Source organism: Pseudomonas khavaziana, assembly GCF_036704165.1.
Lineage (GTDB): Bacteria > Pseudomonadota > Gammaproteobacteria > Pseudomonadales > Pseudomonadaceae > Aquipseudomonas > Aquipseudomonas khavaziana.
In genome coordinates this window covers 995,001-1,223,582 of the sequence record NZ_CP129946.1, presented here as the reverse complement: position 1 = coordinate 1,223,582, position 228,582 = coordinate 995,001, and the positions used below count along the sequence as shown (strand labels likewise).

At 59.5% G+C, this 228,582-nt stretch carries 206 protein-coding genes, 7 tRNA genes, 2 rRNA genes and 3 pseudogenes (2 of these 218 running past the window's edge); 104 read left to right on the top strand and 114 right to left on the bottom strand.

The features are described 5' to 3' along the window. The 4 genes in view from hpf to QYQ93_RS05350 are tightly spaced (at most 16 nt apart) and all read left to right on the top strand, a layout consistent with a single transcriptional unit that may run on beyond the window. Positions 1–172, top strand: partial view of a ribosome hibernation-promoting factor, HPF/YfiA family gene (gene hpf / locus QYQ93_RS05365; protein WP_003171804.1) — the 3' portion only. It extends 134 nt beyond the left edge of the window; 172 of the gene's 306 nt are visible here — the last part of the coding sequence; its start codon lies off the left edge, out of view; its stop codon occupies positions 170–172. Positions 173–182: 10 nt separating this feature from the next. Beyond that, on the top strand, positions 183–647 hold the full coding sequence (gene ptsN, locus QYQ93_RS05360; RefSeq protein WP_043050757.1) for a PTS IIA-like nitrogen regulatory protein PtsN: 465 nt from the start codon (positions 183–185) through the stop codon (positions 645–647). Between the two features lie 2 nt (positions 648–649). Beyond that, on the top strand, positions 650–1,507 hold the full coding sequence (gene rapZ / locus QYQ93_RS05355; protein ID WP_043050756.1) for an RNase adapter RapZ: 858 nt from the start codon (positions 650–652) through the stop codon (positions 1,505–1,507). A gap of 16 nt (positions 1,508–1,523) precedes the next feature. Next, positions 1,524–1,796 (top strand): HPr family phosphocarrier protein, encoded by a 273-nt coding sequence (locus tag QYQ93_RS05350; RefSeq protein ID WP_217880094.1) that lies wholly within the window; start codon positions 1,524–1,526, stop codon positions 1,794–1,796. 21 nt (positions 1,797–1,817) lie between these two features. Here the strand turns inward: QYQ93_RS05350 and QYQ93_RS05345 are convergent, their stop codons facing one another. From QYQ93_RS05345 to pmbA, 6 genes are all read right to left on the bottom strand, one after another. After that, a complete protein-coding gene (locus QYQ93_RS05345) occupies positions 1,818–2,711 on the bottom strand; it encodes a ZIP family metal transporter (protein ID WP_217880093.1) in 894 nt (297 codons plus the stop codon). A 32-nt stretch (positions 2,712–2,743) separates the two neighbouring features. Next, positions 2,744–3,355 (bottom strand): superoxide dismutase, encoded by a 612-nt coding sequence (locus tag QYQ93_RS05340; protein ID WP_043050753.1) that lies wholly within the window; start codon positions 3,353–3,355, stop codon positions 2,744–2,746. A gap of 1 nt (position 3,356) precedes the next feature. After that, the gene (locus QYQ93_RS05335; protein ID WP_043050752.1) at positions 3,357–3,785 is read right to left on the bottom strand and encodes a hypothetical protein; all 429 of its coding nucleotides are present in this window, start codon (positions 3,783–3,785) and stop codon (positions 3,357–3,359) included. Between the two features lie 26 nt (positions 3,786–3,811). Continuing rightward, the gene (locus QYQ93_RS05330) at positions 3,812–5,188 is read right to left on the bottom strand and encodes a class II fumarate hydratase (RefSeq protein ID WP_338476481.1); all 1,377 of its coding nucleotides are present in this window, start codon (positions 5,186–5,188) and stop codon (positions 3,812–3,814) included. Then, positions 5,181–5,576: a hypothetical protein gene (locus QYQ93_RS05325; RefSeq protein ID WP_043050750.1), complete on the bottom strand. Its 396-nt coding sequence runs from the start codon at positions 5,574–5,576 to the stop codon at positions 5,181–5,183. The genes QYQ93_RS05330 and QYQ93_RS05325 overlap by 8 nt, the downstream gene beginning before the upstream one ends. A 147-nt stretch (positions 5,577–5,723) precedes the next feature. Continuing rightward, positions 5,724–7,070 carry a metalloprotease PmbA gene (gene pmbA / locus QYQ93_RS05320; RefSeq protein ID WP_338476480.1) on the bottom strand — a complete coding sequence of 449 codons (1,347 nt, stop codon included), beginning with the start codon at positions 7,068–7,070 and terminating at the stop codon, positions 5,724–5,726. Between the two features lie 108 nt (positions 7,071–7,178). Here pmbA and yjgA point away from each other — a divergent pair, with 108 nt between their 5' ends. Beyond that, on the top strand, positions 7,179–7,700 hold the full coding sequence (gene yjgA / locus QYQ93_RS05315; RefSeq protein WP_043048581.1) for a ribosome biogenesis factor YjgA: 522 nt from the start codon (positions 7,179–7,181) through the stop codon (positions 7,698–7,700). A 44-nt stretch (positions 7,701–7,744) separates the two neighbouring features. On the opposite strand, the gene tldD is transcribed toward yjgA, so the two are convergent. The 8 genes from tldD to mreB all read right to left on the bottom strand — a co-directional run bounded on the left by tldD (position 7,745) and on the right by mreB (position 18,932). After that, a complete protein-coding gene (gene tldD, locus QYQ93_RS05310; protein WP_338476479.1) occupies positions 7,745–9,187 on the bottom strand; it encodes a metalloprotease TldD in 1,443 nt (480 codons plus the stop codon). Positions 9,188–9,203: 16 nt separating this feature from the next. Beyond that, the gene (locus QYQ93_RS05305; protein ID WP_043048577.1) at positions 9,204–10,052 is read right to left on the bottom strand and encodes a carbon-nitrogen hydrolase family protein; all 849 of its coding nucleotides are present in this window, start codon (positions 10,050–10,052) and stop codon (positions 9,204–9,206) included. A 48-nt stretch (positions 10,053–10,100) separates the two neighbouring features. After that, positions 10,101–13,916: a YhdP family protein gene (locus QYQ93_RS05300; protein WP_338476478.1), complete on the bottom strand. Its 3,816-nt coding sequence runs from the start codon at positions 13,914–13,916 to the stop codon at positions 10,101–10,103. A 78-nt stretch (positions 13,917–13,994) separates the two neighbouring features. Next, positions 13,995–15,452: a ribonuclease G gene (gene rng, locus QYQ93_RS05295; protein ID WP_043048573.1), complete on the bottom strand. Its 1,458-nt coding sequence runs from the start codon at positions 15,450–15,452 to the stop codon at positions 13,995–13,997. A 70-nt stretch (positions 15,453–15,522) separates the two neighbouring features. Beyond that, positions 15,523–16,119 carry a Maf family protein gene (locus QYQ93_RS05290; protein ID WP_338476477.1) on the bottom strand — a complete coding sequence of 199 codons (597 nt, stop codon included), beginning with the start codon at positions 16,117–16,119 and terminating at the stop codon, positions 15,523–15,525. Positions 16,120–16,169: 50 nt separating this feature from the next. Continuing rightward, positions 16,170–16,658, bottom strand: coding sequence for a rod shape-determining protein MreD (gene mreD / locus QYQ93_RS05285; protein ID WP_043048570.1), 489 nt, complete (start codon positions 16,656–16,658; stop codon positions 16,170–16,172). Further along, entirely contained in the window at positions 16,658–17,755 is a 1,098-nt protein-coding gene (gene mreC, locus QYQ93_RS05280) for a rod shape-determining protein MreC (RefSeq protein WP_338477238.1), read from the bottom strand. The genes mreD and mreC overlap by 1 nt, the downstream gene beginning before the upstream one ends. A gap of 139 nt (positions 17,756–17,894) precedes the next feature. Beyond that, the gene (gene mreB, locus QYQ93_RS05275) at positions 17,895–18,932 is read right to left on the bottom strand and encodes a rod shape-determining protein MreB (RefSeq protein WP_002555108.1); all 1,038 of its coding nucleotides are present in this window, start codon (positions 18,930–18,932) and stop codon (positions 17,895–17,897) included. Between the two features lie 210 nt (positions 18,933–19,142). Between mreB and gatC the strand changes: the two genes are divergently transcribed. The 6 genes from gatC (at position 19,143) to QYQ93_RS05245 (ending at position 24,385) form a co-directional block, all read left to right on the top strand. Continuing rightward, positions 19,143–19,430 (top strand): Asp-tRNA(Asn)/Glu-tRNA(Gln) amidotransferase subunit GatC, encoded by a 288-nt coding sequence (gene gatC / locus QYQ93_RS05270; protein ID WP_003188556.1) that lies wholly within the window; start codon positions 19,143–19,145, stop codon positions 19,428–19,430. Positions 19,431–19,446: 16 nt separating this feature from the next. Continuing rightward, positions 19,447–20,898, top strand: coding sequence for an Asp-tRNA(Asn)/Glu-tRNA(Gln) amidotransferase subunit GatA (gatA, locus tag QYQ93_RS05265; RefSeq protein ID WP_217880085.1), 1,452 nt, complete (start codon positions 19,447–19,449; stop codon positions 20,896–20,898). 10 nt (positions 20,899–20,908) lie between these two features. Continuing rightward, a complete protein-coding gene (gatB, locus tag QYQ93_RS05260; RefSeq protein ID WP_043048567.1) occupies positions 20,909–22,354 on the top strand; it encodes an Asp-tRNA(Asn)/Glu-tRNA(Gln) amidotransferase subunit GatB in 1,446 nt (481 codons plus the stop codon). A 176-nt stretch (positions 22,355–22,530) separates the two neighbouring features. Further along, positions 22,531–22,902, top strand: a complete 372-nt coding sequence (locus QYQ93_RS05255; RefSeq protein ID WP_338476475.1) for a septal ring lytic transglycosylase RlpA family protein — start codon at positions 22,531–22,533, stop codon at positions 22,900–22,902. 50 nt (positions 22,903–22,952) lie between these two features. After that, positions 22,953–24,008, top strand: coding sequence for a calcium/sodium antiporter (locus QYQ93_RS05250; RefSeq protein WP_338477237.1), 1,056 nt, complete (start codon positions 22,953–22,955; stop codon positions 24,006–24,008). Beyond that, positions 24,005–24,385 carry a carboxymuconolactone decarboxylase family protein gene (locus QYQ93_RS05245; RefSeq protein ID WP_124399358.1) on the top strand — a complete coding sequence of 127 codons (381 nt, stop codon included), beginning with the start codon at positions 24,005–24,007 and terminating at the stop codon, positions 24,383–24,385. Before QYQ93_RS05250 ends, QYQ93_RS05245 begins: the two co-directional genes overlap by 4 nt. Here QYQ93_RS05245 and QYQ93_RS05240 read toward each other — a convergent pair. The 5 genes from QYQ93_RS05240 to kdgD all read right to left on the bottom strand — a co-directional run bounded on the left by QYQ93_RS05240 (position 24,382) and on the right by kdgD (position 31,016). Continuing rightward, a complete protein-coding gene (locus QYQ93_RS05240) occupies positions 24,382–25,323 on the bottom strand; it encodes an AEC family transporter (RefSeq protein WP_043048563.1) in 942 nt (313 codons plus the stop codon). The genes QYQ93_RS05245 and QYQ93_RS05240 overlap by 4 nt on opposite strands. Before the next feature lie 174 nt (positions 25,324–25,497). Continuing rightward, the gene (gene garD / locus QYQ93_RS05235) at positions 25,498–27,051 is read right to left on the bottom strand and encodes a galactarate dehydratase (protein WP_338476474.1); all 1,554 of its coding nucleotides are present in this window, start codon (positions 27,049–27,051) and stop codon (positions 25,498–25,500) included. A gap of 10 nt (positions 27,052–27,061) precedes the next feature. Then, positions 27,062–28,426 (bottom strand): MFS transporter, encoded by a 1,365-nt coding sequence (locus QYQ93_RS05230; protein WP_043048560.1) that lies wholly within the window; start codon positions 28,424–28,426, stop codon positions 27,062–27,064. 178 nt (positions 28,427–28,604) lie between these two features. Next, the gene (locus QYQ93_RS05225; RefSeq protein ID WP_043048559.1) at positions 28,605–30,050 is read right to left on the bottom strand and encodes an aldehyde dehydrogenase family protein; all 1,446 of its coding nucleotides are present in this window, start codon (positions 30,048–30,050) and stop codon (positions 28,605–28,607) included. A gap of 54 nt (positions 30,051–30,104) precedes the next feature. Continuing rightward, positions 30,105–31,016 carry a 5-dehydro-4-deoxyglucarate dehydratase gene (gene kdgD / locus QYQ93_RS05220; protein ID WP_043048557.1) on the bottom strand — a complete coding sequence of 304 codons (912 nt, stop codon included), beginning with the start codon at positions 31,014–31,016 and terminating at the stop codon, positions 30,105–30,107. A gap of 235 nt (positions 31,017–31,251) precedes the next feature. Here kdgD and QYQ93_RS05215 point away from each other — a divergent pair, with 235 nt between their 5' ends. Continuing rightward, entirely contained in the window at positions 31,252–32,409 is a 1,158-nt protein-coding gene (locus tag QYQ93_RS05215) for a phospholipase (protein WP_338476473.1), read from the top strand. A gap of 161 nt (positions 32,410–32,570) precedes the next feature. On the opposite strand, the gene QYQ93_RS05210 is transcribed toward QYQ93_RS05215, so the two are convergent. The 8 genes from QYQ93_RS05210 to rplM all read right to left on the bottom strand — a co-directional run bounded on the left by QYQ93_RS05210 (position 32,571) and on the right by rplM (position 38,369). Further along, entirely contained in the window at positions 32,571–33,320 is a 750-nt protein-coding gene (locus QYQ93_RS05210) for a FadR/GntR family transcriptional regulator (protein ID WP_043048554.1), read from the bottom strand. 159 nt (positions 33,321–33,479) lie between these two features. Next, positions 33,480–33,899, bottom strand: coding sequence for a ClpXP protease specificity-enhancing factor (locus QYQ93_RS05205; protein WP_043048553.1), 420 nt, complete (start codon positions 33,897–33,899; stop codon positions 33,480–33,482). A gap of 17 nt (positions 33,900–33,916) precedes the next feature. Then, a complete protein-coding gene (locus QYQ93_RS05200; protein ID WP_005784778.1) occupies positions 33,917–34,534 on the bottom strand; it encodes a glutathione S-transferase N-terminal domain-containing protein in 618 nt (205 codons plus the stop codon). Between the two features lie 148 nt (positions 34,535–34,682). After that, complete coding sequence (locus tag QYQ93_RS05195) at positions 34,683–35,462, bottom strand: cytochrome c1 (protein ID WP_005784777.1); 780 nt, start codon at positions 35,460–35,462, stop codon at positions 34,683–34,685. Next, a complete protein-coding gene (locus tag QYQ93_RS05190; protein ID WP_003188526.1) occupies positions 35,462–36,673 on the bottom strand; it encodes a cytochrome b in 1,212 nt (403 codons plus the stop codon). Before QYQ93_RS05190 ends, QYQ93_RS05195 begins: the two co-directional genes overlap by 1 nt. Then, the gene (gene petA, locus QYQ93_RS05185) at positions 36,673–37,266 is read right to left on the bottom strand and encodes a ubiquinol-cytochrome c reductase iron-sulfur subunit (RefSeq protein ID WP_043048551.1); all 594 of its coding nucleotides are present in this window, start codon (positions 37,264–37,266) and stop codon (positions 36,673–36,675) included. Before petA ends, QYQ93_RS05190 begins: the two co-directional genes overlap by 1 nt. A gap of 267 nt (positions 37,267–37,533) precedes the next feature. Continuing rightward, a complete protein-coding gene (gene rpsI / locus QYQ93_RS05180; protein ID WP_002555064.1) occupies positions 37,534–37,926 on the bottom strand; it encodes a 30S ribosomal protein S9 in 393 nt (130 codons plus the stop codon). A gap of 14 nt (positions 37,927–37,940) precedes the next feature. After that, positions 37,941–38,369, bottom strand: a complete 429-nt coding sequence (gene rplM, locus QYQ93_RS05175; protein WP_003171742.1) for a 50S ribosomal protein L13 — start codon at positions 38,367–38,369, stop codon at positions 37,941–37,943. A 249-nt stretch (positions 38,370–38,618) separates the two neighbouring features. On the opposite strand from rplM, the gene QYQ93_RS05170 reads away from it, so the two are divergent. Continuing rightward, positions 38,619–39,659 (top strand): NADP(H)-dependent aldo-keto reductase, encoded by a 1,041-nt coding sequence (locus QYQ93_RS05170; RefSeq protein ID WP_338476472.1) that lies wholly within the window; start codon positions 38,619–38,621, stop codon positions 39,657–39,659. Positions 39,660–39,802: 143 nt separating this feature from the next. Here the strand turns inward: QYQ93_RS05170 and QYQ93_RS05165 are convergent, their stop codons facing one another. Next, complete coding sequence (locus QYQ93_RS05165; RefSeq protein ID WP_338476471.1) at positions 39,803–40,939, bottom strand: acyl-CoA dehydrogenase family protein; 1,137 nt, start codon at positions 40,937–40,939, stop codon at positions 39,803–39,805. A 220-nt stretch (positions 40,940–41,159) separates the two neighbouring features. Between QYQ93_RS05165 and QYQ93_RS05160 the strand changes: the two genes are divergently transcribed. Next, positions 41,160–42,080 carry a GlxA family transcriptional regulator gene (locus QYQ93_RS05160; RefSeq protein WP_200893569.1) on the top strand — a complete coding sequence of 307 codons (921 nt, stop codon included), beginning with the start codon at positions 41,160–41,162 and terminating at the stop codon, positions 42,078–42,080. Positions 42,081–42,157: 77 nt separating this feature from the next. Here the strand turns inward: QYQ93_RS05160 and zapE are convergent, their stop codons facing one another. The 3 genes from zapE to QYQ93_RS05145 all read right to left on the bottom strand — a co-directional run bounded on the left by zapE (position 42,158) and on the right by QYQ93_RS05145 (position 45,333). Continuing rightward, a complete protein-coding gene (zapE, locus tag QYQ93_RS05155; RefSeq protein WP_043048545.1) occupies positions 42,158–43,252 on the bottom strand; it encodes a cell division protein ZapE in 1,095 nt (364 codons plus the stop codon). 79 nt (positions 43,253–43,331) lie between these two features. Further along, positions 43,332–44,687 carry a tryptophan--tRNA ligase gene (locus tag QYQ93_RS05150; protein ID WP_043048543.1) on the bottom strand — a complete coding sequence of 452 codons (1,356 nt, stop codon included), beginning with the start codon at positions 44,685–44,687 and terminating at the stop codon, positions 43,332–43,334. A gap of 16 nt (positions 44,688–44,703) precedes the next feature. Next, positions 44,704–45,333, bottom strand: a complete 630-nt coding sequence (locus QYQ93_RS05145) for an alpha/beta hydrolase (RefSeq protein WP_338476470.1) — start codon at positions 45,331–45,333, stop codon at positions 44,704–44,706. A gap of 146 nt (positions 45,334–45,479) precedes the next feature. Between QYQ93_RS05145 and QYQ93_RS05140 the strand changes: the two genes are divergently transcribed. Continuing rightward, positions 45,480–45,917: a YhcB family protein gene (locus QYQ93_RS05140; protein WP_003171734.1), complete on the top strand. Its 438-nt coding sequence runs from the start codon at positions 45,480–45,482 to the stop codon at positions 45,915–45,917. A gap of 187 nt (positions 45,918–46,104) precedes the next feature. Here the strand turns inward: QYQ93_RS05140 and QYQ93_RS05135 are convergent, their stop codons facing one another. Further along, entirely contained in the window at positions 46,105–47,829 is a 1,725-nt protein-coding gene (locus QYQ93_RS05135; protein WP_338476469.1) for an ABC transporter ATP-binding protein/permease, read from the bottom strand. Positions 47,830–48,119: 290 nt separating this feature from the next. Here QYQ93_RS05135 and QYQ93_RS05130 point away from each other — a divergent pair, with 290 nt between their 5' ends. Then, the gene (locus QYQ93_RS05130; RefSeq protein WP_338476468.1) at positions 48,120–51,077 is read left to right on the top strand and encodes a hypothetical protein; all 2,958 of its coding nucleotides are present in this window, start codon (positions 48,120–48,122) and stop codon (positions 51,075–51,077) included. 109 nt (positions 51,078–51,186) lie between these two features. Here the strand turns inward: QYQ93_RS05130 and QYQ93_RS05125 are convergent, their stop codons facing one another. Together QYQ93_RS05125 and QYQ93_RS05120 are read right to left on the bottom strand one after the other, a co-directional pair. After that, a complete protein-coding gene (locus QYQ93_RS05125) occupies positions 51,187–51,747 on the bottom strand; it encodes a response regulator transcription factor (protein WP_043048539.1) in 561 nt (186 codons plus the stop codon). Further along, the gene (locus QYQ93_RS05120; RefSeq protein WP_043048537.1) at positions 51,740–53,002 is read right to left on the bottom strand and encodes an ATP-binding protein; all 1,263 of its coding nucleotides are present in this window, start codon (positions 53,000–53,002) and stop codon (positions 51,740–51,742) included. Before QYQ93_RS05120 ends, QYQ93_RS05125 begins: the two co-directional genes overlap by 8 nt. Before the next feature lie 206 nt (positions 53,003–53,208). Here QYQ93_RS05120 and QYQ93_RS05115 point away from each other — a divergent pair, with 206 nt between their 5' ends. The 14 genes and pseudogenes from QYQ93_RS05115 (at position 53,209) to QYQ93_RS05050 (ending at position 75,793) form a co-directional block, all read left to right on the top strand. After that, the gene (locus QYQ93_RS05115) at positions 53,209–53,919 is read left to right on the top strand and encodes an SIMPL domain-containing protein (protein WP_043048536.1); all 711 of its coding nucleotides are present in this window, start codon (positions 53,209–53,211) and stop codon (positions 53,917–53,919) included. Positions 53,920–54,155: 236 nt separating this feature from the next. Continuing rightward, positions 54,156–56,621, top strand: coding sequence for a hypothetical protein (locus QYQ93_RS05110; protein WP_338476467.1), 2,466 nt, complete (start codon positions 54,156–54,158; stop codon positions 56,619–56,621). A 39-nt stretch (positions 56,622–56,660) separates the two neighbouring features. Further along, positions 56,661–56,879: pseudogene (locus QYQ93_RS05105) on the top strand (hypothetical protein); the annotation flags it as partial. A 215-nt stretch (positions 56,880–57,094) separates the two neighbouring features. Beyond that, complete coding sequence (locus QYQ93_RS05100; RefSeq protein ID WP_338476465.1) at positions 57,095–60,445, top strand: dermonecrotic toxin domain-containing protein; 3,351 nt, start codon at positions 57,095–57,097, stop codon at positions 60,443–60,445. 80 nt (positions 60,446–60,525) lie between these two features. Then, entirely contained in the window at positions 60,526–62,127 is a 1,602-nt protein-coding gene (locus QYQ93_RS05095) for an ABC transporter substrate-binding protein (protein ID WP_338476464.1), read from the top strand. Between the two features lie 258 nt (positions 62,128–62,385). Further along, positions 62,386–64,014, top strand: a complete 1,629-nt coding sequence (locus tag QYQ93_RS05090) for an ABC transporter substrate-binding protein (RefSeq protein WP_338476462.1) — start codon at positions 62,386–62,388, stop codon at positions 64,012–64,014. A gap of 332 nt (positions 64,015–64,346) precedes the next feature. Beyond that, a complete protein-coding gene (locus tag QYQ93_RS05085) occupies positions 64,347–65,924 on the top strand; it encodes an ABC transporter substrate-binding protein (protein ID WP_422394052.1) in 1,578 nt (525 codons plus the stop codon). Positions 65,925–66,095: 171 nt separating this feature from the next. Beyond that, on the top strand, positions 66,096–67,490 hold the full coding sequence (locus tag QYQ93_RS05080; RefSeq protein ID WP_043048529.1) for an OprD family outer membrane porin: 1,395 nt from the start codon (positions 66,096–66,098) through the stop codon (positions 67,488–67,490). 80 nt (positions 67,491–67,570) lie between these two features. Next, a complete protein-coding gene (locus QYQ93_RS05075) occupies positions 67,571–69,169 on the top strand; it encodes an ABC transporter substrate-binding protein (protein WP_338476460.1) in 1,599 nt (532 codons plus the stop codon). A gap of 75 nt (positions 69,170–69,244) precedes the next feature. Beyond that, entirely contained in the window at positions 69,245–70,255 is a 1,011-nt protein-coding gene (locus QYQ93_RS05070; protein ID WP_003171721.1) for an ABC transporter permease subunit, read from the top strand. 10 nt (positions 70,256–70,265) lie between these two features. Then, positions 70,266–71,177, top strand: a complete 912-nt coding sequence (locus tag QYQ93_RS05065; protein ID WP_003188486.1) for an ABC transporter permease subunit — start codon at positions 70,266–70,268, stop codon at positions 71,175–71,177. 10 nt (positions 71,178–71,187) lie between these two features. Continuing rightward, on the top strand, positions 71,188–72,156 hold the full coding sequence (locus QYQ93_RS05060; RefSeq protein ID WP_043048526.1) for an ABC transporter ATP-binding protein: 969 nt from the start codon (positions 71,188–71,190) through the stop codon (positions 72,154–72,156). Further along, positions 72,156–73,127: a peptide ABC transporter ATP-binding protein gene (locus QYQ93_RS05055; protein ID WP_217880069.1), complete on the top strand. Its 972-nt coding sequence runs from the start codon at positions 72,156–72,158 to the stop codon at positions 73,125–73,127. Before QYQ93_RS05060 ends, QYQ93_RS05055 begins: the two co-directional genes overlap by 1 nt. Positions 73,128–73,534: 407 nt before the next feature. Next, a complete protein-coding gene (locus tag QYQ93_RS05050) occupies positions 73,535–75,793 on the top strand; it encodes a TonB-dependent siderophore receptor (RefSeq protein ID WP_338476459.1) in 2,259 nt (752 codons plus the stop codon). A 198-nt stretch (positions 75,794–75,991) separates the two neighbouring features. Here the strand turns inward: QYQ93_RS05050 and QYQ93_RS05045 are convergent, their stop codons facing one another. Further along, entirely contained in the window at positions 75,992–77,575 is a 1,584-nt protein-coding gene (locus QYQ93_RS05045; protein ID WP_043048522.1) for a peptide chain release factor 3, read from the bottom strand. Positions 77,576–77,908: 333 nt separating this feature from the next. On the opposite strand from QYQ93_RS05045, the gene QYQ93_RS05040 reads away from it, so the two are divergent. From QYQ93_RS05040 to QYQ93_RS05020, 5 genes are all read left to right on the top strand, one after another. Beyond that, positions 77,909–78,625 (top strand): ABC transporter permease, encoded by a 717-nt coding sequence (locus QYQ93_RS05040; protein WP_043048520.1) that lies wholly within the window; start codon positions 77,909–77,911, stop codon positions 78,623–78,625. A 20-nt stretch (positions 78,626–78,645) separates the two neighbouring features. Beyond that, on the top strand, positions 78,646–79,539 hold the full coding sequence (locus QYQ93_RS05035) for a glycine betaine ABC transporter substrate-binding protein (protein WP_043048519.1): 894 nt from the start codon (positions 78,646–78,648) through the stop codon (positions 79,537–79,539). A 12-nt stretch (positions 79,540–79,551) separates the two neighbouring features. Continuing rightward, positions 79,552–80,205, top strand: coding sequence for an ABC transporter permease (locus tag QYQ93_RS05030; protein ID WP_034118069.1), 654 nt, complete (start codon positions 79,552–79,554; stop codon positions 80,203–80,205). Continuing rightward, on the top strand, positions 80,202–81,359 hold the full coding sequence (locus QYQ93_RS05025) for a betaine/proline/choline family ABC transporter ATP-binding protein (protein WP_043048518.1): 1,158 nt from the start codon (positions 80,202–80,204) through the stop codon (positions 81,357–81,359). Before QYQ93_RS05030 ends, QYQ93_RS05025 begins: the two co-directional genes overlap by 4 nt. A 474-nt stretch (positions 81,360–81,833) precedes the next feature. After that, positions 81,834–82,997, top strand: coding sequence for a type III PLP-dependent enzyme (locus QYQ93_RS05020; protein WP_003188470.1), 1,164 nt, complete (start codon positions 81,834–81,836; stop codon positions 82,995–82,997). Positions 82,998–83,058: 61 nt separating this feature from the next. Here QYQ93_RS05020 and QYQ93_RS05015 read toward each other — a convergent pair whose 3' ends face one another. The 4 genes from QYQ93_RS05015 to QYQ93_RS05000 all read right to left on the bottom strand — a co-directional run bounded on the left by QYQ93_RS05015 (position 83,059) and on the right by QYQ93_RS05000 (position 85,183). After that, the gene (locus QYQ93_RS05015) at positions 83,059–83,334 is read right to left on the bottom strand and encodes a type II toxin-antitoxin system RelE/ParE family toxin (protein ID WP_338476457.1); all 276 of its coding nucleotides are present in this window, start codon (positions 83,332–83,334) and stop codon (positions 83,059–83,061) included. Then, positions 83,334–83,600: a CopG family ribbon-helix-helix protein gene (locus QYQ93_RS05010; RefSeq protein ID WP_217880063.1), complete on the bottom strand. Its 267-nt coding sequence runs from the start codon at positions 83,598–83,600 to the stop codon at positions 83,334–83,336. Before QYQ93_RS05010 ends, QYQ93_RS05015 begins: the two co-directional genes overlap by 1 nt. A 142-nt stretch (positions 83,601–83,742) precedes the next feature. Next, positions 83,743–84,501 carry a tetratricopeptide repeat protein gene (locus QYQ93_RS05005; protein ID WP_338476456.1) on the bottom strand — a complete coding sequence of 253 codons (759 nt, stop codon included), beginning with the start codon at positions 84,499–84,501 and terminating at the stop codon, positions 83,743–83,745. Position 84,502: 1 nt separating this feature from the next. Beyond that, positions 84,503–85,183: a Fe2+-dependent dioxygenase gene (locus QYQ93_RS05000; protein ID WP_338476455.1), complete on the bottom strand. Its 681-nt coding sequence runs from the start codon at positions 85,181–85,183 to the stop codon at positions 84,503–84,505. A 205-nt stretch (positions 85,184–85,388) separates the two neighbouring features. Here QYQ93_RS05000 and QYQ93_RS04995 point away from each other — a divergent pair, with 205 nt between their 5' ends. Both QYQ93_RS04995 and QYQ93_RS04990 read left to right on the top strand, forming a co-directional pair. Beyond that, entirely contained in the window at positions 85,389–87,674 is a 2,286-nt protein-coding gene (locus QYQ93_RS04995) for a TonB-dependent siderophore receptor (RefSeq protein ID WP_338476454.1), read from the top strand. Positions 87,675–87,811: 137 nt separating this feature from the next. After that, the gene (locus QYQ93_RS04990) at positions 87,812–90,337 is read left to right on the top strand and encodes a sulfite reductase flavoprotein subunit alpha (RefSeq protein ID WP_338476453.1); all 2,526 of its coding nucleotides are present in this window, start codon (positions 87,812–87,814) and stop codon (positions 90,335–90,337) included. A 132-nt stretch (positions 90,338–90,469) separates the two neighbouring features. Here QYQ93_RS04990 and QYQ93_RS04985 read toward each other — a convergent pair whose 3' ends face one another. The 4 genes from QYQ93_RS04985 to ptsP all read right to left on the bottom strand — a co-directional run bounded on the left by QYQ93_RS04985 (position 90,470) and on the right by ptsP (position 97,713). Next, a complete protein-coding gene (locus QYQ93_RS04985) occupies positions 90,470–92,011 on the bottom strand; it encodes an alkaline phosphatase D family protein (RefSeq protein WP_043048511.1) in 1,542 nt (513 codons plus the stop codon). Between the two features lie 192 nt (positions 92,012–92,203). Beyond that, a complete protein-coding gene (locus QYQ93_RS04980) occupies positions 92,204–93,922 on the bottom strand; it encodes a PTS fructose-like transporter subunit IIB (RefSeq protein WP_338476452.1) in 1,719 nt (572 codons plus the stop codon). A gap of 11 nt (positions 93,923–93,933) precedes the next feature. Next, positions 93,934–94,854 (bottom strand): 1-phosphofructokinase, encoded by a 921-nt coding sequence (gene pfkB, locus QYQ93_RS04975; protein WP_043048508.1) that lies wholly within the window; start codon positions 94,852–94,854, stop codon positions 93,934–93,936. Next, entirely contained in the window at positions 94,855–97,713 is a 2,859-nt protein-coding gene (gene ptsP / locus QYQ93_RS04970) for a phosphoenolpyruvate--protein phosphotransferase (RefSeq protein ID WP_338476451.1), read from the bottom strand. It abuts the gene before it with no gap. A gap of 293 nt (positions 97,714–98,006) precedes the next feature. On the opposite strand from ptsP, the gene cra reads away from it, so the two are divergent. Both cra and QYQ93_RS04960 read left to right on the top strand, forming a co-directional pair. After that, positions 98,007–99,002 carry a catabolite repressor/activator gene (gene cra, locus QYQ93_RS04965; RefSeq protein WP_043048506.1) on the top strand — a complete coding sequence of 332 codons (996 nt, stop codon included), beginning with the start codon at positions 98,007–98,009 and terminating at the stop codon, positions 99,000–99,002. Between the two features lie 2 nt (positions 99,003–99,004). Beyond that, on the top strand, positions 99,005–99,781 hold the full coding sequence (locus QYQ93_RS04960; RefSeq protein ID WP_338476450.1) for a TatD family hydrolase: 777 nt from the start codon (positions 99,005–99,007) through the stop codon (positions 99,779–99,781). Here the strand turns inward: QYQ93_RS04960 and QYQ93_RS04955 are convergent. From QYQ93_RS04955 to QYQ93_RS04935, 5 genes are all read right to left on the bottom strand, one after another. Then, positions 99,728–100,156, bottom strand: a complete 429-nt coding sequence (locus tag QYQ93_RS04955) for a hypothetical protein (protein WP_338476449.1) — start codon at positions 100,154–100,156, stop codon at positions 99,728–99,730. The two genes, QYQ93_RS04960 and QYQ93_RS04955, sit on opposite strands and share 54 nt — an antisense overlap. Before the next feature lie 125 nt (positions 100,157–100,281). Continuing rightward, positions 100,282–100,986 (bottom strand): methyl-accepting chemotaxis protein, encoded by a 705-nt coding sequence (locus QYQ93_RS28515; protein ID WP_419178672.1) that lies wholly within the window; start codon positions 100,984–100,986, stop codon positions 100,282–100,284. Between the two features lie 1,971 nt (positions 100,987–102,957). Beyond that, complete coding sequence (gene ampE, locus QYQ93_RS04945) at positions 102,958–103,794, bottom strand: regulatory signaling modulator protein AmpE (protein ID WP_338476448.1); 837 nt, start codon at positions 103,792–103,794, stop codon at positions 102,958–102,960. Next, complete coding sequence (gene ampD, locus QYQ93_RS04940) at positions 103,791–104,354, bottom strand: 1,6-anhydro-N-acetylmuramyl-L-alanine amidase AmpD (RefSeq protein WP_043049319.1); 564 nt, start codon at positions 104,352–104,354, stop codon at positions 103,791–103,793. Before ampD ends, ampE begins: the two co-directional genes overlap by 4 nt. Positions 104,355–104,415: 61 nt before the next feature. Beyond that, positions 104,416–106,563 (bottom strand): DUF1631 domain-containing protein, encoded by a 2,148-nt coding sequence (locus tag QYQ93_RS04935; protein WP_338476447.1) that lies wholly within the window; start codon positions 106,561–106,563, stop codon positions 104,416–104,418. A 245-nt stretch (positions 106,564–106,808) separates the two neighbouring features. Between QYQ93_RS04935 and nadC the strand changes: the two genes are divergently transcribed. After that, entirely contained in the window at positions 106,809–107,657 is an 849-nt protein-coding gene (gene nadC, locus QYQ93_RS04930; RefSeq protein ID WP_043049317.1) for a carboxylating nicotinate-nucleotide diphosphorylase, read from the top strand. A 119-nt stretch (positions 107,658–107,776) separates the two neighbouring features. Here the strand turns inward: nadC and QYQ93_RS04925 are convergent, their stop codons facing one another. From QYQ93_RS04925 to QYQ93_RS04915, 3 genes are all read right to left on the bottom strand, one after another. Next, complete coding sequence (locus tag QYQ93_RS04925; RefSeq protein WP_043049316.1) at positions 107,777–108,082, bottom strand: DUF6388 family protein; 306 nt, start codon at positions 108,080–108,082, stop codon at positions 107,777–107,779. A 147-nt stretch (positions 108,083–108,229) separates the two neighbouring features. Next, positions 108,230–108,305 (bottom strand) — tRNA-Thr (locus QYQ93_RS04920). A gap of 63 nt (positions 108,306–108,368) precedes the next feature. Continuing rightward, complete coding sequence (locus QYQ93_RS04915; protein WP_043049315.1) at positions 108,369–108,782, bottom strand: pilin; 414 nt, start codon at positions 108,780–108,782, stop codon at positions 108,369–108,371. A gap of 200 nt (positions 108,783–108,982) precedes the next feature. Between QYQ93_RS04915 and QYQ93_RS04910 the strand changes: the two genes are divergently transcribed. The 4 genes from QYQ93_RS04910 to yacG are packed head-to-tail and all read left to right on the top strand — an operon-like array spanning position 108,983 to position 111,871. Further along, on the top strand, positions 108,983–110,191 hold the full coding sequence (locus QYQ93_RS04910; protein WP_043049314.1) for a type II secretion system F family protein: 1,209 nt from the start codon (positions 108,983–108,985) through the stop codon (positions 110,189–110,191). Then, positions 110,188–111,054, top strand: coding sequence for an A24 family peptidase (locus QYQ93_RS04905; RefSeq protein WP_338476446.1), 867 nt, complete (start codon positions 110,188–110,190; stop codon positions 111,052–111,054). The genes QYQ93_RS04910 and QYQ93_RS04905 overlap by 4 nt, the downstream gene beginning before the upstream one ends. Then, on the top strand, positions 111,051–111,674 hold the full coding sequence (gene coaE, locus QYQ93_RS04900) for a dephospho-CoA kinase (RefSeq protein ID WP_338476445.1): 624 nt from the start codon (positions 111,051–111,053) through the stop codon (positions 111,672–111,674). Before QYQ93_RS04905 ends, coaE begins: the two co-directional genes overlap by 4 nt. Then, positions 111,671–111,871: a DNA gyrase inhibitor YacG gene (yacG, locus tag QYQ93_RS04895; RefSeq protein ID WP_043049311.1), complete on the top strand. Its 201-nt coding sequence runs from the start codon at positions 111,671–111,673 to the stop codon at positions 111,869–111,871. The genes coaE and yacG overlap by 4 nt, the downstream gene beginning before the upstream one ends. Here the strand turns inward: yacG and QYQ93_RS04890 are convergent. Further along, positions 111,868–112,083, bottom strand: a complete 216-nt coding sequence (locus tag QYQ93_RS04890) for a hypothetical protein (RefSeq protein ID WP_003171680.1) — start codon at positions 112,081–112,083, stop codon at positions 111,868–111,870. The genes yacG and QYQ93_RS04890 overlap by 4 nt on opposite strands. A gap of 64 nt (positions 112,084–112,147) precedes the next feature. Next, positions 112,148–112,837, bottom strand: coding sequence for an energy-coupling factor ABC transporter permease (locus QYQ93_RS04885; protein ID WP_043049310.1), 690 nt, complete (start codon positions 112,835–112,837; stop codon positions 112,148–112,150). Between the two features lie 269 nt (positions 112,838–113,106). Between QYQ93_RS04885 and QYQ93_RS04880 the strand changes: the two genes are divergently transcribed. From QYQ93_RS04880 to QYQ93_RS04870, 3 genes are all read left to right on the top strand, one after another. Then, positions 113,107–113,736, top strand: coding sequence for a DUF1780 domain-containing protein (locus QYQ93_RS04880; protein WP_043049309.1), 630 nt, complete (start codon positions 113,107–113,109; stop codon positions 113,734–113,736). An 87-nt stretch (positions 113,737–113,823) separates the two neighbouring features. Continuing rightward, a complete protein-coding gene (locus QYQ93_RS04875) occupies positions 113,824–113,997 on the top strand; it encodes a DUF3094 family protein (protein WP_043049308.1) in 174 nt (57 codons plus the stop codon). Positions 113,998–114,057: 60 nt separating this feature from the next. Continuing rightward, positions 114,058–115,356 (top strand): NAD(P)/FAD-dependent oxidoreductase, encoded by a 1,299-nt coding sequence (locus QYQ93_RS04870; protein ID WP_046070857.1) that lies wholly within the window; start codon positions 114,058–114,060, stop codon positions 115,354–115,356. 116 nt (positions 115,357–115,472) lie between these two features. On the opposite strand, the gene QYQ93_RS04865 is transcribed toward QYQ93_RS04870, so the two are convergent. The 7 genes from QYQ93_RS04865 to rluD form a co-directional block, all read right to left on the bottom strand. Then, a tRNA-Pro gene (locus QYQ93_RS04865) sits at positions 115,473–115,549 on the bottom strand. A gap of 94 nt (positions 115,550–115,643) precedes the next feature. Next, positions 115,644–115,719 (bottom strand) — tRNA-Lys (locus QYQ93_RS04860). 5 nt (positions 115,720–115,724) lie between these two features. Then, a tRNA-Pro gene (locus QYQ93_RS04855) sits at positions 115,725–115,801 on the bottom strand. A gap of 9 nt (positions 115,802–115,810) precedes the next feature. Next, positions 115,811–115,886: transfer RNA gene (locus QYQ93_RS04850), tRNA-Asn, on the bottom strand. Positions 115,887–116,180: 294 nt separating this feature from the next. Then, on the bottom strand, positions 116,181–118,745 hold the full coding sequence (clpB, locus tag QYQ93_RS04845) for an ATP-dependent chaperone ClpB (RefSeq protein ID WP_043049306.1): 2,565 nt from the start codon (positions 118,743–118,745) through the stop codon (positions 116,181–116,183). Positions 118,746–118,880: 135 nt separating this feature from the next. After that, positions 118,881–119,606 (bottom strand): peptidoglycan editing factor PgeF, encoded by a 726-nt coding sequence (gene pgeF, locus QYQ93_RS04840; protein WP_043049305.1) that lies wholly within the window; start codon positions 119,604–119,606, stop codon positions 118,881–118,883. Further along, positions 119,603–120,565 (bottom strand): 23S rRNA pseudouridine(1911/1915/1917) synthase RluD, encoded by a 963-nt coding sequence (gene rluD, locus QYQ93_RS04835; protein WP_043049304.1) that lies wholly within the window; start codon positions 120,563–120,565, stop codon positions 119,603–119,605. Before rluD ends, pgeF begins: the two co-directional genes overlap by 4 nt. Before the next feature lie 149 nt (positions 120,566–120,714). Between rluD and QYQ93_RS04830 the strand changes: the two genes are divergently transcribed. Together QYQ93_RS04830 and QYQ93_RS04825 are read left to right on the top strand one after the other, a co-directional pair. Further along, the gene (locus QYQ93_RS04830; protein WP_005784660.1) at positions 120,715–121,740 is read left to right on the top strand and encodes an outer membrane protein assembly factor BamD; all 1,026 of its coding nucleotides are present in this window, start codon (positions 120,715–120,717) and stop codon (positions 121,738–121,740) included. Positions 121,741–121,866: 126 nt separating this feature from the next. Next, positions 121,867–122,100 carry a PP0621 family protein gene (locus tag QYQ93_RS04825; protein WP_043049303.1) on the top strand — a complete coding sequence of 78 codons (234 nt, stop codon included), beginning with the start codon at positions 121,867–121,869 and terminating at the stop codon, positions 122,098–122,100. Here the strand turns inward: QYQ93_RS04825 and thiO are convergent. The 5 genes from thiO to pilV all read right to left on the bottom strand — a co-directional run bounded on the left by thiO (position 122,087) and on the right by pilV (position 125,397). Next, positions 122,087–123,196, bottom strand: a complete 1,110-nt coding sequence (thiO, locus tag QYQ93_RS04820; protein WP_338476444.1) for a glycine oxidase ThiO — start codon at positions 123,194–123,196, stop codon at positions 122,087–122,089. The two genes, QYQ93_RS04825 and thiO, sit on opposite strands and share 14 nt — an antisense overlap. A gap of 62 nt (positions 123,197–123,258) precedes the next feature. Next, on the bottom strand, positions 123,259–123,660 hold the full coding sequence (locus tag QYQ93_RS04815; protein ID WP_338476443.1) for a type IV pilin protein: 402 nt from the start codon (positions 123,658–123,660) through the stop codon (positions 123,259–123,261). A gap of 11 nt (positions 123,661–123,671) precedes the next feature. Beyond that, on the bottom strand, positions 123,672–124,196 hold the full coding sequence (locus QYQ93_RS04810; protein WP_241194028.1) for a PilX N-terminal domain-containing pilus assembly protein: 525 nt from the start codon (positions 124,194–124,196) through the stop codon (positions 123,672–123,674). An 11-nt stretch (positions 124,197–124,207) separates the two neighbouring features. Then, on the bottom strand, positions 124,208–124,915 hold the full coding sequence (locus QYQ93_RS04805) for a prepilin-type N-terminal cleavage/methylation domain-containing protein (protein WP_338476442.1): 708 nt from the start codon (positions 124,913–124,915) through the stop codon (positions 124,208–124,210). Further along, positions 124,912–125,397 (bottom strand): type IV pilus modification protein PilV, encoded by a 486-nt coding sequence (gene pilV / locus QYQ93_RS04800; protein ID WP_043049294.1) that lies wholly within the window; start codon positions 125,395–125,397, stop codon positions 124,912–124,914. The genes QYQ93_RS04805 and pilV overlap by 4 nt, the downstream gene beginning before the upstream one ends. Positions 125,398–125,601: 204 nt before the next feature. On the opposite strand from pilV, the gene QYQ93_RS04795 reads away from it, so the two are divergent. Further along, positions 125,602–126,183, top strand: a complete 582-nt coding sequence (locus QYQ93_RS04795) for a GspH/FimT family pseudopilin (RefSeq protein WP_043049293.1) — start codon at positions 125,602–125,604, stop codon at positions 126,181–126,183. Here the strand turns inward: QYQ93_RS04795 and ispH are convergent. From ispH to murJ, 6 genes are all read right to left on the bottom strand, one after another. Next, positions 126,137–127,084 (bottom strand): 4-hydroxy-3-methylbut-2-enyl diphosphate reductase, encoded by a 948-nt coding sequence (gene ispH / locus QYQ93_RS04790; protein WP_043049291.1) that lies wholly within the window; start codon positions 127,082–127,084, stop codon positions 126,137–126,139. The two genes, QYQ93_RS04795 and ispH, sit on opposite strands and share 47 nt — an antisense overlap. Before the next feature lie 178 nt (positions 127,085–127,262). Continuing rightward, positions 127,263–127,700 (bottom strand): FKBP-type peptidyl-prolyl cis-trans isomerase, encoded by a 438-nt coding sequence (locus QYQ93_RS04785; protein ID WP_200893576.1) that lies wholly within the window; start codon positions 127,698–127,700, stop codon positions 127,263–127,265. A 7-nt stretch (positions 127,701–127,707) separates the two neighbouring features. Then, positions 127,708–128,220, bottom strand: a complete 513-nt coding sequence (lspA, locus tag QYQ93_RS04780; RefSeq protein WP_043049287.1) for a signal peptidase II — start codon at positions 128,218–128,220, stop codon at positions 127,708–127,710. Beyond that, entirely contained in the window at positions 128,213–131,044 is a 2,832-nt protein-coding gene (gene ileS / locus QYQ93_RS04775; RefSeq protein WP_338476441.1) for an isoleucine--tRNA ligase, read from the bottom strand. The genes lspA and ileS overlap by 8 nt, the downstream gene beginning before the upstream one ends. Positions 131,045–131,058: 14 nt before the next feature. Further along, entirely contained in the window at positions 131,059–131,997 is a 939-nt protein-coding gene (gene ribF, locus QYQ93_RS04770; protein ID WP_043049285.1) for a bifunctional riboflavin kinase/FAD synthetase, read from the bottom strand. Positions 131,998–132,116: 119 nt separating this feature from the next. Continuing rightward, positions 132,117–133,655, bottom strand: coding sequence for a murein biosynthesis integral membrane protein MurJ (gene murJ / locus QYQ93_RS04765; protein WP_043049284.1), 1,539 nt, complete (start codon positions 133,653–133,655; stop codon positions 132,117–132,119). Between the two features lie 253 nt (positions 133,656–133,908). On the opposite strand from murJ, the gene rpsT reads away from it, so the two are divergent. Then, positions 133,909–134,187 carry a 30S ribosomal protein S20 gene (rpsT, locus tag QYQ93_RS04760; RefSeq protein ID WP_003188401.1) on the top strand — a complete coding sequence of 93 codons (279 nt, stop codon included), beginning with the start codon at positions 133,909–133,911 and terminating at the stop codon, positions 134,185–134,187. Between the two features lie 318 nt (positions 134,188–134,505). Here rpsT and QYQ93_RS04755 read toward each other — a convergent pair whose 3' ends face one another. Continuing rightward, positions 134,506–134,991, bottom strand: a complete 486-nt coding sequence (locus QYQ93_RS04755) for an FKBP-type peptidyl-prolyl cis-trans isomerase (protein WP_043049282.1) — start codon at positions 134,989–134,991, stop codon at positions 134,506–134,508. Here QYQ93_RS04755 and QYQ93_RS04750 point away from each other — a divergent pair. The 3 genes from QYQ93_RS04750 to QYQ93_RS04740 all read left to right on the top strand — a co-directional run bounded on the left by QYQ93_RS04750 (position 134,960) and on the right by QYQ93_RS04740 (position 138,359). Next, a complete protein-coding gene (locus QYQ93_RS04750; protein ID WP_080889073.1) occupies positions 134,960–135,280 on the top strand; it encodes a DUF3565 domain-containing protein in 321 nt (106 codons plus the stop codon). The genes QYQ93_RS04755 and QYQ93_RS04750 overlap by 32 nt on opposite strands. Before the next feature lie 79 nt (positions 135,281–135,359). Next, complete coding sequence (gene pta / locus QYQ93_RS04745; protein WP_043049280.1) at positions 135,360–137,459, top strand: phosphate acetyltransferase; 2,100 nt, start codon at positions 135,360–135,362, stop codon at positions 137,457–137,459. Next, entirely contained in the window at positions 137,460–138,359 is a 900-nt protein-coding gene (locus QYQ93_RS04740) for an acyltransferase (protein WP_338476440.1), read from the top strand. Between the two features lie 175 nt (positions 138,360–138,534). On the opposite strand, the gene cysN is transcribed toward QYQ93_RS04740, so the two are convergent. The 3 genes from cysN to QYQ93_RS04725 all read right to left on the bottom strand — a co-directional run bounded on the left by cysN (position 138,535) and on the right by QYQ93_RS04725 (position 142,297). After that, the gene (gene cysN, locus QYQ93_RS04735; protein WP_057024886.1) at positions 138,535–140,433 is read right to left on the bottom strand and encodes a sulfate adenylyltransferase subunit CysN; all 1,899 of its coding nucleotides are present in this window, start codon (positions 140,431–140,433) and stop codon (positions 138,535–138,537) included. A gap of 9 nt (positions 140,434–140,442) precedes the next feature. Beyond that, on the bottom strand, positions 140,443–141,360 hold the full coding sequence (cysD, locus tag QYQ93_RS04730; RefSeq protein ID WP_043049276.1) for a sulfate adenylyltransferase subunit CysD: 918 nt from the start codon (positions 141,358–141,360) through the stop codon (positions 140,443–140,445). A 178-nt stretch (positions 141,361–141,538) separates the two neighbouring features. After that, complete coding sequence (locus QYQ93_RS04725) at positions 141,539–142,297, bottom strand: Nif3-like dinuclear metal center hexameric protein (RefSeq protein ID WP_043049274.1); 759 nt, start codon at positions 142,295–142,297, stop codon at positions 141,539–141,541. A gap of 101 nt (positions 142,298–142,398) precedes the next feature. On the opposite strand from QYQ93_RS04725, the gene algW reads away from it, so the two are divergent. Continuing rightward, positions 142,399–143,559, top strand: a complete 1,161-nt coding sequence (gene algW / locus QYQ93_RS04720; protein WP_043049273.1) for a Do family serine endopeptidase AlgW — start codon at positions 142,399–142,401, stop codon at positions 143,557–143,559. A gap of 110 nt (positions 143,560–143,669) precedes the next feature. Next, a complete protein-coding gene (locus tag QYQ93_RS04715) occupies positions 143,670–145,766 on the top strand; it encodes a TonB-dependent siderophore receptor (RefSeq protein WP_338476439.1) in 2,097 nt (698 codons plus the stop codon). Between the two features lie 127 nt (positions 145,767–145,893). On the opposite strand, the gene hemH is transcribed toward QYQ93_RS04715, so the two are convergent. Together hemH and QYQ93_RS04705 are read right to left on the bottom strand one after the other, a co-directional pair. Further along, positions 145,894–146,919, bottom strand: a complete 1,026-nt coding sequence (hemH, locus tag QYQ93_RS04710; protein ID WP_338476438.1) for a ferrochelatase — start codon at positions 146,917–146,919, stop codon at positions 145,894–145,896. A 14-nt stretch (positions 146,920–146,933) separates the two neighbouring features. After that, on the bottom strand, positions 146,934–147,833 hold the full coding sequence (locus QYQ93_RS04705; protein WP_338476437.1) for a TIGR01777 family oxidoreductase: 900 nt from the start codon (positions 147,831–147,833) through the stop codon (positions 146,934–146,936). Positions 147,834–148,046: 213 nt separating this feature from the next. Here QYQ93_RS04705 and QYQ93_RS04700 point away from each other — a divergent pair, with 213 nt between their 5' ends. From QYQ93_RS04700 to QYQ93_RS04645, 12 genes are all read left to right on the top strand, one after another. After that, positions 148,047–149,033 carry an NAD(P)/FAD-dependent oxidoreductase gene (locus QYQ93_RS04700; RefSeq protein ID WP_043049267.1) on the top strand — a complete coding sequence of 329 codons (987 nt, stop codon included), beginning with the start codon at positions 148,047–148,049 and terminating at the stop codon, positions 149,031–149,033. After that, positions 149,030–149,245 (top strand): TIGR02450 family Trp-rich protein, encoded by a 216-nt coding sequence (locus tag QYQ93_RS04695; RefSeq protein WP_043049266.1) that lies wholly within the window; start codon positions 149,030–149,032, stop codon positions 149,243–149,245. Before QYQ93_RS04700 ends, QYQ93_RS04695 begins: the two co-directional genes overlap by 4 nt. 113 nt (positions 149,246–149,358) lie before the next feature. Further along, complete coding sequence (locus QYQ93_RS04690; RefSeq protein WP_043049264.1) at positions 149,359–150,318, top strand: YbgA family protein; 960 nt, start codon at positions 149,359–149,361, stop codon at positions 150,316–150,318. Positions 150,319–150,321: 3 nt separating this feature from the next. After that, positions 150,322–151,251, top strand: a complete 930-nt coding sequence (locus QYQ93_RS04685; protein WP_043049261.1) for a MerR family transcriptional regulator — start codon at positions 150,322–150,324, stop codon at positions 151,249–151,251. Further along, positions 151,252–152,691, top strand: coding sequence for a deoxyribodipyrimidine photo-lyase (gene phrB / locus QYQ93_RS04680; protein WP_338476436.1), 1,440 nt, complete (start codon positions 151,252–151,254; stop codon positions 152,689–152,691). After that, entirely contained in the window at positions 152,684–153,106 is a 423-nt protein-coding gene (locus QYQ93_RS04675; RefSeq protein WP_043049259.1) for a nuclear transport factor 2 family protein, read from the top strand. The genes phrB and QYQ93_RS04675 overlap by 8 nt, the downstream gene beginning before the upstream one ends. Beyond that, positions 153,103–153,882, top strand: coding sequence for an SDR family NAD(P)-dependent oxidoreductase (locus QYQ93_RS04670; RefSeq protein WP_043049258.1), 780 nt, complete (start codon positions 153,103–153,105; stop codon positions 153,880–153,882). The genes QYQ93_RS04675 and QYQ93_RS04670 overlap by 4 nt, the downstream gene beginning before the upstream one ends. Continuing rightward, positions 153,879–155,126 (top strand): NAD(P)/FAD-dependent oxidoreductase, encoded by a 1,248-nt coding sequence (locus QYQ93_RS04665; RefSeq protein ID WP_338476435.1) that lies wholly within the window; start codon positions 153,879–153,881, stop codon positions 155,124–155,126. Before QYQ93_RS04670 ends, QYQ93_RS04665 begins: the two co-directional genes overlap by 4 nt. Next, a complete protein-coding gene (locus QYQ93_RS04660) occupies positions 155,123–155,932 on the top strand; it encodes a DUF1365 domain-containing protein (RefSeq protein ID WP_338476434.1) in 810 nt (269 codons plus the stop codon). Before QYQ93_RS04665 ends, QYQ93_RS04660 begins: the two co-directional genes overlap by 4 nt. Beyond that, positions 155,919–157,190: an SAM-dependent methyltransferase gene (locus tag QYQ93_RS04655; RefSeq protein ID WP_043049250.1), complete on the top strand. Its 1,272-nt coding sequence runs from the start codon at positions 155,919–155,921 to the stop codon at positions 157,188–157,190. The genes QYQ93_RS04660 and QYQ93_RS04655 overlap by 14 nt, the downstream gene beginning before the upstream one ends. Further along, positions 157,183–157,674 carry a DUF2878 domain-containing protein gene (locus tag QYQ93_RS04650; protein WP_043049249.1) on the top strand — a complete coding sequence of 164 codons (492 nt, stop codon included), beginning with the start codon at positions 157,183–157,185 and terminating at the stop codon, positions 157,672–157,674. The genes QYQ93_RS04655 and QYQ93_RS04650 overlap by 8 nt, the downstream gene beginning before the upstream one ends. A gap of 54 nt (positions 157,675–157,728) precedes the next feature. Then, on the top strand, positions 157,729–158,031 hold the full coding sequence (locus QYQ93_RS04645) for a YkgJ family cysteine cluster protein (protein ID WP_003188364.1): 303 nt from the start codon (positions 157,729–157,731) through the stop codon (positions 158,029–158,031). 108 nt (positions 158,032–158,139) lie between these two features. Here QYQ93_RS04645 and QYQ93_RS04640 read toward each other — a convergent pair whose 3' ends face one another. The 6 genes from QYQ93_RS04640 to hemA all read right to left on the bottom strand — a co-directional run bounded on the left by QYQ93_RS04640 (position 158,140) and on the right by hemA (position 163,504). Then, complete coding sequence (locus tag QYQ93_RS04640; RefSeq protein WP_043049248.1) at positions 158,140–158,658, bottom strand: acyloxyacyl hydrolase; 519 nt, start codon at positions 158,656–158,658, stop codon at positions 158,140–158,142. A gap of 110 nt (positions 158,659–158,768) precedes the next feature. Next, complete coding sequence (gene murI, locus QYQ93_RS04635) at positions 158,769–159,563, bottom strand: glutamate racemase (RefSeq protein ID WP_338477236.1); 795 nt, start codon at positions 159,561–159,563, stop codon at positions 158,769–158,771. Next, on the bottom strand, positions 159,556–160,311 hold the full coding sequence (locus QYQ93_RS04630; RefSeq protein ID WP_338476433.1) for a molybdopterin-synthase adenylyltransferase MoeB: 756 nt from the start codon (positions 160,309–160,311) through the stop codon (positions 159,556–159,558). Before QYQ93_RS04630 ends, murI begins: the two co-directional genes overlap by 8 nt. After that, positions 160,305–161,135 carry a peptide chain release factor N(5)-glutamine methyltransferase gene (gene prmC, locus QYQ93_RS04625; RefSeq protein ID WP_043049244.1) on the bottom strand — a complete coding sequence of 277 codons (831 nt, stop codon included), beginning with the start codon at positions 161,133–161,135 and terminating at the stop codon, positions 160,305–160,307. Before prmC ends, QYQ93_RS04630 begins: the two co-directional genes overlap by 7 nt. Then, complete coding sequence (prfA, locus tag QYQ93_RS04620; protein WP_043049242.1) at positions 161,136–162,218, bottom strand: peptide chain release factor 1; 1,083 nt, start codon at positions 162,216–162,218, stop codon at positions 161,136–161,138. It abuts the gene before it with no gap. After that, positions 162,215–163,504 (bottom strand): glutamyl-tRNA reductase, encoded by a 1,290-nt coding sequence (gene hemA / locus QYQ93_RS04615; protein WP_043049241.1) that lies wholly within the window; start codon positions 163,502–163,504, stop codon positions 162,215–162,217. The genes prfA and hemA overlap by 4 nt, the downstream gene beginning before the upstream one ends. A 310-nt stretch (positions 163,505–163,814) precedes the next feature. Between hemA and QYQ93_RS04610 the strand changes: the two genes are divergently transcribed. The 18 genes from QYQ93_RS04610 (at position 163,815) to QYQ93_RS04525 (ending at position 178,108) form a co-directional block, all read left to right on the top strand. Then, entirely contained in the window at positions 163,815–165,539 is a 1,725-nt protein-coding gene (locus QYQ93_RS04610) for a tetratricopeptide repeat protein (RefSeq protein WP_043049240.1), read from the top strand. 4 nt (positions 165,540–165,543) lie between these two features. After that, complete coding sequence (gene lolB, locus QYQ93_RS04605; protein WP_338476432.1) at positions 165,544–166,161, top strand: lipoprotein insertase outer membrane protein LolB; 618 nt, start codon at positions 165,544–165,546, stop codon at positions 166,159–166,161. A gap of 1 nt (position 166,162) precedes the next feature. Then, positions 166,163–167,011 carry a 4-(cytidine 5'-diphospho)-2-C-methyl-D-erythritol kinase gene (gene ispE / locus QYQ93_RS04600; RefSeq protein ID WP_080889072.1) on the top strand — a complete coding sequence of 283 codons (849 nt, stop codon included), beginning with the start codon at positions 166,163–166,165 and terminating at the stop codon, positions 167,009–167,011. 37 nt (positions 167,012–167,048) lie between these two features. Beyond that, a tRNA-Gln gene (locus tag QYQ93_RS04595) sits at positions 167,049–167,123 on the top strand. A gap of 46 nt (positions 167,124–167,169) precedes the next feature. After that, complete coding sequence (locus QYQ93_RS04590) at positions 167,170–168,111, top strand: ribose-phosphate pyrophosphokinase (RefSeq protein WP_003208392.1); 942 nt, start codon at positions 167,170–167,172, stop codon at positions 168,109–168,111. Positions 168,112–168,249: 138 nt separating this feature from the next. Then, complete coding sequence (locus QYQ93_RS04585; protein WP_338476431.1) at positions 168,250–168,855, top strand: 50S ribosomal protein L25/general stress protein Ctc; 606 nt, start codon at positions 168,250–168,252, stop codon at positions 168,853–168,855. A gap of 167 nt (positions 168,856–169,022) precedes the next feature. Further along, positions 169,023–169,607: an aminoacyl-tRNA hydrolase gene (gene pth, locus QYQ93_RS04580; protein ID WP_003208389.1), complete on the top strand. Its 585-nt coding sequence runs from the start codon at positions 169,023–169,025 to the stop codon at positions 169,605–169,607. 22 nt (positions 169,608–169,629) lie between these two features. Then, positions 169,630–170,730 carry a redox-regulated ATPase YchF gene (gene ychF / locus QYQ93_RS04575; protein WP_043049234.1) on the top strand — a complete coding sequence of 367 codons (1,101 nt, stop codon included), beginning with the start codon at positions 169,630–169,632 and terminating at the stop codon, positions 170,728–170,730. A gap of 288 nt (positions 170,731–171,018) precedes the next feature. Beyond that, the gene (locus tag QYQ93_RS04570) at positions 171,019–171,972 is read left to right on the top strand and encodes a sigma 54-interacting transcriptional regulator (RefSeq protein ID WP_043049233.1); all 954 of its coding nucleotides are present in this window, start codon (positions 171,019–171,021) and stop codon (positions 171,970–171,972) included. 21 nt (positions 171,973–171,993) lie between these two features. Then, positions 171,994–172,299, top strand: a complete 306-nt coding sequence (locus QYQ93_RS04565; RefSeq protein WP_338476430.1) for a hypothetical protein — start codon at positions 171,994–171,996, stop codon at positions 172,297–172,299. 89 nt (positions 172,300–172,388) lie between these two features. Further along, a complete protein-coding gene (locus QYQ93_RS04560; RefSeq protein WP_235387836.1) occupies positions 172,389–172,754 on the top strand; it encodes an EscI/YscI/HrpB family type III secretion system inner rod protein in 366 nt (121 codons plus the stop codon). 6 nt (positions 172,755–172,760) lie between these two features. Continuing rightward, positions 172,761–173,561 carry a type III secretion system inner membrane ring lipoprotein SctJ gene (gene sctJ, locus QYQ93_RS04555; protein ID WP_043049232.1) on the top strand — a complete coding sequence of 267 codons (801 nt, stop codon included), beginning with the start codon at positions 172,761–172,763 and terminating at the stop codon, positions 173,559–173,561. Between the two features lie 554 nt (positions 173,562–174,115). Beyond that, positions 174,116–174,703: a type III secretion system stator protein SctL gene (gene sctL / locus QYQ93_RS04550; protein WP_338476429.1), complete on the top strand. Its 588-nt coding sequence runs from the start codon at positions 174,116–174,118 to the stop codon at positions 174,701–174,703. A 90-nt stretch (positions 174,704–174,793) separates the two neighbouring features. Beyond that, on the top strand, positions 174,794–175,012 hold the full coding sequence (locus QYQ93_RS04545; protein ID WP_043049230.1) for a hypothetical protein: 219 nt from the start codon (positions 174,794–174,796) through the stop codon (positions 175,010–175,012). Next, positions 175,013–175,396: a type III secretion protein gene (locus QYQ93_RS04540; protein ID WP_124421672.1), complete on the top strand. Its 384-nt coding sequence runs from the start codon at positions 175,013–175,015 to the stop codon at positions 175,394–175,396. A gap of 14 nt (positions 175,397–175,410) precedes the next feature. Beyond that, positions 175,411–177,546 carry a type III secretion system outer membrane ring subunit SctC gene (gene sctC / locus QYQ93_RS04535; RefSeq protein WP_338476428.1) on the top strand — a complete coding sequence of 712 codons (2,136 nt, stop codon included), beginning with the start codon at positions 175,411–175,413 and terminating at the stop codon, positions 177,544–177,546. Further along, positions 177,543–177,746 carry an HrpT family type III secretion system protein gene (gene hrpT / locus QYQ93_RS04530; protein WP_338476427.1) on the top strand — a complete coding sequence of 68 codons (204 nt, stop codon included), beginning with the start codon at positions 177,543–177,545 and terminating at the stop codon, positions 177,744–177,746. The genes sctC and hrpT overlap by 4 nt, the downstream gene beginning before the upstream one ends. Positions 177,747–177,757: 11 nt before the next feature. Continuing rightward, a complete protein-coding gene (locus tag QYQ93_RS04525) occupies positions 177,758–178,108 on the top strand; it encodes a transcriptional regulator (RefSeq protein WP_338476426.1) in 351 nt (116 codons plus the stop codon). Here the strand turns inward: QYQ93_RS04525 and sctU are convergent, their stop codons facing one another. From sctU to sctW, 11 genes are all read right to left on the bottom strand, one after another. Beyond that, positions 178,109–179,206 (bottom strand): type III secretion system export apparatus subunit SctU, encoded by a 1,098-nt coding sequence (gene sctU / locus QYQ93_RS04520; RefSeq protein WP_043049221.1) that lies wholly within the window; start codon positions 179,204–179,206, stop codon positions 178,109–178,111. Then, complete coding sequence (gene sctT, locus QYQ93_RS04515) at positions 179,203–179,991, bottom strand: type III secretion system export apparatus subunit SctT (protein ID WP_338476425.1); 789 nt, start codon at positions 179,989–179,991, stop codon at positions 179,203–179,205. The genes sctU and sctT overlap by 4 nt, the downstream gene beginning before the upstream one ends. 9 nt (positions 179,992–180,000) lie before the next feature. After that, complete coding sequence (gene sctS / locus QYQ93_RS04510; RefSeq protein WP_043049218.1) at positions 180,001–180,264, bottom strand: type III secretion system export apparatus subunit SctS; 264 nt, start codon at positions 180,262–180,264, stop codon at positions 180,001–180,003. A 7-nt stretch (positions 180,265–180,271) separates the two neighbouring features. Then, complete coding sequence (gene sctR, locus QYQ93_RS04505) at positions 180,272–180,925, bottom strand: type III secretion system export apparatus subunit SctR (RefSeq protein ID WP_043049217.1); 654 nt, start codon at positions 180,923–180,925, stop codon at positions 180,272–180,274. Further along, positions 180,922–181,935 carry a FliM/FliN family flagellar motor switch protein gene (locus QYQ93_RS04500; RefSeq protein WP_043049216.1) on the bottom strand — a complete coding sequence of 338 codons (1,014 nt, stop codon included), beginning with the start codon at positions 181,933–181,935 and terminating at the stop codon, positions 180,922–180,924. The genes sctR and QYQ93_RS04500 overlap by 4 nt, the downstream gene beginning before the upstream one ends. Continuing rightward, positions 181,932–182,213 (bottom strand): type III secretion system HrpP C-terminal domain-containing protein, encoded by a 282-nt coding sequence (locus QYQ93_RS04495; RefSeq protein WP_338476424.1) that lies wholly within the window; start codon positions 182,211–182,213, stop codon positions 181,932–181,934. Before QYQ93_RS04495 ends, QYQ93_RS04500 begins: the two co-directional genes overlap by 4 nt. Positions 182,214–182,386: 173 nt before the next feature. Next, on the bottom strand, positions 182,387–182,815 hold the full coding sequence (sctO, locus tag QYQ93_RS04490) for a type III secretion system stalk subunit SctO (protein WP_043049212.1): 429 nt from the start codon (positions 182,813–182,815) through the stop codon (positions 182,387–182,389). Then, entirely contained in the window at positions 182,802–184,160 is a 1,359-nt protein-coding gene (locus QYQ93_RS04485) for a FliI/YscN family ATPase (protein WP_043049211.1), read from the bottom strand. Before QYQ93_RS04485 ends, sctO begins: the two co-directional genes overlap by 14 nt. Continuing rightward, on the bottom strand, positions 184,157–185,056 hold the full coding sequence (locus QYQ93_RS04480; protein ID WP_043049321.1) for an FHA domain-containing protein: 900 nt from the start codon (positions 185,054–185,056) through the stop codon (positions 184,157–184,159). Before QYQ93_RS04480 ends, QYQ93_RS04485 begins: the two co-directional genes overlap by 4 nt. Positions 185,057–185,090: 34 nt before the next feature. Further along, positions 185,091–187,184: a type III secretion system export apparatus subunit SctV gene (sctV, locus tag QYQ93_RS04475; RefSeq protein ID WP_043049208.1), complete on the bottom strand. Its 2,094-nt coding sequence runs from the start codon at positions 187,182–187,184 to the stop codon at positions 185,091–185,093. Next, complete coding sequence (gene sctW / locus QYQ93_RS04470; protein WP_338476423.1) at positions 187,181–188,242, bottom strand: type III secretion system gatekeeper subunit SctW; 1,062 nt, start codon at positions 188,240–188,242, stop codon at positions 187,181–187,183. The genes sctV and sctW overlap by 4 nt, the downstream gene beginning before the upstream one ends. Positions 188,243–188,506: 264 nt before the next feature. On the opposite strand from sctW, the gene QYQ93_RS04465 reads away from it, so the two are divergent. The 5 genes from QYQ93_RS04465 to QYQ93_RS04445 all read left to right on the top strand — a co-directional run bounded on the left by QYQ93_RS04465 (position 188,507) and on the right by QYQ93_RS04445 (position 192,980). After that, entirely contained in the window at positions 188,507–189,058 is a 552-nt protein-coding gene (locus QYQ93_RS04465) for an RNA polymerase sigma factor (protein WP_124421671.1), read from the top strand. 321 nt (positions 189,059–189,379) lie between these two features. Further along, positions 189,380–189,456: transfer RNA gene (locus QYQ93_RS04460), tRNA-Met, on the top strand. A gap of 131 nt (positions 189,457–189,587) precedes the next feature. Then, the gene (locus tag QYQ93_RS04455; RefSeq protein WP_338476422.1) at positions 189,588–190,367 is read left to right on the top strand and encodes a PhzF family phenazine biosynthesis protein; all 780 of its coding nucleotides are present in this window, start codon (positions 189,588–189,590) and stop codon (positions 190,365–190,367) included. A 36-nt stretch (positions 190,368–190,403) separates the two neighbouring features. Next, positions 190,404–192,233 (top strand): gamma-glutamyltransferase, encoded by a 1,830-nt coding sequence (gene ggt / locus QYQ93_RS04450; protein ID WP_043050846.1) that lies wholly within the window; start codon positions 190,404–190,406, stop codon positions 192,231–192,233. A gap of 27 nt (positions 192,234–192,260) precedes the next feature. Beyond that, positions 192,261–192,980 carry a polyphenol oxidase family protein gene (locus QYQ93_RS04445; protein WP_043050847.1) on the top strand — a complete coding sequence of 240 codons (720 nt, stop codon included), beginning with the start codon at positions 192,261–192,263 and terminating at the stop codon, positions 192,978–192,980. 88 nt (positions 192,981–193,068) lie between these two features. Here QYQ93_RS04445 and ddlA read toward each other — a convergent pair whose 3' ends face one another. Together ddlA and QYQ93_RS04435 are read right to left on the bottom strand one after the other, a co-directional pair. Beyond that, positions 193,069–194,163, bottom strand: coding sequence for a D-alanine--D-alanine ligase (gene ddlA, locus QYQ93_RS04440; protein WP_338476421.1), 1,095 nt, complete (start codon positions 194,161–194,163; stop codon positions 193,069–193,071). A gap of 44 nt (positions 194,164–194,207) precedes the next feature. Next, a complete protein-coding gene (locus QYQ93_RS04435) occupies positions 194,208–194,840 on the bottom strand; it encodes a LysE family translocator (protein ID WP_338476420.1) in 633 nt (210 codons plus the stop codon). Positions 194,841–194,977: 137 nt separating this feature from the next. On the opposite strand from QYQ93_RS04435, the gene QYQ93_RS04430 reads away from it, so the two are divergent. Together QYQ93_RS04430 and QYQ93_RS04425 are read left to right on the top strand one after the other, a co-directional pair. Continuing rightward, the gene (locus tag QYQ93_RS04430; RefSeq protein WP_338476419.1) at positions 194,978–195,787 is read left to right on the top strand and encodes an AraC family transcriptional regulator; all 810 of its coding nucleotides are present in this window, start codon (positions 194,978–194,980) and stop codon (positions 195,785–195,787) included. Positions 195,788–196,242: 455 nt separating this feature from the next. Then, on the top strand, positions 196,243–196,479 hold the full coding sequence (locus QYQ93_RS04425; RefSeq protein WP_043050850.1) for a hypothetical protein: 237 nt from the start codon (positions 196,243–196,245) through the stop codon (positions 196,477–196,479). 164 nt (positions 196,480–196,643) lie between these two features. Here the strand turns inward: QYQ93_RS04425 and QYQ93_RS28510 are convergent. From QYQ93_RS28510 to QYQ93_RS04415, 3 genes and pseudogenes are all read right to left on the bottom strand, one after another. Beyond that, a pseudogene (locus QYQ93_RS28510) lies at positions 196,644–197,075 on the bottom strand (methyl-accepting chemotaxis protein); the annotation flags it as partial. 108 nt (positions 197,076–197,183) lie between these two features. Next, positions 197,184–197,870: pseudogene (locus QYQ93_RS28505) on the bottom strand (PAS domain-containing protein); the annotation flags it as partial. A 195-nt stretch (positions 197,871–198,065) separates the two neighbouring features. Continuing rightward, positions 198,066–198,398, bottom strand: coding sequence for a DUF2790 domain-containing protein (locus QYQ93_RS04415; RefSeq protein ID WP_338476418.1), 333 nt, complete (start codon positions 198,396–198,398; stop codon positions 198,066–198,068). Between the two features lie 523 nt (positions 198,399–198,921). Here QYQ93_RS04415 and QYQ93_RS04410 point away from each other — a divergent pair. Next, the gene (locus tag QYQ93_RS04410; protein WP_043050853.1) at positions 198,922–199,596 is read left to right on the top strand and encodes a heavy metal response regulator transcription factor; all 675 of its coding nucleotides are present in this window, start codon (positions 198,922–198,924) and stop codon (positions 199,594–199,596) included. Continuing rightward, positions 199,593–201,053 carry a heavy metal sensor histidine kinase gene (locus tag QYQ93_RS04405; RefSeq protein ID WP_338476417.1) on the top strand — a complete coding sequence of 487 codons (1,461 nt, stop codon included), beginning with the start codon at positions 199,593–199,595 and terminating at the stop codon, positions 201,051–201,053. The genes QYQ93_RS04410 and QYQ93_RS04405 overlap by 4 nt, the downstream gene beginning before the upstream one ends. Positions 201,054–201,110: 57 nt before the next feature. Here the strand turns inward: QYQ93_RS04405 and QYQ93_RS04400 are convergent, their stop codons facing one another. From QYQ93_RS04400 to QYQ93_RS04385, 4 genes are all read right to left on the bottom strand, one after another. Then, positions 201,111–204,254, bottom strand: coding sequence for a CusA/CzcA family heavy metal efflux RND transporter (locus tag QYQ93_RS04400; RefSeq protein WP_338476416.1), 3,144 nt, complete (start codon positions 204,252–204,254; stop codon positions 201,111–201,113). A 17-nt stretch (positions 204,255–204,271) separates the two neighbouring features. Further along, the gene (locus QYQ93_RS04395) at positions 204,272–205,375 is read right to left on the bottom strand and encodes an efflux RND transporter periplasmic adaptor subunit (RefSeq protein WP_338476415.1); all 1,104 of its coding nucleotides are present in this window, start codon (positions 205,373–205,375) and stop codon (positions 204,272–204,274) included. Between the two features lie 20 nt (positions 205,376–205,395). Further along, on the bottom strand, positions 205,396–206,613 hold the full coding sequence (locus tag QYQ93_RS04390; protein ID WP_338476414.1) for a TolC family protein: 1,218 nt from the start codon (positions 206,611–206,613) through the stop codon (positions 205,396–205,398). Between the two features lie 109 nt (positions 206,614–206,722). After that, on the bottom strand, positions 206,723–207,628 hold the full coding sequence (locus tag QYQ93_RS04385; protein ID WP_338476413.1) for a cation diffusion facilitator family transporter: 906 nt from the start codon (positions 207,626–207,628) through the stop codon (positions 206,723–206,725). A 60-nt stretch (positions 207,629–207,688) separates the two neighbouring features. Between QYQ93_RS04385 and QYQ93_RS04380 the strand changes: the two genes are divergently transcribed. Next, positions 207,689–207,817, top strand: a complete 129-nt coding sequence (locus QYQ93_RS04380) for a hypothetical protein (RefSeq protein WP_268794562.1) — start codon at positions 207,689–207,691, stop codon at positions 207,815–207,817. Between the two features lie 3 nt (positions 207,818–207,820). On the opposite strand, the gene QYQ93_RS04375 is transcribed toward QYQ93_RS04380, so the two are convergent. Further along, entirely contained in the window at positions 207,821–209,110 is a 1,290-nt protein-coding gene (locus QYQ93_RS04375; protein ID WP_217883484.1) for an MFS transporter, read from the bottom strand. Between the two features lie 186 nt (positions 209,111–209,296). On the opposite strand from QYQ93_RS04375, the gene QYQ93_RS04370 reads away from it, so the two are divergent. Next, a complete protein-coding gene (locus QYQ93_RS04370) occupies positions 209,297–210,715 on the top strand; it encodes a short-chain fatty acid transporter (protein ID WP_338476412.1) in 1,419 nt (472 codons plus the stop codon). 38 nt (positions 210,716–210,753) lie between these two features. On the opposite strand, the gene QYQ93_RS04365 is transcribed toward QYQ93_RS04370, so the two are convergent. Further along, entirely contained in the window at positions 210,754–211,095 is a 342-nt protein-coding gene (locus QYQ93_RS04365; protein WP_338476411.1) for a DUF86 domain-containing protein, read from the bottom strand. Next, a complete protein-coding gene (locus tag QYQ93_RS04360; RefSeq protein ID WP_043050862.1) occupies positions 211,092–211,382 on the bottom strand; it encodes a nucleotidyltransferase family protein in 291 nt (96 codons plus the stop codon). The genes QYQ93_RS04365 and QYQ93_RS04360 overlap by 4 nt, the downstream gene beginning before the upstream one ends. A gap of 156 nt (positions 211,383–211,538) precedes the next feature. Here QYQ93_RS04360 and acpA point away from each other — a divergent pair, with 156 nt between their 5' ends. The 3 genes from acpA (at position 211,539) to QYQ93_RS04345 (ending at position 215,192) form a co-directional block, all read left to right on the top strand. Further along, positions 211,539–213,239, top strand: coding sequence for an acid phosphatase (gene acpA / locus QYQ93_RS04355; RefSeq protein WP_043050863.1), 1,701 nt, complete (start codon positions 211,539–211,541; stop codon positions 213,237–213,239). Between the two features lie 119 nt (positions 213,240–213,358). After that, the gene (locus QYQ93_RS04350; RefSeq protein ID WP_338476410.1) at positions 213,359–214,528 is read left to right on the top strand and encodes a hypothetical protein; all 1,170 of its coding nucleotides are present in this window, start codon (positions 213,359–213,361) and stop codon (positions 214,526–214,528) included. A 139-nt stretch (positions 214,529–214,667) separates the two neighbouring features. Then, a complete protein-coding gene (locus QYQ93_RS04345) occupies positions 214,668–215,192 on the top strand; it encodes an SET domain-containing protein-lysine N-methyltransferase (protein WP_338476409.1) in 525 nt (174 codons plus the stop codon). On the opposite strand, the gene can is transcribed toward QYQ93_RS04345, so the two are convergent. After that, complete coding sequence (can, locus tag QYQ93_RS04340) at positions 215,189–215,833, bottom strand: carbonate dehydratase (RefSeq protein WP_043050866.1); 645 nt, start codon at positions 215,831–215,833, stop codon at positions 215,189–215,191. The two genes, QYQ93_RS04345 and can, sit on opposite strands and share 4 nt — an antisense overlap. A 139-nt stretch (positions 215,834–215,972) precedes the next feature. Here can and QYQ93_RS04335 point away from each other — a divergent pair, with 139 nt between their 5' ends. Next, on the top strand, positions 215,973–216,377 hold the full coding sequence (locus tag QYQ93_RS04335; RefSeq protein ID WP_043050867.1) for a hypothetical protein: 405 nt from the start codon (positions 215,973–215,975) through the stop codon (positions 216,375–216,377). Positions 216,378–216,496: 119 nt separating this feature from the next. Here QYQ93_RS04335 and rimI read toward each other — a convergent pair whose 3' ends face one another. Both rimI and QYQ93_RS04325 read right to left on the bottom strand, forming a co-directional pair. Then, positions 216,497–216,949 carry a ribosomal protein S18-alanine N-acetyltransferase gene (rimI, locus tag QYQ93_RS04330; protein WP_338476408.1) on the bottom strand — a complete coding sequence of 151 codons (453 nt, stop codon included), beginning with the start codon at positions 216,947–216,949 and terminating at the stop codon, positions 216,497–216,499. After that, complete coding sequence (locus QYQ93_RS04325; protein WP_338477235.1) at positions 216,942–217,688, bottom strand: energy transducer TonB; 747 nt, start codon at positions 217,686–217,688, stop codon at positions 216,942–216,944. Before QYQ93_RS04325 ends, rimI begins: the two co-directional genes overlap by 8 nt. Before the next feature lie 186 nt (positions 217,689–217,874). Between QYQ93_RS04325 and mksB the strand changes: the two genes are divergently transcribed. From mksB to mksF, 3 genes are read left to right on the top strand one after another with little or no spacing between them, the layout of a single operon-like run. Next, entirely contained in the window at positions 217,875–219,152 is a 1,278-nt protein-coding gene (gene mksB, locus QYQ93_RS04320; RefSeq protein WP_057024816.1) for an Mks condensin complex protein MksB, read from the top strand. After that, positions 219,142–219,849, top strand: a complete 708-nt coding sequence (mksE, locus tag QYQ93_RS04315) for an Mks condensin complex protein MksE (protein WP_338476407.1) — start codon at positions 219,142–219,144, stop codon at positions 219,847–219,849. The genes mksB and mksE overlap by 11 nt, the downstream gene beginning before the upstream one ends. After that, entirely contained in the window at positions 219,846–222,686 is a 2,841-nt protein-coding gene (mksF, locus tag QYQ93_RS04310; protein ID WP_046070817.1) for an Mks condensin complex protein MksF, read from the top strand. Before mksE ends, mksF begins: the two co-directional genes overlap by 4 nt. A 167-nt stretch (positions 222,687–222,853) precedes the next feature. On the opposite strand, the gene QYQ93_RS04305 is transcribed toward mksF, so the two are convergent. The 5 genes from QYQ93_RS04305 to QYQ93_RS04285 form a co-directional block, all read right to left on the bottom strand. Continuing rightward, positions 222,854–225,157 (bottom strand): PqiB family protein, encoded by a 2,304-nt coding sequence (locus tag QYQ93_RS04305; RefSeq protein WP_338476406.1) that lies wholly within the window; start codon positions 225,155–225,157, stop codon positions 222,854–222,856. Next, positions 225,150–225,773 carry a paraquat-inducible protein A gene (locus QYQ93_RS04300; RefSeq protein ID WP_043051825.1) on the bottom strand — a complete coding sequence of 208 codons (624 nt, stop codon included), beginning with the start codon at positions 225,771–225,773 and terminating at the stop codon, positions 225,150–225,152. Before QYQ93_RS04300 ends, QYQ93_RS04305 begins: the two co-directional genes overlap by 8 nt. Further along, positions 225,760–226,419: a paraquat-inducible protein A gene (locus QYQ93_RS04295; protein WP_217883473.1), complete on the bottom strand. Its 660-nt coding sequence runs from the start codon at positions 226,417–226,419 to the stop codon at positions 225,760–225,762. The genes QYQ93_RS04300 and QYQ93_RS04295 overlap by 14 nt, the downstream gene beginning before the upstream one ends. A 184-nt stretch (positions 226,420–226,603) precedes the next feature. Beyond that, positions 226,604–226,719: ribosomal RNA gene (gene rrf, locus QYQ93_RS04290) — 5S ribosomal RNA — on the bottom strand. A gap of 157 nt (positions 226,720–226,876) precedes the next feature. Next, positions 226,877–228,582: ribosomal RNA gene (locus QYQ93_RS04285) — 23S ribosomal RNA — on the bottom strand; it runs 1,186 nt beyond the window's last position.

Below are 228,582 nucleotides of genomic sequence, written 5' to 3'. Positions count from 1 at the left end.
GCTCAAGCAGAAAATCGAGGCAACCCTCCACGTACCGAATGCGAAGCTCGTTGCCAATGCAGAACATGAAGACATGTACGCGGCGATTGACTCGCTCTACGACAAGCTCGACCGCCAACTCATAAAGCATAAGGAAAAGAATCTGCACCTGATGCAAGGTACAGGTCGTTAACTCTCCCCCCATGATCCGACTTGAAACCATCCTGACCCCCGGCCGTTCCCTTGTGAACGCGCCGGGCGGCAGCAAGAAGAAAGCCCTCGAGCAAATTGCCAACCTGATCAGTAGCCAAGTGCCTGAACTGGAGATGCAAGATGTCTTCGAGGCCCTGATTGCCCGTGAAAAACTCGGTTCGACCGGTTTTGGCAACGGCATTGCGATTCCCCATTGCCGCCTTAAAGGCTGCGACACGCCTGTCAGTGCGCTGCTGCATTTGGAAAAACCCATCGATTTCGACGCCATCGATGGCGCCCCGGTCGACCTGCTGTTCGTGCTGCTGGTCCCGGAAGCTGCCACCGATGCGCACCTGGAGCTGCTCCGACAGATCGCCAGCATGCTCGACCGCAAGGAAGTACGTGACAAACTGCGCAGTGCCAGCAGCAATGAGGCGCTCTATCAGGTCGTCTTGGATGAACAAAACGGGCAGTAATCATGCGTTTGATCATCGTCAGCGGCCGTTCCGGCTCAGGTAAAAGCACCGCCCTCAATGTCCTTGAGGACAACGGTTTCTATTGCATCGACAATTTGCCCGCCGGCCTGCTGCCGGAGCTGGCAGAACGCGCACTGATCCATACTGAATTGGCGCAACCTCTGGTCGCTGTGTCTATCGATGCCCGCAACCTGCCCAGCCACCTATCGCGGTTCCCGGAACTGCTGGAAGAGGTGCGCGCCAAGCATATTCATTGCGATGTGCTGTACCTGGATGCCGACGAAGAAACATTGCTCAAACGCTTCTCAGAAACTCGTCGCCGCCACCCGCTCAGCAGCGCCAACCGCTCCCTGGCTGAAGCCATCGAGGACGAGACCAAGCTGCTCGGGCCGATCATTGATCTGGCCGACCTCAAGATCAACACCACCAACCTGAATCTGTATCAGTTGCGCGATGCGATCAAGCTGCGCCTGCTGAACCAGCCCGAGCCCGGCACTGCATTCCTGGTCGAATCATTCGGCTTCAAACGTGGCATGCCGGTGGATGCCGACCTGGTGTTCGATGTGCGCTGCCTGCCCAACCCCTATTGGAAGCCAGAATTGCGCGATCAGTCCGGGCTGGACCAGCCTGTGGCAGACTACCTGGCTGCGCAACCGGATGTGGAAGAGATGTTCCAGGATATCTCCAGCTACCTGCTCAAATGGTTGCCACGCTTTGCCGCGAGCAATCGCGCCTACGTCACCATTGCCATTGGTTGCACCGGCGGCCACCACCGCTCCGTCTATCTGACTGAACGGCTGGGCCAGGTATTGCAACAAACCCTCAAGAACGTCCAGGTCCGCCACCGCGACCTTAGCTGAAAGGAACACCACTGCGATGCCGGCTCGGGAAATTGAAATCATCAACAAGTTAGGCCTGCACGCCCGGGCCTCGGCCAAATTCGTCGGCGTGGCCGGGAAGTATCCTTGTCAGATCCGCGCTGGTCGTACGCCGGAATCCATGGTCGATGGCAAGAGCATCATGGCGATGATGATGCTGGCGGCCGGCAAGGGCACCAAGATTCACCTGAAGACCGAAGGCGAGCAGGAGCAGGAAGCGATGGACGCTTTGGTTGAGCTGATCAATAACAAATTCGATGAAGGTGAGTAGTCGCCGATGCAGGAGCAGGCTTTAGCCCAACGCCGTATCCATCACCATCATCAGGCAGAACCCGATGCACAGCCCGAGGCTGGCGAGCTTTTCGTGACCATTTCGGCGCGATTCGGGTATCACTTCGTGGGTCACCACCAAGAGCATCGCACCGGCGGCCAGCGCCAGGCCCAAGGGCAATAACACCTCGGCCAGGCTCACCAGCCAGGCGCAAAGCACCGCAAATACCGGCTCAACCAAACCTGATGCGGCGCCAATCAAAAAAGCTTTGACCCGCGACATCCCCGCCCCAGCCAGCACCAGCGCAATCACCAGGCCCTCCGGTACGTCCTGCAAGGCAATGCCCATGGCCAGACTATCGGCATCCGGCATGCCACCACCCGCCGAGACACCCACAGCCATACCCTCTGGAATATTGTGAGCAATGATGGCAAACACAAATAGCCAGATACGCGGCGGGATCACCGGTTTATCCGGTGTGCCCACCAGCATTTCCGGGCTGGCACCGGAGACCTTGCGATCGACCAGGTACAGACCGAAAGCCCCCAGCATAATGCCGAAGCTGATCAGCCCACCCGCCTCCCAAGGCGAAAGCCCCAGACTCTCAGCCGCGGCAATACCCGGCACGACAAGGGAAAAAGCGGTCGCCGCCAGCATCACACCAGCACCGAACCCCAGCAGAGTATCGCTCAGCGCTATCGGCATGCGCCGAATCACCAGCACTGGGACCGCGCCCAACGCCGTGCCGAGCGCGCAAATCGCGCCTCCCTGCAAAGCGCGCAGGATGCGGGGCTCCAGGTTCAGCCAGGCCAGCCCATGGGCCACCAGCAACGCGGTACCAGCCAATAGCAACAGCGAGCCAAACGCATAACGAAACATTCGCACGCTACTGATCGCCAGTGTTTCAGTGCCCATAGTCGGCCTTAGATCTTGTTATACGGTGAGTATCAGGCCAAGGCAGCCTGGTAGCGGGCGGCGACTTCGGGCCAGTTGATAACACTGTAGAAGGCATTGATGTATTCCGGGCGACGGTTCTGGTAGCGCAGGTAGTAAGCGTGCTCCCACACATCCAGGCCCAGGATCGGCGTATTGCCAGCCATCAGTGGGCTGTCCTGGTTGCCGCTGCTTTCCACCACCAGTTTTTTTTGCGGGGTGACGCTGAGCCAGGCCCAGCCACTGCCGAAGCGGGTCAAGGCAGCCTTGGTAAAGGCTTCCTTGAAACGATCATAGCCGCCCAGTTGTTCGTCGATAGCATGACCGAGCGCACCCTCTGGCTTACCGCCGCCGGTGGGCGACATGACGGCCCAGAACAGTGAATGGTTGGCATGCCCGCCGCCTTGATTGATCACGGCGGCCCGCAGCGTTTCCGGCAATTGATGAACGCTGGACACCAGTTTCTCCACCGGCCAACCGGCGAACTCAGTGCCCTCGACCGCAGCGTTGAGGTTGTTGATATAGGTCTGGTGGTGCTTGGTGTAGTGAATCTCCATGGTTTGCGCGTCGATATGCGGCTCGAGGGCATCGTAGGCGTAAGGCAGGGCCGGCAAGGTGTAAGTCATATCAATGTGCTCCATAGTGAGACATAGTCGATTGCGGCGCAGCAACGCCCAACAAGCGATGCGTGCGCGGGTACTCGCCGTGATCGCTGATGAAGTTCAGCAGCTCGACATAAGTCTTGCTGCTCTGGCGCAACGCCGCCTCGCGCAATTGCGGGCTGAGGCGCGGGTCCTGCATGGTCTGCAACAGGCGCTGGTGAATGGCGCAGAGGTACTCTGCGCTTTCCTCAGGCTGGTTCAGGCGAAGATGCAGGTCCGCCAGGTTGTGATGGGAAATGACGCAAGCCGCCACTGCTTCGTCGGCATCCGCCCAGCGCTCGAACAGCACTTGGGCCAGGGCCAGGGCTTGCAGATAGGCCTCGCGGGCGTCAACCAGCTCACCCGCCATAAAACAGCGATTGGCCCGTTCGATCGTGCGTTTCCAGTGCTCCATGGTGAGCCTCCAAAGCAGGTCGTTGATTACACGCCGCCGGCCGTGAGCTTTTCCGGGTCCAGCAGGACCTCCAGTTGGCTACGCGGCAGGTCGGTGTATTCGAGGGCGACATCGATCACCGGGCGGCCTTGCTGATAAGCCTTCTTGGCGATTTCAGCGGCTTTTTGGTAACCAATGATCGGGTTGAGCGCAGTGACCAGAATAGGATTGCGCGACAGCGCCTCCTTGAGCTTGGCCTCGTTGACCTTGAAACTGGCAATGGCCTTGTCCGCCAGTAAACGGCTGGAATTGGCGAGCAATTCAAGGCTGCTGAGCAGGTTCTGGGCGATGATCGGCAGCATCACGTTCAGCTCGAAGTTGCCCGATTGACCGGCCACGGTGATCACCGTGTCATTGCCGATGACCTGGGCGGCCACCATCGCCGTGGCCTCCGGTATCACCGGGTTGACTTTGCCCGGCATGATCGACGAGCCCGGCTGCAAGCCTTCCAGTTCAATTTCACCGAGGCCGGCGAGTGGGCCCGAGTTCATCCAGCGCAGGTCGTTGGCGATCTTCATCAGCGAGACGGCCGTGGCTTTCAACTGGCCGGAGACAGCGACAGCAGTGTCCTGGGAGCCGATCAGCGCAAACAGGTTTGTTCCTGGAGTGAACTTCACCCCGGTCAAGCGGCTCAGTTGCTGGCTGAAACGCCCGGCAAACTCGGGGTGCGCGTTGATCCCGGTACCCACGGCGGTGCCGCCCTGAGCCAGTGCTTGCAAGGCTGGAAGCAGGTCCTGCAAGTGACCGATATTGGCCTTGAGCTGCTGCGCCCAGCCATTGAGCACCTGGCTCATACGTACTGGCATGGCGTCCATGAGATGTGTACGGCCGGTCTTGATGAACGAGTGAACCTCTTCGGCCTTTTGCTCGATCACCTGCACCAGGTGCAGCAGGGCCGGCAGCGTTTGTTCATGCAGGACCAACGCAGCGCTGACGTGAATGGTGGTGGGGATGATGTCGTTGCTGCTCTGGCCGCAGTTGACGTGGTCGTTGGGGTTGACCGTCTCGCCGAGCAACCGGCTGGCAAGGGTGGCAATCACTTCGTTGGCATTCATGTTGGAGCTGGTGCCCGACCCAGTCTGGAAGATATCCACTGGGAAGTGCTGCATGTAGTCGCCTTCCAGCAAGCCTTGGGCGGCATCGACAATGGCCTTGCCCTGCCCTTCGCTGATTTGCTTGAGGTCAACGTTGACCTTGGCCGCGGCGGTCTTGGCCAGGATCAGCGCACGAATGAATTGCGCCGGCATGCGTTGATGGCTGATGGGAAAGTTGTTCACCGCACGCTGGGTCTGGGCGCCATACAAAGCCTCTGCGGGGACCTTCAACTCGCCCATGCTGTCGCGTTCGATACGGGTATTACTCATCGGAGGATCCTTGCACAAGGTCAGACACAGAAATGGAAGGACTCAATTGGCAGGTCGCCAATTGCCAGGCGAAGGTCTGCCAGCGCTTGAGTCGGCATGGGCAATGGGAGAGCTTTTCCAGGTCGCGTAGCGGGCGCCATGCCTGGTCCAGGCACATGGAACGCCAATGCCAGGGGAGCGCGATATCACTGGCGGTGTCGATCAGCAAACGGAATGAGGTTTCGGCGATCGTCCACGGATGGGTCGCGGTGCAACACGCCAGATATCGACCTTCATTGAGATAATGCTCGATCAGGCGTGGTTCATCGGGATCGAGGCCGCAGCGAATCTGGCGACTCATCCAACGCCAGCTTTCCAGGTAAGGATCCTCATGCAGGACAGAACTCATGATCCACACTCATTCGGTAATGATATTTATTATTAAATGATATTGAGAATCAAAACAAGAGCTCGAAATTAATCATCCCGTCACCAAGCCATAAAAAAAGCGCGCCATCCCACGGATGGCGCGCCTTTGATTGAGGGTTTGAGGGGCTCAGCTGCCTGCGACAGTCATCCGCTCGATAAGCACCGAACCCGTACGAATATTGCTGCGCAGCTCCAGATCATTCCCCACGGCAACGATCTGCTTGAACATATCGCGCATATTGCCGGCAATTGTCACTTCCTGGACAGCGAACTGAATCTCGCCATTTTCCACCCAGAACCCCGCCGCACCGCGAGAGTAATCACCGGTGACCATATTCAGGCCGTGGCCCATCAATTCGGTGACCAACAACCCACGCCCCATGCGCCGCAACAACGCAGCCTGGTCTTCATCACCATGGGTGACGAACAGGTTATGCACCCCGCCGGAGTTCGCGGTGCTTGGCAGGCCAAGCTTGCGACCGGCATAAGTGCCCAATACATAGGAGACCAACTCGCCCTTCTCGACAAATGGCTTGGCATAGGTCGCCAGGCCATCACCGTCGAACGACGAACTGCCCATGGCTCCCATCAGGTGCGGGCGCTCGTCGATGGTCAGCCACTCTGGAAACAGCTTCTGACCGATGGCGCCTTCAAGGAACGAAGACTTGCGATACAGGTTGCTTCCGGAAATCGCGCCGAGGAAGCTACTGAACAAACCACCGGCCAGCTCTGCGGAAAACAGCACCGGCACTTCGCACGTCGGCACCGGGCGCGCACCGAGACGGCTGGCGGCACGTTGCGCGGCACGCTGGCCAATGCTGACCGGGTCTGCCAACAAATCGCCCTGGCGATTTACGTCGTACCAGTAATCACGCTGCATCTGGCCATTGGCTTCGGCGATCATCACGCAGCTGAGGCTATGTCGCGTCGAAGCATAACCACCGATAAAGCCATGGCTGTTGCCGTAAACGCGGCAGCCCTGGTGGGTGCTCAGCGTAGTGCCATCAGCATTCTTGATCCGGGCATCGGTATCGAATGCCGCCGCTTCGCAGATCAGCGCTTGCTCGATGGCTTGCTCGGGGGTGATGTCCCAGGCGTGGAACAGGTCGAAATCCTGTACGTCCCTGGCCATCAGCGCCTTGTCGGCCAGCCCCGAGCTTTCATCTTCGGACGTGTGCCTGGCAATTGCCAGTGCGGCGGCAACGGTCTCGCGAATGGCCTCCGGGCCACTGGCCGAGGTGCTGGCCGAGCCTTTGCGCTGGCCTGCGTACAAGGTGATACCAAACCCCTGGTCGCGATTGAACTCGACGGTTTCCACTTCTCGCTGGCGCACCGACGTCGACAACCCCTGCTCCAGCGACACCGCTACTTCACAGGCGCTGGCCCCCTGGCGCTTGGCCTCGGCAAGGATCTGCTCGACTTGTTCCTGCAGTGCCGGTAACGCTTGCGGACCGACGCTTTGGGCTGCACTCATGGTTTTCTCCACTCAAATTCTGCTTTCGGTTAAGGCCATCGAGCGACCGGGCCGGACAAGCGGCCCCCGACTGGTTATCATGGCGGCGTTTCTTTGCGGACTGCCACCATGGTTGATTCTTACGACGACTCCCTCGATGGGGAGAAAAGCAAAACCCAGGTCAAGCGCGAGCTGCATGCGCTGGTTGACCTTGGCGAGCGCCTCACAACGCTCAAAAAAGAGTTGATTGCCAAACTGCCACTGACCGACGAAATGCGCCGGGCCTTGGCGGATGCGCCCAAGCACAGCGCGAATATCGCGCGTAAACGGCACATCATGTTTATTGGCAAGCTGATGCGCGATCAGGACATTGACGCCATTCTGGCCTTGCTTGATCAAACCGATGCCTCCTCGCGCCAGTACAACGAACGCTTCCATAACCTGGAACGTTGGCGAGACCGCCTGATCGCAGGCGACGACGCTGTGCTGGAAAAATTCGTGCTGGACTACCCGGATGCGGACCGCCAGCAACTGCGCTCCCTGATTCGTCAGGCCCAGCACGAACTGGCGCATAACAAAGCGCCGGCCACCAGCCGTAAAATTTTCAAGTACATCCGTGAGCTGGACGAGACTCAACGCGGTCTGCGCTGATCCTCTTCCCCGGGTGGCGGTCTTCGCCACCCGAAGCTCCATCCTTACGCCCCCGTGCCACCCACGGTGATCGCATCAATTTTCAGGGTTGGCTGGCCTACGCCTACCGGCACTGACTGCCCATCCTTGCCGCACATGCCCACGCCGCTGTCCAGCGACAGGTCGTTACCGACCATCGATACCTTGCTCATGGCTTCCGGCCCGTTACCAATGAGCGTCGCCCCTTTGACCGGTGCGGTAATCTTGCCGTCTTCGATCAGGTACGCTTCGCTGGTGGAGAACACAAACTTGCCGCTGGTGATGTCCACCTGGCCACCGCCGAGGTTGGCGCAGTAGATGCCTCGTTTCACCGAGGCGATGATTTCCGCCGGATCGCTTTGGCCGCCGAGCATGTAGGTGTTGGTCATGCGTGGCATCGGCAGGTGCGCGTAGGATTCGCGGCGGCCGTTGCCGGTACGCGCCACGCCCATCAGGCGGGCGTTGAGCTTGTCTTGCATATAGCCCTTGAGCACACCGTTTTCGATCAGGGTGGTGCATTCGGTCGGCGTGCCTTCGTCATCGACGCTCAACGAACCCCGGCGACCGGCCAAAGTGCCGTCATCGACAATGGTGCACAGTTTGGACGCAACCATCTCGCCCATGCGCCCACTGTAGGCGGAGCTGCCCTTACGATTGAAGTCGCCTTCCAGGCCGTGGCCCACCGCTTCGTGGAGCAACACCCCGGACCAGCCCGGGCCCAGCACCACCGGCAGCGTACCAGCCGGTGCCGGGATTGCTTCCAGATTAACCAAGGCTTGGCGCAGCGCCTCACGGGCGTAGCCCATGGCACGGTCGTCAGCGAGGAAGTAGCGGTAGTCGGTGCGCCCGCCGCCGCCATGGCCACCGCGTTCGCGGCGGCCGTTCTGCTCAACGATCACACTCACATTGAAACGCACCAGCGGCCGCACATCCGCCGCCAAGCCGCCATCGGTGGAGGCGACGAGGATGCGTTCCCACACGCCGGCCATGCTCACGGTCACCTGCTGGATACGCGGGTCCAGGGCGCGGGTGGCCGCGTCGACACGCTTGAGCAGCTCAACCTTTTCGGCACGGCTGATCACTTCCAACGGGTTATCCGGCGCGTATAACTGGGCCACGTCCTGGGTGCTGAACGCCTGCACCGTACCGTTCTGGCCGGCACGGGAAATCGAACGTGCCGCACGCGCCGCCAGGCCCAGGGCTTCCAGGGTGATCGCATTGCTGTAGGCAAAGCCGGTTTTTTCACCGGATTGCGCACGCACACCGACGCCCTGGTCAAGGTTGAAACTGCCTTCCTTGACGATGCCGTCTTCCAGCGACCAGGATTCGGAAATCTGCCCCTGGAAATACAGGTCGGCCGCATCGATGCCCGGCCCGGCCAGATCGCCCAGCACGGCTTGTAGACTTTCGATGGTCACGCCACCGGGGGCCAGGAGGTGTTCACTGACTGAGGACAACAACTCGCTCATAGGTTTGGCCTTAAATTCATCGTTCTGAAGCAGGCCGCTGCGCGCCCTGCGAGAAAAAGCGCCGATGGCTGGCCACCGGCATGCGCGCCCGTATCGACGCCTGTTCACTGCTATCGCGTTCGGCCAGCAACACCGCCTCGCCTTGATCCTGTTGACTCAGCACCCGTCCCCAAGGGTCGACAATCGCCGCGTGGCCATGGGTTTCCCGTGGGCCTGGGTGCACGCCACCTTGAGCGGCAGCCAGCAGGTAGCACTGGGTTTCGATGGCCCGCGCGCGAATCAGCACATCCCAATGGGCAGCCCCGGTTACCGCCGTAAAGGCCGAGGGCGCGGTAATCAATTCAGCCCCCGCGGCGCGTAATTCGCTGTACAGCTCGGGGAAGCGCAAGTCGTAGCACACTGTCAGCCCCAAACGCCCCACTGGCGTATCCGCCACCACCACATTGCTTCCGAAAGCATAGTCGTCAGATTCGCGATAGCGACCACGAGCGTCCACGACATCCACATCAAACAGGTGCAGCTTGTCGTAACGAGCGACCACTTCACCCTGATCATCGATCAGCAGCGAGCAAGCGTTGGACTTGGCGTGGGGCTGGTCCTTGGGCGGCAACGGCAACGTGCCGGCCACTATCCATAAGGTGAGGTCGCGGGCGGCCTGTTTCAACCATGGCAGGATCGGGCCTTCACCCAGGGCCTCGGCGCGACCGATCTCGGCCATGTCACGGCGCCCCATTGCAGCGAAGTTCTCCGGCAGTACCGCGAGTTTCGCGCCATCCGCCGCCGCTTGCTCCAGCAGCCGGCGCGCCTGGGTGAGGTTCGCCAGCACGTCGCTCTGGCTGACCATCTGAATTACTGCAAAGGACATGGGCAGACACTCCATACAGGGCATGGGGCCATGCTACTCCACAGGCTCTCAGTTTGGCTTTTCAAATGGCTTGTCGAAGGTGATTTTTGGATCCTTCCAGGGGCCTTGTACCTTGTATTGCACACTGGCAAAGCGCGAAACCCGATCACCGATCAGTTTGTCGATCAGGAACAACGCGCCACCAATAGCTGGTGCACCGACAATCAGCGCCGCGATGGGCAGGTTGTTGGTCACCGGCAAGGTCACCAGCAACTTGGCGTCGACGCGATCAGCCACCAGGTCCAGGGTACCGTTGAGCTCCAGATTGGTAGAAGGCCCGGTCATGGTGATGGGCTCACGGGTCACGAACACGCCATTACTGGCGGCCAGCAAGCCCTTGACCCGATCGTAACTCAAGCCTTTGCCAAGCAGGTCGGAAAAGTCCAGACGCAAACGCCGGCCAATGGAATTGAAGTTGAGCAAGCCAAACACTCGCAACGCCTGCGCGCCCCCCTCCACTTCAACGAACTGGCCTTTACGGAATGCCGCATCCAGGCTGCCGGAGAAACGCTTGGGCCCAACCCAGGCCGGCGAACCCGGCCAACGGCCATCCACGTCCAGATGGAAATCTTCGCTGGTCACCGTCGGGGCAAAACCCCAGCCTTTGAGCACATCGGCAATGTTCTTGCCGTCCAGGCGGCCCTTGTACCAACTGCTACTGGCGCCCGGCGCCCCTTCCCAGCCACCGGCGCCCTTGAGTTGCATGCCCTTGAGGCCCAGGTCGAGGTTATTGAATGCCATGCCCTTGGCGGTCGGGCGGATCTTCAATGACCACGCCCCCACCAGGTCAGGCCCCTGGAAGAGCTGGTCGATGGCGATATCCAGTGCCGGAATGCTCTTGGGGTCGATATCGGCCAGCGGATCGGGCGCATTTTCGTCCGCCTGTACCGTCGGGTCCACTGCTGGCAATTTTACATAGTTGAGATTGAACGCAATCGGCGCACCCTTGGCGTCCGGCAGATTCACAGTGCCCTTGGCCTGCTGGCTATCGAACCGCAGGCCCCAGGCAGCGGGTTTGCGATCCAGCTGCAAGCTGACCTTGTCAAACTGGGTGCCGAACCCCGTCAGCTTGCCCACTTTGAAATCGGCGCCACTGAGCAGCTGCTTGGCATTGCCGCCCGGGTCATTCCCCGCGTAGCGGTCTACGAGTTTTTTCCAAGGGTCGATATCCAGTTCCGACAACACACCACGAATGCGCAGGCCCTTCGCGCCGGGCAGCACCGCATCGCCATCGCCAAGGAACAATTCGCCGCGGCCATCATTGAATTTGTCTGGCGGCGCAGCAAAGGTGAAGTTCCCCAGCTCGCCGTAATCAAACCAGTAACGGCGCTCAGCCCCCTGCAAGGTCATGCGGAAGGTGCTGTCGCGCCCCTGGCTGGCCGGCATGCCGAACGGTGCCGGCAAGTCCACGGCGACGCCCTTGAGATTGGAGTTGACCATCAACTGGCTATCTGCGCCGTCCAGGATGACTTGTAACTGGTAGGGAATATCCCCTGACACCGGCAGTGGCTGGCTGACGTTCAACCAATCCGTGAGGCGCTTGACCGTCACCTGGCCGTTGGCGGTCACGCGGGTGCTGATATCGCCCGGCTTGCCTTCGGCAAAAATCTGCGCAGTGATAGGTCGGTCGAAGGCCTGGGCCGAGATGTTCTGCCCGCTGAGGCCCTTGGCGCTGTCAAAACGGAAATTGCCCTTGAGCTGGGTCAGGTCCAGAGGTGGCTCGGCCAATTGCAGGCGTGCCTTGTCGGTCTTGAAGTCCACCACGATCTTGGGTTCGGTGCCCTTTGCCAGAGGCACGTCCAGATCCAGGCTGCCCTGCAGGCCGCCCTCGCCTTTCCAGCCCGCGAACGTGGACGCGGTGCCGATGGGCGCCTCTTGGAGGATTTTCAGGCCATCGCCCAAGCCGCCGGAGAAACCGCCGGTGAGCAGCAGATGGCTGTCCTGGCCGGCCGGCGCGTGGGGAATGTTGACGTAGACGTCCTTGACCTGGGTATCGAGCAATTGGCCCTTGCTTGCCAGGATGCGCACACCGCTTTCCTCGACGAACACTTCACCGTTGACCTTGTTCACATGGGGCCAACCCGGCTGGAAGGCCAGCTCGGCATCATGCACCTTGAAGAACAGGCTGATATTGCGCGACGCCGGTAATGCGTTGTGGTTCAACGATCCCTGGTACTGGAAGAAACCCTGATCCACCGCGCCCTTGAGAATTGCAGTGCGCAGCCATTCATCCAACGCCGGACTCAATACCGCCGGCAAATACTTGGGCGTAAAACGGCCATCACCATCGACCAGGCCGACCCGCAGGTCCATGTAGTCTTCCTGGCTATGGTCGAAGTGCAGGCGGATCAGGAAGTCTGCAGCAACCTTGCCCTCCTCCCCCAGCACCTTGATATAGGGGGCAATCAAGGTGAAACCCTGCTTATCCAGTTTCCAGGTCAGGCGTGCATTGGCCTGGATGTACTGCCAGGGCTTGGCGAAGATCGGGTCCAGGTGCAGGGAAAAGTCTTTGCTGTCCATGCGCAGCTCGCCATGGCCCAGGTCGCCACTGATGCTGCCGGACACATTGCGCGCAGCCGGCGCGCCGAAATAGGCGTCGAAGCCGACACGCTCAAGGTTGGCGGCAAAACTGACTTTCTGGTCGGTGGTGTCCTGGGGCCTGAAGTCCACCAGCACATTGCGCAGCAGGCCCGTGGCCTTCAAATGCTCGACGGTCTTGGCAAAGCCTTCCGGCAACGGCGCCAAGGCATTGAGCAGTGGGGTGATGGGTGTCAGGTCGAGACGATCGGCCTGCAGGTTCCAAACTTCCTGAGCTTTATCGGTCGCCAGGCTCTGCTGTAATTGCAGGCGCGACTCCCAGCGAGTCTCACCGATATTCATCGCCAGTGAATCAAACAGCACCTTGAGCCCGCTTTCACTGCGTTGCAGGTAGGCGGTCAGCGCCAGGTTTTCCAGGTGCACGGGCTTGCGGTCGGCGTAGCTGCCCTTAACTTGCGGGGAATTGAGGCGCACCGCAGCGCTTTGCACGGTGCCTTTGGCCCAACTGAGCCAAAACTCGCCACCAGCCTTGAACTGGGTGAGTTTCCACTGCTGGGTCAGTTTAGCGGGTATCCACTTGGCCCAGTCACTTTGCGGCAGGCTCAGGTAGGCGTCGACCTCAGCGTCTTTCCATTGGCTTGCGCGGATGCGGCTATGCAGGCTGACGGCCAGAGGTTGACCGTCGGGCAGGGTCAGGCGTGCATCCAGGCGCTGGTGGCTCGTGCCGGTATGCAGGCTCAAGCCCACGTACGTCACGGTCACCGGCGTCTGGTTAAAGGGTTGCAAGGTGACCTGGCTGTCGAGCACGGAGACGCGCTTGACCATTTGCATGCGCGTCAGCAACTGTTGCGGATCCAGCGGCTGGTCGTCCTGCACCGGCAAGCCTTGCAGCGTCCAACGCCCATCCTTGTCTTCCTTGACGCTCAGTTGCAGGCCACTGACTTCCAGATGGGCGATACGCACTTGGCGCGCCACCAGGCTGGCCCACATATCCGGCACCACTTCCACCTGGTCCAGGCGCAAGGCACTGCTGCCCTCGCCGACCATGACGTCGTGGGCCAGCAATACCGGGGCAAACCCGCTCCAGCGGCCTTCAAGGCTGCCGATATGCAAAGGCGTCTCCACGGCAGCCTGAGCCTTGGCTTCGATTTCGGCGCGGTATTCAGCCACCAGAGGGGTCAATTCACGTCCCAGGCTCACGTACACCGCCGCCAATACCAGCAGCAACGCGCACAAGCCCAGGCCCCAGCGGGTCAAAGCGGCAAAAAAGCGTATCAGACGCTCCATGTCAGGCGACCCTCAAAAAACAGTTGGCGGACGGCAGATCAAGGTCTGCCGGTCTCGGATAAGGCACGCAATTGGGGATCAGAGCAGCACCACGTCGTATTGTTCCTGGGAATACATGGTTTCAACCTGGAAGCGAATCGTGCGACCGATAAAACTTTCCAGCTCGGCGACGTTGCCGGACTCTTCGTCCAGCAGGCGATCGACCACTTTCTGATTGGCAAGGACTCTATAACCTTCGGCCTGGTAGGCGCGTGCTTCGCGCAGGATTTCGCGGAAAATCTCGTAGCAAACGGTTTCCGGCGTCTTCAATTTACCCCGGCCCTGGCAACTGCTGCATGGCTCGCACAGCACCTGCTCCAGACTTTCTCGGGTGCGCTTGCGGGTCATCTGCACCAGGCCCAGCTCGGTGATGCCGATGATGTTGGTCTTGGCGTGATCGCGCTCCAACTGCTTCTCGAGGGTACGCAGCACCTGGCGGCGGTGCTCTTCATCTTCCATGTCGATGAAGTCGATGATGATGATGCCGCCGAGGTTGCGCAGGCGCAGCTGGCGAGCGATAGCTGTGGCGGCTTCGAGATTGGTCTTGAAGATGGTCTCTTCGAGGTTGCGATGGCCTACGAATGCGCCGGTGTTGACGTCGATGGTGGTCATGGCCTCGGCCGGGTCCACCACCAGGTAGCCGCCGGACTTAAGTGGCACTTTGCGCTCCAGGGCTTTCTGGATTTCGTCTTCTACGCCATACAGATCGAAGATCGGCCGCTCGCCGGGGTAGTGCTCCAGGCGATCGGCAATTTCCGGCATCAGCTCGGCAACGAATTGCGTAGTGCGCTGGAAGGTTTCCCGCGAGTCGATGCGGATTTTCTCAATCTTCGGGCTGACCAGGTCACGCAGCGTGCGCAGCGCCAGGCCGAGGTCTTCATAAATCACGCTGGGCGCGCCGATGGTCTTGATCTGGGCGTCGATCTGGTCCCACAGGCGCCGCAGGTAGCGGATATCCATAAGAATTTCATCAGCTCCGGCGCCCTCGGCGGCGGTACGCAGGATAAAACCGCCCGCTTCCTTAATGCCCTCAGCGGCGACGCAATCGCTGACCACCTTTTTGAGTCGCTCGCGCTCGGCTTCGTCTTCGATCTTCAGGGAAATGCCCACATGCGCGGTGCGCGGCATATACACCAGGTAGCGCGACGGGATCGACAGCTGAGTGGTCAAACGTGCGCCCTTGGAGCCGATGGGGTCCTTGGTGACTTGCACCACCAGGCTCTGACCTTCGTGTACAAGGGCGCTGATGCTTTCCACCGCAGGGCCTTCACGCAGGGAAATTTCCGACGCATGGATGAATGCTGCACGGTCCAGGCCGATATCGACGAAAGCCGCCTGCATGCCCGGCAATACGCGCACCACCTTGCCTTTATAGATATTGCCGACGATCCCGCGCTTCTGGGTGCGCTCAACATGTACTTCTTGCAGAACACCGTTCTCTACCACCGCCACGCGCGATTCCATCGGCGTGATATTGATCAGAATCTCTTCACTCATGGCTGGGTCTCGTTCAGGCGTTTTCACAATAGTGACCGGTCGCTCAAGGCTTGGCGCTGGAATACGGCGTTCAGCGCACGGTAAGGTTTTGCCAACAGGGTATGCCGAATTGGGCGAGCAGTTGCGCGGTTTCGCACATGGGCAGGCCAACCACCGCAGAATAACTGCCATTGAGGCCGGCAACGAACACCGAACCCAGGCCCTGGATAGCGTAGCCGCCGGCCTTGTCCTGGGGTTCGCCGCTGTGCCAGTAGGTTGTAGCCTCTTCGACAGAAACCTGGCGAAAACGTACAAGACTTCTTACATATCGAGTTTCGCAGCGCTGGCCGTCGGTGAGGGCAATCGCGGTGAGCACTTCATGCTCGCGGCCGGAAAGGGCCATCAGCATTGCCAGCGCGTCGGCCTGGTCCACCGGTTTGCCCAGGATCCGGCCGTCAATAATCACAGCTGTATCGGCACCCAATACGCAGACGCCGGCGGTTTGGCCAAGTGCAACAAAACCCGCCGTGGCCTTGCCGCGCGCAAGGCGCTCGACGTAGGCAACGGCAGGTTCGTGGTTAAGAGGTGTTTCATCAATAGCGGCGCTGACCACGGTGAAAGGCACACCGATCTGGGTCAACAGCTCACGTCGCCGCGGGGAGCCCGAAGCCAGATAAAGCGAATTCATTGCTGCCTCTCCCTGTGGGGTTCGATAACCAGGCAGAGCCTCGCAACCATTCAATTGATTTTATAGCGACGACGCAGCCCACGCAGGCCAAAACTGATCCAAGGCCACAGCAAGGCACTGACCAGGGCCGGCAAGACCAACGCCAGGGTGGGCTGGCGATTGCCGGTCAAGGCGCTGAGCCATAACTGGACAAGCTGCGCCAGGCCAAAGATCACCAGGATCACCAGGCACTGCTGCCACATCGGGAACATGCGCAAGCGCTGCTGCAACGACAGCACCAGGAAGGTAATCAGGGTCAGGATCAATGCGTTCTGGCCCAGCAAGGTGCCATAGAGCACATCTTCCGCCAAGCCCAGGCACATCGCCGTGACCATGCCCACCTTGTGCGGCAGGTTCAATGACCAGAACGCCAACAGCAAGGCCAGCCAAAGCGGGCGCAGGATTTCCATGAATTGCGGCAATGGCGAAACGCTCAGCAACAGACCAATGGCGAAGGTCAGCCAGACAATCCAGCCATTACGCGAATGAGTACTGGCCATTATTCCTCCCTCTGCCGCGTGGGGGCCGGAGCGGCGGTTGGCGTCGTGGCCGCTGGTTTGGCCGCAGCCGGCTTGGCTGGGCGGGCGTTATGCGCCGGCGGTTTGGCCGGCGTTGCCACAGGCGCCACTGCTGCGGGAGCGGGTGCGACTGCAGGGGCTGGCGGGCCGACGAAGGCTGGTTTCGGCACCGTGGCCGGCACGACCGGCGCAGTGCCGTTCTGCTTGTCTTGCGCTTCCTGGGCTTGGGCAGCGTCGTTGGCACGCTCTTCCGGGGTGCGATTGTCGCTGAACACCAGCAGCAGGTAGCGGCTGCGATTGAGGGCGGCAGTCGGTACAGCCCGCACAATAGCGAACGGCTGGCCGGAATCGTGGATCACTTCCTTGACCGTCGCCACCGGGTAGCCTGCCGGAAAACGCTGGCCCAGGCCGGAGCTGACCAGCAAATCGCCTTCCTTGATATCCGCGGTGTCGGCCACATGGCGCAATTCCAGGCGTTCCGGGTTACCGGTGCCGCTGGCAATCGCACGCAAACCGTTGCGGTTGACCTGCACCGGAATGCTGTGGGTCGTGTCAGTCAGCAGTAACACCCGCGAGGTATAGGGCATCAGCTCCACCACCTGGCCCATCAGGCCGCGGGCGTCGAGCACCGGCTGGCCAAGGACCACGCCGTCACGCTCACCCTTGTTGATGATGATGCGATGGGTAAAGGGGTTGGGGTCCATGCCGATCAACTCGGCCACTTCGACCTTTTCGTTGACCAGTGCCGAAGAGTTGAGCAACTCGCGCAGCCGAACGTTCTGCTCGGTGAGGGCCGCCAGCTTTTGCATGCGCCCCTGCAGCAGGAGGTTTTCCGTCTTGAGTTTTTCGTTCTCGGCGACCAACTCGGTGCGGCTGCCGAATTGGCTGGCCACGCCCTGGTAGAGACGTTGCGGCAGGTCGGTGATCCAGTAGGTCTGCATCAACACCAGCGACATCTGGCTACGCACAGGCTTGAGCAGTGCAAAGCGGGCATCGACCACCATCAGCGCGACCGAAAGCACGACCAGCACCAATAAGCGCATGCCCAATGAGGGGCCTTTGGCGAAAAGCGGTTTAATAGGCCGCTCCTCCCAGGCAAATGTTCTCTTTATTCATACGGCATCAAACCGGCCTGGATGCAGATTGAAGAAGATAAACGCCAACAGGCAGCACTGCAAAGTGCTGCCTGCCGACCAAGCACGAACCATCCAGGCGATCTTATTCGCTGGAAAGCAGGTCCATGGTGTGTTTATCCATCATTTCCAGTGCACGACCACCGCCACGGGCAACGCAGGTCAGCGGATCTTCGGCGACGATCACCGGCAGGCCGGTTTCCTGGGCCAGCAACTTGTCGAGATCGCGCAGCAAGGCGCCACCACCGGTCAGCACCAGGCCACGCTCGGCGATATCCGAAGCCAGCTCCGGCGGCGATTGCTCCAGGGCGCTCTTCACAGCCTGAACGATGGTGGCCAGGGACTCCTGCAGAGCCTCCAGCACTTCGTTGGAGTTCAGGGTGAAGGCACGTGGAACGCCTTCGGCCAGGTTGCGACCGCGAACATCGACTTCGCGAACTTCGCCGCCCGGGTAAGCGGTGCCGATTTCCTGCTTGATGCGCTCGGCGGTGGATTCGCCGATCAGGCTGCCGTAGTTGCGACGCACATAGGTGATGATCGCTTCGTCGAAGCGGTCGCCGCCTACGCGTACGGATTCGGCATACACCACACCGTTCAGGGAAATCAGGGCGATTTCGGTCGTACCACCACCGATATCCACCACCATCGAGCCGCGGGCTTCTTCAACCGGCAGACCGGCACCGATCGCAGCCGCCATCGGCTCTTCGATCAGGAACACTTCGCGGGCACCGGCACCAAGGGCCGATTCACGGATGGCACGACGCTCCACCTGGGTGGACTTGCACGGAACGCAGATCAGCACACGAGGGCTGGGCTGCAGGAAACTGTTTTCGTGAACCTTGTTGATGAAGTACTGCAGCATCTTCTCGCAGACGCTGAAATCGGCGATCACGCCATCCTTCATCGGACGAATGGCAGCAATATTGCCTGGTGTACGGCCGAGCATGCGCTTGGCCTCGGTGCCAACGGCAACGACACTTTTCTGATTACCATGGGTCCGAATGGCCACAACCGATGGCTCATTCAGGACGATACCGCGCTCGCGCACGTAAATAAGGGTGTTGGCAGTGCCCAGGTCAATGGAAAGATCGCTGGAAAACATGCCACGCAGTTTCTTGAACATGGGAAAGGGACCCTAGGCAACGCGTGGGTAAAAAAGTGCGGCAAACTCTAACAACGACAGGGATTTTGGGCAAGGCGCCAATGTGCTAAATTGGCCGACTTTCTGTGCACCAACCCCCACAATCGCGGCCATATGACCGTAGAAATGCGGTAGTGTTCCGACAATCTAACACACGGACGCCCTCCGTTCTGTTTTCCACTGGAGAATCCCATGGCGCTTGAACGCTCCGACGTGGAAAAAATCGCACATCTGGCCTCGCTTGGCCTGAATGATGCCGATCTTCCACAGACCACCGCAGCCCTGAACAGCATTCTCGGGCTGGTTGACCAAATGCAGGCCGTGAATACCGACGGTATCGAGCCCCTGGCTCACCCGCTGGAAGCCAGCCAGCGCCTGCGCGCAGACGTTGTGACCGAGCGAAACAATCGCGAGGCCTACCAGTCCATCGCGCCAGCGGTCGAAAACGGCCTGTACCTGGTTCCGAAAGTCATCGACTAAAGGGAAAGAGCCTTTCATGCATCACATGACTCTGGCCGAGATCGCCCGCGGTCTCGCCGACAAAAAGTTTTCTTCCGAAGAGCTGACCCAGACCCTGCTGGCGCGTATCGCCGAGCACGATCCCAAGGTCAACAGCTTCATCAGCCTCACCCAGGAGCTGGCATTGAGCCAGGCCAAGGCCGCCGACGCCCGTCGCGCCAACGGTGAAAATGGCGCTCTGCTGGGCGCTCCGATCGCCCACAAAGACCTGTTCTGCACCCAGGGCATTCGCACCAGTTGCGGCTCGAAGATGCTCGACAACTTCAAGGCGCCCTACGACGCCACCGTGGTCGCCAAGCTGGCCGCTGCCGGGGCCGTGACCCTGGGCAAGACCAACATGGACGAGTTCGCCATGGGTTCGGCCAACGAGTCGAGCTACTACGGCGCGGTGAAAAACCCGTGGAATCTTGCGCACGTGCCCGGTGGCTCGTCCGGTGGTTCGGCCGCGGCCGTTGCCGCGCGTTTCCTCCCGGCTGCCACCGCGACTGACACCGGTGGCTCGATCCGCCAGCCGGCAGCCTTCACCAACCTCACCGGCCTGAAACCGACCTACGGTCGCGTTTCCCGCTGGGGCATGATCGCCTACGCTTCCAGCCTGGATCAGGGCGGCCCGTTGGCACGCACTGCCGAAGACTGCGCGATATTGTTACAAGGCATGGCAGGGTTCGATAAACAGGACTCCACCAGCATCGATGAGCCCGTGCCGGACTACAGCGCCAGCCTGAACACCTCGATCAAGGGCCTGCGCATTGGCGTGCCGAAAGAGTATTTCAGTGCCGGCCTCGACCCGCGTATCGCCGACCTGGTGCAAAACAGCATCAAGGAGCTGGAAAAGCTCGGCGCGGTGATCAAGGAAATCAGCCTGCCGAACAACCAGCACGCGATTCCCGCTTACTATGTGATCGCGCCGGCAGAAGCTTCCTCCAACCTGTCGCGCTTCGACGGCGTGCGCTTCGGCTATCGCTGCGAAAACCCCAAGGACCTCACCGACCTGTACAAACGCTCCCGCGGCGAAGGCTTCGGCAGTGAAGTCCAGCGCCGGATCATGGTCGGTGCCTACGCCCTGTCGGCCGGCTACTACGACGCGTACTACCTCAAGGCGCAAAAGATCCGTCGCCTGATCAAGAACGATTTCATGGCTGCCTTCGAAGAAGTCGATGTGATCCTCGGCCCAACCACGCCAAACCCGGCCTGGAAGATCGGCGCCAAGACCGGCGACCCGATTGCCGAGTACCTGGAAGACCTCTACACCATCACCGCCAACCTCGCGGGCTTGCCGGGCTTGTCCATGCCCGCCGGTTTCGTCGATGGCCTGCCGGTCGGCGTGCAATTGCTCGCCCCGTATTTCCAGGAAGGCCGCCTGCTCAATGTGGCGCACCAGTACCAGTTGCACACCGACTGGCACACCCGCACCCCTACCGGCTTCTGAGGAGAACACTATGCAATGGGAAGTTGTGATCGGGCTGGAGATTCATACCCAGCTCGCCACCCAATCGAAGATTTTCTCCGGTAGCGCCACCACGTTCGGGTCCGAGCCCAACACCCAGGCCAGCCTGGTCGACCTGGGCATGCCCGGCGTGCTGCCGGTGCTGAACCAGGAAGCGGTGCGCATGGCCGTGATGTTCGGCTTGGCGATTGACGCCGAGATCGGCCAGCACAACGTGTTCGCGCGCAAGAACTACTTCTACCCGGACCTGCCCAAGGGCTACCAGATCAGCCAGATGGAGTTGCCGATTGTCGGCAAGGGCCACCTGGACATCGCACTGGAAGACGGCACCATCAAGCGTGTCGGCGTAACCCGTGCCCACCTGGAAGAAGACGCCGGCAAGAGCCTGCACGAAGAATTCCCGGGCGCCACCGGTATCGACCTGAACCGCGCCGGCACGCCGTTGCTGGAGATCGTCTCCGAGCCGGACATGCGCAGCGCCAAGGAAGCCGTGGCCTACGTCAAGACCATCCACGCGCTGGTGCGCTACCTGGGCATCTGCGACGGCAACATGGCTGAAGGCTCGCTGCGCTGCGACTGCAACGTGTCGATCCGGCCAAAGGGCCAGGTCGAGTTCGGCACCCGCTGCGAGATCAAGAACGTCAACTCGTTCCGTTTCATCGAGAAGGCGATCAACAGCGAAGTGCGTCGCCAGATCGAACTGATCGAGGACGGCGGCAAGGTGATCCAGCAAACTCGCCTGTACGATCCGAACAAAGACGAAACCCGCGCCATGCGCAGCAAAGAGGAAGCCAACGACTACCGTTACTTCCCCGATCCGGACCTGTTGCCGGTGGTGCTCGAGGACTCGTTCCTCAATGACATCCGCGCCACCCTGCCGGAACTGCCACAGCAGAAACGCGAGCGTTTCCAGGAACAGTTCGGATTGTCGATCTACGATGCCAGCGTATTGGCTTCCAGCCGTGAGCAAGCCAACTACTTCGAGAAAGTCGTAGGCATTGCCGGCGACGCCAAGCTGGCGGCCAACTGGGTGATGGTTGAGCTGGGCAGCCTGTTGAACAAACAGGGCCTGGAAATCGACGAAGCGCCGGTCACGGCCGAACAACTGGGCGGCATGCTGCTGCGCATCAAGGACAACACCATCTCCGGCAAGATCGCCAAGACGGTGTTCGAAGCCATGGCCGCAGGTGAAGGCAGCGCCGATGAGATCATCGACAAGCGCGGCCTCAAGCAAGTCACCGACAGCGGCGCCATCTCGGCCGTGCTCGATGAGATGCTCGCGGCGAATGCCGAACAGGTCGAGCAATACCGCGCGGCAGACGAAGCCAAGCGCGGCAAGATGTTCGGTTTCTTTGTCGGCCAGGCGATGAAAGCCTCCAAGGGCAAAGCCAACCCGCAACAGGTGAACGAACTGCTCAAAAGCAAGCTCGAAGGCTGATTGCGGTGAATGGTTGGAGCAGACTTCAAGGTCTGGCTCCACCTGTGTGGGAGGGGGCTTGCTCCCGATGAGGGTGTTTCAGTCAACACATGTATTGACTGCTTCACCGCTATCGGGAGCAAGCCCCCTCCCACATATGCCCCCTCTCCACATTTTTCATTGGGGATGTCCTGACAATGAAGAGTCTACTCGGCCTCCTGGCCCTGTCCTCCCTGCTGGCCGGTTGCGCCAGCGGCCTCATCGACCCCAAAGGCTACGATGAAACCGGCACCGCCTCCTATTACGGCGCCAAGCACCATGGCAAGCGAACCGCCAGTGGTGAACCCTTCAACCAAAACGCCTTGACGGCTGCGCATCGACGCCTGCCCTTTGGTACCCGGGTCAAAGTGACCAATCTGAACAACGACCGGTCGGTCGTAGTACGCATCAATGATCGCGGCCCGCACACCCGTGGGCGCCTGATCGACGTTTCCCGCAAGGCTGCCGAGCAACTGCGGATGCTGGGCAGCGGCACCGCGCGGGTGCGCGTGCAAGCCCTGAACAACTGATCGAGGCCACCTTGAGTATTTTTGGATTGAACGCCCTTTCGCCCTGGAGCCTGCTCGAACTGGTCGGCGGCTTGCTGCTGCTGATCGTCGGCGCCGAGATCCTGGTACGCGCCGCCGTGCGCCTGGCAGCCAGCCTCAAGGTAAGGCCGCTGATCATTGGCTTGAGTATCGTCGCCTTCGGCAGCAGCGCACCGCAGATGACCGTCAGCCTGCAGGCCACATTGGCCGGCAATACCGACATTGCCGTAGGCAGTGTGATTGGCAGCAGTATCTTCAATATCCTCGTCACCCTGGGCCTGTCGGCGCTGATCATTCCCTTGCGCGTATCGCGGCAACTGGTGCGCGTGGATATTCCGGTGATGATCTTCGCCGGCCTGCTGGTGTTTATCCTGGCGGCCAACGAAATACTCACGCCATTGGATGGCGGTGTATTACTGGTGGCGCTGTTGGCCTACCTGGGCGTGCTGCATTACCAGACACGCCATTCGCGCCGCCCACGAAGCCTGGACACCGTCACCAAGGCACCCTGGCTGAGCAGTGTGTTGCTGATGCTCGGCGGGCTGCTGATATTGGTATTGGCCGGGCATCTGCTGCTTGGCGCAGCGGTGGACGTGGCGGGCGACCTGGGCTTGTCGGAGCGGGTCATCGGCCTGACGCTGATCGGCGTGGGCACCTCGCTGCCCTGCCTCGCCACATCACTGATCGCCGCCTTGCGGGGCGAACGGGAAATTGCGGTGGGCAACGTGATCGGCAGCAACCTGTTCAACCTGCTAGGGGTGCTGGGCTTTACCGCGCTGGTGGCGCCGTCGCCGCTGTCGGTATCTCCCAATGCCCTGGATTTTGATTTGCCGGTCATGCTCGGCGCCATCATCCTGTGCCTGCCGGTGTTCTATACCGGTTATCGGGTAACGCGTATCGAAGGGCTGGTGCTGCTGGGGCTATATCTGGCGTACGGCCTGCATGTGATGGCCTTCACCACCGGCATGCCCCTGGCCAACAAGCTTGAACAACTGATGTTGCATTACGTCCTGCCGGCGCTGGTGGTTTTGCTGTTGTTGACCTCGCTGCGCGCCTGGCATCGCCAACACAAGAGGGAATCGCAATGACCGATCAGAAAAAGCCTGGGGTTGAAGTGCGCCGCCAAGTCATGGGCGATGTGTTCGTCGACCGCGCCCTGGGCAATGCCACGGCGTTCACCCAGCCGCTGCAGGACTTCGTCAACGAGCACGCGTGGGGCAGCGTGTGGAACCGCGAAGGCTTGCCGCTCAAAACCCGTAGCCTTATTACCCTCGCGGCCCTGACCGCCCTCAAGTGCCCGCAGGAACTCAAGGGCCACGTCCGTGGTGCCTTGAACAATGGCTGCACAGTCGAAGAGATACGCGAAGCGTTGCTGCATTGCGCGGTGTATGCAGGGGTGCCGGCGGCGATTGACGCATTTCGGGCCGCGCAGGAAGTGATCGACAGCTATCAGCAAGACGCCTAGATCCAGCCACCGGCCTGCAACACGAAGATCCCGATATTGGTGGTCACCGCCGCCATCAGCGTGGTGATCACAATGATCGCTGCCGCCAGCTCGTGATTACCTTGCGCCGCCCTGGCCATCACGAAGCTCGCGGCGGCGGTCGGCGCGCCGAAATACAGGAACAGAATGCCCAGCTCCGGCCCGCGGAACCCCAATAGCCAGGCGCCCAGGGTCGCGATTACCGGAAGCCAGACCATCTTCATCAAGCTTGCGCTCAGCGCCATGTTGCCGCTTTTGCGCAGTGCCGCCAGGGACAAGGTGCCGCCGATGCAGATCAACGCCAACGGAAGCGTGGTATCCGATAGGTACTGCAGGGATTTTTCCAACCAACCGGGCAGGCCGATCTGGAAGTAAGCGAAGGGCGCGGCGACGATCACGCTGATGATCAGCGGGTTGGCCACCACGCTCTTGAAGATGCTCCATGGGTCGGACTTGATCACCGGGCTGTACACCGCCAACACAATGGTCGACAGCGTGTTGTAGAACAGGATCACCAGCGCCGCGAGGATCGCGCCGAGGGAGATGCCGTAGTCGCCGTACATGCTGGCCGCCAACGCCAGGCCGATCACGCCGTTGTTGCCACGAAACGCGCCTTGGGTATAGATCCCACGGTCTTCACGCTTGCAGCGAAAGATCGCCCAGCCCCAGGCCAGGGCGAAGCTCAGCAGCGTGGCGATTGAGAAGTAGATGAGCAAACCCGGCTTGAGCGCCGCGTGCAGGTCGGCATGCAGGATGCCCAGGAACAACAGCGCCGGCATGGTGACGTTGAACACCAGCGACGAAGCGGTGTGGATAAAGTTGTCGTTGATCCATTGGATGCGCTTGAGCAGCACACCGAGGAACAGCATGGCGAACACCGGCGCGGTGATGGTGAGGGTGGTGAGGAAAATTGCCAGCATGCCGGGGAGGACCTTGGTGGGCGTCGTTAGTTGGCTAATGATAAGCCATGCAGCCCGTGTCGTCTGGTCTACCGCTATCGGGAGCAAGCCCCCTCTCACATTTGAACGCATTCCAACAGAATGAATACGGTCAAATGTGGGAGGGGGCTTGCTCCCGATGCAGGCGACTCGGTCTCAGGTAATCGGCGCCGGGTTGAACAGCGTGATGTCGTTATGCAACTTGTGATGCTCCGCCCACGTCTGCTTCCTGCCACTGGCCACGTCCAGGTAGAAGTGGAATAACTCCCAGCCCAACTCTTCAATGCTCGCGCGCCCGGTAGCAATGCGCCCGGCGTCGATATCGATCAGGTCCGGCCAGCGCTGGGCCAGCTCAGTGCGGGTCGACACCTTCACCACCGGCGCCATCGCCAACCCATAGGGCGTGCCGCGCCCGGTTGTGAACACATGCAGGTTCATCCCGGCCGCCAGTTGCAAAGTGCCGCACACGAAATCACTGGCCGGTGTAGCGCAGAAGATCAGCCCTTTGCCCTTGAACCGCTCACCCGGGCCAAGCACGCCATTGATCGCGCTGCTACCGGACTTGACGATGGAGCCCAAGGATTTCTCGACGATATTCGACAGCCCACCCTTCTTGTTCCCCGGGGTGGTATTGGCGCTGCGGTCCGCTTCGCCCTTGGCCAGGTAACGATCATACCAATCCATTTCCCTGACCAGCTCACGGGCGACGTCCTCGTTCTGCGCGCGTGACGTCAGCAGGTAAATCGCGTCGCGCACTTCCGTCACTTCGGAAAACATCACCGTCGCCCCAGCCCGCAGCAACAGGTCAGAGGCATACCCCAGCGCCGGGTTGGCGGTGATGCCGGAAAACGCATCACTGCCGCCGCACTGCATGCCCAGGATCAGCTCCGAGGCCGGCACGGTTTCCCGGCGGCGCAGGTCGAGTTTTTTCAAACGCACTTCGGCCAGTTCCATGATCTGTTTGATCATTTCGGTGAAACCGTGGCTGGAGTCCTGCAAGCGGTACAGCCATGGCTCGCTCAGGTCCACGGAGCTGTCGTTGTCGTGCATCACCTGCCCGGCCTGCAGTTTCTCGCAGCCCAGGCTGATCACCAAGGCTTCGCCGCCCAGGTTCGGGTTACGTGCCAGGTTACGTACGGTACGGATCGGGATATAGGCATCCGTCGCCGTGATCGCCACGCCGCAGCCGTAGCTGTGAGTCAGTGCCACTACATCATCGACATGCGGGTATTTGGGCAGCAACTCCTCCTTGATGCGCTTGACTGCATGGTCCAGCACACCGGTAACGCACTGCACGGTGGTGGTGATGCCGAGGATATTGCGCGTGCCCACCGTGCCATCGGCATTGCGATAGCCCTCGAAGGTAAACCCCTCCAGCGGTGCCTGGGTTTCCGGTACTTCGGTGGACAGCGGAAGGCTGTCCAGGGGCGGCGCGGTGGGCATGCGCAGCTGATCCTCCTGCACCCAACTGCCACGGGGTATTGGCGCCAAGGCATAACCGATGGTCTGGCCGTAGCGAATGATCCGGCCGCCCTCGGGTATATCTTCCAGGGTCACCTTGTGGCTCTGGGGAATAAAGTCCACGGTGACCAGGCCGTCGGGAAATTCAGTGCCCGCCGGCACGCCCTGGTCGTTCACCACGATCACTACGTTGTCGCGCTCGTGCAAACGGATCGAGCGCGGCGAGTCGGCATGTTCAATCAACTGCATCACACGAACCTCAGGAATGCGCTTGGGAAAGGTTGGTCAACTCCGGGCCTTTGGTGGGTGGCTCCTTGAGCACCACGCGCTTGATCGGGCCGACAATCACCAGGTAGCTGAACACTGCCACCAGGGCGTTGGCACCTACAAACACCAGCGCCCATTTGAACGAGCCAGTGGTGCTGATGATGTAGCCGATCACGATCGGCGTGGTGATCGAAGCCAGGTTACCGAAGGTGTTGAACAAGCCGCCACTGAGGCCGGCGATCTGTTTCGGCGAGGTGTCGGACACCACCGCCCAACCCAGCGCGCCAACGCCTTTACCGAAGAAGGCCAGCGCCATGAAGCCCACGACCATCCATTCAACATCGACGTAGTTACACGCAATGATGCTGCTGGACACCAGCAGGCCCGCAATGATCGGCGCCTTGCGGGCAAAAGTCAGCGAGTGGCCCTTGCGCAGCAGGTAATCGGAAATCACCCCGCCCAGCACGCCGCCGATAAAGCCGCAGATCGCCGGCAACGAGGCGATGAAACCAGCCTTGAGGATGGTCATGCCACGGTCTTGCACCAGGTACACGGGGAACCACGTCAGGAAGAAGTAAGTGATGCCGTTGATGCAGTACTGGCCCAGATAAACGCCGAGCATCATGCGATTAGTCAGCAATTGCCGGATGTAATCCCACTTCGGCCCGTCGGTTTTCTTACCCTTGCCCTTGTCCTGGTCCATATCAACCATCGCGCCATTGGCCGCGATGTGATTGAACTCAGCTTCGTTGATCATCGGATGCTGGCGCGGGCTGTGGATAACCTTCAGCCAGATCAGGGAGAACACGATGCCAATCACCCCCATCACGATAAACACGTGCTGCCAACCGAAGCGATAGACGATCCAGCCCATCAGCGGTGCGAACAACACTGTGGCGAAATACTGCGCCGAGTTGAAGATCGCCGACGCCGTACCGCGTTCGGCCGTGGGGAACCAGGCCGCCACAATCCGTGCGTTACCTGGGAAGGATGGCGCTTCGGCCAGGCCCACCATAAAGCGCAGCATAAACAGCGCGACCACGGCGGTGGAAACGCCAAATTCACCGACATAGCCTTGCAGCACGGTAAACAAGGACCAAGTGAAAATGCTCAGGGCATAGACTTTTTTCGAGCCGAAGCGATCGAGCAGCCAGCCGCCGGGGATTTGCCCGGCAACGTAGGCCCAACCGAAAGCGGAAAAGATATAACCGAGGGTGACCGCGTCGATGCCGAGGTCTTTTTGCAGGCTGGAACCGGCGATGGCGATGGTGGCCCGGTCGGCGTAGTTGATCGTGGTCACCAAAAACAGCATGAGCAGGATCAAATAGCGGACATGGGTCGGCTTGGTCGCTTGCATGTAGAAGTACTCCCACTAATTATTTTTTTTGCGGGTAATAGTTATGTATTGCTGGGTACCGTCCCCTGTAGGAGCGAGCTTGCTCGCGAAAAACTCGCAGGCTCCGCGTACATCCTGAATGCGCGCGTAATCGTTGACGTTCTTCGCGAGCAAGCCCGCTCCTACAGTGAAACCGGTATTACGAACCGATGTAGCTGGTTTTCACCACGGTGTAGAACTCTTGCGCATAGCGACCTTGTTCACGCGAACCGTAGGATGAGCCCTTACGGCCGCCAAACGGAACGTGATAATCCACACCCGCAGTCGGCAGGTTGACCATCACCATCCCGGCCTGGGAGTGGCGCTTGAAGTGGTTGGCGTACTTCAACGAGGTGGTGGCGATCCCCGCCGACAGGCCGAACTCGGTGTCGTTGGCCATGGCCAGTGCCGCTTCGTAGTCCGCCACGCGTACCACGTTGGCCACCGGGCCGAAGATTTCTTCGCGGCTGATACGCATGGCGGCTTCGCTGTCGGCAAACAATGTCGGCGCCAGGTAATAGCCTTCGGTGTCGCAGGTCACCAGGCCACCGCCGCTCACCAGCCGCGCACCTTCGCTTTGGCCAATGTCGATGTATTTCAGGTCCTGGTCCAACTGGGCCTGGGAAACCACCGGGCCGATGTCGGTGCCGCTTTGCAGCGCGTGGCCGACCTTGATCGACCGCATGCGCTCGGCCATGGCCGCAACAAACTGGTCGTGAATACCCGCAGTGACAATAAAGCGGCTCGACGCGGTGCAACGCTGGCCAGTGGAGTAAAACGCGCTCTGTACCGACAGCTCGACAGCCTGCTTGAGGTCGGCGTCATCGAGGATAATCTGCGGGTTCTTGCCGCCCATTTCCAATTGCACCTTGGCCTGGCGCGATACACAGCTGACGGCGATCTGACGGCCCACGCCAACGGAGCCGGTGAAACTGATGCCATCGACCTTCGGGCTGTTGACCAACACATCGCCAACCACACGGCCGCTGCCCATTACCAGGTTGAACACGCCGGCCGGGAAACCGGCTCGGGAGATGATTTCCGCCAGGGCCCAGGCACAACCCGGCACCAGTTCGGCGGGCTTGATCACCACGCAATTGCCGTAGGCCAGGGCCGGGGCGATCTTCCACGCGGGAATGGCAATCGGAAAGTTCCACGGGGTGATCAGGCCGACCACACCAAGGGCTTCACGAGTGACTTCAACGTTGACGCCCGGGCGTACCGACGGCACGTAATCACCCGACAGGCGCAGGCATTCACCGGCGAAGAACTTGAAGATATTGCCGGCGCGGGTCACTTCGCCGATGGCCTCGGGCAGGGTCTTGCCTTCTTCACGGGCCAGCAGGGTGCCGAGTTCTTCACGACGAGCGAGGATTTCGCTGCCGACTTTGTCCAGGGCATCGTGGCGCGCCTGGATGCCGGAAGTAGACCAGCCCGGGAACGCGGCGCGGGCGGCGTCGATCGCCGCGTTGACTTGGGCCACATCCGCCTTGGCATAGTCGCCAATGACATCGGACACATCCGACGGGTTGATATTGACGCAGTAATCGGCGCCGGTCACCCATTCGCCGTTGATGTAGTTCTCAAAACGCTGTGCTTGGGACACGAATCTTCTCCTGACGCAAAAGGCCGCTGATTGCTCAGCGGCCTTGTGGATAATTTACTGCGGGCCTTGCTTGTCGATCAGCGCGGCCAGGGCTTCATACTCTTCGGGCAGCAGGTCGGTGAGCGGCGTGCGCACCGGCCCGGCGTCATAACCGACGATTTTCGCACCGGCCTTGACGATGCTCACCGCGTAACCGGCCTTGCGGTTACGGATATCCAGGTACGGCAGGAAGAAGTCATCGATGATCTTGCCAACGGTGGCGTGATCTTCGCGGGCAATGGCGTGGTAGAAATCCATCGCAGTCTTGGGGATGAAGTTGAACACTGCCGAGGAGTACACCGGAACCCCCAGAGCCTTGTAGGCCGCGGCGTAAACCTCTGCAGTCGGCAGGCCGCCGAGGTAGCTGAAACGGTCGCCGAGGCGGCGACGGATAGACACCATCAACTCGATATCACCCAAGCCATCCTTGTAGCCGATCAGGTTCGGGCAGCGCTCGGCCAGGCGTTCCAGCAGCGGCGCGGTCAGGCGGCAGACATTGCGGTTGTAGACCACAACACCGATCTTGACCGACTTGCACACCGCTTCAACATGGGCGGCGACCCCGTCCTGGCTGGCTTCGGTGAGGTAGTGCGGCAGCAGCAGCAAGCCTTTGGCACCGAGGCGTTCGGCCTCTTGGGCGTACTCGATGGCCTGACGGGTCGCACCGCCTACACCGGCCAAGATCGGCACGCTGGTGGCGCAGGTATCAACAGCGGTTTTTACCACCTGGGAGTATTCACTGGCGGCGAGGGAGAAAAACTCACCGGTGCCACCCGCTGCGAACAAGGCGGTGGCGCCATAAGGGGCCAGCCATTCCAGGCGCTTGATATAGCCCGCCTGGTGGAAGTCACCCTGGGCAGTGAAATCGGTCACCGGGAAAGACAGCAGACCGTGGGAGAGGATGGACTTCAGTTCTTGTGGATTCATTATTCGAACACCCTGGGCGAAGACTTTCTAACGAAAGGTTGTTGTTGGTTTTGAATGTCGTACGTCATCGTACAACTATAAAAAGATTCGTCAACTGCAATTCATCGCTGCTCATCGCAAAGCCGGCACGCCTAACAATGCTTCTTGACGTAGGAAATTTCTCCTTTATGCTCAGGAAAGCTGTATGCATATACAGCCATCAAGGAAGATTCCTACGACATAGCAAGGAGCTAACATGTCAGGTCTAGAACTCGCTGCACCAGAAAATCAGTTGCCGTCCTTACGTTTCGAAGGGGGTGAACACACCGCCATCGGCGATGAAACCCTGCTTCGCTTCGCCAAGGACGCGCCGGCAACTCCTGCGTACCAAGTCGAGCTGCACCTGCCCAACGGACTCGCGCTGACCTACGGCCAAATGATTGCCCTGGGCGGCGATTTCTATGGCATTCCGGATCAGGCGATCAGCGATGGCGCCTCCCCTGCCGAGCGCGTGCAACATTTCACTGCCGCCTTCAACTCTCTGGCAGTGCTACCCGCCTCCCGGGAGGAAGCCCACAAGATCCTGGCGGTGATGCAAACGGAGATCGCCGCAGTCAAGCAAGCGATCAAGGACGGCAAGCAGCCCCACGAAGCCTATGACGCCTTGGGTGATACGTTGTCCGAGGAGTGGAATCGCATCACCGGCGGCGGCAGCGCTGTTTCAGCCCTATTCCCACTGGGTCGCTACCTGAAACTGGCGGCGGACAATGCCGACCACTTCGGCGAGTGGGCCCTGTCGGCGTACCTGGCCGGCCACACGGCGGCGCTGCAACAGGCCATCCTGGCTCATCAAACCGGCACCGACCAGGCCCTTGAGCTGGCTTATGCAATGAACAGCTTTGCTGATCATTTCTTGACTGACCTGTTTTCCGCCGGCCACCTGCGCGTACCGCGCAAGCAACTGGCAGCGGTAGTGACGCCGGGTGAACTCGGCTCGCTGATCAGCCGCTTCATGCACGATGAAGACAGCAAGTTCGGGCTCAAGGTGCGCAATGCCATGGGCGATCAATGGCACGCCTACGGCGACAAGCGCTACTTCGATGACATCGACGCGGACAACCGCATGCAGGTCAAACGCGCAGTACAGGCTTCGGCTGATGAGATCTTCGAGACGTTCATCAGCGGCGTCGCGCCCTCCCCGGCCAGCTTCAAGGCACCGCTGTATGTGCCCGACTTGAACGCGGCACAAAACCCGGCGAATAACTTCTCGCCACTGTTCAAGATGGAGGGAGACAAGGTGCTGCGGCGCAAGGACGTCAATGATCTGAATGACAAGCACTGGACCAATGATTGGTGGGGTTGGAGTACATATTTGTTGCTCAAGGACTACAAGCCAAATCAACCCACCAGCTAAGTCGCCGCAATACTCCAGGCAATGGAGATCAACTGTGGGAGGGGGCTTGCTCCCGATAGCGGCGGGTCAACCGACATCAATGTTTGCTGGGCCGACGTCTTCGCGGGCAAGTCGAATCGTCGCACCGCCCCTCCCACATTTGGATCGCGGCGAACCAGCCTTCAACCTCGCTGCGCCTCGGCCTCTTCATGGGCATGGCGCAGCCGTTCGCGGCTATTGGTCAAATGCAGACGCATGGCCGCCCGTGCCGCATCCGAATCCTGGCGGGCAATCGCCTCATAGATTTCTTCGTGTTCGCGACTCAGGCGGCTCATGTAGTGCTGTTGATCATCATGGGCCAGGCGCGCTGAGTTCAGGCGCGTGCGTGGAATGATGCTGGTGCCCAGGTGGGTCATGATGTCGGTGAAGTAACGGTTGCCGGTAGACAACGCAATTTCCAGATGGAAGGCAAAGTCCGAAGCCACCGCATCGCCGGCATGGGCCGCGCTTTCGTTCAGGGCATCGAGGGCCGCACGCATGGCCGCCAGCTGTGCATCACTGCGACGCAAGGCTGCTAGGCCCGCAGACTCCACTTCAAGGCTGATACGCAGCTCCAGGATCGCCAGCACATCACGCAAGGTCACCACGGTGGCCGGGTCAATGCGGAAACCGCTGGGGCTTGGCGTGTCCAGCACAAAGGTGCCGATACCGTGACGGGTTTCTACCTGCCCCGCCGCTTGCAGACGCGAGATGGCTTCGCGCACCACAGTGCGGCTGACGCCATGGGCGTCCATGATTGCCGACTCGGTGGGCAGCTTGTCGCCTCGTTTGAGCTGGCCGTCGCGGATCTGCTCGGACAACACCGTGACCAATTCCTGGGCAAGGCTGCGACGCTTGCGGGGAAGACGTGGAGCGGCGCTGGAGTTTTCCATGATGAACCATCTTTCTCGGCGAACTAAAGACCGCATCATAGCCCATGGTGGTTGTACGATCACCGTTCCGGCGCGACTTTCATCCATATCCTTCGCGCAAAAAAAATGCCCCGACAGCAGTCGAGGCATTTTTCACATGGGCCTGGAGGCGTAATCCGCCTACTTCACCACTTTCAAGCTCGGCCGACCGCTAGGGCGCGGCGGCTCGGTGTCCGGTGGCGGCACATCATCACCGCCTTCACCTTCGATCGTTTCGGCGTCCTCGAAAGGCGACTCCAGATCGAACACCATGCCTTGGCCATTTTCCCGGGCATAGATCCCGAGGATGGCACCAATTGGCACGAACAGCGTATGGGGCACACCGCCGAAACGCCCTTCGAAGCTCACCGCTTCGTTGTCCATGTGCAGGTGGCGAACGGCACTGGGCGACACGTTCAGCACGATTTGTCCGTCACTGGCAAAACCCTGCGGTACCTGAACCGCAGGAAATTCGGAATTGACCAGCATGTGCGGGGTGCAATCGTTGTCCACAATCCACTCATAGAGCGCGCGGACCAGGTAAGGTCGACTGGAGTTCATCAACGGCTCCTTAAGCCTTAGCGCATATCGCGTTCGACACCAGACAGACTCGCCTGGAAAGCCTCACGCGCAAACTGGCGCTCCATGTAATCAAGCAACGGCTTGGCCGGCCGTGGCAGTTCAATGCCCAGAATCGGCAAGCGCCAGAGTATGGGTAATAGGCAGCAATCCACCAAGCTTTGTTCCTCACTGAGGAAAAAAGGTTTGTCGGCGAACAACGGCGAAACGCCGGTCAGGCTCTCGCGCAGTTCCTTGCGCGCCTGCACCCGAGCGGCTTCTTTGGAACGCGAATCGAGAATCACATCCACCAGCCCGCACCAGTCGCGCTGGATCCGATGGATCAGCAGACGGCTGTTGGCACGCGCCACCGGGTACACCGGCAGCAAAGGCGGATGAGGGTAACGCTCATCCAAGTATTCCATCACCACGGTTGACTCCCACAACGCCAGGTCACGATCGACCAGGGTGGGCAAGCTGCCGTAAGGGTTCACTTCGATCAGTTTCGGCGGATGACGGCCCGCCTCCACACTGATGATCTCGGCGCTGACACCCTTCTCTGCGAGCACGATGCGTACTCGGTGGGAATAGTGGTCGGCGGGGTCGGAGTAACAGGCCAACCGATTGGTCACGCCCATGGCGGTCCTCCTCGCTTGTTGAAATTATCGAAAGCTCAAAAACGAGCGCGCCCAGAGAGCATCCCTGTAACGTCCGGTTCAACCGGTCGCTACGTGTTCAGAGATGCCGCTGGGCGCGCAAGATTAACAGCAATTGCTTACGGTTGGATCAATGCACATCCTTCCAGTATTCGCGCTTGAGCAGATAAGCGAATACGAAGAAGAAAGCCAGGTACAGCAAGACGTACGTACCAATGCGCTGGTGCTGCAGTTTGACCGGATTGGCCGAGTAGGCCAGGAAGGTCACCAGGTTCTTGACCTTCTCGTCGAACTGCTCTTCGTTCAGCGTACCGGTCTTGGGCACGATGGTCAGTTGATCACACGCTTCATGGGTCAGAGGCGTGCCGGTCAACGGATCATATTGCTTCTTGCCGTCTTCAACGACCTGAACCTGCTTGCATCCTACCACCTGGCGCCCCTGCAAGCCGACCAGAACGTTCGGCATGCCGACATTCGGGAAGACTTTGTTGTTTACGCCGTAGGGGCGCGCGGGGTCTTCATAGAAGGATTTCAGGTAGCCGTAGAGCCAGTCGGTGCCACGCACGCGGGCCACCAGGGTGAGGTCGGGCGGTGCGGCGCCGAACCAGGTCTTGGCGTCGGCCGGTTGCATGCCGATGTTCATGTGGTCGCCGATCTTCGCACCGGTGAACACCGCGTGGCTGAGCATCACTTCATGGGGGATGCCCAGGTCATCGGCGACACGCTCGTAACGTTGGAACTTGGCGCTGTGGCACCCCATGCAGTAGTTGGTGAAGGTCCGCAGCCCATCCTGCATGGCGGCTTTGTCAGACACATCGATATCGACTTTTTCCAGCTGCGCGCCATGCTCGGCGGCGAAGGACAGTAGCGGCAGGGCCGCAAGCACGAATGCAACGAATAACTTTTTCATCAGCCAGTCACCCTTTCCGGAACCGGTTTGGTCTTCTCGAGCCGGGTATAGAACGGCATCAGAATGAAGTAGGCGAAGTACAGGAAGGTGCAGACCTGCGACAGCAACGTACGCTCAGGGGTTGGCGCCAATACGCCGAGTACGCCCAGGATCACGAACGAGATGCAGAACACCCACAGCCAAATCTTGCTCAGCCAGCCTTTGTAGCGCATCGACTTGACCGGGCTACGGTCCAGCCATGGCAGCACAAACAGCACCGCGATGGCTGCGCCCATGGCGATCACGCCCATCAGCTTGTCAGGGATGGCGCGCAGGATCGCGTAGAACGGCGTGAAGTACCACACCGGCGCAATGTGCTCGGGAGTCTTGAAGGCGTTGGCCTGCTCGAAGTTAGGCTTCTCGAGGAAGTAACCGCCCATCTCCGGGAAAAAGAACACGATCGAGCAGAACACGAACAGGAACACCACCACGCCGACAATGTCTTTGACGGTGTAGTAAGGGTGAAACGGAATGCCATCCAGCGGGATACCGTTCTCGTCCTTGTGCTTCTTGATGTCCACGCCATCTGGGTTGTTGGAGCCCACTTCGTGCAGCGCCAGGATGTGCAGCACCACCAGGCCGAGGATCACGATCGGCAAGGCCACCACGTGCAGGGCGAAGAAGCGGTTCAGGGTAATGCCCGAGATCAGGTAGTCACCGCGGATCCACTGGGTCAGGTCGTTGCCGATCACCGGGATCGCACCGAACAGCGAGATGATCACCTGGGCGCCCCAGTACGACATCTGGCCCCACGGCAGCAGGTAACCCATGAAGGCTTCGGCCATCAGCGCCAGGTAGATCAGCATGCCGAACACCCACACCAGCTCGCGAGGCTTCTGGTACGACCCGTAGAGCAGGCCCCGGAACATGTGCAGGTAGACGACGATAAAGAACGCTGACGCGCCAGTGGAGTGCAGCAGGCGCAGGATCGAGCCGTACTCGACGTCACGCATGATGTATTCAACGGAAGCGAACGCCTCCTCCGCCGACGGGGTGTAGCTCATCGTCAGCCACACGCCGGTGACGATCTGGTTGACCAGCACCAACAGGGCCAGGGAGCCGAAGAAGTAGAAGAAGTTGAAGTTCTTTGGCGCGTAATACTTGCTGAGATGGTCTTCCCACATTTTAGTGGCGGGGAAGCGCGCATCCACCCAATCCATGAACTTGCTCATCACGCGTTCTCCTTGTCGAGGCCAATGACTATGAGGTCGTCAGTTTCGTAGGTATGCGGAGGCACGGGCAGGTTCAAGGGCGCGGGCTGGGACTTGTAGACGCGGCCGGCGAGGTCGTAGTGGGAACCGTGGCACGGGCAGAAATAACCGCCGACCCAGTCCTTGCCCAGATCGACAGGGGCCACTTCCGGGCGGAAGGTAGGCGAGCAACCCAGGTGGGTACACAGACCGACCAGCAGCAGAATCTCTGGCTTGATCGAACGTACTTCGTTCTTGGCGTAGGCGGGCTGGTCGGAATTTTCGGATTGCGGGTCAGACAACTGGCCCTCGATCTTCTTCAGATTCCCCAGGATTTCCTCGGTACGACGAACGATGAATACCGGTTGGCCGCGCCACTCAGCAATCATCTGCTGGCCTGGCTCGATCTTGCTGACATTCACCTTCACCGGTGCACCTGCGGCTTTCGCCTTGGCACTGGGAAACCATGACCCCACGAACGGGACCGCAGCCCCCACCGCTCCTGCAGCACCCACCACGGATGTGGCTGCTACCAAGAAGCGACGCCGGCCTGCATTCACGCCGTCATTGCTCATTCAGTCCTCTCCCATCAGCTTTTTTGGCCTGTTAAATCAGGCGTCTACTAAGTGTTGAAACTTTACTTATAAAAATTTTGACGGATGGTAATGAAAAGCCCCACGTATGACAAGGGAATTGCCCGGGCCTCCGCCCCCAGGCCTTGTAGTATAGGGGGTCTACGGATGTGGCAAGTTGTCACGCACAAATTTATGTATAAATCGCAGGCAATAAAAAACGCCCAGCTCCGCGAGGAGGCTGGGCGTTTTTGTGGAACGTAAAGCGAATTAACGCTTCGAGTACTGCGGACGCTTACGCGCTTTACGCAGACCGACTTTCTTACGTTCAACTTCACGAGCATCGCGAGTCACGAAGCCAGCTTTGCGCAGAGCGCCACGCAGGGTTTCGTCGTACTGCATCAGAGCGCGAGTGATGCCGTGGCGGATTGCGCCAGCTTGACCACTTACACCGCCACCGATAACGGTGACGTAGATGTCGAACTTTTCAACGGTCTCGGTCAATTCCAGCGGCTGACGAACTACCATGCGGGCAGTTTCGCGACCGAAGAAGTTGTCCAGGGAGCGGTTGTTGATCGAGATGTTACCAGTGCCCGGACGCAGGAAAACGCGTGCGGTTGCGGTTTTGCGACGGCCAGTGCCGTAATTTTGAGTCGCCGACATAATGAACTATTCCGTTAAAACTTCAGTTCTTGGGGCTGCTGAGCAGCATGAGGGTGTACAGCGCCCGCATAGACTTTCAGCTTGCGAAACATATCGCGACCCAGTGGGCCCTTCGGCAGCATGCCTTTGACCGCGATTTCGATCGGGGCTTCAGGCTTCTTGGAGATCAGGCCTTCAAAGTTGGAAGACTTGATACCACCTGGGAAACCGGAGTGACGGTAGTACATTTTGTCTTGCGCTTTGTTGCCGGTAACACGTACCTGCTCAGCGTTGATGATCACGATGTAGTCACCGGTGTCAACGTGAGGGGTGTACTCAGGCTTGTGCTTGCCACGCAGACGGCTGGCGACTTCAGTGGCCAGACGACCCAGGGTCTGACCAGCGGCGTCGACGACAAACCAGTCGCGCTGAACTGTTTCCGGTTTTGCAGTAAAAGTTGTCATTCTTTAATAGCCTCAGGGGCCGCCCTGTAAATTAGACGGCGGATCTTACTGAATAGTGCTTACTTTGACAAGTCAAAGGCAGCCGGATACAGACGCTATCGGGGGCTCGGGTCGGCGCGTCCGTTCAACGGCAAGATTCTTCGGCAGACGGCGCATCACTTCCACTGCAGAAAGAGGTGGGCAATTATGCAGATTGCGAAAAAAAATTCAACCTGCTTTTATGATTGTTTTCCCCCGAAGGAGTATCCGATGGATTACCGACAGCTGGGCCGCACCGATCTGAACGTCAGCGCGATTGCCTTGGGCACCATGACCTGGGGCGAGCAGAACAGCGAGGCAGAGGCCTTCGCGCAGATCGAACGGGCCAAGGCCGCAGGGATCAACTTTCTCGATACTGCGGAAATGTACCCGGTACCGCCCAAGGCCGACACCTACGCCACCACCGAGCGCTACATCGGCAATTACTTCAAAAGCCGTGGCGACCGCGCCGACTGGGTCCTCGCCAGCAAGATCGCCGGTCCCGGCAACACCATCGACTACATCCGCGATGGCTACCTGCGCCACAACCGCAAGCACATTACCCAAGCCCTGGACGCCAGCCTCAAGCGCCTGCAAACCGACTGGATCGACCTCTACCAACTGCACTGGCCGGAGCGCAGCACCAACTTCTTCGGCCAGTTGAGCTACAAGCACAAGGACGAAGACGACCTCACCCCCCTGGAGGAAACCCTCGAGGCCCTGGATGAGCAGGTCAAGGCCGGCAAGATCCGCCACATCGGCCTGTCCAACGAAACCCCGTGGGGCACCATGAAGTTCCTCGCCCTGGCCGAAGCCCGCGGCTGGCCCCGTGCGGTGTCGATCCAGAACCCCTATAACCTGCTCAACCGCAGCTTCGAGGTGGGCCTGGCGGAAATCGCCATTCGTGAGCAGTGCGGCTTGCTGGCGTATTCCCCACTGGCGTTCGGCATGCTCAGCGGCAAGTACGAAGGCGGCGCACGGCCGGCCAAGGCGCGCCTGACCGAGTACAGCCGCTTCAGCCGCTATTTCAACTCGCAGTCGGAAGCGGCGTGCAGCCGCTATGTGGCATTGGCGCGGGAACATGGCCTGGACCCGGCGCAGATGGCGCTGGCGTTTGTGACGCAGCAGCCGTTTGTGACCAGCAATATTATTGGGGCCACCACGCTGGAGCAGTTGGATAGCAACATTGCCAGTGCCGAGCTGAAACTGTCGAAAGAGGTGTTGGAGGGGATTGAGGCGATTCAGAAGGATCATCCGAATCCTGCGCCTTGATTGATCTTTTGGCTGCTACTGATCGTTCCAACGCTCTGCGTGGGAATGCCGCCTTGGACGCTCTGCGTCCGCTTTCAGAGTCGTGACGCGGAGCGTCACATGAGGCGTTTCCACGCGGAGCGTGGGAACGATCAAGCCCAGAATCAAAGCGCCCGCGCAATGATCTCTTTCATGATCTCATTGGTCCCCGCATAAATGCGCTGCACCCGCGCATCCGCCCAGGCACGGGCAATCGGGTATTCCCACATGAAGCCGTAACCGCCGTGCAACTGCACGCACTCATCGAGTACCTTGCATTGCAGGTCCGTGGCCCAATACTTGGCCATCGCTGCGGTAGGCACATCCAGCTTGCCTTCCAGGTGCAACGCCATGCACTTATCCACAAACACGCGGCCGATCTGAATCTCGGTAGCCATCTCGGCCAGCTTGAATCGGGTGTTCTGGAAGTCGGCAATCGCCTTGCCGAACGCCTTGCGCTCGCGGGTGTAATCCAGGGTCCATTGCAATGCCGCTTCGGCTGAAGACAGCGCGCCTATCGCTACGGTCAAACGCTCTTGAGGCAGTTCCTGCATCAGGTATGCGAAGCCCATACCGGCCTGGCCCAGCAGGTTTTCCTTGGGCACTCGCACGTCCTGGAAAAACAACTCCGAGGTGTCCTGAGCCTTCATGCCGACTTTCTCCAGGCGCTTGCCCTTGTCGAAACCGGGCGTGCCAGCCTCCACCAGAAACAGGCTGGTGCCCTTGGCGCCGGCCTTGGGATCGGTCTTGGCGACTACGATCACTAGGTCAGCCAGGTAGCCGTTGGTGATAAAGGTCTTGGAGCCATTGATGACGTACTCATCGCCGTCCAGCACTGCCGTGGTCTTGACTCCTTGCAGGTCGGAGCCGGCGCCCGGCTCGGTCATGGCAATCGCCGTGACCATCTCCCCGGAAATCAGCTTGGGCAGGTACTTCTGTTTCAGTGCTTCACTGCCGTAATGCAAGATATAGGGCGCAACGATATCCGAATGCAGGGAAAAGCCGATGCCGGTCAAACCAAGACGACTGATCTCTTCGATCACCACCGCGCTGTAGAGAAAGTCCGCGCCCAGGCCGCCATACTCCTCCGGCAGGTGGGAGCACAGCATGCCCGCCTCTCCCGCCTTGCTCCACAGGCTACGGTCGATATAGCCCTGCTTTTCCCATTGCCCATGAAAGGGCGCGGCGAGTTTTTCGAGGAAGGTGCGCACGCTCTCGCGGAAGAGTTCGTGCTCCTGGCTGAACAAGGTTCTGGGGATCATGGGTCACCTGCATGGATTGTCGGACAAGGATGAGCCCACAGAGCCTATGCCGCGATGGCGTCACGGGACACTGGACACATGCGACAAAAAATAAGACGATCCAGCCGTCTGGTGACCACTTTCCCCTATAAGAATAAATGAAATTATGTCTAACCAAATCTCCACGCCCTTGCGGCGCGTCAGCATTTTGGCCATTGATCGGGTATTCGCTTCAACCCTGATGCAAGCCAAGGATTTCTTCCATCTCGCCAGCCTGCGTTACGGCAAACAGCAGGGCCTGGGCCTGACCCCAGGGTTCGATACGCGCCTGGTCAGCCCCGACGGGCAATCAGTGCGCAGCTTCAGTGATGTGATAATGCCAGTGGACGGCGGCCTGGAAGACGCCGACATCATCGTATTGCCGGCGTTCTGGGACGACTTCGACGCCCTGTGCACCCGCTACCCGCAAGTGCTGCCGTGGCTACGCGAACAACATGCCCGCGGCGCCGTGCTCTGCGGCGAAGCCACCGGCGTGTTCTGGCTGGCAGAAGCCGGGCTGCTCGATGGCAAGGAGGCAACCACCTACTGGCGGTTCTTCACTGCCTTCAGCGAGCGCTTCCCCAAGGTCCAGCTCAATCAGGACAAGCACCTCACCGATGCCGATAACCTGTATTGCGCCGGCGGCACCACTTCGGCCTGCGACCTCTACATCTATCTGATCGAACGTTTCTGCGGCGCCAGCATCGCCCAGGCCGTGGCCCGCGACATCCTCTATGAGGTGCAGCGCAGCTATTCACCGGGACGGATCGGTTTTGGTGGGCAGAAGCTGCACCAGGACGTGATCATCCTGCAGATCCAGCACTGGCTCGAAGAACATTTTGCCGACAAGTTCCGCTTCGAAGATGTCGCCCGGGAGCACGGCATGAGCATCCGCAACTTCATGCGGCGCTTCCAGACCGCTACCGGCGACAAGCCGCTGCATTACCTGCAACGGCTGCGTATCGAGACGGCAAAAGGCCTGCTCTCGGGCAGCCGCAAGAGCATCAAGACCATCAGTTATGAGGTGGGTTACGACGATGCGAGTTTCTTTGCGCGCTTGTTCAGGCAGCACACGGAGCTGTCGCCGAACCAGTATCGGCAGCAGTTCCAGCAAGCCGCATAACTCCAGTCAGACACAGGGCAAATGTGGGAGGGGGCTTGCCCCCTCCCACATTGGATCTCCATTGTTCTGGAGGTCTTTTAGGGTTTGTGTCCGCGCGACAGGAATTCGTGGGACTGCATTTCGAGCAGGCGGCTCAAGGTGCGCTGGAACTCGAAGTTCAAGCGACCACCGGTATACAGGTCCTTGAGCTCCACCTCCGCCGAGATGATCAACTTGACGTTACGGTCGTAGAACTCATCGACCATGTTGATAAACCGTCGGGCGATATCGTCCGTGGCAACGCCCATCTGCTCGACGCCGCTCAAGATCACCGCGTGGAAGATCTTGCCCAGCTCGATGTAGTCGTTCTGGCTACGCGGGCCGTCGCACAGTTGGCGGAACTCGAACCAGGCCACGTCATCGCAGGTGCGCAACGCGATGATTTCGCGGTTCTCGATCATCAGCTTGTCGTTTTCCACCGCCTGGGTGCATTCCGGGGTCAGGGCGCGGAAGCTCTTTTTCAGGCTTTCGTGCGCTGCGTCGTTCAGCGGGAAGTGGAACAGCTCGGCTTGCTCCAGGTGACGCAGGCGGTAGTCGACACCGCTGTCGACGTTGACGATATCGGTGTTCTGCTTGATCAGCGCGATGGCCGGCAGGAAGCGCGCACGCTGCAGGCCGTCCTTGTACAGGCCGTCGGGCACGATGTTCGAGGTGGCGACCAGGGTCACGCCGTTCTTGAACAACTCTTCCATCAAGGTGCCGAGGATCATGGCGTCGGTGATGTCGGAGACGAAGAACTCATCGAAGCAGATCACCCGTGCTTCCTGGGAGAAGCGCTTGGCGATGATGGTCAGCGGGTTTTTCTCGCCCGGCAGGGTCTTCATCTCTTCGTGCACGCGCTTCATGAAGCGGTGGAAGTGGGTACGGACCTTTTCCTTGAATGGCAGCGCTTCGAAGAAGGTATCCACCAGGTAAGTCTTGCCCCGGCCGACGCCACCCCAGAAATACAGGCCCTTGACCGGTGTGTGGTCTTTCTTGCCAAACAGTTTGCTGAACATCCCTGGCTTGCTCTGCGAGGCCGCGACGAGGTCGTCGTACAGGCGCTGCAAATGACGCACGGCATTTTCCTGGGCCGCGTCATGGAAGAATTCAGGGCGTTTCAGATCAGCTTGATATCGTTCTAGGGGCGTCATAATTTCGTTAGCAAGGCAACAAAAACGGGCCGTCACTGTAACGACGGCCCTGGATAATGGCAATCAACCCTTGGTCGGGTTAATCCTCGGTTGGGGTCAAGGCCACGCGCAAGGCGGCGATGGCGGCATCGCGGGAGGCGGCATCGGCGAACGCTGCGCTATCGGCCACTGCTGCACCGTCCAGCCAAACGCTGAAGCCCTGGGCCTCAGTGCGTACATCCAGCGCGTCGCCGCTTTGCAATTGCTTGGTCACCGCACCTGCGGCCTTGCCGTCGGCAAAGTTGCGCGACAGCAGCAGTTGCTCGCCGTCAGCCGCCAACAGGCGGAAGCGGAAACTGCCGTCCTCTTCGCGAAAGCTTACAAAGCGTGCGGCTTTCGCGGCTTTCTTTTTAGCGCTGACCGGCGCCGCAGCCTGGTTGACGAACGAACGCAAGCCCACCGCTTCGCGCAGCTCGGCCAGGAACGGTGCTGCCACTGCGCGCGCCTTCTTGGCGCCTATCAGCAGCAGGTCTTCCATGTCCGACGGGCGCGACATCAGTTGGTGATAGCGCTCGCGAGCTTCACCGAGTTGGCCGTCCAGCAACTGGAACAGACGGTTCTTCGCCTCGCCCCAACCCAGGCCTTGCAGCAGCTCGCCACGAAACTCCTGTTCCTGGGCCTTGGTGGCAAACGCCTGGTACAGGGTGAACAGGTGCGAATTGTCCGGGTCCTTGGCTTCGCCTGGGGCGCGCGAATCAGTGACGATCCGCGAGATCGCGTCTTTCATGTCCTTGGCGCTGGTGAACAACGGGATGGTGTTGTCGTAGCTCTTGGACATCTTGCGGCCATCCAGGCCCGGCAAAGTGGCGACGCTTTCTTCGATCAGCGCCTCGGGCATGGTGAAGAATTCCTTACCATTGCCAAACAGGTGGTTGAAGCGCTGGCCAATGTCGCGGGCCATCTCCACGTGCTGGATCTGGTCACGGCCGACCGGCACCTTGTGCGCGTTGAACATCAGGATGTCTGCCGCCATCAGCACCGGGTAGCTGTACAGGCCCATGCTGATGCCCGCATCCGGGTCTTCGCCGCTTTCCACGTTCTTGTCCACCGAGGCCTTGTAGGCGTGGGCGCGGTTGAGCAGGCCCTTGGCGGCGACGCAGGTCAGCAGCCAGGTCAGCTCGGGGATTTCCGGGATGTCGGACTGGCGGTAGAAGGTCACCCGGTTCACATCCAGGCCACCGGCCAGCCAGGTCGCGGCGATTTCCATGCGCGAGCGCTGGATGCGCTGCGGGTCATCGCATTTGATCAGGGCATGGTAGTCGGCCAGGAAGTAAAAGGAATCGGCATTGGCATCTTCGCTGGCAAGGATCGCCGGGCGAATCGCACCGGCGTAGTTGCCCAGGTGCGGCGTGCCGGTGGTGGTGATGCCGGTGAGGATACGGGTACGGGTCGTCATGGGGGATCGCTTGTCATCAATTCGAAAGGCGTGGCAGCACCAGATCCTTGAGATCGGTCAGCTTGCCGTGAAAAAAGTGTCCGCATTCTGCCACTTTCAGAAGCTCGTGGGGGCGTTTCAGGGCGGCAGACCAGTCGTAGACCAACTGCGGATCCACCACTTCGTCGCTTTCCGGCTGAATCAGGGTCAATGGGCAGTCTTGAGGCAGCACATCCGCATCGCCCAGGCGCATCACAGCGGGGGCAACCATGAACAGGTGCGCGAGTTTCTCGCCCTTGGCTTCCAGGCGGCCACCAAGACTGGCCGCGACGTAGCCGCCGAAGGAAAACCCCAGCAAGGTGATCGGCAGGTCCGGGTGCTTTTCACGCAGCCAGGTGGCGGCTGCTTCGGCATCGTCCACTTCACCGGCGGCCATATCGTGGGTGCCGGCACTGGCGCCGACACCACGATAGTTGAAACGCAATGTAATCAAACCGGCATCGCGGGCGGTGCGTTGCAGGGTCGATACAACTTTATTGAGCATGGTCCCACCCTGCACCGGGTTAGGGTGGCAGACCAGCGCCAGGCCACGTGGCTCGGGGTGATCCAGGTACAAGGCTTCCAATTGGCCCACCGGGCCGTCGATCAAAACGGGGGTTTCACGCATGAGCAAGGATGAACTCCGTGACCTCTCAAGGGGTCGACTCGTCTAGCTAAAAGTCTGTGCATGGCATCATTGCGAGCTTAATCGCGGTATACAGCGCAGGTCCGAGCCGTTAACGTAAAGCAAAGCCGTTTATAGAGGAAGGACTCGTGGAACACTCGCTCTTAGTTTGGTTGTTGCCGACTCTTGCCCTGGTTGCCGGTGTCGCCATTGGATTCCTGGTTGCTCGCTTGCTGCCGAATGCCGCGCCTAACCGCACGCAGCGTCAGCTGGATGACATCCAGGAACGTTTTGACAGTTATCAGAACGAGGTTGTTACCCACTTCAACAGCACCGCGACCCTGGTCAAGAAGCTCACCCAGAGCTACCAGGAAGTACAGGATCACCTCGCCGATGGCGCTAATCGCCTGGCCCTCGACGACATTACCCGCCAGCGCCTGCTGGCCGCGCTGCATTCCGATGCACCGCAAACCCCACGGGAACGCCTGACCCCGCCGCGGGAAAACCAGGAGCCACCACGGGACTACGCGCCAAAGACGCCGAACGCCCCAGGCATGCTGGATGAGCATTACGGCTTGAAGAAGTAAGTCATCCTCAAGCAACAAAAAGCCCGGCTGATCATCGATCAGCCGGGCTTTTTTGGCGCCAATTCAAGAACAATGCAGATCAATGTGGGAGGGGGCTTGCTCCCGATAGCGGTGGGTCAACCAATGCATCTGTTACTGACAGGTCGCCATCGGGAGCAAGCCCCCTCCCACACTACCGAGCATGAGCTTAAGTAAGTTGTTGCTCCTGCAACCGCCCACCCTCGATCCGCACATGCCGCCCATGGAAGCGCTTGAGGCTGCTGCGATGGCCGACGCTGACGATGCTCAACCCCGGCAGCTCATCGATCAACGCCTGGTACAAGGTTGCCTCATCCTCTTCATCCATCGCCGAGGTTGCTTCATCCATGTACAGCCATTGCGGCGCGAACAACAATGCACGGGCAAAGGCCAGGCGCTGCTGCTCACCCGGTGAGAGCATGCGTTGCCAGTGGTTGGCTTCATCCAGCCGTGCGACCAGATGGGGCAGGCGACAGGTTTTCAGGACCTGTGCATAACGTTCTGGCGAATAGACTCCGTCGTCTTGTGGATAACTCAACACGGCCTTGAGCGTGCCAATCGGCAGGTAAGGCTTCTGCGGCAGGAACAGGTAGCGCGTCGCCGGCAGGCGAATGCTGCCATGACCGGCCGGCCACAGATGGCCCATCGCTCGCAGCAAGGTACTCTTGCCACTGCCGGAACGCCCGCTGAGCATTACGCGCTGACCAGGTTCCACCGTCATGTCGGCGTCGCTGAGCAAATGACGACCGTCAGCCAAGTCCATTCCAAGATCCTTTATCACCAGGCGCTCGCCTTCAGGGCGCACATCGATGGCCGGGGCACGTTGCTCATTGTCGCTCATGGCCTGCTGGAAGCTCAGCAGACGGTCACTGGTGGCACGCCATGTCGCCAGCTCCGAATAGGCGTTGATGAACCAGCTGAAGTTGTCCTGCACGTTGCCGAACGCCGAGTTGATTTGCATCAGCTCGCCCAGTTCGATCTTGCCAGCGAAGTAGCGTGGCGCAGCGACGATAAACGGAAAGATGATGGCGATCTGGCTGTAGCCGGCAGTGAAAAAGGTCAGGCGCTTGGACACCTTCATGATGTCCCAGAAGTTGTGCCAGACCTTGCCGAAACGTGTGCTCAGGCGCTGTCTTTCATTCGGTTCGCCGTTGTACAGGGCAATGCTCTCGGCATTCTCACGTACCCGCACCATGGAGAAACGCAAGTCCGCTTCGAAGCGCTGCTGCTGGTTGCTCAGGCCGATCAAGCGACGACCGATCAAGTGCGTCAACCAACTGCCCACGGCGGCGTACAGCAGCGCACACCAGAACATGTACCCAGGTATGGTGATGCCAAATACTTCGATGCTGCCCGACACGCCCCAGAGGATGATCGAGAACGACACCAGGCTGACCACATTACGCAGCAATCCGAGGCCAAGGCTCAAGGTGCCGGAGGTGAAGTTATTGAGGTCTTCGGAAATCCGCTGGTCCGGGTTGTCGGTATAGCCGCCCTGCTCCAGCTGGTAGTAGTTCTTGTGGGCCAGCCAACGGGTGAAGTGTTGTTCGGTAAGCCAGGCACGCCAACGGATCGTCAGCATCTGGGTCAGGTAGAGACGGTAGACCGCACCGAGAATCGCTACCGCCGCAATGCCACCGAAATAGCCGATCAGTTGCCAGAAGGCCGCGGTGTCCTTCTTCTCCAGGGCGTTGTAGAAGTCCTTGTACCAATGGTTGATCCACACCGAGATCGCCACGCTGAACAGCGACAAGCCAATCACGGCCACCAGCAGCAACCACGCCCTGCCCTTCTCTTCGCTACGCCAATAGGGCGTGATCATGGCCCAGGTTCGGCGGAAGAATTGCCCGCGCACTGCGTCGTTGATCGCGGAGTACTCAGCGTTCTGGTTCATTGTTCAGGCTCGGTAGGAAAACATCACAGGCGTTTGAACCGATCATAGGTGATCGGTTCGCGCATCCGTGCAGCCTGAAGCAGGTTGTTCAGTCTTCGTTCAGCGTCGTACCGGGCGCTTCTGCAATTTGCGTTGCAAGCTTGGAAGATTCGTAATACACCGCACGCCAGAAACTCATAGAAACAAAGTAGGACATCTGCACTTTTTTAATTAGACATGGAACTTTTCCTGCGTAAACGGCCACCCATTTCGCACCAAATCATACGAACAATCCTATCTAGGTATCAAAAGTGACAAATTCAACTCAGTTTAATATTGTCCGCTATTCAGCGCCAACGCCTGGGGCTACTCAAGAAGAATACACCCTGACGCAGGAACAGAAAACGCCCACGCAGTTGAACAATAACGAAATTTATAAAACGGATAACACTGCCTCTACTACCCAGCGCCAATCCGATGTCTATAAGACAACCATTTATGGAACAGACCCTGTTCAAGCGCCCGGAGGCAGATATACGTTAAAAGAGCGTGAGGAGCGTATTGATGCCTACTCCGCGCGTGTAAATACGCAGATCAATAATATCGAAAGTGGCAGTGAAGGCGAAAGAAACGTTAAGTTCCAGAACGTGCGCCTATTCATGGAACCCTCCGGTTACTTCAGCGGGGGTCTATTAGCGGCAGGGTTCGATCCACATGAGAAATTCACAGTAACGTTCGACACTTACGTCGGTATGGGGGCAGCAAAAAACCTGTCCGATACAAGCACCCGCACCTATTTCGCATGGGAAATTGCAGCGGGGATGCTTGATCACGATACACCAGGAAGGAGCGGGATTGTCAATTTCCATGGAATGGTCATTGACCCAAAAGACCGCAGCAAGATTAATGATCTGCAATCGTTTGGCAAGCGACTTCAAAAACACTGGGAGCAGGATATAGCCACGCCAATGCGTGGCAGCGCTAAGATCAACACCCTTATGGAGATTACGCAATACTTGCCTTTACCACTCCACATGCCATACGTCCCCCCCAAAATATCAACCGTAATACCTGAACGCTCGGGCAAAGCAGACGCCTATGTAGCGCGGGGCGCTTTGCAGAGCCTTCGTAGTGATAAGGAGGCCTTTGAAAAGTTAAGCTCTTCCGGTCAAGAAGCGATTAGTCGCACGCTGGATAAAAATGGGCAGGTGATTATTCCCAATATCTACGGTTACCCCCTGAGTGGCTACGCGTTTATTCCCTACACGCCCTATGATGGCAGTGAAAGCAACAGGCCCAATCAGGGTGTCATGTTTGATTTGAGGAGTGGCGCTGTCCGCGAGATAAAGGGCGATGACGACTTTGCGGCGTGGGCTAAAGACAATCGTAACCAACTGATAAGTCGTTTCAATGCCCGTGACCTGCAAGGCGGAAAGGACGCGCATTGGCCACCAGCCGCGAATGTACTCAACAGTCTGATCCGAGATAATAACTCCCACTATCAAGGGAGAAAAAACTTGCTGTCCGATAAATCCATACCCGTTCGGGAACTGTTTAATTACACCCAGTCGCGAGACAGTGATTATGAACTGAAATTTGGCGATCTGTACAAGGGTATTGCCTCGCATTACCAGGAAGTAAACGCCAAGAATGCACTCTGGGCCGATCAAACCAAGGTTTTTGGTGCCGTGGAGCAAGGCTGGAAGGCCGCAAGAGAAGTATGGGGCAATACCTTTGGCTACGTCCCCTTCCTTGGTAATGCTGGCAATATTGTTTTCGGCAAACATGACGCCGACCATGGCATGACGGCCAGTGATCGCGTTGGAGGTACGACCGGCGCAGTGATATCAGGCCTCTTGTTGGCGCACGAAGTCACACCAGTTGGGATAGAGGCAGGGCTGGGTGAGTCGACCTTGAACTTTAACGCCTCCGGCATCGATCATTACAATTGGCAATACAACGCGCAGACCAGCGAATTTGAGCTGGCGCGAACCCCTGAGCCGACAACCAGCCCAGGACCAACGCCACACATAGAGGAACCGGCACCGCTGGAAATAGAGAATGCCCCGATTGAAAACACCCCAATCAAAAGCACATTTGGCGATATCAAAGGCGCCATCCGCTCGAAAAAAAGTCTTCGAGAGAAGTTCGAGCCGTTCGCAAGCCAGTACAAAACGACGGGAGAGTTTCAACCTGACGCTCAGGGATTTTACCGAATCAAAGGTGAGGACTATATCCCTATCAAAGATGATGGAAGCAATGGCACCGTATTATATAAGGTGCGTGTGAACAGCCAGAAGGATTTTGAACTGGTTAAGCCTGGAGAGCAGGTTTCCGAGAATGCGCCGCTAGTACGCGTTCTAAAAAATGGTGATTTCAGGGAAAAGATCGACCAGGTTGCATTGAAAAGAAAACTTAAAGGCATATTAAATAAACCATCACTTCGTCATGCCTATGAAAAAGGTCTGGCCAGCGGAGATCCGACAAAAATCAAATACTACGAAAAAGACTTGCAAACTGACCAAATTCACGCGTTGATGATGGAGCCTAAACGTACGCCAGAAGAAATAGGTACTTTGATGGGAGTGCTTGTGAAGCGAGGGGTGACGTCTAGTCTTAAAAATTTTGAAGTTTTCAAAGCCAAAGTGGAGGCTGCCGGCGGGTCGGCAGTTGGAATACCACAAACCTTTTACCTCCAGAACGTCAGTCCCTTTAATGATGGCGAATGCGCTGGATTAGTCAACACCATGGCCCTGGCCATTGAACATAACAAAGAAGATATTTTTATCGAAAACTTGTTCAAGGCGACTGTTCCCTCTAAAGATCCCGCCATCCTCAAATTCAGAAAAAACATGAAAACCCTTCAGGCCAATACTGAAGAGCACTTCCATGGCCGACAGCCTGTCAGACAAGGTCCTTATACAGAAATTGTTCCTGAGTTGAGCAGCGCAACGGAGACCAAGATGTTACGCGTCAGCAGTATGGACCACGGCATCCTTGTAGGCGTCATTATAAGAGATGGTAAAAAAACCTTCTTTATTTATGATCCTAATTTTGGAATGGCTAGATTCCCCACGAGCGAAGCATTGAAGGAAGGCTTGGACAACCTACTGAGTGGCGAAGGCACTCCAACAATACAATTCCACAGGACATATGATGGTAAGGACCCCAATATCCCCGAATATAAGAGAAGTGAGTTCAGCGACGCGGACTTAATAATGGGAGCTCAAGGCGTTGACCCTGAAGAGTTTTTTGACGCCCCACTGTGACGCTCCCATGCTGGTCGCCCCGAAGATCCGTTTGGGACACGCAGGTGCGGCCAGCCTCTGAAGCCCTCACTATGCGCAGGTCACACCCGTTCGGTTGGTTCTGCGGTGTTCAACGCCGTACCGGGCGCTTCTGCAGCTTGCGCTGCAAGGTGCGACGGTGCATGCCCAGGGCGCGGGCCGTGGCGGAGATGTTGCCTTCGTGTTCGGTGAGCACGCGCTGGATGTGCTCCCACTGCAGGCGGTCCACCGACATCGGGTTTTCCGGTACCAAGGTGTCGAGGTCGGCATGCTCGGACAGCAAGGCGGCCAGCACGTCATCGGCATCCGCTGGCTTGCACAGGTAGTTGCAGGCGCCGCGCTTGATCGCCTCGACGGCGGTGGCGATGCTGGAATAACCGGTGAGGATCACCACGCGCATTTCCGGGTCGAGTTCCAGCAGCCTCGGCAGCAACACCAGGCCGGAGTCGCCGTCCATTTTCAGGTCGAGGGCGGCATAGTCCGGCAGATCGGCCTGGGCGATGGTCAAGCCCTCTTCGGCGGAGCCTGCGGTGCTGACGCGAAAACCGCGCCGGCTCATGGCACGCGCCATCACGCGGGTAAAGGTCGCATCGTCATCTACCAGCAGCAGGTGCGGCAGTTCTTCGCCTTCGACTTGGATCTCGTCACTCATCGATATCTCCTCGTGCGACACGGGGCAGGCGCAGCTCGGTGAGCGTGCCGCCATCCTCATGACTATAGAGTTTCACTGAGCCGCCCGCGCGGGTCACGCTGGCCTTGCTCAAAAACAGGCCCAGGCCGAAGCCTTTGCCCTTGGTGGTAAAGAAGGGTTTGCCGATCTGCTCGGCAATGGCCAGCGGCACGCCCGCGCCGTGGTCACGAATGCTGATGGTGATGTTTTCTGCGTCCCAGTCCAACTGCACGCCCAATCCTTCGGGGCAAGCGTCGGCGGCGTTGTTCAAAAGATTGAGCAGCGCCTGGGTCAGGTCCGGCGGTGGCGCCATGCGCGGCACGCTGCCTTGGCCCAGCAGATTGAAACGGTAACTGGCCTCGGGACGCATCAAGTGCCAACGGTTCAAGGCTTCGTCGAGCCAGTGGGTGACATCCTGCATTTCGACCGCCAGGCGGCGATTGGCTTCGGCGGCACGCACCAGTTGCTGCAGCGTCAGCTTGCACTGCTTGACCTGTTCCTGCAGCACGCTGAGGTCCTCCTGCAAGGCCGGGTCGTGATGGTCCTGGGTCATTTCCTTGAGCAATACGCTCATGGTCGCCAGCGGCGTGCCCAGTTCATGGGCGGCGCCGGCTGCCTGGGTGGCGACGGCCAGCAGTTGCTGATCACGCAGGCCCTCTTCGCGGCGAATGGCGCGCAGTTCTTCCTGGCGGCGCAGCTCTTCGGCCATGCGTGCGGCGAAGAAGGTAATGACCGCAGCCGAGAGGGCAAAACTCAGCCACATTCCGTAGATCTGCAGGTTTTCCCGGGCAATCGGAAAGGTTTGCAGCGGATAGAACTGCGCCAGCAGCAACGTATAGAGCGTCAGGGCAATGCCCGACAGCACCACCGAGTAGCGCCACGGCAACGTGACGGCGGCGATGGTCAGTGGCACCAGGTAATACGAAACGAAGGGGTTGGTCGAACCACCGGAGAAATACAGCAACACACTGTGGATAAACAGGTCGCACGCCAACTGAAGCGCGTACTCCAGCTCGGTCACCGGCCACGTGGTGCGCAACCGGATAGCGGTGAACGCGCACAACACGGTGGAAAAAGCCAGGGTCACGCCCAGTTGCAGCCACGGCAGCGGCAGCAGGTCGAACCAATAGGCAAGCCCGACGGAACCGGCCTGTGCGGCCAATACCAGGGTGCGAATGAACGTCAGGCGCCAGAGGTTCTGGCGGGTGGCGGAAGTCAGTTTTACGGCGGCGAGCATGAGCTCTCCCGGTGAGCGCTGCAGGCGGATCGGCACGAGTATAAACGAAGCAGGCCGGCTGGCACGGCGTATGTGGCTCTTTGACGCAGGGCGGGAAAAACGACCGTTCGTCGGGCCCACCATAACTTGTAGCTATTGTGTAAACCCGAAGAACCCGATGCCAGCGTCTACAGTCATACCGAACACGACTATCTCAAGGAGCTTCCATGTCTCGTTTCACTCGCAGTGCCGCCGTCCTTGCCCTCAGCGCCAGCGCCCTGGCCAGCCTCCAGGCCATGGCTGCCGATGAACTGCATTACAACCAGATTTCCCTGCGTGCCGAAGTCAGCCAGGAAGTGGCTCGCGACAAAATGATCGTCACTCTCTACACCGAGTCGCAGAATGCCGACCCAGCCAAGCTCGCTGCCGAAGTTACCACCACCATGAACCAGGCCCTGGGCCAGGCCCGCGAAGTCAAAGGCGTGACGCTGCGCCAAGGCAGCCGCAACAGCTACCCGATCTACGACAACAAGAACCAGAAGATCACCGGCTGGCGTGAACGTGCCGAACTGCGCCTGGAAAGCGCGGACTTCCCAGCGCTGTCCAAGCTTACCGGCGAACTGCTGAACACACTGAAAATGGAGAACATGGACTTCGCCATCGCCGACGCTACGCGCAAGGCCAGCGAAGATGCGCTGCTCAAGGATGCAGTTGCAGCCTTCAAAGCTCGTGCCCAGCTGGCGACTGAAGCATTGGGTGGCAAGGGTTACAAGATCGTCAATCTGAACTTCAACACCAACGGCTATCCAATGCCTTATGCCCGTGGCGGGATGATGATGAAAGCGGCCATGGCTGATTCGGCGCCAACACCTGAAGTGGAAGCCGGTACCAGCCAGGTCAACATGACTGCCGACGGCGTAATTGAAGTACAGCAATAATTATTGAAAATAAGACAATGGTGCAGCCTTAACAGGCTGCGCTATTTTTTTGCACGCTGTTTCAGCATCACTACAACTTCAGTCGTCTGGCAACATCGCAACAGGCGCCGTATACCTGAAGCATATTGAACCAAATTCCCAAACCACACTTCCTGATTACGATTTGGAACCTTCCTGTGTAAGCAACCACATATATTGCACAAGAACACTCCATTATCCTAACTAGGTAATCAAAAGTGGAAAATTCAACTCAGCTTAATATTATCCGTTATCTGCCACCAACTTCCGAATCTACCCAAAATGAACGCACGCTGACGCAAGAACAGAAACAGGATACACAGTTAAACAATAACGAAGCCTCTAAAGTGGACAACACTATCTCTACTGTCCAGCACCAATCCGATGTCTACAAGGCAACCATTTATGGATCAGTCCCTGCTCAAGCGCCCGGAGGCAGGTATACGTTAAAAGAGCGCGAGGAGCGCATTGATGCCTACGCCACGCGTGTAAATTTGCAGAAAAAAAATATCGAAAGTGGCAGTGAAGGCGAGAGAAACGTTAAGTTCCAGAACGTGCGCCTATTCATGGATCCCTCTGGTTACTTCAGTGGGGGTCTATTAGCGGCCGGGTTCGATCCCCATGAAAAATTCACCGTAACGTTCGACACTTACGTTGGCATGGGGACAGCAACAAACCTGTCCGACACCGGCACCCGTACCTATTCCGCATGGGAAATTGCAGCGGGTGTGCTTGATCACGACACACCCGCACGGGGCGGGATTGTCAATTTCCATGGAATGGTCATTGACCCAAAAGACCGGAGCAAGATTAATGATCTGCAATCGTTTGGCAAACAGCTTCAAAAACACTGGGAACGGGATATAGCCACGCCAATGCGTGGCAGCGCTAAGACGAACACCTTTATTGAAGTTATGCAAGCCCTGCCTTTCGTACCCCATATCCCGTACACACCCACAATATCAACCGTAATACCTGAACGCTCGGGCAAAGCAGACGCCTATGTAGCGCGGGGCGCTTTGCAGAGTCTTCGTAGCGATAAGGAGGCCTTTGAAAAGTTAAGCTCTTCCGGTCAAAAAGCGATTAGTCGCACGCTGGATAAAAATGGGCAGGTGATTATTCCCAATATCTACGGTTACCCCCTGAGTGGCTACGCGTTTATTCCCTACAGGCCCTATGATGGCAATGACAACAACAGGCCCAATCAGGGTGTCATGTTTGATTTGAGGAGTGGCGCTGTCCGCGAGATAAAGGGCGATGACGACTTTGCGACGTGGGCCAAAGACAATCGTAACCAACTGATAAGTCGTTTCAATGCCAGTGACCTGCAAGGGGGACAGGACGCGCATTGGCCACCGGCCGCGACGGTACTAGACAGTCTGATCCGAGATAACACATCCCACTACCTAGGGCGGGACAGTTTGGTAACCGATAAGTCCGTACCTGTTCGGGAATTGTTTAATTATACCCAATCGCGAGGCGGGGATTATGAACTGAAATTTGGCAATCTGAACAAAGGTATTGCCTCGCATTATCGCGAAGTGAACGCCAAGAATGCACTATGGGACGATCAAACCAAGGTTTTTGGTGCCGTGGAGCAAGACTGGAAGGCCGCAAGAGAAGTATGGGGCAATACCTTTGGCTACGTCCCCGTCCTTGGCAATGCTGGCAATATTGTTTTCGGCAAGCATGACGCCGACCATGGCATGACGGCCAGTGATCGCGTTGGAGGCAGGACCGGCGAAGTAATATCAGGCCTGCTGCTGGCGCACGAAGTCATACCGGCTGGGGTAGAAGCAGGCCTGGGCGAACCGCCCTTGAATTTCAACACCACCGGCAGCCAACATTACGGCTGGAGATACAATGAGCAGACTAACCATTTTGATTTCGCGAAAAAACTGAACGCCTCCAACGATAGCGATATAACCTCCGTCGCCAATACCGCGTCAAATGAACCAAGTACGCCACACGCCAGTGAAACGGAAGGTGCCCATCCGACGATTGAACCACCCAATAGTAAAGGTGCATTTCTAAATTCTATAGAAAACTTACCAACCGGCGAAGCTCTTTTTTCCACTCCTGAAAAAAACGTAATACTGAGTGGAGAGCTCAATGAGCTAAACACCGTTAACGAAAAACTCTGCACATTTACCGACTTCAACAAGAAAGGCACTCAAGAACGACTCAACATACTGGTACACGGAAGCGTCGATCCTGATACTGGCATCGCGAAAGTTTCATATAATGGAAAACTCAATACGCCACAAGAGTTACTTCAGACACTTCACAACGAAGGTATTTACCCAGAAACGTTTGACAATGTAAGACTGCTGTCATGCGACTCTGCAAGTGGTGGAGATGCCTCCTTCGCAGCTGAATTTCAGAAGCTCATAGGGCGCCCTGTCAAAGGCTATAGTGGCACCCTCACCGCTAACCTCGCGCCGGAAAATGTAAATGCAGCGGTTGTAAAAGTTGAAAATGTCTATCTGGAAGCCCTGCAAAAAAATCAGAACACCCCCCTGACTGGCGCCGATAGGGCATTGGCTAGGTCCGAAGCTGAAAAATACGTCGCAAAGGAACTGGCGCAAAAAACAAACTTCAGAGCGGCGAAGAAAAATCCGTATTGGAATCCGTTGAAATGGTGGGCCTTTACCTATAAACCCGAGACCTTCCCAAAACCGTAACACCGAGAATATGCTCTCCATCGAAAGAGTAGTCGTCAAATCGCCCTCAGCGCCAGCGCAGTGGCCAGCCACCCCGCCATGGCCACCGATGCACTGATATTACAATCAGGTATCCCTGCGCGCTGACGGCAGCCAGGAAGTGGCTCGCGACAAGAGAATCGTGCTCTTCTACACCGAGTCCCAAAATGCCGACCCGGCCAAGCTCGCTGGCGAATCCTCACCACCATGAACCAGGCCATGAGCCAGGCCCGCGAGGTCAGTGCCGATGGCGTGATCGAAGTTTTACAGTAACTTTTTTAGACAAGACAAAGGCTCAAACCCACGGGCTTGCGCTTTTTTGCGTTCGCTGCCGCCACGTCATATCCGGCAGCATATCTCGCTGGAATTACGTTCAAGGTCCTCACGACTCAATACTGCCATAGCTACCAGGGAGGGCTGTGCTGGCATTTATTCACACAGTGAGAGCCAAACTTATGTCCCTATCAGTCAATGCAACATCGCCCCTATCGCTGCCGTCGGTACTCGGTGCCCCAAGGCCGACAACTGAAGCACAAACCTCACAAGCGCCTCAACCGTCCATTGGCAACCCGGCCCAGCCCGCCGAGAAGGAACTGCTCAAGGCTTACCTTGAGGCTGTCCAACGCAAGGTATTGCATAACAATGCCGGGCTTATCACGGTCCCGCCCCAGAGCAACTTGGGTCAATGGCTTGGACTGTATCGTGAACATTTGGAACAGCCTGTTGTGCAGGGTTGGCTGCGCGAACAGCAGATCGAACCGAACACTCTCCTCTCAATCAACCCGTCTACGGGTACGTTGTCCGCCGAGGTGAGGGGCGAAACGAAAACCTTCCGCCTCACGGACACATCGGGTTGGGGACAAATTTCGGGGCCTCTGTTAGCGGCCGCCAGGATCATCGCCCCAGGCAATAATGGTGATTTGCGCGTGAGGCTGGGTGAAAATGCCATACAAGTCAGCGCAAAAGTCGTAGCAAACTTTGAAGGGGTGGCACTTCCCCCAACGTTGTCCCAGGCCCGAGCACAAATAAGGCACCTGGAGCATAAAGACACCTTCGATCCTATTTCCGCCGATGATCACTTGCGTCCTGCTAGCAGCCGCTCGGCAAATGCGCTGCAAGTGCAAAGACAAAATGCGGCCAAGTACTACAGCACCGCGCCGCAGGCGTTGGCCTACAAGCGCTTGGCGGTCGAAGTTGCCACCAACCTGCCCGACACACGGGCAGAAGCCAAGAAATGGGCGGACGACCTGCTGCTCAAGCTCACGGGCAAACCGATCGACTCAGATACCGTTTATTTGAACCGCTTCAAGGGCGGCGAAAGCGCGGATACAGTGACCGGCTGGGAGCACAAGTTCCAGGAGCCCTGGTCTTCGCTGCGCCTGCCCGATGCCTTGCTGAAGAATTTCTCCGAGCACGATTGGGTACCCGGAAACCTGGATCTCGACGCGGGTCTGTATACCCAATCCACGGGGCAAAGCGAAAAAGGCGGCTACGGCAAGCACAATCAAATCGATCTTAAGCCGTCGCAAGTGATGCACGAAAGCTGGAAGACCGACTTCCAGGCCCAGATGACCCAGAAAATCGACAACTTCTGGAACACGCATGCCGATGGCTACCAGACCGCGATCAAAGGTGAGTTCGTCTTCCAGGCCCGCGAACAATTGAAGACGGCCGAAGCCCGATCACCCGCTGAGCGAGCCTTGCAAGCACCCGAGCATCGATTCACTCGAGGCGACTACCGCTTGGTGATGGCGGCTGCCAGCAACCTCCCGCTCGACGAGAACGCTGCGTTGAGCATGGAGCAGCTCAATGCACAAGCGCCGGTAAGCGGCGACACTCAAGTGCATGCCCTTAGCATCCACGGTTTTAAGTCCAGCGACATTGTGCGGTTCAGCGCTGACGATGGAGGTCGCCAGGTACTTTATATACCGGGAGCAAAGCCGGCATTCCTGCGCTTCGACTCCCTGGAAAAACTCAATCAGTGGGTGATTGAGCAAAGCCAGGATCCGAAAAAAAGCCAGGCGCTGCTGGCGCATTTTTCATTGGTTGATCGCCAGGACCATAAGCCCGGCATTCTGCCGCAACTGGGAATCGGCTTTATACCTGGCTTGAACTTCACGGGAATAGGCGACACGCAAGATGGCCTGGACGCCCTGTTCAAAAAAATGGCTGCCGGTGATCTGAAAACCCCGGTGCTCAATGACAGCCACGCCAAAATCGAGGGAGACGTATTTTCCACATTGACGACCGCCGCTAAACAACGCATGACCAGCGATACCGATGTGGTCATCAAATCCAACAGCGAAGTGACCCGCGATACCTGGCTGAACGACATAACCGTGGCCGCGGGATTACTGGCCAAGCTTGCGCCCATCGCAGCACCGGTTGCGGGTGCGGCGGCGCTTGCAGGGTTGACAGAGCTGGGGTTGGGCGCGGAAAAAGCAGCATCCGGCGACACCGAGGCCGAGCGCAGCGATGGGGTGTCCAAGGCATTCGATGGTTTGCTGAATACGCTGTTCTCAGCCGGGGCAAGCGCAGTCCCGGAGGATCCTTTTGCGCTACCGCCTGAGAAAGAGCTGCCGACTGTAGATCCACTTGCTACACCAGAAATCCATGACATCGGCGAACCAACACCTGGCCCCTCCAGCGGCATGCCCATTGTCGACGCACCTGGGGCTGCCCTACCAAAGTCCCAATCACTCCTGCCAATGGCACCTTATGCCGTCGATGAGGGTGAGCAATTAATAAAGAATGCGCACCGCGACGCGCTGGGTGTCTATCGAATAACCGACAGCGAGGGGGCGCTGCGTCAATTCGTACGCCTTACCGACGAAACTGAAACAAGCAGGATATTTGAAATATCAGGTCGCTACAGGACAGGCGACACCTTTGCCAGAATCATCAATTCCGACGGTGACGGACTGATGGTTATCACACCTGGGCGCGAGAAAGAGTGGGCCCGCGCACCGGGCGATGGCGGGATTAAGTGGCCGTGGCAACGTTCGATTTCGCCGACCCCGAGTAACGACTTAAAGTCATCCTCCCGCTTTTCGGACAACTTTATTGAGCTAGACGGATCAAAAATGGAAGGCGCCGACACACTCGACAAATACCTCAACTTTGAGGAGCAAACGCAGTATAGATTTGGGGTCAGCGTTGATGAGGAAAACGGTACGGTTAAAAGTCGCCCTGTCCTTTCATGGGAAGTAGACGATAGAAACTTCACGGTCTCCGCTTCGGAAGCGGCATCCCCTTCAACGTTCGGCACCAGCAACTACGCTGGCCAATTCACCACAGATATCAACAGGAACCCTTACACCATTAGGCGACCGGGCCTGCAGGACGTTGAAATCAACATACCCCGGCAGATAGAAGAACTTAATATTCCGGGCAATAATATAGAGCAGTCAGTCGTCGATGGTTTTATCCAGGACGGAATCGAAACCTTTGAAAATGCGGTCCCCGACCCCGACATGCGGGCGGCGATTTCAGAGGTAGCGCATCAAGGCTCTGCCGCTCCGGCGTGGCTTGAGTTGCAGCCCCCGCGAGTAAAAGACGACTACCTGAGCAGCGCTGGCGACCGACACTTTTTCATCGACTATTCGCCTTTGGAAAATGAGACCAAAGTCACAGTGACCTCGCAATGGAAACTCGTTTATGCAGGCGCAGATGAGCCCATTCCCGCTTCAGACTTGAGCATCACAGCCAGCCGGACGTTCACCCTCCGTGAGAGTAATGCAGTGGATGGACCGCCCGTTACAATCGATAAATCTGCGCCTACCCGCATAGAAGTCTCCCCTACCTAACCCGCTTGAACGGCGGTAACCTCGGTGACCGCCGTTTTCGTTTGGGCAGCTTTTATATGCCTGCCATTTCAGGGGTCTCCATGGAAAGAATCGCCGTCAAGCCACTGCTCCTCGCCGCCAGCCTCCTGGCCTTTATGCCGATGGTCCAAGCCTCCACGACCCTGGTCTATTGCTCCGAAGCCAGCCCCGCCGGCTTCGATCCCAGCCAGTACACCAGTGGCACCGATTTCGATGCATCCGCCGAAACCGTGTTCAACCGTCTGACCCAGTTCAAGCGCGGCGGCACCGAAGTCGAACCCGGCCTGGCAACCAGTTGGGACATATCCAAAGACGGCCTGACCTACACCTTCCACCTGCGCGATGGCGTCAAGTTCCACACCACCGATTTTTTCACCCCGACCCGCGACTTCAACGCCGATGATGTGCTGTTCACCTTCAACCGGCTGCTGGACGCCGACAGCCCCTTCCGCAAGGCATACCCGTCCGAGTCGCCCTACTTCACCGACATGGGCTTGAACACCACGATCAAGAGCATCGACAAGCTCGACGAGCACACCGTGCGTTTCAACCTGAATAATGTCGATGCTGCATTTGTACAGAACCTGGCCATGAGTTTCGCCTCGGTGCAATCGGCTGAATATGCCGCGCAGCTCCTGAAAGAAGGCAAGCCCGAGCAGATCAATCAAAAACCGGTCGGCACCGGGCCATTTGTGTTCAAGCGTTACCAGAAAGACGCGCAGATTCGCTATGCGGCCAATAAACAGTATTGGAAACCCGAGGACGTGAAGCTCGACAACCTGGTGTTCGCCATCACCCCGGACGCCGCCGCGCGCCTGCAGAAACTCAAGGCCGGAGAATGCCAGGTCAGCGGTTACCCGCGCCCCGCCGATATCGAAGTGATGAAGCAAGATCCCAACCTGCGCGTCCTGCAGCAAGCCGGTTTCAACCTGGGCTTCCTGGCCTACAACGTGACCCACCCGCCGCTGGACCAGCTCAAGGTGCGCCAGGCGCTGGACATGGCCATCGACAAGCCCGCGATTATCAAGGCTGTGTACCAGAGCGCCGGACAATTGGCGCAGAACGCATTGCCACCGGCGCAGTGGTCTTATGACGCGAAAATCCAAGACGCGCCCCACGATCCGACCAAGGCGCGGTTGCTACTAAAAGAAGCAGGGGTTGCACCAGGTACCACCATCAATCTGTGGGCGATGACCGTGCAGCGCGCCTCCAACCCGAATGCGCGAATGTCTGCGCAAATGATCCAACAGGATTGGGCCAAGGTCGGCATCAAGGCCAACATCGTCAGCTATGAGTGGGGCGAATACATAAAGCGCGCCAAGAATGGCGAGCACGATGCAATGATTTACGGCTGGACCGGTGATAACGGCGACCCGGATAACTGGCTCGGCGTGCTCTACAGTTGTGCCGCAGTCAAGGGCAGCAACTACGCCAAATGGTGTAACCCGGCCTACGACACGCTGGTGCAGCAAGCCAAGGTCAGCAACGACCGCGAGCAACGCATCAAGTGGTATCAAAAGGCACAACAAATCCTTAAGGAACAAGTACCTATAACGCCTATTGCGAACTCGACGGTTTTCCAGCCTTTGCGCAAAGAAGTACGCGACTTCAAGATCAGCCCCTTCGGGCTCACCCCGTTCTATGGTGTGGGTCTAGATAAGTAACAGCAGCGCCCCAACCGAGTGCGCTAGACGCCTCGGCTGGGCTTTTTTGGTGCGCTCACTGCACCGAAAAAAACCTTCAAACAGGCATATTTGTGTCGAAACTTTCATAATTGCGACATTCCTGTACGTTCGTACCACAGTTTGCCGCTCCTGGCCGCTCTGCATCTTGCATTGGGTATGGCGCCTGCATAAGTATCCGCAGGCCGACTCACGAGGTCGCCCTCACCACCAAAAATGACAACAAATCATGAGGCCAACATGCTTAAACACGCAGTCCTTCCGTTATTAGTGAGCGCGGGCCTTATGGCCGCCGCCCCTGCAGCCCTTGCGGCAACTAACCTGGTGTTCTGCTCCGAAGGGAGCCCGGCCGGTTTCGATCCAGGCCAGTACACCACCGGAACAGACTTCGATGCCTCGGCCGAAACCATGTTCAACCGTCTGAGCCAGTTCGAACGTGGCGGCACCGCCGTGGTTCCTGGCCTGGCCACCAGTTGGGACGTGTCCCCGGATGGCCTGACGTATACCTTCCACCTGCGCGAAGGCGTCAAGTTCCACACCACCTCGTACTTCAAGCCGACTCGTGAATTCTCGGCAGACGACGTGCTGTTCACCTTCAACCGCATGATCAATAAAGACGACCCCTTCCGTAAGGCCTACCCTACCGAGTTCCCGTATTTCACGGACATGGGAATGGACACCAATATCAAGAACATCGAGAAAGTCGATGACCACACCGTCAAGTTCACCCTTGGCACCGTGGATGCGGCTTTCATCCAGAACCTGGCCATGAGCTTCGCGTCGATCCAGTCCGCTGAATATGCCGCGCAGTTGCTCAAGGAAGGCAAGCCCGCCGACATCAACCAGAAGCCGGTCGGCACTGGCCCGTTCGTGTTCAAGAGCTACCAGAAAGATTCGAACATTCGCTACACCGGCAACAAGGACTACTGGAAACCTGAAGATGTGAAGATCGACAACCTGATCTTCGCTATCACCACTGACCCGTCGGTGCGTATCCAGAAGCTCAAGAAAAACGAATGCCAGATCACCCTGTTCCCGCGTCCAGCCGACCTCAAGGCCCTGGGCGAAGACAAAAGCCTGAAACTGCCGCACCAGGCGGGTTTCAACCTGGGCTATGTTGCCTACAACGTCATGGACAAGATCAAGGGCAGCGATCAGCCAAATCCGCTGGCTGACCTGCGCGTACGCCAGGCGCTGGACATGGCGGTGAACAAGCAGCAGATCATTGACTCGGTGTACCAGGGCGCCGGTCAACTGGCCGTCAACGCCATGCCGCCGACCCAATGGTCCTACGACACCAGCATCAAGGACACCAAGTACGACCCTGAAAAAGCCAAGGCGCTGCTCAAGGAAGCCGGCGTCAAGGAAGGCACCGAAATCGTCCTGTGGGCCATGCCGGTTCAGCGTCCGTACAACCCGAACGCCAAGCTGATGGCTGAGATGCTGCAGAACGACTGGTCCAAGATCGGCCTGAAGGTCAAGATCACCAGCTACGAGTGGGGCGAGTACATCAAGCGCTCCAAAGGCGGCGAGAACCAGGCCATGATCATTGGCTGGAGCGGCGACAATGGTGACCCGGACAACTGGCTGAACGTACTGTTCGGCTGCGACTCGCTGTCGGGTAACAACTTCTCCAAGTGGTGCGACAAAAAATTCGACGGCATCGTGAAAGAAGCCAAGGCCACGTCGGATGTCGCCAAACGCACCGAGCTGTACAAGCAGGCGCAACATATCCTCAAAGATGCAGTCCCGATGACACCTATCGCGCACTCGACGGTGTATCAACCCATGCGTAATACCGTACAAGACTTCAAGATCAGCCCGTTTGGCTTGAATTCCTTCTACGGCGTTAGCGTCAGCGGCAAGTAAGGATCAATAACGGCGACGTTTCATAACGTCGCCGTTATTCCATCTGCCCAGGCCATAGGAAACAGACCACGATTGAAAGCGTTGTGTCCTACAGCAACGAACTGCGACCCGTGTCTCCGTTACCTACAAGGCCAGTCAGAATTGACGCATTTACTGCAATGTCCGCGCCCCATAACGTCGTAGGACAGCAGAGGCATCATTCTGAGAAAAGGCACTTGCTGTGTGTGGGATCAGTGATGTCTCCCTGGCCGTACGCCAGAGAGGTGGTTCGCTGTTGATAACTACAAACAAGGATCGGGATTGTCATGCGCCATACCACCGTTCTATCCGCGATGTTTGCCACCAGCCTGCTGGCCGTGGCCACCATGGGACAAGCCGCCGAAAAGAAGAGCCTGGTGTTCTGCTCCGAAGGCAGCCCGGCAGGTTTCGATACTGCGCAATACACCACCGCCACTGACAACGATGCCGCAGAGCCGTTGTACAACCGCCTGGTCGAGTTCGAAAAAGGCGCCACCGACGTGGTGCCAGGGCTGGCAACCAAGTGGGATATCTCTGAAGACGGGCTGACCTATACGTTTCATCTGCGTGAAGGGGTGAAGTTCCACAGCAACAAGGAATTCAAGCCGACGCGGGACTTCAACGCCGACGACGTGCTGTTTACCTTCAACCGCATGCTTGACCCCGACCACCCGTTCCGCAAGGCCTACCCTACCGAGTTTCCGTACTTCAACGGGATGAGCCTGAACAAGAATATCGCCAAGGTCGAGAAAACCGGCCCCTACACCGTGGTGATGACCTTGAACACGGTCGACGCCGCGTTCGTGCAGAACATCGCCATGAGTTTTGCCGCAATCCTCTCGGCCGAATACGCCGAACAATTGCTCAAGCAAGGCCGGCCCAGCGACATCAACCAGAAGCCGATCGGCACTGGTCCTTTCGTGTTCCAGCGCTACCAGAAAGACTCGCAGATCCGTTATGTGGGCAACAAACAGTACTGGGACCCGAGCCGAGTCAAGCTGGATCAACTGATCTTCGCCATCAACACCGATGCCTCGGTGCGGGTGCAGAAGCTCAAGGCCGGGGAATGCCAGGTCACCCTGCATCCCCGCCCCGCCGATGTCGAAGCCCTCAAGACTGACCCGAAGCTGCAACTGCTGACCAAGCCCGGTTTCAACCTCGGCTATATCTCCTACAACGTGCGCCATAAGCCCTTCGACCAACTTGAGGTCCGCCAGGCGCTGGACATGGCGGTGAACAAGCAGAGCATCCTCAACGCCGTGTACCAGGGCGCCGGGCAACTGGCGGTCAACGCCATGCCGCCGACGCAATGGTCCTACGACGACAGCATCAAGGACGCCGCCTACAACCCGGAAAAAGCCAAGGAATTGCTCAAGGCTGCCGGCGTCAAGGAAGGCACCGAGATCACCCTGTGGGCCATGCCGGTGCAGCGCCCCTACAACCCCAACGCCAAGCTGATGGCCGAGATGCTGCAGAACGACTGGGCCAAGATTGGCCTCAAGGTCAAGATCGTCAGCTATGAGTGGGGCGAATACATCAAGCGCACCAAGAACGGTGAGCACGATGTCAGCCTGATCGGCTGGACCGGCGACAACGGTGACCCGGACAACTGGCTCGGCACCCTCTACAGCTGCGACGCCATCGGCGGGAACAACTACTCCATGTGGTGTGACCCGGCGTACGACAAGCTGATCAAGCAAGCCAAGGTCGTGACCGACCGCGAACAAAGGACTGTTCTGTACAAACAGGCGCAGCAACTGCTCAAGCAGCAGGTGCCGATCACGCCCATCGCCCACTCGACGGTCAACCAGCCGTTAAGCGCCAAAGTCGAAGGTTTCAAGGTGAGCCCCTTCGGCCGCAACGTGTTCTCGGGCGTCAGCATTACCCCATAAGAAAATAACCGGATTGCGGAGAGTGCTGCTGACTCTCCGGTAAACGTGCAGCCTTTTGTTGGGATTTTTCCTACGCCAAACGTTTGCAATAGCTTGAACGAGTTACACACCCAATAGCCGGTTCACCTAAAAAGACCGGCATTAAAAAAGAGAACCAAAGGAGCTTCACCCATGAAACTGAGCAGCAAAGCGCTTCTGGCCCTGGCCATCAGCAGCATCACGGCAACCGCCTACGCTGAAACGCAAAGCCAGGACTTCGTTCCTACCACGTTGGCCGCCACCAGCGCCCAAGGCGAGGCCAAGGGCTTCATTGAAGATTTCAGCCTGGGCGGCACCACACGTAACTGGTACTCCCATGAAAGCAAATACCGTGGGGGCACCTTCGCCTACCAGAAACACGGCCAGACCCTTACTGATCGCAACCGTACCAACTGGGTGCAGGGCACCATCCTCAACGCCAGCTCGGGTTTCACCCAGGGCACCGTTGGGGTGAAGACCGAAGTAGCGGTCTACAACGCCTTGGTACTGGACCGTAGCAAGCGTGACATCAAGGGTGGCTCCAACCGTACCCTGGCGGACTCCAACGGCGACGCCGTCGACCAGTGGAGCAAACTGGGCCTGGCCAACGTGCAGTTCCGCGTGTCCAACACCACCTTGACCGCCGGTCGCCAGAACTTCAGCAGCGGCATCGTCGACACCATTGGCAACCGTGCCCTGCCTTCAAGCTTCCAGGGTGTGAGCTTCAACAGTGAAGAGTTCAGCAACCTGTCGTTCCAGGGCGGCGTGTTTGACCGCGTTTCGCCACGTAGCGAGCAGAGCCTGTCGAAATTCCGTACCGAATACGGCAATGGCGCAGAAACCGACAAAGTGTCCACCCTGGGCGTGAACTACCAGCCGCTGAAAAGCCTGAAGACCAGCTTCTTCGCCGCCAACGTGAAGGACTTCTGGAACCAGTACTACTTCGGCGCTACCCACGAATTGGGCGACGCTCAGCAACTGGGCCTGACCACCGGCTTCAACTACTACAAGACTGTCGATGAAGGCAAAAAAGAGATGGGGGAAATCGACAACGATACCTTCTCCCTGTCCCTGGGCCTGACTCACCAGGCACACAGCCTGACCTTCGGTTACCAGCAAGTGAACGGTAACGAGTACTTCGACTACCTGCACGAAACCAACGGCATCTACCTGGCCAACTCCCTGACTTCGGACTTCAACGGCCCGAACGAGAAATCCTTCCAGATCGCCTATGCCATCAACATGGCTGAATACGGCGTGCCAGGCCTGAAGTTCAATGCCTACTCGGCCCGCGGCTGGGGCATCGACGGTACCCACTACACCGGCAACAATGGCCGCGCCAAGTTCGCCTACGACGGCATCCAGTCCCAGGACGGCGAGAAGCACCAGGAATACGGTGTAGGCGCTTCCTACGCGGTGCAGAGTGGCCCGCTCAAGGCCACCGCGATTCGTGCCACCTACGTTGAACACCGTGGCAGCGAGTTCCAGTCCGATGGCAGCATCAAGGAATTCCGTCTGGTCACCACCATCCCATTCAACATCCTTTAATTAGCGCCAGGCAGACGGCGGGCTCAGGACGAGCCCGCCGTCTACGCTTTTCTGGCTCCATCGATTGCAGAGGGCTCTGAATGAAAATGCTCCCGCTACAAGCCGCCATGGCTGCCGCGCTGTTGAGCGTGGCAATCGGCGTTTCGGCCAAACCGCTGGTGGTGTGCACCGAAGCCAGCCCGGAAGGTTTCGACCCGGTCCTGTACACCACCGCCGTGACCGCTGATGCCGCTGCTGAAACCATGTTTAACCGTCTGGTGGATTTCAAGCCTGGCACCACCGAAGTGGTTCCCGCGCTGGCCAAAGAACTGCCGGAAATCAGCGCCGATGGCTTGACCTACACCTTCCACCTGCGTGACGACATCAAGTTCCACACCACCGACTATTTCAAACCCACGCGCAACATGAATGCCGACGACGTGCTTTGGAGCTTCCAGCGCCAGCTGGACCCGAATCACCCGTGGCACAAGAAATCGAACGTGGGCTACCCGTATTTTGAAAGCATGGGCTTCAAGGAACTGCTCAAAAGCGTAGAGAAGATCGATGACCACACCGTCGTCTTTACCCTGACCCGTCCCGAAGCACCGTTCTTGGCCGACCTAGCCATGGCGTTTTCCTCGATTCACTCCGCCGAATACGCGGACCAGTTGCTCAAATCCGGCAAGACCGATGACCTGAACGCCAAACCGATCGGCACCGGGCCGTTTATCTTCACGCGCTATGCCAAGGACGCCCAGGTGCGTTTCAAGGCAAACCCGGACTATTTCCGTGGCAAGCCACCGGCCGACCCGCTGATCCTGGCGATCACCACCGACAACAACGTGCGCCTGCAGAAGCTCAAGGCCAACGAGTGCCAGATCGCGCTGTATCCCAAGCCCGATGACGTGCCGAGCGTCAAGGCCGACCCGAACCTGAAAGTCGATGAGCTGGCGGCCATGACCACCAGCTACACCGCCCTGAACACGACCCACAAGTACATGAGCGATGCACGGGTACGCCACGCGATCAACATTGCGTTCGACAAGGCCGGCTACACCGAAGCCCTGTACGGCAAAGGCAACGCGGTGGTGGGCACCGGCCCGTATCCACCGACCTTGCTGGGCTTCAATGACAAGCTCAAGAACCCACCTCGCGACCTGGACAAGGCCCGTGCCCTGCTCAAGGAAGCCGGCGTACCGGAGGGCACCGAGTTCACCCTGTTCACCCGTAACGGCGGCGGCCCGACCAACCCCAACCCAATGCTCGGCGCCCAGCGCATGCAGGCAGACCTGGCCCAGATCGGCCTGAAGGTCAACATCAAGGTCATGGAATGGGGCGAGATGCTCAAGCGCGCCAAGGCAGGCGAGCACGACATGGTTTCCGCCGGCTGGGCCGGGGATAACGGCGACCCGGATAACTTCCTCACCCCTAACCTGAGTTGCGATGCAGCGAAAAACGGCGAAAACTACGCCCGCTGGTGTAACAAAGAGTTTCAAGACTTGATCGACAAGGCCCGCGCCGACGCTGAACCCGCCGAGCGCGCTGCACTCTATGAACAAGCTTTGGCCGTTTTCGAGAAGGACCAACCCTGGATCCCCATGGCCTACCCGAAAATGTTTACCGCCATGCGCAAGAACGTCGAGGGTTATACCCAAAGCCCTTTGACCACCAATAACTTCGCCACCACCCAGGTGAAGTAATAAGAAAAACGCTCGGCACCGTCGACACTGACGGTGCCGGACCTGCCTAACCGGCTGATTGAGGTACACACCAAGATGTTTAGTTTTATTGCCCGCCGACTGGGGTTATTGATCCCCACGTTCTTCGGCATCACGTTGCTGACCTTTGCGTTGATTCGCATGATTCCAGGCGACCCCGTAGAAGTCATGATGGGCGAGCGACGGGTTGACCCCGAAATGCACGCACAGGCAATGGAGCGCCTTGGCCTTAACAAGCCGCTGTATGCGCAATACCTGGACTATGTCGGCAAGCTCGCCCAGGGTGACCTTGGCGAATCACTGCGCACCCGCACCAGCGTGTGGACCGAATTCACCGCCCTCTTCCCCGCGACCTTGGAGCTGTCCATGGCCGCGCTGTTGTTCGCCGGTATCCTAGGCCTGTTGGCCGGGGTAATCGCGGCCTTGAAACGAGGATCCCTGTTCGACCATGGGGTAATGGGCATCTCCCTGGCGGGGTATTCGATGCCGATCTTCTGGTGGGGCCTGATCCTGATCATGTTCTTCTCGGTAAGCCTGGGCTGGACCCCGGTTTCCGGGCGTATCGACCTGCTCTACGACATCGAGCCGCGCACCGGCTTCATGCTGATCGACACCCTGCTGGCCGACGAGCCGGACGCGTTCTGGGACGCCCTGCACCACCTGATCCTGCCGGCCATCGTGCTGGGCACCATCCCGCTGGCGGTGATCGCGCGGATGACCCGTTCGTCGATGCTCGAAGTACTGCGTGAAGACTACATCCGTACCGCCAAGGCCAAGGGCCTGTCGCCAGCGCGCGTGGTGTTCGTGCATGGCCTGCGCAACGCGCTGATTCCGGTGCTTACTGTGGTCGGCCTGCAAGTCGGCACCCTGCTGGCCGGTGCGGTACTGACCGAAACCATCTTCTCGTGGCCCGGCATCGGCAAATGGCTGATCGAAGCCATTGGCGCGCGGGACTACCCGGTGGTGCAGAACGGCATTCTGCTGATCGCCTGCCTGGTGATCCTGGTGAACTTCGTAGTGGACATCCTCTACGGCTTCGCCAACCCACGCATCCGTCACCAGCGCTGAGATCATGACCATGACCACACCTACTCAAGTGTCAGCAGTCGATCAGAGCCTGCTGTACCCATCCCCGTACAAAGAATTCTGGCAAGCCTTCTCCAAGAACAAAGGCGCGGTTGCCGGCCTGCTGTTCATGCTGCTGATCGTGTTCTGCGCGATCTTCGCCCCGTGGGTTGCACCGCATAACCCAAGCGAGCAATACCGCGACTTCCTGCTGACCCCGCCAGCGTGGCTGGAAGGTGGGCAGATGCAGTTCCTGCTCGGCACCGACGAACTGGGCCGTGACTTGCTCTCGCGCCTGATCCAGGGCTCGCGCCTGTCGTTGCTGATCGGTTTGTCGTCGGTGGTGATGTCGCTGATCCCGGGTATCCTGCTGGGTCTGTTCGCCGGGTTCTTCCCGCGCTTGCTCGGCCCAACCATCATGCGCCTGATGGACATCATGCTGGCCCTGCCGTCGCTGCTGCTGGCCGTGGCGATTGTCGCCATCCTCGGCCCTGGCCTGATCAACACCGTGATCGCCATCGCCATCGTGTCGTTGCCGTCTTATGTCCGTCTGACCCGCGCTGCGGTAATGGGCGAACTGAACCGCGACTACGTGACTGCCGCCCGCCTCGCCGGCGCCGGCCTGCCACGCCTGATGTTCATCACCGTGCTGCCTAACTGCATGGCGCCGCTGATCGTACAAGCGACCTTGAGCTTTTCCTCGGCGATTCTCGATGCCGCGGCTCTGGGCTTCCTCGGCCTTGGCGTACAACCGCCAACCCCGGAGTGGGGCACCATGCTGGCTTCGGCCCGAGACTACATCGAACGCGCCTGGTGGGTCGTGAGCCTGCCTGGCTTGACCATTTTGCTCAGCGTGCTGGCAATCAACTTGATGGGTGACGGCCTGCGCGATGCGCTGGACCCGAAACTCAAGAACGCCGCCTGAGGAGATTCCCATGTCACTGTTAGAAATCAAGAATCTCAACGTCCGCTTCGGCGACAAGACCGCCGTGCCGGTGGTCGATGGCCTCGACATTTCCGTCGACAAAGGCGAAGTACTGGCGATCGTTGGCGAGTCGGGTTCGGGTAAATCCGTGACCATGATGGCGCTGATGGGCCTGATCGAGCACCCCGGCATCGTCACCGCCGACGCCCTGAACTTCGACGGCAAGGACATGCTCAAGCTGAGCAACCGCCAGCGCCGCCAGATCGTCGGCAAAGACCTGGCGATGGTGTTCCAGGACCCGATGACCGCGCTGAACCCCAGCTACACCGTGGGTTTCCAGATTGAAGAAGTGCTGCGCCTGCACTTGAAAATGTCCGGCAAACAAGCACGCAAACGCGCGATCGAACTGCTGGAAAAGGTTGAAATCCCAGGCGCTGCCAGCCGGATGGATGCCTACCCGCACCAACTGTCCGGCGGTATGAGCCAGCGTGTTGCGATCGCCATGGCGATTGCCGGCGAGCCGAAACTACTGATCGCCGATGAACCGACCACCGCACTGGACGTGACCATCCAGGCGCAGATCATGGAGCTGCTGCTGGCCCTGCAGAAAGAGCAGAACATGGGCCTGGTGCTGATCACCCACGACCTCGCGGTGGTGGCCGAAACTGCCCAGCGCGTGTGCGTGATGTATGCCGGCCAGGCCGTGGAAGTCGGCCAGGTGCCGCAGTTGTTCGATATCCCGGCACACCCCTACAGCGAAGCGTTGCTCAAGGCGATTCCCGAGCACAGCCTCGGCGCCACGCGCCTGGCCACGCTGCCGGGTATTGTGCCGGGCCGCTATGACCGCCCGCAGGGTTGCCTGCTGTCGCCGCGCTGCCCGTACGTGCAGGAAAACTGCCGCACCCAGCGCCCGAGCCTTGATCCGAAAACCAACAGCCTTGCGCGCTGCTTCTACCCCTTGAACCAGGAGGTGGCGTAATGGCCGTCGTTCTTACCGCCCGCGACCTCACCCGTCACTACGAAGTGTCCCGTGGCCTGTTCAAGGGCCACGCCACGGTGCGGGCCCTCAATGGTGTGTCCTTTGAGCTGGAAGCCGGCAAGACCCTCGCCGTGGTGGGCGAGTCGGGTTGCGGCAAGTCCACCCTGGCCCGTGCGCTGACGCTGATCGAAGAGCCGTCTTCAGGTTCCCTGAAAATCGCTGGCCAGGAAGTCGCCGGTGCCGACAAGGCCCAGCGCAAGCAATTGCGCAAAGACGTGCAGATGGTGTTCCAGAGCCCGTATGCCTCGCTCAACCCACGGCAGAAAGTCGGTGATCAACTCGGTGAGCCGTTGCTGATCAACACCAACCTGTCCGCTGCCGAGCGCCGCGAAAAAGTGCAGGCGATGATGAAGCAAGTGGGCCTGCGCCCCGAGCATTATCAGCGCTACCCGCACATGTTCTCCGGCGGCCAGCGCCAGCGTATCGCCCTGGCCCGGGCAATGATGCTGCAACCCAAAGTGCTGGTGGCGGATGAGCCGACCTCGGCGCTGGACGTGTCGATCCAGGCCCAGGTGCTCAACCTGTTCATGGACTTGCAGCAGGAGTTCAACACTGCCTATGTGTTCATCTCCCACAACCTGGCGGTGGTGCAGCACGTTGCCGACGATGTGATGGTGATGTACCTCGGCCGCCCGGTGGAAGTGGGTCCCAAGGAAGACATTTACGCACGCCCGCTGCACCCTTACACCCAGGCGCTGCTGTCGGCCACCCCCACGATTCATCCTGACCCGGACAAGCCGAAGATCAAGATCGTCGGCGAACTGCCCAACCCGCTGAACCCGCCGCCTGGCTGCGCGTTCCACAAGCGTTGCCCGTATGCGACCGAGCGCTGCAGCAGCGAGGAGCCGTTGTTGCGGCCGTTGGATAATCGGCAGGTGGCGTGCCACTACGCGGAGCAGTTCGTGGCCTGAAGCAACACAATTCTTCTCTGTAGGAGCGAGCTTGCTCGCGAAAGACGTCAACGATAACGCGGGTAGTCTGGTTTAACGCGGTGTCCATGGATTCTTCGCGAGCAAGCTCGCTCCTACAGAGGCTGCGGTTTCAATGAGTTCCATCGCCCTTCCCGCCAGATTGCGCATCAGTCTGGCCGGAGGGGCTTTTTTTTGCGCGCCTGTAACAAAAAATACCGTTTGAACCAATGCCAAGCACCTTGAAAACATTGAGCCAGGGCCTGACGAAAAGTGTATAGATTGTAAATGCAATTTACTTCTGTTTGAGAATCAATATCATTACGGCGCATGGAGAGCGCTGGATGCGCGAAAAAATTCAGACGCCTCTCGTTCTATCGCCCCCCCCCCCCTTAAAGGACTTTGTGGACATGTCGTCTCAATTCAGGCTCAGCCATCTATCGCTGGCGTTTATCGCTACCCTTTCGTCCCCCGCGCTGTTGGCGCAGAGTGTGGAAAAACAGCGCGACAAAGTGCCGATCGAAGCGACAGACCTGCCTGTAGACGGCACACCCCAGGCCTTGGTGCTGGAAGAGACGCGAGTGCTGGGCACTGCCGCCGAAGAACTCAAGCAAGCCCCTGGCGTATCGATCATCACCGCCGAGGACATCAAGAAGCGCCCGCCCACCAATGACCTGTCGGAGATCATCCGCCGCGAGCCAGGCGTCAACCTGACCGGCAACAGCTCCAGCGGCAGCCGTGGCAATAACCGCCAGATCGACCTGCGCGGCATGGGCCCGGAAAACACCCTGATCCTGATTGATGGCAAACCGTCGACCTCCCGCAACGCAGTACGTTATGGCTGGAGCGGTGACCGTGACACCCGTGGCGAGACCAACTGGGTGCCGGCCGAAGAAGTCGAACGCATTGAAATCCTGCGCGGCCCGGCCGCCGCCCGTTACGGCTCCGGAGCCATGGGTGGGGTGATCAACATTATCACCAAGCGCCCGACCGACCAGTTGCACGGTTCGCTGACCGCCTACACCGCCTTCCCCGAAAATGACGCCGAAGGCGCGAGCAAACGTACCAACTTCAATCTCAGCGGCCCGCTGACCGACAGTCTCGCATTCCGCGTCTATGGCGGGCTGAACAAGACCGACGCCGATGACGCCGACATCAACCGCGCAGCCCAAGCGACCCCGGATTCGCTGGTGGCCGGCCGCGAGGGCGTGCGCAATAAAGACGTCAATGGCCTGCTGAGTTGGCAATTCACCCCGGAACAAACCCTCGACCTGGAAGCCAGCTACAGCCGCCAGGGCAATATTTTCGCCGGCGATACTATGCTCAACGGCGGTGGTGCATTCGTGGAAAGCCTGGTGGGCAAGGAAACCAGTGTGATTCAACGCAGCAGCTTCTCTGCCACGCACCGCGGGGAATTTGACTGGGGCTCGACCCTGGCCTCGTTGACCCACGACCTGACCCGCAACGAACGCCTCAACGAAGGCCTGGCCGGTTCCGGCGAGGGTGCACCTTCGGCCAGCGCAGGCCGTTTTGAATCACGCCTGCGCAATACCCGGGCCACTGCAGAGGTCAATCTGCCGCTGAGCTTCGGCACCGAACAGGTGCTGACCCTGGGCAGCGAATACCTCTACGAATCGATGAACGATCCCGGCTCGTTGCGCCCGCAAAGCTATGACCCGGGCACCGGCGGCGTACCCGCCATACCTGGGGTCAGCCGCAACAGCACCAAGACCACCGCATCAAGCTACGCCTTGTTTGCCGAGGACAACATCGAACTGGGCAGCAAGACCATCATCACTCCAGGCTTGCGCTACGACGATCATGAAGAATACGGCGGCAACTGGAGCCCCAGCCTCAACGCCTCCCATCAGTTGACTGATGAGCTGAGCCTCAAGGGCGGTATTGCCCGGGCCTACAAGACCCCGAACCTGTATCAGTCCAACCCCAACTATTTGCTCTACAGCCGTGGCAACGGTTGCAACGCCAGCGAAGCCAACATGGGCGGTTGCTACCTGGTGGGCAATCGCGACCTCAGGCCGGAAATCAGCGTCAACAAGGAAATCGGCCTGGCGTTCGACAGGGGCAGCTGGCGCACCAGCGCGACGTACTTTCGTAATGACTATAAGAACAAGATCAATGCCAGCAACGAGGCGGCATTCCGCCTGGGCAATGGTCGCCGTGTACTGGAGTGGGAAAACAGCGGACCGGCGTTGGTCCAGGGGGTTGAAGGCAACCTGTTCGTGAGCCTGCGCGACGACTTGGACTGGAACACCAACCTGACCTACATGATCGACTCCAAGGACAAGGACACCGGCGAGCCCTTGAGCATCATCCCCAAGTACACCGTCAACACCACGCTGGACTGGCAAGCCACTGATAAGCTGTCTTTCCAGGTCAGCGGCACCTACTATGGCAAGCAGGAAGCGCCGACGCTCAACTCACGCAGCGCCAACAGCTATGATCGCAGCGCCCAGCAGGATGTCGACCCGTACGGCTTGATGGGCCTGAGCAGCGGTTATGAGTTCAGCAAAAACCTCAGCGTACGCGTCGGTATCAACAACCTGCTGGACAAGCGCCTGTCGCGCAAAGGCAACGCCGAGGATGCCGGTGCCCAGACCTACAACGAGCCAGGCCGGGCTTACTTTGCGTCGGTGACCACGTCGTTCTGATCCAGGGTTTGCGTCAATTTCCAGCCTTATAGAGATCAGAATGTGGGAGGGGGCCCGCGAAGACGTCGGCCCAGCAAACATTGATGTTGGCTGACCCACCGCTATCGGGGGCAAGCCCCCCCCACATTTGATTGCATTTCAAGTCAATAAAAAAGGCGAAGCCATCACAGCTTCGCCCTTCTCTCAACCGCTCAGACCTTAGTGGTGCTCGCGGGTCGCGCGGAACTTCACATCCGGCCAGCGCTCTTCCATCAGCGCCAGGTTGACCCGGGTCGGAGCCAGGTAGGTCAGGTGACCACCGCCGTCGATCGCCAGGTTTTCCACGGCCTTGTTGGAGAACTCTTCCAACTTCTTCTTATCGCTGCACTCGATCCAGCGCGCGGAGTACACGGTGATCGGCTCGTAGGAGCACTCCACCTTGTATTCCTCTTTCAAGCGGCTGGCGACCACGTCGAACTGCAGCACACCGACGGCGCCGAGAATAATGTCGTTGCTGCGCTCGGGGAAGAACACCTGGGTGGCGCCTTCTTCGGCCAATTGCTGCAGGCCTTGACGCAGTTGCTTGGATTTCAGCGGGTCGCGCAGGCGTACGCGGCGGAACAGTTCCGGAGCGAAGTGCGGGATGCCGGTGAAGCCCAGGGCTTCGCCTTCGGTGAAGGTGTCGCCGATCTGGATGGTGCCGTGGTTGTGCAGGCCGATGATGTCGCCGGCGTAGGCTTCTTCGAGCTGTTCACGCTCGGAGGAGAAGAACGTCAGCGCGTCGCCGATGCGCACGTCCTTGCCGGTGCGCACGTGACGCATCTTCATGCCTTTTTCGTAGCGGCCGGAGCAGATACGCATGAAGGCGATACGGTCGCGGTGCTTGGGGTCCATGTTCGCCTGGATCTTGAACACGAAGCCGGTGAATTTCTCTTCGACCGGTTCCACGGTGCGCTCGTTGGCGACCCGAGCCAGGGGTTTCGGCGCCCAGTTCACAACAGCGTCAAGCACATGGTCGACGCCGAAGTTGCCCAAGGCCGTTCCGAAGAACACCGGGGTCAGCTGGCCGTCGAGGAACTCCTGCTGGTTGAACTCATGGCAGGCGCCCTGCACCAGCTCCAGCTGGTCGACGAAACGGTCGTACTCGTCGCCCAGGTGAGCACGGGCTTCGTCCGAATCGAGCTTTTCGATGATTTTGGTTTCGGTGCGTTCATGACCGTGGCCGGCGGTGTAGACAATGATGTAGTCGTCGGCCAGGTGGTACACGCCCTTGAAGTCGCGGTAGCAACCAATTGGCCAGGTGATCGGCGCGGCCTTGATCTTGAGGACGGCTTCAATCTCATCGAGCAACTCGATCGGGTCGCGGATATCGCGGTCGAGTTTGTTGATAAAGCTGACGATGGGTGTGTCACGCAGCCGGCAAACGTCCATCAGCGCGATGGTCCGTGGCTCAACGCCTTTACCGCCGTCGAGGACCATCAGCGCCGAGTCAACAGCAGTGAGGGTGCGGTAGGTATCTTCGGAGAAGTCTTCGTGACCCGGGGTGTCGAGCAGGTTGACCATGTGATCGCGATACGGGAACTGCATGACCGACGTGGTAATGGAAATACCCCGTTGCTTTTCCATTTCCATCCAGTCGGAGGTCGCATGGCGGTCGGATTTGCGCGATTTCACCGTGCCGGCCACTGCGATTGCCTTGCCCATCAGCAACAGCTTTTCGGTGATGGTGGTTTTACCGGCATCGGGGTGGGAAATAATGGCGAAAGTGCGGCGTTTCGCGACTTCGGCGGCCTGGTGGGTCATGGGAAATCGCCTGGCAGGTGAGTCAAAAAAGGGCGGCGAGTATAGCGCAAACCCGAGGGTACAGACCACCATTGAGCCTATTGGGGGTGGCTAAATACGCCCAAGTGTGGAACCTTTTAAAAGGTAGAGACGTCCACTCCCCTGCTATCGCACTCGGAACAGGGGCTGAAAAATCAGCAAGTTAGCCTGACGAGGCTGCGCTTATGGCTCGAACTCATGCCGCTTTTGACGGCGTTGGCGAGCTGCATTTCGCGATCACATTTCGCTGACAGCCAGCAATGGCATGCCACGCGGGAATGTGTTCGTCGACAGAAGAAAAAAAGGAGTCCGCCTGTGGCTATTCGCTATGGCAAAGGGCTTATAGGAGCAGCGGTTGTCGTCGCGCTCCTGGCCCTGCTGGTCCACTGGATCGGCATCAACACGATCGAACTGTACCGCGACGATTTGTTGTTTTACCTGCAAGCTCATCTGATTCTCGTCCTAGTCTCCATGCTGGCAGCCCTGATTGTGGGCATCCCCGCCGGTATCCTGCTCAGTCGACCGAACATGGTCGGACGCGCAGAACGCTTCATGCAGATCTTCAACATCGGCAACACCGTCCCTCCCCTGGCCGTACTGGCCATCGCCCTCGGCGTCCTCGGCATCGGCAGCGGCCCGGCCATCTTCGCGTTGTTCCTCGCCTCCTTGCTGCCCATCGTGCGCAACACCTACGAAGGCCTGAAGAATGTTCAGGGTTCCCTGAAGGAAGCTGCCACCGGCATCGGCATGACCCCGCGCCAGGTGCTGTTTCGTGTGGAACTGCCCAACGCCGTGCCGATCATCATCGGCGGTGTACGTGTGGCCCTGGCGATCAACGTCGGTACCGCACCGCTGGCGTTCCTGATTGGCGCCAATAGCCTGGGCAGCCTGATCTTCCCCGGCATTGCCCTGAACAACCAGCCGCAACTGCTGCTCGGCGCTGCATGCACCGCGCTGCTCGCATTGCTGCTTGATGGCCTGGTGACCATGGCCAGCCGTCTCTGGCTGGAACGCGGGTTACGTCCGTCTTAAGGCTTGGCAAAGGAATTCACATGAAAAAACTAAGCTTGATATTAGGCTGCGTCCTGCTGTTCGCAGGTATCGCGCAAGCCGCAGAAAAACCGGTAATCCGCATCGGCGCACGGGTCTTCACCGAGCAGACCCTGCTGGCCGAAATCACTTCCCAGTACCTGCGTACTAAGGGCTATGACGCCCGGGTAACTGGCGGCCTGGGCAGCAACCTGGCGCGCAGTGCCCAGGAAAGCGGGCAACTGGACCTGCTCTGGGAGTACACCGGTGTCTCTCTGGTGGCCTACAACCACGTGGACGAGAAACTCGACAGCGAACAGTCCTACGCCCGGGTGAAAGAACTCGACGCGAAAAAAGGCTTGGTCTGGCTCTCGCCGTCGAAATTCAGCAACACCTACGCGCTGGCACTGCCGGAAAACGTGGCCAAGGAATTTCCGCAGATCAATAGCATCAGCGACCTGACCAAGGCACTGGCCGAGGACACCAAGGAAAACCGCCTGGTGGCCCTCGACACCGAGTTCGCCAATCGTTCCGACGGCATGGGCGGCATGGTCAAGTTGTATGACATGAACCTCACGCGCAAAAACACTCGGCAGATGGACGCTGGCCTGGTCTACACAGCCCTGCGTAATGGCCAGGTGTTTGCCGGTTTGGTCTACACCACCGATGGCCGCCTGAACGCGTTCAAATTGAAGCTGCTGGCCGACGACAAGCATTACTTCCCGGACTACACCGCAGCCCCGGTGATCCGTCAGCAATATCTCGACCAGCATCCGCAATTGGCCGCAGAGCTCAAGCCCTTGGCCGAGCTGTTCGACGACGCAACCATGCGCGAGCTGAATGCGCGGGTCGACGTCGCCCATGAAAGCCCGTCCGCTGTCGCCGCCGATTTCCTGCGCCAACATCCGATCAACTAAGAAGGAGAAGACATGGAATTCCTGAACGCCTTTTCCCATCTTGATTGGGCCCAAGTCCTGCATCTGACCTGGCAGCACATCACCCTGGTCGGCATCGCAGTGATCCTGGCGATCGTCGTCGGCGTGCCCCTGGGCGTGCTGATGACCCGCTTCCCGACCCTGGCCGGCCCTTTGCAAGCCAGCGCCACGGTACTGCTGACCGTGCCTTCAATCGCCCTGTTCGGCCTGCTGCTGCCCTTCTACTCCAAGTTCGGCCAGGGCCTGGGGCCGATGCCGGCGATTACCGCAGTGTTCCTCTACTCCCTGCTGCCGATCATGCGTAACACCTACCTCGCACTGACCGGGGTGGAACCGGGTATTCGCGAAGCCGCACGCGGCATCGGCATGACCTTCGGCCAGCGCCTGCGCATGGTCGAGCTGCCCATCGCCGTGCCGGTGATCCTCGCCGGGGTGCGCACCGCCGTGGTGATGAACATCGGCGTGATGACCATCGCCGCCACCATCGGTGCCGGTGGCCTGGGTGTACTTATTCTGGCTTCCATCAGCCGCAGCGATATGTCGATGCTGATTGTCGGCGCCGTGCTGGTCAGTCTCCTGGCCATCTTCGCCGACCTGCTCCTGCAATGGCTGCAACGCTCGCTGACTCCAAAAGGATTACTCAAATGATCGAACTTCAAAACCTGTCCAAGACTTTTCAAAGCAACGGCAAGACCATTACCGCCGTCAACGATGTAAGCCTGACCGTCAACGAAGGCGAGATTTGTGTATTCCTGGGGCCCTCGGGCTGCGGCAAGAGCACCACGTTAAAAATGATCAACCGCCTGATCAAGCCCAGCTCGGGCAAGATCCTGATCAATGGCGAAGACACCACCGACCTGGACGAAGTGACCCTGCGCCGCAACATCGGCTATGTGATCCAGCAGATCGGCCTGTTCCCCAACATGACCATCGAAGAGAACATCGTGGTGGTGCCCAAGTTGCTGGGTTGGGACAAGCAGAAATGCCACGACCGCGCCCGCGAGTTGATGAGCATGATCAAGCTGGAGCCCAAGCAATACCTGCATCGCTACCCGCGTGAGCTGTCCGGCGGCCAGCAACAGCGCATCGGCGTGATCCGTGCCCTGGCGGCCGACGCGCCGCTGCTGCTGATGGATGAGCCATTCGGCGCGGTCGACCCGATCAACCGCGAAATGATCCAGAACGAGTTCTTCGAGATGCAGCGCGCGCTGAACAAGACCGTGATCATGGTCAGCCACGACATCGACGAAGCGATCAAGCTGGGTGACAAGATCGCCATCTTCCGCGCCGGCAAGCTGTTGCAGATCGACCACCCGGATACGCTGCTGGCGCACCCGGCCGACGAGTTCGTCAGCAACTTCGTGGGCCAGGACAGCACCCTCAAGCGCCTGTTGTTGGTGAAGGCCGAAGACGCGGCAGACAACGCCCCGTCGGTCAGCCCGGAAACCCCGGTGGCCGATGCCCTGGAGCTGATGGACGAGCATGACCGTCGCTACGTGGTGGTCACCTGTGCCGAGAACAAGGCGCTGGGTTATGTACGCCGTCGCGACTTGCACCGTCAGACCGGCACGTGCGGCCAGTACCTGCGCGAGTTCAACGCTACCGCCGTGTACGACGAGCATTTGCGCATCCTGCTGTCGCGCATGTATGAGTTCAACCGCTCGTGGTTGCCGGTGATGGATGCAGAGCGGGTGTTCCTGGGTGAAGTGACCCAGGAGTCGATTGCCGAGTACTTGAGCTCTGGTAAGTCCCGTGGGGGCAAGACCAGTATTGTCTCGCCTGCCGAGACTGCATTGGCATGAACTGACACAACAGGGATAAAAATGTGAGAGGGGGCTTGCTCCCGATAGCGGTGGATCAGTGGCTGAGTAAGTGACTGACACACCGCTATCGGGAGCAAGCCCCCTCCCACATTTGTCCCTCGGTGAGTCAGGGAAATGTCCTCAATTCCCATTCAGCGGGGAACATCAATCCGTCACACCGGTCGGTTACATAAGTAGCTGCACGCGACCGTACGACGAACGCGTGCAAAAACGCGACATTTTTAGTTGATCCCACGCCCATCAAGCCCTAAAGTTCGCGCCGAACGTCCATGCTGGAAACGATCCATCCGGCTCAAGTACTGACGACGAGACAGCAAGGCCAAGGGAAGCTTATCCCATGGCCTTTTTGCTTTCGGCGACATGCCTTGGGAAGTAGGCGAACCAAAGTGGGGATACGGAGGACGTTCATTTGCACCCATTGCTAATTTCAGTTTGCCCCTAGGAGTCCCCAGCATGTCGATCAACGTCGAAGATTATTTCGCGCGCGCCACCTTTGACAAAATGAAGGCGTTCGCCGACAAGCAAGAAACCCCGTTCGTGGTGATCGACACCGCGATGATCAGCCAGGCCTACGATGACCTGCGCGCCGGTTTCGAATTCGCCAAGGTGTATTACGCGGTCAAGGCCAACCCGGCCGTCGAGATCATCGACCTGTTGAAAGACAAGGGTTCGAGCTTCGACATCGCCTCGATCTACGAGCTGGACAAGGTCATGGACCGCGGCGTCAGCGCCGACCGTATCAGCTACGGCAACACCATCAAGAAATCCAAGGACATCCGCTACTTCTATGAGAAGGGCGTGCGCCTGTTCTCCACCGACTCCGAAGCCGACCTGCGCAACATCGCCAAGGCCGCGCCGGGTTCGAAAGTGTATGTGCGCATCCTCACCGAAGGCTCGACCACGGCCGACTGGCCTTTGTCGCGCAAATTCGGCTGCCAGACCGACATGGCCATGGACCTGCTGATCCTCGCCCGTGACCTGGGCCTGGTGCCGTACGGCATCTCGTTCCACGTCGGCTCGCAACAGCGCGACATCAGCGTTTGGGACGCGGCCATCGCCAAGGTCAAGGTGATCTTCGAGCGTCTGAAGGAAGAAGACGGCATTGAACTGAAGCTGATCAACATGGGCGGCGGCTTCCCGGCCAACTACATCACCCGCACCAACAGCCTGGAAACCTATGCCGAAGAAATCATCCGTTTCCTCAAGGAAGATTTCGGCGACGACCTGCCGGAAATCATCCTGGAGCCAGGCCGCTCGCTGATCGCCAACGCCGGCATCCTGGTCAGTGAAGTGGTGCTGGTTGCACGTAAATCGCGCACCGCCGTCGAGCGTTGGGTGTATACCGATGTGGGCAAGTTCTCCGGCCTGATCGAAACCATGGACGAAGCCATCAAGTTCCCGATCTGGACCGAGAAGAAAGGCGAGATGGAAGAAGTGGTGATCGCCGGCCCCACCTGCGACAGCGCCGATATCATGTACGAGAACTACAAGTACGGTTTGCCATTGAACCTGGCGATTGGTGATCGTCTGTACTGGTTGTCGACCGGTGCCTACACCACCAGCTACAGCGCGGTTGAGTTCAACGGGTTTCCGCCGTTGAAATCGTTCTACGTGTAAGAACGCTATAACTAAAAAGCCCATGACGTTTCATGGGCTTTTTAGTGTGTGCTACACAATCTCAGCGATCCTCGCGAACGTGCCATAACCGTAAAACATAGAGTGTCGACTGTTGAATTTCGTAGCGCATTTCGTAATGGCCTACCAGAAGTCTTCTTACGTCTCGCGGCGAAAACTCTTCAATTCTCTCCCCGATACGCGGATTACTGAGCAATGTGTCAGGCGCCTTGGATAGTGACTGAACGGTGCGGGCGGCAGCTTGGCGGTTAACAACAGAGAGGAAGTCATACAATCGAGACAAATCGGACAATGCTTTACTCGTCCACCTCAGCTCCATCAGCGCGGTACCGGTAGCGGCGAATCCGTACTCAGGCTGTCGGCCCAGGCTTGCACTGCCTGGTGATCAATCACACGTCCCGCATCCACATCTGCCATCGCCTCAAGCGTCAAACGGCTACGTTCTTCTTCTTGATCGACCCAATCGGCAAGGGCTTGTTTCACCACCCATCCGCGTGAGCGATCCATTCGCGCGGCCATCTTGTCGACTTTCTGAGCAAGGGCGGTGGGGATATGAGCTGTCATTACTTTGGTTTCGGCACCCATGGAAACTCTCTTCGCGGATATCTGACACGCATTTGATTGAGTGTGATTAAACATTAATCATAGTGATTTAAGCAGAAGCTTCAACCTCAAGCACTTGCCGTTCATCGACTAACCGGAACACGAATCTCATAGGAGTCATCGCCTACAGAGTCTTTTCCAAATGATCCGCGTGTTCGCGGTAAACCTGCGCCATCGCTAAAACTTGTGAATCCTTCGCAGACGCCAACGCCTTGTACGCCGTTCGCAGAAATTTGAGATTCCCTCCTTCCAGCGCCTTGTGCAACCACCCCACTGCCGCGTCGATCTGGCCGCTACCAGCCAGCACCGCCGCATAGCTGAACTGCCCACGAAAATCCCCGGCTTCGGCAGAGCGTCGATACCACTGCACAGCGGCCTCAGGATCCTCGGGGCAATACTGCCCATCTTCCAGATAACGCCCCAGCAGATTCATCGACTTGGCGTGGCCCTGCTCTGCCGCCTGGCGATAAAGCGCCAGCGCCTGGGCCTGGTCTTGCGCAAGGCCCCGGCCGGTCGCCAGCAGGTTGGCGTAGTTGTACTGACCCCAATCCAGGCCGGCCTCTGCTGCCAGCCGGTATTGCCGCGCAGCCGCCGCTTCATCGACGGCGCAACCCCAACCATGCTCCAGGCAACGCCCGGCCATATTGCGCGCCATCAGATGCCCGCCCTGCGCCGCAATCTGGAACCAGCGCAGCGCCAGCGCTTCATCGCGTGCAATGCCGCGCCCTTCCAGCAGGATCTGCCCCAGCAAAGCCTGGGCGTCGACCACGCCTTCCCTGGCCGCGATCAGGATCGCCTGGGCGGCGCGCACCGGGGAATCGTCGAGCATGGACTGCAATTGCTCGACGTTGAGCACTTCCTGGCGACGCAATAAAAAGCCCATCTCAAACCTCGACCCAGCGGCGCAGCAGGTTGTGGTAGGTGCCGGTGAGCTGGATCAGTGCCGGGTGGTCAGGAACGTCGCGGGTCAGTTGCTGGATCGCGCCGTCCATTTCGAACAGCAGGGTGCGCTGGCTGTCTTCGCGCACCAGGCTTTGGGTCCAGAAGAACGAAGCATAGCGGGCGCCACGGGTCACGGCGTTGACCTTGTGCAGGCTGGAGCCGGGGTACAGCACCATGTCGCCGGCGGGCAGCTTGACCCGCTGCAGGCCGAAGGTGTCCTGGATTTCCAGTTCGCCGCCGTCGTATTCGTCCGGGTCGCTGAAGAACAGCGTGGACGACAGATCGGTACGCACACGTTCAGGGCTGCCTGTGGGTTGGCGTACGGCGTTGTCGATATGAAAGTCGAAACTGCCGCCAGCGGTGTAGCAGTTGAGCAGCGGCGGGAAGACTTTGTGCGGCAGCGCCGCCGACATGAACAGCGGGTTGCTCCACAACCGTTCCAGCATGGCCGCGCCGATTTCCTTGGCCAGGGGGTGGCCTTCGGGCAATTGCAGGTTGTGCTTGGCCTTGGCGGACTGATGCCCGGCAGTGATTTTGCCGTCGGCCCATTCGGTCTCTTCCAGGGCCTGGCGTATGCGCAGCACCTCCTCGCGAGAGAACAGGCCGGGAATGTGCAGCAACATGGGGCAATACCTGCGATCAGAGAGGCGCCAATGGTATTGATTCTTATCCGCTCTGTAAAACCCGGGGACGAACGAGAACGCAAAATCCGTAATGAAAAAGTGTAAAGAATGTAAATTCAATGCGAATAGCAATATCTCGCAATTGATACAAAGTCTTGTTGGCCCTATATTCCGCGGCCTCACATCCTTGGGGAAGGGACACGTCATGTCGCGCATTCTTATAAAAACACCAGCCAGTTCACCACGCATGCTGGCCTCGGCCATCGGTGTAGCCTTGAGTGCCAGCTCTGCCGCCCACCTGGCGCAGGCGGCAGAAAACACCGAGCAAAAAGGCGAACGCAACCCTATCTCCCTCGGCGCCACCAACATTACCGGCCAGGACCAGGACAACACCTCCTACCAGGTAGAAAAAGCCTCATCGCAAAAATACACCGCGCCGCTGGTGGACACGCCGCGTTCGGTCACAGTGGTGCCGCAACAAGTGCTCAAGGACACCGCCGCTACCTCGCTGCAGGATGCCTTGCGCACCGTACCGGGCATTACCTTCGGCGCCGGTGAAGGCGGCAACCCCCAGGGCGACCGTCCGTTCATCCGCGGATTTGACGCCCAGGGCGACACTTACCTGGATGGCGTACGCGACACCGGCGGCCAGAGCCGCGAGATCTTCGACATCGAGTCGATCGAGGTCAGCAAAGGCCCGAACTCTTCGTTCGGCGGCCGTGGCTCGGCCGGCGGCAGCCTCAACCTGGTGAGCAAGACCCCACAAGCGCGGGACTTCACCAACGGCGGCTTCACCTACGGCTCCGACCAGACCCGCCGCTACGTGCTCGACGTCAACCGCCAGTTCCTCGACGACAGCGCCGCCTTCCGCTTGAACCTGATGAGCCACGAACAAAACGTTGCCGGCCGCGATGCGGTGAACTACGACCGTTGGGGCGTGGCCCCGTCGCTGACGTTTGGCCTGGGCACGCCGACCCGCGTCAACCTCAGCTACTACCATATGGAAAGCGATGACCTGCCGGATTCGGGGATTCCCTATGGCTATGCTTCGTCGACTGCCACTGCCCACGTGCACGACAAACCCACCGATGGCGGCGACAGCAACAATTTCTACGGTTTGAAAAGCCGCGACTTCCGTAAGACTCGCGCTGATATCAGTACGTTCTCCATCGAGCACGACCTGAACGACAACATGACCTTGAAAAACACCCTGCGTCACGGCAGCACCGGCCAGGACTATGTGCTGACCCAACCGGATGACAGCAAACTCAACGTCAACAAGTTCGGCACCGTATGGCGCCGCGCTAACAGCCGCGTGTCCACGACCACCACGACCACCAACCAGACCGACCTGTTCGGCAGCTTCCAGGCCCTGGGCTTCAAGCACAGCTACTCCACCGGCCTGGAATTCACCGGTGAAGAAACCCGCGTCAGCGGCTATACCGTCAGCCCCAATGCCAACCCGGTGTGCAACCCGGCCAAGGGCGGCGTGGGCGGCCAGTGCACCTCGCTCGGCAACCCGAATCCAGACGACGCCTGGAGCGGCAGTGTCGCGCGCAACTACAACGGCACCAACACCAAGGCTACCAGCCGCGCCGCCTATGTGTTCGACACCATCGAGCTGGATCCGAAATGGCTGCTGAACGTCGGCCTGCGTTACGACACCTTCGATACCGAAGCCAACACCAACGCCACTACCGGACGCACCAAGATCAAGGATGACAGCCAGTTCTTCAACTGGCAGGCAGGCCTGGTGTGGAAGCCTTTGGACAACGGCAGCATCTACGCCTCCTATGCCACCTCGGCCTCACCAGCGGGTGGCCTGGTAGGTGAAGGCGCCGACGGCAACCCACTGTCTGCAGGTGCCGCCACAAGCGACTTGCAGCCTGAAGAAACCGTCAACTATGAACTGGGCACCAAGTGGGACCTGTTCCATGATCGTTTGTCCCTGACCGCTGCCGTGTTCCGCACCGAGAAGAAAAACACCCGCATCCTGGTCGATACCCTCACGTACGAGAACGGGGGCGAGTCCCAGGTCGATGGCGTGGAATTGTCGGCCAGCGGCAAGCTCACCGACCACTGGCAAGTGTTCGCCGGCTACACCTACCTGGACAGCGAACTGGTCAAATCCGGACTCAACGGGCGTAACGGTGTGGTGAGCGCCGGCTCCAACAAAGGCAACCAAATGCCCAACACGCCGAAGAACTCCTTCAGCCTGTGGACCACCTACGACATCACGCCCAAGCTGACCGTCGGCGGCGGCGCGTTCTACGTCGATGAGGTTTACGGCGATGCCGGCAACACCGTATACGTGCCGTCCTACACCCGCTATGACGCCATGGCCAGCTACAAGCTGACCAAGAACGTCGACCTGCAACTGAACGTGCAGAACCTCACCGACAAGACCTACTACGACAAGGCCTATTCGGCGCACTTCGCCAACCAGGCGGCCGGTCGCACCGCGCTGTTGACCACCAGCTTCCACTTCTAAAAGCGGTCAATGTCCCGACCCAAAGCCCCACGCATCGGATGCGTGGGGCTTTTGTGTGTAAAACAGAATTTTTCTCGTTAAGCCACGGCATAATGCGCGCCGTGAAATAGATATCCAGATGAGCGAGGCGGCCCGACGTGTTGAAGAAAACCCTGTTCCAGTTGCACTGGTTTTTCGGCATCACTGCCGGGCTGGTGCTGGCCTTGATGGGGGTCACCGGGGCGGCGTACTCGTTCCAGGATGAAATCCTGCGGGCACTCAACCCCACCGTATTGAGCGTACAGAAGCGCGAGGCCGGTGTGCTGCCGCCTGCCGAACTGGTGCGCAAGCTGGAGGCCGCCGAAGGCAAGAGCGTTGCGATGCTGTGGGTGGAAAGCGACAGCGGCAACGCCGCCCGGGTGTCCTTCACCCCGCCGCCGGGGGAGCGTCGGGGTCAGATGCGCTACTTCGATCCCTATACCGGCGACTACCTGGGCGACGCCGTCGGCCAGGATGTGTTTGGTTTTATCCTGCAACTGCACCGCTTCCTCGCCGTCGGCGAAACCGGGCGCAACATCACCGGCGCCTGCACCCTGATCCTGGTGTTTTTCTGCCTTTCCGGTTTGTATCTGCGCTGGCCGCGCCAGGTAAAAAGCTGGCGCGCATGGCTGACCCTGGACTGGCGCAAAAAGGGTCGCAGCTTCAACTGGGATCTGCATTCGGTATTCGGCACCTGGTGCCTGTTGTTTTATCTGTTGGCGGCACTGACCGGACTGTATTGGTCCTACGACTGGTACAACCAGGGCGTGACCAAACTGCTCTCCGACGCGCCGCAAAACGAGCGCATGCGCAAGCGCGGCCCGCCACCTGCCGGCCCTGCTCCGGTAGCCAACTACGACGCGATCTGGAGCAGTATCTACAGCAACGCCGGCCCCGACCTGAGTGCCTACAACATCCGCATGCCGGCCGTCGCCGGGCAACCGGCCACCGTGTATTACCTGCTCAAAGACTCGCCCCATGACCGTGCCCTGAACCAGATCAACCTGGACCCGGCCACCGGCGAGGTCAAATCCCACGAGCGCTACGCCAGCAAGAGCCTCAAATCGCAATTACTGACCAGTGTCTATGCGCTGCACACCGGCAGCTATTTCGGCCTGATCGGACGCCTCGTGCTCACCGTCAGCTCGCTGCTCATGCCATTGTTCTTTATCACCGGCTGGCTGCTGTACCTCGACCGCCGCCGCAAGAAGCGCCAGGTGCGCGATGCCCGTCAGGGCCTGACGACCAATCACAGCGATGCGCCGGCCTGGCTGATTGGCTTTGCCAGCCAGAGCGGTTTTGCCGAACAACTTGCATGGCAAACGGCTGGTCAATTGCAGGCGGCGGGCCTGCCGGTGAAGGTGCAGCCCCTGGGCAGCGTCAGCCGGGACGACCTGAGCCAGTCGGAACATGCGTTGTTCGTCGTCAGCACCTTCGGCGACGGCGAAACTCCGGATAATGCTCGGGGTTTTGAGCGCAGCGTGCTCGGTCAGGACTTACCGCTCAAAGGCTTGAACTATTCGGTACTGGCCCTAGGTGATCGCCAATACGAACACTTCTGCGGCTTTGCCCGGCGCCTGCATTTCTGGCTGACCAACCAGGGCGGCAATGCACTGTTCGCCCCGGTGGAAGTCGACAACGGCGACACTGAGGCCTTGCTGACCTGGCAACAGCAACTCGGCCAACTCACCGGTCACGCGCCAGCGGCGGCTTGGCAACCCGCACAATATGAAACCTGGACACTGAGCCAACGCACCCTGCTCAACCCAGGCAGCGTCGGCGCCGACGTCTATCTGCTGGGCCTCACGCCGCCCTCGGCGCAAAGCTGGCAGGCCGGTGACCTGGTGGAAATCCTGCCGCGAAACTGCCCGTGGGCCATTGATCACTTCCTCCACGGCCTGGGCCTGGCCGGCAGCGACGGCGTGTTGATCGACGGCTTGGCGCACACCCTCGACCAAGCCCTGGCCACCCGCCAATTGCCGGACAACCGCGCGCACCTGGTCGGCCTGCATGCCCAAGCCCTGGTGAACGCACTGGTACCCCTGGGTATGCGCGAATACTCCATCGCCTCGATCGCCAGCGATGGCGTGCTGGAGCTGATCGTGCGCCAGGAACGCCACCCCGACGGCAGCCTGGGCCTTGGCTCAGGCTGGCTGACGGAACACGCGTCCATCGGTTCGGGCATCAGTCTGCGCCTGCGCCGCAACAGCGGCTTCCACCTGCCGGATGCGCCGGTGCCGCTGATCCTGCTGGGCAACGGCACCGGCCTGGCGGGCCTGCGCAGCTTGATCAAGGCACGCATCGCCGCTGGCCAGCAGCGCAACTGGCTGCTATTTGGCGAACGCCAGATCGCCCATGACTACCTGTGCCAGGACGAACTGCAAGGCTGGCTCGCCAATGGCGACCTGGCGCTGCTCGACCTGGCGTTCTCCCGGGATCAGGAAGAAAAGATCTACGTACAGGATCGCCTGCGCGAATCGGCGGATGTACTGCGTAAATGGCTGGCCGACGGCGCGGCGATTTATGTGTGCGGCAGTCTGCAAGGGATGGCGACGGGGGTGGATCAGGCGTTGGTGGATATCCTGGGCAGTGAGGCGGTGGAGCGATTGATTGAACAGGGCCGTTATCGCCGGGATGTCTACTGAGATTTTCAGACACTGCAGAACCCATGTGGGAGGGGGCTTGCTCCCGATAGCGGTATAACAGTCACTTCATCAGTAGGCTGATCCACCGCTATCGGGAGCAAGCCCCCCCACATTTTTTGACTGCATTCCAGGTCAGGCAGGTTGCAGCTTTTGCTCGAACACTGACAGCCCGTCCAAGTCGCGCAAAATAACGGTCAACTCCGCCGTCTGCCCGTCAATCTGCACCTCGCCAAAAAACTGAAAGCCAGCGAACGGCGATGTGTTTTGCGCAGGCGGCGCCTTCTGGAACACCACTTGCGGGCCAAAGGTTTTATCCAGCGGATTAGGCCCGAAACTCCCGGCATTCAAGGGACCCGCGACAAACTCCCAGAACGGCTCGAAATCCTGGAACGCCGCCCGGTCCGGATGGTAGTGATGCGCCGCGCAATAGTGCACATCAGCGGTCAGCCAAACATGGTTTCGCACTTGTTGCGCATGCAGAAAACCAAGCAGTTCGGCAATCTCCAACTCGCGTCCTTGCGCCGGGCCGGAGTCGCCGTTGGCGATGGCTTCCCAACGCGGCACGCCAGGGCTTACCTCACCGTCAGGCACGCCCAGGCCGATGGGCATATCGGCGGCAATCACCTTCCACTGCGCTTGCGACGCCTTGAGTTCACGCTTGAGCCAATCCAGCTGTTCGCGACCGAGAAAGGGTTTTTCACCGCCCAGGTTGTCGTCATTCGGCCCACGGTAGCTGCGCATATCCAGCACGAATACATCCAGCAGCGGCCCATAACTGAGCTTGCGATAAATACGCCCGCCACCGTCTGCGCTCTGCCGACGCATGGGTGAATACTCCAGCCAGGCCTGGCGAGCGCGACCGACGAGGGTGTTGATATCGCGGGTCTGGTAACGCTCGTCCAACTGCTTGCTGGGCGACCAGTTATTGATCACCTCGTGATCGTCCCACTGCCAGATCTGCGGTACTTCGGCATTGAAGCGGCGCACGTTCTCATCCAGCAGGTTGTAGCGGTAATTGCCGCGATACTCATCCAGCGTCTCGGCGACTTTGCTCTTGGCTTCGGTGGTGATGTTGCGCCAGATGCGCCCGCCTTCGGTGACCAATTGTGCAGGCACCGGGCCGTCGGCGTAGATGGTGTCGCCGCTGTGGATAAAGAAGTCCGGAAGGCGCAGGCGCATGGCTTCGTAGATGCGCATACCACCGATGTCCGGGTTGATACCGAAGCCTTGGCCGACGGTGTCGCCGCTCCACACAAAACGGATGTCGCGGCGCTGTTGCGGCACGCTGCGCAAGTGGCCAAACCAGGGTTCGCTGGCGACACCGGTCTGGGCATCTTCGAAATGCACACGATAGAAAATCGCCTGGTCCACCGGCAAACCGCTGAGCTCCACACGGGCGGTAAAGTCGGTGCGGCTGTCGGCCAGGGGCGAGATGAACTTGCGCGGGTTGCTGAACACACTGCGGGTGTCCCACTCCACCACCATCTTCGCCGGGCGGTCGCTGCGGCTCCAGATCATCGCGCGATCACCGAGCAGGTCACCGGATTGCACCCCGTCAGTGAGTTGCGGCCGGTCTTTTACCGAAGCGATCACCGCCGGGGCCAGGCCCGGCAATAACAAGCCGGCGCCCACAGCTTGCATCACACGGCGGCGGCTGAGATCGAAGTGGCTCATGCAGGTGCCCTCTTGAGTATCAAAAGGGCCACTTAAGCACGTAGGGATGAAGCAGAGATGACACCACCCTTACAGCCAATGAAAATCCAAATGTGGGAGGGGGCTTGCTCCCGATAGCAGTGTGTCAGCTAAAAATAGGCTGACTGATATACCGCTATCGGGGGCAAGCCCCCTCCCACATTTTGAATCCCATCAGCCCTTGGCAGCAGTGACCGTCAGTTCCACAGCTTCCGGTCGCTTAAGCAGCGCATACACCAACCCCGTCAACACGCTGCCCGCCACAATCGCCAGCAAATACAACAATGCATGGTTCATCGCATTCGGGATCACCAGCACAAACAAGCCGCCGTGGGGCGCGGCGAGTTTGCAGCCAAAGTACATCGACAGCGCACCGGTCAAGGCGCCACCGGCAATGCTGGCCGGGATTACCCGCAGCGGGTCTTTGGCCGCGAACGGGATCGCGCCTTCGGAAATAAAGCACAGGCCCAGGACCATCGCGGCCTTGCCGGCTTCGCGTTCGGTCTGGGCGAACTTGCGCCGGGCCAGCAAGGTGGCGATGCCCATACCGATCGGCGGCACCATGCCGGCAGCCATGGTCGCGGCCATCGGCGCACCACTCGACGCCGCCAGCAGGCCGACGGAAAACGCATACGCCGCCTTGTTGATCGGCCCACCCAAGTCCACGCACATCATGCCGCCGAGCAAAATACCCAGCAGCACCGCGTTGGTGGTGCCCATGGTGCTGAGAAAATCGGTCAGGCCGGACAACAACCGGGCGACCGGCGGGCCAACCAGGTAGATCATCACCAGACCGGTGAACAAGCTCGCCAGCAACGGGATGATCAGGATCGGCTTGAGCGCCTCCAGGCTCTGGGGCAGTCGCACCGCACGGCTGATCAACTTGACGCAGTAGCCCGCGACGAAACCCGCCAGGATGCCGCCGATAAAGCCCGCGCCCAGCGTCCCAGCCAGCAACCCGCCGATCATGCCGGGCGCCAGGCCAGGGCGGTCGGCGATCGAATAGGCGATGTAGCCCGCCAGCAGCGGCACCATCAGCAGGAATGCCTGGTCACCGACGCTTTTCAGCGCTGCCGCCAAAGTGCCTGGTTGTTCGAAGGCATGGATGCCGAACACGAATGACAAGGCGATCAGCAAGCCCCCCGCCACCACCATCGGCAACATGTACGACACGCCGGTAAGCAAGTGTTTGTAGACGCCGGTTTTTTCCGATTTGGCCGGCGCGCCGCTGGCTGCGCTTTCCACGGCGCCTTCGGCCAGGGCCTTGTTGAGAATGGCTTCGGATTGTTTGAGGGCAATACCAGTGCCACAGCGGTAGATTTTCTTGCCGGCAAAACGCTCGGTGGCGACTTCGATATCAGCCGCCAGCAACACCACGTCGGCATTGGCGATGGCCTCCGGGCTCAATGGCGTGCGGGCGCCCACCGAGCCCTGGGTCTCGACCTGCAAGTCGTAGTCCAGGCGCTTGGCGGCCTGTTGCAAGGCTTCGGCGGCCATGAAGGTGTGGGCCACGCCCGTCGGGCAGGCTGTAATTGCGACGATACGCGGCGCATGCTTCGCGGCCAGCGGGACGTCGTTGGCGACATACACCTGGGCGTCTTCGGCGCCGCGGCGCAATACGGCCTCGACATCCGCCAGCGCCTGGGCCGGGGTGGTCTGGAACACGCGCTTGCCGACAAAACGCTGCATGTCCACCGGCGTGCTGCTGACCAACAACACCCATTCAGCGTCATCAAGGGTGGCCTGGGACAGCTGGCGCTCCGGGCGCTGCACGTCGACGACTTCGACACTGGTGTGCAAGCCCATGCGCTGGGCGGCGGCGCCTAACAAGCGGGCGCACAGCACACTGGTGACCATGCCGTTGGGGCAGGCGGTAACAATGGCTAACTTCATCACAAACCCTCTTATTGTTCTGTCAGCGTGCGTACATCGACGCCGCTTTCAAGGTGCGCCAACTGCGCGTCATCGCTGATGCCAAAGCCGATCTGCGTCACGGCCATCGCGGCAATTGCCGTGGCGCGGCGCAGGGTCTGTTCGGCTGCTTCGCCGCTGAGCAAACCATGAAGCATGCCGGCCAACAGCGAGTCGCCGGCGCCCACGGTGCTGGCCACCGTCACCTTGGGCGGCGTGGCGTGCAGCGCTGCACCCGGGCGGTACCAGGTCACACCCGCAGCACCGTCGGAGACCACCACATGTTCGACGCCCTGCTGATGCAGTTGGCCGATGGCATCGGTGGCATTATCCAAGGCTTCGGCCAGCTCTTCGGTATTGGGCTTGACCAGCCACGGGCCGGCCTGCAAACCGGTGCGCAACGCTTCTCCACTGGTGTCCAGGGCGACTTTCAAACCGAGGCCTTTCAACTGCTGCAACAGCCCCTGAAACCACTGCGGGCTAACGCCTCGCGGCAAGCTGCCGGCCACCACCACCGCGTCGAATTGCGCGCCGATCATTGCGACCTTATCGAGCAGTGCGTGCTGCGCCTCTTCACTCACCAGCGGCCCCGGCGCATTGATGTCGGTGACCCGCCCATCCTGTTCGGCAATCTTGATATTGCTGCGGGTTTCGCCGGGCACGCGAACGAACGCATCGCCAAACCCACGGCGGCTGATCAGCGCATCGAAAGCCTGGGGGTTCGCCTCACCGAGAAACCCGCCGACGCTGACGTCATGGCCCAGGTCCGCCAACACTTGCGCCACGTTCACGCCCTTGCCCGCTGCGTGAGTGAGCATCGCTTCACTGCGATTGACTGCACCCGGTTCCAGGCGCGCCAGGCGCACCGTGAGGTCCAACGCCGGGTTCAGCGTCAGGGTCAGAATCTTCGCCATTTACACGGCCTCCACAAGGGCACGCACTTGCGCAGGCGAACCAACCACCAGTGCTTGTTGTGCCAGGCCCCGGGCCTCGCTCAGACTGAATTCACGCACCCGCGCCTTCACTTCGGGAATGCTGCGGGCCGACACGCTCAACTCATCCACCCCCAGGCCGACCAGCACCGGCACGGCCAATGGATCCGCCGCCAACTCGCCGCAGACGCCGACCCATTTGCCGTGGGCATGGGCGGCACGCACAGTGATGTCAATCAGTTGCAACACCGCCGGGTGCAGGCCGTCTGCCTGGGCCGACAGGGTCGGGTGACCACGATCGATGGCCAGGGTGTACTGGGTCAGGTCATTGGTGCCGACGCTGAAGAAGTCCACTTCCTTGGCCAGTACCGGCGCCAGCAAGGCGGCTGACGGCACTTCAATCATGATGCCCAACTGCAAATCAGCCACCGGGATTTCCAGGCGCAGGCGCTCGGTCATGTCCCGGGCTGCGCGCCACTCATCCACGCTGCCGACCATGGGGAACATGATGCGCAACGGTCGGTTATCCGCCGAACGCAGCAGCGCACGCAGTTGCGCTTCCATGATCTTGGGGCGCTGCAAGGTCAGGCGAATGCCGCGTACGCCAAGAAAGGGGTTTTCTTCTTCGGCGATAGGCCAATACGGCAAAGGTTTATCGCCGCCCACATCGAGGGTGCGTACCACCAGCGGGCGCCCGTCGAGGCCGTCGAGCACGCGACGGTATTCGGCCTCCTGGGTGGCTTCGTCCGGCGCCTGGGGGTGGGCCATGAAAATCAGTTCGGTGCGCAGCAGGCCAATGCCTTCGGCGCCCTGCTCCACTGCACTGGCCACCCCGGCGCTTTCGCCGATATTGGCGAATACTTCCACGGCGTGCCCGTCACGGGTCAGCGCCGGTTCGTGGCGTTGGGCCGACGCCGCCTGCAAGCGTTGTTCGCGGGTATCGCGCTCGACCACGGCCCGTTGCAGAGTAGCGGCGTCCGGGTCGACATGCAGGCGACCGCGCTGACCGTCGAGCAACAGCGGTATGCCGGCGTTCAGCAGCAACACCGCAGCGCCTGCGCCGACCAAGGCAGGAATGCCCAAGGCGCGAGCGACGATGGCGCTGTGGGCGGTGGCACCGCCGCGAGCGGTAAGGATACCGGCGACGCGGGCCGGGTCCAGGCGCGCCACGTCAGAAGGGCCGACTTCATCCATCACCAGGATATAGGGCTCGCTGGGCTCCTGAATGGTTTCGACACCGCACAGTTGCGCCAGCACTCGACGGCCGATATCGCGCAGATCGGCGGCGCGCTCGGCCAGCAAGGCGTCCTGCAACGCTTCCTGCTGCTTGGCGGCGGCCTCGATCACGCTCATCCAGGCGGCTTCGGCGCTTTCGCCCTGCTTGAGGCGGGTGTCGACTTCGTCGGTCAGTTCCGGGTCGTCGAGCATTTCCTGGTGGGTGATGAAAATCTCACGGATGGCCTTGGCCAGGCTGCGTTCGATCAGGCCCTGGATATCCTGGCGCACCTCGCTCAAGGCCGCGTGCAGGCGCTGGCGCTCAATCGCGGCAGACTCACCGCGCAGGGGGTAATCAAACAGCTGTGGAATCTGGATATGGGCCGGGCCGATGGCGATACCCGGCGCGGCGGCGATGGCCTGGAGCTGGCTACCACTCAGTGGCGCGCTGAGTACCGGTTCGACATCGACTTGGGCAGGTTCGGCGCTCACGCTTGGCAACGGCTCGACCTCTTCACCAAGGCCCTCTTCGATCGCGGCCAACAACGCGGGCAATGCGTCGCCGGCAATCGTCGGCTCGGCAACGAATTCCAGTACCTGGCCGCGACGCGCACCGAGGCTAAGCAACTTGCTCAGGCTTTTGACCGACACGGCGCCCACCGGGCCATCGATGATACGCACACGTATATCGCCATCGAAACTCTTCGCCAATTGCGCGAGGATCTTGGCCGGGCGCGCATGCAGGCCATGGGCATTGGCCAGGGTGATGCGGGCGCTGGGCCAGTCCGCAGGCAGTTCGCCGCCCAGCACTTCCAGCACCGCACGGCGGCTGGTGGCACGCCCCAGTTCCTGGCCGCGCCCTTCAATCAACAAGGCACACAGGCGTTCAAGCAGGGCTTGATGGGCTTCACCGAGGCTCGCCAGGCAGAACAAGCCGTGCAGGGGCTGGCCGAGGTAGCGCATGGGTTTGTCCGGTGTGACAAACGCCAGGCCCGGACGCTTGACCGTCTGCTCGCTGTGCAACCACCACAGGCCATCGCCCAGGGGCAGCGCATCAACCTGTTGCAACACCGCCGCAAAACCATTGCTTACGCAGTCGGCCTGGCGCAGCAGCCTTGCGCCGCGCCATACCAACTCTTCAAAATCATCGGCAGATACCCCCAGGCTGATCATCTGCGCATCCAGCGCCAGCTCCTGGGGGGCGCCTTGCAACAGCTTCAACAAGGCTTCGGCGCTGCCGGCCCGACGCAGTGCCTGGCCCAAGTCGGTTTCACCGAGGGCGCGGGTCAGCAGTTGCAGCAGGCGCAGGTGTTCATCGGATTTAGCCGCGATGCCAATCGCCAGGTAGACCACCTGGCCGTCGCCCCAGTCCACCCCTTCGGGGAACTGCAGCAGGCGCACACCTGTGGAAAACACCTGGTCGCGGGTTTCTGGCGTGCCGTGGGGAATGGCGATGCCCTGGCCGAGAAAAGTCGAACCTTGGGCTTCACGGGCTTGCAAGCCACTGAGATAACCCTCGGCAACCAGGCCATCGGCCACCAATTTGCCAGCGAGCAGGTGCAAGGCAGCAGACTTATCCACAGCCACCTGGCCCATGGATATCTGCTCTACAGTGAGCTCAAGCATGCCGTTCTCCTAGTTAGTGCGATGTGCGCACTAGGTATTGTTTTGAATTAATCAGCGCGAGACGTTCACAAATAACTGACTGAGTGGTCAATTGGCAGTGGTCACTCAGTGGCGAACATCGTAAAAATACGCCTGCTGAAACGTTTAATCTAGAATTTATGGCAGATTACGCGTTAATTGCGCAAGCTAGAAGGGCCACTCGGCGCTTGCTCTGGGACATTGGTCGTAGGCTGGAATCGGTTACGATTGGACAAAATGTCGGGGCACGCTCTAAAAAACAAGGAAATCCCGGTTTGAAACTCAGTGATATCGCACGTCTGGCCGGTGTGTCGGTGACCACCGCCAGCTATGTCATCAATGGCAAGGCCGAACAGCAACGCATCAGCAACGCAACTGTTGAGCGCGTGCGCGCCGTGGTCCAGGCCCATGGCTTTACGCCCAACCCCCAAGCCGCCGGGCTGCGCAGCCGGCACACGCGCACCTTGGGGTTCATCCTGCCCGACCTGGAAAACCCCAGTTACGCACGCATCGCCAAGCTGTTGGAACAAGGTGCACGAGCGCGGGGCTACCAGTTGCTGATTGCCAGTTCTGATGACGAAGCCGCCAGCGAACGCCAACTGCTGCAACTGTTCCGTGCGCGGCGTTGCGATGCGCTGTTCGTCGCCAGTTGCCTGCCAGCCACTGATGACAGCTATCGCGAGCTGCAAGCCAAGGGGTTGCCGGTGATCGCCATCGACCGAGTCATGGAGCCTGGCCAATTCTGCTCGGTGGTCAGCGATGACCGCCAGGCCTGCCAGCAACTCACCAGCAGCCTGCTGCAACCGCTGCCCAAGCAGATCGCGCTGATCGGCGCACACCCCGAATTGAGCATCAGCCAGGAGCGTACCGCCGGTTTCCGTGAAGCGCTGCAAGGCTTCAACGGCGAAGTGATCATCGAACAGGGCGAAGCCTTCAGCCGTGACTGCGGCCGACAGTTGATGGAACAGCTGCTGCAACGCCTGGGGCATTTGCCCGACGCGCTGGTGACGACATCCTACGTGCTGCTGCAAGGCGTGTTCGACGCGCTGCATGACTTCCCCCTCAGGTCGCGCCCCCTGCGCCTGGGCACTTTCGGCGATACCCAACTGCTGGATTTCCTGCCATTGCCGGTCAACGCCATGGCCCAGCAACACCAGTTGATCGCCGAGACCGCCTTGCGCCTGGCTCTGGCCGCCATTGAGGAAGAACAGTACCAACCGGGCGTGCACGCCATTGGCCGGACCTTCAAGCAGCGTATTCACGAGGCCTGAGCATGGAGCTGATCGACACCCACACCCACCTGGACTTCGCGGACTTCGACCACGATCGCCCGCAAGTCCTCGCCCATAGCCGTCAACTCGGCATACAGCGCATGGTGGTGTTGGGCGTATACCAGAAAAACTGGCAGCGGCTGTGGGATTTGGTGCAGGAGGACGACGCCTTGTTCGCGGCCTTCGGCTTGCACCCGGTATATCTCGATGAACATCGCCCTGCCGACCTGCTGGAGTTGGGTGACTGGTTGACGCGCCTGCGCGGCCACCGGCAATTATGCGCCGTGGGCGAAATCGGCCTGGATTACTTTCTTGAGCACCTGGACCGCGAGCGCCAGCAGAGCCTGTTCGAAGCGCAACTGAAACTGGCGCTGGATTTCCAACTGCCGGCCTTGCTGCACGTACGCCGCAGCCACGCCGCCGTGATTGCCACCCTCAAGCGCATCCGCCTGCCGCGGGGCGGGATCATCCATGCGTTCGCCGGCAGCCTCGAGGAGGCCCGCGAGTACATCAAGCTCGGTTTCAAACTTGGCCTGGGCGGCGCCGCCACCTGGCCCCAAGCCCTGCGCATGCACAAGGTACTTGCCCAGTTGCCCCTTGACGCTGTTGTGCTGGAAACCGATTCGCCGGATATGGCCCCGGCCATGCATCCCAACCAGCGCAACAGCCCGCAGCACCTGCCGGACATCTGCGTAGCCCTGGCGCAGCGCATGGCAATCAGCCCTTCATTGCTGGCTGAGACGAGCACACGCAATGCGTGCGAGTTGTTCAACTGGTAGCGGGCTGATGACCTGCAACTCCAAGGTCATCCGCTGTCGATGACGGGCGTAGCGCACCACCAGGAAATGAATCAACACCGTAGCCAGTGAAAGGTTGAACTGCGCAATCATGCTAAGCAGCCCCAACCACTCTGCAACCAGGGCCACCACCAAGGTCGCGCACGTCAGCATGATCATGCTCGGGCGCACCAACGCCCACTGGTCGAGGGCGCGAAACTGACGCAACTGCTTGTGGCAACACAGCTGCAAGCCGCAGTGGCAATACGTACAGTCAAAAGGTATATCAACGGCAATGGCATTCAATTGCCAAGGCTTGAGTTCAAACGTCATGTCGCACTGGGCGCAATGCCCCTTGATACCGATTGCAGCGGCCATCGTCATGTCTCCTCGTGACCGTGACGGATGAAATAAATTCTCACCTAACCACGCCGCGATAAAACACAGTCCGACAAATCAGGATATGCGCCACGCAATCCGAAGCTCAATCCCACAGAAAATTCCTACACTCGAAACGCCCCGATCAATTGCTTCAACTCAATGACCTGCGCCGACAATTGCCGGCTGGCCGCTTCGGTCTGTTGGGCGCCTTGCGCGGCATGCTCGCCAGCGCGATTGATTTCGACAATATTCTGGTCGATGTCTTGGGCGACCGCCGTTTGCTGCTCTACGGCAGCGGCAATCTGCTGGTTCTGGTCAACGATCATCCCTACGGCGCCGAGGATATTCTCCAGGGCTTGCTGGACTTTTTCCGACTGCCCCACCGTGCCACTTGCCATTTCATGGCTGCTGCCCATGGCCTTCACCGCCGCGCCGACGCCACTGTGCAAGCGGCTGATCATTTGTTCGATTTCTTCGGTGGATTGCTGGGTGCGCCGGGCCAGGGTGCGTACCTCGTCGGCCACCACGGCAAAACCTCGGCCCTGTTCACCGGCGCGGGCGGCTTCGATGGCTGCGTTGAGCGCCAACAGGTTAGTCTGCTCGGCAATGCTCTTGATCACCTCCAAGACCCTGCTGATGTCCTGGCTGTCGGCGGCCAACTGGTTGATCACCCGCACCGACTCATCAAGCTCCGAAGCCAGGCGTGCGATGCCGCCTTGCTGTGATTGCACCAGCGCCCGCCCACTGACGGTTTCATCATTGACGCTCTGGGCGCTGCTGACTGCCGCCGCCGCGCTATGCGCCACCTCCTGGGCAGTCGCCGACATTTGGTTCATCGCCGTCGCCACTTGTTCGATCTGGCTGCGCTGGCCGGACACCGCCTGGTTACTCTGTGCCGAAACCGCCTGAACCTGTCCGGCCTGCAGCTCGACCTGGCTGACCGTATGCCCGACGCGCTCGATCAAGTCGTGGATCTTGGCTACGGTGCCATTGAACACCTGGCCCAAGTCCCCGAGCTCATCGCGGCTTTGGGCTACGAAGGTGACCGTCATGTCACCTGCCGCCACTTTGTCCATCATTGCCCCCAGGCGACGCAAGGTGGTCCGAGTGGAAACGAAGAAGCCTGCATATAAGTAGAAAATCAGCGCAAATACCGCCGCCAGGGCCGCGACCAGCAGCACCATGTGCAGTCGGTTTTGTGCCAGGCGTTGCTCCAGTTGCTGCCCGATGAATGCCAAGGTGGCGTCATCCAGTTGATACGTCTTGGCCATCAATTGGCTGACGCTGTCATAAAAGCCTTGCCACGCTGCGTCGAGAGTCTCGGCCATCACCACCTGTTCTTCGAACAATTCGCTGCCTTGCTTGAGGCTGGCCCGGCTGGCTTGTGCCAAGGTGTCGAGGGTCGCGTGTGCGGCATGGCTGGCGCCCAGTGCATCCTGCAGTTTCAAGCCATATTCGCCCTGGAGTTTTTCCAACTGCTGCAGCAGTTCGTCAAAGCGTGTGCTGGAAGCAGAATTGATAAAGCCTTGGCCCAGGGAGTACGCGCCCATCGCACGCCCCTCCCCTAGGGCCTGGGTGACTTGTGGGGTGACGGTGGTGACCAGATCGGAGAGCTGGCGTAGATCACTTTGCGCGTCACGACTCAAGCCGGCTTGACTGGCAATAATCTGGCTGAGCATCTGAGCCTGGTTAAGTAATTTGCCGATCAGCGCCGTTTTATTGAGCAACGAACTTTCCTGTTGCTGCGCCTTGAACGCGGCGATCAACTCGTCGCGCTTGCTTTCAAAAACGCTGACGTGCTCGGGCTGGGTCGCTACGGCGCTGAAGGCTTGCAAGCGGTCCAGCACACTCTGCTCCAGGGCGCTGATTCTCGCCTCAAGGTCGGCGGCCTTGCCGGACTGGCCAAGCGTGGCGTTGATCTGCACCTGGTTGTTGAGGGTTTCCAGGTCGCGACGCAACACCAGGCTGCTGCCAAGCAGGTCAAGGCTCTGGAGTTCGATGCGAGTGCCTTGGAATTCGCGCCAGGAATCACGCACCAGGTAGTAGTTGGTCGCCAGCATCGGCAGCAGGAATAGCACACTGATCAGGCTGAACTTCATGCCGAAGCTCAGGCGGTTCATCAGCGCGACGGCGGGATAGAGCAAGCTCTTCACAGGTGACCTCCCCTTCTTTTATTTTTATTGAGGCGCAGGGCGGCGGCAGATAGCCACTATTTGGCGCTCTGTCTGTATAGCTCAATTTGAGAGGGAGTTTTGTAACGTAAGGTTAACGGCATGTCCGGAGACCCAATGTGGGAGGGGCTTGCCCCTGATAGCCACGGATATCTACACAACCCTGACATAGCGACCGCCAGTAACCACGATGCGAAGCGAGCCGCTCTTGATCTTGATCTGCCTTTGATCTTAGGCGCCCCGTTAAACCACGCTGGCCGGAATTCGACAGGGATTTGGGGGGTAAACCGGCAGGGATGCCGGTTTAGCCGCCCCGCGCCATGGATGGCGCGTGGCGGCGGCCCCCCAAATCCATGGCGGATTACGGGCACACCGAGCCTGGGCGAGGTGCCGAGTGGTGGGGCATGAGCGTTTTGGTTACTTTTGCGCTTTTCAAAAGTGACCCGCTGTAAAAGCGGAACCAATAGCCGCCGTTACCGCAGCAATGGATATGTACACGGTCTGATCCAACATCCTGGTCGGCTGTCAGGCCGCCATCGGGGGCAAGTCGAATCGTCGCACCGCCCCTCCCACATTTTGATCGCGGCGCATCAGTTAGATCGGGAGCAAGCCTCCCTCCCGCAATGTTTAGGGCAACACGGTCCAGATGGCAAAGCCGGCATACCACAGCACCGCCGCACGCAGCAGCAGCTCCCACAGGCGATCCAGGCTGTTGATGCCATCAGCACCCACCACCGGCGGCGGAATTTCGGCAGCGGCCAGCCCGACTTTTTCCATCAGTTGTGCAGCGCTGATGTCCCAGCTCAGCAGTTCGTGGAGCATCACACGGCTGACCCCGACGAAATTGCCCACCAAGGCAAAACTCGCCGCCAATAGGCGTACCGGCAACCAGTCAAACGCGTGACGCAATTGCGTGGCGCGCTCGGCCACCAAGGGGTTCTGGCTATGTTCGCTGGCCAGCGCCAACAGGCGATAGGCCAAAGCGGCCACCGGGCCGAGCAGGAAATACCAGAAAATCACCGCAAAAAAACTCTGATACGCCTGCCACAGCAAGTAGCCTTGGACGCGCTCCAGCAATTGCTCGCCACTGTCGGCGCCCAGCTTCAGATCGCGCTCGGCCACGTGTTCGGCAGCCTGCAGGTCACCGCGCCGCCAGGCGTCACGAAACGGACCCAGCCCTGCCAACAGATCACCACGGCCCAGGCTATAGATCACCACCAACAAGTGCACCGGCAATGCCAGCAGGCCATAGGCCACCGGCTCCAGCACCAGCAGCAACAGCGCCAGCAACGCCACGGGCAGCAGCACCATGACCAGCAGGATCAGCCAGGGACGCTTGCCCATGCGCGAGCTCGACTCCAGCCTGGCCAGCTCACGCAGCCAACCGCCATCGCGCTGCAGCCGCAGGCGCAAGGCCGAGAATTTCTCGATCCAGACCGCCAGCACCAACACCAGGAAACTCATTGTTCGTGTCCTCCATCCTGCAGGGCGCTAAGAAAGCGCGTCCAATCAAAAGCGGGGCCCGGGTCGGTCTTGCGTCCCGGAGCGATGTCGCTGTGACCACAAATACGTTGTTGGGTAATCTTCGGGTAGGCCGCCAGCAGCTGGCGTGTCAGGTCGATCAGCGACCTGTACTGGACATCGGTAAATGGTAGTTCGTCAGTGCCCTCCAGCTCGATCCCCAGGGAGAAATCGTTGCACACTTCGCGGCCCTCGAAGCTGGAAACACCTGCATGCCAGGCTCGTTCCCGACAAGAAACAAATTGCGTCACAATGCCGTCACGCTCAATCAGAAAATGCGCAGATACACGTAGGTGTGCAATCCCCTCAAAGTAGGGATGTTCCGAGATATTCAGGCGATTCTGGAAAAACTCCTGCACCTTGCCAGTGGCGAACTGAGCCGGCGGCAAGCTGATGTTGTGCACCACCAACAGCGAGATTTCGCCTTCCGGGCGCTCGTTGAAGTTGGGCGAAGGGCAGTGACGAATGCCCTGGCACCAGCCGCTGGCGGGGTCCAACTGCATACAGGCTCCTTGAATGAGACTAAGTGTTACCAGTATGCCGCGTTCCGCCCTGCGGTTGCGATCACTTGCCGCGATTGAGTTGACGCAGGTTACCCACCACCGCAGCCAGCGCACGTTCGAACAGCAAGCCATCATCCAGCGTGCGTAGCGTGCCACGCTTGAGGGCCAGGGCCAATTGCCCGGCGGTTTGCTCCAGAACCTTGAGCCCCATGCGACTGACAAACACATAGGTATTGGCAGGCGCCATGATTGCCGTCAACTTGCAGCGCAGGATGGGGGCGTCGTTTTGCTGCAGCTCAATCCAGGTGCCAATCCGCAACTGCTGGGCCGTGAGCAGGTCGGGATCATCATGAGCCAGAGGCTCGAGGGAGGTCGACAGGTCCGAGTTGAAGACGAAAGGCTCGCGGACTTCGACCATTACATCGACGCCCCCTGACGGCTGCACATGCATAGCCTGCAACTGCAGGAAAAACTCACGGGTGCTGAACGAATCGAACGCCGCGCTGGCCAGACCGTCGCGCAATGCCTTGAGCAACCCAGGTAACTGCTCGAGCAAACGCCGACCTGCCTCGGTGTCTTCCTGCAGGCCAGCACTCCAGATCAACTCATCCATGGTGCGCAGTGCCGTTTGCCATGGCAGGGACTGTTCACCGTGCTTGAGCGTGGTCAACAACAGCACCTGGCTCCAGGCCTGCTGCAGGAAGTGCAGCAAAAACTGCGGCAAGATTTTACCCATAGTCCGTCGATTGATCACTTGCGCCACACGCTGGCGAGCAGCCTCGGTACGCAGGCGCTCTTGCTCGGTTTCATGGGTGTGCCGCTCCAGCAACTCACTACGCCTGCGCTCATCGGCGGTAAACACGCTGAACTGCGCCAGTAGCTGGGAAAAAATTGCCGTGTCTTCGACAAACTCATTCAGCAACCGCTGTACGACCTGTTCGATACGCAGGTAGAGGTAATCGTGCGGGTTATCCCCCGGCGGGCTCCATCCCATGGCGGCGTTCGCGATTTCATTGAGCAAGCGTCGCACCGGATGGTTCGCGCAGCTGAACAGGCTTTTGTCCAACACCGCGACTTTCAGCATCGGAATCTGCAAGCGGGCAATCAAACCCTTGAAAGCATCCGGCACGCTGGGGTCATCGCGAATGAACTCAAACAGCAAGGCGACCAGGTTGATTACATCTTCGTCAGCCTCTTCCAGCACCCGCGACCTGCCACTCTTGACACTGACCCGAGTCAGTAGCTGCTCAAGCTGATTGCGCAGGTCGAAATCGTCCTCGGCGTCGGGCTCCGGGACGTACTGTTGCAAATGCGACAGCAGGCGCAGCAGGTCGCGGGTGGCGATGGGTTGCGGCTCGGTACTGGCTTCGAGGGTCGGCGCTACGCTGCCACGCACGGCCACCAGCCATTTTTGCAAGGCACTGAAGGCCTCTTGTCCGCTTGGCTCGAACGGCGGCTCGGTGATCGACTGGTTCGCGTGGTGCTGCTCACGGGTCGCAGGCCCGCCGGAACGACGGGACGGAACGGCCTTGATTTCGGGCAATACCCCAGTGGCGACCAGCAACTGATTGGCTTCGGCGTACAGCAGGTCAGCGTCGCTGAGCACATATTTTTCAAATAGCTTGAGCATGATCAGCTTGACCCGGATCTCCACCCCCAGGCTGCGTCCGGCCTGCAGGAAGAACTCGCAAAGCAAGGCCGGCCCCAGTGGGTTCTCGTGGTCATCCAGGCGCCGGCCAAGCAATTCACTGAACCGCGCGCTCAGTTGCCCCAGTGCCAGCCCATCGCGATGCCGTACTCGACTGAGCATCGCTTCCAGGGCCACGGCTTTTTCCGCTTCATCCGCGCTTGTACCGGACGCACCTTCGTAAGACACCACCGGCACCAGGTGCATGTCGCCGCGCCCGGCCAGGCCCAGATCAGCAAAGGCGACGAACAACTGCTCCATGAATACGCGCTCGAAGTTCTTGCGCTTGAGGCGCAGGTCGCGCATGGCCTCGAAGAAAATGTGATGGTCGACGGTGCTACGGGCCTTGTCAGCCATTTCGAACAGGGTGTCGTCGGCGTTATCGAACAACTCCTGCAAACCCTGTTGCAACTGTTGCGCGGCCTTGTCACGCACCTGCAACACCACCACCGGCAGGCGCGCGAGCGGCGATGGCGTGGCCTGTGCCCTGTTGAAAGGCACCACCTTTCCGTCATTGTGCATCCTGGCCTCCTGAAACGGCGGTGTTGAGAGGGGGAAAGAACGGGGGCAGGCCCGGGAGGCACTGCAAACACCCGGCTACCACCAGGACGTCAAAGCTATGACGCCAATCGCAAGGCGCGAGATTATCTTGCAAATGAGGGTAGTTGCGCCAGCAAACTATGCCTTTGCGCGGTAATTGAGTGGCGAGCCTGGGTTCAAACGCACGCAGCCCCTATAATCGAGGCACTTTGTTTGTGGAGCCTGTTATGCCGAACCTCCGTCTTGCCGACCTCACCGCTGAAATTGAAGCCAACGTGCGCCGCGCGCTCCTGGAAGACATCGGCAGCGGCGACATCACCGCGCAGTTGATCCCGGTCGAACGGCTGGCCAAGGCGACGATCATTACCCGCGAGGCGGCCGTTATCGCCGGTACGGCGTGGGTGGATGCGGTGTTCCGCCAACTGGACCCTCGGGTAGCCGTGCATTGGCAGGTGGCCGACGGTGAACGGGTCAACCCCAACCAGGCGTTGTTCCACCTTGAAGGCCCGGCACGCTCGCTGCTCAGCGGTGAACGCTGTGCGCTGAATTTCCTGCAGATGCTGTCAGGCGTCGCCACTCGTGCGCAGTTCCTGGCGGACTTTGTTGGCAGTACCCAGGTCAAGCTGCTGGACACCCGCAAGACATTGCCGGGCCTGCGCCTGGCCCAGAAGTACGCAGTCACCTGCGGCGGTTGCCATAATCACCGCATCGGGCTGTATGACGCGTTCCTGATCAAGGAAAACCACATCGCCGCCTGTGGAGGTATTACCCAGGCCATCGCGGCCGCCCACAAGATCGCCCCGGGCAAGCCGGTGGAAATCGAAGTGGAAAGCCTGGAAGAATTGCGCGAAGCCCTGGAGGCAGGTGCCGATATCATCATGCTGGACGAACTGAGCCTGGACGACATGCGCGAAGCCGTGCGCCTGACCGCCGGCAAGGCCAAGCTGGAAGCCAGCGGCGGGATCAACGAAACCACGCTGCTGCCTATCGCTGAAACCGGCGTGGACTACATCTCCATTGGCGCGATGACCAAGGATGTGAAGGCGGTGGATCTGTCGATGCGTCTGAGTATCTAAAGTGCCTTGATTGTAGGAGCGAGCTTGCTCGCGAAAAACGTTAACGATAACGCGTGGACTTTGATCGCCCGCGGTGCCCTTGAGTTTTTCGCGAGCAAGCTCGCTCCTACAGGCTGCTTTTAAACTACTAGGTTATTCATCTCGCAGTACTCGTCCCAATCGACACCCAGCACTTCGGCCGCCTCTTTGTGCAAGGCCAGCCGTGCGGCTTCAAACTCCTCAGGCGTCGAGGTGTACTTGAGGGTCAGTTCCCAAGGCTGGTAGCCCTGGCTCTCGGCCTCATCTTCGAATGCCCACTGGATCTGGTCACGCTGGTCGTCAGCGCTCAGTTCCTTGATCTCTTCTTTAAGCTGCGGCGACTCCTCGAGATATTTTTCGAGAGCTGCTTGGTGCCGAACTTCCTGGGTCATCTCAGTCGTGGTCATGTCGTTCTCTTAGATCGAGGAATGGGGATGCATCTGGGTCATCAAGGTTGCGCAGATACAAAAGAGCGGGCACGAATGCCGGCTCGTCTGGCCTTCAGAACCATTCTGGGATCATCTGAAAACATTGCCTTTGAAGCGGTGGTGCCTTGGTGCCCGAGACAGGAATCGAACCTGCGACCTTCGCGTTACGAGTGCGCTGCTCTACCGGCTGAGCTACACGGGCGGTGGGCTAAAGCTAGCACTGCATCGGGCATGCAGCAACTGGCTCGCTTACCGCCCGGAGGCGTTACGCGCCGTTGGCGCCACAGCCTTTGGCAGCGTACTGCGCCTCAACCGTGGTGTCGCAGGTCCAGCCGGTGGTGGCGCTGCGGGTCAGAGTAATGGTCTTGCCCAGCACGGGCGCCGGCGCATCGAGAATTTCACAACGGATGGAGCCGGCGCCCGAGGCCACATCGCCTGCCACCTCGATCTTGCAGTTGGCGGTGGGACTGGTACCGCCGATCAGGGCAAGGGTCGGCACGGTGCCCTGGTTGATGGTGTCTTCGTAGCCAGCCTTCAACGCGCTGATTTCAGCCAGACCCGCCGTGAACTTGGCCTTGGCCTGGTGCTTGGTATACATGGGCAAACCGATGGTGGCCAAAATGCCGATGATTGCCACAACGATTAACAACTCGATCAAGGTAAAGCCTTTTTGACGCATCTCTTTCACTCTCCAGAATAGAACCATGACAAGGCACTTCCTGCGCCCCGTAGTGTGCAACGGCGTCAGTGTACTCATGCCCGCGCGGCCAATCGCGTACAGGACGCACATTCTGACATTTTATTCCTGAACGCCAGCCTGCCCGCCCCCCTAGCTGACTAAGCTTTAAATTCCTCATTAGCAGCGTGCGCAAACCCGACATGAATGACACGTCAACGATCTACGCCTGGGAAGGCATCAACCGCAAAGGACGCAGGGTGTGCGGGCAAATTGCTGGTCATGACCTTGCGCTGATCAAGGCACAATTGCGCCAGCAAGGGATCTGCCCCGAGCGTGTGCGCAAGAAGCCCGCATCACGGCCGATCTTCGCCCCACGCATATTGCCTGCGGATATCGCCCTGCTCACCCGCCAGTTGGCCACGTTGCTCAAGGCCAGCATCCCGTTGCTACAAGCCTTCGACATCATCAGCGAGGGCGTCGAGAACCGGCAGGTGCGTGATCTTGTCAATACTTTGAAACAGCAGATCGCCAGCGGCAACAGCTTGGCCGATGCGCTGCGCCAACATCCACGTTATTTCGACGATCTGTACTGCAACCTGGTCGCCGCCGGGGAACAGGCAGGTGCCCTGGAAACCCTACTGGAGCGCGTGGCGATTCACCTGGAAAAAAGCCAACGGCTCAAAGCCAGGATCAAAAAGGCCATGACCTACCCTGTCGCGGTACTGGTGGTTGCCACACTGGTCAGCGCGGTGCTGTTGATACACGTAGTGCCACAATTCCAGAACCTGTTCGCCGGCGTCGACAGCCAATTGCCCGGGTTTACCTTGGCGGTCATTGCCCTGTCCGAATTCCTGCAACAGGCGTGGTGGGTGCTGGCGCTGGGCTTGGGTGCGTCGCTGGCAGGGCTGCGCCAGGCTTACCGAGCTTACCCAGGCTTTCGCCATCGGCTGCAAGCGGGTTTGTTGAAAATACCCCTGGCAGGCAAACTGCTGCACAACTCTGCGGTCGCTCGTTACGCCCGCACGCTTTCAACCACCTTTGCAGCGGGCGTGCCCCTCGTGCAGGCATTGGGCTCGGTGGCCGGCGCCGTCGGCAATGGACCATTCAAACAGGCAATTGAACGTATGCGCCACGATGTATCCACAGGCATGCAATTGAACCACTCCATGGCCGGCAGCGGCCTGTTTCCAGGCATGGCGATCCAGATGACGGCCATCGGTGAAGAATCCGGGACGCTGGACCGGATGTTGGAAAAAGTCGCGAACCACTACGAGGCGGACGTGGACACCTTGGTCGATAACCTCACCAGCCTGATGGAACCGCTGATCATGGTGGTACTGGGGGGCATTGTCGGGGCACTGGTGATCGCCATGTACCTGCCGGTCTTTCAACTGGGTACGGCATTTTGATCCTGCTGCTGACTGAACAATCCTGGTTTTTCGTCGCCATGGCACTGGTGCTGGGCCTGATCGTCGGCAGTTTCCTCAATGTGCTGGTGTGGCGGCTGCCAAAAATGCTCGAGCGCGAATGGCGTGCCCAGGCCCATGAGATCCTCGGTTTGCCTGCCGCATCCGCCGGGCCGGCCTATAACCTGATGCGCCCGAATTCCTGCTGCACCCGTTGCGAACAGCCGATTCGGCCCTGGGAAAATATTCCACTGCTCAGCTACCTGTTGCTCAGGGGGCGTTGTGCCCATTGCCGTGAGCCTATCAGCCTTCGTTATCCCTTAACCGAGCTGACCTGTGCGTTGATCTCGGCCACTGTTGCCTGGCACTTCGGTTTTGGCTGGCAGGCCGGCGCGGTGCTGTTGTTGAGCTGGGGCTTACTGGGCCTGAGCCTGATTGATCTCGACCATCAATTGTTACCGGATGCGCTGGTGCTGCCGCTGCTATGGCTGGGACTCATCCTCAACAGCGCCGACCTGCTGGCGACCTTGCCCGATGCGCTGTGGGGTGCGGTCATTGGCTACATGAGCCTGTGGAGCGTGTTCTGGCTGTTCAAGCTGGTCACCGGTAAAGATGGCATGGGCCATGGCGACTTCAAGTTATTGGCATTACTGGGGGCCTGGGGTGGGTGGCAGATACTGCCAATGACATTGCTGATGGCCTCACTGTTGGGCTTGATTGCCGGGCTGATTCTATTGCGTTTGCGCAAGGCCCCGGTGTCAGCACCGATGCCATTTGGTCCCTGCCTGGCAATTGCCGGCTGGATTGCATTGCTCTGGGGTGGTCAAATAACCGACTTCTATTTGCAGTCTGTCGGTTTCAGATGACCACTTCTGTCGCAACACCCTGGATTCTTGGCCTCACGGGCGGCATTGGCAGCGGCAAAAGCGCTGCGGCCGAGCACTTTATCAAGCTGGGCATCGACCTGGTGGATGCCGATCATGCTGCCCGCTGGGTTGTGGAGCCTGGCCGACCGGCACTGGCACGCATCGCCGAGCATTTCGGCAGCGGCGTGCTGCATCCTGACGGCCAGCTGGACCGCGCCGCGCTGCGGAAACTGATCTTTGAGGTCCCCGAAGAACGCCTGTGGCTGGAAGCCCTGCTTCACCCGTTGATCGCCGAGGAAATTCGCAGTCACTTGGCGCGCGCCCGTTCGCCTTACGCGATCCTGGTGTCACCGCTGCTGATCGAGTCAGGCCAATACAGCATGACCCAGCGCATCCTGGTGATCGACGTGCCGCAATCGCTGCAGATTCAGCGTACCCTGCAGCGCGATGGCATCAGCGAACGACAGGTGCAGGCGATTCTCAAGGCCCAGTCCAGCCGCGAAGACCGCCTGAACCATGCCGATGATGTACTGGTCAATGACCAGGACCTTGCCTGGCTGCATGGCGAGGTCGAACGACTGCACCATTTTTACCTTACTTTGCGTGGAGGCCGATCATGAGCCAACCCTTGACCGTCGATTGCCCAACCTGCGGCGCCCCCGTGGAATGGAAAACGGAAAACCTCAACCGGCCGTTCTGCTCGGACCGTTGCAAACTCATCGACCTGGGCGCCTGGGCCGCCGAGGAACACAAGATCCCCGTGGCCCCGGATGCCGAAGACGAGCTGTTTTCCGAAGACCTGCCACCGCGCCACTAAGGCCGCATAAAGGCATATTCCTGCTGGTCGTCGAGGTTTTCTGCGAGGTATTGCAGCTCGTCGGCCAGGTCTTCAAAACTGCGTACGCCCTTGCTTTGCTGCACCACCGCGCTGAGCATGGCGCGCAAGGTCAAGCCTGGGTCAAAACCGATTTCCTGCGCCGCATCCTGGCTTCTGCGCAACTCCTGCCGTGCCCACTCATACACACTCATGATCCGTGCTCCTGAAAATTTTGCAGAGCATGGACCTGCGCCGTTGCCCGGCATTTGACCTGGATCAACGCCGTGAATCGTCGTCCTTCCAAGGCGCCGAGAGGTAGCGGGTACGGTTGAAGGTTTCCAGCCATTCCGGGCAGAACACCACTAATGCGCTGATGACCATGCCGTTGATAAACGCTTCGGGAAAGATGATCAGCCACAGGTAGCCCACAAAATCTTCCAGCCATTGCGGCATCGCAAAGCGGCCGTCAAACCACAACAAACCCAGCCCGGCCAACAGGCACAGCAAGGCCGACAGCGCTGCGGCAAAAAAACCGGAACAGAAGATATACACAAAGGGGTTTCGCGGTTGTGCCCGCTCGACCAGCAGCGCACAGCCTTCGGTGACCAGCACCGGCAACCCGATCAGGAGCAGGCCATTGACTCCGAGCGCTGCCAGGTCCTGGCGCCCCAACAGCATGAGGCCGAGCTGAGCGGCAAACCCACCGACGATTGCCAGCGGCCAATCCAGCAGCAAGGTGACGGCGGTCATGCCGATAAAGTGGTAAGAGACCCCGGTATCGAAATCCCGTCGCACCAGCCACAGCATGAACAGCGCGAACACCGTGCCGAACAGTAAGTGCTGGCGCCGTCGGTCGGCGAACAACTCGACCCACGGCGAGCGCAGCACCGCCCATACCACCACGGGCGCATACAACAGCCAACCGATGCCGAGGGTCGATGGCGCCAGAACAGCTGCACTGATCACGGATGCACTTCCTCTACAAAAAGCTTGCTGCCGAGTGAGCAGTCTACACCTGGGTTTTAATATTGGTCTGGGTCGGAGCGAGATTCAAATGTGGGAGGTGGCTTGCTCTCGATGCGGTCTAGCAGCCGATACATGTGCTGGCTGGCACTCTGCGATCGGGAGCAAGCCCCACATTTGGATCTCACTGGCAGAGAGACCCCGCTGCTTCAGCAGCAACTCGGCACAACCAAGACTTCCTGTGGTCATCATTTGAACGCTAAGCTGCGCATATGGATGACTCAGATTATTTGCGCCTGCTCACCGTAGCAGCCGAACAAGCCAATGCGTTTCTGTCCAATGCCCGCAAATGGGAGCGTGAGCGTTGGGTCTGCCAGCGACTGTTGCAAGGCTTGAATGTGCCCTACCGCGTCGAAGAATTTCACGCCGCAGGCCAGGAGCCGCCGGATGTGTTGTTTCGCGACGCCAGCTTCGAGGTTTTTTTCGTGCTGGACGAAGGCCGCCGCCTGAACGACGAATGGCGCGACGAGTTGCTGCGCAGGCGCAGCGCGTTCTCCTTGAGCCAGCTGGTGCGGCGCGAAGCCAAGCCACGGCGCATCCCGGCCCATGAGTTCCTGCTGCGCCTGGCGCCGACACTGCGTAAAAAAGCCCACAACTACAAAGAACGCGGCATGGACCTGGGAGAGTTGGATCTCATCGCCTTTGCCAGCCTCAAACGCGAAGTGCTGGACCTCAACAGCCACTTCCCGCCCCCCACCGAGTATTTGCGCCAGGGCTGGCGCTCGCTGTCGTTGGTGGGCCCAACCTTCGCCCGGGTGCTGTTCGCCCACCCGGATGCACCGGATTTCTTGCGCAACAACCTGGGGCGCAGCATAGTATTCGACGTTGGCATCAGCCTGTGACACAGGCACCGGCTACGCTTATGGCGATAGCGCCAACCCTGTCTGTAACGTGGCGCCCTTTTGCAACGTCTACCTGACGAGGCCTTTATGACCAGCCGCCTGAACCCCGATGACCAACAGCATGTCCAAGAGTACCTGCAACTCTCCCAAAACAGAGTCGAGCGCAAGCCTTTCCGGCCGTGGCTGCTCCTCTGCGTGGTGCTGGTAGTGGTGATCGGGCTCGGTGTGCTGAGCCGCCTATTGAGTTACCTGACGCTATGAGCTGCCTGGCGCTCGCGAGGGTAACTGCTCCGATTTCTTTTAGCCTTGCGAGATATCCCCATGACCCATCGTATTATTATCGTCGGCGGCGGCGCCGGCGGCCTGGAGTTGGCTACCCGCCTGGGTAAGACCCTGGGCAAGCGCGGCAAGGCCAGCATCACGCTGGTGGACGCCAACCTGACCCACATCTGGAAGCCCCTGCTGCACGAAGTGGCTGCCGGCTCGCTGAACTCTTCTGAAGATGAACTCAACTATGTTGCCCAAGCGAAATGGAACCACTTCGAGTTCCAGCTGGGACGCATGAGCGGGCTTGATCGCGAACAGAAGAAAATCCAGCTGGCCGCCACCCTCGACGAAGAAGGGCGCGAACTGGTACCTGCGCGCGTACTGGGCTACGACAGCCTGGTAATCGCCGTGGGCAGCACCACCAACGACTTCGGCACCGAAGGCGCGGCGCAACATTGCCTGTTTCTCGATACCCGCAAGCAGGCCGAGCGTTTTCACCAGCAACTGCTCAACCACTACCTGCGCGCCCATGCCGGGCAGACCGATGCCATTGAACAAATCAGCGTTGCCATCGTTGGCGCTGGCGCCACCGGCGTCGAGCTGGCCGCCGAGCTGCATAACGCCGCCCACGAGCTGGCTGCCTATGGCCTGGACCGTATCAAGCCAGAGAACATGCACATCACCCTGATCGAAGCCGGCCCGCGAGTATTGCCTGCACTGCCGGAGCGCATCGGCGGGCCGGTGCATAAAACCCTGGAGAAACTCGGCGTGACCGTGCTGACCAACTCGGCGGTCAGTGAAGTGACTGCCGACGCCCTGATCACCAGCAGCGGTCAAGTGATTCCCGCCAGCCTCAAGGTATGGGCGGCCGGGATTCGCGCCCCGGGTTTCCTCAAGGACATCGATGGCCTGGAAACCAACCGCATCAATCAGCTGCAGGTGCTGCAAACCCTGCAAACCACCCGCGACGAAAACATCTTCGCCTTTGGTGATTGCGCCGCCTGCCCGCAACCGGGCACCGACCGCAATGTGCCGCCACGAGCCCAGGCTGCGCATCAGCAGGCATCGCTGTTGGCTAAATCGCTGAAGTTGCGCATCGAAGGCAAGGATCTGCCGACGTATAAGTACACCGACTACGGTTCACTCATTTCGCTGTCGCGCTTCTCGGCGGTAGGCAACCTGATGGGCAACCTGACCGGCAGTGTGATGCTGGAAGGTTGGCTGGCGCGGATGTTTTATGTGTCGCTGTACCGCATGCACCAGATGGCGCTGTATGGGTTCTTCCGTACGGCAATGCTGATGTTGGGGAGCAAGATTGGCCGAGGCACCGAACCGCGCCTCAAACTCCACTAACAACGCATAATACCTGTGGGAGGGAGCAAGCCCCTCCCACATTTGATTTGCGGTGAACTCAGGATTCGCGCGCGCAAAAAAAATCCCCGTATCTTTCGATACGAGGATTTTTAATATGGTCGGGGTAAGGGGATTCGAACTCCTGACATCCTGCTCCCAAAGCAGGCGCGCTACCGGACTGCGCTATACCCCGGTAAAAAAAAGGCGACCTTTCAGTCGCCTTTTTCGATCAGCGCTTTTGGCATCTGATCTTAAGATTCGATTCCAGCCTGAACTGGTCTCAAAAATGGTGGGTCGTGTGGGATTCGAACCTACGACCAATTGGTTAAAAGCCAACTGCTCTACCAACTGAGCTAACGACCCAAATATGGTCGGGGTAGGGGGATTCGAACTCCCGACATCCTGCTCCCAAAGCAGGCGCGCTACCGGACTGCGCTATACCCCGGTTTGAAATTGGCTCCGTGACCAGGACTCGAACCTGGGACCCAATGATTAACAGTCATTTGCTCTACCGACTGAGCTATCACGGAACTACATATTTCAAATTTACTGCTGTGTAACCTTCTCTTCGACTTGTCCGTATCGCTACGTTCATGTGTCTGAGGCGCGCTATTCTACAATCTTAAAAACCCCTGTCAACCCTTTAAATTGCTTTTAAGACAATGATTTGCGCTTGTTTCTGATTTCTTCTTGGGGAGAAGAAACCCGTGGGCTGACGTTGCTGCGGGGCGCACTTTACAAGCCTTTGCCTTACAGTTCAACGCCCTATCGAAAAAAAAGGCTCCGCAATGCGGAGCCTCTTCTTATAACACCGGGCGCCGGGCTCAGTGGAAGACGATTTCGTCGTCTTTCACCGTTGCCGTGACGCGGGTGCCAGGCATAAAGCTGCCCGACAGGATCAGTTGCGCCAGCGGGTTCTCGATCCAGCGCTGGATCGCACGCTTCAGAGGCCGTGCGCCATACACCGGGTCGTACCCCACCGCGATCAGCTTATCCAATGCCTCGCTGCTCAGCTCCAGGTCCAGCTCGCGTTCAGCCAGGCGGCTGCGCAGGCGGCCCAGTTGGATCTCAGTGATACCCGCGATCTGATCCCGTGCCAAAGGCTCGAAGATCACCACCTCATCCACCCGGTTGATAAACTCCGGACGGAAGTGCGAGGTCAGCGCATCCATGACCGCAGCACGCTGGGCTTCACGGTCGCCCACCAGTTCCTGGATCTGCGTCGAGCCCAGGTTGGAGGTCATCACGATCACCGTATTACGGAAGTCCACGGTGCGCCCGTGACTGTCAGTCAGGCGACCATCCTCCAGCACCTGCAGCAAGATGTTGAACACATCCGGGTGAGCCTTCTCGACCTCGTCCAGCAGGATCACCGAGTAGGGCTTACGCCGCACGGCTTCGGTCAGGTAACCGCCTTCCTCGTAGCCCACGTAGCCTGGTGGTGCGCCGATCAGGCGGGCCACCGAATGCTTCTCCATGAATTCGGACATATCGATCCGTACCATGGCCTCTTCAGTATCAAAGAGGAACTCGGCCAGCGCCTTGCACAACTCGGTCTTACCCACGCCGGTCGGGCCGAGGAACATGAACGAGCCGCTCGGGCGATTCGGATCGGACAAGCCGGCCCGCGAACGCCGCACCGCATTGGATACCGCCACCACGGCCTCTTCCTGGCCAATGACGCGCTGATGCAGCAGGCTTTCCATCTTCAGTAGCTTGTCGCGCTCGCCTTCGAGCATCTTCGACACCGGAATACCGGTCCACTTGGAGACTACTTCGGCAATTTCCTCCTCGGTCACCTTGCTGCGCAGCAACTGGTTCTCAGGCTTGCCATGCTGGTCAACCATCTGCAGGCTGCGTTCCAGATCAGGGATTACCCCGTATTGCAACTCGGCCATGCGGTTCAGGTCGCCTTTGCGGCGCGCCGCTTCCAGTTCCTGGCGGGACTGCTCGATCTTTTGCTGGATCTGCGCCGAACCCTGTACTTCGGCTTTTTCCGAGGTCCAGATTTCTTCGAGGTCCGAATACTCACGTTCCAGGCGGACGATTTCTTCCTGGAGTTTTTCCAGGCGCTTCTTCGCCGCCTCATCCTCTTCTTTTTTCAACGCCTGGGATTCGACCTTCAGTTGAATCAGGCGCCGATCCAGGCGGTCGAGCACTTCCGGCTTCGAGTCGATCTCCATGCGGATACGGCTGGCTGCCTCGTCGATCAGGTCGATGGCCTTGTCCGGCAACTGGCGATCAGTGATGTAGCGATGGCTCAACTTGGCCGCCGCAATAATCGCGCCGTCGGTGATCGCCACCTTATGGTGGACCTCATAGCGTTCTTTCAGGCCACGCAGGATCGCGATGGTGTCTTCTTCGCTTGGCTCTTCCACCAGGACTTTCTGGAAGCGACGCTCCAGCGCTGCGTCCTTTTCGATGTACTGGCGGTATTCGTTGAGCGTAGTCGCACCGACGCAGTGCAGTTCGCCCCGCGCCAAGGCTGGCTTGAGCATGTTGCCGGCGTCCATGGAACCTTCGCCTTTACCGGCGCCGACCATGGTGTGCAGTTCGTCGATAAACAGAATGATCTGGCCTTCCTGCTTCGACAATTCATTGAGCAACGATTTCAGGCGCTCTTCGAACTCACCACGGAACTTGGCGCCGGCGATCAGCGAGCCCATGTCCAGGGACAACAGGCGCTTGCCTTTCAGGCCGTCCGGCACTTCACCATTAATGATGCGCTGGGCCAGACCCTCGGCAATCGCGGTTTTACCCACACCAGGTTCACCGATCAGCACCGGGTTGTTCTTGGTACGACGTTGCAGGACCTGGATGGTGCGACGGATTTCGTCGTCACGACCGATCACCGGGTCGAGCTTGCCTTCTTCGGCGCGCTTGGTCAGGTCGACGGTGTATTTGTCCAGGGCCTGGCGCGACTCCTCATGGTTGGGGTCGTTCACCGCCTCGCCCCCACGCAGGTTGTTGATGGCGTTTTCCAGGGCTTTCTTGCTCACGCCCTGGCCCAGCAACAATTTGCCGAGCTTACTGTTGTCGTCCATGGCGGCGAGCAACACCAGCTCGCTGGAGATGAACTGGTCACCTTTCTGCTGGGCCAGGCGGTCGGCCTGGTTGAGCAGGCGCGCCAGATCCTGGGACATGTTCACGTCGCCGGTAGGGTTCTGGATTTTCGGCAGTTGGTCGAGCTCTTTGCTCAACTCCTTGCGCAGGCTGTTGACGTCAAAGCCCACCTGCATCAGCAAGGGCTTGATAGAACCACCTTGCTGCTCCAGGAGCGCCTGCATCAGGTGCGCAGGCTCAATCGCCGGATGGTCGAGGCCGACCGCCAGGGATTGGGAGTCCGATAAGGCCAACTGCAATTTGCTGGTTAAACGATCAATACGCATTAGTCACCTTCCTTTTGAGCAGGCCGGAGCTATGAACAAACACATCCTGAATGAAGAAACCTGCCAGATACCCTTATAGATGGGGTGGATTCTGGGGGTTTCAAGCGGCGAATGTTTGATACAGGTCAGGACAGTCTAGCGTTCAAGCCAGATAAGGGAGGCGAATCGGCCCGTACGCGGGCTGCGGCGATAAGAAAAGAAGCGCGGGTCGGTCACGGTGCACAAACCGCCACCATATACAGCGGTGACGCCGCGTATTGCCAGACGCAGGCGCGCCAGCTGGTAGATGTCAGCCATGACCCTGCCGGGATTGTGGCTGGGAACAAAGGCTTCAGCGGTGGCCGGCAGTTGCTGCATGAACGCCTCACGCACTTCCAGGCCGACCTCAAAGGCTTGCGGACCAATGGCAGGACCGAGCCAGACCAAGACGTCTTCGGGTGCAGTATCCAAGCTTTCGAACGCGGCCTCCAGCACACCAGCCGCCAAGCCACGCCAACCGGCATGGGCTGCGGCAACCCGGGTGCCCGCCCGATTACAGAACAGCGCAGGCAGGCAATCGGCTGTCATGGAGGTGCAGGCGATGCCAGGGGTGCTGGTCCAACTGCCATCTGCCTCGACAATACGGCACGGATCAGCCTCAACCACGTGAGTACCGTGGACCTGGCGCAACCAGGCTGGCTGAATATTGAACGCGTCGGTCAGACGGCGGCGATTTTCAAGGACGGCCTCCAGGCTGTCCTCGACGTGATCGCCCAGGTTGAGGCTGTCGAACGGCGCCAGACTGACGCCGCCCGCTCGGGTGGTGACGCAGGCTTTCACCCCGGCCGGCGCGGGCCAGTCAGGAATCAGCCAGTCATTCATCCGACAAACGCCTCGCGATCCTGCTTGAGCAGCGACAACAACCAGACCAGATCGTCTGGCAGCGGCGATTCCCAGCTCATTCGCTTACCGCTCGTCGGATGATCCAGCTCCAGGAAACGGGCATGCAGTGCCTGGCGCGGGAAGGATTTCAGCGATTCAACCATGGTTTGGCTCGCCGCCGGCGGAATACGGAAGCGACCGCCGTAGGCAGGATCTCCGACCAACGGGAAGTTGATGTGCGCCATGTGCACGCGAATCTGGTGGGTGCGCCCGGTTTCCAGCTTGACCCGCACATGGGTGTGGGAACGGAAACGCTCCAGCACACGGTAGTGACTTACGGCCTGCTTGCCGCCTTCCATCACCGCCATACGCTGGCGCTGCTGGCCGTGGCGACCAATGGGTGCGTTGATCTTGCCCCCGGCCACCACCACGCCGATCACGATGCACTCGTAGATACGACTGACGCTGCGGCTCTGCAATTGAGTAACAAGCTGCGTCTGCGCCTGAATGGTCTTGGCCACCACCATCAGGCCGGTGGTGTCCTTGTCCAGGCGGTGCACGATGCCGCAGCGCGGGACATTGATAATGTCCGGCACGTGGTGCAACAGGGCATTGAGCAAGGTGCCATCAGCGTGCCCGGCGGCCGGGTGAACCACCAGGCCTGCGGGTTTGTTGATGACCAGGATGTCGTCGTCTTCATAGACGATATCCAGCTCGATGTCCTGGGCGACCCATTCTCCCTGGGCTTCCTGCTCGGCAGTCAGCTCAAGAATCGCACCGCCATGGACTATGTCTCGCGGGCGGATAACCGCTCCATCCACAGTCAGGCGGCCGTCTTTGATCCAGGCGGAAAGGCGCGAGCGCGAGTGCTCAGCGAATAATTGTGCGGCGACTTGATCGAGGCGTTGGCCGCCCAATTCGGACGGCACCTCTGCGCGAAGTTCAATTTTATCGGACATGCTCAGACTAGGCGTGGCACAGCCTTTGGTTTCGGCTGCGCGCTTGTGGTTAAATACGGCGTCTTTTGCCCCGAGGCTTTCAACGGGGCGCTCATCATAACAGGACGGCCCCGCCCAAGACAGCGGCCGTCATAGGGACGCAAGCCGCCATGCAAGTGAAACACCTGCTGCTGATCGCCATCCTCGCCATGACTGCTGCTTGCTCGTCAACAAAGGACGTCGTCGACGAAAACCTGAGCGAAGTCGAGCTGTACCAGCAAGCTCAGACAGACCTGGACAATAATAGCTACACCAGCGCCACAGCGAAGCTGAAGGCCTTGGAGTCGCGTTACCCGTTCGGGCGCTATGCCGACCAGGCCCAGCTTGAGCTGATCTACGCCAACTACAAGAACGCCGAGCCGGAAGCTGCCAAGTCCGCGGCCGAGCGTTTTATCCGCCTGCACCCACAGCACCCGAACGTGGACTACGCCTACTACATGAAGGGCCTGACCTCGTTCGACCAGGACGTTGGCCTGCTGGCGCGCTTCCTGCCGCTGGACATGACCAAGCGTGACCCGGGTGCTGCCCGCGACTCCTACAACGAGTTCGCCCAGCTGACCAGCCGCTACCCGAACAGCCGCTACGCGCCGGACGCCAAGCAGCGCATGATCTACCTGCGCAACCTGCTGGCGTCCTACGAGATTCACGTAGCCCACTACTACTTGACCCGCCAGGCGTACGTCGCGGCCGCCAACCGTGGCCGCTATGTAGTGGAGAACTTCCAGGAAACCCCATCCGTGGGCGACGGCCTGGCAGTCATGACCGAGGCTTACCAGCGTCTGCACCTCGATACCCTGGCAACCACCAGCCTGGAAACCTTGAAACTCAACTACCCTGACCACCCAAGCCTGAAAGACGGGCAGTTCGTGCCTCAGGTGGCCGAAGCGGACAACCGCTCGTGGCTGAGCAAGTACACCCTGGGTCTGATCGAATCCCGCCCACCGCTGCCGCCGGGCGAAACCCGCGCCAACCAGGACGTGATCAAGCAATACCAGGATGCCAAGGACGCCATTCCTTCGGACCTCAAGCCTCACGACGAGAACGGCGACGTTATCGAAGAAGAGGAGCCGCAGGCCCTTGGCAACAACGAAGACCGTTCATGGTTCAGCTACATGACCTTCGGTGTGTTCGACTGATTGTTCGACGCAACGCAAAAGGGAGCTCTGAGGAGCTCCCTTTTTTATGAGCGAGTATTTATTGCGCTGTGCGCCCGTGGCCACCTTGGCTAAACTGACGCATTCCTTGCCGAGAAACTGCCCATTATGCTTCGTCTACTGTTCTGGATTGCCGTCATTGCTGCCGCGGTATGGTTCTGGCGCAAATTCAAAAACCCTACAGCTCGCCAGCAGCGGCCTGCTGAGCCGAATGCGGCGCTGATGGTGCGTTGCGCCCACTGCGGCGTGCATCTGCCGCAGGATCGCGCACTGAGTTCAAGCCAGGCGTGGTATTGCACCCAGGCACACCTGGAACAAGGGCCGAAGTCTATCCAGCGTTGAGGCGACCGGCGGGCGAGTAAGGCGCGGGATCGATGATCGGGGCCCGCGCCAACAGCAAGTCGGCGAATAACTGGCAGGAGGCCGGCGCTAGCACCAGGCCATTGCGGTAATGCCCGCAATTGAGCCACAACCCGTTGAACCCAGGAACCTCACCGATATACGGAATACCCTCCGGCGAGCCAGGCCGCAACCCTGCCCAATGCCCGGCCACCTCGGCGGCCGCCAAAGCCGGAATCAGCTCCACCGCAGACGCCTTGAGGCTTTCCAGCGCGGTTTCGGTCGGTGTCTTGTTGAACCCCTCATGCTCCAATGTGCTTCCGATCAGGATGTGCCCATCACGTCGCGGGATCGCATACCGCCCCTTGGCCAAGACCATGCTGGATAAAAAGTCAGACGCACATTTGTACAGAATCATCTGGCCTTTGACCGGCTCTACGGGTAACGCCAAGCCCAGCGTGCCCAGCAATTGCCCACTCCAGGCACCGGCAGCGAGCACCACCTGATCACCTGGAACCTGCCCTGCAGCGGTATTGACGCCCACCACGCTGTCGCCCTCGCGGACAAATCCTTGTACTTCGCAATGCTCCTGTATTGTCACACCCGGCAACGCCAGCAGCGCAGCCCTCAGGGATTTGACCAGGCGTGGGTTGCGTACATTGGCCACGTCAGCCATGTAGATCGCCCGGGAATAGCCGCCTCCCAATACCGGCACTGCATCATGGGCCGCCGACACATCCACCTTGCTTAATGGCCGTCCTTCACGTGCAGCCCAGGCCAATGCTTGACCTTCATCATCCAGGTCAAGCCAGTACAGGCCCGTGGTATGCACCTCGGGATCCACGCCGGTAGCGGCAAACAAGCGCTGCGCCAGTTGCGGGTAAAAATCCTGGGACCAATGGGCCAAGGCGGTGACCGCCGGGCTGTAGCGCCAGGGATACAACGGCGAAACAATCCCGCCACCTGCCCAGGAAGACTCCTGCCCAAGCCCCGCACGCTCCAGCAGTATTACCGCCAACCCTTCCCTGGCGAGGTTGTACGCGGTCAACAGCCCGATTACTCCGCCGCCGACAATCACCACTTGCTGTTGCTTAGCCATTATTCGATCCAGCCGATAAACAGGGAAAGACGCGCCCGGCGCCCACTCTTCAAGCACGCTCATCATTGCCCCCAGCAGAGCTTGCGCGACATATCAGGCGCCGCTCCCGGATTACTTCGCATACCGGTGCTGGTCAAGCTGAAGGCTGCACACGCATCACCCGCCATCAACGAATCCACAACAGGCGTAGCGAGCAGGTCAAAATCCTGAGGGTTTAAAACAACACTGATTCTATAGTGATCATTGCCCGCACTGACGCCGTTTGCATCAATAAAAGTGCCATTTCTCGTATGAAAACGCTCCAAGTGCTGGGCTTGCTCGCTCAACAACGCGACGATTTGCGCTCGATAAACCTTTTTAACCTGGCCGGTATACCCAGGATAGGTAACCCCAGCCAGCAACGCGATGATCGCCACCACGATCAGTAACTCGATCAGGCTAAAGCCCCGGCTATCCATGCCCATTCTGTTGCTCCCTATTGAAGTTGCCGCCATAAGACCCGTCGAAACCTGACGCTGCCTCCCTCCTCCACCCGTGCATAGACCGTCTCCAGCACCGTGCGTGATTGACCTGCAAGCCCGACAGCGGTTACCCGGAACAGTGCCGCCGGAGCATGAGCCGGTAGATGGACCACACCGGCCCCCATACCCAGCGCTTGAACGCCATAGAATCCACCCTTCAGCGCAACCCAAGAGACTGCAGATACAGGGTTGGGGCCGGCGCGCACCAACGAAAAAGCTTCAACGGGCGGCGCACAGGTGATGACCGAGTGGCAGGTGGGCAACGCCCCACCTTCCCTCTGTACCCCCCATTCGCCCAACCTCAAGCCGCTTTCGGCATGTTGAAATGATTGATTGCGATGCCACAGGCTATTCGCCACTTTTTGCTGGGATACCGCCCCCTGCATGGATGACAACCCCACCAGCGACAACAGCAGCAGGAATACCAGACAGATCAACAACACCATCCCGGCCTGCCGCAGATGAAGTCCGCCAAGCATGATCAACACGCCTAACCCAGCCGATTTCGCAGCGCGGCCACGACGCTGTAGCTCTGATCCTTCACCCGTCCTGAGGGGTCTTGCAACGTCATACTGATGCGCACGCTGCGTATCAACGATGGGTCAACGGGGTGGCTGTCGTAACGCACCACCACCGTTGATGCCGGCTGGGTCGCCATGCCAAAGCTGATGTCGAATGCCCGCACGTTATCCATCAGTACGGTTTTCGCAGGCGTTGCCGGCGTACTGATCTTCAACTGGCCTGTTTCGTAGGTGTAGGTGAGCTGGCGTATGCCAAAGCGGATCTGGCCAGGTGCGGCGGCAGGCGGTGCCCCGGCATAAGCCTGGGCCACCTCCTTGCAGTCGGACAGCACCGTCCAATCGGGCTTGCCAACACCCTCACCGACGCTCGCCGTAACCAATGTGAGTGACTGTGCACTCGCCGAAGCCTCCCAACTTATCGGTCGGTCAAAAGCGGCTGGCGCATCGTCGATGACGGCCGTGGCCAGGCACCCCAGCATGCCTGTCTGGCGTATGTCCTGGGTAATCTTGCTCAGGACAAACCGCGCGTCATCCTGCATCACCATTGCGGCCTGCTGGCTGGCATGGGTCAGTCGCGAGCTGATCAACACCTGGCCCGCACCCAGCACCAGCACCAGCCCTACGGCGAGTGCCAGCAACAATTCCACCAGGCTGAAACCTCGAGCAAGACGATTCATTGCAACGCTCCCTGATCACTGGCGATACGACTGGTGAGGGTGAAGGTTTCCCGGGCTCCAGGCCTGTTTGCCGCCCGAGCGTCCTGCCAGCTGATGCTGATGGTGACCTCGTGCCCACTCAAAGCCACTGACCCTTTAGCGTCTTCGCCAGCAAAACCAATGATATTGGCCTCGAAATCGTGCAGGTCCAGGTCACGCACACTGGCAGTCGAAGTGCTGCGCGGCGCGGGCTCGGCGCTGCCCCACGAGTAATCTGCACCGGCATTGGCGCGAATGCGGTCAAGCATGTCGTAGGCGATAAAACTGGCTTGGCTGGTCATCCTGGCGCTGTCGGTGTACTTGAGCGCATTGAGCTGGAGCACTGCAGCGCCCATCAGACCAATGGCCAGGATCAGCAGCGCTACCAGCACCTCGATCAAGGTCATGCCGGATTGGCGCCGCTGGAAAGCGCGCAGGAAAAATCGATTCGGGCAGGCGGGCATTACCGTCGTCATCCATGTCGAAGGCCGAAAAAGCAGGCAAAACCTGCTGTGCGACCCAAGACTAGCGTCGGTTTTCGAGCGGCGCTGCTCCAGGAACAAAGGGAAATACTTTGGACATAAAGGCCATCATTCACCGGCAAGGACGCAGGGCTATACCTAGACCTGCAACTTGAAAACCCAATGGCGTCCACGGAGGGAACGCACATGAAACAACGAGGATTCACCCTGATCGAAATGCTGCTCGGGCTGATCGTGACCAGCTTTCTCGCACAACTGGCCGTACCAGGCTTCAAAGGGTTACTTGAATCACAGCAGCGACAAAGCGTGGCCCAATCACTCGCTGCTGGCCTGCGCTACGCACGCACCGAGGCCATCGCGCGCAATCAGGCGGTGGTCATTCACGCGCGGGACGAGGACTGGAGCCTGGGGTGGCGGGTGATACTGGACGTCAGTGGGCGTGGTCACCTGGACGAAGATAACCCGGTATTGCTGGAACGACAGGACAGCGGGCATGTGCTTATCGCGGGCAATGGCCCGGTCACGAACCAAGTGCGTTTCAGTGGTTTGGGGGAGCCGGTCTTTGCCGGCGGGGGCTTCCGTGCCGGCACCGTGCATGTCTGCGACACAAGCCAGGCACAGAGCCTGTACCAGGTAGTGCTGGCGCCCAGCGGACGCATCAGCCTGCGCAGTGTGAAAACCGAGCAGGCATTATGCCGAGGCTATACCAGCACGTCGGGCGTCAGAGCAGCGAGCGGACCCGCAGTTCCTTGGGCATGGAGAACGTGATGTTCTCTTCACGGCCAGCCAGCTCATCAGCACCCGTGGCTCCCCAGGCCTGCAACTGCTGGATCACGCCGCGCACCAGCACTTCCGGGGCCGAGGCGCCCGCGGTGATGCCAATCCGCTCGACACCCTCGAACCAACTACGCTGCATGTCTTCGGCGCCATCGATCAGGTATGCCGGTGTGGCCATGCGTTCGGCCAGCTCACGCAAGCGATTGGAGTTGGAGCTGTTGGGGCTGCCGACCACCAGCACCACATCGCACTCATCCGCCAGTTGCTTGACCGCATCCTGGCGGTTTTGCGTGGCGTAGCAGATGTCGTCCTTGCGGGGGCCGCCAATGGAGGGGAAACGCGTGCGCAGGGCATCGATTACGCGGCTGGTATCGTCCATGGACAAGGTGGTCTGGGTCACGAATGCCAGGCGATCCGGGTTGTGCACCTGCAAGTTGGCGACGTCTTTTTCGTCTTCAACCAGGTAGATGGCGCCGCCGTTACTGGCGTCGTACTGACCCATGGTGCCTTCGACTTCGGGGTGACCGGCATGGCCGATGAGGATGCATTCGCGGCCGTCACGGCTGTAGCGCGCCACCTCGATGTGCACCTTGGTCACCAGCGGGCAAGTGGCATCGAATACTTTAAGGCCACGGCCAGCCGCTTCGGTACGTACCGCCTGGGATACACCGTGGGCACTGAAGATGACGATAACATCGTCGGGCACCTGGTCGAGCTCTTCGACAAAGATCGCGCCGCGTGCGCGCAGGTCTTCGACCACGAATTTGTTATGGACGACTTCATGGCGCACATAAATCGGCGGCCCGAAGACTTCCAGGGCGCGGTTGACGATTTCGATCGCCCGGTCCACGCCGGCGCAGAAGCCACGGGGGTTGGCGAGTTTGATTTGCATGCTGTGCCTCGTGTCTTGCAGCCACGTTGAGTCGAATTTAACGCTGACTCAACCGACAATGGAGATCAAAGGTGGGAGGGGCTTGCTCCCGATAACGGTATATCAATCTGCACATACTTAGCTGATACACCGCTATCGGGAGCAAGCCCCTCCCACATTTTAGACCGTGTACGGTCAGTTACAGCGCTTTGACGTTGATGATCTCGACGTCAAAGGTCAGCGTTTTGCCGGCCAACGGATGGTTGAAGTCGATGGTCACTTGCGCGTCATCGAAAGCTTTCACCACGCCAGGCAGTTCGGTATTCGCCGCATCATTGAAAATCACCAGCAAGCCTTCCGACAGGTCCATGCCTTCGAACTGCGAGCGCGGGATGATCTGCACGTTTTGCGGGTTGGGCTGGCCGAAGGCGTTTTCCGGCAGGATCTGCAGGTTACGCTTGTCGCCAGCCTTGAAGCCGAACAGCGCCGCTTCAAAACCCGGCAACAGGTTACCGTCGCCCACCTTGAAAGTCGCCGGAGCTTTGTCGAAGGTGCTGTCGACCGTGTCGCCATTCTCCAGGCGCAATGCGAAATGCAAAGTGACTTCCGTGTTCTGGCCGATGCGTTGCTCAGCCAATACCTGATCAGTCATTGACGGTCTCTCCGGTTTTCTTGCTCTTGAACATATCCAGCGCCAGCATGATTGCACCGACGGTGATGGCGCTGTCAGCAAAGTTGAACGCCGGGAAGTAATGGCGGTTCTGCCAATGCACCAGGATGAAGTCGATCACATGCCCCAGGGCAATGCGGTCATACAGGTTGCCCAGCGCGCCGCCCAGCACCAGGGCCAGGGCGATAGCCAGCCAGGTGTCGTCGCGACCCAGGCGCTTGAGCCAGATCACCAGCACTGCACTGACCACCACGGCGATCAGGGCAAACAACCAGCGCTGCCAGCCACCGCCGTCAGCCAGGAAGCTGAAGGCGGCGCCGGTGTTGTAGGCCAGGGTCCAGCTGAAGTAATCCGGGATCACCACGATTTGCTGGAACATCTCCAGGGAGCCCTCGAAGTGAGCCTTGCTGACCTGGTCAATGACCAGGACCAGCAAACTCAATACGAGCCAGCCCAGACGTCCAAAACGACTGGCTGAGTTAGGCATAGTGGCGAACCTCGCCAGCACCGCTGATGTTGTCTACACAACGGCCGCAGATTTCCGGGTGCTCAGGGTTCACGCCGACGTCTTCACGGCAGTGCCAGCAACGGGCGCACTTGGGGAAGGCCGACTTGACCACTTTGAGCTTGAGGCCCGGTACTTCGGTCGCTACGGCATCCGCCGGGGCCTGGGCGAAAGGTGCCAGGCTCGCGGTGGAGGTGATCAGCACGAAGCGCAGTTCGTTGCTCAGCTTGGCCAGGTCGGCAGTCAGGCCGTCCTCGGCAAACAAGGTGACTTCGGCTTGCAGGTTGCCGCCCACGGCCTTGGCCGCACGCTGGACTTCCAGCTCCTTGTTCACCGCAACCTTGACCGCCATGACGCCTTCCCAATACTCGCGACCCAGTTCGAAGTCGGCCGGCAGTTCGGTCAGGCCTTCGTACCAGGTGTTGAGCATGACCGACTCGTTACGCTCGCCCGGCAGGTATTCCCACAGTTCATCGGCGGTGAATGCCAGGATCGGTGCGATCCAGCGCACCAGCGCTTCGCTGATGTGGTACAGCGCAGTCTGCGCCGAACGGCGCGCCTTGCTGTTGGCGCCGGTGGTGTACTGGCGGTCCTTGATGATGTCGAGGTAGAAACCGCCCAGCTCCTGCACGCAGAAGTTGTGGATCTTGGAGTAGACGTTCCAGAAGCGGTACTCACCGTAATGCTCCTGCAGCTCACGCTGCAGCAACAGGGTACGGTCCACGGCCCAACGGTCCAGGGCGAGCATGTCCTCGGCCGGCAGCAGGTCGGTGGCCGGGTTGAAGCCGGTCAGGTTCGACAGCATGAAGCGCGCGGTATTGCGGATGCGACGGTAGGCATCGGCGCTACGCTGCAGGATCTGCTCCGAAACGGCCATCTCGCCTGAATAGTCGGTCGAGGCCACCCACAGGCGCATGATATCGGCACCCAGAGTGTCGTTGACCTTTTGCGGCGCGATCACGTTGCCCAGGGACTTGGACATCTTGCGGCCGTTTTCGTCGACGGTGAAACCATGGGTCAGCAGCTCGCGGTACGGGGCATGGTCGTCGATGGCGCATCCGGTCAGCAACGACGAGTGGAACCAGCCGCGATGCTGGTCCGAGCCTTCCAGGTACAGGTCGGCACGCGGGCCGGTCTCGTGGCCCATCGGATGCGAACCGCGCAGTACGTGCCAGTGGGTGGTACCCGAATCGAACCACACGTCGAGGGTGTCGCTGATCTTGTCATACAGCGGCGCTTCGTCGCCCAACAGTTCGGCGGCGTCCAGCTTGAACCAGGCTTCGATGCCTTCCTGTTCGACACGCTGGGCTACGACTTCCATCAGTTCGACAGTACGCGGGTGCAACTCGCCGCTTTCCTTGTTCAGGAAGAACGGGATCGGCACGCCCCAGTTGCGCTGGCGGGAGATGCACCAGTCCGGACGGTTGGCGATCATCGAGTGCAGGCGCGCCTGGCCCCAGGCCGGGACGAACTGGGTGTCTTCGATGGCCTTGACCGCACGATTGCGCAGGGTCTGGCCCTGGACCGGCTCCTTATCCATACCGATAAACCACTGCGCGGTGGCGCGGTAGATCAGCGGGGTCTTGTGGCGCCAGCAGTGCATGTAGCTGTGCTTGATGGTTTCGGTGTGCAGCAGCGCACCAACTTCCGACAGCTTGTCGATGATCGGCTGGTTGGCCTTGAAGATGAACTGGCCGCCGAAGAACTCCAGGGACGGCACGTAGACGCCATTGCTCTGCACCGGGTTCAAGATGTCGTCGTTGACCATGCCATAGGCTTTGCAGGTCACGAAGTCGTCTACGCCATAGGCCGGTGCGGAGTGAACGATGCCGGTGCCGGCGCCCAGTTCCACGTAGTCCGCCAGGTACACCGGCGACAGACGGTCATAGAACGGATGACGGAAGTTGATCAGCTCCAGCGCAGAACCGGTGGTGGTGGCGATCACCGAGCCTTGCAGCTCGTAACGCGCCAGGCACGACTCGACCATTTCCTCGGCCAGCACCAGCAGGCGATCACCGACGTCCACCAGGGCGTAGGTGAATTCCGGGTGCACGTTCAGCGCCTGGTTGGCCGGGATGGTCCACGGGGTGGTGGTCCAGATCACGATGGCGGCCGGTTTGCTCAGGCTCGCCAGGCCAAAGGCCTCGGCGAGCTTGGCGTCGTCGGCGATCGGGAACGCCACGTCGATGGTCGAGGACTTCTTGTCTTCGTACTCGACTTCCGCTTCGGCCAGGGCCGAACCGCAATCGAAGCACCAGTTCACGGGCTTGAGGCCCTTGAACACGAAACCGCCCTTGACGATTTCGGCCAAGGCACGGATTTCACCGGCCTCGTTCTTGAAATTCATGGTCTTGTAGGGGTTGTCCCACTCGCCCAGCACGCCCAGACGGATGAATTCGGACTTCTGCCCTTCGATCTGCTCGGTGGCGTAGGCACGGCACAGTTCGCGGGTCTTATCCGCGCCCAGGTTCTTGCCGTAGGTCACTTCGACTTTGTGTTCGATCGGCAGGCCGTGGCAATCCCAGCCCGGGACATACGGCGCGTCGAAGCCCGAAAGGGTCTTCGAGCGGATGATCATGTCCTTGAGAATCTTGTTCAGCGCATGACCGATGTGAATCGTGCCGTTGGCGTAAGGAGGGCCGTCGTGCAGGACGAATTTCGGACGATCCTTGCCAATTTCGCGCAACTTTCCGTACAGGCCAATACTGTCCCAGCGCTGCAGGATCTGCGGTTCGCGCTGTGGCAGGCCGGCCTTCATTGGGAAGGCGGTGTCCGGAAGGTTTAGCGTGGCTTTATAGTCGGTCATTTAAGGCTCTTCGGTTAGCGATGGGCGCTAGGTGCGGCTAGTGCACGGGCGGCGGCGACATCCGCATTGATCGCCGTTTTCAACGCCTCCAGGGAGGCGAAACGCTGCTCTTCACGCAGCTTCTGGTGGAAAACCACCGTCAAACGCCGGTCGTATAAATCACCGGCAAAATCCAAAAGGTGAACTTCCAGGTGGGCCTTGCCATCACCTGCAACCGTGGGCCTGACGCCTATATTGGCGACTCCCGGCCACGATTGGCCGTCGATATCGACGCTCACCAGGTAAACCCCGGTCAAGGGTACACGACGGCGCTTGAGTTGCACGTTGGCAGTTGGCGTGCCCAATTGGCGCGCCAGCTTCTGGCCGTGCAATACCCGCCCGGCAATGCGGAACGGGCGACCGAGCAAACGCTCGGCCAAGCCGAAGTCGGCAGCAGCCAGCGCGTTACGCACCTGGGTGCTGCTCACGCGCAGACCGTCCAGTTCGACGGTTTGCGCGGCTTCGACGGTAAACCCTTGGCTGGCGCCGGCATGTTGCAGGAAATCGAAATCGCCGACCCGGTCACACCCGAAACGGAAGTCGTCGCCGACTTCCAGGTGTTGCACCCCCAGGCCCTCCACCAGGATACGGTCAACGAACTCGGTGGCGCTGAGGCTACGCAAGCGCTGGTTGAAAGCCAGGCAGAGGACGCGGTCCACACCCTCTTCGGCCAGCAGTTGCAGCTTGTCGCGCAAGCGCGCCAGGCGGGCCGGCGCCGTTTCCGGGGTAAAGAACTCCCGCGGTTGTGGCTCGAAAATCACCACGCAGCTGGGCACGCCCAACTCGACCGCACGCTCGCGTAGCCGGGCCAGGATAGCCTGGTGGCCACGGTGAACACCGTCAAAGTTGCCAATAGTGGCGACGCAGCCCCGATGCTCGGGGCGCAGGTTGTGAAGACCTCGAACCAGCTGCATAACGCGCTTCTTGCTCATAAAGTGGTCGATTATAACCACACCCAGCCCCGGACGACAGGCAACAGCGCAGGCCAAATGGGTCGATTCGATAAAACACCCGTTTTATCGCGGCAAACTCTCTATCCCAGCGACTTGCGATTGAAATGCCGCAGGCGGAAACCCTGCAACAGCAACATGCCGAAGTACACCGCCGCGCCCGCGACCACCAATACACCCAGGCGCATGAAGCGCTCCAGCATATCGCCATGACCCCAGGCCGGCATTACGTGCATCAGACCAACGAGCACGGCGGACATCGCGGCGACTGCCACGAGCAACTTGAGGGCGAACATTCCCCAACCCGGCTGTGGCTGGTACATCTGCTGTTTGCGCAGTTGGTAAAACAGCAGACCGGCATTGATACAGGCGCCTGCACTGATCGCCAACGCCAGCCCGGCATGGGCCAAAGGCCCGATGAATACCAGGTTGAGCAGTTGCGTGACGATCAGCGTGAAAATTGCGATTTTCACCGGCGTGCGGATGTTTTGCTGCGCGTAAAAACCAGGTGCGAGCACCTTGATCACAATAATGCCGAGAAGGCCGACGGAGTAGGCAACCAGCGCGTGCTGGGTCATCAAGGCGTCATGCGCATCGAATTCTCCGTATTGAAACAGTGAGACCGTGAGCGGTTCGGCGAGGATCCCCAGGGCCAGGGCGCATGGCAATACCAGCAGGAAGCACAGGCGCAGGCCCCAATCGAGGATACGCGAATACTCCTGGCGGTCCTTGCTGGCGTAGGTGCGCGCCAGGGTCGGCAGCAGGATCGTGCCCAACGCCACGCCAAGCACGCCGGACGGCAACTCCATCAGGCGATCGGCGTAGTACATCCACGACACCGACCCCGAGACCAGCAGCGAGGCAAATGCGGTGTTGATGATCAGGGAGATCTGGCTCACCGACACCCCGAGGATTGCCGGCAGCATATTGCGCATCACGCGCCAGACACCGGTGTCCTTGAGATTCAGGCGCGGCAGCACGAGCATGCCGATTCTCTTCAAGTGCGGCAGCTGGTACAGCAATTGCGCCAGGCCACCGGCCAGGACCGCCCAGCCCAGGGCCATGACCGGCGGATCGAAATACGGCGTGAGGAACAGCGCAAAAATAATCATGCTGACGTTGAGCAGAGTCGGCACGAAAGCAGGCACCGAGAAACGGTTCCACGTATTGAGGATCGCCCCGGCCAGGGACGACAGGGAAATCAGCAATATATAAGGAAAGGTCACTCGCAGCAGATCAGTGGTCAGTGCGAATTTTTCCGGAGTATTGGCAAAGCCCGGGGCGGTGGCCCAGATCACCCAGGGTGCGGCGAGCATGCCGACCAGGGTCACCAGCATCAACACCAGGGTCAGCAGGCCCGAGACGTAGGCAATAAAGGTGCGGGTCGCCTCCTCGCCCTGCTGGGTCTTGTATTCGGCCAGGATCGGCACGAAGGCCTGGGAAAACGCGCCCTCGGCGAAGATCCGCCGCAACAGGTTGGGGAGTTTAAAGGCAATAAAGAAGGCATCCGTGGCCATGCTGGCGCCAAAGATGCGCGCCAGCAGGGTGTCACGCACAAACCCCAAAACTCGGGAGATCATCGTGATAGAGCTGACGGCAGCCAACGATTTGAGCAGATTCATTGAAAGAGTTTGCGCCTATAGATAAAGAGCAGGCGAACAAAGCGCCCACTTATGCGATACTGCGCGCCTGCAACAGCACAGAGCCAAAGCTCGCGAGTTTACAGGTCAAGCGCCGGAAATAAATCACCCGCCTCTTCAGATCGACCACTCAGCAGTTCGCATCAGCCGCCCTTGACAACCCATCAAGTCATCGGCATGATTCGCGGCCTATTTTGTTTGCTATTTCCTAAAAAGTCTTTCGAGGAGCTCGACGGTGGCCAACACACCTTCCGCCAAAAAACGTGCAAAACAGGCTGAGAAGCGTCGCAGCCACAACGCCAGCCTGCGTTCCATGGTTCGTACCTACATCAAGAATGTAGTTAAAGCCATCGACACCAAAGACGCTGAAAAAGCCCAAGCTGCTTACGTTCTGGCCGTGCCAGTTATCGACCGTATGGCCGATAAAGGCATCATCCACAAGAACAAGGCCGCTCGTCATAAGAGCCGCCTGAATGGCCATATCAAGGCTCTGAGCGTTCCTGCTGCAGCCTAAGTGGTAACAACTGCAACGCAGCCCAGGTTGCGGAACAGTTAAGAAATGCCCCGTACCGAAAGGTCCGGGGCATTTTTGTATGTGCCTGAAAATACGCAGGAGTGCTGATCGTTCCCACGCTCCGCGTGGGAATGCCGCCTGGGATGCTCCGCGTCCCCAATGCGTGCAGGTGACGCAGAGCGTCACGGGATGCATTACCACGCGGAGCGTGGGAACGATCGATGTGGGAGTTCGGGAAGCCAGGTGAATATTTCCAAACCAAAAAAAACGCCCCGAACCAGTCGGGGCGTTTTTTGCTATCTATTGATCAAACCACAATCAATGGTGATGACCGCCTTCACCGTGGACGTGGCCGTGAGCCACTTCTTCCTGGGAAGCGTCGCGAATGGCAACGATCTTCACTTGGAAGTTCAGGCGCTGGCCTGCCAGAGGGTGGTTACCGTCGACGGTCACGTCGTCGCCGTCCAGGTCACGGATGGTGACGATCTGCATTTGGCCGTCCGGCGCGGAAGCGTGGAACTGCATGCCCACTTCCAGCTCGTCAACGCCTTCGAACATGCTGCGGCTCAGGGTGCTGACCAGCTCGGCGGAATATTCGCCGTAAGCATCTTCAGGCTCTACGGCGACGGTCAGTTCATCACCGACGTCTTTGCCTTCCAGGGCCTTTTCCAGGCCCGGGATGATGTTGCCTGCGCCTTGCAGGTAGACCAGCGGCGCGCCGCCGGCTGAGCTGTCGATGACCTCACCAGCGTCGTTGGTCAGGGTATAGTCGATGGAGACAGCCTTGTTAGCGGCGATCGTCATGGGGCGAGACCTTTTGCATAAGAATGAAGAACGGACAAGTCTAAACAAGGATTTGCCCGAAAGCGAACAGAACCCGGACGGACGGGGCCGATCAACGGCATCCTGCATCACCGGTTTCCATCAGGACGACGACCGGCATTGGGTCGCCGAACTGTCCTGCGGGCACACCCAGCACTTGCGCCACCAGCCGCCATGGCAGTCACGCGCCTGGGTACTGGACCCCGCACAACGCCTTGAAAAAATAGGCCAACCCTTTGCGTGCGGCTGGTGTGCGCAAGCGCAAGAATAACGCTAACCTTGGCGCCTGATCCGCGGTAGGCACTCAAGCATAGAGCGCCACCCAAGCCATGCACCTCCAGAGAATTCGCATGCAGACTTTTTTTATCGCGCCCACCGATTTTGGTGTGGGCCTGACCTCCATCAGCCTTGGGCTGGTGCGCACCCTGGAACGGGCCGGACTTAAGGTCGGCTTTTTCAAACCGATTGCCCAGCCTCACCCGGGCGATACCGGCCCGGAACGCTCCACTGAACTGGTGGCACGCACCCACGGGCTCAAACCGCCCCAACCCCTGGGCCTGGCCCACGTAGAGCGCATGCTCGGCGACGGCCAGCTCGATGAGCTGCTGGAAGAAATCATCACCCTCTACCAGCAGGCCGCCGTGGGCAAGGACGTGCTGATCGTTGAAGGCATGGTGCCGACCCGCAGCGCCAGCTACGCCGCACGGGTCAACCTGCACCTGGCCAAGAGCCTGGATGCGGAGGTAATCCTGGTCTCGGCCCCGGAAAACGAAGTGCTCACCGAGCTTTCCGGCCGGGTGGAATTGCAGGCGCAATTGTTCGGCGGCCCGAAAGACCCGAAAGTGCTGGGCGTGATCCTCAACAAGGTGCGCACCGATGAAAGCATGGAGGCCTTCTCGGCGCGCCTGAAAGAACACTCGCCGTTGTTGCGCAGCGGTGATTTCCGCCTGCTCGGCTGCATCCCCTACCAACCCGAACTCAACGCCCCGCGCACCCGTGACGTGGCTGACCTGATGGGTGCGCAGATCCTCAACGCCGGCGACTACGAAAGCCGGCGCATGACCAAGATCATCATCTGCGCGCGCACCATGCGCAACACCGTGGAGTTGCTCAAGCCCGGCGTGCTGGTGGTAACCCCAGGGGATCGCGACGACATCATCCTCGCCGTCAGCCTGGCCGCGATCAACGGCGTGCCGCTGGCCGGCCTGCTGCTGACCAGCGACACCCTGCCCGACCCACGCATCATGGACTTGTGCCGTGGCGCCTTCCAGGCCGGGTTGCCAGTGCTGTCGGTGAGCACCGGCTCCTATGACACCGCCAACCAGCTCAATAGCCTCAACAAGGAAATTCCCATTGATGACCGCGAGCGTGCGGAGATCATCACTGACTTCGTCGCCAGCCATCTCGATGCGCGCTGGCTGCACCAGCGTTGCGGTACGCCACGGGAAATGCGCCTGTCGCCGGCCGTGTTCCGCTACCAGTTGATCCAGCGCGCCCAGGCCGCCAACAAGCGCATCGTGTTGCCCGAAGGCAGCGAGCCGCTGACCGTCCAAGCCGCCGCCATCTGTCAGGCCCGGGGCATTGCCCGTTGCGTGCTGCTGGCCAAGCCGGCGGATGTGGAGGCGGTCGCCCGCGCCCAGGGCATCGAACTGCCCGAGGGCCTGGAGATTCTCGATCCGGACCTGATACGCCAACGCTACGTCGAGCCAATGGTCGCCTTGCGCAAGTCCAAGAGCCTCAACGCACCCATGGCCGAGCAACAGCTGGAAGATACTGTGGTGATCGCCACCATGATGCTCGCCCTGGACGAAGTGGACGGCCTGGTCTCCGGGGTTGTTCATTCCACTGCCAATACCATTCGCCCTGCCCTGCAGCTGATCAAGACCGCGCCCGGATGCACCCTGGTATCGTCGGTGTTCTTCATGCTGTTCCCCGAGCAGGTGCTGGTGTATGGCGACTGTGTGATGAACCCACACCCAAGCGCCGCGGAACTGGCGGAAATCGCCCTGCAAAGCGCCGATTCCGCCGCCGCATTCGGCATCACGCCACGGGTGGCGATGATCAGCTATTCCAGCGGTGATTCGGCCAGTGGCGAAGAAGTGGAAAAAGTCCGCGAAGCCACCCTGCTCGCCCATGAGCAGCAAAGCTCGCTGCTGATCGACGGCCCGCTGCAATACGACGCCGCCGCCAACGAAAACGTCGCCCGGCAACTGGCCCCCAATAGCCAGGTCGCGGGCAAGGCCACGGTGTTCGTGTTCCCCGACCTGAATACCGGCAACACTACTTACAAAGCCGTACAACGCAGCGCCGATTGCGTAAGCCTGGGGCCGATGCTCCAGGGCCTGCGCAAGCCAGTGAACGACCTGCCGCGCGGCGCCCAGGTAGACGACATCGTGTACACCATCGCCCTGACGGCGATCCAAGCCGCCAACCGACCTATGGATATCTAAATGCTGGATTTTCTACCTGCCGCCGTACGCGGAGTAATCGCTTCGCTGCTGCTGGCGCTGAACACGATCCTGCTGTGCTCGTTCCTGTTTATCGTCGCACTGTTCAAGGCGCTGCCCTTCGCCAAGCGCTTCAGCGAATGGCTGATGAACCACACCCACGAAGCCTGGGTGACCAACAACAAGGGCTGGATGAACCTGGTACGGCGCACCCGCTGGCACCTGACTGGCCTCGAGGGCTTGGACTACCAGCACTCCTACCTGGTGACCAGCAACCACCAGAGCTGGGTCGACATCATGGTGCTGCAATACGTGCTCAATCGGCGTATTCGCCCGTTGAAGTTCTTCCTCAAGCAGGAATTGATCTGGGTGCCGGTGATTGGCCTGGCGTGGTGGGCACTGGGCTTTCCCTTTATGAAGCGCTACAGCAAGGCTTACCTGGAGAAGCACCCGGAAAAGAAAGGCAAGGATCTGGCGACCACCCGCAAGACCTGCGCGAAGTTTCGCGACAACCCGGTGGGCATTTTCAACTTCGCCGAAGGCACACGGTTTACACCGGGCAAGCATGCGCAACAAAACTCCCCATTTCGCTATTTGCTCAAGCCCAAGGCCGGCGGCATTGCGTTTGTGCTGGATGCCATGGGGGAACAATTGAAGTCACTGGTGAATGTGACCATTCACTATCCTGGCGGACGCCCTGGGTATTGGGATTTGCTGTGCGGGAATGTGCAGGACGTGGTGGTGCGGTTTGAAGAGGTGCAGATTCCGGCCGAGTTTATCGGCAAGAATTATGAGCAGGACGGGGAGTATCGGTTGGCGTTCCAGGGGTGGATTAACCAACTGTGGGAAGCCAAGGATGCGTTGCTGGATCAGCTTCACACCGAATTCCCAAGCAAGCGATGATCAACCTGTGGGAGGGGGCTTGCCCCCGATGAGGGAGTATCAGTTGACGCAGCCGTAGCTGACCCACCGCTATCGGGAGCAAGCCCCCTCCCACATTTGACCGCGCTCGATCTTGAAGATGTAAAAAAGCCCGCCACCGAGTCATCGGTGGCGGGCTTTTTTGTAGCGTCAAACCTTAGATCGCGCCGCGCTGGCGCAACAACTCCAGCACTTGCTTGACACTGTCTTCCAGCGACAAGGCCTGGGTATCGAGCACCAGATCGGCATTCAACGGCACATCATACGGGAAAGACTCACCCGGGATGTTATCCCCACCCGCCGCGTACAAACCTTGCGGATCACGCTCGGCGCAAACCAGCGGCGAGGCCTGCACATAGACCGTCAGCAAACGGTCAGCGCCGATCAGCGCCTTGGCCTGCTCACGGCCTTCGGCATCCGGCGCAACGAATGCGGCCAGGGTCAGCAAGCCAGCCTCGTTGAACTGACGCGCGACGTGAGCCGCACGGCGCCAGTTTTCGGTACGCCCGGCACGGTCCTGAGGCAAGCCCTTGTTCAGGTCGTGACGCAGGTTCTGGCCGTCCAGTACAAACACCGCACGCCCCATGTCAAACAGCTTGCGCTCAACCGCGTAGGCCAAGGTACTCTTGCCAGCGCCGGACAGGCCGCTGAACAACACCGTAGCCGGCTGCTGGCCGAAGCGCAGGGCGCGTTCTTCGGTGGCGACATGCGCGAGACTGCCGTGCTGCGCAGAACCGCCATGATTGACCGGCGGCGCGATGATCATGCCCGCAGCCACAGTGCCGTTGGTCAAACGGTCGATAACGATAAAGGCGCCGGTGGTGCGGTTACTGTCATAGCCATCCAACGCAATGGCGGCGTCGAGACTGACCTTGACCCGGCCGATTTCGTTGAGTTGCAGCGAACTCGCCGGGCCTTCGGCCAGGGTGTTCACATCCACGCGGTGCACGATGCTGGTGATGGAGCCCGGCACGTAGCTGGTGGCGCGCTTGATATCGTATTTCTTGCCCGGCAACATCGGTTCTTCGGCCATCCACACCAGCATGGCGTCGAAGGCGTCGGTCACTTGTGGCACGTTGTCGGCATGCACCAGCAGGTCGCCACGGGAGATATCGATCTCGTCTTCCATGGTCAAGGTCACGGCCTGGCCTGGGCCGGCGTTTTCCAGCTCACCTTCGAAGGTGACAATGGATTTGACCCGGCTGCTCTTGCCCGACGGCAGCACCACCACTTCATCGCCCTTGTGCACGATGCCGCTGGCCAGGGTGCCGGCGAAACCACGGAAATTCAGGTTCGGACGGTTGACGTACTGCACCGGGAAACGCAGGTCGGTGTAGTTGCGGTCATTGGCGATCTCGACGGTCTCGAGGATCTCCATCAGCGACTGGCCGGTGTACCAGGGCGAACGCTCGCTCTTGTTCACCACGTTGTCGCCCTTGAGCGCCGACATCGGTACAAAGGCCAAGGTGCTCGGCTTGAACGCGATACCTTCGGCGAACTTCAGGTAATCGGCCTTGATCGACTCGAAGACGCTCTGGTCAAAGCCATTGATGTCCATCTTGTTGACGGCCACCACGATGTGCTTGATCCCCAGCAACGAAGCGATAAAGCTGTGACGCCGGGTCTGGGTCTGAACCCCATAGCGGGCGTCGATCAGGATGATCGCCAGGTCACAGGTAGACGCACCCGTGGCCATGTTGCGGGTGTACTGCTCATGGCCGGGGGTGTCGGCGATGATGAATTTGCGCTTGGCGGTAGAGAAGTAGCGGTAGGCGACATCGATGGTGATGCCCTGCTCACGCTCGGCCTGCAGGCCGTCGACCAGCAAGGCCAGGTCGATATCGTCGCCCGTGGTGCCGGATTTCTTCGAATCGCGGGTGATGGCTTCCAGGTGATCTTCGTAGATCATCTTGGAGTCGTGCAGCAGGCGCCCGATCAGGGTGCTCTTACCGTCATCGACGTTGCCGCAGGTCAGGAAGCGCAACATTTCCTTGCGCTCGTGCTGGGCCAGGTAGGCGAGGATGTCCTCGCTGATCAAATCAGATACGTGCGACATGACAACCCCTTAGAAATAACCCTGACGTTTTTTGTCTTCCATGGAGCCGGCGCCATCGTGATCGATGACCCGGCCCTGGCGCTCGGAAGTTCGCGTCAGGAGCATTTCCTGAATGATGTCCGTCAGCGTCTCGGCTTCGGACTCCACCGCACCCGTCAACGGGTAGCAGCCAAGGGTGCGGAAACGTACTTTCTTTTTGACGATGCGGGCTTTGTCTTCGTCGGACAGGTGCTCGAGGATGCGGTCGTCGTCGATCATGATCAACGTGCCGTTCTTCTCGATCACGTCGCGCTCGGCGGCGAAGTACAGCGGCACGATCGGGATGCCTTCCAGGTAGATGTACTGCCAGATGTCCAGCTCGGTCCAGTTAGACAGCGGGAACACACGGATCGACTCGCCCTTGTTGACGTTGCCGTTGTAGACGTTCCACAGCTCCGGGCGCTGGTTCTTCGGGTCCCAGCGGTGTTTGCTGTCGCGGAACGAGTACACGCGCTCTTTGGCACGGGATTTCTCTTCATCGCGACGGGCGCCGCCGAACGCTGCGTCGAAACCATGCTTGTCCAGGGCCTGCTTGAGGCCCTCGGTCTTCATGATATCGGTGTGCTTGGCACTGCCGTGGGTGAACGGATTGATGCCCTGCGCCACGCCATCGGGGTTGACGTGGGTAATCAGGTCCAGGCCCAGCTCTTCAACCATGCGGTCGCGGAACTTGTACATCTCCTGGAATTTCCAGCGGGTGTCGACGTGCATCACCGGGAACGGCAGCTTGCCTGGGAAGAAGGCCTTGCGTGCCAGGTGCAGCATCACGGCGGAGTCTTTACCGATCGAGTAGAGCATCACCGGGTTGTCGAACTCGGCGGCGACCTCGCGGATGATGTGGATGCTTTCCGCCTCCAGCTGTTTCAGATGCGTCAGTTTGTCGACCATGGTTACTCACGGAAAAACGATCTTATGGACGGCCAGCGGGCCGTGTTCGAGCGAGGCATGCTAGCACAGCACCTGCTTCTATTCAGGGCACCAACTAGATCGAAACGGTATATGAATATGCCGTCGAGTTTGGCCTGAAATGGGGTCAAGAGTGGGAGGGGCTAGCTCCCTCCCACATTCAGATCGGGTTCGGGCAATCGATGAACAGATGCTCCAGGGCAAAGCGTCGCGCCAGGTAGTCGCCCAATGCCTGAACGCCGTAGCGCTCGGTGGCGTGATGGCCGGCGGCGATGAAGCTGATGTCGTTTTCGCGGGCGCTGTGGAAGGTTTGTTCGGAGGCCTCACCGCTCAGGTAGAGGTCGACACCGGCGGCAATTGCCTGGTCGATATAACCCTGGCCACCCCCGGTGCACCAACCGACGCGACGGATCATCTGGCTACCTTCGATCAGCAGTGGCTCGCGGCCCATCACGTCCTGCACGCGGCGAGCGAAGTCCCGGGGCGATAGAGGCTCAGCCAGGGACCCAACCAGGCCGACGATCTTGGGGTTGCTCGGGTCCAGCGGGCCTTCGACGGTGATGTCCAGGTGACGCGCCAGTTGCACGTTGTTGCCGACATCGGCGTGCAGGTCCAAAGGCAAGTGGTAGGCCAACAGGCTGATGTCGTGCTTGAGCAGGGTCTTCAGGCGGCGCTGCTTCATGCCGGTGATGCAGGGGTTTTCGCCCTTCCAGAAATAGCCATGGTGCACCAGCACCAGATCGGCCTTGGCTTCGACGGCGGCGTCCAGCAATGCTTGGCTGGCGGTCACGCCACTGACGATGCGCATCACCTGCGGACGCCCCTCGACCTGCAGGCCGTTGGGGCAATAATCAGCAATTTTTGCACTGCCGAGGTAGCGGTCCGCTTCCTCGACGAGGGTGGTAAGGGGGACGGCCATAAAAGACTCCTAAATATCCGGTTCGCAGGCCTCGCAGCCTCGTATAATGCGCGACATTATGGGCGCTCTCCCGCCCCCTGCAACCTGTCAGGACTTACTTGATGCTCAAGGCACTGCGTTTTTTTGGATGGCCATTGTTGGCTGGCGTGCTGATCGCGATGCTGATTATTCAGCGTTATCCCCAGTGGGTGGGCCTGCCCACCCTGGATGTGAACCTGCAACAGGCGCCGCAGACCAGCACGGTGGTGCAAGGCCCGGTGACCTATGCCGATGCGGTCACCATTGCAGCACCTGCGGTGGTTAACCTGTACACCACCAAGGTCATCAACAAACCCGCGCATCCATTGTTCGAAGACCCGCAGTTCCGCCGCTATTTCGGTGACAACGGTCCCAAGCAACGGCGCATGGAGTCCAGCCTGGGTTCCGGGGTGATCATGAGCCCCGAAGGCTACATCCTCACCAATAACCACGTGACCAGCGGCGCCGACCAGATCGTGGTGGCCCTGCGTGACGGTCGCGAGACCTTGGCCCGCGTGGTGGGCAGTGACCCGGAAACCGACCTTGCGGTACTGAAGATCGATTTGAAGAATCTGCCGTCCATCACCCTCGGCCGTTCCGACGGTTTGCGCGTGGGTGATGTGGCGCTGGCTATCGGCAACCCGTTCGGCGTTGGCCAGACGGTCACCATGGGCATCATCAGCGCCACCGGGCGTAACCAGTTGGGCCTAAACAGCTATGAAGACTTCATCCAGACCGACGCGGCCATCAACCCGGGCAATTCCGGCGGCGCGCTGGTGGATGCCAATGGCAACCTGACCGGTATCAATACCGCGATTTTCTCCAAGTCCGGCGGCTCACAGGGCATTGGTTTCGCGATCCCGGTGAAGCTGGCGATGGAAGTGATGAAGTCGATCATCGAACACGGCCAGGTGATTCGTGGCTGGCTGGGCATTGAAGTGCAGCCACTGACCAAGGAACTGGCCGAGTCGTTCGGCTTGACCGGCCGCCCGGGCATCGTGGTTGCCGGGATCTTCCGCGACGGCCCGGCGCAGAAAGCCGGCCTGCAACTGGGCGATGTGATCCTCAGTATCGACGGAGCCCCGGCCGGTGATGGCCGCAAGTCGATGAACCAGGTGGCACGGATCAAGCCGACCGACAAGGTGGCGATCCAGGTCATGCGCAACGGCAAGGAGATCAAGCTGTCAGCGGAAATCGGCCTGCGCCCACCGCCGGCAACGGCACCGGTGAAAGAAGAACAATAGCCTACGCACATCAGGCGCCCGTTCGAGGGCGCTTGATGGACACGTTTCACAGCATTCACTCTCATTAGTCATGTTATATTGTTTCAATATCGTCATTGGAACGTTCTATCATGCCGCCTCGCAAGTTTGTGCCCTCGGCCGGCCTGGCCCTGGGTTTGCTGCTCGACCCTGCCTACGCCGAAGAAAACACCCTGGAACTGGACACCATCAGCGTGACCTCCGAGGCCTATGAATCCGCTACCGGGCCAGTCACGGGCTACCGCGCCACACGCTCGGCCAGTGCCACCAAGACCGACACCGCGCTGCGCGATATCCCACAGTCGATCAGCGTGATTCCGGCCACAGTGCTCAAGGACCTGGGCAGCACCAATGTGGAACGCGCCCTGGAATTTGCCGGCGGCGTGTCCAAGCAGAACAACTTCGGCGGCCTGACCCTCTACGAATACAGCGTGCGCGGCTTCACCACATCCGAGTTCTACCAGGATGGTTTCAGCGCCAACCGCGGTTACCCGAGCACACCCGATACCGCCAATATCGAACGCATTGAAGTGCTCAAGGGCCCCGCCGCCAGCCTGTATGGGCGTGGCGACCCTGGTGGTACGGTGAATATCGTCACCAAGAAACCCCAGCCCGACACCTTCACCACCCTGCAGACCAGCGCCGGTAGTTGGGACCGCTACCGCACCGCTTTGGACGTGAATACACCGCTGGACAGCGAAGGGCGCGTATTGTCCCGGGTCAACCTGGCGGTGGAAGACAACCACAGCTTTCGCGATCACGTCGACAGCAAACGGGTGTTCGTCGCGCCTTCATTCAGTTGGCAACTCGACCCCGACACCCATCTGCTCGTAGAAAGCGAATTCGTGCGCCACAGCTCCACCTTCGACCGCGGCATCGTCGCCAATACCGGCATGTCCCATTCAACCTTCCTCGGCGAGCCCAACGACGGCAATATTGATAACCACAACAATCGCATCCAGGCCGCGTTGGAACACTACCTCAACGATGCCTGGAAGCTGCGCCTGGCCAGCCACTACAAGCAAGGCAGCCTGTGGGGTGACGCGTCGGAAAGCCGCGCCCTGAATGCCGACGGCCATACCGTCGACCGCCGCTATCGTGAGCGCTCCAACGGTTGGCACGACAGCATCACCCAGCTGGAGCTGCACGGTAAGTTCGACATTGGCAGCTGGCAACATGAACTGCTGGTGGGTGCCGAATACGAGGACTACCGCAAGAAAGAGCGCGTCACCACCATCGGTGGCAGCCGCTATACCATCGATATCCACAACCCGATTTACGGCCAGGCCAAACCCAACGGAGAGCGCTCCGGCACCGATGTCTTCGAGCAAGTAAAAAGCCAAGCGCTCAACCTGCAAGACCAGATCATCTTCACTGACCGCCTGCGCGGCATGATCGGCGCACGCTTCGAGCATTTCGAACAAAGCACCGACGACTTCGCCCGCAACCACGTCAAAAGTCGCCAGACCCACGACGCCTTTACCCAGCGCGCCGGGCTGCTCTACCAACTCACGCCACAAGTCGGGGTATTTGCCAACGCGTCCACCTCGTTCAAGCCAAACAGCGGCCTGGATGCCGGTGGCAAATCCTTCAAGCCAGAAGAAGGCGTGGGCTATGAGGTGGGGATCAAGAGCGAACTGTTTGACGAGCGCCTCAGCGCCACCCTGGCCGCCTTCCATATCGAAAAGGAAAACGTTTTGGCCCTGGACCCGGCGACCGACACCAACCGCGCCATGGGCAAGGCCCGCAGCCAGGGCTTTGACCTGCAGGTGACCGGGCAAGTGACCGACGCCATACGCGTGATCGGCGCCTTCGCGTATATCGACGCCGAAGTGACCAAGGGCGACAAAGACATACCCACGGGCAGCCGCATTCTCGGCGTGGCCAAACGCAGCGGCAGTCTGTTGGGGGTGTATGAATTCCAGGATGGCGCGTTGCGCGGTTCGGACCTGGGTGCGGCGTTCACCTACGTGGGTGATCGTTCTGGTGAAGCGGGTACAGGTTTTGAGCTGCCGGCCTACCACACCGTGGATTTGCTCGCCCATTACAAGGCGACAGAGAATGTCACCGTGGGGTTGAACCTTAACAATCTGTTCGATGAGAAGTACTACGAGCGGTCATACAGCCGCTTCTGGACCAACCCCGGTGAACCGCGCAACCTTACAATCAGCCTGACCCTCAATCTCTGACGAACATTGGACTAAATGTGGGAAGGGGCTTGGCCCCGATCGCAGTGTGTCAGGCAGTATATCTGTCACTGATCCACAGCTATCGGGAGCAAGCCCCCTCCCAAATTTGAGTCACCGCAAGGCTTGACTACAAGGCAACGGGAGCTCGTTCGCACAGAGTATTGAGTGCCGCCGCCCACTGCGGATCATCATTCAGGCACGGCACCAGCACCAACTCCTCGCCCCCCGCCGCGCGAAACTGCTCGCGACCGCGATCGCCAATTTCTTCCAGCGTCTCGATGCAGTCGGCGACAAACGCCGGGCACATCACCAGCAACTTTTTCACACCTTGCTGGGCCAGCGCTTCCAGGCGTGCCTCGGTATAGGGCTCGATCCACTTCGCCCGACCCAGACGCGATTGAAACGCGACCGACCATTTGCCATCGGGCAAGCTGGCACGCTCGGCAAAATCCCGGGCAACGCTGAAGCATTGCGCGCGATAGCACGTGGCGAGCACTTCAGGTGATGCATTCTTGCAGCAGTCGGCATCCTTGAAGCAATGCCCGCCGGTAGGGTCGAGCTTTTTCAGATGCCGCTCGGGCAAGCCATGGAAACTCAGCAACAAATGATCGTAATCCTGCGCCAGGTGAGCCTGGGTGCTGGTCACCAGGGCATCCAGATATTCCGGCTGATCATAGAAAGGTTGCAGGATCGAAAACTGGATATTCAGCTTCTTGTCGCGCACCACACGCTTGGCCTCCTCCACCACCGTGGTCACGGTGCTGTCGGCAAACTGCGGATACAATGGCGCCAGCGTGACGTTCTGGATGCCTTGGGCAGCCAGGCGCGTCAGGGTGGTTTCCAGGGACGGCTCGCCATACCGCATTGCCAGCTCCACCGGACCATGGGTCCACTGCGCGGTCATCTGCTGTTGCAGGCGGCGGCTCAGCACCACCAGCGGCGAACCCTCGTCCCACCAGATCGATGCGTAGGCATGGGCCGACTGCTCGGGACGCTTGATCAGGATCAGCGACACCAGCAAGCGCCTTACCGGCCAAGGCAAGTCGATCACGTAGGGATCCATCAGGAACTGATTGAGGTAGCTGCGCACATCGGCCACCGAAGTGGACTTTGGCGAGCCCAGGTTGACCAGTAACAACGCGTGATCCGTCATGCAACATCCTATCTCTAGAGGCGGCTGGACAAGTCGTCCAGAGCCGCACGCAATTCAGTGAACTGGAAAGTGAAACCCGCCGCCAACAGCCGCTCGGGCAGTGCCTTTTGCCCGCCCAGCAACAGGCCGGACAACTCTCCCAGACCAACCTTCAACGCGAAGGCCGGCATCGGCATGAACGCCGGGCGGTGCAACACCTGGCCCAGGGTCTTGGCAAACTCGCGGTTACGCACCGGGTGAGGCGCGCAGGCATTATAAGGACCGCTGGCGTCCTCCTTGTGCAGAAGAAAATCAATCAGGGCGATTTGATCCTTGATATGCACCCAGGGCATCCACTGCCTACCCTTGCCGATCGGCCCGCCCAGCGCCAGTTTGAACGGCAGCAACAGGCGCGACAAAAAGCCGCCCTCGGCCGCCAGCACCAGGCCAGTGCGTACCAGCACTACACGTATGCCCAGGGCTTCGGCACGCTGGGCGGTTTCTTCCCAGGCAATGCACAGCTGGCTGGGGAAATCATCCAGTACCGGGCCGCTGGCCTCAGTCAATTCGCGCTCGCCGCCGTCACCATACCAACCCACGGCGGAACCGGAGATCAGTACCGCCGGCTTTTGCTCCAGCCCCTCCATCCACGCCAGCAGGGATTCCGTGAGGCTGATGCGACTGCTCCACAGCAACGCCTTGCGCTTGTGGGTCCAGGGCCGATCGGCAATGGGCGCGCCCGCCAGGTTGACCACCGCGTCCACCGTGCCAATCACCTCTTGCAGACGAGCGACCCCAAGCACCTTATCACCGCACACCTGGGCGACCGTTTCCGGTTGCCGACTCAACACCGTCAGGCGATGGCCCTGGGCGAGCCAGTGCTTGCAGAGTTGACGGCCAATCAGGCCGGTACCGCCGGTCAGCAAAATATGCATGGGACTCTCCTCATGTAACGTTCGCCGCCGCTCACTGGTCTATTTTATAAGCAGGGATCAATTTGATAATCGAGCGTGACGGGTGTTTAAGCCTTAGCTTTAACCATAGGTCACGCCACACATTCAGGCACGCCAAAACTTATACCAAAAAACAATATTGTACAGCTATTGGTGTCGGCGTAGTCTGTACCCAACGGTAAAACGAGGCCTCCCATGACTGTTCCCATCGCGATCATTGGTGCCGGCATCGCCGGTCTCTCCGCTGCCCGAGCGTTACAAGACGCCGGGCACGCCGTACAACTCTTCGATAAAAGCCGCGGCAGCGGTGGCCGCATGTCCAGCAAGCGCAGTGACGCCGGTGCGCTGGACATGGGCGCGCAATACTTCACCGCCCGTGACCGGCGCTTCGTCAACGAAGTGCAGCGCTGGCAAAGCAATGGCTGGGCAGAGCAATGGAAGCCCCAGCTGTACAACTTCAAGTCCGGCCAACTGACGCCCTCCCCCGATGAACAGATCCGCTGGGTCGGCACGCCGCGCATGAGCGCCATTACACGCGCGCTGCTCGATGACCTGCCGGTGGAATTCGGTTGCCGTATCACCGAGGTATTCCAAGGTACGCAGCACTGGAATTTGCTCGACGCGGACGGCGGCAACCATGGTCCCTTCAGCCATGTGATCGTCGCCACGCCGGCGCCCCAAGCCACCACGTTGCTGGCCGCCGCGCCCAAACTGGCGAGTGCTGCGGCCGGCGTAAAGATGGACCCGACCTGGGCCATCGCCCTGGCATTCGACAAGCCCCTGGATACCCCGATGGAGGGCTGCTTCATACAAGACAGCCCCTTGGATTGGCTGGCACGCAACCGCAGCAAACCCGGACGTGACGCCACTCTCGACACCTGGGTGCTGCACGCCACCAGCGCCTGGAGCAAGGCCCACCTGGACCTGCCCAAGGAAGCGGTGATCGAACACCTGCACGGCGCATTCGCAGAGTTGCTGCACAGCGCCATGCCCGCGCCGTCGTTCAGCCTGGCGCACCGCTGGCTCTATGCCCGGCCGTCCAGCAGCCATGAGTTCGGAGTGCTGGCCGATGCTGACCTGGGCTTGTTCGTCTGCGGTGACTGGTGCCTCTCCGGCCGTGTGGAGGGCGCCTGGCTCAGCGGCCAGGAAGCGGCGCGACGCTTGATCGAGCATCTGCAATGAATCGCATCAATCCCGCCAAACTGCTGCTGTCGAAATGGACGGCAGCACAGCCCCGCCACAAGGAAAAACACTTTCTGGTCACTGAAATATTTCGTGACGAAGAAGGCACTGTGCTGGAGATCGAATTGCAAGCCATCCTGACCCGACGCGCTGAGCGCTTGCCCTGGCAAACGTTGAAAGACCCTGAGGCCTGGCGTATGGGCTGGAAATAGCTCGCCTGCAAAAAACCTATACAAACTAATTGACTTGTACAACATCGAATCTATGATGAGGTGTAGTTGTACAGATTAATTGATTTGTACAGGATTCTTGCAGAGGTTTGCTTATGTCCAGCAATGCAAAACCGAAGATCGCCATCAGTGCCTGCCTCCTGGGTGAAAACGTGCGCTTCAACGGTGGGCATAAACAATCCCTGCTGTGCACCCAGACCCTCAGCGACTATTTCGATTTTGTGCCGCTGTGCCCGGAAGTCGCCATCGGCCTGGGTATCCCTCGGGAGCCGATCCGCCTGGTGGGCGATCCCGCCGCGCCGCAAGCCGTTGGTACGGTAAACCGTGAACTCAACGTCACGCAGCCTCTGGACGACTACGGCCAGCGAATGGCGCGGGAACACACCGACCTGTGCGGCTACATTTTCATGCAGAAGTCGCCGTCCTGCGGCCTTGAACGGGTCAAGATATACCGCGACAACGGCACGCCCGTCGACGGCGGCGGGCGCGGTATCTACGCCCGGGCATTCTGCGCCCGCCACCCCAACCTGCCGGTGGAAGAAGACGGCCGCCTGAATGACCCGGTACTGCGCGAAAACTTCCTGACCCGAGTTTTCGTGTACGCCAGTTGGCAGCAATTGCTGGCCGAGGGCCTCACCCGTCACCGCCTGCTGACGTTCCACTCGCGTTACAAATACCTGCTGATGGCCCACAGCCCGGCGCACTACAAAAGCCTGGGCCATTTGCTCGGCAGCATGGGCAAGGACGTCGATCTCCAGGCACTGGCCCACGGCTATTTCAGCGAGCTGATGACGGGCCTGAAAAAGTGCGCTACCCGCGGTACTCACACCAACGTGCTGCAACACATCAGTGGCTACCTCAAGCAGGCCATCAGCGACGATGACAAACAGGAAATGCAGACCGTCATCGGCCAATACCGCCACGGCATCGTGCCGCTGGTGGTGCCGCTGACCCTGCTCAAGCATCACTTTCGCCAACATCCGGACCGCTATATTGCGCAGCAGGCCTACCTGCAACCGCACCCGGAAAACCTCAGCCTGCGTAATGCGATCTAACCCATGAAACCTGCCCTGCTCGACGAACCCGGCGAAGACATTGCCCTGGCCCTGGAAAACGGCTGGTTGCCGATCCGCGAAGTGGCGCGCCAGACCGGCGTCAACGCTGTGACCCTGCGCGCCTGGGAACGCCGCTACGGCCTGATCGTGCCCCAACGCACGCCCAAGGGGCATCGGCTGTTCAACGCCGGACACGTGCAACGCATCCATACCATCCTCACATGGCTCAATCGCGGCGTGCCGGTCAGCCAAGTCAAGGATTTGATCGATTCGGCCCAACCCAATGCCGAGCCGATGGAAAACGAGTGGCACAGCCTGCGCAAGCATCTGCTCAGTGCCATCAGCGAACTGGCCGAACGCCGGGTGGACGATGCCTTCAATCAAGCCATGGCGCTCTACCCGCCGCGTACTTTGTGCGAGCAACTGATGCTGCCGCTGCTCAGAGAGTTGGAACAGCGCTGGCAGGGCCAGTTCGGCGCACAGATGGAACGGGTGTTTTTCCTTTCCTGGTTGCGCAGCAAGTTCGGCGCACGGATTTATCACAACAACCGCCAACTCCACGGCGCACCGCTGCTGCTGGTCAACCATTCCGACTTACCACTGGAACCGCACTTGTGGCTCAGCGCCTGGCTGGCCAGCAGTGCCGATTGCCCGGTGGAAGTGTTTGACTGGCCGCTGCCGGCCGGCGAATTGGCACTGGCGGTAGAGCATCTGCAACCGCGTGCCGTGCTGTTGTACTCAAGCAAGGCCCTCCATTTGTCGGCACTCTCAAAACTATTGGGCGGCATCAGTTGCCCAATATTGGTTGCAGGCCCAACGGTATGCATCCATCACGCCGAGTTGGCTGCATTAACCCATGAGATCCCTGAATTGTCCGTGGCCGAAGACCCACTGTCGGCCCACCAGTTACTGATCCTGCGTGGAATTGTCTAAATGCATTTGATCTGGCTGCGCACCGACCTGCGCCTGCACGACAATACAGCCCTGGCTGCCGCGAGCCAGCGCGGCCCGGTTGCGGCCATTTACCTGATCACGCCCGAGCAGTGGCTGGCCCATGATGATGCGCCGTGCAAAGTCGACTTCTGGCTGCGCAACCTGGGGCAGTTGAGCCAGGCGCTGGGCAAACTGAACATCCCGCTGCTGATCCGCCACGCGGCGACCTGGAACCAGGCGCCGAAGGTGCTGAGCGAAGTGTGCCAGGAACTTTCGGTGGAATCGGTGCACGTCAACGAGGAATACGGCATACACGAAAGCCAGCGCGATGCGGCCGTGGCCAAGGCGCTGGAAGCGCGCGGGGTGACCTTTCACAGCTATCTGGACCAGCTGTTGTTCCAGCCGGGCAGCGTGCTGACCAAGACCGGCACCTACTTCCAGGTGTTCAGCCAGTTTCGCAAGGTCTGCTACAACCGCCTGCACAGTGCCTTGCCTTGCCTGGTGGCAACGCCCAAGGCGCAAGCCAGGCTTGAGTTGCAAAGCGATCCGGTGCCGGCAACGGTGGCAGGTTTCGAGCCGCCCAGCGACAGCTTGCGCGCGCTCTGGCCCGCCGGTGAAGACGAAGCGCTTCGCCGCCTCGACGCCTTCGCCGACCAGCAGATCAGCTATTACAAGGACGAACGCGACTTCCCGGCCAAGCCCGGCACCAGCCAGTTGTCCGCCTACCTCGCCGCCGGGGTGGTGTCGCCCCGCCAGTGCTTGCACGCTGCGTTGCAAACCAACCAGGGCGAGTTCGAGAGCGGCGACATCGGCGCCATCACCTGGATCAACGAGCTGCTGTGGCGTGAGTTCTACAAACATATCCTGGTGGGCTACCCGCGGGTATCCCGGCACCGCGCCTTTCGCCCGGAAACCGAAGCGCTGGCCTGGCGCGATGCACCCGCGGACCTGGCCGCCTGGCAACAGGCGCGTACCGGCCTGCCGATCATCGATGCGGCCATGCGTCAACTGCTGGATACCGGCTGGATGCACAACCGCCTGCGCATGGTGGTGGCGATGTTCCTGACCAAGAACCTGTTGATCGACTGGCGCGAAGGCGAGCGCTTTTTTATGCAGCACCTGATCGACGGCGACTTGGCTGCCAACAACGGCGGCTGGCAGTGGAGTTCATCGACCGGCACCGACTCGGCCCCCTACTTCCGAATTTTCAGCCCGCTGAGCCAATCGGAAAAATTCGACGGCGACGGGATCTTCATCAAGCGCTGGCTGCCGGAACTGGCCGCGTTGAATAAAAAAGAGGTGCACAACCCCGCCGCTGGCGGTTTGTTCGGCGTCGCGGATTACCCGCGCGCCATCGTCGACCTGAAGCAGTCCCGGGAGCGTGCCTTGGCCGCCTTTCGCAGCCTGCCTTCACGCCAGGAGATGGCCGATCATGAGTGACTTCCTGCGCCGCTTCGCCCACAGCTTCGCCACGCTGGACAAGCACAACCTGCAACTGCTCGACAGCCTGTACAGCGAGGACATCGCATTTACCGACCCACTGCATGAAGTCCATGGCCTGCCTGCGCTGCGGCGCTACTTCGCCGAGTTGTACAGCAACGTCAGCCAACTGCAGTTCGACTTCCACGGTTTCGATGCCGTGGCCGAAGGCGAAGGCTATCTGCGCTGGACCATGAATTTTCGCCACCCGCGCCTCTCGGGCGGCAAGGTGATTCAAGTGCAGGGCTGTTCCCATTTGATGTGGCACGACAAGGTCTATCGTCATCGTGACTATTTCGACGCCGGTGCCCTGCTCTATGAACACGTACCAGTACTCGGACGTATCGTCAGTTGGTTGAAAAGGAGAATGGGATGAGCCTTGCACCCCGACGTTATTGGCTGACCGGCGCCAGCAGTGGCATCGGTGCCGCGCTGGCCGTGGAGTTGCTCAACAGCGGCGCCCACGTGGCGCTCAGCTCCCGCACCAAAGGCCCGCTGGAAGCGCTCGCCCATCGCTATCCGGGGCAAGTGCTGGTGGTGGCCGGCGACTTGACCAACAGCCAGACCGTGCGCGAGATCGGTGAACGTATCGGCGAGGTCTGGGGTGCCCTGGACACGGTGATCCTTAATGCCGGTACCTGTGAATATGTCGACGCCCGGCAGTTTGACTCCTCGATCATCGAGCACGTGGTGCGCACCAACCTGCTTGCCAGCAGTTATTGCATCGAGGCCGCGCTGCCGCTGTTACGTGCCGGGCTTACCCCGCACCTGGTGGGCGTAGCCAGCGCCGTGACTTACCTGCCAATGCCCCGCGCGGAAGCCTATGGCGCGTCAAAGGCCGGGCTGCGCTACCTGTTCGAATCCCTGCGCATCAGCCTGTCGCCGGAAAACATCGACGTCACGGTGATCAGCCCTGGCTTTGTGGACACGCCGCTGACCGAGCGCAATGATTTCCCGATGCCCTTGAGCTGGTCCGCCAACAAGGCGGCACGGCATATCTTTGCAAAACTGGAAAAACGCCCGCTGGAGATCGCCTTTCCGGCGATGTTCATCGCCACCCTGTGGCCGTTGTCCAAGCTGCCCAACCGCGCGCAATTGATCATCGGCAAGCGCATGCTGCGCAGCCCGCCGCCGCACAAGGACGATCTGTGAAGATTGCCATCATCGGCGGCGGTATCGCCGGGCTGACCAGCGCCTACCTGCTCAGCCGCCGCCACGACATTACCTTGTTCGAAGCGGGTGACTGCATCGGCGGGCATACCCATACGGCCAACGTGACAGTTGAGGGCAAAAGCTATGCAGTGGACACAGGCTTCATTGTGTTCAATGACTGGACCTACCCTAATTTCATCCGCCTGCTGGGCCAGATTGGCGTCAAATTCAAACCCACCGAGATGAGTTTTTCGGTGTGCGACCAGAGCACCGGCTTCGAGTACAACGGCAACAACCTCAACAGCCTGTTTGCCCAGCGCCGCAATCTTCTGTCGCCGGGTTTCTGGGGCATGTTGCGCGATATTCTGCGTTTCAACCGCCAGGCCCCCCTGGACCTGCAAGCGCAGCGCATCAGCGCCGAGATGACCCTCGGCGACTACCTCGCAGCCGGCGGCTATGGCCCCAGGTTTATCCGGCACTACATCGTGCCGATGGGCGCGGCGATCTGGTCGATGTCCCTGGCCGACATGCTCAACTTTCCGCTGCAGTTCTTTGTGCGCTTCTTCAAGAACCACGGCTTGCTCTCGGTGAGCAACCGCCCGCAATGGTGCGTGATCGAAGGCGGCTCCAGCCGCTATATCGAACCGCTGACCCGCAGCTTTATCGAACAGATACGACTCAATTGCCCTGTGCATAACGTGCAACGCACAGACGATGGCGTGGTTATCCACAGCCCTGCCGGCAGCGAAACCTTCGACCGTGTGGTGTTCGCCTGCCACAGCGATCAGGCCCTGGCCTTGCTCGCCGACCCCAGCCAGGCCGAACAGGAGATCCTCGGCGCCCTGCCCTACGCCAACAACGACGTGGTGCTGCACACCGACACGCGCCTGCTGCCCGACCGTAAATTGGCCTGGGCCAGCTGGAATTACCGGCTGACTGGCAACCAGCAACCCCAGGCCGCCGTGACCTACGACATGAACATCCTGCAAGGCATCGACAGCGCCACCACCTTTTGCGTCAGCCTCAACCAGACGCAGATGATCAACCCGTTGAAGATCCTCGCGCGCTACACCTATGCCCATCCGCAGTACAGCCTGGCCGCCGTGGCCGCTCAAGCCCGCTGGGAGGAACTGCACGGTGCGCGCAACACCTTCTACTGCGGTGCCTACTGGGCCAACGGCTTCCATGAAGACGGTGTGGTCAGCGCTCTGCGCGTGGCCCAAGCCTTCGGGGAAACCCTGTGAACAGTGCCCTGTACAGCGGCTGGATCGCCCATCGCCGGTTTGCGCCCAGGGCCCACGCCTTTCGCTACCGCATCGGCCTGCTGTACCTGGACCTCAGCGAAGAGGATGAAGTGCTTGGCCTGTCGCCCATGGCCGGCCGAAGTCGCTTGGCGCCCTTCGGTTTCCGCCAGCAGGACTACCTGCGTGAATTCACCCGCCACGGCATGAGCTTGAGCGATGCCGTGCGCCACGAAGTCGGCAAGGCACTGGGGCATACACCCCAGGGCGTTATCTGCCTACTGACTCAGGCCCGCAGTTGGGGCCTGGCTTTTAATCCTGTGAGTTTCTTCTACTGCTTCGAGGCCGACGGACGATTGGCTGCGATCCTGTGTGAAGTGACCAACACACCTTGGCGCGAACGCTATCACTACGTGCTGCCGGCCCAGGCCCTCGGCGCCGATGAGCACCAGCATTTCGCCGTAGCCAAGGCTTTTCATGTGTCGCCTTTTTTACCCCGCGACCTGGAATATCGCATGAGTTTCAGCCCGCCCGCCGCCAGGCTCGGCGTACACATGGCCGATTGGCAGGGCACGCAGAAACTCTTTGACGCTACGTTGAGCCTGGAACGCCAACCTCTGGGCCGCGCCAGCCTGCATGGTTATTTATGGCGCTTTCCGTGGATGACCGCCAAGACCTGCCTGGCGATCTACTGGCAAGCCCTGCGCCTGCTGCTCAAGCGCACACCGATTTTTCCCCATCGGGCCGCCGATGGCGCCTCTCGCACCGCAGTCGGGTACACCAAGGATCGCCGCCATGAAAACCCCTAGCTTATCGGTCAAGGCCAACCGGCTGAACGTCAACGGTGTGACCGCCGCCTTGTTGCGCAAGGGCGTGCTGCGCCAGTTCAGCCAATTGCGCCATGGTCAGTTGGTGATCATCGAGGACGGCGAGCGACAAGTCTTCGGCGCCCGGGAGGCGCACCTGCTGGGGGAAATCCAGATTCTCGACTCGGCGGCCTGGGGCCTGGTGGCGGCCAATGGTTCAATCGGTGCCGGAGAAGCGTTTATCCACGGTTACTGGACCAGCCCGGACCTTACCGCCGTGGTCCGGGTGATGGTCAGCAACCTGGACGTACTCGACGCCATGGAGGGCGGCCTGGCACGCCTGGCCCGGCCATTCACCCAGGGCCTGCACTGGCTGAACCGCAACACGCGCAAGGGCGCGCAGAAAAACATTGCCGCCCATTACGACCTGGGCAACGACCTGTTCGAAGAGTTCCTCGACCCCACCATGATGTACTCGGCGGCGCAGTTCCTGACCCCCGACGACACCTTGGAACAGGCGCAACTGAACAAGTTGGCGCGCATTTGCCAGAAGCTGGCGCTCAAGCCCAGCGACCATCTGCTGGAAATCGGCACCGGCTGGGGCAGCATGGCGCTGTATGCGGCGCAGCACTACGGTTGCAAGGTCACCACTACGACCTTGTCCAGGGAGCAGTTCACCTATACCGCGCAACGCATCCAGGCACTGGGCCTGCAAAATCAAGTGACCTTGCTGCTAAGCGATTACCGTGACCTCACCGGTACGTACGATAAGCTGGTGTCGATCGAAATGATCGAAGCGGTGGGCCATCGCTTCCTGCCCACCTATTTCAAGCAATGTGCCCATTTGCTCAAGCCCGACGGCCTGATGTTGCTGCAAGCCATCACCATCCGCGAACAACGCTTCGAACAGGCCAAGCGCAGCGTCGACTTTATCCAACGCTATATCTTTCCCGGCGGCGCCCTGCCCTGTGTACAGAACATGCTGCAGATCGTCAGCCGCGACACCGACATGAACCTGTTGCACATGGAAGACTTCGGCCTGCACTACGCCCGCACCCTGCGCCTGTGGCATGAGAACTTTCGCCGCGCCCATGGCCGTCTCACCGAGCTTGGCTACGACGAATACTTCCTGCGCCTGTGGGAGTTCTACCTGTGCTACTGCGAGGGCGGCTTCATGGAACGCACCATTGGTACGGCGCAATTGCTGCTGGCCAAACCGGCGGCGATCAACCCGCCGCTGCTCGGGCGCTTCAGTGCTTAAACCCTTGGCCAATGCCGTGCTGTTCCAGTGCGGCTGGTTTGCCTGTGTGCTCGGCGGCGACAGCCGCTGGCTGCTGATCGGCATCGCGGCGCTGGGCGCGCACCTGCTGTGGATAAGTTCCTGGGCCAGGGAGGGGCAAGTGATTCTGGCCGTGACGGTGCTGGGCACACTGATCGATACGGCATTGCGTGGGCTTGGCGTGTTTGAGTTCAATACGCCGGGGCCGCTGATTCCGCTGTGGCTGATACTGTTATGGGCCTTGCTGGCCACCACCTTGCGGCATTGCCTGGCCTGGAGCGCACAGCCCTGGTGGCTGGCCAGCCTGCTGGGCGCAGTGGGCGGGCCGTTGTCTTATTACGCCGGCAGTCAATTGGCAGGCGTGAGCTTTACCTACGGCACGGCAACGACGCTGATCGGCCTGGCGCTGTTATGGGCCATGCTCTTTCCGCTGTTGCACAGGATTGCGCAGAGGCTGAAGCATTGACGCCCGTCCGAGCATTCATACGCATCTGACGCACTTGCCTTACACTGCGCGCCTATGACCAACATCCCTCACATTCAAATCACCGAACCCGTCACCTGCTCGACGTGCGCGGCCTGTTGCTGCCAGCTGGAAGTCATGCTGATCACCGACACTGGCGTGCCGCAACGTTTTATCGATACCGACGATTGGGGGGGTGAAGTGATGCTGCGCTTGGACGACGGCTGGTGCGCAGCGTTGGACCGCGACACGATGATGTGCACGATCTATGAGCTGCGGCCGCTGATTTGCCGGGAGTTCGAGATGGGGGCGCCGGAATGCCTTGAAGAACGCGAAGGGATTACCACGGCCTACCGCTGATGTTGTAGGAGCGAGCTTGCTCGCGAAAAACCTGAGAGCGCCGCGTTAAACCCGATTCGCTGCGTTATCGTTGAGGTTCTTCGCGAGCAAGCTCGCTCCTACAGTGCATTACAGCGGCATGGTGTAGTGCAGCGAGTAGCTCTCTACCCCATCGTTATTGCTGCTGATACCGGCATTGGAATAGTGCGTGGCCCGAATGCCAACTTCATGCCCGCCGTTGAAGCGCAGGCCGAAACCCAGGCGGTCTTCGAACTGAAAAGATTGGCCGATGTTGTTGTCTTCCAGACGGGTGCGGGAGAACAGCGCCACGCCGATACCGGCTTCGATGTAGGGCTTGACCGACTCGCCGGCAAACTCATACACAAACACCGGCGAGAACGACAGGCTGCTTGCCCCTGCACGGTCATCACCTTCCCAATACGTATAAGCGCCGCTCCAGTAGCCGGTCAGACGGCCAACGTTGCTTTGCATCCAGCTCTTATCCCAGTCCGAGGTCAGGCCCAGTCGATAGGTCAACGTCGAATCACTGGTGCTCCCCAACCCGAACTCCAGGCCAGCGGCCTGGGCTGAAACAGAGTGTCCCAACACAGCGGCCGCAATCGCAGCCAAACAGAACAAGCGCTTCATAAGAAACATCCTTTCCGAACGAAGTTATATGGTTTTAAACAGGCTAACTGGCTATAGAAGCTGAGACATAGACGGAAGTTCAGCTTTTTTCAGCGCATTTCACGAAATTTTCACGAAGCAAAGCTTCGCACAATTCCGGGATGTTTCCATAGTGTCGGTAGGATATTTCTTAAGTGAAACAGGTCACCGCTGGTCCAGAACTGTGCAGGTTCAGGATCGCCAGCGGCCAGCAGGTCGCACTCACCCAATAAGCGCTTGAGCTGGCGCGCCACGGCGGCGCCGGTATCAATGAGGATGATGCTGGGGGGGAGCATCTGCGCCAGAAGTGGCTTGAGGAAGGGATAGTGGGTACAACCCAGGATGATGGTGTCGCAACCGGCACTGATCAGGGGTTCGACATAGCCCAGCAACAGCCTGTGCAACACAGGACTGTCCAGGTCGCCGGTTTCGATCAACTCCACCAGGCCCGGACACGGCTGGGTAATCACCCGCACATCGGTGGCGAAGCGGTCGAGCAACGCGGCAAATTTGGTGCTTTGCAGGGTGCCGGTGGTGGCAAGTACACCGACGACGCCACTGCGCGTGGCAGCAGCGGCCGGTTTGACCGCAGGCTCCATGCCGACCAGCGGCCAATCAGGGTAGTCCTGGCGCAAATCGGCAACGGCGGCGACGGTGGCCGTATTACAGGCAATCACAAATGCCTTGGCGCCCTGCTCGCGAAAAAACTCGGCGACAGACCGGGAACGCTCAAGAATGAACGCCGGGGTTTTCTCACCATAGGGGATATGCCCACAATCGGCCACGTACAATAGTGACTCATGGGGCAATAACTGCTGGATTTCCTCCAGCACCGTCAGGCCGCCGATACCGGAGTCGAACACACCGATGGGCGCGCCCTTAACCATGCCGGGGCCCGCAAACGCTGCAGCCAGGGTCACGCTTGACGCGCAGCTCGCGAAAGCGCGTGGTCAGGGCATCGATCAGCAACAGCCGGCCCACCAGTGGCTCGCCAAAACGTGCCAGCAGTTTCAAAGCTTCCAGCGCTTGCAAGCTACCGACCAGCCCCACTAACGGCCCGACTACCCCGGCTTCGCTGCAGGTCAGCTCGGTGTCGCTGCCGTGCCCATATAAACAGTGGTAGCACGGGCTGTCGACGCGCCGTGGATCGAACACCGACAATTGCCCCTCCAGGCGAATCGCGGCGCCACTGATCAACGGCTTGCCGGCGGCGACACAGGCAGCGTTGACCGCTTCGCGGGTGGAGAAGTTGTCGCTGCAATCAAGCACCACGTCCACTGCGGCGACGGCGGCGGCCAGCGAGTCGGCATCCAGCGCGGTGCGATGGGCGACCAAGCTGATTTCAGGGTTGATCGCGCTTAGGCGACGCTGGGCCGAATCGACCTTGGTCTGCCCTACGCTGTCGGTGTCATGGATGATCTGGCGTTGCAGGTTGGTCAGGTCGACGGTGTCAAAATCGGCCAGGTGCAACTCGCCCACGCCGGCGGCGGCGAGATACAGCGCAACCGGTGCGCCCAGGCCACCCAGGCCGACGATCAGCGCGCGACTGTGTTTCAGGCGCAACTGGCCTTCAACGTCGACATGCTGCAACAGAATCTGCCGGCTGTAGCGCAACAGCTCCTGGTCGGTCAGCACGGGCGGCGTCCCAGGCTGATGCGTTCGTGACCGCCAAGGTCAATGCGGCTGTGGAGGTTTTCGAACCCCTGGTCCAGCAGCAAGTCACGCACGGTCGCAGCCTGGTCGTAACCATGCTCGAGCAGCAACCAGCCACCGGCATTCAGATGAGCCGGGGCTTGCTTGATGATCAGGCGCAGATCGTCCATGCCATCATGCCCCGCCACCAGCGCGCTGGCCGGCTCGAAGCGCACGTCGCCAGCCACCAGGTGCGGGTCATTGTCGGCTATGTAGGGTGGGTTGCTGATGATCAGGTCAAAACTGTGGCCTTGCAAAGCGCTGAACCAATGGCTGTTCAGCACCGTGGCGTTGTTGAGATGCAGGCGCTGGCGATTGCGCTCGGCCAGGGCCACGGCTTCCAGCACGCGGTCGACGGCCGTGACCTGCCAGGCCGGGCGCTCGCTGGCCAAGGCCAAGGCGATGGCGCCACTGCCAGTGCCCAGGTCGAGGACGTTGGCGCGCGTGGCGGGCAGCAACTCCAGGGCGGCCTCCACCAACAGTTCGGTTTCCGGACGCGGGATCAGCGTGTGCGGCGCGACCTCCAGGTCGAGCTTCCAGAAGCCCTGCTGGCCGAGGATATACGCCACCGGCTCGCCGCTGCGGCGGCGCTGCAGGTAGCCGGCAAAGGTCAGGGCATCTTCGCTGCTGACGATCTTTTCCGGCCAGGTATGCAAGTAGCTGCGCGACTTGCCCAGGGCAGCGGCCAGCAGCAGCTCCACGTCCAGGCGCGCAGTCGGTGAGTCGGGCAGGTCGGCGGCACGCAGCAGGCTGGCAATGATGGTCATTTATTCACCTATCGCCGCCAGTTGATCGGCCTGGTATTCGGCGAGCAACGGCTCGATCACCGCATCCACGCCACCGGCGAGAATCTCGTCCAGGGAGTATAGGGTCAGATTGACCCGATGGTCGGTGACCCGGCCCTGGGCAAAGTTGTATGTACGGATACGCTCGGAGCGGTCGCCCGAGCCCACCAGCAACTTGCGCTCGCTGGCAATCGCGTTGGCCGCGGCGCTGGTCTGCTGGTCGTTCAGCTTGGCCGACAGCCAGGACATGGCCCGCGCACGGTTCTTGTGCTGGGAGCGTTCTTCCTGGCACTCCACCACGATGCCCGATGGCAAGTGGGTGATACGGATTGCCGAATCGGTCTTGTTGACGTGCTGGCCACCCGCACCGGATGAGCGGTAGGTATCCACGCGCAAATCCGCCGGGTTGATCTCAATCGCTTCCTGTTCGTCCGGTTCAGGCAACACTGCCACGGTACACGCCGAAGTGTGGATACGGCCCTGGGATTCTGTCGCAGGCACACGTTGTACGCGGTGGGCCCCGGATTCAAACTTCAGCTTGCCGTAGACGTTGTCACCCTCGACCCGGGCAATGACCTCTTTATAGCCGCCGTGTTCACCTTCGTTCTCGGACAGGATCTCGACCCGCCAGCCGCGGCGTTCGGCATAACGCGAGTACATGCGGAACAGATCGCCGGAGAAAATCGCGGCCTCGTCGCCACCGGTGCCGGCGCGGATTTCGAGGTACACGTTGCGCCCGTCGTTGGGGTCCTTGGGCAACAGCATGCGCTGCAGGTCGCCTTCCAGCTCGGCGAGTTTTTCCTTGGCTTCGCGGACTTCTTCCACGGCCATTTCGCGCATGTCCGGGTCGCTGTCCTTGAGCAGCGCCTGGGCGCCTTCGAGGTCGGCCTGCACTTTGGTGAGGCTTTTGTAGGTAGCGACAATGGGCTCAACTTCCGCGTATTCCTTGGAATAGGCGCGGAACTTGGCCTGATCGGAAATGACCTCGCCATCGCCGAGCAAGGCGGTCAGTTCTTCGAAACGGTCCTGGAGCACATCCAGTTTATTGAGCAGTGACGCTTTCATTGCGGTTTTTTATCCGAAGAGCTGTCTGACGCGCCCTCACCGAGGGCAAAGAGTTCCTGGGCCATGGCCAGCGCATCGAGGCGGCCTTCGGCAGTAAGCTTTTTCAACTGGACGCTGGGAGCGTGGAGCAGCTTGTTGGTCAGGCCACGGGCCAACTGCATCAGCACCTCTTCGGCGCCGCTGCCGTTGGCCAGCATCCGCTGGGCCTTGAGCAGCTCTTCATCACGCAGGCGTTCACCCTGCTGACGATACGCCTTGAGCACATCGACCGCCGCCAGTTCACGCAGGCGCACCATGAAATCTTCGGCACCGGTGCTGACCATTTCCTCGGCGGCCTGGGCAGCGCCCTGGCGGCTCTTGAGGTTCTCGGCAACCACCTCATGCAGATCGTCGACGCTATAGAGGTAAACGTCGTCCAACTCGCCGACTTCAGGCTCGATATCCCGTGGAACGGCGATATCCACCATAAAAATCGGCTTGTGCTTGCGCAGCTTCAATGCGCTTTCGACCGCGCCCTTGCCAAGAATCGGCAACTGGCTGGCGGTGGAACTGATGACGATATCACTGCGTACCAATTCAGCCGGGATATCCGACAGCAGCACGGCGTGGGCACCGAACTGCTCGGCAAGGATGCTCGCTCGTTCAAGGGTACGGTTGGCGACCACAATGCGTTTCACGCCCAGGTCATGCAGATGACGGGCCACCAGGGTGATGGTTTCCCCGGCGCCAATCAGCAAGGCCTGGCTGCGCTGCAAGTCGCTGAAAATCTGCTTGGCCAGGCTCACGGCGGCAAACGCCACCGACACCGGGTTTTCGCCGATGGCCGTGTCGGTGCGCACCTGCTTGGCGGAATTGAACGTGGCCTGGAACAGCCTGCCCAACAATGGCCCGACAGTGCCGGCCTCGCGCGCCACGGCATAGGCGGATTTCATCTGGCCAAGAATCTGCGGCTCGCCCAACACCAGCGAATCGAGGCCGGCCGCCACACGCATCATGTGACGAACTGCCGCATCCTCTTCATGCACATAAGCACTGGCACGCAGGTCATCGAGGCTCAAATGGTGATAATCGGCCAGCCAGCGCAGTACGACATCCGCGCAAAGATGTTCCTGCTCTATATAAAGCTCGCTGCGATTGCAGGTCGAAAGGATCGCAGCTTCGCGGCTGTCGGTGAGCCGGCAGAGCTGCTGCAGGGCCTCAACCAACTGCTCTGGCGTAAACGCCACGCGCTCGCGCACGTCTACGGAGGCAGTCTTGTGGTTAATACCGAGTGCGAGGAAGGCCATTCAATATCGCTGATGATGTCGGGAAGCCGACAATTGTCCTACTTCGAAAGATCCAGAACAACCACCGTCGTCTATTGTCCCTATACCTTATGCCTATAAATGCCCCCTGCAGGAGCAAGCTTGCTCGCGAAAAACGTAGGAACACCCCTGAATGCCAGGCTTCCCGCGCTATCGTTGACGATCTTCGCGAGCAAGCTCGCTCCTACAAAGGCAAAAGGCCGCAAAAGTGGTATTCCGAGTGCCCCGGTTATGTTTGGCCGAAGGCTTGTGTCATGATGATCCGACCGCAGGTTAGTCGTCCTCTTCCTATATGAATAGATCTTCCGCGTTGCTCCTTGCTTTTGTCTTCCTCAGCGGCTGCCAGGCCATGGCACCCGTTTCGCCGGACGCTGCGCCGCCGGCGGAAGACAGCACCCCCGCCCCTGAAAAGCCCAAGGTTTATTCCTCGTTCAGTGAAGAAACGATATACAGCCTGCTGACCGCTGAATTGGCCGGCCAGCGCAATCGTTTTGATATTGCGCTGGATAATTATGTAACCCAGGCCATCAACACCCAGGACCCGGGCATCTCCGAACGAGCCTTTCGCATCGCCGAATACCTGGGCGCCGACCAGGCTGCGCTGGACACTTCGCTGATCTGGGCGAAAAACGCCCCGGATGACCTGGAAGCCCAACGTGCGGCTGCCGTGCAACTGGCGCGTGCAGGACGCTATGACGACTCCATGGTCTATATGGAGAAAGTCCTGCAGGGCAAGGGCGACACGCATTTCGACTTCCTCGCGCTGTCGGCCGCCGACACCGATCAGGACACGCGCAATGGCCTGATGAAAAGTTTCGACCGCCTGCTGCAAAAACACCCGAAGAACAGCCAGTTGGTGTTCGGCAAGGCCCTGCTGTTGCAACAGGACGACGAAGCCGACGCCGCGCTTAAGTTACTGGAGCAGAACCCACCGGAAGACGGCGAGATTGCGCCGATCCTGCTGCGCGCACGCCTGCTGCAAAACCTCAACCGCGGCAAGGAAGCGATTCCGCTGCTGGAAAAAAGCATCAAGAAATACCCGGACGATAAGCGCCTGCGCCTGACTTACGCACGCATGCTGGTGGAGCAGGACCGCATGGAGGACGCCAAAGTGCAGTTCGCCAATCTGGTCCAGCAATACCCGGACGACGACGAACTGCGTTATTCCCTGGCACTGGTGTGCCTGGAAGCCAAGGCCTGGGACGAGGCCAAGGGCTACCTGGAAGAACTGATTGAACGCGATAGCCACGTAGACTCGGCACACCTGAACCTCGGCCGCATCGCCGAAGAGCGCAACGACCCGCAGGCGGCTCTGCTGGAATACGCCCAGGTCGGCCCCGGCAACGACTACCTGCCCGCCCAACTGCGCCAGGCCGACATCCTGATGAGCAACGGCCGCACCGACGAGGCAGAAAAACGCCTGGCCGCGGCCCGCGATGCCGAGCCGGACTACGCTATCCAGCTGTACCTGATCCAGGCCGAGACCTTGTCGGCCAACAAACAGGGCGAGCGCGCCTGGAAGCTGCTGCAACAAGCCTTGCTGCAATACCCTGACGATTTGAACCTGCTGTATACCCGCGCCATGCAGGCGGAAAAACGCAATGACCTGGCCCAATTGGAAAAAGACCTGCGCCTGATCATCAAGCGCGACCCGGACAACGCCATGGCACTCAATGCCCTGGGCTACACCTTGTCCGACCGCACCACGCGCTACGCCGAAGCCAAGGTATTGATCGAACAAGCCCACCAGCTCAACCCGGAAGACCCGGCCGTACTCGACAGCCTGGGCTGGGTGAATTATCGCCTGGGCAACCTCGACGAGGCCGAGCGTTTGCTGCGCCAGGCACTGGAGCGTTTTCCCGATCAAGAAGTTGCCGCACACCTGGGCGAAGTGCTCTGGGCTAAAGGCAAGCAACGCGAAGCGCGACAAATCTGGGAAAAGTTCCTCAAGGAACAACCCGAAAGCCCCATCCTGCGCAGCACCATCAAGCGCCTGACCGGATCCGAGACCCTTTAAGCTTATGTTCTTGCGCCACATTATCGTTCTCAGCTTCATCGCCTTGCTCGCCGGTTGCGCGGGCATAGGCAGCCGCGAATCCGTTGAAGGCCAGGGCAGCCCGGCGCAATGGAAACAACACAAGGATCAGCTCAGCAGCATCGATGGCTGGCAGATCGAGGGCAAAGTCGGCGTTCGTGCGCCGAAAGACTCTGGCAGCGGTACCCTGTTCTGGCTGCAACGCCAGGACTACTACGATATTCGTCTCTCGGGCCCGCTGGGCCGGGGCGCGGCGCGCCTGACCGGCCGACCGGGGCAAGTGAGCCTGGAAGTGGCCAACCAGGGCCGCTACGAAGCGACCTCCCCGGAAGAATTGCTGGAGCAGCAGATCGGCTGGAAGCTGCCTGTCTCGCATCTGGTCTGGTGGGTACGCGGCTTGCCGGCGCCCGATAGCAAGAGTCGCCTGAGCCTCAACGGCGATAGCCGCCTGGCCACGCTGGAGCAGGATGGTTGGCAGGTGGAGTACTTGAGCTACGTTGAACAAAGCGGTTATTGGCTGCCCGAACGCATCAAGCTGCACGGCACCGACCTTGACGTCACGCTGGTGATCAAGGACTGGCAACCGCGCAAGCTGGGGCAATAACGTGACTGAACGCCTGACCCTGCCCTCGCCAGCCAAACTCAATCTGATGCTGCACATCCTCGGACGCCGTGAAGACGGCTACCACGAGTTGCAGACGCTGTTTCAATTCCTCGACTACGGCGATGAGCTGACTTTCGCCGTACGCGACGATGGTGTGATCCAGTTGCATACCGAATTCGAAGGTGTGCCCCACGACAGCAATCTGATTGTGAAGGCAGCGAAAAAACTTCAGCAACAATCTGGCACCTCGCTCGGCATCGATATCTGGATCAACAAGATCCTGCCCATGGGCGGTGGCATCGGCGGTGGCAGCTCAAATGCCGCGACCACATTGCTGGGCCTCAACCACCTGTGGCAACTGGGCTGGGATCACGACCGCCTGGCTGCACTGGGCCTCACACTGGGCGCCGACGTCCCGGTTTTCGTGCGTGGGCACGCCGCGTTTGCCGAAGGCGTGGGGGAGAAACTCACCCCTGTAGAGCCCGAAGAACCTTGGTACGTTGTGCTTGTGCCGCAAGTATCTGTAAGTACAGCAGAAATTTTTTCAGATCCGTTGTTGACACGTAACTCTTCTCCCATTAAAGTGCGCCCCGTTCCCAAGGGAAACAGTCGAAATGACTGCTTACCGGTTGTAGCAAGGCGTTATCCAGAAGTACGTAACGCTTTGAATTTGTTAGGTAAATTTACCGAAGCAAAATTAACCGGAACTGGAAGTTGTGTGTTTGGGGGCTTCCCAAGCAAAGCTGAAGCTGATAAAGTCTCGGCCCTTCTTACAGAGACCCTTACAGGGTTTGTAGCAAAGGGAAGCAACGTTTCGATGTTGCATCGTAAGCTGCAAAGTCTGCTCTAAAAGGAATCGAGTGCTGGGCACTCGTTGCAACAGATACAGGGGCGTCGCCAAGCGGTAAGGCAGCAGGTTTTGATCCTGCCATGCGTTGGTTCGAATCCAGCCGCCCCTGCCATTTTCTAATACTCATCCAGGTTACCCTCAGCCTCTAGGTACTGCGCGTGTCCAAGATGATGGTCTTTACGGGGAATGCCAACCCCGATCTGGCTCGACGTGTCGTACGTCAGCTGCATATCCCTCTCGGTGACATCTCTGTCGGTAAGTTCTCCGACGGCGAAATTACAGCCGAGATCAATGAAAATGTCCGCGGTAAAGACGTCTTCATTATTCAGCCGACCTGCGCTCCGACCAACGATAACCTGATGGAACTCGTCGTGATGGCTGATGCCTTCCGCCGCTCCTCAGCGACTCGAATCACAGCTGTAATCCCTTACTTTGGTTATGCCCGTCAGGATCGCCGTCCGCGCTCCGCACGTGTGGCTATCAGCGCGAAAGTCGTTGCTGACATGCTGACCGTGGTGGGTATCGACCGTGTTCTCACGGTTGACCTGCACGCTGACCAAATCCAGGGGTTCTTCGATATTCCGGTAGATAACATCTACGGCTCCCCCGTCCTGGTGGATGACATCGAAGACCAGCGCTTTGAAAACCTGATGATCGTGTCCCCGGACATTGGCGGCGTCGTGCGTGCACGGGCTGTTGCCAAATCCCTGGGCGTGGACCTCGGGATCATCGACAAACGCCGTGAAAAAGCCAATCACTCTGAAGTGATGCATATCATCGGTGATGTCGAAGGGCGTACCTGTATTCTGGTTGATGACATGGTCGACACCGCCGGCACCCTGTGCCACGCGGCCAAAGCCTTGAAAGAGCACGGTGCGGCAAAAGTCTTCGCCTACTGCACGCACCCTGTGCTGTCGGGCCGAGCGATCGAGAACATCGAGAACTCCATGCTGGACGAACTGGTGGTGACTAACACCATCCCGTTGTCCGCTGCTGCTCAAGCCTGTTCGCGTATCCGTCAACTGGATATCGCACCGGTAGTTGCCGAGGCGGTTCGCCGCATCAGCAACGAAGAATCGATCAGCGCGATGTTCCGCTAAGGGTCAAACCTTCGGAGCACCTCACTGACGAAAAGCGCCCCGCCCCAACATTCTGTTGGGGCGGGGCTTTTTTGCCCATATCGCCTTTAGCGCTGGTCGCAAACGCTGGGGCGAATGTGGTTATTTTGGAGATACAACATGAACGATTTTACCCTGAATGCTGAAGTGCGTTCCGACCTGGGGAAAGGTGCGAGCCGCCGCCTGCGTCGTCTCGCAAGCCTGGTTCCAGCTGTAGTCTACGGTGGCGACAAAGCCCCTGAGTCCATCAGCATGCTGGCCAAAGAAGTTGCCAAACTGCTCGAAAACGATGCTGCCTACAGCCACGTTATCGAACTGAACGTTGGCGGCAAGAAGCAGAACGTTATCATCAAGGCCCTGCAGCGCCACCCTTCCAAGGGCCACGTACTGCACGCTGACTTTGTACGCGTTGTAGCCGGTCAGAAACTGACCGCTATCGTGCCTGTACACTTTGTTGGTGAAGAAACTCCGGTCAAGAAAGGTGGCGTTGTTTCCCACACTGCTACCGAGCTGGAAGTAAGCTGCCTGCCGAAAGACCTGCCTGAATTCATCGAAGTCGACCTGTCGGCTGCTGAAATCGGCACCATCATCCACCTGTCCGACCTCAAGGCCCCTAAAGGCGTTGAGTTCGTTGCACTGGCTCACAACGACGACAAGGCTGTTGCCAGCGTCCACGCGCCACGTGTTGTAGCAGAAGATGAAGCCGGCGAAACCGCTGCTGAGTAATAGACTCTGCAACGAAGGAGCTTGAGGGAACATCGCGGACCGAAACGTAGCGAGAAAGCGGGCGATAACGCGAAGTTTATCTCTGGATAAGTGAGCTCCTGTCGTCCACTTTCGCCGCACGCTGGTGTAGCGATGTTATCCACAACTCCAAAGGAAGGGCCCCTGTCGTGACTGCCATCAAACTGATCGTTGGCCTGGGAAATCCAGGCGCCGAATACGAACAGACCCGGCATAACGCAGGGGCCCTTTTTGTTGAGCGCATCGCCCACGCCCAAGGTGTCAATCTTGTGGCCGATCGCAAATATTTCGGCCTGACCGGGCGCTTCTCGCATCAGGGTCAGGATGTTCGTCTACTGATTCCCACCACCTACATGAACCGCAGCGGCCAGGCTGTCGCGGCGCTTGCGGGCTTCTTCCGGATCAAACCCGAAGAAATCCTGGTGGCCCATGACGAACTGGACCTGCCACCCGGGGTTGCAAAGCTCAAGCAAGGCGGCGGGCATGGCGGGCACAATGGCCTGCGCGACATCATCGCGCAGTTGGGCAATCAGAATACTTTTTACCGTCTGCGGCTCGGCATTGGCCACCCAGGCGTTGCCAGTATGGTTTCAAATTTCGTCCTGGGTCGTGCGCCACGCGCCGAACAGGAAAAACTCGATGCCAGCATCGATTTTGCCCTCGGCGTGCTGCCGGATATCTTCGCCGGTGAATGGAACCGCGCGATGAAAAACCTGCACAGCCAGAAGGCCTGACTCTTACCCGAGGGGAAACACCATGGGATTCAATTGCGGCATCGTCGGCCTGCCCAACGTCGGCAAATCCACCCTGTTCAACGCCCTGACCAAGTCCGGTATTGCGGCAGAGAACTTCCCCTTCTGCACCATCGAACCCAACAGCGGTATCGTGCCGATGCCGGACCCACGCCTGGAAGCTTTGGCGGCAATCGTCAACCCCAAGCGCATCCTGCCGACCACCATGGAATTCGTCGACATCGCTGGCCTGGTCGCCGGTGCCTCGAAAGGCGAAGGTCTGGGCAACAAGTTCCTGGCCAACATCCGTGAAACCGACGCCATCGCCCACGTGGTCCGCTGCTTTGAAGACGAGAACGTGATCCACGTCTCCAACAGCGTCGACCCGAAACGCGACATCGAGATCATCGATCTGGAACTGATCTTCGCCGACCTCGACAGCTGCGAGAAGCAACTGCAGAAAGTCGCACGCAACGCCAAGGGTGGTGACAAGGACGCCGTGGTCCAGAAGGGCTTGCTTGAGCAGTTGATCGCTCACTTCACCGAAGGCAAGCCGGCACGCAGCCTGATGAAGACCATGGGCACTGACGAGAAAGCTGTGATCAAGGGCTTCCACCTGCTGACCACCAAGCCGGTGATGTACATCGCCAACGTCGCCGAAGACGGCTTCGAGAACAACCCGCTGCTCGACGTGGTCAAGGCCATCGCCGAGGAAGAAGGTGCCATCGTCGTTCCGGTGTGCAACAAGATCGAAGCGGAAATCGCCGAGCTCGATGACGGCGAAGAAAAGGACATGTTCCTCGAGGCCCTGGGCCTGGAAGAGCCTGGCCTGAACCGCGTGATCCGTGCCGGCTACGAGATGCTCAACCTGCAGACTTACTTCACCGCCGGTGTCGAAGAAGTCCGCGCCTGGACCGTCAAGGTGGGTGCTACTGCACCACAAGCCGCCGGCGTGATTCACACAGACTTTGAGAAAGGCTTTATCCGTGCTGAGGTGATCGCTTATAACGATTTCATTCAGTACAAGGGTGAGGCCGGGACCAAGGAAGCGGGTAAGTGGCGCTTGGAAGGTAAGGAATACATCGTGAAAGATGGCGACGTGATGCACTTCCGCTTTAACGTGTAAGTTTTATCTGCAGTTTATACCGTAAATAAAAGCCGATGCAGTGCATCGGCTTTTTTGTGGGTGACTGTTTATCAATTTTCAAACTCAACCTCAGCTAAAACTCGAGCGACTTCAGATCATTCCTATCCAATTATTTATCCAGCGCAAATACCAACTAACAATCCAACTTATCCTACGCAGTCTGGACAAACAACGACAACAACGGCAAGTGAAAATACTTATAAAATTCGATTCACTGGAGCAAGCCTGCAAACCGTATCCCAATGTTGATTATGGAGTAATCATTCGATGTCGGCGTTCGACAACATGGAAAATGAGGCGCAGACCTCCCTGATTGACGATCCAGCTATTGAGAGCATGTTGAGCAGCACTGCTACGCTCAATATCGACATCCTGTTGTTGGGGGAAACCGGCACTGGCAAGGATACCTTGGCGCAGCGCATTCATCATCTCTCCGGCCGACGGGGTAACTTTGTCGCCGTAAACTGTGCGGCTATCCCGGAGAGCCTCGCGGAAAGCCAGCTGTTCGGCGTCAACAGCGGCGCTTATACCGGCGCGATGCAATCGCGGGCCGGTTTTGTAGAGGCCGCGCACCTGGGCACGCTGTATTTGGACGAGATCGACAGCATGCCGCTGAGCCTTCAAGCCAAATTGCTGCGCGTTCTGGAATCACGCGGCGTGGAGCGCCTGGGTTCGACCCGCTTTATCCCGGTGGACATGCGCGTCATAGCATCGGCCCAGCAGTCGTTGTATGAGATGGTGGAACAAGGCACCTTCAGGCGCGACCTGTACTTTCGCCTGAATGTTGTCAACATCCAGCTTCAGGCACTACGGAACCGACGCGAACTAATCATTCCATTGTTCCTGATAATGGTCCGTGAGGAAGCTGACCAGTTCAACTGCGCTGCGCCGCTGCCGTCTGACGAATTGCTGCAACAACTGTTATGCCACTCTTGGCGGGGCAATGTTCGCGAGTTGCGTTCGACGGCCAAACGGTTCGTATTGGGTTTGACGCCGCTTTCAACTCCCCCAGGAAACCAGATTGATAGCCAGACGAATTTGAAAGCACGCTTGCAGCAAATTGAGAAAGCACTGATTGAAGAGTCACTATCGCGCCATAACCATAACATTGATCGCGTAGCGGTCGACTTGAACATCGGCCGACGCACGCTTTATTACAGAATGAAACAACTTAAGCTACAGCGAAAACAAGTATTCAATCACACAATTGACATACTTTGAAACACTCACCCCCTGCAACAAATGAACCATTCCGCCTCGGCGACCACACATATGGCGGTTGGGGCTTTTTTTAAAACCGAATACTTCCAAAATGGAAGTGATATCAAAGCACTAGCCACCCAAGTGACATTTACAAAATTTAACTGGAGAACTAATATGGCTGGCCCTACTTCGGCAACTTCACAAAATCCTTTTAGTGGACATTACGAAATGTTACGGGAGCATATCAAACAAAAGACTGAAGCAGAGCATACGGAAAGCATGGTAGAAACGTTAGAGGGTAAAATGGCATCGTGGGACAAAGCTGTCATAAACTCCTACAACTAAAAAAAACCTCCCTGATCCATTGATCAGGGAGGTTTTTTGAAAAATACTTGGCCATTTTTCTCACTACTCATAGTCTCTGGAAACCTCACATGTTGCTGGAAGAAATACTCCCCTCCGAGCAAAAACGCTCACGGTCATTTCATGACTCGCGGCCTGAATCAGCACCTACCGCCGATATCAATTTTTTTTCCTTCCTACTAGATAGACCGGCCTTCTCGGCTGATACGTCTCGTGGAGCAACCGCCACCAGCATGCTGGCGCAGGCATCAGAACACCTCAACAAATCGACCGATGAACTATCCAAAAACCTGAAGGCGCTCGGTAAAAATAATAGCATCGACGCCGTACACAAATACACGGCTCAACTCTCAAACACGCTATTGACATCCCATGTCTTGGTCAAGAGCCTTGGCAAGACCGCTCAATGCATTGATAAAATTTGCAATCTTCAGTAGATAAATATGAGCCATCTCCTCTCTATCGCTTTTGCTTTATCTCTGAGCGTTATATTAGTCGGGTGCAGCGACCGTGTTGAATTACACCGTCAACTATCCGAGCAAGAGGCCAATGAAGTTATCGCGGAGCTTGCCGACAAACATATTCGCGCGCAAAAAGTTCCCGCGAAAGACGGCGTGGTGATTGTGCTCAATGCCACCGACATTGGTCGCGCGGTACGCACCTTAGAGGCTGCCGGCCTTCCCAAGGTATCCCGCACCACTATGGGAGATACCTTTCGAAAAGAAGGGGTCATTTCAACGCCGCTCGAAGAGCGTGCCCGATATATCTACGCATTGTCCCAGGAACTGGAAGCAACCCTGTCGAATATTGACGGGGTCATTATTGCCCGGGTTCACGTAGTGCTACCCGAGCGCATCGCGCCAGGAGAGCCAGTCCAACCCGCTTCGGCTTCAGTATTCATAAAGCACGACCCTCGACTTGACCCTGACAACATCCTCTCACGTGTTCGCAGAATGGTGTCCAGCAGTATTCCTGGCATGACTACGGTGACTGATAATCCGCAAAAGCTTACGGTTATATTCGTACCTGCCGCGGCCTATCAAGAAAGACAGAACTTGGTGTATTTCGGCCCATTTCTCATCCCCGGCGACGACCTTGGCTTTTGGCGTGCAAGCCTCACATTTTCAGTGATCGGTTTAGTGCTATCGGTGGTGGCCGCCGTATTGTTGCTCATCCGGCAAAAACAGCAAATGCAGAAACTGTCTACCGATGAACACTCAATCACCCCGTCCCATGTTGCCTAATCCCGCGCATTCGACGAGTGAGCAACTGGCATGGGTCCGATGGTGGGCATACCCCTGGAAATATTCGCATGCCGATTGGAGGTCCGACCCTGTGATCAATGCACTTTATCGCACAAAAGGTCTGGCAGCAGCCTCTATTAACGGCATTACACCATGCCTGCCTCCGCGACCCCACTCTACCGTGCTTCAAATTGCCCTTGCTTCTACCGAGCATCTCAATCTGATGCTCGCACTGATTCATAGCGTCCTCAACCCTGCCAGGGCAGTTCAATTGAGTCAAAGCGATTACTCGTGGTGTATGCGCTTAGCCCGAACATTGTTCCAAGGAGTACGAGTGCCTGAAGATAATCCGCTGCGATCAGTACGTTCATGGGTGGAACCTCTAACGTGGCAACGCCTCCGGTTGCGCTTTCCCTGCGAGCAAGTATGGGAAATAGAAGAAAAAGCGATTAATGCCGAGAGCCGGCACAGTCAATTGGACACCCTCTGCCAAGCCGCTGTATGGCGAACCATTGCAAGCGATAACGCGGGCCCTGGTCAAGAAGCATGGAGAAATGACAGTGCTGTGCAAGCATAGAATCGAGTTACACAAAAGCGCACCTGGCGTAGCGCAAACTCTAATTCCACGAGAAACGCTTTCAGACTTCACTCAAGCGCAAGACTTAGTGAATCGCGCAAACACACGGTCAAAAGAGCTGTTACATCAAGCAAAAATGAAGAGTGAAGCGTTGCTGGAGCAGGCAGCGCTTGAGGTGTGGAAACGCGCCGATGCCCAACTCGGACGTTGGGAGCGTGACCGTTTGGTAATGTGCCAAAGTATTGAACACTACGCGACGTCCGTTACGAACGAGGTGCTTCGTAGCCTGCTCGAAGAAACGCCTCACCCGAAACGTCTCGCAGCACTGATCAAACAATTGCTCGTAAGCCAAGTCCATGAAGTTAAGGCAACCCTCTTCTGTCACCCATTTGAAATTGACGAAATTGAGCAATATCTCTCCAAAAGTACATCCACTGTGTGGAAGCTGCAGCCGGACGAAATGATCACGCTCCAAACGCTGGTTTTGAAAACCGATGAGGGCGATTTTGTCATTAGCTGGAATTCAATGCTTGATAATTTTTTTAATAGAACTAAAACGCCATGAAGACAGCGCGTGCTGCTCTTTAAATTGCTCGTATCAATGGAACCATTTTGCAACAAAAAGCCACAAAAAAATACACAACAGGAGACCATTATGTATTTTTTCACCGACTTATCTGACCCGCTTTTCAGTAATGTTGAAAGAGTTAAAAAAAACTACACACACGGCAAAAAAAATCTTGAAGGGACATTTGAGGATGCGCGATTCTTCAAGCAAATTACGGGAGACATATTTTACGCCAAAATGGCGCTCAATGAATCTCTTCGCATTAACCACCTTATGATAAAAGCAACTATCGAAAGTGTGCCTTAAGTGCGGCAAATACTGACTAAATGGTTGCGCAGCGGTGACGAAAAAGTCACCTTGTCTGAAAACCACGACAACATTGTTCTGCAGCGTCATAACCACTGCCTGCTGGTGAAGGTCCAACTCCACCCGTCACCTTCGTCCTCACAACTTCAAATGTGGATGCGGCTGGGAGGATCAAGCCTGACTTACTTCGAAGGTACACTTTCCATGGATACACACGGCACTCTCTGGCTGATTCAATGCCTTCACAAAAAGCTGGAGCAAGTGCCGTTGGAACATTGTCTGGAAGCGCTGCTTAACCAACGTGATACTTGGCGAGCCGTGATTTCTCGCCTGTCGGCTTCAAAAAATTTCACTCCCACGTCGTTGCGTACGATCCCGTATTGACCAGAGAACGCTCAATGTATAACAAGACCCACAGGCTCAACAGCTTGCGCCTCACCTCGCCTGGCCTTTCAAACAAACGATGCCACTTGTACGGTTTGATCTTGCTTTCCTGGTTGCTGATCGCCGGAGGATACGCCCAAGCCGCAATCCCCCCCGAGTGGAAAAACACCGCCTACGCCTATGAAGCCGAACATAAACCTTTACGTGACGTACTCGAAGACTTCGCCCAGACCTTTGGCACGCAACTGCAAATCGAGGGCCTGCTGGAAGGCGACGTCAATGGCAAGATCCGCGCGAATACTCCGCAATCCATGCTGGACAGGCTGGGCGTTGAGCACCGTTTTCAGTGGTACCTCTACAACAACACCCTGTTCATCAGCACGCTGGACCAGCAGGAGTCCGCGCGCCTGGAAGTCTCGTCGGAGACAATCGCCGACCTCAAAAAGGCCCTCACCGACATTGGCCTGCTCGACAGCCGTTTCGGCTGGGGCGAGTTGCCGGAAGACGGTGTTGTACTGGTCTCCGGCCCCAAGCGCTATATCGAACAGATCAAGCTGTTCAGCAGCCAACGCCGCTCGCCGGATGAAAAACAGAGCGTGCTGAGCTATCCGTTGAGATTTGCCAATGCGGCGGACCGCCATATGGATTATCGCGGCGAGAAGCTCACCGTCCCCGGCGTCGCCACCATTCTGCAGCAGCTGCTGGAACCGCGCTCCACTTCCTCGCTCTCTGCACTGAACCAACGCCCTGCCGCCCAACCGGCTCCACTCATGCCAAACGTACCCCGGTTGGGTAATCCGCTGCTGGGCCAAATGCTCGGAGCCAATGGCAATCCAGGACAATTGGACACAGGCCCGACGCTGACTTCACGTGCCCCGGTATCCCGCAGCCGGATACGCGTCGAAGCCGATGTGCGTAATAACGCGGTGCTGATCTATGACCTGCCGGAACGCCAAGCCATGTACCGTGAGTTGATTACCCAACTTGACGTCGCGCGCAAACTGATCGAAATCGATGCGATCATTCTCGATATCGAGCGCACGCAACTGCACGAATTCGGGGTGAGGTGGGGCTTTCAGAACAGTCGCTTCCGGGGTGGCGTCAACATGGCACCCGGCACCTCGTCACAGGTGTCGATTCGAGACCGTGACCGTTTCAGCGCCGATATCCGTGCGCTGGAAGCCAAGGGGCTGGCGACCATGGTCTCAAACCCTTCGGTGCTGACCCTGGAAAACCAACCAGCGGTGATCGACTTCAATCGCACCCAGTACCTGACGCCCGGCAGCGAATACGCCACCATCCTGCCGGTCACCGTGGGCACCAGCTTTCAAGTCGTGCCCAGGGTCACCACCAGCCGCGGCGTCCACCAAATCCATCTGGCGGTGGATATAGAAGACGGTAATTTCGACGAGAGCAACCCCGATCCGAACCACCTTGATGTACGGCGGGGCAAGGTCAGCACCCAAGCCGTGATGCAAGAAAAGCGTTCGCTGGTCGTCGGCGGTTTCCATGTCACGACCAATACCGACAAGCAAAGCAAGATTCCTCTGCTGGGGAATATTCCGCTGTTGGGCAAAGCGCTGTTTTCTTCGACCGAACGCCAGAACAATAGGCGTGAACGCTTATTCATTCTCACGCCACGGGTCATCGGCGACCAGGACGACCCGTCGCGCTATTTGCCGCAAGCCGACCAGGCTGAATTGCAAGCTGCGCTCACGCCACTGGCCAGGCGCTATGACCCTCACGCGCCGGTGATCAAGCGCAGCGAGATAATCGGCACTCTGGCACGCCTCGTCACCGGGGAAGTGCCCAAGGCCTTCAAAGCGGCGCCGATGCCGCTGGGGCTCAACACCTTGTGCAGCACCCGTGACTTGCTGGCATTGAATACCGAACGCAGCCAGTGGTTCGCCGGCCCGGAGTACAACGTGGCAGTCGTGGTGCTGCGCAACCAGTTCAACCGAAATGTGCGAATTGATGAAAAGGAATGCAGCAACTCACAGACTCTGGCAGTCACCGTGTGGCCGCGCTCCTGGCTCAAGCCGGGTGAAGAGGCCGAGGTATTTATCGCCATGCGTCCCGTGGTGAAAGATGAACACCTCAGTGTGCCACGTCCGTCGTTGATCACTTCTGATAAAAAGGCTAAGCCATGAAACTCAAACTCTTGTGCATGACCCTGATCGGCGCAGCGGTGCTCATCACCGGGTGCACGCCCACCTGCAAAGGCGACTCGTGCTCACGCCCGCAATCGAGCAAAGACAAGATGGTGATCTGGTGGCCGCCGCAGATGCGCGTCGAGCCCGGCCCTGCCGGCGAGCGGGCGGACTACCAGACAGTATCGCTGGAACGGTGAGGCATCAACCTATGCCCGACGATACACGACAGGCATTTCTGGACAACCTGGCGAGCGGCTTTGCCGCTCAGCTGTCCCTCGCGCCCGGGATCAAGATCTGCGCATTGCAGGCGGGAAACCGGCCGGGAGTGGCCCTGCAAGTGACTCGCGAAGCCGTGCAGGCCGGGCAGCTGCGGCGCATATTGGAACGACGCTTCGAGCAGGCGTTGGTATTTGACGGCTGTTTTGTCTACCTCAATGCCCAGAGCGCTCTGGTGATCTGGCACGCCATGCCGGCAAACAACAGTGAACTCGACAGAATCCTCAGCCGGATGCTGTCGCTGGCCGGTCTGCAAGCCCTGGACTCGCCTCCAAGCCGCTGATCAACGCTGCTCAAGCTCTGGCAACTCCAGGGTTTCGCGCTTGGCGTCGTCATCCAGCTCACGCAGGGTACGGTAGATCAGAGCCACAGCCTGCAAAGTTTCACGAGGGATGCTGGCCCCCAGTTTTTTCGTGTAGAGCGTGCGGGCCAGCCATACACACTGGATCACCGGCACATCGGCCACCTTGGCGCGGTGGATCAATTTGCGCGCTTCGTCGTCCGTGCCTTTGCTCACCAGCATTGGCAGCGGCGTCTTGCCAGGGCGGTAATACAGGGCCACGGCAAAGTGTGTCGGGTTGACAACCAGCATGTCGGACTCCTCCAGCTTGGGCAGCTTGACCTTCGGTTCTTCCTGCGCCAGTTGGTAGGCCAAGGAGCGCCGCTGGCCTTTGACATGGGGGTCGCCTTCCATGTCCTTGTACTCTTTGACGACCTCTACTTGGGTCATGCGCATGCGCTTGGCGAAAAAGTGCTTCACCATGGCCAAGTCGATGAGTGCCAGTACCAGCAGCATGCCTAGACACACATGCAGCAGGTGGCGGAACAGCGCGATCAGCGCAAGAATGTAACTTTGCAGATCACTGGTGGCCAGAGTGATCAGCGTGCCCAATGAGGGTTGGATCACCACATACAAAATCAACGCGATCAGGCAGGCTTTCAGCACGCTCATCAGCAGGTTCATCAACTGCTGGGCCGAGAACATTTGCTTGATTTGGCTGATCGGGTTGAGACGATTGAAATCCAGCTTCAGCATCTCTGGTGCAAACAGCATCCCGAACTGCATCCAACTGCTGATCAGCTTGGCGGCTATCGCTACCCCGGCCATCAGCAAAGCGAATAAGAAAAACACCACCACCCCTTCAAACAGCACCTCCTGCAACGCTTGCATAAAAGGCTGGTCCAGGCGCGATATCGGCATCAGCATCAATTGCTGGAAGCGCTGCAAGCTGGTTTCGGCAGTGGCCAAGGCAATCTCGCTGATGGCCGTGAGCCCCATTAGTTTTGCGACATCCTGACTTTGCGCGACCTGACCTTTCTTGCGTTGGTCTCGCAGTTTCTTGGCGGAAGCCGGATGCTTTTTTTCGCCGGAATCACTCATGGATTAGCGACCGTGATCAACAGCCCCAGTGAATGTTTGAGGTCGCCCAGCAGCCCCAGGCGTCCGACGACAAGGTTCTGCAGCAGCTCAAAGTACAGCAGCAGAATACCCAGGCCCGCTAGACATTTGACCGGTGGCGCCAGGGTACTGACTTGTAACTGCTGGCTATAAACCCCGAGCAGCGCGATACCGAACTCCAACAACAGCAACACCGCGATAAAGGGTGCGGCATAGAGCAGCATGTGTGTGAAGGTATCGCCAAGCACGCCGACAAACACATGCATGCCATTGGCTGCGGGCAGTGGAAACCACACAGTAGGTGGCCAGATATGATAACTGTCCCAGATGACCTGGGTCAGCGTCCCCAACCCAAGACTGACCATCAGCAGGAAGATCGCCAGTTGCTTGAACAAGTGCCCGATTGGCGTCGCATCCGGCCCCAGCGATGGGTTGAGCTGGCCCCCCGCCAAGGCGCCGCGTTGGTTGTCCAGCAGCGCGCCCACCGACTCGAACATCCAGAACGGCATTGCCAGCAGCACCCCCAGTAAAATGCCGAGGGCCACCTCCTTGAACATCAGCGCACCCAACATCATTACTGAATAGTCCTGACCTGCCAACGCGGCATGGATACCCGGCGCCGGCATGAGCGCCAGGACCATCACCAGGGTATGTCGCAGCATGCCCCGTATGTGCTGAAAACAGAAAGCCGCCACCAGGATGCCACAGGGGTAGATGCGCGCCATGCCGATAATCAGGCTAGGTAGATATTCGAGATAAAGCAGCACGGCAGCGCCTCAATTCAGGGCCGAACGGCCGATCATGTCGAAAGTCAGGTTAATCAACTGGATCAACTCAACGCCAATCCAACGGCCAGTCATGATCAGCGTGACCCCCACCGCCACCAGCTTGATGCCAAAGGGCAGCGTTTGGTCCTGCACCTGCATCAATGCCTGCACCAAAGACGTCAGCACGCCGACCACCACCGCAACGATCAACGGCGGCGCCGACAATACGACCACCAGCAACATGCCCTGCTTGAATAACACGATGGGTTCCATAAGCCTCTCAGAGATAGGAAAGGAACAAGCTGTCGAGCAGACGCGACCAGCCGGACACCATCACGAACAACAGCAGTTTGAGCGGCAGCGAGATCGTCATCGGCGAGACCATTTGCATTCCCAGCGCCAACAGCAGGTTGGAGACGATAAGATCGATGACGATAAAGGGAATGTAGATCAGAAAGCCGATCTCGAATCCCGCCTGCAGTTGCGACAGCACAAATGCAGGGATCAGCAGGATCAGGTCTTCGCGCTGCACCTCCTGCGCCATTTTCGCCGGCCACAGACGCGCGGTGTTTTCCAGCAGGTGCGTAAGCACATCCGGATCGATATTGCGCACCATGAAGGCACGCAACGGTTTGATCGCCTCATTGCCTGTATCCAGGAGCGTTTGCACATTGCTCAAGTCCAGAGGCGAGGCTTTGACGTTCTCGGCGATCTCATACCCCACTGGGGCCATGATAAACAGCGTGGCTGCCAAAGCGATGCCATTGACGGCCATACCCGGCGGCACCTGCTGCACGCCGATGGCGTTACGGGTGATCATCAGCACAATCACGATTTTGAGGAACGCAGTGCAGACGATCAACAGCATCGGCATCAACGATAATGCCGCCAGAAATACCGCCAGGACCAAGGGGTCCAACCCTTGGAGTATCATCGTCCGAACATCACACGGGACAACTGCAAGCCCAGACGCCCGTCGACTTCCACCAACTGCCCCTGGCCGATCGGCCGGTCGCCGTAATAAAGCCCGGCCATGCCCGGGGCATAACCGGCAATGCCCAACACCGCACCGGGCACCAGGTTGCGCAACTCGCCCAGGCTCAGGTTCAGCGTACCGCAGCGCACGTTCAGCGCCATGCTCAGCTCATCGAACGGCTCGTGACCGAATACATCCACCACGGGCTCGTCCTCCTCATCCCCAGAGTAATGGGGGGCTATAAATGTTTCGTCCACAGACGCGTCCTCGATTGAAGTAAGGGTCAGGCACAACGGCCCGCTGTCATCGTCAATGCACCCGTGCAGTCGTCGGGTGCCCACCTGCAGGAAGCCATTGCCTTGGGCGCAAAAGAAAGTCTGCTCAAGCACCAGCACATCACCGGGCCGCAGGCTACGAGCTTGCTCGATCGGTAACTGCACGCGCCCAAGGACTACCGCAATGGCCAGTGGAAAAGACGCTGGCAGCGGCCCGGCCGTGGCACGCCATGGCCCGGCGTCGCACAATGCCAGGAAGCTCTCGGGGGTCAGCCACATATAACCCTCGACCCGGGACGCCTCCAGGGCCACGGTGAGTCGACAACCAAACGATTTGGGTCGTGGGGCCTCAAGCAACCGCACGTAGCCCAGCAGCGCTTTCACCTGAGGGCTCAGGTGATGCTGGAACAGCGCCCAGAACCAGGAGTCCGGATCGTTACCGGCAGGAGCCAACGTCACCGGGCACTCACCCAACAGGCTGAGCAACGGTGCCGCATCGGCAAACGCAAGCACGCCGCACGCGGTTTCAAAGCACACCGCATTGCCCGTCGTCGGAGTATGGCCGGGTTCAAGCCGTAACTCTCCACGCTGCTGGGCCACCTGAAACGGCAGGCAAAGGCCACGCCCCAGCCGGTGACGCGCGGCAACCGTGTCGCTCTTGATCGAAGGCAAGCTCAGCAGCGGCATAATCATGCGTGGCCGACAGTGGACAGGTGCAGGCTGACCGGCTGACCCAGCTGCACTGCGAGCCGGTCCTCACAAGGTTGCCGCACGTCGCTGAGCCAGCGCGCCGTCGCCTCCTCTTGCGCTTCCAGGCCAATGCTCCAGGCGCCCTGCTCGCGGCAAACGCGGGCGTTGATCCGCCCCAGGCGAGGCAGGTACAACACTGCCTGAAGCGGCCACTGTGAGACAGCTTGAATACGAGGCGCCAACTGTTCGGCGAGCACCTGGATCATGGCAACACTGTCCAACCCCTTTGTTCCAGACAGCGATGCGTTCGCACCTGAGCCGTCACCGTCATCAGACCACAACTGGGCGAATAACCTCGTCAATTCCGCGGGCACCACGCCAGCTTTTCCCCACTCAAGGTCCTCTCGTGCTTCACGCAGGCGTGGACGCTCAGCGGGCCTATCGGAAACCTGTTTCATGTCGGCTCCTGCGCTAGTAAAAGGGATAACTCCTGAAGCTTTTCCACCTGCCGTAGGCATTCGGTAACCTGTTTCTGGGCGCTGCCGATGCGGGTCTGCTTTTCTTCCTGCCGCCCCTTCAACGCCTCCAACTGCTTCATTTCGCGTCGAGTGCTGGCAGACAACGAACGCTCCTGTGTTCCCCAGGATTTCAGCGCCTGCAGGGTCAGGACCTGGCCCTGATGCTGGCTAAGCAACCGGGCACTTTGCAGGGCCTCTTCCTGCCGCGTTTGCTCCAGGGCATCCTGGGCCTGCCGGATATGTTCAAGCAGGGCCTGCTGGGCCCGCTTCGCCTCACGCAAGGCACGCTCGGCTCGATCCGCCCGGTGCCGGCGCAGGCGTCGCAGCGTCTCGACTTCACCGAGCAGGCCATCAGAAAGGGACATGGGTGGTCAGCTCCTTGAGTTGGTCCAGCGTCGCCATCATCGGCGAGGGCTCGCGTAAGTCCTGGCGCAGGAAGTTATCGACCGCCTGGCGACTATCAACGGCCAGGTCAGTCAAGGCATCGCTGCCCGGCTGGTATTCCCCCAGCTTGAGCATCAATTCGATCTGCTGATAGGCCGACAACAGGCGTCGCAATGCCGTACCCGCCTGGATATCCGCAGGTTCGGCGACGTTGCTCAGGATCCTCGACAAGCTCGCCAGCACATCCACCGCCGGGTAGTGCCCACGCTCCGCCAACTTGCGAGACAGCACGATATGGCCGTCGAGCAGCGAGCGAACTTCATCGGCCACCGGGTCGTTCATGGAGTCTTGCTCGATCAGTACGGTATAGATTGCAGTGATCACACCCTCACGGGTCAAACCAGCGCGCTCTACAAGCCGCGGCAACAGGCTGTACACCGAAGGCGGCAGGCCACCGCGGCCTAGAGGTTCGCCTGCGGCCAGGCCGATTTCGCGTTGGGCACGGGCGAAACGGGTCAGGGAATCAATCAGCAGCAATACCCGTTTTCCCTTGCGCCGAAAGCCTTCAGCCAATGCGGTGGCCGTAAAGGCTGCACGTGCCCGCTCCATGCTGGAGCGGTCGGAGGTGGCGCACACCAGTACCGCCTTGGCGCGCAGTTGCTCGTCGAGCTCATGATCGAGAAACTCACGCAACTCCCGGCCCCGCTCGCCGATCAGGCCGAACACGATGACATCGCAGTCCACGTTACGGGCGATCTCGGCCAACAACGTGGTCTTGCCGCACCCCGCACCAGCGAACAGCCCCACGCGCTGGCCTTCTCCGAGCGTCATCAGGCCATCGATGGAACGCACGCCAGTGGGCAGGGCGCGGTTGATCCTGGGGCGCTCAGTGGGCAACGGCGCTTCACACAAAACCGCGCTGGTGTCCGGCAGGTCAGCCTCGACAAACGCACTAGGGCCATCTCCCGTAATCGGCCGCCCAAAACCATCCAGCACCTGGCCCAGCAATGCCTCGCTGACCTGCACCCGATGCGACACCCCCAGGCGCTCCACGCCGGCGCCCACCCGCACGCCCTCCAGGTTGCCCAGGGCACTGAGCACCGCATCCTGTTGGTCGAAACCGATGATCTCGGCCAGCATGTAGTCGCCCGGCTTTTTCTCGACCTGGCACAAATCACCGATGCGCGCCTGAGGTAGTCGACACTGCAGCAACATGCCATTCACGCGCTGGATTCGGCCCCGCATCGTCACGGGCGCGAAGGTGGCCAATGACTGGGCCTGGCGCTGCTGCCAAACGTCGAGACGCGCTTGCAGTTCGGTGTTCACCAGCGCACCTCATAACGCTGTTTGCCATCGAAAACCACTTTGCTGTTGTCGATCAGCACCAGGCGCAAGCCTTCCACTTCATCCCCGACAAAAAGCCTGCTGCCCTCCTCCAGCACCACGTGGCCATTGGGCCCGCCCACGATCTGCACAATCTTGAACGGCAGGGTTCCATCACGCGCGCGCACACGGCTGATCACCGGCACCTCGCTGTCGAACTGCTCGCCAAAACGGCTGAGCATGCGCGCAACCAGATCCACGTCATCCTGTGACACATCCCCGCTGAGCGCGACTTGCCCATTGATCAATTCCAAGCTGACCCGCTGGCTCAACTCCCGTTCGTTGAGCATCTTCAACAACTGCTGGCGAACCTCGAACGGTGAGGCCAGCTCAGGTTTTTGCACCACGGGCGGCATCAAGGAAGCCTGGGCTTCTGGCTCCCCAGTGGACGCCATGCCTACTACGATGAAGATGATCGTGATCACCAGCACCAGGCTGATCAGGCGCTTCTGCTGCGATTGCGTGATGGTCGATAACTTAAGCTCCCGCGCCGTCTCGTTGACCTGTGGTGACATCGAAGGGGCAGGATCTGTGGGCTGGGGCCAGGGTTCATCGGCCGAGGTGACACACAGCCGCACGGGCCCCACCGAAAACGTGACATTCAGTGCCAGGTGTGCAATCTGTGCCAACGTCTGGCCACTGCCATCCTGCAACAATCCCGCCTCGGCCTGCACCGACCAGTTCGATTCGATGAGCCGCAGCCGCGCATGCTGCTCTGCGATGCCTGGATCGGTCAGCACCAAGTCAGCATCGGCGCTGGCGCCGATGCTCCATTGCTCGCCAAACAAGGGCAGCGCAGCGCCCTGATGGTGCCCATCAAGCACCCGCAGCTCGAACATCATCTAACCCTCCGTTCCGGACATGACCAATCCCTCATGCCGCCGCACCACGCACCAGTTCGTCCTGGCCAAGGTCGAAGCGTCCCAGCACCTTGACCTTGGAAACGCTGCTCAGCTCGCTAAAGGACAGCACCGGCACGTGGTTGAATTCTTCCACCAACAAAGTACGCAGAGGGCTGCGCAAATCCTGCGCCACCAGCATGACGCTCTTGACTTTCGGGCGCACGGAAAAGGCTTGATTGAGCAGCCCGACCAACGCTGCGCTATGGTTTTCATCGAGGGCGAAGAACACCCCGGTCTGGGTTTGGCGTAGCGCTTCACGCAGGATGTTTTCGGTCTGCGGCGACAGCAACCAGGCATGCAGACCGTCGGCTTCGCTGTACTGGTGGTAGATCTGTGCTTTAAGCGCAATGCGCGCGTAGTCGGCCAGCGCGTCCGGCTCACGTTCATGCTGACCGTACTCGATCAGCGACTCGACAATCAGCCGCACCGCCCGCAACGGTACGCCTTCGCTGGCCAGGCGTTGCAGCACCGCCGAAAAGCGTGACAGTGGCATGATCCGCTGCAGCTCCTGCACCAACTCCGGCTGGTTGTGCTCCAGCCAGCTGAGGATCGACTTGCTTTCCTGAACCCCCAAAAACTGCGGCCCGCTGAACATCATGGCCTGCTTCATGCGCTCAACGATCAGACTCGCTGCGGTGAAGCGCTCCAATTGCGGGTCATCGAGCAGCGGGTCATCCGGTGCCAGCCAGATCCAATCCTGCTCATCGCGCTCCGCAAGCCCAGGGATGCCGTGCTCCGGCTCAACCGTCAGCGCTTTGCGCTCAACCGCTACATGGTTGACAACCGACGCCTTGACCATCGGCACCTCATGTACGCAAAAGCGCATTTCGTCATCGGCCAGAGAGTCATCGAGCTCAACCTCGAACGGTGGAAGTGTCAGGCCAATGTTGGCGACCATCGCATTGCGGGCCTGGCGAATCGAATGAATAAGATCCGTCACTTCGGGGGTGCCCCGCAGGACCGGAGAAAACTGCAGCAAGTACGGCCTCGACGGGTCGAACCCGCGCAGATCCTCACGGCCGTTTTCTTCGGGACGCACCGCTTCGGCGACTTCAGCTTTGGGTTGCTCCTGCCGTTGACGCTGGCGAATCAGGTAGTACCCCAAGCTGCCGGTTATCAAGGCTATGAGAATAAACACCCCTGTAGGCATGCCGGGTACCGCGGCAAATGCAAGCATCCCCACCGAGGCGATCACCCAGCTCTTGGGCTCGCTGGTCATTTGCCGGGCAATTTCGGCGCCCATGTTGCTGATGCCCTTGCGCCCGTCCGGTGCCACACGGGTGATGATCATGCCGGCGGTGAGGGAAATCAGCAGTGCCGGAATCTGCGCAATCAGGCCATCGCCGATGGTCAGTACCGAATACAGCGCCATTGAATCGGCAGCGCTCAAGCCGTGCTGGAACATGCCCGTAGAGAAGCCTCCCAACAGGTTGACCACGACGATAATCAGTCCGGCGATGGCATCACCCTTGACGAACTTCATGGCACCGTCCATGGCTCCAAACAATTGACTCTCACGGGACAACTGCTCGCGCTTGTCCCGCGCCTGTACGCCATCAATCAGGCCCGCACGCAGATCGCTGTCGATGGACATCTGCTTGCCGGGCATCGCATCCAGGCTGAAACGCGCCGCCACTTCGGCCACCCGCTCGGAACCCTTGGTGATCACCAGGAAGTTGACCAGGGTCAGGATCAGAAAGATCACCATACCCACGGCCAGATTGCCGCCGACCACAAAATTACCGAACGCCTCGACGATGTCACCGGCGTCCTGCTCCAGCAGGATCAAGCGCGTGGTCGCAATCGATAGCGCCAGACGAAACATAGTGGTCAACAGCAAAATCGACGGGAACGACGAGAATGCCAGCGGCCCCGGCAGGTAAAGCGCCAACACGATCAGCAGGCACGAGATGCAGATATTAAGCGCGATCAGAATATCTACCAGCCAGGTGGGCAGCGGCACGATAAAGATGAAAACAATGGCCATCACCACCACGGCGCCCAATACTTCGGCGCGCTGCGCCACCTTGAGCAAAACGCGGTTGATGACCGAAAGCGCTGTCACGGCAGCGCCCTCAGCTCAATCGGCAAACCTGCAGGTCCACGTGTAACCCGATCCAGCTCTCCCATCACCGCCAGGAAAATACGCAGGGCCTCCTCACGTACTCGTTTATCGGTCCATACCGCCAATGGCATTTGCTGGACCAAGGGATAAAGCGCATTGAGCGACACCAGCTTCCGGGCGTCAGTACCACCGGCCAGTTCATCGCCGACCTGCAGAATTTCAGCCGCCGTGATGCCGATGCCGGCGAAATTCAATAGGCGCTGCAGCAGGCTCGTCGCGTCGAGACTGATACCCAGGCGCTGGACCAGCGCTTGACAACCCGCCAGCACCCCGCCCAACTGCCCGCAGCTCTGCAAGCCCAGTAACAAGCTGCGCAATAGAGGTGTCGGCATTGACGACACTGTGGCCGCGATGTCGTCTGCCAAGGCTTTTCGCATCACCTTGAGCCCGTCGGCAAACCGTTCGCCACCGTATACACCCAGCAACGCCTGCATCATTGTTGCCAAGGATTGTCGCGTAACCACACTGGCGTAGTAGAGCGTACGCAGCGCCTGGCGCTCTTGCGGGTCGGTACTGGCCGCTTGCATTGCCAGGGCGATGTTCAGGCCGGCCTGAATCTCCCCTTTGAAACTGACCTGCAGCTTGGCAATAGCATCACGTGCCAAGGTCGCTTCGGAGGGGCGAGCCTCCTTATCAGCCTGGGCCGCCACATACTCGAGCACCACGAACGCGCGCGCGGGGTCGCCCTCGGAAAGCGCCAACAACTCATTAACGTCAGCACCCTGGCGCAACGCCTCCCTGGTCAGCAAACACATGATTGCCAGGCCCCTCTTGGCGGGGTGCCCCAACTGACGATACAGCTCCGTCATCTGTTCGATCGGAGCCACGCGTACGCTCAACTTGCGCTGACTCAGTGCTTGACTGTTGTTCGCCACTTCCTCGTTGAACAGGTGAGCGAGTACATCCACGCCACTGACGGGCTCTTGTTTAGGGGGCTGGGTGATAGCAGGTGGGTCCTGTTGTTGGACCTTTTGCGCACCGGAAGAGGGTTCGATCATGGACAAACCTGAACAGAAAGAGTGTTTCCCTAGGTGGCAAGGGCAGCTCAAACAGTTCCATCCCTTTGGATCCCACAACGAATTTGAAAGGATTTGCGCAGCCTTTCACTGCTCATTGCCAATCACGGCACAACATGACAGCGTTTCTAGATATTTATTTATATAAATCAGTGCTTTATAGAGCTGACCTCCTTGGCATAGCCAGTGCAATAGGGGTTGCCGTCGATACACCTTTTCGACAGCGTCTACTCCAAGGAAATAATCATGAATAGCCCTATTGAAGCTTTAGTGCACCTCGTTGGCAGCTCGCCTCAATTCATGCTTCACCTGACAGACGACCAACAGAAAAAACTCCGTCGCTTCATTCACAAACGCGTGCTCAACCCGGAGGATGCGGATGACCTTCTACAATTGACCTACCTGGAAGCCTGGCGCAATCGCGAGCGTTTCAGTGGCACCGCAACGCTCAGCACCTGGATGTGCGGCATTGCACAGAACCTGATCCGCAATCACTTTCGACGCCTGTATGCCAAGCCCGCGCATTGCGAGTTCGATGAGTCGCTGTGGCACGGGCAGGAAGAACACAACAGCCTGGACTGGGAATTTGAGATCAACCGGCGCCTGGAAAACACCCTCAGCGCTATTGATCACTTACCAGCAGAGATGCGTAAAACCTTATACGCCTCGCTGGAGACCGACGGCAGCTATCAAGACACTGCCGATGTTTTGGATATACCTATCGGCACCGTTCGCTCGCGCCTGTCTCGGGCACGTGAGCAACTCAAGCGGGTCACTCACAATACAATGCATCAGTAATCTGATTTAACCGGTCAAGCGTTGGGCGACAGGGATATCTGCCCAACATCTTTTGGCGTGGCACGATGGAAATCGTTCGCAAGTGCCGCCCGATCCAAAACCATCCGCTCTTGTCGCGGCGATCACGCTCTACTCCCCGCCCCACACTCTGATGATCAAGCCTGCATCTAGAAAGGATCGGGTTGACGCATGAGAGGCGTACATCCCCCTGCCGCCCGTCGCCCAAAGCAGCACTTTCCGATAAACAGTTGAAAGCGTAGAAAAAATTTCGACAAAAAGGCTTGACGCATTGCCGTTCCAGGCGAATAATGCGCGCCACTTGGCTACATAGCTCAGTTGGTTAGAGCATAGCATTCATAATGCTGGGGTCCGGGGTTCAAGTCCCTGTGTAGCCACCAAGTACTAAAAACGGCTTACCGAAAGGTAGGCCGTTTTTTTATGCGTGCAAAAAAACTCCCCAACTGTATTTTGACGCTCCCCCACCCCACTGTTAGTGTCCAGCCTCTCTTCACACACGGAGTGCCTCACGGTGAAACTGGATATCTACCAGGTCGACGCCTTCAGCCAACACCCCTTCGGCGGCAACCCAGCGGCGGTGTGCCCGCTCACCGAATGGCTGCCCGACGAGCAACTGCAGAATATCGCTGCGGAAAATAACCTCTCCGAAACCGCATTCTTCGTACCCCGTGGCGACTTCTATGAGTTGCGCTGGCTCACTCCCGAAGTCGAGGTGGACCTGTGCGGCCATGCCACGTTGGCGGCGGCATGGGTATTGATCCATAAGCTGGCCGATGCACCCGAAGTGCTTCGTTTTGCCACCCGCAGCGGCGAGTTACGGGTGACACGCAATGGCGATGAATTGGCGATGGATTTCCCGGCCAAACAGCCTGAGCGCTGCGAGCCGCCGAGCGGGATGTTAAGTGCGTTGGGAATTGAAAATGCCGAGGTGTTTGGCACCGATGACTACATCGTGCTGGTGGAAGATGAAGCGCAGGTGGCGGCGCTCACGCCGGATTTCGCGCGTCTCAAGGGCCTGCCGAAACGAGGGATTACAGTTACCGCCAAAAGCACTCGGTTTGACTTTGTCTCGCGCTGGTTCGGGCCGAACGTGGGGGTCAATGAAGACCCGGTCACCGGCTCGGCGCACACCTCGTTGGCACCGTTCTGGGCCGAGCGCCTGGGTAAATCTCAGTTGACCGCCGAGCAAGGCGGCCAGCGCAAGGGCCAGTTGCGTTGTGAACTTAAGGGTGAGCGCGTGATTATTTCCGGTAAGGCCGTGCTGTATATGCAAGGCACGATTTATCTGTAAAAAGCAGTTCCCCAAGGACAACAGACCCTTCTCAAAATGAACGGAGTTCAGCGCGTGTTTTTGATTTCCCGCCGCCACCTGACGGTCATCGCGACAGCCCTGGCCCTTGCGGCCTGCCACACTGCCGTCACCGAACTACCACCGGCTCCGGAGCTGGGGTCGGGCTATCGCACCGACCTGAGCACCCGCCACGCCGAACGCCACATGGCCGCCGCCGCCAACCCGCTGGCCGCCGAAGCCGGGCGTGAGATGTTGCGCCAGGGCGGCTCGGCCATCGATGCGGCGATTGCCATGCAGGCGGTGCTGACCCTGGTGGAACCGCAGTCTTCCGGCATCGGTGGCGGTGCGTTCATCATGCTGTGGGATGGGCAAAAGGTACATGCCTACGACGGCCGCGAAACCGCGCCGGCGGGTGCGACCGAGCGCCTGTTCCTGAACGCCGACGGCACGCAGATGGCCTTCACCGATGCACAGATTGGCGGGCGCTCGGTGGGCACGCCGGGGGTATTGCGCGCGCTTGAGATGGCGCACAAAAAGAGCGGCCACCTGCAATGGGCCAAGCTGTTCGAGCCGGCGATCCGCCTGTCGGAGCAAGGCTTCGCCATCTCCCCGCGCTTGCACAGCTTGATCGCGGCTGACCGCTTTATCGCACAATCGCCGGAAATGGCGGCGTACTTCCTGAATGCCGACGGCTCGCCAAAAGCCACCGGCACGCTGCTGAAAAATCCAGCGCTGGCCGCGGTGTTCAAGCGCATCGCCAAGGAAGGGCCGGACGCGCTGTACCATGGGCCGATTGCCGATGAGATTGCACGCAAGGTGCAGGGCAATCGCAATGCCGGCAGCTTGTCCGTGGCCGACCTCAAGAGCTACAGCGCCAAGGAACGCGCACCGTTGTGTACCGACTACAAACAGTGGAAGGTCTGCGGCATGCCGCCGCCTTCCTCGGGCGGGATTGCCGTGGCGCAGATCCTTGGGACTTTGCAGGCACTGGAAACCCGCGACCCTCGCTTGGCTATCGCACCGATGACACCGATCAAGAGTGCCTCGCCAGCCGGGCTTGAGCCGACACCCGAAGCGATACATTTGATTGCCGAGGCCGGGCGCCTGGCCTTTGCCGATCGTGCGCTGTACGTGGCCGATGCGGACTTTACCCCCGTACCGGTTGCCGGTCTCGTCGCGCCCAATTACCTGGCCCAGCGCGCCGCGCTGATCGGTGAACGCAGCATGGGCGTGGCCAAGCCCGGCCAACCCGCTGGCGTGCAGGTGGCCTATGCGCCAGACCGCTCGCCGCTGCGCATCTCCACCTCGCAAGTGGTGGCGGTGGACGATCAGGGCGGAGCGGTGTCGATGACCACCACGGTGGAAGCGGCGTTCGGTTCCCATGTGATGGTGCAGGGCTTTTTGCTCAACAACCAGATGACCGACTTCTCGTTCATTCCCGAAGAAAACGGCCAGCCTGTAGCCAACCGCGTGCAACCCGGCAAGCGCCCGCGCTCAGCCATGGCGCCGACCTTGGTGTTCGACCGCCAGACGGGTGAGCTGCTCGCTACCGTCGGTTCACCAGGCGGTTCGCAGATCATCGAATACGTGAGCAAATCCCTGGTAGCCATGCTCGACTGGAAACTTGATCCCCAAGCAGCCATCAGCCTGCCAAATTTCGGCAGCCGCAACGGGGCCACGGAGTTGGAAACTGGTCTGTTCAGCCCCGCGCTGAAACAGGCACTCAAGGACAAAGGTCATGCCCTCAGCGAAATCGAGATGACCAGCGGCGTGCAGGCCATCGTGCGCACAAGGGATGGCCAGGGCAAGGTGTCGCTGAGCGGCGGCGCCGACCCTCGGCGCGAAGGCGAGGCGCTGGGCGACTAGGGTGTTTTGATCAAAGGAGAATGCACGGTGCACAAAGCCCATAGCCTCAATGCCCTCCCCGGCGTCGATCACGGTTTTTGCTCGATTGATGATCCCCTGCGACCCGATGACATGTTCATTTGCAAACAAGTGCACAGCGCGTCGGTGATCGAGTGGCAACCGGGTCAGTTGGCCAACACGATTGAGGCCGACGGGGTGCTCACACACAGCCGCCAGCCGATTGCGGTCATCACGGCCGATTGCTTGCCCATTCTGATCGCAGGCGGTGAGTGGGTAGCGGCCATCCATGGCGGCTGGAAGGGCTTGCAGCGCGGAATCATCGACAATGCCGTGCAGCGCTTCATAGATAAAGGCATTACCGCAGACCAACTGCGAGTAGCGATTGGGCCGTCGATCAAACCGTGCTGCTATGAGGTGAGCGCGGCGTTTATTGCCGAGTTCCAAGCCGATCAAGGCCACGTTTGGCAGCACGGCCAGGCGCCCTGGAGCGTTGAGCAACCGACACCGCTACAAGCCCCGCACATTACACCGCCCCATGCCAGGCAAACAGGAAGTGCCTGGTTTGATTTGAGCGGGTATGGGCTGCTGTTGCTGCAAGCGGCGGGGGTAAAGGGCGAGCATATCGAGGTGAGTGACGTGTGCACCTACTGCACCTCGCCGATGTTTGCCAGCTATCGCAGGAGGACACATCACACGGAGGAGCCGAAGACATTGATCTATTCGTGGATTGTTCGTACAGGCCAATAGTAGCACTCCTGATTTACGGCAAGAGCGCCACTGAGAGTATTCCGGCACATGCCCTGTACAAAATCGCAAAGGAAATGACCCGAGCCTATCAGCGGCTAATCTTCAGCCCCTTGCGCCCCGCATGCCGCTCCAGCGCCAGTTCAATCAAGCGGCTCACCAGTTCGCTGTAGCTCATGCCCGCCGCCTGCCACAGCTTGGGGTACATGCTGATGCGGGTAAAACCGGGCAGTGAGTTGACCTCGTTGATCAGGACTTCGCCGTCATCGGTCAGGAACACATCCACCCGCGCCAGCCCTGCGCAGCCCAACACCTCAAACGCTTCGATGGCCAGGCGGCGAATACGCTCGCTGGCTTCATGACTGATATCCGCCGGTACCACAACCTGTGCAGCCTGGGCGTCGATGTATTTGCTGTCGTAGGAATAGAAGCCGCCGCTCACCACAATCTCGCCGCAACCGCTGGCGATCGGGTGATCATTACCCAATACAGCGCATTCGATTTCACGGCCCTGGACGGCAGACTCCACCAGCACTTTTTCATCAAAACCCAGCGCCAGTTCAACTGCGGCGTGGTACTCGGCTTGGTTGCCGACTTTGCTCACGCCCACAGATGAACCCTGGTTAGCGGGTTTGACGAACATCGGCAAACCAAGCTTGTTCACCGCCGTTTCAAAGGAGGTGCGCGCCGCGTTGCGACGTGTAAGGGTGATGAACGGTGTGACGGCAATACCCGCGTCACGCAGCAGGCGTTTGCTGATGTCTTTGTCCATGCACACGGCCGAGCCAAGCACGTCGGAGCCGACAAAGGGCAAGTCAGCCATACGCAGCAAACCTTGCAGGCAACCGTCTTCGCCGAGGGTGCCGTGGACAATGGGGAAGATCACATCGATGTGTTCCAGCAGGCCCTGGCCGGAGGTTTCCACCACTTGCTGGCTGGCCTTGCCGGGCACCACCGCCAACTCACGGTTGGATTGGTTGAGGGCGATCAGCGCCGGGTTTTCCTGGTTGATCAGGAAGTTCGAGGTGTCGTTGAGGTGCCAGTGGCCGGCCTTGTCGATCCCGATCAGGATGGGCTCGAAGCGTGAACGGTCGAGGGCATCGACGATGTTGCGCGCCGATTGCAGCGACACCTCATGCTCGGCCGAACGACCACCAAAAATAATCCCTACCCGCACCTTGCTCATGACCCGGCCTCACTGTTGAAAGTAAGGCTTCTTACCACGGGCGGTCAGCGATTCGCTACCAGATGTGCACCGAACAACAGGTAACAACTGCCGGCAAAGCGGTCGAGCCACTTGCGCGAACGGCTGTAGAGGTTGGCCATGCGCTCGCTGGAAAACACCAGGGCGACGCTGGTGTACCAACTGAACGACAAGGTCGCCATGGTGATGACCGCAAGAGTCAGCAGCGCAGGCGATGGCATAGGCGGCATGGTCGAAGCAAAAGCCGTAGCGACGAACAGCGCAGCCTTGGGGTTGGACAAATTGCCCAGCAAGCCGAAGCGCCAGGCGGAAAACAATGAGCGTCGTGGCTCGTCGGGCAACTGCACCGATGCCGGCGCCGAGCGCTTGAAAAGTTTCAGCCCAAGGTAGATCAGGTAGCAGCCGCCGATGATCTTGAACGCCAGGTACAACATCGGTACGGCGGTAAACAGCGACTTGATACCAAGGCCACCCGCGAGCCCCCAGATAATCGTGCCGGTCGCCACGCCCGCCGATGCCACCACGCCGTGACGTCGCGAACAGCTGGCGGCCAACTGCGCCGTATTGAAGAAGTTGGGGCCGGGCGTCACCACGGCCACCGTCCACAGCAGCGCGAGCGCCACCAAGGGCGCCACATAGGCAGGGTTGAAAAAATCCATGGAAGGCTCCACCAGTGCAGTAGACGAACCGCGATCATAGGCCCCAGCCGACGCCTGCACAATCGTACAAGACCCCAGGCAGACAAGCGCGGCAGACTCGGTTAACGTGTTTCCACCTCCTTTTGTGACAAGTCACCATGGGCAACCCCACCCACACCCTCGATTGGCTGCACCGCGCCCCGCACGCCAGTGGCCTGGACCGTATCGAGGCGTACTTTGCCGGCTTCGCATTCGACCCCCATCGCCATGACACCTACGCCATCGGGCGCACCTTGTTCGGCGTGCAGAGTTTTCATTACCGCGGTGGCATGACCCACAGCCTGCCTGGTACCACCATGGTGATTCACCCGGATGAAACCCATGACGGCCGCGCGGGCAGCGATGAAGGCTTCAAGTACCGGATGATTTATGTGGAGCCGGCGCTGATCCAGCAGATTCTCGGCGGCAAACCATTGCCGTTCATCCCCGGCGGCTTGTCCACCGATCCGCGGCTGCACCGTGCCAGCGAAGTGTTGCTGCAGAACCTGGAATGCTCGATTGACCCGATGCAAGAACAGGATGCCATGTACGACCTGGCCCAGGCGCTGAGCATGGCGTCCGGCGCCATCGTCAGCCGCAAATCCTTCGACTACATCGCTGCCGAACGCGCCCGTGAATTTATCCACAGCGCCCTGGGCCGCAGCATCACCCTGGATGAAATAGCCGACCACGCCGGCCGCGACCGCTGGGCGTTATCGCGGGATTTTCGTTTATTGTTCGGCACCAGCCCCTACCGTTACCTGACCATGCGTCGGTTGGATCTGGTGCGTCACTTGCTGGCCCAGGGCCAATCGTTGGTGGATGCGGCGATGACCGCCGGCTTCACCGACCAAAGCCACATGACCCGTCAATTTCGCAGCACCTACGGCATGCCTCCATCGCGCTGGGTAAAGATGCTCGGCCGCTGACCCAAGGCTTGGAATGCATTCAAATGTGGGAGGGGGCTTGCTCCCGATGGCGGCGGTTCAGCTAATGCATCTGCTGGCTGACACTCCGCCATCGGGAGCAAGCCCCCTCCCACATTTGGACGGTGGTATTGCTGGCATTTGGTCATGGTTTGTAAAGGGCCAGCAAGCTGTGTCCCTTTAAATTGCAGGACGTTTCCGAGACAATCCCTGCCGCCTTGTGCCTGTTGGAATCGATGGCTAGTCTTCGGTCCGTCACTGCCTTTTCAGTGATCGGGTTTAGTCGCTCGGATTTAATAGGCGTATGGTCCTCCATGAGGTTTTATGGTGGCTGTGCGCAGGGCGCCCTCGGGTGCGCCGGACTTTGCCTATTTGCCGGTCGACTAACCTGCGTACAGCCGCCACCCAACGTTTAGTCGCGACGGGGTCGGCTCCTTTGAGTTAATAGGAGTTACACCATGACCAAAGCACTTCCCGACCCACCGATGGACTGCCTCGTCGTCAACGAAGACCTCAGCTTCGAAGACGCACAACTCTATATCTCCCACTTGATCCACAGCGCCTCAGCCACGGTGTGGGACTGTTGCGATCAACTGCAACCCCACGACCGCGCCCGAATCCATGCCGCGTGGCACTTGCTGGAAATGGCCAAGACCGTAGTAAACCGCACCATCGACTGCATGCCACGCACCTGAAAACACCACAAAACAATGTGGGAGGGGGCTTGCTCCCGATGGCAGTGTGTCAGCCATACATCTTTGACTGACACACCGCCATCGGGAGCAAGCCCCCTCCCACATTGAGTTCTGTTGTATTCAAAACCGAGTTCAGCGTTGGAACATGCTCTTGAGCTAACCAGTTAACTCGACAGCTGATTGGCAAACTGCCCAACCGCACTCACCACTTTTTGCGCACCGTCCTGGATTTCCACAATCACCGTGCCGGCCTCCGCCGCCAGGGCCAGGCCTTGTTCGGCTTGCAGGCGACCGTCGGCCATCAGCGCAACCGCATCACGGGCCATGTCCTGGTTCTGGCGCACCACGCCGACAATTTCTTCAGTGGCTTTGCTGGTGCGCGAAGCCAGTTGCCGCACCTCATCAGCCACCACCGCAAAGCCACGCCCTTGTTCACCGGCACGCGCCGCTTCGATGGCTGCGTTGAGCGCCAGCAAGTTGGTCTGTTCGGCGATGCCGCTGATGGTCTTGACGATGCTGCCGATCACTTGGGACTGGGCGTTCAGCGCCTCGATGCCTTCGCCGGCCTGTTGCATGTGCTGGGCCAAATCACGCATCACGTCCACCGCCTGGGTCACCACCGTGGTGCCGCGCTGGGCGCTGTCGTCGGTTTGCAAAGAGGTGCTGTAGGCAATGTTTGCAGCGTCGGCCACCGCCTGCTCACGGTTGACCTGGTCGGTGATCACCGTGGCGAACTTGACCACTTTGTACAGTCGCTCGTTGGCGTCCAGCACTGGGTTGTAGGTGGCTTCCAACCACACCAGGCGGCCATGGCTGTCCACGCGTTTGAAACGTGCAGCGACGAACTCACCGGCGTTCAGGCGTTTCCAGAACTGCTGGTACTCGGGGCTGTTGTATTCCTGTGGCTCACAGAACATACGGTGATGTTTGCCCTGGATCTGCGCCAGGCTGTAACCCATGCTGCTGAGGAAGCGGTCATTGGCGGTGAGCACGTGCCCGTCCAGGTCGAACTCGATCAATGCCGTGGAGCGCATCAGCGCGGTGATCAGGTTTTCATGTTCTCGCGAACTCTCGATGGTGCGGGTGAGGTCGCTGGAGAACATGGAAAAATGCTTGAGGCGCCCCTGCGAACTGCGCACCGGCTGTACGATCGAGCGCAGCCACGCCTCCTTGCCATTGCCACGCATCAGACGCACGGCACCGGCAAAATGTTCGCCGCGAGCCAACGCGTGCTTGAAGCGCAATTGGAACTCGTCCTGGCGCACATGAGCCGGCACCAAATCTTCAATCGCCCGCCCTACAATCTCACTCAGCGGATAAACCAGCTCCTGCAGGAAGTTGGCATTCGCCCACTCTACCCGCCCCTCGGCATCCAGCGTCAGGCACAGCATTTCGTTCTCCAGGCTCTCCTTGACCTGCAACAAGCTCGACAATTCTTCGCGAAGAGCGGCCAGCTCCTGTTTCAAGCGGGTATTGAACATAGGGCACCGATGGGCAAATGGGCGGGACGATTACTGCTGCATCGGCGCTGCCGGCATTTTCTGAATAGCGCTTTAGCCCACGGCCTCACTATATTTTTTGATCCTTCAACCGCCCGTGTTTCGGCAAACACCCATCACCTGATACTCCAGGGTATTGAGCTTGCCGCTGGAATCCTCATAGGTCATGCGCGACGGCACGGCATTGCACGAGCGGACCGGCGGCGTCACGTTGACCACCTTGGCAATGTCCAGCTCCATGCCATAGCGATAGGCCTGCACCTCAGGCACTGGCTTGCCGTTTTTGATCGCGTAGGCGGCCATGGCTTTCTCGTTGCGCTCCATCATCAGGGCAAAGGTACGGTCACCTCCGCCTTCGGCCAGTGCACCCAAGGATAAGACGGCGGTTAAAACACCTAAGGCCACTTTATAAAAGTTCATAACGGGTTCCTCGACTGAAAAGTTCAGTGTCGAGATTAACCAGCGAACCCTGACGGCATGTTCACCAGAACATTACTTATTTGTTAGACGGCCGCCAGTTTGCAGAATCGTAACCTTCATCAGCGTGTTACCGCACAGCATCTGCAGCAAATGACTACCGAATATCCATTGTTCGCGCTGTGAGCTTACATTCGCTCGCGATTAACTAACATCTGTTCACAAATAGCCGTCTATCAAAATTGTAATATTGGCTCCAGCTTCTCGTTAAGTTGAAATTTCTATACTGGCTTCAACTTATTCACCGAGCACATTCATCTCTGAAGCTTTTGTGTAGCTCCTTTGGAAAGAGATGAGTTTTTAACGCCCCGCTTGGGGCGTTTTTTTTGCCCGTAGCACTGTGCGACCGAGGGTCGCAGTTGACCCTGAAGCTACTTCAGCGTTCAGACTTTTCCTACTCCCCTGAAAACAGCCGCCAAACGGAAATGGGCGCTTTCTCTCTCCAGACATTAGAGGTAACACCCCCATGCGTATCCTTGTGGTTGAGGACGAGCAAAAGACCGCCGACTACCTGCAGCAAGGCTTGAACGAAAGCGGCTATGTGGTCGACTGCGCCGCCAATGGCATCGACGGCCTGCACCTGGCCGGGCAGCATGCGTATGAGCTGGTGATTCTCGACGTCAACCTGCCCGGCAAGGACGGCTGGCAAGTTCTGCAAGAGCTGCGGCGCAATAGCACCCAGCGGGTGATGATGCTGACCGCCCGGGGGCGGCTGGCTGACAAGATCAAGGGCCTGGACATGGGCGCCGACGACTACCTGGTCAAGCCCTTCGAGTTTCCCGAACTGCTGGCCCGTGTACGCACCTTGTTGCGGCGCAGCGAACACATTCCGCAGCCGGAAGTGTTCCGCGTGTCGGACCTGGAACTGGACCCGCGCCGCCATCGCGCCTATCGCGGCACTCGGCGTATCGACCTGACCACCAAGGAGTTCACCCTGCTCCACGTACTGATGCGCCAGAGCGGCGAAGTGCTGACCCGCACGCAGATTATTTCCCTGGTGTGGGACATGAATTTCGACTGCGACACCAACGTGGTGGAAGTGTCCATCAGCCGCTTGCGGGCCAAGGTGGATGACCAGAGCGAGGTCAAGCTGATCCACACCATCCGTGGCGTGGGCTATGTGCTGGAAGCGCGTCCATGAAGACCGGCAGCCTGTCGATGCGCCTGGGCCTGACCGTCAGCCTGATGGGCGCCGGCCTGGTGTTGCTGCTGGCCACCCTGGCCTACCTGGCCCTCACCCATGAGTTGGAAAAACTGGCGCGCAAGAATCTGGAAAGCAAGATGGAACAGATCCAGCACAGCCTGGCCCTGGGACTCGATGCCCAGGCCATCCGTGCCCGCCCCCATTCGCTGTTGGACCTGGTCATCGGCCATGACAATTTCTACCTGACGATCGTCGGCACCGCCCCCGATAACAGCGTGTTACTCAACATCGGTGCCAAGCCCCAGGAGCCCTTGCTCACGGACTTCAAGCCTCGGGAAACCCTCGGTTACCTGAACTGGACCGACAACTATGGCAGCCAGGTGCTCAGCGCCTCCAGCCTGATGCGCCTGGCCAGCGGCGAACGTGTGCGGGTGCTGCTGTCCCTGGACCGTATGGACGACCAGGCGCTGCTCAGCGCCTACCTGCGCGCCACGCTGATTGCATTGCCGTTGCTGTTGATCCTGATCGGCATGGGCGCCTGGTGGCTGGTGCAACGCGGCCTGGCACCGTTGAAGCAGTTCAGCCAGGTGGCGGCGAAAGTCACCACCCAAGACCTGACCCACCGTTTGTCCGTGGACAACTTGCCCCACGAACTGGGTGAACTGGCCCAAGGCTTCAACGTGATGCTCGACCGCCTGGACGCCGGGGTGCAGCAACTCTCGCAATTCTCCGATGACCTGGCCCACGAACTACGCGCGCCGCTGACCAACCTGATGGGCAAGGCCCAACTGACCCTGTCGCGCCAGCGACCGCCCGAGGAATACAAGGCGGTGTTGGAATCCAACACCGAAGAGCTTGAACGCCTGGCGCGTATCGTCAGCGATATGCTGTTCCTGGCCCAGGTCAGCCATCCGGCAGCGCGGGCGTCATTCACCGACGTATCCCTGGGGCAAGAGGCCGAGCGAGTGATGGAGCTGTTTGCCCTGAGTGCCGAAGACAAGCAGGTCACCCTGAGCCTGCGCGGCGATGCCCTGGTGACGGGTGATCGGTTGATGATCCAGCGGGCCATATCCAATTTGCTCTCCAATGCCATTCGCCACACGCCTGAAGGTTCGAGCATCTTGTTGTTGGTGGAAGCCTATGAACAGAGCGTGTCGCTGTCGGTGGGCAACCCGGGTCGAGGCATCGACGCGCACCACCTGCCGCACTTGTTCGAACGTTTCTACCGCGCCGACAGCAGCCGTACCCGCGCTGAAGGCGGCAACGGGTTGGGGTTGGCGATCGTCAAGTCGATCATGCATTTTCATGGGGGGCATGCCCATGTCACCAGCCAGCCGGGGCGCTTTACGCGGTTCAGCCTGGTGTTTCCCCTGACCCTGAAAACCACACAGGTCCAGTGTGGGAGGGGGCTTGCTCCCGATGGCGGCGTGTCAGTCAACACATCTATCAACTGACCCCCGCTATCGGGAGCAAGCCCCCTCCCACATTGGTCTTTGTGGTGAGTTCAAGGTTTAGGCAGCCTCTTCTTCGCGGCGATGGGCCCACTGGTAAAGCGCCGGCAACACCAGCAGCGTCAGTAAGGTCGAAGAAATAATCCCGCCAATCACCACCGTCGCCAACGGGCGCTGCACTTCCGCGCCGGTGCCGGTGGCGAGTGCCATGGGGATAAACCCAAGGGACGCCACCAGCGCAGTCATCAGCACCGGGCGCAGGCGGGTCAGCGCGCCCTCATGGATCGCCACCGCTAACGAGCGGCCTTCTTCGCGCAGGTTGCGGATAAAAGCGATCATCACCAGGCCGTTGAGCACCGCCACACCCGACAACGCAATAAAGCCCACCCCCGCCGAAATCGACAGCGGAATATCGCGCAGCCACAGCGCCATGATCCCACCGGTCAGCGCGAACGGAATCCCGGTGAACACCAGCAAGCCATCCTTGAGGTTGTTGAACATCATGAACAGCAAGCCGAACACCAGCAGCAACGCCACCGGCACCACGATGCGCAGGCGCTCGGAGGCTTCTTTCAACTGCTCGAATTGCCCGCCCCAGGTGGTCCAGTAACCGACGGGCACTTTCACCTGGGCCATGAGGGCGGCTTGGGCTTCCTCGACAAACGAGCCGATATCACGCCCGCGCACGTTGGCGCTGACGATCACCAGGCGCTTGCCGTTCTCGCGGCTGATCTGGTTGGGGCCGAGCACCAGGTCGAGGCTGGCGACCTGGGACAAGGCGATAAAACCCAGTTGCCCCGACGTATTACCGGCCAGCGCCGGCACCGGAATCAACAGGCGTGACAAGCCTTCGATATCCGTGCGCAACGCGTCGGACAAACGCACCACCATGTCAAAGCGCCGATCCCCTTCGTACAACGTACCGGCCTGTCGCCCGCCGACGGCGACGGCGATGGTGTCCTGCACATCACCCACATTCAGGCCAAAGCGCGCGGCCTTGTCGCGGTCGATATTGATGGTCAGCACCGGCAGGCCGGAGGTCTGTTCCACCTTCACTTCCGAGGCGCCATTGAGCTTCTGCAAGGTCTCGGCGATTTCCCCGGCGGTGCTGTTGAGTACCGCCATGTCATCGCCGAACACCTTCACCGCCACATCGCTGCGCACGCCGGAGATCAATTCATTGAAGCGCAGCTGGATCGGTTGCGACAACTCGTACGCGCTGCCCGGCACAATCGCACTGGCCCTTTGGATGTCAGCAATGATCGCCTCGCGGGACTTGTTCGGATCGGGCCATTGGGCTTTGGGTTTGAGCATCAGGTAGCTGTCGGAAATATTCGGCGGCATCGGGTCGGAAGCGATTTCCGCGGTACCGGTACGCGCAAATACCCGCTCGATTTCCGGCACTTCGGCCAGCAAGGTTTTTTCCAATTGCTGCTGCATCTGCACCGATTGCGTCAGGCTGGTGCCGGGTACACGCAACGCCTGCTGGGCAAAGTCGCCCTCGCTGAGGCTGGGGATGAATTCGCTGCCCATGCGGCTGGCGACCAGGCCCGAGACGACGATGGTCAGTGCGGCCAGACCGAACACCAGGGGCCGACGCACCATCACCCAGTTGAGCACCGGGTCATACACCCGGCGCGCACTGCGCATGATGAAGTTTTCTTCTTCCTTGACCTTGCCGGTGACAAACAACGCAATCGCCGCCGGTACGAAGGTCACCGACAAAATCATCGCGCCGAGCAAGGCAATCACCACCGTGAAGGCCATGGGGTGGAACATCTTCCCGGCCACGCCCGTGAGGGCGAAGATCGGCAGGTACACCACCATGATGATCAACTGTCCGAAGATCAGCGCGCGTCGCGCCTCCTTGGCCGCGGCGAACACTTCGTGCAGGCGTTCACTGCGGGTCAGCAACCGGCCATGACGGTGTTGCGCATGAGCCAGGCGGCGGATGGCGTTCTCGACGATCACCACCGCGCCGTCAACGATAATGCCGAAGTCCAGCGCGCCCAGGCTCATCAAGTTGGCGCTGACTTTGTTGGTGAACATGCCGGTAAAGGTGAACAGCATCGCCAGCGGAATCACCATTGCCGTGATCAGCGCCGCACGGATATTGCCGAGGAACAGGAACAATACCGCGACCACCAGCAACGCACCTTCGAAAAGGTTTTTCTTCACGGTGGCGATGGCTTTTTCTACCAGGTTGGTGCGTTCATACACAGTGACCGCCACCACCCCTTCGGGCAGCGAGCGGTTGATCTCCTCGAGTTTTTTCGCCACCGCCTGGGACACGCTGCGGCTGTTCTCGCCGATCAACATGAACACCGTGCCCAGCACCACTTCACGGCCATTTTCCGTGGCCGCGCCGGTGCGCAGTTCGCGGCCTATATCCACCTGAGCCACATTGCGCACGCGGATCGGCGTGCCATCCGAGGTGGTGATGACGATGTTGGCGATGTCGTCGATGGACCCCACTTGCCCCGGTGCGCGGATCAGCAACTGCTCGCCGCTGCGTTCGATATAACCGGCACCGACGTTGGCGTTGTTGCGCTCCAGCGCCGTGACCAGGTCATTGAGCGTCAGGTTGTAGGCGGCCAGGCGCTTGGGGTCTGGCGCAATCTGGTATTCCTTGGCGAAACCGCCGATCGTATTGATCTCGGCCACGCCCGGTACGTTGCGCAGTTGCGGCTTGATGATCCAGTCCTGGATCACCCGTAAGTCGGTGGGTGTGTACGGCGTACCGTCATCCTTGCGCGCACCGTCCTCAGCCTCCACGGTCCATAGGAAAATTTCCCCGAGCCCGGTGGAAATCGGCCCCATCGCAGTATCAATGCCATCGGGCAATTGCCCACGCGCCACTTGCAGGCGCTCGTTGACCAGTTGGCGGGCGAAGAACAGGTCGGTGCCGTCCTTGAAAATCACGGTGACCTGGGACAAGCCCGAACGCGACAGCGAACGCGTCTGCTGCAGGCCGGGCAGACCGGCCATGGCGGTTTCGATGGGAAAGGTGATGCGCTGTTCGGTTTCCAGCGGTGAAAACCCGGCCGCCGCCGAGTTGATCTGCACCTGCACGTTGGTGATATCAGGCACCGCGTCGATGGGCAGTTTCTGATAGCTGGCGATGCCGACACCGGCCATCAACAGCACCGCCAGCAGCACGATGATGCGCTGCTCAATGGCAAATTGGATAAGGCGCTCAAACATGGGGAATCACTCGCAGATCAATGGGCGTGTTCGGCCGAGCCTTTGCCCAGTTCGGACTTGAGGATGAAGCTGCCAACCGTCGCCACCTGCGCGCCGGCCTCCAGGCCCTGGCGTACTTCGACGTAGCCGTTTTCACTGACGCCCAATTCAAGATGGCGGGTGATAAAACCGTCTGCGGTGCGTACGAACACCGAGGGTTTGTCCTCGACGGTCTGGATCGCGGCTTGCGGCACGGTGACCTTGGCCTGGTAGGTATCGGTGGCGAGCTCCACGGCCACGAACAAGCCTGGGCGCCAGGCGTCGTCGGGGTTGGGCACCGTCACGCGGACGGTGGCGGTGCGCGTCTGCTCACCGAGCAAATTACCGACATAGGCCACGGTGCCGAGCACTTCGGTGCCCATTTCCGTGGAGCTGACTTTCACCGGCTTGCCCACGCGAACCTTGTTCAAGTCTTTGGGAAATACCCCGAAGGTGACCCACACCTGGGACAAATCCGAGAGCGTGAATGCGTTGCTGGTTTCACTGACCACCTCGCCCACGCCCAGGTGTTTTTCCACCACCACCCCGGCGAACGGCGCACGCAGTTCATAGCGATTGCCACCGGCCAAGACTGCGCTGCCGCTGAGGGCGGTCATTTTTTGCCGGGCATTGTTCAGGGCGATTTCGGCTTCTTGCAGGGTTTGCCGCGCCAGCAGGTAATCCTGCTCGGCGGAGATTTTGTCCTGCCACAATTGGCGCTCGCGCTGGAAGGTGGTGCGCGCCAGTTCGACCCGGCGCTGGCTGGCCGCCAACTCGCTGCGCTGGTCGGAAATCTGCTGGCTGGCGATCACTGCCAGCAGTTCGCCCTTTTTTACTGACTGGCCAAGATTGACCTTCACTGCCTCCACCACACCCGCTGCGCGGGGCACGATGTGGGAGGTGCGGTCTTCATTGAAGCGCACCTCGCCCGGGAGCGTCAGCAGGGTACTGATCGAGCGCGGTTGAGCCTGGGCCAGTTGAATGCCGGCGGCCTGGATCTGCTGCTCGGTGAGTTCGAGCACTCCTTCTTCCTCGGCCTGTGCGAAGCCCGATAGCAGCAGGCCCAGGGCGACGGCGAGCGCCATGCCATGTTTTTTGTTCATCAGCAGACTCCAGGAAAAAATCAAAACCGGGCGAGGTCGCCGTAAATGCGTTCGATGCGTACCCAGGCGTCGGTGGCCTGGGCAGTCGCGGTGAGGTATTGGGTGCGGGCCGCGATCAAGGTGCGCTGGGCGTCGAGCACGTCGAGGAAGTTGAACTTGCCCATCTCGAAACCACGGGTGGCGCTGTCGACCGCGCTTTGTGCGGCGGGCAGGATCTGCTGGTTGAATGCACGCACTTCGGTATCCGCCGTTTGCCACAGGTCCAGGGCCTGGCGGGTCTCGGTGCGCAGGCGCAGCTCGGTGGCGTTGCGCAGGTCGCGGGCCTGGTCGGTGCGGCGGCTGGCAGCGAGGATGTTGCCCTGGTTGCGGTTGAATAACGGGATCGGCATCGACACGCCCACCAGGTTGACCCGCTCGCGCACGCTGGCGTCGTATTGGCTGCCGATGGACACATCCAGGTCCGGAATGCGCTGGGCTTTTTCCAGGCTTACGCTGGCTTCGTTTTGCACAATGCTCAGTTCGGCCAGGCGCAGCTCGGCGGTCTGCTCAAGGCGCGCCAGCAATTGTGCGGCACCAGGTAACGCCGGTGCGGAGGTGTTTTGTGTGGCGACCGCTTCGAAGTCGATGGCGGCACTGCCGGTGCGGGCGGCCAGGCGCCGGTAGGCGTCGGCCAGGCCAATCCGGGCGCGATTCAACTCCAGGCGGATTTCCGACACCTGCACCTGGGCGCGGGTGGCTTCCACCGGTGATGACTTGCCGGCGGTGACACGCCCATTGGCAACCACCAGGCCGCGCTCGGCCAGGGCCATTGAGCGTTGCGCCAGGTCGAGGCGTTCCTGGGCGCGCAGGGCGCCGTAATAACTCTCGATCACCTCGGCGCGCAGCACATTGCGACGCTGCTCCAAGGTCAATGCGGCGGCATCCTGGGCGCGGGCGGCCACGTCGATTCGCGCACCGCGCTTGCCGCCCAGTTCCAGGGTCTGGCTGAGTTTGATGCTGGTGGTGCGGCTGTTACGGCGGGTGTCTTCGGCGTCCCAGGAGACCACCGGATTGGGAATCAAGCCGGCCTGCTGACGGCCGCCTTGGGCAATGTCGATTTCCCATAGTGCGGCCGCCAGGTCCGGGTTGTTGGCGAAGGCGGTTTGCAAGGCTGCATCGAGGGTGAGGGTCTGTGCCTGGGCGGCGTGTGCAGCTACCCACAACGCCGCCCCCAACAGTGTTCTAACGGAGATTGCCATAACGAGAGTTCCACGCCCATGAAGTCGCTGAGGTTTCCCAGCGGGGGCAATGTAGCTGTCGGTACTTATCAGGGCCGTGGGGGGAAGATTACAAATCCGTTAGCCAGGCTCAGGCATGCACTTCTTCGTGTTCGTCATGCTGGAAACCCTCGCCTTCGACCTGGATGGTGGCGTGGGCAATATCGAATTGTTCGTGCAGCAACTCCGTCACTCGACTGAGGATCTCTTGCTCGCTGCCCTGGGAGGCATCCGCGACCAAATGCGTACTCAGCACGTTCTTGCCGCTGGTGAGAGCCCATATGTGCAGGTCGTGCACGTCCTTGACCCCGGGCACACTGCGGATGCCCTGCTCCACCTGCTCGATATCAATGCCCTCCGGCACCCCTTGCAGCAATATGTTCATGCTCGCCTTGAGCAGCGCCCAAGTGCGCGGCACCACCCAGAAACCGATGGCGGCCGCGACCACCGAATCGACCCAGCCCCAGCCGGTGAACATGATAACCAACGCCGCAATAATCACGCCGATGGAGCCGAGCATGTCGCTCCAGACTTCCAGGTAGGCGCCCTTGACGTTGAGACTCTCGCCGCTGGCCGCGCTGAGCAGGCGCATGGCGACCAGGTTGACGACCAGCCCCAGCAGCGCAATCACCAACATGCCGGTGGACTGGATCTCGGCGGGCGCCTGCAAGCGCTGGTAAGCCTCGTACAAGATGTAGAACCCCACGCCGAACAGCAGCAGTGCATTGAAGGCCGCCGCCAGGATCTCGAACCGCGCATAACCGAAGGTACGCTTGCGATCGGCCGGACGCTTGGCGACCTGGATCGCCACCAGGGAAATGCCAAGGGCCAGGGCGTCGGTCATCATGTGCGCGGCGTCAGACAACAGCGCCAGGCTGCCGGTGAAAAAGGCACCGATGACTTCGGCAATCATGAAGCTGCCGGTCAGCCCCAGGGCCATCCATAACTTGCGTTCGTGGCCGGCGCGTACTTGGGCGTGGCTGTGTCCTGCGCTCATGAAATGTCCTCGAGGGTTGGGGTGCGGCGGATCATAGAGCTATAGGCCAGATCCACTGGCATGGTTTGCAAAATTGTCATCCGCGCGCCAGTGCGTCGTTACTTTCAAGCGCACCAAATTGCCCATGAGACGATTGTCTCGGTGGTCGGGCTGGTGGGCACCTCGGTGCCCTGGCACTTCCTGACCTGATCTTCAGGCGGTCAAGGTGTGGCGCTTGCCAAACAACGCCACACTCGCCACCCCCACCGCCCCCATCACCACACAATACCCCACGCAGATCCACGGACTGGTCGGCATCAGCGCGATCAACAGCAAAGGCGTGGTACTCGCCCACAGCGCATAGGCGATGTTGTAGGTAAAGGAAATTCCCGACACCCGCACCTGCGCCGGAAACAGCCCGACCATCACCGACGGCACAGCGCCCACCACGCCACAGCTCAAACCTGCCACCGCGTACGCCGCGCCCAGCCATACGCCACCGCTGATCAGGCTGGCATACAGGATAAAAATCCCCACCGGCAACAGCAGACTGTAGACCAGCACCGCGCGCCAGGCGCCGATGCGGTCGACCAGCAGCCCGGCGAGGACGCAACCGATATTCAGGAAGACGATGCCCAGCGCGCTTAGGGCGAAGGTGTGGCTGGGGCTCATGCCGAAGGTTTTCTGCATCATGGTCGGAGTGATGACCACCAGCACCACCACGGCAGATGTCAGCACGCAGGTGAGGATCATCGCCGGCAACAGTACGGCGCGATGGTCGCGCAGCACGGTACGCAGCGGCAGTTCGGCGGCCGCTTGGCGGCGTGCCTGCATTTCCAGGAATACCGGGGTTTCGCTGAGCCAGCGGCGCAGCCATACGCCGATCACACCGAATACGCCGCCGAGCAGGAAAGGCAAGCGCCAGGCGTAGTCGAGGATTTCGGCGGGGGTAAAGACTTGTGCCAACAAGGTGGCGGTCAATGCGCCGAGCAGGTAGCCGAAGGTCAGGCCGGCTTGCAAAAAGCCCAGGGCATAGCCGCGGTGGTGACGCGGGGCGTGCTCGGCAACGAAAGTCCAGGCGCTGGGCACTTCACCGCCCACCGCTGCGCCTTGCAGCACGCGCAACGCCAGCAGGATCAGCGGGGCGAAATAGCCGATTTGCGCGTAGGTCGGCATGATGCCGATCAGCAGGCAGGGCAAGGCCATCATCAGGATGCTCAGGCTGAACACGCGCTTGCGCCCCAGGTGGTCGGCAAAGTGCGCCATCAGGATGCCGCCCAGCGGGCGGGCCAGGTAGCCCGTGACGAAGATGCCGAAGCTTTGCAGCAGGCGCAGCCATTCGGGCATTTCCGGAGGGAAGAACAGCTGGCTGAGGGTCAGCGCAAAGAACACGAAGATAATGAAGTCGTAGATTTCCAGGGCGCCGCCGAGGGCGGCCAAACCCAGGGTTTTGTAGTCGGAGCGGGAAAAACGCTGCGCCCGTGGGGAAATGGTGGCAGTCATGTGCAGGCTCGGCAGACAAACAAAATGGCGTGCAGGTTATGAGCTGAGCCCATTGATGGCAATCGCGACGGATATATTTGTTTTACTCATCGATCGTTGAAGATAACTACATTCCCAAATCAATGGGTGTAGAGGAACATGCCGTAAAACTGCCAAACCCCATAATAACTACAAGAGGAAAGACTCGTGGCCGATGCTATCGAAGACAGCCGCTATGCCCGATTTGCCCTGCGCTGCTCCAACTTTGCAGAGCGCTGGTTCCCGGACTCCTGGGTGTTTGCCGCCCTCGCCGTGATCATCGTCGCCGTGGCGACCCTGGGCATGGGCGCCGCCCCGGCCGAAGCGGCCAAGGCGTTCGGCGACGGGTTCTGGAGCCTGATCCCGTTCACCATGCAGATGGCCTTTGTAGTGATCGGCGGTTATGTGGTCGCCAGTTCACCGCCAGCGGTGAAGTTGATCGACCGCCTGGCGCGCATCCCCAAGAACGGCCGCTCGGCGGTGGCCTGGGTTGCATTGATTTCCATGGTGGCCTCCCTGCTCAACTGGGGGCTGTCCCTGGTGTTCGGCGGTTTGCTGGTGCGGGCCTTGGCCCGGCGTACGGATTTGCGCATGGACTACCGCGCCGCCGGGGCTGCGGCGTACCTGGGCCTGGGAGCCGTGTGGGCGTTGGGGCTGTCGTCGTCGGCCGCGCAATTACAGGCCAACCCGGCCAGCTTGCCGCCGTCGATCCTGTCGATCACGGGGATGATCCCGTTCACCGAAACCATCTTCCTATGGCAATCCGGCGTACTGTTGCTGGCACTGATCGTGGTGTCGCTGATCATCGCCTACGCCACCGCGCCTGGCCCCAGCAGCGCCCGCGATGCCAAGGCCTGCGGTGTCGACCCGGCCTTCAACCTGCCCAAGCCACAGGCTCCGACGCGCCCGGGCGAATGGCTGGAACACAGCCCGTTGCTGACCATTCTGCTGGCCTTGCTGGCGGCCGGCTGGCTGTTCCATGAATTCTCGACCAAGCCGGCGATCAGCGCCATTTCGGGGCTCAACACTTACAACTTCCTGTTCATCATGGTCGGCGCGCTGCTGCACTGGCGCCCGCGCAGCTTCCTCGATGCCGTGGCCCGTGCGGTACCGACCACCACCGGCGTGCTGATCCAGTTCCCACTGTATGGCTCGATTGCCGCGCTGATGACCGTGGTCAAGGGCGGCGACGGCCAGACCCTGGCCCACCATATCTCGACGTTCTTCACCTCCATCGCCTCCCACGACACCTATGCGCTGCTGATGGGCGTGTACTCGGCGGTGCTGGGTTTCTTCATCCCATCGGGCGGCGGCAAGTGGATCATCGAAGCGCCTTATGTGATGCAGGTGGCCAATGACCTGCAATACCACCTGGGCTGGGCAGTGCAGATCTACAACGCGGCCGAGGCGCTGCCGAACTTGATCAACCCGTTCTATATGCTGCCGCTCTTGGGGGTATTGGGGTTGAAGGCACGGGATTTGATCGGGTTTTCGTTTGTGCAGTTGCTGGTGCACACACCGTTGGTGCTGTTTTTGTTGTGGGCGTTGGGGACGACGTTAAAGTATTTGCCGCCGGTCATGCCATAAGTCACGGGGGACCGCGCCTGCTGTTACAGTAGGTGTGGTCATGGTTTTGTAGGAAGACGCGCTAATAGATCAGGCAATGCGCTCTGTATCGTGTCCCAGACAACATCAAGGTTGATATCGAAGTAACCGTGAGCGATACGGTTGCGCATCGCCCGCATATTGCGCCAAGGAATGTGTGAATGGCCCGCAGCGAAGTCCGGATACTGGTCCATGATTTTAGTCGACGCTTCACCAATTATGATCAGACTCATGATCACGGCTTGTTGTGTTCGTCTGTCCTCCAAAAAATCGTCTTTACTCAACCCCTCGACAAACGTCATAGCGTCAGTGGCCGCTTGCCCTATGTGCTCGAGATAATCCCCTAAGCGATTTTCTGTCATATAGGACGGGCCTCAGCCAACACCTTAGCGCGAAACTTCAAAGGCAAGTCGCCAGGCGTCAACAGGTCGACATTGACGCCTAACAAGTCCTCAAGCTCGACCTGCAACCCACCAAGATCAAAAAGAGTTGTTCCCGGCGGCGCATCAACCAGCAAATCAAGATCACTGCCTTCTTGGTCGGTACCCGCTAATACAGACCCAAATATTCTCGGGTTTGATATTTGGAACCGTCCAATCACCTCTCTGACAGCTGCTCGTTGTAGATCAAGTGCAGTTGAAGGTTTCACGACTCACCTCGGTGATGTGCATTAGAAACTCAGTCTAGCAGCGCTTACTCTGTGTAGACACGCCCCACCCATCACTTGTGTGTCTTCGTTCCGTCACATTCCATTGCTACCGTCCTGCGAAATATCTTGCAACATCTCGCCAAGGACTCCCCCGCAATGAGTGACGAGCACGAAGACCGCCCCTCCCCCGATTCAGCCACTCCACCGCCGGTAGACACCAGCCGCCGGCGCTTCCTTGGCGGTGCGGCGGTGTTGGGGGTCGGTGCGACCTTGAGTGCCTGCGGCAATACCAGCGAAGCACCCAGTACGCCGGTACCTCGACCACTTACGCCTCAAGAGTTGGACAAGGCGTTGCACGACCAGGTGAAGACCGTGGTGGTGGTCTATGCCGAGAACCGCAGCTTCAACAACTTGTTTGCCGATTTCCCAGGATTGGAGAAACCGCTTTCAGCGTTATCCGCCACGGACTTCCAGCAGCGTGACCGCGATGGCAGTGTACTGACCACCCTGCCCCCCACGTGGGGCGGTGTGTTGCAAGTCGGCCCGCAAACCGTGGATGGGGTGACCTATCCCAGCGAAGTGCAATTCCAGCAAAACCTGCCCAACGCGCCGTTCGCTCTCAAGGGTCCTAGCGCCGAAGACCTGCCATTGAGCCTGGTGACCCGCGACTTGTGGCATGTGTTCTATCAGAACCAGATGCAGATCAACGGCGGCAAAAACGACGGTTTTGTCGCCTGGGGCGATTCCGGTGGCCTGGTCATGGGCCATTATGCCCAGAGCCGTTATTCCTTGCGCCTGTGGGACGTGGCCAAGGAGTTTGTACTCTGCGATAACTTCTTCCAGGGCGCATTTGGTGGCTCGTTCCTGAATCATCAATACCTGATCAGCGCCACGGCGCCGTTCTATCCTGATGCCGCACAGTCGGTGGCCAAGGCACAGATCGCCACGCTGCAAAGCGATGACCCCACCAACACGCGCCTCAAGCCTTTGGACAAGTCCCCGGCCAGTGCCATGACCGGCCCGCCGCAATTCGGCCCCAGTGCGCTGACACCGGATGGTTACGGGGTGAACACCCTGGCCCCTCCGTATTGGCCCACTTGGATTCGCGACCCGGAAAATCCGGACTATTCCAAACCAGACCTGCCCAACGTACTGGTGCCGCAAACCCACGAGCACATTGGCGACAAGCTGTCGAAAAAGAACGTCGACTGGGCCTGGTACGCCGGCGCGTGGCAAGCCACTTTGGAGCAGTTCAAGGATTCCGGCGGCATCCCCAAGATTCCGAACTTCCAGTATCACCACCAGCCGTTCAACTACTTCAAGCAGCAAGGTCCGCAAAACCGCGCTGAACGTGACAAGCGCCTGCGTGACGGTGGCTTGGGCGATGAGTCGACGACCAACAAGTTCTTCGCCGATGCCCAGGCCGGCAAGCTGCCTGCCGTGAGTTTCTACAAGCCCCAGGGCAATCTGAACATGCACGCCGGTTATGCCGATATCGCCTCCGGCGACCGCCATATCGCCCGCGCCTTGAAGGTGCTGCAAGAAAGCCCGCAGTGGAAAAACATGGTAGTGGTGGTCACCGTCGATGAAAACGGTGGCTGGTGGGACCATGTGGCGCCGCCCAAGGGTGACCGCTGGGGCCCGGGCACGCGGGTGCCGGCCCTGGTGGTGTCGCCGTTTGCGCGCAAAGGCACGGTGGACCATACGGTGTATGACACGGCATCCATCCTGCGCCTGATCACCCGGGTGTTCCAATTGGAGACCCTGGACGGCCTCAAGCAGCGTGACGAAGCGATGATCGCTCGCGGCCAGCAACCCATGGGCGACCTGACCAACGCTTTGCAATTTCATCCGTAGGGGCTTATCCAATAACGACATGCCTGGCGATTTAACACGCGCATTTCCTGATCAGCCGCTACTGTGTGCAAGTGGGCTTTCATCCCGCGCAGACGGGCTTCGCTGACAAGGAACCAACTATGTTTAAACCGACCAGGCTGTCCTTCACCCTGGCCGCGCTGCTGGCGAGTGCGGTCGTACAGGCCGACATCGAGGTGCCACTGGGCAGTACGCAGCGTGTCACCCAGCTGTTTGCGTTCCCCAATAATTGCAATGTGATCTGCTTTCGGCCGTGGACGCTGGAACAGACCGCCGAGCACTATCTAAACCAGAGCCTGCAGCGTGACGGTTACAGCCGGGCCAAGGTCAGCGTGAAAACTCACGATGGCCAGGTCGCGGCGACCTTCAGCGGCGTACCGGATACCTACGGCCAATCCTTGACCTCCTTGCTCAACACTGCGGACCTGGCTTATCAAGGCGCCAGCCAACTCAATAGCGACGGCAAGTGGGCTTATAACTGGTATTTGTTCCTGCCGCTGGGCATGGCCCTGGAGAACCGCAAGAGCATTGAACTTCTGCACTTCCCACCGGATTACTCGCTTACCCAGGCCCAGGACTACCTGGAGTCGGCCACCACTGACCGCTGGGCGGCGCTGCTCACCGACAACGGTATCCCGGCCAGCGAAACGCCGGCCTACCAGACCATCATCGATATCGCCCCCATCGCGGCGCCGTCCAATGCAGGTAAAGACCTGGAAAAAGTCTATAGCTATTTCACCGATTACCAGACTCGCATGGTCAAGGAACTGAGCCTGCGCGCCAACGGCTCGCTGCCGATGGTGGCATTCGGCGCGCCGGTGCGCAGCTGGATCAAGCAACAATACGGCCAGAATGTGGGCGTGCTGGAACTGGCACAAATCAGCCCGGCAGCCGGCAAAAACGTATCCGTGCTGGGCGCCAACCACCCCAGCTACATCTGGTATGCGGCGGACCCGGCAAGCTATGACGGCGATGAACAAAAGGCCGACGACGCCGGGTTGAAAGTGATGGGCCAGGATTTGAGCGCAGCCTGCTGGCAGGCCGGCATGGGCCAGAAACCCGCCAGCGATGCGAACGTGTTGCTCAAGGCGTGCATGAACACCTGGCAAGTCACACGCAAGGAGCAGACCTGTGAGTTGTTCTACACCTCGGTGCGCCACCTGACGCCGGAGCAGGCCAATGCCAAGTGCGCTACACCGTCTATCAAAGCGCAGTTGAAACAGCTGAAAAATGTCGCCCCAGTGCCCACTATCATGGCGCCTGTGCTTTAACGCGAACAAACCGTCTCTACTGTCAAGATTGACAGTAGATATCGGGTCCAACTTCGGCGAATCTTGGGCCGCGCCCATTTGCTGCAAGACTGGCATTCAGGTAACACCCGCAGGTCCATGCAGCCCGTTCAGGAAAGTGATGAAAACTCAAGCCATGGATAAGGCTAAAACCGCGGTGAGCAGCTGCCTGTATCCCTTCAAGACGCTGCTCGTGGAGCAAGGATACCCCTCCACCGAGCACTTCCAGATCAAGCGAGGCGCCCATGGGAAGACGGCCGGTGTCATGGCGCGCATTGCCTTTGACAGCCGCGTGCGAATTGCACAGGTTTCAGGCTACGCCGTCAGCGACCGACGCACGCATACGCTGCAGCTATCGCCGCGTATTCATTTGTACGATTGTTGGTTCTGCGGCCTGCTGCAGCACTCCTGCAACCCGAACGTGTTCCTGGACACCACGTACCTGGAGCTATGGACGGTGCAAGCCATCCCCGCCGGCAGCCTGCTGACCCTGGACTACGCCATGACCGAAGACGCGCTGGCCCGACAGTTCGCTTGCCATTGCGGCGAGCTGAACTGCCGGGGTTGGATCACCGGCAGCAAGGAGGCACTGAACGCCGAAGGCCAGGTTTTCATGGCCTGGTGGCGCGAACACAAGCGGCCTTAGGCTTCGCCCAGCGGACGCAGGCGGTACTGCGGCGGGAGCTGCTCGAAACCACTGATGGTGGTGTTCAAGCTCTTCCAGCGGCCATCCTTGATGCCATAGATGCAGCCATGGATCGACAGGCTCTGCCCACGGTGCCAGGCATTTTGCACAATGCTGGTGTGGCCGACATTGGCCACCTGCTGGATCACATTGAGTTCGCACATACGGTCAACACGTTCTTCTTCCGTCGGCAACTGAGCGATCAAGTCGCGATTCTCATAGTAGAGATCGCGAATAGTGCGCAGCCAGCCGTCGATCAGGCCGAACTGGCGGTCCTGCATCGATGCACGCACGCCGCCACAGCCATAGTGGCCGGTAACGAGGATGTGCTTGACCTTGAGCACGTCGACGGCGTACTGGATCACCGACAGGCAATTGAGGTCGGTATGCAGCACCACGTTGGCGACGTTGCGGTGCACGAACAGGTCACCTGGCAACATGCCGACGATCTCGTTGGCCGGTACACGGGCATCGGAACAGCCGATCCACAAGTATTCCGGGGTCTGCTGGCGGGCGAGCTTGGCGAAGAATTCGGGATCTTCCTGTTTGATCGCATCCGCCCAGCGTTCGTTGTTATCAAGCAGGTCTTGTAGTTCGTTCATCAGGGAAAGCCTCAGGAATGATGCGCAGTTTTGTGACTGACAACCCCTCGTCCAGGTCACGCCGAGTGTTAATTAGCTTGAATCTTTAGGGAGCCACGCCTGTCCACACACTATAAGCCCCACAGTATGAGGATTGGCCATGACTGAATCACGACGTCCCTACGGCGCAACGCAGCCGGAACCTATTGACGACAACGAAGACCGCATGGGTGAGATGCGCGAGCTGGATTTTGACCAGCAAGACCAGACCGCAGAAATCGGCGACGAGTTGCCACGCCGTGAGCGCGATCTTTTAATGCCCGATGAACGGGTGCGCGAAGCCGGGCTGACCGGGGCTTCGACGGATGATCATGAATCGACCGATGATGATATGAGTCCGGAGACCCTGATCCATGAAGATGGCGCGCGGGATGCCCGAGAAGCAGGTGAAGATGACCCGGCGGATTTTGACCTGAGTATCGTCGACGAGGATGAAATAGGCGGAGGCAATGGCCTGGATGAGGCCGAGCTGGCCGATATTGACCCTGTAGACGGTAACCGCTGAAAAAACGCGGTTCAACATGTGGGAGGGGGCTTGCTCCCGATGGCGGTGTGTCAGGCACTTAATAAGTCTCTGCCCCACTGCTATCGGGAGCAAGCCCCCTCCCACATTGGTCTGTTTGTTCAGTCGACGAGGGTGCAGGCCATGACGACAGCATCCTCGCGGCCACCGACAGCCGGGTAATAATCCCGGCGGCGACCGATCTCGTTGAAGCCATAGCGTTCATACAACTGGAACGCTCCAGTATTGCTATCACGCACTTCCAGGAAACACTCCCGGGCGTTGGCGGCATAGGCACGGGACATCAGGTGTTCCAGCAGCGCCAAACCCAATCCGCGCCCCTGGTTTTCCGGTTTAACGGTGATGTTCAGCAGGTGCGCTTCATCGAGAATGATCTGCACCACCCCATGTCCCACCTGCTGCTCGCCTTCGAACATCAGCCAGATCTGGTACTTGCCCAGCCCGTCGAGAAAGATCCCCCGGGTCCAGGGGTGGCTGAACGCCGCATATTCGATTTTCAGCACGGCGTCGAGGTCGGCCTCGGTCATCGGGCGGAAGGATAAAGCCTCACTCATCAGTTGTTTTCCAGCGCGCCATCAGCCGGCGCATGGCTTGCCAGACATCAGCCTTACGCTGTGGCTCTTCCATTAATAATTCCAGGCCCGGCAGGGCCCACACCGAGCCCAGGCTGTCGACCTGCAGTTCGCGGTACCAGGCCTCGGCATTGGCCTCGCCGGCAAACCGCACGGCGGGCAGGCCGATCAGCCATAGGCACACGCAGGGTTCGTCTTCCAGGCGCGCCGAGACAAAACCCTGGACGAAATCCCGTGCAGCCTCTGGGCCCTGGTCCATAGTGCCGCGCACCAGCAGCGGCCAGCGCACCGGCTCACCGATGATTTGCGGGCTGTCGGGCAGGCCGGCTGCGCGCAGCATGTCCTTGAGCAGAAGGTAGGCCGGGTCGCGTGACTGGAAACGCTCGCCGGTGGGCAGTTCCACCAGCAAGAGGCAACGCCCGGCCCGCAGCAATTGCAAGGCAAAGCGTGGCGGCGGCACTATCGGCGCCTTGACTATCGGCGCTGCCTCTTCGGCGACCTTGACCGCCTTGGTCACCGGCGAAGGGCGTGGCACTTCGATCTTGGCCCGTTCGACTGCAGGGCGCGTCTCGGGGGCCGGTTTGACCACTGCCACGGGCGCGGCCGCTTCCTCTCCCGAAGTCTCGAACACCTCATAGGGTTCGAGCGCCTGCAACAACTCGGGCCGCGACGGCGCGGCAAACGGCAGTTCGGTGCGGGGCAGCCAGTTGACCACCTGCATGGCGGTCAAGTAAGCGCGACGTCGGGACTCGATAAGCACAGCTCGGCCACTTGTGGATAAGTAAAGAACGGGATTCTACCGCTGTTCGGTCACAATCGCCCACTGCGCACTGACCGGCTGTGGATAAATCCCGCGCCTGATGCAGTACAATCGCGACTTTTAATCGCCAACCAGCCGGCCATTCCCATGATCGAACCCAAGCGCGTCCTGCGCGCCCTCGCCGAACACTGGGCCTTACTCGAGCCTCTGTGCGAACACTTCGACCAAGGCACACTGAGCCTTGCCGAGCTGCGCGCACAATTGGCCGCCCAACAACTGGACAGCACGCCCCAGGACATCACCAGCCTGCTGGACGTGTGGATTCGCCTGGATATCCTGGTGCCTGTGGCCAAGAGCCCGAACCGTTTCGAGCTCAACGCGCAGATCCACGATTTCCTGGCTTATCTGCGCAAGGAGCACCGGCTTGGCCTGTGCCTGGAAATCGAAGCCTACCTGCGCCACCTCGAGCGTCTGGCCGGTTATATCCAGGACGCCTTCGACATCCGCGACGGCCACGACCTGGCACGGCAACTGCGCCTGCTGGACATGCGCGTACGCGATGTGCTGAAAAAACTCGCCAACGACGAACAGGCCCTCGCCGCCGTGGCCGACCGCGCCAAGACCAGCGACCGCCAGATTCCATTGCGCCAGCGGTACGCAGAGGTCTTGGCGACCTGGGACGAATACGTCGAGCCGATGATCCAGCTGGTGAATGCCGACGGCGCCTTCGAGCAAGGTGTGCGCAAGGTCGAGAACGTGCTGCTGCGCATGCTTACCGAGCAACAGCGTCTCGGCCACCTGGTGGACGACGACATGCTGCTGCGCACCCACGCGCGCATCCTCGAAATGCAGACCAGCGCCCAGTTGACCTTGCGTCATGCACGGGAGCTGCTGTTGCCGCTGCGCGAAGAAGCACGCCGGCACAACGCCGTGACCCGTGGCGCGGCACTGGCCCTGTCGGCGATTCGCCGCAAAGGCCTGGACGCGGTGCCGCAGGCTGCGATGCCGATGTTTACCCGGCCACAAAGCACCTTCCTGGGCAGTGCCAGCCAGGTCGAGGCTTATGTGTATGCCTTGGCGAATTTCGAACCGAAACCGGCGCGTTTCCCCAAGGCGCACAAATCCCACAAGGGCGAAGCCCAACGCGCGCCGCGTACGGTCAAGGAAATGCTCGAGCGCTGCGAAGACGCACTGCCGATGCCCGACCTGATGACCTGGCTGCTGGAGCAGGAACCGGACGGCGCCACCGACGAATTGCTGTACTGGTTTTCGCGCCTGTCCCGGGAAAAACGCTTCAAGCGCGAACGCCTGGAACGCCGCGATTATCACACCCACGAGCACCAGGTCAGCCTGCGCTCCTTCGCCCTGCTCCCGGCCGGCAGCGACGCCACCGAGAATTCTGCGAGCACGCCTTATGCATCTTGATCTATCCGAACTGTCCCAGCTGGCGCCGATCTTTCGCGAGCTGTTCAAGGGTTACCACGTCAGCCGCCGTGATCCGGAGCTGTACGCGCAACTGTCGAACTTCCAGGACCAGTACCGCACGCTATTCAAGGCCCTGGGCTTCGAGCTGGTCTGCGATACCCGCGGTTTCTATTACTTCGTGCCGGACTCCGCCATTGCCAGCGCGCAGGTCAACAAGACTGCCCAGCGCCTGGCTTTGTTTACCTTCATCCTCGTCGAGCATCTTGCCGACCAGGGCCGCGACCCGATTGCCGTGCTCGACGGCGGCAGCCTGGGCCGCGATGAATTGCCTTCACTGCTGGAGAAATACCGCGACCTGTTTATCCAGGCCGAGGTGCAGACCCAGGAAGAGCTCGAAGAAAAAATCATGCGCCGCATGACCCAACTGGGTTTTGCCAGCGAAGACAATGGCATTTACCGCTTCCTGCCGCCGATGCACCGTTTCCTCGACGTGTGCCTCTCCGTGCAGCAAGACCGCGATCTCGCTGCCAGCGTACACAGCGTATTGCCGCTGCCGGCACCGGTGATTATCGACGAAGACAGCGATGAGAAACTGCTGAAGACCGATGACCCGCTGGACCTGAGCGCCTTCACTGAAGAAAGCGAAGAAGACACCCTGGCCCGTGCCATTGCCGAAGAACAGGAGACCGACGCATGAGTAAGGAACGCTACGGCATCCGCCGCTTCGCCCTATTGAACACCGCCGGTTACAGCCTGGGCTTGTTCCCGCTGGAAGAGCCGCTGTCGGTGTATGGCGCCAACAACCTGGGTAAATCCGCCTCGATCAATGCCTTGCAGTTCCCGATCCTGGCGCGCATGTCGGACATGAGTTTTGGCAAATACACCCTGGAACAATCGCGGCGCTTCTACTTTGCCACCGACACCAGCTACATCCTGGTGGAGGTCTCCCTGCCCCACGGCCCGCACGTCATCGGCGTGGTCGGGCGTGGGCCAGGCGGCGGTTTCGGTCACCAGTTCTTTGCCTATGCCGGCAAGCTGGACCTGGCCCATTACCAGAAAAACGACACCTGCCTGCGTCAGAAAGAACTGTTCACCAACCTTGAGCGCGAAGGGCTCAAAGCCTACGAACTCAAGCCTGATGAACTGCGGCGCTTGCTGGTGGGCGGCCATACGTCGATCCCGTTGGACCTGACCCTGATCCCGCTGCGCTCCACCAGCGAACAGAGCCTGAAGACCTTCCGTGCGCTGTTTATCAACCTGTTGCACATGCGCGAAATCACGGCGGCCAAGCTCAAGCAACTGTTCCTTGATGCCTTCGAGCACAGCCTGCGTTCCGGCAGTGTCGACTACATCGCAGCGTGCGAAGAAGCCTTCCGCGATGTGCGACGCATGGAGCAGGACTACAACTCGCTGGTGGCTGCCGGGCCGTTGGTTGAAGCCTTGGCCAATGGCGTGAAACAACGCGACGCCTTGCGCGGCAAACTGCATCGCCTGTCGCCGCTGCTGGATTCATTGCTGGGCACCTGGTCGGACTACGCCAGTGCGCGCAAGGAAGAGCTGACCATCCAGGCCGAACACTACCGCAACGAACAGGATGCGCTGCAGAACGACCAGCGCGGCGGCACCCAGGAACTGATGCGCCTGGAACGGGAAATCAGTGGCATCCAGCGCTGGTTGGGCGAATTGTCGGTGCTCAAGCATCGCTTCGCGCTGGTGAATGACGTCAAGGTGCTGGAGCAGCAATTGCTGGCCGCTAAGGATGCCCACGATGAACTGGCGGGCGCCTTGGCGCAGTCGCGGCAGTTCAGCGCCGAGGATCTGGACGAACGTCTGCGCGACCTGGAAAAACGCTTGAAGTCCGTCAAGCAGCAGCTTGATCACGCCGACAACAACAGCTACGCCAAGCTGCGCGAAGAATTCTCGCAGCAGGATGTCGAGCGCCTGATGCGCCTGTTCAACAGTTCGTTGTTCAGCCTGCCGCTGGGTGAACATGGCATCACGCTGGACGAGGACGGCCAGTGGGTCAAATCCCTGGAACAGATCCTCGATGGTTTCAAGGGCGAGCGCTTTGAAGTGCCGGGGCTGTCCATCGATATCTCGCACATCGAGCCTCCGGCCTTGCAGGCCCTGGCGGATCGCGCCGCGTTGCGTGACCAGAAAGAACGCCTGGAAAAAGAACTCAAGCAACTGAAAACCCAGCAGGCCGTGGCGTCCGACCGCGCCGCGAGCAAGACCCAGACCGAAGCGCTGTACCAGCAGGTGCTGGACGCGCAGAAGGCCCTGGAAGACTTCCGCCGCACCCAGACCCTGAGTGCCGAGGAAGGCGAGAAACTCGAACAACTGGCGCAGATGGAAGCCGCCCAGGACGAGTTGAAGCGCTCCAGCGATGCGTTTACCGAGCGCGTGCAGCAACTGTCGGCCAAGCTGCAATTGGTCGGCCGCCAGATCGGCGACATGGAAGCCAAGCAACGTACGCTGGATGACGCGCTGCGTCGTCGTCAGCTGTTGCCGGCAGACCTGCCGTTCGGCACACCGTTCATGGACCCTGTCGACGATTCCATGGACAACCTGCTGCCGCTACTCAATGACTATCAGGACAGCTGGCAGGGCTTGCTGCGCGCCGATGGCCAGATCGAAGCGCTGTATGCCCAGGTACGCCTCAAGGGGGTGGCCAAGTTCGACAGTGAGGATGACGTCGAACGTCGCCTGCAACTGCTGATCAACGCCTATGCGCACCGTACCGACGAGGCGCTGACCCTCGGCAAGGCACGGCGTGCGGCGGTCACCGATATTGCTCGGACCCTGCGCAACATCCGCAGCGACTACGACAGCCTGGAACACCAGCTGGCGCTGTTCAACCGCGAGATCAACAAGCGCCAGGTCTCCAACCTGCAAAGCTTCCGCATCGTGCTGGCACCGAATAAGGAAGCCCTCAAGCATATCGACCAGATCATTCACAGTGCCGGCCAGTATGAAGAAGGCGAGACGCTGTCGGTGTTCGACCTCAGCCAGAGCGCCGAGCAGGACAACAAGAACGAAGAGGCCAAGGAATACCTGGCACGCCTGGTGGCTGCCAATCATAACCAGTTGGGCCTCAAGGACCTGTTCGAGCTGGCGTTCGAGATCACCAAGGTGCATGGCCAGCCGGTAATTCATACCGACATCGACGGTGCGGCTTCCAACGGCACCACCATGACCATCAAGGCGCTGACCAACATGTACTTGTTGTTGCACCTGATGGACCGCGACCAGGCCGGCCGCGTGCGTTTGCCGTACTACCTCGACGAAGCGGCGGACATCGATGAGAAGAACCAGGCGGCATTGCTGGAAACCAGCCTGCAACTGGGCTTCGTGCCGATCCTGGCGAGTGTGAAGCCGCAGGTGTCCGCCCAGGTGGCGATCGACCTCGAAGGCGGCAGCGGGCCGAACGGAATCTACATCGATGAGGCGGACTGGAAGTACATCCGTCGCCATGATGTGGTGAAGGCGACGGTGAATGTGCAGGCGGACGAGCCGGAGCTGGATGAGGTCTGACGTGTTGCGCTGAAATGCAAAAAGGCCGCGATCTTATGGATCGCGGCCTTTTTTAGCTTTGCAGTGATTTTGAGGGCCTCATCGGGGGCAAGCCCCCTCTCACACTCTGATTTGTGAATACAGGCAAAATGTGGGAGGGGGCTTGCCCCCGATGGCCGCGCCTCGGTCTATTTGCCCAGCGGGATCTTAGGCGCCCACGTCAGCCACTCATCTTCAAACTTGTCGAACAGTGGGAACGTCTGCTGCGGCCGTGCGGGGTTGCCCATGCGCTCGCCATCAGGCGTGGCAAAGGCGATCCCGCCGGCCACCAACGTCTCCAAGGACTCGGTGCGCACCGTCGCACCTTTGAACAGGCCGAAGTCGAGCCCGAAGCCGCTGGTGTTCCAGAAGCGGCTGCCACTGCGTACCAGTGGCGCGTATTTGGGTTCGATCAGGATGTGCACCAGCACACGGTCGGCGGTTTGGCCCAACTCATAGCCGGTAACTTTGCCCACGGTGACTTCACGGTAGGTGACCGGCACGCCTTCCTTCAACGAACCACGGCGAGCGGCGCTGAGTGTCAGGCTCAGGCCCGCTGCCTGATGCACTGCTTCAGGTGGCTGGGCCAGGGCGACAAAACTCTTCTGCGGGCCGGCATTTTTCGTCGCCGGTTGCACCTCGATGTATTGGCCGGTGACCAGGGTTTCCAGGTTGGCCGTCTTCATCAGCCCCAGTTCAGGCTTGACCACCCAGAACTGGCTACCAGAACGAGCGATGCGATCCGCTACCTGGGTGATACGCGCTTTGAGCAGCACCGATTGCATGTCCGCACTGAGATCGACGCTCTCGATCTTGCCCACATCCAGGCCCTTGAAGCGTACCGGCGTGCCTGGGCTCAGGCCGTCGGCGCGGTCGACCTTGATGGTCACCAGGGTCCCGTGCTGGTTGGCGGCCTCACGGTCAGCAAACAGACGGAAGCGCGGGATGCGGCGTTTGAGCGGCACATTCGGTTCCGGCGTTTCGAAGGCAATACCACCCGCCATCAGGCTGGCCAGGGACTCACTCTTGACCTGGATGCCGCCGGTCAGCCCGCCGGTGAGGGTAACGCCGCTGGCATTCCAGAAACGTGTGGAGCCGTTGACCAGGTTTTCATATTCTTTCTCGATATGAACACCGATCACCAGTTGCTTCTTCTTGCGTGAAAACTGGTAGCTCTGCACCGAGCCGACCTTGACCTGTTTGTACAGGATCGGGCTGCCGACATCCAGCGAGCCCAGGCTGTCGGTAAGCAACACCATATGCAGACCTGGGGAGCGCAGGTCCAACGGCGGCGCCTTGGCACGAGCCACGTATTCCCGCTGGGGCGGCGTACCTTTGTCACCCGGACGGATGGCGATGTAGTTGCCTTTGACCAGTGCCTCCAGGCCAGTGATACCAGCCAGGGAGATGGACGGCTTGACCACCCAGAATTGCGTGTCCTGAACCAGGTAGTCTTCGGCCAGTGGGTCGAGGGTCAACTCGGCGCTGGCGCTGGACAGGTCCGGGTCGATCTTCAAGGTTTTCAGGCTGCCGACCTGAATGCCCTTGTACATGACCGGAGTCCGGCCGGCTTGCAGGCCTTCGAAGTCGGTGAGCTTGACCTTGACCTTGATACCCGCTGCGGCAGCATCGAAATCTTCGTATAGGCGGAACGGCAGGCTCGGGTCGGTGGGCGGGCTGTCTTTGCGATTCTCCGGCGTGGCGAAGGCGATACCGCCGGCGACAATGCTGGACAGCGATTCGCTGCGCACTTTCACCCCGGAGAGGTTGGCGTCGATGCTGATGCCGCTGGCGTTCCAGAAGCGCGTGTGTTTGCGCACGAGATTGGCGTAGGTCGGTTCGATGTAGACCTTGATCTCAACAGTGCTCTGGTCTTCAGACAGCAGGTAGCTTTTGACCTGGCCGACCTGGATCTGCTTGTAGAACACCGGGCTGCCGCGGTTCAGCGAGCCCAGGCGGTCGGCCTTGAGGGTCAGGTGCAAGCCGGGCTTGGCATCGGATAACGGCGGTTCTTCGGAGAGTGCCTTGAATTTGCGCGTGGGCTCGCCATCGCCTGGGCTGGCTGCGATGTAGTTACCCGAGACAAGGGTCTCCAGGCCAGTGATGCCGGCCAGGCTGACGCTGGGCTTGACCAGCCAGAAGCGGGTGTTGGTCTTGAGGTATTGCTCGACATCCTTATTCATCTCGATGGTAGCAATCACCCCGCGATTGCTGCCCTCGTCATCCAGGGCCAAGGCTTTGACCTTGCCTACGGTCATGCCTTTGTAGACCACTTCGGTTTTGTTGACCTGGATACCTTCGCCGCTCTCGAAGCGAACCTGGATCTCGATGCCTTGCTGGGAATAGGCACGCCATCCCAGCCAGCCGCCGATGATCAGGGCAATCAGGGGCAACACCCAAATGGCCGACCAATTGGAGGCTGGGCGGGTTTTAGCTTTAGGCAATTCACTCATGGTCGTCGTCCGACTCCGTGTTATCCCAAATCAGTCGGGGATCGAAAGTTACTGCGGCAAGCATCGTCAAGATCACCACACTGGCGAATGCTGCAGCACCGAGATTGGCCTCGACACTGGCAAGTCGCCCAAAGTTAACGACCGCCACCAGGATGGCGATCACGAAGATATCCAGCATGGACCAGCGGCCAATGAATTCGATAAAGCGGTACATCACAATGCGTTGTTGCGCGGACAGCGGTTGGTGACGCTGCACCGAGAACAGTAGCAGGCCGATGCCTACCAACTTGAACGTCGGCACCAGGATACTGGCGATGAATACCACGGCGGCGATGGGAAACATCCCGTGCTGCACCAGCTGGATCACACCGGCCATGATGGTACTGGGATCGCCTTGGCCGAGGGAGTTCACGGTCATGATTGGTAACAAGTTGGCGGGGATATATAGAATCGCCGCGGTTACCAGTAATGCCCAAGTACGTGTAAGGCTGTTGGGACGCCGCGCATGGATCAACGCACCGCAACGGGTGCAGAGTTGCTCGTCGGCATCCGCTTCTTGTTTGTTCAATTCATGGCATTCGGTACACACCAGAATGCCTGCATCAATCGCCCGCATGATCATCCTCTCCTGAGAGTGCTCGCCAGACCTGGTGGGGCGACATCACCACCTCCAGCAGTACTTGAACCATTAATAGACTGATGAAACAGGCCAGGCCCAGGCCCACCGTAATAGAAGCCATGTCGGCAAGTTTTACGATTGCCACGAGCACGCCCATCAAGTAGACCTCCAACATCCCCCAATCCTTCATGTGGTGGTAGATGCGGTACAGCAGCAGCCCATAGCTGCGGCCGGTCCTCCAGCGAATGCTGAGCAGCACGGCTAATTGGCAGAGCAGCTTGAGCAAGGGAATGCCCATGCTGCACAGGAACACCACTACGGCAACGCTTTGCATGCCGGAATCGAACAGGCCGACGACGCCGCTCCATACAGTGTCCTCTGAGGTCTGTCCGAGCAGATTGAGCTGCATGATGGGCAAAAAGTTCGCAGGGACGTACAGCAGTAGGGCTGCGAGCACCAAGGCCAGGCTTCGCTCGACGACATTGTGGCGATGAGCGTACAGCTCGTAACCACAACGCGGGCATTGGGCTTTTTCGCCGCGGGCGAGCGTTGGCTTGCGCATCAGCAAGTCGCACTCATGGCATGCCACCAGGTCGTCCAGTGGTAAGTCTGACGCCTCAATGGCATCAACCGGATCGGGCATAGATAGGGCTCTGACTCTAAAAATGGTTAGGTGGCTATTCTAGTGGTCTGGTTCAGAAATAACTGTGCAATTTTGTCGGGGCTGGGTGGGAGGGAATGTCAGGCGTGCGCAGACATCGTGGACACTTTCCGAGCGCCCAAAACAAAACCCCAACTGCTTTCGCAATTGGGGTTTCGGAATTTAATCTTGACGATGACCTACTCTCACATGGGGAAACCCCACACTACCATCGGCGATGCATCGTTTCACTACTGAGTTCGGGATGGGATCAGGTGGTTCCAATGCTCTATGGTCGTCAAGAAATTCGGGTACTGAGTCGTGACCAGTTGGCCTCGCTTCAGCAAATTGGGTATGTGACAGCTGTCGGTGTTTTGTGAGCGTCGAACTTTCGGTTCATTGCGTCTTCACACACCGCAATCTGATGCTCGTTAGAGTAGTCAAATTGCTTGGGTGTTATATGGTCAAGCCTCACGGGCAATTAGTATTGGTTAGCTCAACGCCTCACAGCGCTTACACACCCAACCTATCAACGTCGTAGTCTTCGACGGCCCTTCAGGGGACTCAAGGTCCCAGTGAGATCTCATCTTGAGGCTAGTTTCCCGCTTAGATGCTTTCAGCGGTTATCTATTCCGAACATAGCTACCCGGCAATGCCACTGGCGTGACAACCGGAACACCAGAGGTTCGTCCACTCCGGTCCTCTCGTACTAGGAGCAGCCCCTCTCAAATCTCAAACGTCCACGGCAGATAGGGACCGAACTGTCTCACGACGTTCTAAACCCAGCTCGCGTACCACTTTAAATGGCGAACAGCCATACCCTTGGGACCGGCTTCAGCCCCAGGATGTGATGAGCCGACATCGAGGTGCCAAACACCGCCGTCGATATGAACTCTTGGGCGGTATCAGCCTGTTATCCCCGGAGTACCTTTTATCCGTTGAGCGATGGCCCTTCCATACAGAACCACCGGATCACTAAGACCTACTTTCGTACCTGCTCGACGTGTCTGTCTCGCAGTCAAGCGCGCTTTTGCCTTTATACTCTACGACCGATTTCCGACCGGTCTGAGCGCACCTTCGTACTCCTCCGTTACTCTTTAGGAGGAGACCGCCCCAGTCAAACTACCCACCATACACTGTCCTCGATCCGGATAACGGACCTGAGTTAGAACCTCAAAGTTGCCAGGGTGGTATTTCAAGGTTGGCTCCACGCAGACTGGCGTCCACGCTTCAAAGCCTCCCACCTATCCTACACAAGCAAATTCAAAGTCCAGTGCAAAGCTATAGTAAAGGTTCACGGGGTCTTTCCGTCTAGCCGCGGATACACTGCATCTTCACAGCGATTTCAATTTCACTGAGTCTCGGGTGGAGACAGCGCCGCCATCGTTACGCCATTCGTGCAGGTCGGAACTTACCCGACAAGGAATTTCGCTACCTTAGGACCGTTATAGTTACGGCCGCCGTTTACCGGGGCTTCGATCAAGAGCTTCGCGTTAGCTAACCCCATCAATTAACCTTCCGGCACCGGGCAGGCGTCACACCCTATACGTCCACTTTCGTGTTTGCAGAGTGCTGTGTTTTTAATAAACAGTCGCAGCGGCCTGGTATCTTCGACCGGCATGAGCTTACGGAGCAAGTCCTTCACCCTCACCGGCGCACCTTCTCCCGAAGTTACGGTGCCATTTTGCCTAGTTCCTTCACCCGAGTTCTCTCAAGCGCCTTGGTATTCTCTACCCAACCACCTGTGTCGGTTTGGGGTACGGTTCCTGGTTACCTGAAGCTTAGAAGCTTTTCTTGGAAGCATGGCATCAACCACTTCGTCATCTAAAAGATGACTCGTCATCAGCTCTCGGCCTTAGAATCCCGGATTTACCTAAGATTCCAGCCTACCACCTTAAACTTGGACAACCAACGCCAAGCTGGCCTAGCCTTCTCCGTCCCTCCATCGCAATAACCAGAAGTACAGGAATATTAACCTGTTTTCCATCGACTACGCTTTTCAGCCTCGCCTTAGGGACCGACTAACCCTGCGTCGATTAACGTTGCGCAGGAAACCTTGGTCTTTCGGCGTGGGTGTTTTTCACACCCATTGTCGTTACTCATGTCAGCATTCGCACTTCTGATACCTCCAGCAAGCTTCTCAACTCACCTTCACAGGCTTACAGA

What these genes read in the sequence shown, in the direction of transcription:
- QYQ93_RS05025 (WP_043048518.1), top strand. Translation starts at nt 80,202, where the DNA reads ATGATCGAACTTCAAAACCTGTCCAAGACTTTTCAAAGCAACGGCAAG.
- QYQ93_RS04935 (WP_338476447.1), bottom strand. Translation starts at nt 106,563, where the DNA reads ATGCACAATGACGGAAAGGTGGTGCCTTTCAACAGGGCACAGGCCACG.
- clpB (WP_043049306.1), bottom strand. Translation starts at nt 118,745, where the DNA reads ATGCGTATTGATCGTTTAACCAGCAAATTGCAGTTGGCCTTATCGGAC.
- cysD (WP_043049276.1), bottom strand. Translation starts at nt 141,360, where the DNA reads ATGGTCGACAAACTGACGCATCTGAAACAGCTGGAGGCGGAAAGCATC.
- QYQ93_RS04560 (WP_235387836.1), top strand. Translation starts at nt 172,389, where the DNA reads ATGTTGCTGGAAGAAATACTCCCCTCCGAGCAAAAACGCTCACGGTCA.
- QYQ93_RS05125 (WP_043048539.1), bottom strand. Translation starts at nt 51,747, where the DNA reads ATGAGTGACGAGATCCAAGTCGAAGGCGAAGAACTGCCGCACCTGCTG.
- QYQ93_RS04415 (WP_338476418.1), bottom strand. Translation starts at nt 198,398, where the DNA reads ATGAACTTTTATAAAGTGGCCTTAGGTGTTTTAACCGCCGTCTTATCC.
- QYQ93_RS04890 (WP_003171680.1), bottom strand. Translation starts at nt 112,083, where the DNA reads ATGAGTGTGTATGAGTGGGCACGGCAGGAGTTGCGCAGAAGCCAGGAT.
- mksE (WP_338476407.1), top strand. Translation starts at nt 219,142, where the DNA reads ATGCATCTTGATCTATCCGAACTGTCCCAGCTGGCGCCGATCTTTCGC.
- QYQ93_RS04435 (WP_338476420.1), bottom strand. Translation starts at nt 194,840, where the DNA reads ATGGATTTTTTCAACCCTGCCTATGTGGCGCCCTTGGTGGCGCTCGCG.
- mreD (WP_043048570.1), bottom strand. Translation starts at nt 16,658, where the DNA reads ATGGCCAGTACTCATTCGCGTAATGGCTGGATTGTCTGGCTGACCTTC.
- sctU (WP_043049221.1), bottom strand. Translation starts at nt 179,206, where the DNA reads ATGAGTGATTCCGGCGAAAAAAAGCATCCGGCTTCCGCCAAGAAACTG.
- ispH (WP_043049291.1), bottom strand. Translation starts at nt 127,084, where the DNA reads ATGCAAATCAAACTCGCCAACCCCCGTGGCTTCTGCGCCGGCGTGGAC.
- ggt (WP_043050846.1), top strand. Translation starts at nt 190,404, where the DNA reads ATGAACGGAGTTCAGCGCGTGTTTTTGATTTCCCGCCGCCACCTGACG.
- QYQ93_RS05120 (WP_043048537.1), bottom strand. Translation starts at nt 53,002, where the DNA reads ATGCTCGCCGCCGTAAAACTGACTTCCGCCACCCGCCAGAACCTCTGG.
- zapE (WP_043048545.1), bottom strand. Translation starts at nt 43,252, where the DNA reads ATGACGCCCCTAGAACGATATCAAGCTGATCTGAAACGCCCTGAATTC.
- ptsN (WP_043050757.1), top strand. Translation starts at nt 183, where the DNA reads ATGATCCGACTTGAAACCATCCTGACCCCCGGCCGTTCCCTTGTGAAC.
- yjgA (WP_043048581.1), top strand. Translation starts at nt 7,179, where the DNA reads ATGGTTGATTCTTACGACGACTCCCTCGATGGGGAGAAAAGCAAAACC.
- QYQ93_RS05035 (WP_043048519.1), top strand. Translation starts at nt 78,646, where the DNA reads ATGAAAAAACTAAGCTTGATATTAGGCTGCGTCCTGCTGTTCGCAGGT.
- QYQ93_RS04810 (WP_241194028.1), bottom strand. Translation starts at nt 124,196, where the DNA reads ATGCTTGGCGGACTTCATCTGCGGCAGGCCGGGATGGTGTTGTTGATC.
- QYQ93_RS04795 (WP_043049293.1), top strand. Translation starts at nt 125,602, where the DNA reads ATGAAACAACGAGGATTCACCCTGATCGAAATGCTGCTCGGGCTGATC.
- QYQ93_RS04500 (WP_043049216.1), bottom strand. Translation starts at nt 181,935, where the DNA reads ATGATTATGCCGCTGCTGAGCTTGCCTTCGATCAAGAGCGACACGGTT.
- QYQ93_RS05240 (WP_043048563.1), bottom strand. Translation starts at nt 25,323, where the DNA reads ATGCTGGCAATTTTCCTCACCACCCTCACCATCACCGCGCCGGTGTTC.
- gatA (WP_217880085.1), top strand. Translation starts at nt 19,447, where the DNA reads ATGCATCACATGACTCTGGCCGAGATCGCCCGCGGTCTCGCCGACAAA.
- QYQ93_RS05010 (WP_217880063.1), bottom strand. Translation starts at nt 83,600, where the DNA reads ATGGGTGCCGAAACCAAAGTAATGACAGCTCATATCCCCACCGCCCTT.
- QYQ93_RS05325 (WP_043050750.1), bottom strand. Translation starts at nt 5,576, where the DNA reads ATGAGTTCTGTCCTGCATGAGGATCCTTACCTGGAAAGCTGGCGTTGG.
- sctC (WP_338476428.1), top strand. Translation starts at nt 175,411, where the DNA reads ATGTATAACAAGACCCACAGGCTCAACAGCTTGCGCCTCACCTCGCCT.
- hrpT (WP_338476427.1), top strand. Translation starts at nt 177,543, where the DNA reads ATGAAACTCAAACTCTTGTGCATGACCCTGATCGGCGCAGCGGTGCTC.
- QYQ93_RS05340 (WP_043050753.1), bottom strand. Translation starts at nt 3,355, where the DNA reads ATGACTTACACCTTGCCGGCCCTGCCTTACGCCTACGATGCCCTCGAG.
- gatC (WP_003188556.1), top strand. Translation starts at nt 19,143, where the DNA reads ATGGCGCTTGAACGCTCCGACGTGGAAAAAATCGCACATCTGGCCTCG.
- QYQ93_RS04805 (WP_338476442.1), bottom strand. Translation starts at nt 124,915, where the DNA reads ATGAATCGTCTTGCTCGAGGTTTCAGCCTGGTGGAATTGTTGCTGGCA.
- QYQ93_RS04525 (WP_338476426.1), top strand. Translation starts at nt 177,758, where the DNA reads ATGCCCGACGATACACGACAGGCATTTCTGGACAACCTGGCGAGCGGC.
- QYQ93_RS05170 (WP_338476472.1), top strand. Translation starts at nt 38,619, where the DNA reads ATGGATTACCGACAGCTGGGCCGCACCGATCTGAACGTCAGCGCGATT.
- QYQ93_RS05210 (WP_043048554.1), bottom strand. Translation starts at nt 33,320, where the DNA reads ATGGAAAACTCCAGCGCCGCTCCACGTCTTCCCCGCAAGCGTCGCAGC.
- QYQ93_RS05215 (WP_338476473.1), top strand. Translation starts at nt 31,252, where the DNA reads ATGTCAGGTCTAGAACTCGCTGCACCAGAAAATCAGTTGCCGTCCTTA.
- hemA (WP_043049241.1), bottom strand. Translation starts at nt 163,504, where the DNA reads ATGGCCTTCCTCGCACTCGGTATTAACCACAAGACTGCCTCCGTAGAC.
- QYQ93_RS05300 (WP_338476478.1), bottom strand. Translation starts at nt 13,916, where the DNA reads ATGGAGCGTCTGATACGCTTTTTTGCCGCTTTGACCCGCTGGGGCCTG.
- QYQ93_RS04960 (WP_338476450.1), top strand. Translation starts at nt 99,005, where the DNA reads ATGGAGCTGATCGACACCCACACCCACCTGGACTTCGCGGACTTCGAC.
- QYQ93_RS04985 (WP_043048511.1), bottom strand. Translation starts at nt 92,011, where the DNA reads ATGAGCCACTTCGATCTCAGCCGCCGCCGTGTGATGCAAGCTGTGGGC.
- QYQ93_RS04830 (WP_005784660.1), top strand. Translation starts at nt 120,715, where the DNA reads ATGCAAGTGAAACACCTGCTGCTGATCGCCATCCTCGCCATGACTGCT.
- kdgD (WP_043048557.1), bottom strand. Translation starts at nt 31,016, where the DNA reads ATGAATCCACAAGAACTGAAGTCCATCCTCTCCCACGGTCTGCTGTCT.
- gatB (WP_043048567.1), top strand. Translation starts at nt 20,909, where the DNA reads ATGCAATGGGAAGTTGTGATCGGGCTGGAGATTCATACCCAGCTCGCC.
- QYQ93_RS04815 (WP_338476443.1), bottom strand. Translation starts at nt 123,660, where the DNA reads ATGGGCATGGATAGCCGGGGCTTTAGCCTGATCGAGTTACTGATCGTG.
- QYQ93_RS05000 (WP_338476455.1), bottom strand. Translation starts at nt 85,183, where the DNA reads ATGTTGCTGCACATTCCCGGCCTGTTCTCTCGCGAGGAGGTGCTGCGC.
- QYQ93_RS04670 (WP_043049258.1), top strand. Translation starts at nt 153,103, where the DNA reads ATGAGCCTTGCACCCCGACGTTATTGGCTGACCGGCGCCAGCAGTGGC.
- ampD (WP_043049319.1), bottom strand. Translation starts at nt 104,354, where the DNA reads ATGCAGTTGGACCCCGCCAGCGGCTGGTGCCAGGGCATTCGTCACTGC.
- QYQ93_RS04725 (WP_043049274.1), bottom strand. Translation starts at nt 142,297, where the DNA reads ATGGCCGTCCCCCTTACCACCCTCGTCGAGGAAGCGGACCGCTACCTC.
- QYQ93_RS04610 (WP_043049240.1), top strand. Translation starts at nt 163,815, where the DNA reads ATGAATAGATCTTCCGCGTTGCTCCTTGCTTTTGTCTTCCTCAGCGGC.
- QYQ93_RS05075 (WP_338476460.1), top strand. Translation starts at nt 67,571, where the DNA reads ATGAAAATGCTCCCGCTACAAGCCGCCATGGCTGCCGCGCTGTTGAGC.
- QYQ93_RS05045 (WP_043048522.1), bottom strand. Translation starts at nt 77,575, where the DNA reads ATGACCCACCAGGCCGCCGAAGTCGCGAAACGCCGCACTTTCGCCATT.
- QYQ93_RS05085 (WP_422394052.1), top strand. Translation starts at nt 64,347, where the DNA reads ATGTTTGCCACCAGCCTGCTGGCCGTGGCCACCATGGGACAAGCCGCC.
- garD (WP_338476474.1), bottom strand. Translation starts at nt 27,051, where the DNA reads ATGCAGTTGATTGAACATGCCGACTCGCCGCGCTCGATCCGTTTGCAC.
- murJ (WP_043049284.1), bottom strand. Translation starts at nt 133,655, where the DNA reads ATGAATCTGCTCAAATCGTTGGCTGCCGTCAGCTCTATCACGATGATC.
- QYQ93_RS04335 (WP_043050867.1), top strand. Translation starts at nt 215,973, where the DNA reads ATGACTGAATCACGACGTCCCTACGGCGCAACGCAGCCGGAACCTATT.
- sctL (WP_338476429.1), top strand. Translation starts at nt 174,116, where the DNA reads ATGACAGTGCTGTGCAAGCATAGAATCGAGTTACACAAAAGCGCACCT.
- QYQ93_RS05350 (WP_217880094.1), top strand. Translation starts at nt 1,524, where the DNA reads ATGCCGGCTCGGGAAATTGAAATCATCAACAAGTTAGGCCTGCACGCC.
- acpA (WP_043050863.1), top strand. Translation starts at nt 211,539, where the DNA reads ATGAGTGACGAGCACGAAGACCGCCCCTCCCCCGATTCAGCCACTCCA.
- ychF (WP_043049234.1), top strand. Translation starts at nt 169,630, where the DNA reads ATGGGATTCAATTGCGGCATCGTCGGCCTGCCCAACGTCGGCAAATCC.
- QYQ93_RS05020 (WP_003188470.1), top strand. Translation starts at nt 81,834, where the DNA reads ATGTCGATCAACGTCGAAGATTATTTCGCGCGCGCCACCTTTGACAAA.
- QYQ93_RS04755 (WP_043049282.1), bottom strand. Translation starts at nt 134,991, where the DNA reads ATGACGATCGCCGCTAACAAGGCTGTCTCCATCGACTATACCCTGACC.
- QYQ93_RS05060 (WP_043048526.1), top strand. Translation starts at nt 71,188, where the DNA reads ATGTCACTGTTAGAAATCAAGAATCTCAACGTCCGCTTCGGCGACAAG.
- QYQ93_RS04405 (WP_338476417.1), top strand. Translation starts at nt 199,593, where the DNA reads ATGAAGACCGGCAGCCTGTCGATGCGCCTGGGCCTGACCGTCAGCCTG.
- hemH (WP_338476438.1), bottom strand. Translation starts at nt 146,919, where the DNA reads ATGACGGATCACGCGTTGTTACTGGTCAACCTGGGCTCGCCAAAGTCC.
- QYQ93_RS04400 (WP_338476416.1), bottom strand. Translation starts at nt 204,254, where the DNA reads ATGTTTGAGCGCCTTATCCAATTTGCCATTGAGCAGCGCATCATCGTG.
- rapZ (WP_043050756.1), top strand. Translation starts at nt 650, where the DNA reads ATGCGTTTGATCATCGTCAGCGGCCGTTCCGGCTCAGGTAAAAGCACC.
- QYQ93_RS04825 (WP_043049303.1), top strand. Translation starts at nt 121,867, where the DNA reads ATGCTTCGTCTACTGTTCTGGATTGCCGTCATTGCTGCCGCGGTATGG.
- QYQ93_RS05055 (WP_217880069.1), top strand. Translation starts at nt 72,156, where the DNA reads ATGGCCGTCGTTCTTACCGCCCGCGACCTCACCCGTCACTACGAAGTG.
- QYQ93_RS04640 (WP_043049248.1), bottom strand. Translation starts at nt 158,658, where the DNA reads ATGAAGCGCTTGTTCTGTTTGGCTGCGATTGCGGCCGCTGTGTTGGGA.
- QYQ93_RS05080 (WP_043048529.1), top strand. Translation starts at nt 66,096, where the DNA reads ATGAAACTGAGCAGCAAAGCGCTTCTGGCCCTGGCCATCAGCAGCATC.
- QYQ93_RS04395 (WP_338476415.1), bottom strand. Translation starts at nt 205,375, where the DNA reads ATGAACAAAAAACATGGCATGGCGCTCGCCGTCGCCCTGGGCCTGCTG.
- QYQ93_RS05095 (WP_338476464.1), top strand. Translation starts at nt 60,526, where the DNA reads ATGGAAAGAATCGCCGTCAAGCCACTGCTCCTCGCCGCCAGCCTCCTG.
- rimI (WP_338476408.1), bottom strand. Translation starts at nt 216,949, where the DNA reads ATGAGTGAGGCTTTATCCTTCCGCCCGATGACCGAGGCCGACCTCGAC.
- rplM (WP_003171742.1), bottom strand. Translation starts at nt 38,369, where the DNA reads ATGACAACTTTTACTGCAAAACCGGAAACAGTTCAGCGCGACTGGTTT.
- QYQ93_RS05005 (WP_338476456.1), bottom strand. Translation starts at nt 84,501, where the DNA reads ATGGGCTTTTTATTGCGTCGCCAGGAAGTGCTCAACGTCGAGCAATTG.
- sctR (WP_043049217.1), bottom strand. Translation starts at nt 180,925, where the DNA reads ATGATACTCCAAGGGTTGGACCCCTTGGTCCTGGCGGTATTTCTGGCG.
- pfkB (WP_043048508.1), bottom strand. Translation starts at nt 94,854, where the DNA reads ATGGCGAAGATTCTGACCCTGACGCTGAACCCGGCGTTGGACCTCACG.
- QYQ93_RS05345 (WP_217880093.1), bottom strand. Translation starts at nt 2,711, where the DNA reads ATGGGCACTGAAACACTGGCGATCAGTAGCGTGCGAATGTTTCGTTAT.
- QYQ93_RS04350 (WP_338476410.1), top strand. Translation starts at nt 213,359, where the DNA reads ATGTTTAAACCGACCAGGCTGTCCTTCACCCTGGCCGCGCTGCTGGCG.
- QYQ93_RS05150 (WP_043048543.1), bottom strand. Translation starts at nt 44,687, where the DNA reads ATGACGACCCGTACCCGTATCCTCACCGGCATCACCACCACCGGCACG.
- QYQ93_RS05200 (WP_005784778.1), bottom strand. Translation starts at nt 34,534, where the DNA reads ATGGGCGTGACCAATCGGTTGGCCTGTTACTCCGACCCCGCCGACCAC.
- QYQ93_RS04325 (WP_338477235.1), bottom strand. Translation starts at nt 217,688, where the DNA reads ATGCAGGTGGTCAACTGGCTGCCCCGCACCGAACTGCCGTTTGCCGCG.
- QYQ93_RS04365 (WP_338476411.1), bottom strand. Translation starts at nt 211,095, where the DNA reads ATGACAGAAAATCGCTTAGGGGATTATCTCGAGCACATAGGGCAAGCG.
- QYQ93_RS04715 (WP_338476439.1), top strand. Translation starts at nt 143,670, where the DNA reads ATGCCGCCTCGCAAGTTTGTGCCCTCGGCCGGCCTGGCCCTGGGTTTG.
- nadC (WP_043049317.1), top strand. Translation starts at nt 106,809, where the DNA reads ATGCCGAACCTCCGTCTTGCCGACCTCACCGCTGAAATTGAAGCCAAC.
- mreB (WP_002555108.1), bottom strand. Translation starts at nt 18,932, where the DNA reads ATGTTCAAGAAACTGCGTGGCATGTTTTCCAGCGATCTTTCCATTGAC.
- QYQ93_RS04880 (WP_043049309.1), top strand. Translation starts at nt 113,107, where the DNA reads ATGGATGACTCAGATTATTTGCGCCTGCTCACCGTAGCAGCCGAACAA.
- QYQ93_RS04410 (WP_043050853.1), top strand. Translation starts at nt 198,922, where the DNA reads ATGCGTATCCTTGTGGTTGAGGACGAGCAAAAGACCGCCGACTACCTG.
- petA (WP_043048551.1), bottom strand. Translation starts at nt 37,266, where the DNA reads ATGAGCAATGACGGCGTGAATGCAGGCCGGCGTCGCTTCTTGGTAGCA.
- prfA (WP_043049242.1), bottom strand. Translation starts at nt 162,218, where the DNA reads ATGAAAGCGTCACTGCTCAATAAACTGGATGTGCTCCAGGACCGTTTC.
- QYQ93_RS05165 (WP_338476471.1), bottom strand. Translation starts at nt 40,939, where the DNA reads ATGATCCCCAGAACCTTGTTCAGCCAGGAGCACGAACTCTTCCGCGAG.
- QYQ93_RS05305 (WP_043048577.1), bottom strand. Translation starts at nt 10,052, where the DNA reads ATGTCCTTTGCAGTAATTCAGATGGTCAGCCAGAGCGACGTGCTGGCG.
- mksB (WP_057024816.1), top strand. Translation starts at nt 217,875, where the DNA reads ATGATCGAACCCAAGCGCGTCCTGCGCGCCCTCGCCGAACACTGGGCC.
- QYQ93_RS05115 (WP_043048536.1), top strand. Translation starts at nt 53,209, where the DNA reads ATGTCTCGTTTCACTCGCAGTGCCGCCGTCCTTGCCCTCAGCGCCAGC.
- ampE (WP_338476448.1), bottom strand. Translation starts at nt 103,794, where the DNA reads ATGAGTTTCCTGGTGTTGGTGCTGGCGGTCTGGATCGAGAAATTCTCG.
- pmbA (WP_338476480.1), bottom strand. Translation starts at nt 7,070, where the DNA reads ATGAGTGCAGCCCAAAGCGTCGGTCCGCAAGCGTTACCGGCACTGCAG.
- murI (WP_338477236.1), bottom strand. Translation starts at nt 159,563, where the DNA reads ATGGTTAAGGGCGCGCCCATCGGTGTGTTCGACTCCGGTATCGGCGGC.
- QYQ93_RS05195 (WP_005784777.1), bottom strand. Translation starts at nt 35,462, where the DNA reads ATGAAAAAGTTATTCGTTGCATTCGTGCTTGCGGCCCTGCCGCTACTG.
- pta (WP_043049280.1), top strand. Translation starts at nt 135,360, where the DNA reads ATGCAGACTTTTTTTATCGCGCCCACCGATTTTGGTGTGGGCCTGACC.
- lspA (WP_043049287.1), bottom strand. Translation starts at nt 128,220, where the DNA reads ATGCCTAACTCAGCCAGTCGTTTTGGACGTCTGGGCTGGCTCGTATTG.
- ptsP (WP_338476451.1), bottom strand. Translation starts at nt 97,713, where the DNA reads ATGCTTGAGCTCACTGTAGAGCAGATATCCATGGGCCAGGTGGCTGTG.
- QYQ93_RS05100 (WP_338476465.1), top strand. Translation starts at nt 57,095, where the DNA reads ATGTCCCTATCAGTCAATGCAACATCGCCCCTATCGCTGCCGTCGGTA.
- QYQ93_RS04585 (WP_338476431.1), top strand. Translation starts at nt 168,250, where the DNA reads ATGAACGATTTTACCCTGAATGCTGAAGTGCGTTCCGACCTGGGGAAA.
- QYQ93_RS04300 (WP_043051825.1), bottom strand. Translation starts at nt 225,773, where the DNA reads ATGCGGGCGATTGATGCAGGCATTCTGGTGTGTACCGAATGCCATGAA.
- QYQ93_RS04295 (WP_217883473.1), bottom strand. Translation starts at nt 226,419, where the DNA reads ATGCCCGATCCGGTTGATGCCATTGAGGCGTCAGACTTACCACTGGAC.
- phrB (WP_338476436.1), top strand. Translation starts at nt 151,252, where the DNA reads ATGCATTTGATCTGGCTGCGCACCGACCTGCGCCTGCACGACAATACA.
- QYQ93_RS04870 (WP_046070857.1), top strand. Translation starts at nt 114,058, where the DNA reads ATGACCCATCGTATTATTATCGTCGGCGGCGGCGCCGGCGGCCTGGAG.
- QYQ93_RS04390 (WP_338476414.1), bottom strand. Translation starts at nt 206,613, where the DNA reads ATGGCAATCTCCGTTAGAACACTGTTGGGGGCGGCGTTGTGGGTAGCT.
- QYQ93_RS04385 (WP_338476413.1), bottom strand. Translation starts at nt 207,628, where the DNA reads ATGAGCGCAGGACACAGCCACGCCCAAGTACGCGCCGGCCACGAACGC.
- ddlA (WP_338476421.1), bottom strand. Translation starts at nt 194,163, where the DNA reads ATGAGCAAGGTGCGGGTAGGGATTATTTTTGGTGGTCGTTCGGCCGAG.
- rluD (WP_043049304.1), bottom strand. Translation starts at nt 120,565, where the DNA reads ATGTCCGATAAAATTGAACTTCGCGCAGAGGTGCCGTCCGAATTGGGC.
- QYQ93_RS04675 (WP_043049259.1), top strand. Translation starts at nt 152,684, where the DNA reads ATGAGTGACTTCCTGCGCCGCTTCGCCCACAGCTTCGCCACGCTGGAC.
- QYQ93_RS04565 (WP_338476430.1), top strand. Translation starts at nt 171,994, where the DNA reads ATGAACCATTCCGCCTCGGCGACCACACATATGGCGGTTGGGGCTTTT.
- QYQ93_RS04875 (WP_043049308.1), top strand. Translation starts at nt 113,824, where the DNA reads ATGACCAGCCGCCTGAACCCCGATGACCAACAGCATGTCCAAGAGTAC.
- QYQ93_RS04980 (WP_338476452.1), bottom strand. Translation starts at nt 93,922, where the DNA reads ATGAAGTTAGCCATTGTTACCGCCTGCCCCAACGGCATGGTCACCAGT.
- yacG (WP_043049311.1), top strand. Translation starts at nt 111,671, where the DNA reads ATGAGCCAACCCTTGACCGTCGATTGCCCAACCTGCGGCGCCCCCGTG.
- QYQ93_RS04545 (WP_043049230.1), top strand. Translation starts at nt 174,794, where the DNA reads ATGTATTTTTTCACCGACTTATCTGACCCGCTTTTCAGTAATGTTGAA.
- mksF (WP_046070817.1), top strand. Translation starts at nt 219,846, where the DNA reads ATGAGTAAGGAACGCTACGGCATCCGCCGCTTCGCCCTATTGAACACC.
- QYQ93_RS05090 (WP_338476462.1), top strand. Translation starts at nt 62,386, where the DNA reads ATGCTTAAACACGCAGTCCTTCCGTTATTAGTGAGCGCGGGCCTTATG.
- sctO (WP_043049212.1), bottom strand. Translation starts at nt 182,815, where the DNA reads ATGTCCCTTTCTGATGGCCTGCTCGGTGAAGTCGAGACGCTGCGACGC.
- QYQ93_RS05050 (WP_338476459.1), top strand. Translation starts at nt 73,535, where the DNA reads ATGTCGTCTCAATTCAGGCTCAGCCATCTATCGCTGGCGTTTATCGCT.
- QYQ93_RS04925 (WP_043049316.1), bottom strand. Translation starts at nt 108,082, where the DNA reads ATGACCACGACTGAGATGACCCAGGAAGTTCGGCACCAAGCAGCTCTC.
- QYQ93_RS05245 (WP_124399358.1), top strand. Translation starts at nt 24,005, where the DNA reads ATGACCGATCAGAAAAAGCCTGGGGTTGAAGTGCGCCGCCAAGTCATG.
- QYQ93_RS04430 (WP_338476419.1), top strand. Translation starts at nt 194,978, where the DNA reads ATGGGCAACCCCACCCACACCCTCGATTGGCTGCACCGCGCCCCGCAC.
- QYQ93_RS04995 (WP_338476454.1), top strand. Translation starts at nt 85,389, where the DNA reads ATGTCGCGCATTCTTATAAAAACACCAGCCAGTTCACCACGCATGCTG.
- QYQ93_RS04480 (WP_043049321.1), bottom strand. Translation starts at nt 185,056, where the DNA reads ATGTTCGAGCTGCGGGTGCTTGATGGGCACCATCAGGGCGCTGCGCTG.
- QYQ93_RS04345 (WP_338476409.1), top strand. Translation starts at nt 214,668, where the DNA reads ATGAAAACTCAAGCCATGGATAAGGCTAAAACCGCGGTGAGCAGCTGC.
- QYQ93_RS04740 (WP_338476440.1), top strand. Translation starts at nt 137,460, where the DNA reads ATGCTGGATTTTCTACCTGCCGCCGTACGCGGAGTAATCGCTTCGCTG.
- QYQ93_RS04700 (WP_043049267.1), top strand. Translation starts at nt 148,047, where the DNA reads ATGACTGTTCCCATCGCGATCATTGGTGCCGGCATCGCCGGTCTCTCC.
- ileS (WP_338476441.1), bottom strand. Translation starts at nt 131,044, where the DNA reads ATGACCGACTATAAAGCCACGCTAAACCTTCCGGACACCGCCTTCCCA.
- rpsI (WP_002555064.1), bottom strand. Translation starts at nt 37,926, where the DNA reads ATGTCGGCGACTCAAAATTACGGCACTGGCCGTCGCAAAACCGCAACC.
- QYQ93_RS04425 (WP_043050850.1), top strand. Translation starts at nt 196,243, where the DNA reads ATGACCAAAGCACTTCCCGACCCACCGATGGACTGCCTCGTCGTCAAC.
- can (WP_043050866.1), bottom strand. Translation starts at nt 215,833, where the DNA reads ATGAACGAACTACAAGACCTGCTTGATAACAACGAACGCTGGGCGGAT.
- QYQ93_RS05205 (WP_043048553.1), bottom strand. Translation starts at nt 33,899, where the DNA reads ATGAACTCCAGTCGACCTTACCTGGTCCGCGCGCTCTATGAGTGGATT.
- ribF (WP_043049285.1), bottom strand. Translation starts at nt 131,997, where the DNA reads ATGCAGCTGGTTCGAGGTCTTCACAACCTGCGCCCCGAGCATCGGGGC.
- QYQ93_RS05190 (WP_003188526.1), bottom strand. Translation starts at nt 36,673, where the DNA reads ATGAGCAAGTTCATGGATTGGGTGGATGCGCGCTTCCCCGCCACTAAA.
- sctS (WP_043049218.1), bottom strand. Translation starts at nt 180,264, where the DNA reads ATGGAACCCATCGTGTTATTCAAGCAGGGCATGTTGCTGGTGGTCGTA.
- QYQ93_RS04695 (WP_043049266.1), top strand. Translation starts at nt 149,030, where the DNA reads ATGAATCGCATCAATCCCGCCAAACTGCTGCTGTCGAAATGGACGGCA.
- QYQ93_RS05135 (WP_338476469.1), bottom strand. Translation starts at nt 47,829, where the DNA reads ATGAACCAGAACGCTGAGTACTCCGCGATCAACGACGCAGTGCGCGGG.
- pgeF (WP_043049305.1), bottom strand. Translation starts at nt 119,606, where the DNA reads ATGAATGACTGGCTGATTCCTGACTGGCCCGCGCCGGCCGGGGTGAAA.
- tldD (WP_338476479.1), bottom strand. Translation starts at nt 9,187, where the DNA reads ATGAGCGAGTTGTTGTCCTCAGTCAGTGAACACCTCCTGGCCCCCGGT.
- QYQ93_RS05065 (WP_003188486.1), top strand. Translation starts at nt 70,266, where the DNA reads ATGACCACACCTACTCAAGTGTCAGCAGTCGATCAGAGCCTGCTGTAC.
- pilV (WP_043049294.1), bottom strand. Translation starts at nt 125,397, where the DNA reads ATGCCCGCCTGCCCGAATCGATTTTTCCTGCGCGCTTTCCAGCGGCGC.
- sctW (WP_338476423.1), bottom strand. Translation starts at nt 188,242, where the DNA reads ATGATCGAACCCTCTTCCGGTGCGCAAAAGGTCCAACAACAGGACCCA.
- QYQ93_RS04380 (WP_268794562.1), top strand. Translation starts at nt 207,689, where the DNA reads ATGGTTTGCAAAATTGTCATCCGCGCGCCAGTGCGTCGTTACTTTCAA.
- QYQ93_RS05145 (WP_338476470.1), bottom strand. Translation starts at nt 45,333, where the DNA reads ATGCGTGAAACCCCCGTTTTGATCGACGGCCCGGTGGGCCAATTGGAA.
- QYQ93_RS05015 (WP_338476457.1), bottom strand. Translation starts at nt 83,334, where the DNA reads ATGGAGCTGAGGTGGACGAGTAAAGCATTGTCCGATTTGTCTCGATTG.
- QYQ93_RS04570 (WP_043049233.1), top strand. Translation starts at nt 171,019, where the DNA reads ATGTCGGCGTTCGACAACATGGAAAATGAGGCGCAGACCTCCCTGATT.
- QYQ93_RS28515 (WP_419178672.1), bottom strand. Translation starts at nt 100,986, where the DNA reads ATGTCGGCGACTGCCCAGGAGGTGGCGCATAGCGCGGCGGCGGCAGTC.
- QYQ93_RS05160 (WP_200893569.1), top strand. Translation starts at nt 41,160, where the DNA reads ATGCAAGCCAAGGATTTCTTCCATCTCGCCAGCCTGCGTTACGGCAAA.
- cysN (WP_057024886.1), bottom strand. Translation starts at nt 140,433, where the DNA reads ATGTCGCACGTATCTGATTTGATCAGCGAGGACATCCTCGCCTACCTG.
- QYQ93_RS05255 (WP_338476475.1), top strand. Translation starts at nt 22,531, where the DNA reads ATGAAGAGTCTACTCGGCCTCCTGGCCCTGTCCTCCCTGCTGGCCGGT.
- algW (WP_043049273.1), top strand. Translation starts at nt 142,399, where the DNA reads ATGCTCAAGGCACTGCGTTTTTTTGGATGGCCATTGTTGGCTGGCGTG.
- QYQ93_RS04305 (WP_338476406.1), bottom strand. Translation starts at nt 225,157, where the DNA reads ATGAGTGAATTGCCTAAAGCTAAAACCCGCCCAGCCTCCAATTGGTCG.
- QYQ93_RS04750 (WP_080889073.1), top strand. Translation starts at nt 134,960, where the DNA reads ATGGAGACAGCCTTGTTAGCGGCGATCGTCATGGGGCGAGACCTTTTG.
- QYQ93_RS04955 (WP_338476449.1), bottom strand. Translation starts at nt 100,156, where the DNA reads ATGGCCGCTGCAATCGGTATCAAGGGGCATTGCGCCCAGTGCGACATG.
- QYQ93_RS04915 (WP_043049315.1), bottom strand. Translation starts at nt 108,782, where the DNA reads ATGCGTCAAAAAGGCTTTACCTTGATCGAGTTGTTAATCGTTGTGGCA.
- QYQ93_RS04690 (WP_043049264.1), top strand. Translation starts at nt 149,359, where the DNA reads ATGTCCAGCAATGCAAAACCGAAGATCGCCATCAGTGCCTGCCTCCTG.
- QYQ93_RS04375 (WP_217883484.1), bottom strand. Translation starts at nt 209,110, where the DNA reads ATGACTGCCACCATTTCCCCACGGGCGCAGCGTTTTTCCCGCTCCGAC.
- QYQ93_RS04910 (WP_043049314.1), top strand. Translation starts at nt 108,983, where the DNA reads ATGAATGACACGTCAACGATCTACGCCTGGGAAGGCATCAACCGCAAA.
- rng (WP_043048573.1), bottom strand. Translation starts at nt 15,452, where the DNA reads ATGAGTGAAGAGATTCTGATCAATATCACGCCGATGGAATCGCGCGTG.
- QYQ93_RS04705 (WP_338476437.1), bottom strand. Translation starts at nt 147,833, where the DNA reads ATGCATATTTTGCTGACCGGCGGTACCGGCCTGATTGGCCGTCAACTC.
- QYQ93_RS05335 (WP_043050752.1), bottom strand. Translation starts at nt 3,785, where the DNA reads ATGGAGCACTGGAAACGCACGATCGAACGGGCCAATCGCTGTTTTATG.
- QYQ93_RS04645 (WP_003188364.1), top strand. Translation starts at nt 157,729, where the DNA reads ATGACCAACATCCCTCACATTCAAATCACCGAACCCGTCACCTGCTCG.
- QYQ93_RS05330 (WP_338476481.1), bottom strand. Translation starts at nt 5,188, where the DNA reads ATGAGTAATACCCGTATCGAACGCGACAGCATGGGCGAGTTGAAGGTC.
- prmC (WP_043049244.1), bottom strand. Translation starts at nt 161,135, where the DNA reads ATGACCATCATTGCCAGCCTGCTGCGTGCCGCCGACCTGCCCGACTCA.
- QYQ93_RS05070 (WP_003171721.1), top strand. Translation starts at nt 69,245, where the DNA reads ATGTTTAGTTTTATTGCCCGCCGACTGGGGTTATTGATCCCCACGTTC.
- QYQ93_RS05030 (WP_034118069.1), top strand. Translation starts at nt 79,552, where the DNA reads ATGGAATTCCTGAACGCCTTTTCCCATCTTGATTGGGCCCAAGTCCTG.
- thiO (WP_338476444.1), bottom strand. Translation starts at nt 123,196, where the DNA reads ATGGCTAAGCAACAGCAAGTGGTGATTGTCGGCGGCGGAGTAATCGGG.
- lolB (WP_338476432.1), top strand. Translation starts at nt 165,544, where the DNA reads ATGTTCTTGCGCCACATTATCGTTCTCAGCTTCATCGCCTTGCTCGCC.
- QYQ93_RS04685 (WP_043049261.1), top strand. Translation starts at nt 150,322, where the DNA reads ATGAAACCTGCCCTGCTCGACGAACCCGGCGAAGACATTGCCCTGGCC.
- sctJ (WP_043049232.1), top strand. Translation starts at nt 172,761, where the DNA reads ATGAGCCATCTCCTCTCTATCGCTTTTGCTTTATCTCTGAGCGTTATA.
- coaE (WP_338476445.1), top strand. Translation starts at nt 111,051, where the DNA reads ATGACCACTTCTGTCGCAACACCCTGGATTCTTGGCCTCACGGGCGGC.
- QYQ93_RS04465 (WP_124421671.1), top strand. Translation starts at nt 188,507, where the DNA reads ATGAATAGCCCTATTGAAGCTTTAGTGCACCTCGTTGGCAGCTCGCCT.
- QYQ93_RS04655 (WP_043049250.1), top strand. Translation starts at nt 155,919, where the DNA reads ATGAAAACCCCTAGCTTATCGGTCAAGGCCAACCGGCTGAACGTCAAC.
- QYQ93_RS05290 (WP_338476477.1), bottom strand. Translation starts at nt 16,119, where the DNA reads ATGAATTCGCTTTATCTGGCTTCGGGCTCCCCGCGGCGACGTGAGCTG.
- QYQ93_RS05230 (WP_043048560.1), bottom strand. Translation starts at nt 28,426, where the DNA reads ATGCAAGCGACCAAGCCGACCCATGTCCGCTATTTGATCCTGCTCATG.